General features: G+C 74.4%; 112 protein-coding genes and 1 pseudogene. 56 read left to right on the top strand and 57 right to left on the bottom strand.

Annotated features, from left to right (window positions below; all coding sequences use genetic code 11):
* The 3 genes and pseudogenes from IF01_RS0131685 to IF01_RS0131675 all read left to right on the top strand — a co-directional run.
* Positions 1 to 181 (top strand): annotated as a pseudogene (locus IF01_RS0131685) (hypothetical protein); the annotation flags it as partial.
* Positions 178 to 564: a hypothetical protein gene (locus tag IF01_RS0131680; RefSeq protein ID WP_030397039.1), complete on the top strand. Its 387-nt coding sequence runs from the start codon at positions 178 to 180 to the stop codon at positions 562 to 564. The pseudogene IF01_RS0131685 and the gene IF01_RS0131680, both read left to right, overlap by 4 nt.
* Before the next feature lie 181 nt (positions 565 to 745).
* On the top strand, positions 746 to 1624 hold the full coding sequence (locus IF01_RS0131675; protein WP_051742089.1) for a CHAD domain-containing protein: 879 nt from the start codon (positions 746 to 748) through the stop codon (positions 1622 to 1624).
* 65 nt (positions 1625 to 1689) lie between these two features.
* On the opposite strand, the gene IF01_RS0131670 is transcribed toward IF01_RS0131675, so the two are convergent.
* Positions 1690 to 2505 carry a uracil-DNA glycosylase gene (locus tag IF01_RS0131670; RefSeq protein WP_078880483.1) on the bottom strand — a complete coding sequence of 272 codons (816 nt, stop codon included), beginning with the start codon at positions 2503 to 2505 and terminating at the stop codon, positions 1690 to 1692.
* A 147-nt stretch (positions 2506 to 2652) separates the two neighbouring features.
* On the opposite strand from IF01_RS0131670, the gene IF01_RS42600 reads away from it, so the two are divergent.
* The 3 genes from IF01_RS42600 (at position 2653) to IF01_RS48615 (ending at position 5927) form a co-directional block, all read left to right on the top strand.
* Positions 2653 to 3669: a slipin family protein gene (locus IF01_RS42600; protein WP_051756595.1), complete on the top strand. Its 1017-nt coding sequence runs from the start codon at positions 2653 to 2655 to the stop codon at positions 3667 to 3669.
* Between the two features lie 76 nt (positions 3670 to 3745).
* Positions 3746 to 4213, top strand: a complete 468-nt coding sequence (locus IF01_RS0131660; RefSeq protein WP_030397035.1) for a CBS domain-containing protein — start codon at positions 3746 to 3748, stop codon at positions 4211 to 4213.
* A 274-nt stretch (positions 4214 to 4487) separates the two neighbouring features.
* A complete protein-coding gene (locus tag IF01_RS48615; RefSeq protein ID WP_051756592.1) occupies positions 4488 to 5927 on the top strand; it encodes a DUF4034 domain-containing protein in 1440 nt (479 codons plus the stop codon).
* Here IF01_RS48615 and IF01_RS0131650 read toward each other — a convergent pair.
* On the bottom strand, positions 5866 to 6276 hold the full coding sequence (locus IF01_RS0131650; protein ID WP_030397033.1) for a PaaI family thioesterase: 411 nt from the start codon (positions 6274 to 6276) through the stop codon (positions 5866 to 5868). The two genes, IF01_RS48615 and IF01_RS0131650, sit on opposite strands and share 62 nt — an antisense overlap.
* Positions 6277 to 6347: 71 nt before the next feature.
* The gene (locus tag IF01_RS0131645; protein WP_078880480.1) at positions 6348 to 9317 is read right to left on the bottom strand and encodes an FAD-binding and (Fe-S)-binding domain-containing protein; all 2970 of its coding nucleotides are present in this window, start codon (positions 9315 to 9317) and stop codon (positions 6348 to 6350) included.
* Between the two features lie 228 nt (positions 9318 to 9545).
* Here IF01_RS0131645 and IF01_RS0131640 point away from each other — a divergent pair, with 228 nt between their 5' ends.
* On the top strand, positions 9546 to 10157 hold the full coding sequence (locus tag IF01_RS0131640; RefSeq protein ID WP_233290315.1) for an HIT family protein: 612 nt from the start codon (positions 9546 to 9548) through the stop codon (positions 10155 to 10157).
* A gap of 63 nt (positions 10158 to 10220) precedes the next feature.
* Here IF01_RS0131640 and IF01_RS0131635 read toward each other — a convergent pair whose 3' ends face one another.
* Positions 10221 to 11234: a glycosyltransferase family 2 protein gene (locus IF01_RS0131635; RefSeq protein WP_051756590.1), complete on the bottom strand. Its 1014-nt coding sequence runs from the start codon at positions 11232 to 11234 to the stop codon at positions 10221 to 10223.
* A gap of 296 nt (positions 11235 to 11530) precedes the next feature.
* Here IF01_RS0131635 and IF01_RS0131630 point away from each other — a divergent pair, with 296 nt between their 5' ends.
* Positions 11531 to 12769: a threonine/serine exporter family protein gene (locus IF01_RS0131630; protein ID WP_051742083.1), complete on the top strand. Its 1239-nt coding sequence runs from the start codon at positions 11531 to 11533 to the stop codon at positions 12767 to 12769.
* Between the two features lie 44 nt (positions 12770 to 12813).
* On the opposite strand, the gene IF01_RS0131625 is transcribed toward IF01_RS0131630, so the two are convergent.
* Positions 12814 to 13374, bottom strand: coding sequence for a GNAT family N-acetyltransferase (locus IF01_RS0131625; RefSeq protein WP_051742081.1), 561 nt, complete (start codon positions 13372 to 13374; stop codon positions 12814 to 12816).
* Between the two features lie 220 nt (positions 13375 to 13594).
* On the bottom strand, positions 13595 to 15112 hold the full coding sequence (locus IF01_RS0131620) for an MFS transporter (RefSeq protein ID WP_051756588.1): 1518 nt from the start codon (positions 15110 to 15112) through the stop codon (positions 13595 to 13597).
* A 70-nt stretch (positions 15113 to 15182) separates the two neighbouring features.
* On the opposite strand from IF01_RS0131620, the gene IF01_RS42595 reads away from it, so the two are divergent.
* The gene (locus tag IF01_RS42595; protein ID WP_063764343.1) at positions 15183 to 15926 is read left to right on the top strand and encodes a TetR/AcrR family transcriptional regulator; all 744 of its coding nucleotides are present in this window, start codon (positions 15183 to 15185) and stop codon (positions 15924 to 15926) included.
* A gap of 94 nt (positions 15927 to 16020) precedes the next feature.
* On the opposite strand, the gene IF01_RS48610 is transcribed toward IF01_RS42595, so the two are convergent.
* From IF01_RS48610 to IF01_RS0131600, 3 genes are all read right to left on the bottom strand, one after another.
* A complete protein-coding gene (locus IF01_RS48610; protein ID WP_030397025.1) occupies positions 16021 to 16719 on the bottom strand; it encodes an aggregation-promoting factor C-terminal-like domain-containing protein in 699 nt (232 codons plus the stop codon).
* Positions 16720 to 17323: 604 nt separating this feature from the next.
* Positions 17324 to 18295 carry an EI24 domain-containing protein gene (locus tag IF01_RS0131605; RefSeq protein ID WP_051756586.1) on the bottom strand — a complete coding sequence of 324 codons (972 nt, stop codon included), beginning with the start codon at positions 18293 to 18295 and terminating at the stop codon, positions 17324 to 17326.
* A 205-nt stretch (positions 18296 to 18500) separates the two neighbouring features.
* Positions 18501 to 19964 (bottom strand): amino acid permease, encoded by a 1464-nt coding sequence (locus IF01_RS0131600; RefSeq protein ID WP_030397023.1) that lies wholly within the window; start codon positions 19962 to 19964, stop codon positions 18501 to 18503.
* A gap of 267 nt (positions 19965 to 20231) precedes the next feature.
* On the opposite strand from IF01_RS0131600, the gene IF01_RS0131595 reads away from it, so the two are divergent.
* Positions 20232 to 21485, top strand: coding sequence for a metallophosphoesterase (locus tag IF01_RS0131595; RefSeq protein WP_030397022.1), 1254 nt, complete (start codon positions 20232 to 20234; stop codon positions 21483 to 21485).
* A 42-nt stretch (positions 21486 to 21527) separates the two neighbouring features.
* On the opposite strand, the gene IF01_RS0131590 is transcribed toward IF01_RS0131595, so the two are convergent.
* Complete coding sequence (locus IF01_RS0131590) at positions 21528 to 21737, bottom strand: hypothetical protein (RefSeq protein WP_030397021.1); 210 nt, start codon at positions 21735 to 21737, stop codon at positions 21528 to 21530.
* 193 nt (positions 21738 to 21930) lie between these two features.
* Between IF01_RS0131590 and ku the strand changes: the two genes are divergently transcribed.
* Both ku and IF01_RS42590 read left to right on the top strand, forming a co-directional pair.
* Positions 21931 to 23082, top strand: a complete 1152-nt coding sequence (gene ku, locus IF01_RS51180; RefSeq protein ID WP_030397020.1) for a non-homologous end joining protein Ku — start codon at positions 21931 to 21933, stop codon at positions 23080 to 23082.
* A gap of 31 nt (positions 23083 to 23113) precedes the next feature.
* On the top strand, positions 23114 to 23392 hold the full coding sequence (locus IF01_RS42590; protein ID WP_037781840.1) for a hypothetical protein: 279 nt from the start codon (positions 23114 to 23116) through the stop codon (positions 23390 to 23392).
* 60 nt (positions 23393 to 23452) lie between these two features.
* On the opposite strand, the gene IF01_RS0131575 is transcribed toward IF01_RS42590, so the two are convergent.
* The 5 genes from IF01_RS0131575 to IF01_RS0131555 all read right to left on the bottom strand — a co-directional run bounded on the left by IF01_RS0131575 (position 23453) and on the right by IF01_RS0131555 (position 29611).
* Positions 23453 to 25174 carry a DUF2079 domain-containing protein gene (locus IF01_RS0131575; RefSeq protein ID WP_078880479.1) on the bottom strand — a complete coding sequence of 574 codons (1722 nt, stop codon included), beginning with the start codon at positions 25172 to 25174 and terminating at the stop codon, positions 23453 to 23455.
* A gap of 73 nt (positions 25175 to 25247) precedes the next feature.
* Positions 25248 to 26669: a DUF2079 domain-containing protein gene (locus IF01_RS0131570; RefSeq protein WP_094745686.1), complete on the bottom strand. Its 1422-nt coding sequence runs from the start codon at positions 26667 to 26669 to the stop codon at positions 25248 to 25250.
* 321 nt (positions 26670 to 26990) lie between these two features.
* Positions 26991 to 27449, bottom strand: a complete 459-nt coding sequence (locus tag IF01_RS0131565; RefSeq protein WP_030397017.1) for an RICIN domain-containing protein — start codon at positions 27447 to 27449, stop codon at positions 26991 to 26993.
* A gap of 350 nt (positions 27450 to 27799) precedes the next feature.
* A complete protein-coding gene (locus IF01_RS0131560) occupies positions 27800 to 29188 on the bottom strand; it encodes an NADP-dependent succinic semialdehyde dehydrogenase (protein ID WP_030397016.1) in 1389 nt (462 codons plus the stop codon).
* A gap of 141 nt (positions 29189 to 29329) precedes the next feature.
* The gene (locus IF01_RS0131555; protein ID WP_030397015.1) at positions 29330 to 29611 is read right to left on the bottom strand and encodes a DUF6158 family protein; all 282 of its coding nucleotides are present in this window, start codon (positions 29609 to 29611) and stop codon (positions 29330 to 29332) included.
* A 172-nt stretch (positions 29612 to 29783) separates the two neighbouring features.
* Here IF01_RS0131555 and IF01_RS0131550 point away from each other — a divergent pair, with 172 nt between their 5' ends.
* A complete protein-coding gene (locus IF01_RS0131550) occupies positions 29784 to 30779 on the top strand; it encodes an adenosine deaminase (protein ID WP_030397014.1) in 996 nt (331 codons plus the stop codon).
* 63 nt (positions 30780 to 30842) lie between these two features.
* Here the strand turns inward: IF01_RS0131550 and IF01_RS0131545 are convergent, their stop codons facing one another.
* From IF01_RS0131545 to IF01_RS0131530, 4 genes are all read right to left on the bottom strand, one after another.
* Entirely contained in the window at positions 30843 to 31478 is a 636-nt protein-coding gene (locus IF01_RS0131545) for a vitamin K epoxide reductase family protein (protein WP_030397013.1), read from the bottom strand.
* Positions 31475 to 32302: a thioredoxin domain-containing protein gene (locus IF01_RS0131540; RefSeq protein WP_051742075.1), complete on the bottom strand. Its 828-nt coding sequence runs from the start codon at positions 32300 to 32302 to the stop codon at positions 31475 to 31477. Before IF01_RS0131540 ends, IF01_RS0131545 begins: the two co-directional genes overlap by 4 nt.
* A 94-nt stretch (positions 32303 to 32396) precedes the next feature.
* Entirely contained in the window at positions 32397 to 33062 is a 666-nt protein-coding gene (locus IF01_RS42585) for a hypothetical protein (protein WP_037781837.1), read from the bottom strand.
* Between the two features lie 87 nt (positions 33063 to 33149).
* Complete coding sequence (locus IF01_RS0131530) at positions 33150 to 33647, bottom strand: SRPBCC family protein (protein ID WP_063764342.1); 498 nt, start codon at positions 33645 to 33647, stop codon at positions 33150 to 33152.
* Positions 33648 to 33797: 150 nt separating this feature from the next.
* Between IF01_RS0131530 and IF01_RS0131525 the strand changes: the two genes are divergently transcribed.
* The gene (locus tag IF01_RS0131525) at positions 33798 to 34697 is read left to right on the top strand and encodes an Fpg/Nei family DNA glycosylase (RefSeq protein ID WP_030397009.1); all 900 of its coding nucleotides are present in this window, start codon (positions 33798 to 33800) and stop codon (positions 34695 to 34697) included.
* 123 nt (positions 34698 to 34820) lie between these two features.
* On the opposite strand, the gene IF01_RS0131520 is transcribed toward IF01_RS0131525, so the two are convergent.
* Entirely contained in the window at positions 34821 to 35675 is an 855-nt protein-coding gene (locus IF01_RS0131520; protein WP_078880478.1) for an SAM-dependent methyltransferase, read from the bottom strand.
* Between the two features lie 185 nt (positions 35676 to 35860).
* Here IF01_RS0131520 and IF01_RS0131515 point away from each other — a divergent pair, with 185 nt between their 5' ends.
* The 6 genes from IF01_RS0131515 to IF01_RS0131490 all read left to right on the top strand — a co-directional run bounded on the left by IF01_RS0131515 (position 35861) and on the right by IF01_RS0131490 (position 42890).
* Positions 35861 to 36808 carry a polysaccharide deacetylase family protein gene (locus IF01_RS0131515; RefSeq protein ID WP_037781833.1) on the top strand — a complete coding sequence of 316 codons (948 nt, stop codon included), beginning with the start codon at positions 35861 to 35863 and terminating at the stop codon, positions 36806 to 36808.
* 162 nt (positions 36809 to 36970) lie between these two features.
* A complete protein-coding gene (locus IF01_RS0131510; RefSeq protein ID WP_030397006.1) occupies positions 36971 to 37306 on the top strand; it encodes a hypothetical protein in 336 nt (111 codons plus the stop codon).
* An 80-nt stretch (positions 37307 to 37386) separates the two neighbouring features.
* Positions 37387 to 39045, top strand: coding sequence for a beta-N-acetylhexosaminidase (locus IF01_RS0131505; RefSeq protein ID WP_051756583.1), 1659 nt, complete (start codon positions 37387 to 37389; stop codon positions 39043 to 39045).
* Between the two features lie 100 nt (positions 39046 to 39145).
* Complete coding sequence (locus tag IF01_RS0131500) at positions 39146 to 40222, top strand: class I SAM-dependent methyltransferase (RefSeq protein ID WP_030397004.1); 1077 nt, start codon at positions 39146 to 39148, stop codon at positions 40220 to 40222.
* A gap of 81 nt (positions 40223 to 40303) precedes the next feature.
* Positions 40304 to 41176: a sulfurtransferase gene (locus IF01_RS0131495; RefSeq protein ID WP_030397003.1), complete on the top strand. Its 873-nt coding sequence runs from the start codon at positions 40304 to 40306 to the stop codon at positions 41174 to 41176.
* A 175-nt stretch (positions 41177 to 41351) separates the two neighbouring features.
* A complete protein-coding gene (locus IF01_RS0131490) occupies positions 41352 to 42890 on the top strand; it encodes a M1 family metallopeptidase (protein WP_030397002.1) in 1539 nt (512 codons plus the stop codon).
* An 82-nt stretch (positions 42891 to 42972) separates the two neighbouring features.
* Here the strand turns inward: IF01_RS0131490 and IF01_RS0131485 are convergent, their stop codons facing one another.
* On the bottom strand, positions 42973 to 44349 hold the full coding sequence (locus IF01_RS0131485; RefSeq protein WP_051756582.1) for a condensation domain-containing protein: 1377 nt from the start codon (positions 44347 to 44349) through the stop codon (positions 42973 to 42975).
* Between the two features lie 318 nt (positions 44350 to 44667).
* Between IF01_RS0131485 and IF01_RS0131480 the strand changes: the two genes are divergently transcribed.
* The 3 genes from IF01_RS0131480 (at position 44668) to IF01_RS0131470 (ending at position 48299) form a co-directional block, all read left to right on the top strand.
* The gene (locus IF01_RS0131480) at positions 44668 to 45108 is read left to right on the top strand and encodes a hypothetical protein (protein ID WP_030397000.1); all 441 of its coding nucleotides are present in this window, start codon (positions 44668 to 44670) and stop codon (positions 45106 to 45108) included.
* A 309-nt stretch (positions 45109 to 45417) separates the two neighbouring features.
* Complete coding sequence (locus IF01_RS0131475; RefSeq protein WP_030396999.1) at positions 45418 to 46188, top strand: SDR family oxidoreductase; 771 nt, start codon at positions 45418 to 45420, stop codon at positions 46186 to 46188.
* Positions 46189 to 46292: 104 nt separating this feature from the next.
* Positions 46293 to 48299 carry a flavin monoamine oxidase family protein gene (locus IF01_RS0131470; protein ID WP_051756580.1) on the top strand — a complete coding sequence of 669 codons (2007 nt, stop codon included), beginning with the start codon at positions 46293 to 46295 and terminating at the stop codon, positions 48297 to 48299.
* A 123-nt stretch (positions 48300 to 48422) separates the two neighbouring features.
* On the opposite strand, the gene IF01_RS0131465 is transcribed toward IF01_RS0131470, so the two are convergent.
* On the bottom strand, positions 48423 to 49232 hold the full coding sequence (locus tag IF01_RS0131465; RefSeq protein ID WP_030396997.1) for a class I SAM-dependent methyltransferase: 810 nt from the start codon (positions 49230 to 49232) through the stop codon (positions 48423 to 48425).
* 276 nt (positions 49233 to 49508) lie between these two features.
* Between IF01_RS0131465 and IF01_RS0131460 the strand changes: the two genes are divergently transcribed.
* A complete protein-coding gene (locus tag IF01_RS0131460; protein WP_375341012.1) occupies positions 49509 to 50045 on the top strand; it encodes a DinB family protein in 537 nt (178 codons plus the stop codon).
* Positions 50046 to 50137: 92 nt separating this feature from the next.
* Entirely contained in the window at positions 50138 to 50623 is a 486-nt protein-coding gene (locus IF01_RS0131455) for a hypothetical protein (RefSeq protein ID WP_030396995.1), read from the top strand.
* Here the strand turns inward: IF01_RS0131455 and IF01_RS0131450 are convergent.
* Positions 50612 to 53785, bottom strand: a complete 3174-nt coding sequence (locus tag IF01_RS0131450; protein ID WP_051756577.1) for an AfsR/SARP family transcriptional regulator — start codon at positions 53783 to 53785, stop codon at positions 50612 to 50614. The genes IF01_RS0131455 and IF01_RS0131450 overlap by 12 nt on opposite strands.
* Before the next feature lie 660 nt (positions 53786 to 54445).
* Here IF01_RS0131450 and IF01_RS42580 point away from each other — a divergent pair.
* The gene (locus IF01_RS42580; protein ID WP_157855400.1) at positions 54446 to 55228 is read left to right on the top strand and encodes a hypothetical protein; all 783 of its coding nucleotides are present in this window, start codon (positions 54446 to 54448) and stop codon (positions 55226 to 55228) included.
* A gap of 100 nt (positions 55229 to 55328) precedes the next feature.
* On the opposite strand, the gene IF01_RS0131440 is transcribed toward IF01_RS42580, so the two are convergent.
* The 3 genes from IF01_RS0131440 to eccCa all read right to left on the bottom strand — a co-directional run bounded on the left by IF01_RS0131440 (position 55329) and on the right by eccCa (position 64317).
* On the bottom strand, positions 55329 to 56507 hold the full coding sequence (locus IF01_RS0131440; RefSeq protein ID WP_030396993.1) for a Cmx/CmrA family chloramphenicol efflux MFS transporter: 1179 nt from the start codon (positions 56505 to 56507) through the stop codon (positions 55329 to 55331).
* Positions 56508 to 56820: 313 nt separating this feature from the next.
* On the bottom strand, positions 56821 to 60168 hold the full coding sequence (locus IF01_RS0131435) for a hypothetical protein (protein ID WP_030396992.1): 3348 nt from the start codon (positions 60166 to 60168) through the stop codon (positions 56821 to 56823).
* 81 nt (positions 60169 to 60249) lie between these two features.
* Complete coding sequence (gene eccCa / locus IF01_RS0131430) at positions 60250 to 64317, bottom strand: type VII secretion protein EccCa (RefSeq protein ID WP_051756597.1); 4068 nt, start codon at positions 64315 to 64317, stop codon at positions 60250 to 60252.
* 296 nt (positions 64318 to 64613) lie between these two features.
* On the opposite strand from eccCa, the gene eccD reads away from it, so the two are divergent.
* From eccD to IF01_RS0131355, 14 genes are all read left to right on the top strand, one after another.
* Positions 64614 to 65987, top strand: a complete 1374-nt coding sequence (gene eccD, locus IF01_RS0131425) for a type VII secretion integral membrane protein EccD (RefSeq protein ID WP_030396990.1) — start codon at positions 64614 to 64616, stop codon at positions 65985 to 65987.
* 76 nt (positions 65988 to 66063) lie between these two features.
* Positions 66064 to 67524: a type VII secretion protein EccB gene (gene eccB, locus IF01_RS0131420; RefSeq protein ID WP_030396989.1), complete on the top strand. Its 1461-nt coding sequence runs from the start codon at positions 66064 to 66066 to the stop codon at positions 67522 to 67524.
* Between the two features lie 130 nt (positions 67525 to 67654).
* A complete protein-coding gene (locus IF01_RS0131415; RefSeq protein ID WP_030396988.1) occupies positions 67655 to 68008 on the top strand; it encodes a hypothetical protein in 354 nt (117 codons plus the stop codon).
* 44 nt (positions 68009 to 68052) lie between these two features.
* Complete coding sequence (locus IF01_RS0131410; RefSeq protein ID WP_030396987.1) at positions 68053 to 68361, top strand: hypothetical protein; 309 nt, start codon at positions 68053 to 68055, stop codon at positions 68359 to 68361.
* Positions 68362 to 68366: 5 nt separating this feature from the next.
* On the top strand, positions 68367 to 68759 hold the full coding sequence (locus IF01_RS0131405) for a hypothetical protein (protein WP_030396986.1): 393 nt from the start codon (positions 68367 to 68369) through the stop codon (positions 68757 to 68759).
* A gap of 98 nt (positions 68760 to 68857) precedes the next feature.
* Complete coding sequence (locus IF01_RS51175) at positions 68858 to 71035, top strand: hypothetical protein (RefSeq protein ID WP_030396985.1); 2178 nt, start codon at positions 68858 to 68860, stop codon at positions 71033 to 71035.
* 90 nt (positions 71036 to 71125) lie between these two features.
* Positions 71126 to 71566: a YbaB/EbfC family nucleoid-associated protein gene (locus IF01_RS44485; protein WP_051756576.1), complete on the top strand. Its 441-nt coding sequence runs from the start codon at positions 71126 to 71128 to the stop codon at positions 71564 to 71566.
* Positions 71559 to 71873 carry a hypothetical protein gene (locus tag IF01_RS0131385; protein WP_030396983.1) on the top strand — a complete coding sequence of 105 codons (315 nt, stop codon included), beginning with the start codon at positions 71559 to 71561 and terminating at the stop codon, positions 71871 to 71873. Before IF01_RS44485 ends, IF01_RS0131385 begins: the two co-directional genes overlap by 8 nt.
* Before the next feature lie 57 nt (positions 71874 to 71930).
* A complete protein-coding gene (locus IF01_RS42575) occupies positions 71931 to 98576 on the top strand; it encodes an EndoU domain-containing protein (RefSeq protein ID WP_037781828.1) in 26646 nt (8881 codons plus the stop codon).
* 76 nt (positions 98577 to 98652) lie between these two features.
* Positions 98653 to 99060, top strand: a complete 408-nt coding sequence (locus IF01_RS0131375; RefSeq protein ID WP_030396982.1) for a hypothetical protein — start codon at positions 98653 to 98655, stop codon at positions 99058 to 99060.
* Between the two features lie 106 nt (positions 99061 to 99166).
* Positions 99167 to 100729: a carbohydrate-binding protein gene (locus tag IF01_RS0131370; protein WP_157855399.1), complete on the top strand. Its 1563-nt coding sequence runs from the start codon at positions 99167 to 99169 to the stop codon at positions 100727 to 100729.
* A gap of 103 nt (positions 100730 to 100832) precedes the next feature.
* The gene (locus IF01_RS0131365) at positions 100833 to 104207 is read left to right on the top strand and encodes a right-handed parallel beta-helix repeat-containing protein (protein ID WP_030396980.1); all 3375 of its coding nucleotides are present in this window, start codon (positions 100833 to 100835) and stop codon (positions 104205 to 104207) included.
* A 293-nt stretch (positions 104208 to 104500) separates the two neighbouring features.
* Positions 104501 to 105715, top strand: a complete 1215-nt coding sequence (locus tag IF01_RS0131360; protein ID WP_051756574.1) for a S8 family serine peptidase — start codon at positions 104501 to 104503, stop codon at positions 105713 to 105715.
* A gap of 214 nt (positions 105716 to 105929) precedes the next feature.
* Complete coding sequence (locus tag IF01_RS0131355; protein ID WP_233290314.1) at positions 105930 to 106541, top strand: sigma-70 family RNA polymerase sigma factor; 612 nt, start codon at positions 105930 to 105932, stop codon at positions 106539 to 106541.
* A gap of 397 nt (positions 106542 to 106938) precedes the next feature.
* Here the strand turns inward: IF01_RS0131355 and IF01_RS0131350 are convergent, their stop codons facing one another.
* Both IF01_RS0131350 and IF01_RS0131345 read right to left on the bottom strand, forming a co-directional pair.
* Positions 106939 to 107463, bottom strand: coding sequence for an ATP-binding protein (locus IF01_RS0131350; protein WP_149030501.1), 525 nt, complete (start codon positions 107461 to 107463; stop codon positions 106939 to 106941).
* A 261-nt stretch (positions 107464 to 107724) separates the two neighbouring features.
* Positions 107725 to 109296: a CehA/McbA family metallohydrolase gene (locus IF01_RS0131345; RefSeq protein ID WP_030396976.1), complete on the bottom strand. Its 1572-nt coding sequence runs from the start codon at positions 109294 to 109296 to the stop codon at positions 107725 to 107727.
* 202 nt (positions 109297 to 109498) lie between these two features.
* Between IF01_RS0131345 and IF01_RS0131340 the strand changes: the two genes are divergently transcribed.
* Positions 109499 to 110482, top strand: a complete 984-nt coding sequence (locus tag IF01_RS0131340) for a polysaccharide deacetylase family protein (protein WP_030396975.1) — start codon at positions 109499 to 109501, stop codon at positions 110480 to 110482.
* On the opposite strand, the gene IF01_RS44480 is transcribed toward IF01_RS0131340, so the two are convergent.
* The 12 genes from IF01_RS44480 to IF01_RS0131280 form a co-directional block, all read right to left on the bottom strand.
* Entirely contained in the window at positions 110454 to 111740 is a 1287-nt protein-coding gene (locus IF01_RS44480) for a sensor histidine kinase (protein ID WP_157855398.1), read from the bottom strand. The genes IF01_RS0131340 and IF01_RS44480 overlap by 29 nt on opposite strands.
* 21 nt (positions 111741 to 111761) lie before the next feature.
* Complete coding sequence (locus IF01_RS0131330; RefSeq protein WP_157855397.1) at positions 111762 to 112346, bottom strand: hypothetical protein; 585 nt, start codon at positions 112344 to 112346, stop codon at positions 111762 to 111764.
* 112 nt (positions 112347 to 112458) lie between these two features.
* The gene (locus tag IF01_RS0131325) at positions 112459 to 113094 is read right to left on the bottom strand and encodes a 4'-phosphopantetheinyl transferase family protein (protein WP_030396972.1); all 636 of its coding nucleotides are present in this window, start codon (positions 113092 to 113094) and stop codon (positions 112459 to 112461) included.
* A 45-nt stretch (positions 113095 to 113139) separates the two neighbouring features.
* The gene (locus IF01_RS0131320; protein ID WP_030396971.1) at positions 113140 to 115485 is read right to left on the bottom strand and encodes an arylsulfatase; all 2346 of its coding nucleotides are present in this window, start codon (positions 115483 to 115485) and stop codon (positions 113140 to 113142) included.
* A complete protein-coding gene (locus tag IF01_RS0131315) occupies positions 115482 to 117209 on the bottom strand; it encodes an ABC transporter ATP-binding protein (protein ID WP_051756570.1) in 1728 nt (575 codons plus the stop codon). The genes IF01_RS0131320 and IF01_RS0131315 overlap by 4 nt, the downstream gene beginning before the upstream one ends.
* Positions 117206 to 118060 (bottom strand): ABC transporter permease, encoded by an 855-nt coding sequence (locus IF01_RS0131310; RefSeq protein ID WP_030396969.1) that lies wholly within the window; start codon positions 118058 to 118060, stop codon positions 117206 to 117208. Before IF01_RS0131310 ends, IF01_RS0131315 begins: the two co-directional genes overlap by 4 nt.
* A 3-nt stretch (positions 118061 to 118063) precedes the next feature.
* On the bottom strand, positions 118064 to 119008 hold the full coding sequence (locus IF01_RS0131305) for an ABC transporter permease (RefSeq protein ID WP_030396968.1): 945 nt from the start codon (positions 119006 to 119008) through the stop codon (positions 118064 to 118066).
* Between the two features lie 19 nt (positions 119009 to 119027).
* On the bottom strand, positions 119028 to 120611 hold the full coding sequence (locus tag IF01_RS0131300) for an ABC transporter substrate-binding protein (RefSeq protein WP_030396967.1): 1584 nt from the start codon (positions 120609 to 120611) through the stop codon (positions 119028 to 119030).
* Complete coding sequence (locus tag IF01_RS42570; protein ID WP_051756567.1) at positions 120608 to 121933, bottom strand: ROK family transcriptional regulator; 1326 nt, start codon at positions 121931 to 121933, stop codon at positions 120608 to 120610. The genes IF01_RS0131300 and IF01_RS42570 overlap by 4 nt, the downstream gene beginning before the upstream one ends.
* A 32-nt stretch (positions 121934 to 121965) precedes the next feature.
* Positions 121966 to 123009, bottom strand: coding sequence for a TauD/TfdA dioxygenase family protein (locus IF01_RS0131290; protein WP_078880473.1), 1044 nt, complete (start codon positions 123007 to 123009; stop codon positions 121966 to 121968).
* Between the two features lie 726 nt (positions 123010 to 123735).
* Positions 123736 to 123972, bottom strand: a complete 237-nt coding sequence (locus IF01_RS0131285; protein ID WP_030396964.1) for a hypothetical protein — start codon at positions 123970 to 123972, stop codon at positions 123736 to 123738.
* 233 nt (positions 123973 to 124205) lie between these two features.
* On the bottom strand, positions 124206 to 124463 hold the full coding sequence (locus IF01_RS0131280; RefSeq protein ID WP_157855396.1) for a hypothetical protein: 258 nt from the start codon (positions 124461 to 124463) through the stop codon (positions 124206 to 124208).
* A gap of 130 nt (positions 124464 to 124593) precedes the next feature.
* Here IF01_RS0131280 and IF01_RS0131275 point away from each other — a divergent pair, with 130 nt between their 5' ends.
* The 3 genes from IF01_RS0131275 to IF01_RS0131265 all read left to right on the top strand — a co-directional run bounded on the left by IF01_RS0131275 (position 124594) and on the right by IF01_RS0131265 (position 127354).
* Complete coding sequence (locus IF01_RS0131275; RefSeq protein WP_051742054.1) at positions 124594 to 125076, top strand: cysteine/serine endopeptidase inhibitor; 483 nt, start codon at positions 124594 to 124596, stop codon at positions 125074 to 125076.
* A 122-nt stretch (positions 125077 to 125198) separates the two neighbouring features.
* Positions 125199 to 125795 (top strand): hypothetical protein, encoded by a 597-nt coding sequence (locus IF01_RS0131270; protein ID WP_030396961.1) that lies wholly within the window; start codon positions 125199 to 125201, stop codon positions 125793 to 125795.
* Between the two features lie 185 nt (positions 125796 to 125980).
* A complete protein-coding gene (locus IF01_RS0131265) occupies positions 125981 to 127354 on the top strand; it encodes an NAD(P)/FAD-dependent oxidoreductase (RefSeq protein WP_233290313.1) in 1374 nt (457 codons plus the stop codon).
* A 48-nt stretch (positions 127355 to 127402) separates the two neighbouring features.
* On the opposite strand, the gene IF01_RS0131260 is transcribed toward IF01_RS0131265, so the two are convergent.
* Positions 127403 to 129793 carry an ATP-binding cassette domain-containing protein gene (locus IF01_RS0131260; RefSeq protein WP_030396959.1) on the bottom strand — a complete coding sequence of 797 codons (2391 nt, stop codon included), beginning with the start codon at positions 129791 to 129793 and terminating at the stop codon, positions 127403 to 127405.
* 263 nt (positions 129794 to 130056) lie between these two features.
* Here IF01_RS0131260 and IF01_RS0131255 point away from each other — a divergent pair, with 263 nt between their 5' ends.
* The 3 genes from IF01_RS0131255 to IF01_RS0131245 all read left to right on the top strand — a co-directional run bounded on the left by IF01_RS0131255 (position 130057) and on the right by IF01_RS0131245 (position 132147).
* The gene (locus IF01_RS0131255) at positions 130057 to 131001 is read left to right on the top strand and encodes a DUF6528 family protein (protein WP_078880484.1); all 945 of its coding nucleotides are present in this window, start codon (positions 130057 to 130059) and stop codon (positions 130999 to 131001) included.
* A 247-nt stretch (positions 131002 to 131248) separates the two neighbouring features.
* Positions 131249 to 131554, top strand: coding sequence for a hypothetical protein (locus tag IF01_RS48605; RefSeq protein ID WP_030396957.1), 306 nt, complete (start codon positions 131249 to 131251; stop codon positions 131552 to 131554).
* Complete coding sequence (locus IF01_RS0131245) at positions 131551 to 132147, top strand: acyl-CoA thioesterase (protein WP_167349783.1); 597 nt, start codon at positions 131551 to 131553, stop codon at positions 132145 to 132147. The genes IF01_RS48605 and IF01_RS0131245 overlap by 4 nt, the downstream gene beginning before the upstream one ends.
* Positions 132148 to 132313: 166 nt before the next feature.
* On the opposite strand, the gene manA is transcribed toward IF01_RS0131245, so the two are convergent.
* The 7 genes from manA to IF01_RS0131210 all read right to left on the bottom strand — a co-directional run bounded on the left by manA (position 132314) and on the right by IF01_RS0131210 (position 142418).
* On the bottom strand, positions 132314 to 133546 hold the full coding sequence (gene manA / locus IF01_RS0131240; protein ID WP_030396955.1) for a mannose-6-phosphate isomerase, class I: 1233 nt from the start codon (positions 133544 to 133546) through the stop codon (positions 132314 to 132316).
* Positions 133547 to 133646: 100 nt separating this feature from the next.
* Positions 133647 to 134618 (bottom strand): ROK family protein, encoded by a 972-nt coding sequence (locus tag IF01_RS0131235; RefSeq protein WP_051756564.1) that lies wholly within the window; start codon positions 134616 to 134618, stop codon positions 133647 to 133649.
* Positions 134619 to 134815: 197 nt separating this feature from the next.
* Positions 134816 to 137860, bottom strand: a complete 3045-nt coding sequence (locus tag IF01_RS0131230) for an alpha-mannosidase (RefSeq protein WP_030396953.1) — start codon at positions 137858 to 137860, stop codon at positions 134816 to 134818.
* A 1-nt stretch (position 137861) separates the two neighbouring features.
* Positions 137862 to 139169, bottom strand: a complete 1308-nt coding sequence (locus IF01_RS0131225; protein ID WP_030396952.1) for a glycoside hydrolase 5 family protein — start codon at positions 139167 to 139169, stop codon at positions 137862 to 137864.
* Between the two features lie 114 nt (positions 139170 to 139283).
* Positions 139284 to 140156, bottom strand: coding sequence for a carbohydrate ABC transporter permease (locus IF01_RS0131220; RefSeq protein ID WP_375341011.1), 873 nt, complete (start codon positions 140154 to 140156; stop codon positions 139284 to 139286).
* Positions 140157 to 140158: 2 nt separating this feature from the next.
* Positions 140159 to 141031, bottom strand: a complete 873-nt coding sequence (locus IF01_RS0131215) for a carbohydrate ABC transporter permease (RefSeq protein ID WP_030396950.1) — start codon at positions 141029 to 141031, stop codon at positions 140159 to 140161.
* A 115-nt stretch (positions 141032 to 141146) separates the two neighbouring features.
* Positions 141147 to 142418 carry an ABC transporter substrate-binding protein gene (locus IF01_RS0131210; RefSeq protein ID WP_208624378.1) on the bottom strand — a complete coding sequence of 424 codons (1272 nt, stop codon included), beginning with the start codon at positions 142416 to 142418 and terminating at the stop codon, positions 141147 to 141149.
* A 163-nt stretch (positions 142419 to 142581) separates the two neighbouring features.
* Between IF01_RS0131210 and IF01_RS0131205 the strand changes: the two genes are divergently transcribed.
* From IF01_RS0131205 to IF01_RS0131180, 6 genes are all read left to right on the top strand, one after another.
* Positions 142582 to 143658: a LacI family DNA-binding transcriptional regulator gene (locus IF01_RS0131205; RefSeq protein WP_078880470.1), complete on the top strand. Its 1077-nt coding sequence runs from the start codon at positions 142582 to 142584 to the stop codon at positions 143656 to 143658.
* Positions 143659 to 144030: 372 nt separating this feature from the next.
* Positions 144031 to 146499 (top strand): endo-beta-N-acetylglucosaminidase, encoded by a 2469-nt coding sequence (locus tag IF01_RS0131200; RefSeq protein WP_030396947.1) that lies wholly within the window; start codon positions 144031 to 144033, stop codon positions 146497 to 146499.
* 68 nt (positions 146500 to 146567) lie between these two features.
* Positions 146568 to 150788 carry a glycoside hydrolase family 38 N-terminal domain-containing protein gene (locus tag IF01_RS0131195; protein WP_030396946.1) on the top strand — a complete coding sequence of 1407 codons (4221 nt, stop codon included), beginning with the start codon at positions 146568 to 146570 and terminating at the stop codon, positions 150786 to 150788.
* Positions 150785 to 151519: a DUF7158 domain-containing protein gene (locus IF01_RS0131190; RefSeq protein ID WP_030396945.1), complete on the top strand. Its 735-nt coding sequence runs from the start codon at positions 150785 to 150787 to the stop codon at positions 151517 to 151519. The genes IF01_RS0131195 and IF01_RS0131190 overlap by 4 nt, the downstream gene beginning before the upstream one ends.
* Positions 151520 to 151802: 283 nt before the next feature.
* Positions 151803 to 154115, top strand: coding sequence for a transglycosylase domain-containing protein (locus IF01_RS0131185; RefSeq protein WP_051756563.1), 2313 nt, complete (start codon positions 151803 to 151805; stop codon positions 154113 to 154115).
* Between the two features lie 53 nt (positions 154116 to 154168).
* On the top strand, positions 154169 to 158074 hold the full coding sequence (locus IF01_RS0131180; protein WP_030396943.1) for a wHTH domain-containing protein: 3906 nt from the start codon (positions 154169 to 154171) through the stop codon (positions 158072 to 158074).
* Positions 158075 to 158080: 6 nt separating this feature from the next.
* Here the strand turns inward: IF01_RS0131180 and IF01_RS0131175 are convergent, their stop codons facing one another.
* The 3 genes from IF01_RS0131175 to IF01_RS0131165 are packed head-to-tail and all read right to left on the bottom strand — an operon-like array spanning position 158081 to position 161057.
* The gene (locus tag IF01_RS0131175) at positions 158081 to 158887 is read right to left on the bottom strand and encodes an ABC transporter ATP-binding protein (RefSeq protein ID WP_030396942.1); all 807 of its coding nucleotides are present in this window, start codon (positions 158885 to 158887) and stop codon (positions 158081 to 158083) included.
* A gap of 53 nt (positions 158888 to 158940) precedes the next feature.
* Positions 158941 to 159987 carry a FecCD family ABC transporter permease gene (locus IF01_RS0131170; RefSeq protein ID WP_030396941.1) on the bottom strand — a complete coding sequence of 349 codons (1047 nt, stop codon included), beginning with the start codon at positions 159985 to 159987 and terminating at the stop codon, positions 158941 to 158943.
* A complete protein-coding gene (locus IF01_RS0131165) occupies positions 159984 to 161057 on the bottom strand; it encodes a FecCD family ABC transporter permease (RefSeq protein WP_051756562.1) in 1074 nt (357 codons plus the stop codon). The genes IF01_RS0131170 and IF01_RS0131165 overlap by 4 nt, the downstream gene beginning before the upstream one ends.
* Positions 161058 to 161236: 179 nt before the next feature.
* On the opposite strand from IF01_RS0131165, the gene IF01_RS0131160 reads away from it, so the two are divergent.
* Complete coding sequence (locus IF01_RS0131160) at positions 161237 to 162280, top strand: ABC transporter substrate-binding protein (RefSeq protein ID WP_030396939.1); 1044 nt, start codon at positions 161237 to 161239, stop codon at positions 162278 to 162280.
* A 151-nt stretch (positions 162281 to 162431) separates the two neighbouring features.
* On the opposite strand, the gene IF01_RS0131155 is transcribed toward IF01_RS0131160, so the two are convergent.
* From IF01_RS0131155 to IF01_RS0131135, 5 genes are all read right to left on the bottom strand, one after another.
* Positions 162432 to 162998, bottom strand: a complete 567-nt coding sequence (locus IF01_RS0131155) for a hypothetical protein (protein WP_051756560.1) — start codon at positions 162996 to 162998, stop codon at positions 162432 to 162434.
* 199 nt (positions 162999 to 163197) lie between these two features.
* A complete protein-coding gene (locus tag IF01_RS0131150; RefSeq protein ID WP_030396937.1) occupies positions 163198 to 164550 on the bottom strand; it encodes a GH1 family beta-glucosidase in 1353 nt (450 codons plus the stop codon).
* 59 nt (positions 164551 to 164609) lie between these two features.
* On the bottom strand, positions 164610 to 165452 hold the full coding sequence (locus tag IF01_RS0131145) for a carbohydrate ABC transporter permease (protein ID WP_030396936.1): 843 nt from the start codon (positions 165450 to 165452) through the stop codon (positions 164610 to 164612).
* A complete protein-coding gene (locus tag IF01_RS0131140) occupies positions 165449 to 166387 on the bottom strand; it encodes a carbohydrate ABC transporter permease (protein ID WP_051743075.1) in 939 nt (312 codons plus the stop codon). Before IF01_RS0131140 ends, IF01_RS0131145 begins: the two co-directional genes overlap by 4 nt.
* A gap of 1 nt (position 166388) precedes the next feature.
* Positions 166389 to 167702 (bottom strand): ABC transporter substrate-binding protein, encoded by a 1314-nt coding sequence (locus tag IF01_RS0131135; protein WP_030396934.1) that lies wholly within the window; start codon positions 167700 to 167702, stop codon positions 166389 to 166391.
* Positions 167703 to 167828: 126 nt separating this feature from the next.
* Here IF01_RS0131135 and IF01_RS0131130 point away from each other — a divergent pair, with 126 nt between their 5' ends.
* Both IF01_RS0131130 and IF01_RS0131125 read left to right on the top strand, forming a co-directional pair.
* Positions 167829 to 169139, top strand: coding sequence for an ROK family transcriptional regulator (locus tag IF01_RS0131130; protein ID WP_030396933.1), 1311 nt, complete (start codon positions 167829 to 167831; stop codon positions 169137 to 169139).
* 385 nt (positions 169140 to 169524) lie between these two features.
* Positions 169525 to 171738 (top strand): discoidin domain-containing protein, encoded by a 2214-nt coding sequence (locus IF01_RS0131125; RefSeq protein ID WP_030396932.1) that lies wholly within the window; start codon positions 169525 to 169527, stop codon positions 171736 to 171738.
* Positions 171739 to 171799: 61 nt separating this feature from the next.
* Here the strand turns inward: IF01_RS0131125 and IF01_RS0131120 are convergent, their stop codons facing one another.
* Positions 171800 to 172420: a DJ-1/PfpI family protein gene (locus IF01_RS0131120; RefSeq protein WP_030396931.1), complete on the bottom strand. Its 621-nt coding sequence runs from the start codon at positions 172418 to 172420 to the stop codon at positions 171800 to 171802.
* Positions 172421 to 172554: the final 134 nt, after the last annotated feature.

Genomic DNA, 172554 nt, shown 5'->3' with positions numbered 1-172554 from the left:
CCCCGCTCCGACCGCCACCCTCACCGCCGTCGCCGCCGCACCCCCGCCCCCGGCCGCACCCCCGGCCGCCGGCCTCGACCCCACCACCTGGACGACCGTCCTCCTCCTCACCGTCCTCGTCCCGGCCGCGCTCGCCGCGGCCCTCGGCCACCACCACACCAGCTCCCGGAGCCGCCGATGAACCCCGTCCCCCTGCTCAGCGCCGCCGCCTGCGTGACCCTCGCCGTCGGCGCCCTGGCCGTCGCCCACCGACTCCGCCCCGCCGTCCCCGAGGGCGAACTCCCGCCCGAGCCGCACCCCGTGCTCTCCAGCATCGGTTCCGGCCTGCTGTCCGGCTTCATACTGCTCACGGGTTTCCTCGTCGCCACCGGCTGGGCCGCCCGCAGCACCGGCATCCTCCCGCCCCGCGGCCTCTACCTCGCCGACGTCGCCGCCGGCACCGCCGTCCTCCTCTACCCCGCCCTCGCCGGCCTCCCCTTCACCGCCCGCTACACCACCGCCGTCACCTTCTTCGCCGCCCTCGTCGGCTACACCATGTGCCTCGCCATCCAGCTGCGCCCCTGAGCCCACCCGCGCCGCAGCGGTGCCGAACCGACGCCGCACCGGTGCACAGGACGTCGGATCCGCCGACTTCCTGCTCCGCGCGGCACGGGTAGGGGTGGCGGAAAGCTGCGCTGCCCCGGGGCGGGGGTGCGGGCTAGCCTGGGAGGCGATTCCCGGACGCCCCGGAAGGGGGTGCAGGCGGATGGCCGGTGACATGGTCACCGTGGGTGAGGTGGTGCTCGGACGGATCCGGGCACAGGCAGAGGTGCTGGCCGAGCTGGACGAGGCCGTACGCGCCGACGAACCGGACGCGGTGCACCGGATGCGGGTCGCCTGCCGGCGCCTGCGCAGCGCGTTCCGGACCTACCGGCGGCTACTGGCCCCCGGAGCGACCGACGAACTGGTGGCCGAGCTGCGCTGGCTCGCGGCCGCGCTGGGCCGGGCCCGCGACCAGGAGGTCCTGGGCGAACGGCTCGCGGCGCGGGCCCGGGAACTGCCCGCGGAGTGCCGACCTGAGCAGGTCGCCGCCGAACTGGAACGCCGGGGCAAGGCCGAGTACCGCCGGGTCTGGCCCGAGGTCGTCGCCGCCCTGGACAGCCCGCGCCGCCGGGCACTCGCCGACGGACTCGCCGAGCTGCTCACCGACCCGCCGCTGCGCGGCCGGGCGGACCGGGCGGCCGGCCCCGAACTGACGCGGGTCGCCGCCCGGGAACAGCGGCGCACCGCCGACCGGATCCGGACCGCGCTGGCCGACGGGGGCGAGGAACAGGACACCGCGCTGCACGAGGCCCGCAAGGCCGCCAAACGCGCCCGGTACGCGGGCGAGACGGCGCTGCCGGTCGCGGGCCGGGCGGCCGAGCGCTACGTCGCCCGGATGAAGGCCGTCCAGGAGGTGCTCGGCGAGCACCAGGACGCGGTGGTGGCCTCGACCGCGCTGCGCGAGCAGGCACGCGCCTCCAAGGAGCCGTTCGGCTACGGCGTGCTGTACGGGCAGCAGCTGGCGGAGGCGGAGCGGGCGCGGCTCGCGCTGCCGGAGGTGTGGGAGCGCGCGGCCCGGCCGGAGCTGACCCGGTTCGTCTGACGTCCGGGGGAGCGCGGCGCGGTCATCCCTCCGCGTCCCCGCTCCCCGCCGTCATGCCTCCGCCGTCACTCCTCCGCCGGGTCGAGCCCGGCGGCCCGGGCGGCGGTGCGGAGCAGCTCGCGCAGCATCACGGTGCTGAGCCGGCCGGTGTTCGTGTTGCGCGGGCTGACGTGGTAGCAGCCGTACAGCTCCAGCGGCGGCCCCCCGTCGCGGGCCGGCAGGGTGACGTGCGCGCCGTGGCCGAACTGCGGCCGGGGGCGCGGGACGGTCCAGCCGGCCGCGTCGAGCACCGGGAGCAGCGTCTGCCAGCCGAAACCGCCGAGCGCCACCACGCTGCGGACGGTGGGGCGGAGCAGTTCGAACTCGCGGGCGATCCAGGGCCGGCAGGTGTCGCGCTCGACGGTGCTCGGCTTGTTGTCGGGCGGGGCGCAGCGCACCGGGTCGGTGATCCGCACGCCGTGCAGCGCGAGGCCGTCGCCGTGCCGGACGGAGAGCGCGCGGTTGGCGAGGCCCAGGCGGTGCAGGGCGGCGTAGAGCAGGTCGCCGGAGGGGTCGCCGGTGAAGATCCGGCCGGTGCGGTTGGCGCCGTGCGCGGCGGGGGCGAGGCCGACCAGGACGAGCGGGGCGTCGGGCGGCCCGAAACCGGGGATCGGACGGGCCCAGTAGTCCCAGTCCAGGTAGGCGCGGCGTTTGACGCGGGCCGTCTCCTCGCGCCACTCGACCAGCCGGGGGCAGGCCCGGCAACCGGTGACGACACGGTCGAGCACGGTGAGGTCCGGGGCCCGGGCGGCGGCCGCGGCCGGGTGCTGCGGATGGTCCGGGGCGTCCGCGTGCTCGTGGGCGTCGGCCGGGGCCGGTTCCTCGGCGGGGGACTGCGGCATGGCGACGATCCTAGGGCGTGTCCTGGGCTGCCGGAGGTTCGTTCCGGCCCGGACGGGGCAGGCGTAGCGTGGAACCAGCTGTTCCGGCGGCCGTCGGCAGACTGGGTCGGCGACGGCCGGGGCTCGCTGCCGCGCGAGGAGGCCGTGATGGTCGTCGATGTGGTGATAGCGGTCGTGGTCGTGGTGCTGATGCTGACGGCCGTGGTGGCGGGGCTGAGCCTGCGCGTCGTGCAGCAGTTCCAGCAGGGCGTGGTGTTCCGGTTCGGCCGGGTGCGCGACGAGGTGCGCGGGCCGGGGCTGGTCGCGCTGATGCCCGTCGCGGACAAGCTGCGCCGGGTGAACGTACAGATCGTGACGCTGCCGATCCCGGCGCAGGAGGGCATCACCCGGGACAACGTGACCGTCCGGGTGGACGCCGTCGTGTACTTCCGGGTGGAGGACCCGGTGAAGGCGATCATCAATGTGCAGGACTACAACTTCGCCATCTCCCAGGTCGCGCAGACCTCGCTGCGGTCGATCATCGGCAAGAGCGAGCTGGACGACCTGCTGGCCAACCGCGAACCGATCAACCAGGGGCTGGAGCTGATGATCGACAGCCCGGCCCTGGGCTGGGGCATCGAGATCGACCGGGTGGAGATCAAGGACGTCGCCCTGCCGGAGTCGATGAAGCGCTCGATGTCCCGGCAGGCGGAGGCCGAGCGGGAGCGGCGGGCGCGGATCATCACGGCCGACGGCGAGTTCCAGGCGTCCGCGCGGCTGTCGGAGGCGGCGGCCGTGATGAGCGCGACCCCGGCGGCGCTGCAGCTGCGACTGCTGCAGACGGTGGTGGAGGTGGCGGCGGAGAAGAACTCGACCCTGGTGCTGCCGTTCCCGGTGGAGCTGCTGCGCTTCCTGGACAGTGCGGCGGAGACCCATCGGCGGGCGGCGGGCGAGGCCGACAGCCGGGCCGCGGCCGAGGACGCCGCGTCGGCGCCGGGGGAGCCGGCCGAGGTGCCGGGTGCGGAGAGCGGGACGCCTCCGGTACGTGCTGCCGAGGTCCACGAACTCCCTCCGCTGGAAGAGCTGTTGGAGAGCCCGCCGCTCGATGTGCCGCCGGTCCCGCCCTTGGACCCGCCGACCGGCTCGTCGGAGGGCCCCGAAGGCGGGCGGGGCGCCGCCGCGTAGGCGGCCCGGTGGCGGGGCCCCGGCGGCCGGACCACGATGGAGTGACGGGAGTGGCAGGCAGGTCAGGAGGCCGATCATGACCAGTGCGGGCGACATCATGCATCAGGGGGCCGAGTGCGTGCGCGAGCACGAGACGCTCGCCACCGCGGCCCGGCTCATGAAGGAACGCGACGTCGGAGCGCTGCCGATCTGCGGTGAACGACAGAAGCTCCTGGGGATCCTCACCGACCGGGACATCGTGCTGAAGTGCGTCGCGGAGGGCCTCGACCCGGAGCAGGTGACCGCGGGCGAGGTGGCCCAGGGGCGGCCGATGACGGTGGAGGCGGACGAGGACGTCGAACAGGTGCTGCGGGTGATGGAGCAGTACCGGGTGCGGCGGCTGCCGGTGATCAACCACCCGGAGCACGAGCTGGTCGGCATGATCAGCGAGGCGGACATCGCGCGCGGCATGCCGCAGACGCGGCTGGCCGAGTTCGTGACGGCGGTCTGCGCCGAGGACTCGCCGCGCTCGAAGGAGGTGCTGGACACGCCGCAGGGCGTGTAACGGGGTTCGGTTCGGCTCGGCCCGGGGCATGCCCCGGGCCGAGGACATGTCCGGCCGAAGGGGACGAACCTGTCGGTCGGTCAGGGCGGGCCCGACCTTGGTCGCGAGGGTGCCGCGTGGTGCCGGTACGATCCTCCTCGCCGTGCACACGGGTGCGAGGTCGGAGGCTGGGGCGCGGCGCGCCCGCACGATGTCCTCGCCGCGCCCGGTGCCGATCCAGAACCGCCCGGATCCGGGCGGTTCTTCCTCACCTCGCTGGCCAGGAAAGCAGTTCATGATCCTCGTTTCCATCCTTCTGATCCTCGGCGTGCTCGTGGTCGCCGGTGCGGTCAAGGTCGTTCCCCCGCTGCTGGCCCTGGGGCGGCAGAGCCGCCGCGAGGAGGAGCTGCGGGGGATCCTCGTCCCGCGCGAGAAGCTCGTGGTGAAGGGCGACGAGCCGCCTGCGGAGCTGGCGGCCGTGCTCGACGCGGCGCGGTCCGGTGACTGGCGCCCGGCGGCCGGGTACCTGGCCGAGGTCGGCGCCTACCGCGACGCGTCCCTGCGCTGGGCGCGGCTGGGGCCGTTGTGCACCGTGGCGGCCGAGGACGACACCTGGCTGCGCCGGTGGCGCGAGGAGGACCCGCGCAATACGGCTGCCGCCCTGGTGCAGACCAGTGTGCTGGTCTCGCGTGCCGCGGCGATCCGCACCAGCAAGCCCGCCTCCGAGGTGAGCGCGGAGCAGTTCCGCGGGTTCCACGAGGTGCTGCGCGAGGCGGAGCAGGTCGCACTGCAGGCCGTCGAAGCGGCACCGGCCGAGGACGCCAATCCCTGGGTGGCGCAGATCGTCATCGCCATGGGGCTGAGCTGGTCGCGTGAGGACTTCCGCACCCTCTGGGCGGAGGTGGTGGCCCGCGATCCGCACCACCTGCGGGCGCACGAGGCCGCGCTGCAGTACTGGTGCGCCAAGTGGCACGGCAGCCACGAGCTGATGCACGCCTTTGTGGACACCGCACTCGCCAGCGCGTCGGCCGGCAGTCTGCTGACCGTTCTGCGGATACGGGCGTTCTTCGAACAGATCTCCCGGGACAAGGCACCGGCGGAGGCCTACCGGACGCCGGAGTTCACCGCGGCCGTGGACGCCCTGCTGGCCGACCTGGCGCAGGCCGATCCGACGCATCCCTATCTGCAGGACGCCCGGGGCTGGGCCGCCTGGGGGCTGGTCAAGAATGCCCGGCCGGTGCAGTCCCTGGAGCTGTTCCGCGTGATGGGCCGGGAGGTGGCCGGCCCGTGGCTCGACCACGAGGATCCGCGGGCGGCCTTCTACCGGATGCGTGAGAACTCTGTGCAGGCGGTCGCCCGGGGGGGGGGGGGGGGGGGGGGGTGGGGGGGGGGGGGGGCCCGGGGCCGGGGTGCGGCCCGGCGGGGGCCACCCCGGGGGGGGAGCCGATGGGGTGCAGTGTCTGTGACTTTGCTCGACTCACACCCTTCCTCCACTTTGCAAAGTCGAACTTTGCAAAGTGGAGGAAGGGTGGAATGGATGGAAATCAGCGTAATTGGCTCAGAGGTGGGGCGGTCGCGCACTTTGCAAAGTGCACTTTGCAAAGTGCGCGGAGCGGGGGAGCAGCGAGAGCGGCGGGGGAAGCGGCTGGGGCAACAGGGGCCTGGCGGGAGGGTCAGGCGAGGGCGTAGACCGTGGTGGCGTGGGCGGCCGGCTCCTCCTCGCCCTCGGCGGTGAGGGTGATGTCCAGGAACGCGATCCGCCGGCCCAGCTTGGTGACTCGGGCGTGCACCAGGACGTCCTGTCCGACGACAGCACGCTGGAAGCTGGTGGACTGCTGGACGGTCGTCATCGGGCCGAAGCCGCCCCGGGCCGCGGACACCGCGATCACGCTCGCGGTGTCCGCCGCCGCCATCAGTGCCTGGCCGGAGAGTGCGCCGCCCTCCCGGGCGAGCTGGTCGGACCAGGGCAGCCGGAGTACGGCGTGGCGCTCTCCGGTCTCGGTCACCGACAGGCCGAGCGCCTGCACCCAGGGGGCGAAGTTGTCGGCCAGGATCTTGTCCGCCTCGGCGGTGCTGAGGGTCATGCCGTCATTGTGGCGGCCGCCGCGGACGGTGTCAGGGACTCGGCGCGCCCGGTCGTCGGGCGGCGAATCGGCTACCCGGCCGAGGGCCCGTCCGGTTGCTCCCGCAGGGCCCGGAGCATCAGTTCCGCCAGGTGCAGGGCCCGCCGCCCGTCGGCCAGTTGGGAGATCTGGGTGCGGCAGCTGAAGCCGTCCGCGAGGATCACGGTGTCCGGCCCGGCGGCCCGGACCTCCGGGAGCAGTACCCGCTCGGCGATCGCCGCCGAGATCTCGTAGTGCCCGCGTTCGAAGCCGAAGTTGCCCGCGAGTCCGCAGCACCCGGAGTCCAGGACCCGGTTCTCGACGCCCATCCGTCGCTCGATCCGGCGGTCCGCCGCGCTGCCGAGCACCGCGTGCTGGTGGCAGTGGGTCTGGGTGACGGCGTCCACCGGCAGCTGCGGCAGCGGCGTGTCCGGCGCGTACTCGTCGACGAACTCGGCGAAGGTGCGGGTGCGTTCGGCCAGCGGGCGGCCCTCGGCGCCGAGCAGGCGCGGCACTTCCTCGCGCAGGGTGGCGGTGCAGCTCGGGTCCATCCCGACGACGGGTGTACCGGCCGGCAGGCCGGTGGCGGCGAGTGCGGCCAGGCTGCGGCGCATCACCCTTCGGGCGCCCGGGAGTTGGCCGGTGGAGTACCAGGTCAGGCCGCAGCAGACCGGGCCGGCCGGCAGGCGGACGTCGAAGCCGAGGTGTTCCAGGACCTCGACGGCTGCGCGCAGGACCTCCGGCTGGAGGTGGTCGGAGAAGGTGTCCGGCCAGAGCAGCACGGGCTGCGCGCCCGCCGGGGCCGGGTGCCCGGCGCGGTGCCGCCGGTACCAGCGGGTGAAGGTCTCCGGGGGCAGCACCGGCAGTGCCCGGCGCCCGTCGATGCCGCCGAGCCGCTTGAGCAGCGGGGCGGCCGGTGAGCGGCCGATCGCGTTCACCAGGCCGGGCGCGAGCGCGGCGCCGCGCAGCCACAGCGGCAGCCGGCCCATCGCGTAGTGCGCGGCGGGCCGGAGCCGGTGCCGGTAGTGCTGGTACAGGAACTCGCTCCGGTAGGTGGCCATGTCGACCTGGACCGGGCAGTCGCTCGCGCAGCCCTTGCAGCCCAGGCAGAGGTCCAGCGCCTCGCGGACCTCGGCGGACCGCCAGCCGTCCGTGATCGCGGCCTCGGCACCGGGGCGCTCCCCGGAACCGGCGCCGCGCAGCATCTCGGCGAGCAGCCGGGCCCGCCCGCGGGTGGAGTGCCGTTCCTCGCCGGTGGCCATGTAGCTCGGGCACATCACGCCGGTGGTCGGGTCGACGCACTTGCCGACCCCGACGCAGCGGCGGACCGCCTTGGCGAGGCTGCCGTCGTCCCGCTCGTACGGCAGGGCGAGCGGCAGCTCGCGCACCGGCCGCCCGCCGAAGCGCAGGTCGGCGTCCAGCGGGCGCGGGTCGACCGCGGTACCGGGGTTGAGCAGGTTCTCCGGGTCCCAGAGGTTCTTGAACTCGCTGAACAGGCCGATGACTTCGGGTGGGTACATGCGCGGCAGCAGTTCGCCGCGGGCCTGCCCGTCGCCGTGCTCGCCGGAGAGCGAACCGCCGTGCGAGACCACCAGGTCGGCCGCCTGTTCCATGAACTCCCGGAACACCGGCAGCCCTTGCGGCCGGGTGAGCGGGAAGTCGATCCGCAGGTGGACGCAGCCCTCGCCGAAGTGCCCGTACGGCACGCCGCGCAGGCCGTGCCGGCGCAGCAGGTCGCGCAGTCCGCGCAGGTAGTCGCCGAGCCGTTCCGGCGGGACGGCCGAGTCCTCCCAGCCGGGCCAGGCCTCGCCGCCGTCGGGCAGCCGGGTCACGATCCCGGCACCGGCCTCCCGCACGGCCCAGAGCTGGCGCTGCTCGGCCGGGTCGGTGACCACGGCGGCGGTGGCGGTGCGTTCGCGTCGGACGGTGTCGGCGAGACGGCGGGCGGCGTCCAGGGCCTCGGCGGCGGTCGCGCCGCCGGTCTCCAGGAACAGCCAGCAGGCGCCGTCGGGCAGCCGGTCGAGGGCGGGCGGGCGCGGTCCGGCGGCGAGCAGGGCGGCGATCAGGTCGGCGGCCATGCCTTCGACGGTGAGCGGGCCGAGGGGCAGCAGCGCGGGCACGGCGTCGGCCGCGGCTGTCTCGTCGGGGTAGCCGGCCAGCACCAGGGCGCGGGCGGGCGGCTCCTCGACGAGCCGGACGGTGGCGCCGAGCAGCAGCGCGCAGGTGCCCTCGGTGCCGGTGAGGGCACGGGCCAGGTGGTGGCCGCGTTCGGGCAGCAGGGCGTCCAGCGGGTAGCCGGAGACCCGGCGCGGGAGTTCGGGCAGGCCCCGGCGGATGGTGGCGAGGTTCCGGTCGGTGAACTCCTGGAGCCGGTGGTGGAGTCGGCCCTCGGGGCCGGGCCGGGCGGCGAGGGCGGTCCGTTCGGCGGGGGTGAGCGGGCCGCCGACGGTCAGTTCGGTGCCGTCGGCGAGCAGCAGGTCCAGCGATTCGACGTTGTCGGCGGTGCGGCCCCAGGCGACGGAGTGCGCGCCGCAGGAGTCGTTGCCGATCATGCCGCCGAGCGTGCAGCGGCTGTGGGTGGACGGGTCCGGCCCGAACCGCAGGCCGTACGGGCGGGCGGCGCGCTGGAGGTCGTCGAGGACGGTGCCGGGCTGGACGCGGGCGGTGCGGCGCTCCGGGTCGATGCCGAGGACGGCGCCCAGGTGGCGGCGGAAGTCGAGCACCACCGCGCCGGGGCCGATCGCCTGTCCGCCGATGCTGGTCCCGGCGCCGCGCGCCACCACGGGCACCCGGTGGTCACGGCAGAGCGCGAGCGCGGTGCGCACGTCCTCGGCGTCGGCGGGCTTGACCACACCGAGCGGCAGGTGCCGGTAGTTGGAGGCGTCGTGGCTGTAGACGGTCCGTTCGGCGGCGTCGAACCGGACCTCGCCGCGCAGTGCGGCGGCCAGCTCGCGCGCGAGATCGCGTGAGGGCGTCGGCCCGCGTGACGGATCGGTGCCCGGGGTGGTGTCGGGGCGGCTCACGGGCGGTCCTCCCTGGCGGTGGCGAACGGTCCCCGCCGATCATCGCAGCCCGCCCCGGAGAACGACACGGAGAACGACACGGAGCAAGGCCCGGAGCAGGGCAAGGAGCAAGGGACGCAAGGGGGAGCGAGGCGAGGGCGCGGGGACAGCGCCGCGCCGCCCGGGCGGGGCGGGTACGGAGGAAAATCGCTGGCGGCGGCCCCGCGGAGTGTGGGACGGTCGGTCTCCGTGATCACCGAGAACCCCGACCCCCGCCGTTTCCTCGCCCATCTGCCGGTCGGCGAGCGGCTCCCGATACCGGAGGACGCGGCCCCCTCCTGGTCGATCTTCCCCTACGAGGGTGAGCTGACCGTCCGTCCGCTGGACGCCGCCGAGCTGCCCGAACCCGGCCGGCACGGCGAGGCCGGGGCGGCGGAGTGCCACGAGTGCCGCCGTCCGGACGAGGACTTCGTCTGGACCGACGAGCACTGGCGGCTGAAGGCCTTCGACGCGCCGCACGGCCTGCCCGCCGTGCTGTTCCTCGGCCCGCGCGAGCACCACGACCTGATGGACCTCCCGGCGGAGCGGGCGGTCGAGCTCGGCCCGATGCTCCAGCGGGCGGAGCGGGCGATCCTGGCGCTCGGTGGCATCGGGCGCGTCCATGTGAACCGCTGGGGCGACGGCGCGGCCCACCTCCACCTGTGGCTGATCGCCCGCCCCGAGGGCCAGCGCCAGCTGATCGGCTCCACCCTCGCGCTCTGGATGGACCTGCTCCCGCCGCTGCCGGACGAGCTCCGCGCCGACACCCTGCACCGCATCGCCACCGCCATGGCCGCCGACGGCGGCACGGCGCACGCCTGACCCGGCGGGCCGGGGCGGGGCGGCACGGACCCGCGCCGCCCCGCCCTCGCGCTGTCCCCGCCCTCAGCGGCGGCGGGAGGCGCCGGTGAGGGTGCCGGCGGCGATGTGGGACAGCTTGGCCACCTCGAAGGCCGGGTAGGCGCCCCCGGCCAGCAGCGAGAACTTGACGCCCTCGCGCCCGCCCGGGCGGCGGTGGCCGGGGGGCTGGAAGCGCCGGTGGTGCTCGGCCGCGCGGTGGAAGAACTGCGGGCGCTCGGCGCGGGCGACGCAGCCGGCCAGGTCGAAGACGAACAGGTAGTGCCGGATCATCCGGGTGAACAGGGCGTCCCGGACGGCCGCGGGGACGTCCAGCTCGTCCAGCAGCGCGAAGGTCCGCTCGTACTGGTCGAAGAGGTCGAAGCTGCTGCTCCCCGGCGAGCCGGTCGGGTGGACGGTCTCGCGGCGGCGCAGCTGCACGCAGGCGCGCGGCAGGACGGCGATCCGCCGGGCCGTCAGCATCGCCCGGTGGACGACGGGGATCTCCTCGTAGCGGCCCTCGGGGAAGGCCAGCGCCTGCCCGCGCCAGTGCTCGTGCCGCACCAGGCGGTCCCAGATCAGCGGCGGCGCGCCGAGCAGTTCCGGACGGTCCGCCGGGCCGAACACCTCGGGCCCGGCCTCGGCCAGCAGGGTCTCGGCTCCGCCCGGCCAGTCCCGGCCGGCGTGCTGACGGGTGTGCCCGAACAGCAGCAGGTCGACCGGCCCGGTCCGCTCCAGGTGGTCGGCGAAGGAGCTGAGGGCGTCGCGGGCGAGCAGGTGGTCGGCGTCCAGGAACAGCAGGTACTCGCCTCCGGCCCGGGCCGCGCCCGCGTTGCGGGCGACGCCGACACCGACCGCCGCGTCGAGCTGGAGGACCGAGACCTGGGGGTGCCGGGCGGCGTAGCGCTCGACGAGCTGGGCCGGGCAGTCGGGGGACCGGTCGGCGACCACCAGCACCTCGAAGTCGCGGAAGGACTGGGCGAGCAGCGAGTCCAGGCAGTCCGCCAGCTGTTTCTGCTGGTCGTAGGCGGGGATCACGACGCTGATCAGGGGTGAGGGCATGACGCCGGAGCGTAGGAGCGCCTGCGAACGGTGGCAAAGCCCTGACGGTCCGTAAATCCGGTCAAGATCTGTCAAATCGTATGGACGTACGCCATATCTTCACCAGCCGCCCCGGTCGCGTCCACGTCAGGAACCCGGGCTCCGCCGACGCCCGACGCCCGAGGCCCGACGCCCGCCGGTGTCCCCGTTCGCCCACGTCCGTCCGCCCCCGGTTCGGCGCGCGGCATCCGCCGGCGGCGGGCAGTCTGGAGGCGATGCCGCGGGGACGCCGCGGCGGTGCGCGGACGGAGGCGGGCATGGAGCAGCGGACGCGGCCGCCCCGGTGGGGCGAGCTCACCGCCTTCCTGACCCGGCTGACCTCCGTCCTGCTGCGCAACAGCGGCGAGGGCGTCCAGCAGCTGGAGCCGGAGGTGGAGGGCGCGGCGAGGGCCTTCGGCGGCGCGGCGCGCATGCTGGTCGTCCCGGACGGGGCGGTGCTGACCGTCACCGCCGAGGGCGAGACCGGCACGGTGACGGTCCGGGCGTTCCCCGAGGTGTTCCGGCTCGACCAGCTCGCCGCCGTGAAGCCGCTGCTCGCCGAGGTCCGGGCCGGCCGGCTCGACCTGCCCGCCGCGGCCGCCCGGCTCGCCGCCATCGACACCGCCCCGCCGCCGTACCCCTGGTGGGTGAAGGCGATCGGGATCGTGATGTTCGCGATCGGCTTCGCCCCGCTGATGCAGCCGACCTGGTGGGAGGTCGGCTCCACCGCCGTCCTCGGCCTGGCGACCGCGGCGCTCGCGGTCGGGGCGTCCCGGTGGCCCAGGCTGGGCGCGGTGCTGCCGTTCGTGGCGGCCGTCCTGGTGTCGGTGATCGCGCTGCTGGTGTTCGCCCGGACCCCGGAGCACGGCGGGCCGGTGCTGATCATGCTGCCCGCGCTGTTCTTCTTCGTCCCCGGCGACTATCTGAGCGCGGCCGCCGCCGAACTCGCCGCCGGGCACATCACCCCGGGCGCGGTCCGGCTGGTCTACGCGGGGTTCCTGCTGCTCCAGCTGTACGTCGGGGTGCTGGTCGGACTCGCCGTCACCGGGCGGGACCGGCACGCGCTGTTCGACGTGGCCGCCGCGCAGGACCTGCCGCGCTGGGCGCTGTTCACGGCCTGGATCGTCTTCACCACCGGCACCGTGCTGGCCTTCGCGATCCCGCTGCGGTTCGGGCCGCCGCTGCTGCTGCTGGTCTATCTGACGGTGGCGGTGCAGACGCTGTTCACCTGGCTGGCCGGCGAGGTCGCCGGGACCTTCGTCGCCGCCGCCGCGCTCAGCGCCGCCGCGACCCTGGTCGCCCTGCGCCCGTCCGCGCCGCCGCGGCTGATCCTGCTGCTGCCCGGATTCTTCACCCTGACCGTCGGCTCGCTCGGCATGCGCGGGCTGACCGACCTGGCCGGCGGTCACCCCATCGCCGGCTTCCGCGACCTGACGCAGCTGGTGACACTGGTGACGACGATCGCGGTGGGCCTGCTGGCGGGCGAGGTGCTGGTGGCTGTCCGGCGCGGGGACTGAGACGGCGGGGACCGAGGCGCGGGGCCGAGGCAGGGGGCAGGCCGTCAGACGGAGCAGCCGGCCGCCGGGACGGGGTGCTCCACCGGGGCGGCGGCCAGCTCGCGCAGGTACCAGTCGAGCCGGTTGCCGGTCGGTTCCCGCACCCGTTCGGAGTACCGGAACCCGGCCCGCCGGGCGACCGCCGCCGAGGCGGTGTTCTCCGGGTCGACCCGGATCACGCCCTCGGTCGCGCCCTCCTGCGCCGCGTACCGGCACACCAGGTGCACCGCCCGCGTCGCCAGGCCGCGTCCGCGCCAGGCGGGGTAGAGGCCGTAGGCGATGTTGACCTGCCCCGGGCCGAGGCGCGGCATCGCGAACCGCAGGTCGATCGTGCCGGCCAGCACCGGCTCCGGCCCGGTCCGGATGCCGAACACCCGGGCCGGCCCCCGGTACGACCAGTGCGCGGTGCACCGCCGCACGTACTCCTCGGTGCCCGCCCGGGTGCTCGGCCCGCCGTTCAGCCAGCGGACCAGCTGGTCGTCCTCGCCCGCCAGGTGCGCGTCGATGTCCGCCGCCCGGAACGGGGTGAGCGTGACCACCCCGTCGGAGAGCCTCACCTGATCCATGCGCCCACTCTGGCCCGGCGCGCGCTCGCCGGGCCACTGGGATTTCGGCCAGCCCGCACCCGAACGGACCGTCCGCGAAGCACCGCGAATCGTCCTCGAACGAGCCCCGGGCGATCCCCGAACGAGCGGTCGACGAGCGTCGGGCGAGCCATGAATGAGCCTCGGACCGCCCCCGGACGGTGCGGGGGCGGCCCGGAGGCGCCGCGTCCGGCCGGTGCGCTCAGCGGCCGGTCCGCGTCGTCGTGCCGCGCAGCAGCAGGGCCACCGCGACGGCGGCGAGGGCGACGACGCCGGCGGCGGTGAGGACGGTCAGGTGCATCCCGTGGACGAAGGCGTCGCGGGCCCGGTCGGCGACCGGCGGCCCGAACCGGGAGGCGGCGGCGAGCGAGGAGCGGGCGGCGTCGGCGAGCTGCGGCGGCAGCCCGGCGACGTCCACCCGGGCGCGGTAGCCGGCGGTCAGGACGCTGCCGAGCACGGCGATCCCGAGGGCGCCGCCCAGCTCCCGGGCCAGGTCGTTCATCGCCGAGCCGACGTTCTGCAGGGCGCTCGGCAGCGCCTCGGTGATGGCGGTGGTGGCGGGCGTCATGGCGAGCCCGGAACCCAGGCCGAGCGGGAACAGGACGGCCGCCACCAGCCACCCGGAGCTGTCGGCGTCCAGCAGCCCGAGCGAGGCCAGCGCGCCCGCGACCAGCAGCAGGCCCGCGACCCAGGGGCCGCGCGGGCCGAACCGGTCGGTCAGCCGGGGGCTGAGCCGGGCGCCGGGCGCCATCCCGAGCGCCATCGGCAGCAGCGCGACGGCCGCCGCCAGCGCGCTGCGCTCCCGGACCAGCTGGAGGTACTGCATGATCACGAAGAGGTAGCCGAAGAAGGCGAAGAACTGGCAGGTGATCGACAGCGTCCCGGCCGCGAACCGGCGCTCGCGGAACAGCCGGGGGTCCAGCAGCGGGTGCCGCCGCCGCAGCTCCCAGCGGACGAAGCCGGCCAGCAGCGCCAGCCCGGCGAGCGCGCCGCCGAGGGTCCACGGGTCGGCCCAGCCCCGGACCGGCGCCTCGATCACCGCGTACACCAACGAGCCGAGCCCGGCCACGGCCAGCAGCGCGCCGACGACGTCCAGCCGCGGCGCGTCCGGCTCGGCGGACTCCGGGACGAACAGCAGGGTGCCGGACAGGGCCAGGACCGCGAGCACCACGTTCAGGACGAAGATCGACGGCCAGGACCACAGCTCCAGCAGGACGCCGGTGGCGAACAGGCCGAGCACCGCCGCCGCGCCCGCGACCGCCGCCCAGGCGGCCACGCCCCGGGCCCGCCGCTCCGGCGGGAAGGTGCTGGTGATCGTCGACAGGGTGGCCGGCATGACCAGCGCCGCGCCGACACCCAGCAGCGCGCGCAGCGCGATCAGGGCGCCGGGGTCGGTGGTCAGCGCGGCGAGCCCGGAACCGGCGCCGAACAGCGCCAGGCCCACCAGCAGGGCCCGCCGCCGCCCGAACCGGTCCCCGATGGCGCCGGCGGGCAGCAGCAGGGCGGCGAACACCAGGCTGTAGGCGTCGATGATCCAGGACAGCTGGGTCTGGCTGCCGCCGGTGGCGCGGGCGATGTCGGGCAGGGCCACGTTGAGCGAGGCCATCGCGGCGACCACGGTGGCCAGCGCGAGACAGGTGACGAGCAGGACGGTGCGGTGACGGCCGTCCGGGGCGGCGGGGGCGGCCGCCCGGTCCGGGCGCGCGGCGGTGGCGGACATGACGGGACTTCCTCACGCTGGTCGGTCGGTGCCCGACCAGCGTGGGCGCGCGGCGGCTAGCATTTCAACCATGATGAATTCCTCCGAGGCGCCCGACGGGGCCCGGACCGGGGAGCCGGCGCCCCGCCGGGGCCGGCGCACCGGGAACTCCGGGGCCAGGGAGCAGATCCTCGCCGTCGCCCGACGCCGCTTCCTGACCGAGGGGTACCACGCGGTCACGCTCCGGTCGGTGGCCGCCGAGGCGGGCGTGGACCTCGCCCTGGTCAGCTACTACTTCGGCAGCAAGAAGGGCCTGTTCGGGGCGGCCCTCGCGCTGACCGGGAACCCGGCGGTGCTGCTGGCCGGGGCGCTGGACGGCGAGCTGGAGACCTTCCCCGAGCGCGCCCTGCGGCTGCTGCTCGGAGTCTGGGACGCCCCAGACAGCGCGGGCCCGCTGCGCGCCATGATCGGCGGCTCGGCACTGGACCCGGCGGTCGCGCTGCTGGTCGGCGAGGTGGTGCAGCGCGAGATGGTGGACCTGGTCGCGGCCCGGCTCGGCGGCGCGGACGCCCGTCGGCGCGCCTGCCTGTTCGGCACCCAGCTGGCCGGGCTGATCATGGCCCGCTACGTACTGCGGCTCCAACCGCTCGCCGCGCTGCCGGCCGATGAAATCGCGCGCTCCTATCTGCCGCTGCTGCGCCAGGCGCTGTGGGGGCGTCCGGGCGGCCCGGGTGGCGCCGCCCGCCCCGCTGGGGCCGGTGCTCCGGCTGCCCCCGGTGCTCCCGGTGCCTCCGGTGCTACCGGCGGAGGGCGGGCGTCCGGGCGCCGGTGCTGAGGCGCGCGGACCGCCTCCCGAACGCGGCCGAGCCCGCAGGCGGGGGCCTGCGGGCTCGGTGACGTGCCGGGGTCGGCGGGATGCCGGGGTCGGCTCAGTACCAGTGGTGGGACTGCCAGAACGACCAGGCGCCGCACGGGCTGCCGTAGCGGGAGTTCATGTAGTCCAGGCCCCACTTGATCTGGGTGACCGGGTTGGTGCGCCAGTCGGAGCCCGCCGAGGCCATCTTGGAGCCGGGCAGGGCCTGGACCAGGCCGTAGGCGCCGGAGGAGGCGTTGGTGGCGGTGACGTTCCAGCTGCTCTCGCGGGACACGATGTTGTTGAAGCACTGGAGCTGGCCGGCCGGGACGATCTTGGCGGCGATCTCGCGCGGGCTGCCGGAGTAGGCCGGCTTGCTGTTCAGCGCGGAGCGCTCCTGCGACCGGGAGGCGGCGGCGTCCGACTTCGCCTTGGCGTCGGCCTGGGCCTTCGCCGCGGCCTGGGCGTCGGCCTGCGCCTGGGCGTCCGCCTGCGCCTGCGCGGCGGCGGCAGCGGCGGCGTCCGCCTCGGCCTGTGCCTGCGCGGCGGCCTGGGCGTCGGCCTGGGCCTTGGCGTCCGCCTCGGCCTGCGCCTGCGCGGCGGCCTGCGCGTCCGCCGAGATCCCGCCGGTGGTGGCGGCCACCGCGGCGACGGGCGCCTCGGCGACGGCGGTCCCGCTCTCCGGGATGGCGAGGGCGGCGGTGGCCGCGCTCGCCACGACGAGGGTGGCGACACCGGTGATCAGCGAGTTGCGGCGGGCATGGCTGAGCTGCATGGAGCGGACAATCCTTTTCCGTCGGGGTGCCGTCAGGGCCTGGGTGGCCGTCGGGGCGTGCCGGCCCCGGGCGGGGCGGCGGCGCGGGCGCCGGGCATCGCACGGGACCCGCTCGGGGGAGCGGCCCGTGGTGGCGTACGGGACGGCCGTGGTGTGCGTGCCGACCCCGGCGAAGGTGCGGGGCGGCGGGAGCTGCGCGGCGGGGGGACCGGCCGCGCTGCCTGGCGACGGACCATTCTTGGCAGAGCGCGGCACGGGCGGCAAAGGCGCCGGCTACTACGGTCGGTAGTGGCACGAGGGCCCCGAAACGGCGAAGCGCCCGACCGATGGCGGGCGCTTCGACGGTATTTGTCCGTTTTGATGAATCGATGGGGCGAGCCCCGGGATCGTCGACGAACGATCGGCCCGAACCGGCCGACCGCCTGCGTTCTTCGGGTCCGTGACGGCCGGTCCACCGCCCCGGACGGTCGTCGGGCCGCCGGGCCCCGACCGGGGGAGGCGGACCGCCGTACGGGCCACCGCTATCGGCGGTAGTAGATCGCCGGAGCCCTGTGGGGGGCCTCACACGCGGGGGCGGCGATCCGCACGCGGTGTGACGGTCCGGTCACGCGCCCCGGTACGGATTCGGCTCCGCGGGCCGGGGTGCGGCGGCGTAGCCGTCGCTCGCGTACGGGCTCCCGGCGGGCGGGTTCTCGGCGTACGGGTTCTGGGCGTACGGGTTGTCCGCGTAGGGGTTGGCCGCCGCGGGCTGCTGCGCCCGGTACTCCGGCACCTCCGGGACGGCCGGCGGGTCCGGGGACTCCCCTTCTTCCGGCTCCTCGTCCGTCGCGGGCTCCTCCTCGACCGGCACCAGGTCGCGGGCCAGCAGCGTCGCCCCGGCGACGGCGCCCGGCATGGCGACCACCGTCACCAGCGGGACCAGGAACCCCAGCACCAGCGGCACGCCGAAGCCGAAGGCCAGCCCGAGCCGCCCGCGCAGCAGCCGCAGCCGCTCCCGCTGCGGCACGCCGCGCCGCTGCAGGGCGACCGAGGTGAGCTCCAGGGTGAGGAAGAAGCCGGAGACCAGGAAGCCCAGTACCGGGACGACGGTCTGCCCGACCACCGGGACGAACCCGGCCGCGAACAGCAGCACACCGAACCCGCCCGCCCGCACCAGCACGAAGAGGCTGTCCCGGGCCGCCACCACCAGCTCGCGCCACAGCGGCACATCGGGCGGGGTCGGCGCGCCGCCCTCGGTCTCGTCGACCTTCTCGCAGAGCTCCTCGTAGAACGGCTGGCCGACCAGCAGGGTCACCGCGGTGAAGGTGAGCACGGAGAGCAGCAGCCCGCCGACGAGGACCAGCGCCGCGAGCGTGGTGCGCAGCAGGTCCTGCCAGAACGAGGCCCAGTGGTCGGCGAACGGGGTGGCCCAGGCGGCGATGTCCCCGGCCCAGCCGCCGAGGAGGAACAGTGCCACCACGTAACCGGCGAGGGTGATCAGTGCCGGGATCATCCCGAACGCCCACCAGCGGCCGTGCCGCGCCACCCACCTCTGGCCCTTGGCCAGGTACCCCAACCCCGCTGCAAGATCTCGCATGAGGGGAAGGGTAGGTGCTGACGGGTCGCCGGGTCATGTCCGTCCGGTCACGGAACGGAACCGGAGGTTCCCGGCCCGGGCGGGACGACCTGCATCGGAGGCGGGCAGGCGGGGCCGGCCGGCGGGCGGGTGGAACGGCACCGGGCCCGGGAGCCTCCGCAACGGCTCCCGGGCCCGGTGCCCGCGGACGGTACTGCGCCCCGGCTCAGGATGCCGGTGCCTCCACCGCGGCCCGCCGCCGACGGCCCACCACGGCCGACGCCGCCAGCACGACAACTGCGGCGACCAGCGACAGGTACATCTGCTTCCGACCGTCGGCGTCGGTGAACATGTACGCCATCACGAACCCGATCATGCCGATCGCGGCCCAGGTGAGGTACGGGTACAGCCACATCCGGACGGTCAGCCGCTCCGGCATCTCGCGCTCGATGATCCGGCGCATCCGGAGCTGGGAGAAGCAGATCACGAGCCACACGAAGAGCGCCACCGCGCCGGAGGAGTTCAGCAGGAAGGAGAAGACCGTGTCGGGGGAGGTGTAGTTGAAGAAGACGGCCACGAAGCCGAACACCACCGAGGACAGGATCGCCACCTGCGGCACGCCGCGCCGGTTCACCGTCGCGAAGGCCTTGGGTGCGTCGCCGCGCTGTCCGAGCGAGAAGGCCATCCGGGACGCGGTGTACATGCCCGAGTTGAGGCAGGAGAGCACGGCGGTGAGCACGATCACGTCCATCACCCGGCCGGCGCCCGGGATGCCCACGTGCTCCAGCACCGCGACGTAGGGGCTGCCCTTGACGGCGGCGGAGTCCCACGGAAGCAGGGTCACCACGAGCAGGATCGAGCCGAGGTAGAAGATGCCGATCCGCCAGATCACACTGTTGGTGGCCTTGCTGACCGCCTTCTCCGGGTCCTCGGACTCGCCGGCGGCCAGCGTGACGATCTCGCTGCCCATGAAGGCGAAGACGACGGTGAGCATGCCGGTGAAGACCGCGCCCACCCCGTGCGGCAGGAAGCCGCCGTGACCGGTCAGATTGGTCGTGCCGACGGCGTGGGTGCCGGGCAGCAGGCCGAACACGGCCAGCGTGGCGACCACCAGGAAGGCGGCGATGGCCACCACCTTGATGCCGGCGAACCAGAACTCGAACTCGCCGTAGGAGGCGACCGAGCCCAGGTTGGTCGCGGTCAGCACGGCCATCACGATCAGGGCGAACGCCCACTGCGGGACGCCCGGCATCCAGCCGTTGAGGATCTTCGCGCCGGCGGTGGCCTCGACGGCCAGCACCACCACCCAGAAGAACCAGTACAGCCAGCCGATGCTGAAGCCGGCCCAGCGGCCCAGCGCCCGGTCCGCGTACGCGGAGAAGGAGCCGCTCTGCGGGTCGGCCGCGGCCATCTCGCCGAGCATCCGCATCACCAGGACGACCAGCACACCGGCCAGCGCGTAGGAGAGCAGGATGCCGGGGCCGGTGGACGCGATGCCCGCGCCCGAGCCGACGAACAGGCCGGCGCCGATCACACCGCCGATGGCGATCATCGACAGGTGGCGGTTCTTGAGCCCGGCCTTGAGGTGGCCGTCGCCGCCGTGGCCCTGCCCGCCGTGCCCGGCGGGGGGCAGGCCGGCGGAGTCGCGGGGCGGAGGGGAGCCGGCCCGGGTGGTGGTGTCCGCACTCATCGTGAGGGTGCCCTGTGCCTTTCCGGCGCGGCCCGACCCTCGGCTCGATCACCGAAGGGTGGGGGACGGATCCGCGCATTGCGGTGCAACCTAACCTCTACCTCCGGGTATCGGAACAAGGCACCGGGAACTGTTCGCTCAGCGGACGTAAAAGCCCAGGTCAGGGCGGGTGAAGTGGCGGTCCGGAAAGCTCAGATCTGACGCATCGCCAGCAACTCGGGGCCCTCCCGGGGGGTTTGTCGGTCGGCCGTACATACTGGCGGCGTGATGATCGTCCTCGTGGTGCTCGGCGTCCTCCTCGTGCTCGCCCTGCTGACCCTCGTCCACTGGTACCTCTGGCGCCGGCTGGTGCGCGACGTCTCGGCGCCCGGCGGCCGCTGGCGCCGGACCGGCACCGTGCTCGCCTTCGTCCTGCCGCTGCTCTCGGTGGGGGCGCTGATCGGCGGGCGGGCGTTCCCGATAGCGGTCGAGCGCTGGTTCGCCTGGCCCGGCTACCTCTGGCTCGCGGTGCTGCTGTACCTGCTGCTCGGGCTCGCCGTCGGGGAGCTGGTCCGGCCGCTGCTGCTCCGGCTGCCGTCCGGGGCGTCCCGGGCGGCGCGGGCGGTGGTGGCGGACGCGCCCGCGCCGGAGGTGCCGACGGCGGACGAGCCCGTCCCGGACACGCCCGCGGTCCCCGTCGCCCCCGCCGCGCCCTCGCCGGAACGGCGGCTGTTCGTCGCCCGCGCGGTCGCGATCGGAGCCTCCGGCGCGGCGGCGGCCGTGGTCGGCAACGGCATGTACGGGGTGCTGCGCGGGCCGAGGCTCAAGCAGGTGACCGTCCCGCTCGCCAAGCTCCCGGCCGGCGCGGACGGCTACCGGATCGCGGTGGTCAGCGACATCCACCTCGGCCCGATCCTCGGCCGCGCCCACACCCAGCGGATCGTGGACACCATCAACGCCGCGAAGCCCGACCTGATCACGATCGTGGGCGACCTGGTCGACGGCACGGTCCCCGAGCTCGGACGGGACGCCGAGCCGCTGGCGCAGCTGCGGGCCCGCGACGGGGCCTACTTCGTCACCGGCAACCACGAGTACTTCTCCGGCGCGGCGCCCTGGGTGGACTTCGTCCGCGAGCTGGGCGTCCACCCGCTGCAGAACGCCCGGGTCGAGCTGGGCGGCTTCGACCTGGCCGGGGTCAACGACATCGCCGGGGAGCGCGAGGGCGACGGTCCCGACTTCGGCCGCGCGCTCGGGGACCGCGACCCGGCCCGCACCGCCGTGCTGCTCTCGCACCAGCCGGTCACCATCCACGACGCGGTCCGGCACGGCGTCGACCTCCAGTTGTCCGGGCACACCCACGGCGGGCAGCTCTGGCCGGGCAACTACGTGGCGGAGCTGGCCAACCCGACCGTCGCCGGGCTGGAGCGCTACGGCGACACCCAGCTCTACGTCACCCGCGGCGCCGGCGCCTGGGGCCCGCCCGTGCGGGTCGGCGCCCCGTCCGACATCACCATCGTCACGCTGGCCTCGCTCCGGGCCTGACCGACGGCGGCCCGGGGGCGGCGGCCTCGGGGGCGGGCGGGTTCAGGCTTCGGTGACGTCGAGGAGGACGACCCGGCGGCCGTCCGGGTGGCGGTGGAGCCGGGCGTCCAGCAGGGCCGGGATGTCGCTCTCCCGGGAGTGGCCCGGGACGAGGGTGACCTCCGCGAGCCGTACGCCGGGGCTGCCGACCAGGGCGTAGCGGACGCGGTAGGTCGTGGTGTCCGGCGGCGGGGGCGGTCCGGGGTCGCGCACGGTGCGTTCACCTCCGTTCGCCGTCCATTGTCCGCCGGTCGGCGGCAGGTGGCCGATCGGGGCGAACCCGGGCAGAGTGGAATCCTCCGGGGCCGGGCGCCCCGGCCGGCGCGACCCGGCGCACGAACCACGGCGTGAACCGCCGGGACGGCTCCCGGCAGGCTCCGGGCAGGCTCCGGGAAGGAGCGACCCCATGCAGACCACCTGGAAGGGGACGATCAGCTTCGGCCTGGTCTCCATCCCCGTCCACCTGTACTCCGCCACCAAGGAGCACGACGTCCCGCTGCACCAGGTGCACGCCAAGGACGGCGGGCGGGTGCGGATGAAGCGGTACTGCGAGGAGGAGGAGAAGGAGGTCCCGTACGCGGAGATCGCCAAGGGCTACGAGTCCCCGGACGGCCGGACGGTCACGCTCACCGACGAGGACCTCGCCGACCTGCCGCTGCCCAGCAAGAAGATCATCGACGTACTGGCCTTCGTCGACGAGGGCGAGATCGACCCGCTGATGTTCTCCAAGGCCTACTACGTCGGCGTCGCCGACAAGGCCGCCTCGAAGCCCTACGCGCTGCTGCGCGACGCGCTGGTGGAGTCCGGGCAGATCGCCGTCACCAAGATCGCGCTGCGCAGCCGGGAGTCGCCGGCCGTGCTCCGGGTGCACGACGGCACGCTGGTGCTCCAGACCTGCATCTGGCCGGACGAGGTCCGCCCGGCGGCCGGGATCGCGCCCGAGGAGGACGTGACCGTCCGGCCGCAGGAGCTGCGGATGGCGCGTTCGCTGATGGAGACGCTCTCCGAGGACTTCGACCTGGAGCAGCTCCACGACGACTACCAGCAGGCGCTCCAGCAGGTGATCGAGGCTCGGTTGCAGGGGGTCGAGATCCCGCACGAGGAGGAGGCGGGGGAGGCGCCGGACAACGTCATCGACCTGATGGAGGCGCTGCGCAGCAGTCTGCGGCGGGCCAAGGACGCCCATCCGGACCGGTCCCGGGCCGAGGAGGCGGAGGAGACCGAGGCGGGGCAGGCCGAGGCGGGGGAGGCCGAGGAGCAGCCACCGCCGCGCCGACGTGCCGCCACGAAGAAGGCGACGGCCACGAAGGCGACGACGGCGACAAAGACGACGGCGACGAAGACGACGGCGACGAAGACGACGGCCTCGAAACCGTCGGCCGCCACGAGCAAGAAGTCCACGACCGCGAGGAAGTCCGCCACCGCGCAGAAGTCCGCGACCGACAAGAAGAGCACGGCCGCGACGAAGAGCACGACTGCCAGGAAGAGCACGACCGCGAAGAAGAGCACGACCACCACCACGACCCGGAAGCCCGCCACCCCCCGGAAGGCCTCGTGACCTCCCCCCTCACCCCCGGAGGCGATTCCCGATGGACCTGATCACCTACAAGGCGCAGGACACCGGTCCCGACGCGCCCGCCCACCCGAGCCCGGCGCACCGGGCCTGGCACTGGCTGTGCAGTCTCACCCCGACGGCCGTGGTCTTCCTGGTCGGCCTGTCGATCGGCCTGGGTGCCATCGGCACCCAGGCCTCGCTGACCTGGCTGATCGTCTTCAGCATCGTCTGGGGCGTGACCGTGCTGGCGCTGGTCGGCGTCGTCGCCCGCTGGGCCACGCCCGGCCGGGGCCGCCACCGGATGGCGACCTGACCGTCCCCCGAGGGGTTCCCGTCCCCGGGCAGCCGCCCGGTCGGACGGGAACCCCGGGGCTCAGCCCTTGAAGAGGTTGTGGCCGACGTCGGACGGCACGATCTCCTTGACCGGCGTGCTGCTGTCGTCGGGGATCCGCGCGCCGGGCACCGGCTCGTCGCTCTCGCGGTGCAGCAGCACCACCCCGTGCTCGCCCCAGACCTGGCGGTAGCCGTGGGCCAGCAGCAGGTCGATCCGCTCGGCCTGCTCGGCCGTGGTCTGGAACGGGAAGGTCCGGGTGTCGGAGCGGATCAGGACGTAGTCGCGGCCGCGCGGCACGGCGTCCACCAGGACCACGTCGGTGCGGCCGACCAGCCGCGGCACCACCTGGTTGTCGGCCTCCACCAGGGCGCCGTCCGGGATCTGCGCGGCGCCCCGGACCAGGGCCGCGTTGCTCGCGGAGGGGCGCCAGAAGGCCGGGGTCAGCAGGCTGATCCCGCCCAGCACCAGGCTGCTGACCAGGGAGATCGCGACCGCGGCGGTGCCCAGGCCGTAGCCGGTGCGCCGGTGGAGCCCGCCCCTGGCGTGCAGGCGGCCGAGCGCCTCCAGGGTGGCGGTGAGCAGCACCGGCCACAGGAAGGCGTCGTAGTGGTGGGCGATCGACCAGTGGTTGGGGTTGTCCGACAGGACGCGTTCGGCGAGCAGCGGCAGCAGGCAGAGCGTGGTGGCGGAGCGCAGCGGAAGCAGCAGCAGGGTGCCGAACAGCCAGAGCAGCAGCAGCGGCTTGACGGTGGCGTTGGTGGCGACCTGGACGAGCAGCAGCGGGTCGCCGAGCACATTGCCGAACGCCGTCCCGGCGTCCGGGCCGAGCGGGCCGTACACCCAGTAGTAGTCGGGCTGGCCGCCCATGGCGGGGATGAGTTCGACGATGGCGAGCGCGGAGGCCAGCGGGCCGCCGATCAGCAGGCCCGCTCCGTAGGCGAGGGCGCGCCGGTCCCCGGCCCGTTCGCCCTGCCGGTCGCCGCGCGGGCGGCCGCGCCAGAGCAGGACCAGGCCGTACATGCCGACCAGCAGACCGAGGTCCTCCTTGGTGAGGCAGAGCAGGGCGGCGGCGAGGGCGGCGGTGCCGTAGCGGCGGGCCAGGCCGCGTTCGAGCATCAGCAGGGTGAGCGGGACGGCGAAGGCGACCTCGTGGAAGCCGCCCCGGCCGGCGGCGAGCAGCGGCCAGCCGAGGCCGTAGACGAGGCCGGCCAGGTCGGCGACCAGGCGTACGGTGCGCAGTCGCGCGGGGTCGTCGGTCGCGGCGGGGGCCGCGGCCGCCCGGTCCGCGTCGCCGGCCCCGGTGCCGTCGGTCGGCGGGGTGAAGCAGCGCACCGCGATCCGGCGGATCAGCGGGACGCCGGCGGCGAGCAGGAGTGCCTGTCCGAGGATCAGGGTGCGCGGGTCCTCCCAGATCCAGTAGAGCGGGGCGAGCGCGGCCAGGATCGGCGAGAAGTGGTCGCCCAGCAGGGAGAAGGAGGGCGGGAACTCGTGGTGGTAGCTCTTGACCGGCGAGATCGGCAGTTCTAAGTGCGCGTAGCCGGCCACACCCTGGTGGAAGATGCCGAGGTCGAAGCCGCCCAGCAGGACCGCCGACCACTGCTGGAGCCCGCACGCCGCGGTGACGGCGAAGCAGAGCAGCGTCAGCACGGCCGTCCGGCGGCCGGAGAGCGCGGCGGCGCCGGGTGCGGGCGGGCGCACGACGCGCGGCAGCAGCGGGCGGTTCGGGCTGGTGGACGGGCTGAGCCCGGTTTCGACTGGCACGGGATCCCTGAGGTGGTCGGAGGCGGGGGCGAGGGTTGCTGTTCGGGCGGGCCGCCGGGCGGCGGGCGCCGGATCAGCCGGCTCCGGGGCTGGTGGGCGGCGGCGCGTCGGCCGGCGCCGGGGCGGCGGTGCCGGGTGCCCGCCGCAGCAGCGTGATGCCGTGGTCGCTGCGCACCACCTGGTAGCCGCTGTTCTTGACGGTGGCGAGCTCCTTCCGTTCGCGGTCGGGCGACATCGGCCAGCCCATCGGCTGTCCCTCGTCGACCACGATCCATTCGGCCGTCGACCAGTTCTGCGGCCAGCCGAACACGATGACCTCGCAGCGGTTGGTCAGCTGCGGCACCAGCCGGTTCGACGCGGCGACCCGGGCGTCGTCCGGGACGGTGGCGAGCACCGAGCGGGCGGCCTCGACCCGGGCCGGGGTCCGCCAGAGTTCGGTGGAGAAGAGCTGTCCGAACGCGAAGCCCGGCAGCAGGGCCAGGGTGACCGTCAGGCTGACCGGCAGCGCCGCGCGGGCGATCCAGCGGGGTACCGTCCCGCGCCAGCCGCGGGCCTTCACCAGGACGTCCACGAAGGCGGCGAAGACGATCGGCATCAGCACGGCGCTGTAGTGGTAATTGGTGCCCCAGTAGGCCGGGTTGTTGGAGAGCAGCCGCCAGCCGAGGGTGGGCAGGGCGACGATCATCAGCGGGGAGCGGGCGGCCAGCAGCACGGTCGGCGCCAGCAGCAGCAGGACGGTGGTGACCTTCTCGCCCGGGGTGATCAGGTCGAGCGGCAGGGTGAGCAGGTTCCGCCCGCCGGAGCCGCCGCTCAGGTTGTCCCAGTAGGCGAAGCTGCCGCCGGGGCTCATCGCCGGGAGCAGCACCAGGAGTTCGAGCAGCGAGGAGCCGATGCCGAGGAGGACGCCGGCCGCGCCGACGCGCCGGTCGCCGCGCCACAGGATGTAGGCGCCGACGGCGGCCACGGTGATGCCGAGGTCCTCCTTGACCAGGACCAGCGGCGCGGCCCAGGCGAGGGCGGCGATCCAGCGCCGTTCGCCGAGCGCGACGACGGAGAAGGCGATCAGCGGGACGGCGAAGGTGATCTCGTGGAAGTCGAAGCCGAGGGCGGAGGCCAGCCCCCAGGAGAGCCCGTAGCCGAGGCCGGTGATCCCGGCGGCGAGCGGACCGAGTTCGCGCAGCGCCCAGCGGGTGATCGGGACGGCGGCGACGGCGACCAGGGCGGACTGGGCCAGCAGCAGCACCTTCGCGGAGGGCCAGAGCCAGTAGAACGGGGCGAGGGCGGCGAGGGCGGGCGAGAAGTGGTCGCCCAGCAGGTTGAAGCCGGGGCCCTTGAGTTCGACGATCGGGCCGCGGCCCTCGGCGTAGCCGCGCACGCCCTGTTCGAAGATCCCGAGGTCGTATCCGCTGGTGAGCAGGAGTTCATGACGGCGAACGGTGAAGAAGGCGTAGACCAGGAACAGGGTGAGGGCGACCGCCCAGGGGATGAATTGCACCCGCCGATCGGCGGGGGCCGTCACGCTCGACGGTTCGTCACCCTCCGTCCTGCGTTGAAGTGCTGATGTGAGTGTACTAATTGTCACTGAACATCCCCGTCGTTCCGGGTGCGAGTGGTCTGCGTCCGATTCTTGTTCGACGCCTCGGGGTGGCGGGCGGGTTCAGCCACGGGCGAACGCCGCCGGGCGCGTCGGCCCCCGGGCGGGCACCGTAGCATGGAGAAGCCCTCCCCGGCGATTGAGGCGCCGGGGAGGGCACTCATATCCTGTCTGATCGTCAGATCATCGTGCGCGATTGACGATCATCGATATGACAGGCATTCACCTCCACTGCTGGTACGAGCCGCCGTTGCCGCTCAGGGCGTACACATCGCCGTTCCCGTTGCTGTCCAGGTAGAGGCCGGTCGCGAGGTTCCGGTAGGTGTGCCCGTAGGGGCCGTTCCCCCGGACCCACTTCTGGTAGCTGCCGCCGTTGCAGTTCAGCGTGTAGACGTTGCCGTTGCCGTTGGAGTCGAGGCAGAAACCGGTGGCCTTGTTGCGCAGGTTGAAGGTGGAGCCGCCCAGGTCGCTGGCGTACCAGCGCTGGTACGAGCCGCCGTTGCCGGGGAGGGTGTAGACGTTGCCGTTGCCGTTGCTGTCGAGGTAGCGGCTGGTGGCGACGTTCTGGAGGGTGATCTCGCTGGTGGCGGCGCTCGCCTGGCCGGCGGCCAGAACGGTGGCGCCGCCGGCCAGGACGGCGGTCGAGGCGACGAGGGCGACGGTGCGCTGGAGGAGATTCATCGCATTTCCTTCCCGTGGTGACCGGCCCTCCGGCCGGTCGTTGTGGAACTTATCCGGAAATGCGCTGCGGGGATATCACGGCCGGTCCCGCCTGCCGTTCTTCGGCCATCGCGAATTATGTCGCCAAAATGTTCTGAATATTAGCTCAATAATTCACGTCTGTTCGTTGTCGAAGGGGTTTCTGTGGAGGGCGTGTCCGCCCCCTGTGAAGGGCGGCGGGTTCCCTTTCGGGTGGCGGACCCGGGGCAAACGGGCAAATCGGAGCAATCGACCGTGCCCGAACTTGGCCGGATCCGGCCGGGGCGCACGGCCCCGGCCGGGGGCGCGCAGGTCGCGCGGTGGGAGCGGACTCAGGCGATCCACACCGTGGTGACGTTGCAGAACTCCTTGATGCCGTGGCCGGACAGCTCGCGGCCGAAACCGGAGCGCTTCACACCGCCGAACGGCAGCGCCGGGTGCGAGGCGGTCATGCCGTTGAAGAACACCCCGCCCGCCTGGATGTCCCGGACGAACCGCTCCTGCTCCGCCGGGTCCTCGGTCCAGACGTTGGAGCTGAGCCCGAACGGGGTGTCGTTGGCCAGCGCCACCGCCTCGTCCAGATCGGCCGCCCGGTAGACCGTGGCCACCGGGCCGAAGGTCTCCTCCTGGTGGATCCGCATCCGCGGCGTGATGCCGGTCAGCACCGTCGGCTCGTAGAACCAGCCCGCGTCCAGGCCCTCCGGCCGCCGTCCGCCGCACTCCACCCGGGCCCCGTGCGCCCGGGCGTCCTCGACCAGCTCGGCGATCTCGTCCCGGCCCTGTCGGCTGGCCAGCGGGCCGACCTGGACCGCCTCGTCCATCGGGTCGCCGACCCGCAGCGCCCCCATGGCGGCGGTGAACGCGGCGGTGAACCGGTCGTAGACCTCGGTGTGCACGATGAACCGCTTGGCGGCGATGCAGGACTGCCCGTTGTTCTGCGCCCGCGCGGTGACGGCGGTGGCCGCGGCGGCGTCCACGTCCGCGCTCGGCATCACCACGAACGGGTCGCTGCCGCCCAGCTCCAGCACCGCCTTCTTCACCTCGTCGGCCGCCGCCGCCGCGACCGCCCGCCCGGCCGGCTCGCTGCCGGTCAGCGTCACGGCGGCCACCCGGGGATCACGGACCACCGCCTCCACCGCCCCCGAGCCGATCAGCAGCGTCTGGAAGCAGCCCTCCGGGAAGCCGGCCCGCCGGAACAGCTCCTCCAGCGCCACCGCCGTGCGCGGCACGTTGGACGCGTGCTTGAGCAGCCCGACGTTGCCCGCCATCAGCGCGGGCGCGGCGAACCGCACCACCTGCCAGAACGGGAAGTTCCACGGCATCACCGCCAGGACCGCGCCCAGCGGCCGGTAGCGCACATAGGCGCGGGCCGCCCCGGCGTCGGCCACGTCGGCCGGCTCCGGGTGCTCGTCGGCGAGCAGCGCCTCGGCGTTCTCGGCGTACCAGCGCATCGCCTTGGCGCACTTGGCGGCCTCGGCGCGGGCGGCGGCGATCGGCTTGCCCATCTCCTCGGTCATGGTCCGGGCGATGCTCTCGAGGTCCTCGTCGAGCAGTTCGGCGGCGCGGCGCAGCAGTCCGGCGCGCTGGGCGAAGGAGGTGGTGCGGTAGGTGCGGAAGGCCTCCTCGGCGCGGGCCAGCCGTTGTTCCAGGCCTGCCGCGTCCAGCGGTTCGAAGGTCTCCAGGGTCTCGCCGGTCGCCGGGTTCACGCTTGCGATGGGCATCGGGGCCCCTCCCAGGGGTGCGCGGGGGTGGAGGTGTCGGTCCTCCCACCCTGGCCCACCGCCCGCGCCCCGGGTACCACCCCCGCCCGGCGTGTCCCGGCGGACGGTCGCGGCCCGGCCGCTCGGCCGGGCGGTCCCGGCCTACTCCGGCAGCGCCTCCGCCCGGGCCGCCGCGTCGCGGGCCCGGGCACCGGCCCTGGTCCGCCCGGCGGTGACCAGGCGGTTGGGGAACCGGTGCAGGTACTCGGCCTCCAGCTGCCCGGTGCGCAGGGTGTGCCGCTTCAGGGCCTCCTCCGACCCGTACAGGAAGGTCTCGTGCCTGGTCCGGTGCAGCTGCTCCAGCTCGTGCAGCAGCGTGTCGTTGCCCAGGGCGTGCGGGGAGATGCCCTCGGGCCTGGCGTGCGCGGTGTCGGGGTGCGCCATGTCCACTCCTCCTCGGACGGGAAACCCCCCGGTTACCCGTTGCCCCGTCGGCCCCACCGGTACACCTGTTCGACGGTGGTGGGGTCGTGCGGGGGGCGTCCGGCTCGGGGCGGGGCGCGGAAACGTAGGATGAAACCTTCGTATCCGCACCGAAACCACCGGACAGGCGTCGATGGCAATTCCCAAGGCCGAACTCCACCTGCACATCGAAGGCACTCTGGAGCCCGAGCTGGCGTTCGCGCTCGCCCGGCGCAACGGCGTGGAGCTGCCGTTCGCGGACGCCGAGGAGCTGCGGCGGGCGTACGCGTTCGGCGACCTGCAGTCCTTCCTCGACCTGTACTACGCGCTGATGTCGGTGCTGCGGACCGAGGAGGACTTCGAGGAGCTCGCCGAGGCGTACCTGGCGCGGGCCGCGGCGCAGGGGGTGCGGCACGCGGAGATCTTCTTCGACCCGCAGGCGCACACCGCGCGCGGGATCCCGCTGCCGGTCGTCGTCGACGGGCTCGGGCGGGCACTGGACCGGGCCGAGCAGCGGCACGGCATCAGCACCCGGCTGATCATGTGCTTCCTGCGGGACGAGTCCGCCGACTCGGCGCTGGAGACCTTCGAGGCGGCCCGGCCCTGGTTCGGCGGGCGGATCACCGGTGTCGGCCTGGACTCCGCCGAGGTCGGCCACCCGCCGGCCAAGTTCCGCGAGGTCTACCGTCGGGCCGCCGAGGCCGGGCTGCACCGGGTCGCGCACGCCGGGGAGGAGGGCCCGGCCTCGTACATCACCGAGGCGCTGGACGTGCTCGGCGTGGAGCGGATCGACCACGGGCTGCGCTGCCTGGAGGACCCGGCGCTGGTCGAGCGGCTGGTCCGGGAGCGGATCCCGCTCACCCTCTGCCCGCTCTCCAACGTGCGGCTGCGCTGCGTCGACACCCTGGCCGACCACCCGCTGCCCGCGATCCTCGCGGCCGGCCTGCTGGCCACCGTCAACTCCGACGACCCGGCCTACTTCGGCGGCTACGTCGGCGACAACTTCGACGCCCTCGCCGAGGCGCTCGGCCTGGACCAGGACACCCTGCGCCTGCTCGCCGCCAACTCCTTCCGGGCCTCCTTCCTGCCCGAGGAGCGCCGCGCCGCCCTCCTGGCCGAGGTCGCCGCCTACGAGTTCGGCGCCGCCTGAGACGCGCCGCGGCGCCGCCCCCGGCAACGGGGACGGCGCCGCGGGCGCCCAACACAGCGGGGATCAGAGCAGGGTCGACCAGTAGTACCAGAAGCGCTTCAGGATCAGCAGGGCGATCACCGCGTACCAGAGGGCCGGGACGGCCCAGTGGTAGCGGGCGGCCTCGCGGACGGCCGGGCGCAGGGTGCGGGGGACCGGGATGATGCCGGTGCGCAGGTTGTGCAGGGTGGTGTACCAGAACAGCGGGATCATCGCCGTCCAGACCACCATGCAGAACGGGCAGAGCGCGCCGATCCGGTACAGCGCCTGGTACATCAGCCAGGTCACGAAGCCGATCCCGAAGACCGTGCCGGCCTGGAGGCCGAGCCAGAACCAGCGGCGGTAGGTGGCGCCGGCCAGCAGGCCGGCGCCGATCGCGATCACCACGGCGAAGCCGACCAGGCCGAGCAGCGAGTTGGGGAAGCCGAAGGCCTCGGCCTGGTCGCTGCGCATGATCGAGCCGCAGCTGATGATCGGATTGATGTTGCAGTTCGGGACGTAGGACGGGTCCTTCAGCAGCCGGATCTTGTCCAGGGTGAGGACCGCCGAGGCGAACAGGCCCAGTGCGCCCCCGATCACCAGCAGCAGGGCGAACGGGCGGCTCGCGCCGTACCCGGGCCGGGTGCCCGCGGGGGCGGGGGCGGGGGAGGAGGCCGTCATCCGGTCACCTGCTTGACCATCGCGGTGAACTGCTCGGGCGAGACGGCCTTGCCGCCGGAGAACACGTCGAGCTTCTTGCCGTCCAGGCGGACGGTCGGGGTGCCGGTGACGCCGCTCTTGTCGAAGGCCTTGTTCACCTGGCCGGCCCAGGGCAGGTAGGTGCCCTCGCGGACCGCCTTGACGAAGCCGTCGGTCTTCAGGCCCGGCACCTTGTCGGCCAGGTCGAGCAGGTGGTTGACGTCGGCGAAGGCGTCGGTGCGCTCCTCCGGCTGGTTGGCGTACAGCACGTCGTGGAACTGCTTGAACTTGTCCACGCCCTCGTTCAGCGCCGCGCCGGCGGCGGCCAGCGCGGTGCGCGAGCCCTTGCCGCCGAGGCCCTGGTCGAGGAAGGTCGCCAGGTGGTACTCGATCTTGTAGCTGCCCGCGTCGGCGAGCTGCTGGACGGTCGGGCCGGTGGTGGTCTCCAGCTGCTCGCAGAACGGGCAGCGGAAGTCCTCGTAGATCTCCAGCGTGTGCGGGGCGTCGGCCTTGCCGTAGGTGACCACGGTGCCGTCCGGGCCGCTCGCGTTCGCCGGCACGACCAGCGGGCCCGCGGTGTCGGCGGAGCCGGAGCCGCCGCCGGAACCGGTCGAGCCGCCGACGGCGAAGGCGACGCCCGCCGCGAGGGCCAGCAGGACGGCGGAGGCGGTGCCGACCACCGCCCGGCGGCGGATCCGGGCCGAGCGCTCGGCCTGCTCGCGCTCCTGGCGCATCCGCTCGGTGGCGGCCCGACGGGCGGCCTTCCGGTCGCCGGGGGTGGTGCTCTTCTTGGGGGAGGTGCTCATGGTGGAGGTCGTCCTGGTGCTCTTGGCGGGGCGTGCGGGCGCGTCGGGCGCACGGCCGGCCGGGACCGGGGGACCGGGAGGGTCCGCGGGTCGCCTAGCGGGCGGGCGCCGGCAGCCGTGCGGGCGGGCCGCGCCGGACGGCGGGCCGGAGCCGGACGGACTCGGCGGGGACCAGCACCCGGCTGGCCCGGGGGAACGGCACCCGCGCCACCGGGCGGGCCGGCAGCGGCGCGGTCAGCAGCGCCAGCCAGTGGCCGGCCGCGGCGGGGAAGCGCCGGGCGAAGTCGCCGAGGATCCGCGCCGTGCGGGCCAGCCCGGAGAGCGCGGCGTCGGCGCTGCGCAGCCAGTACGCGGCGGCCAGCGCGAGCACGGTGTGCAGGAGCAGCAGCAGGCCGAGCCCGACCGGCCGGGAGAGCCCGTGGCCGAGCAGGAGGCCGCCGAGCGAGCCGCCGCCGCACAGCAGCGGTTCGAGACCGCGGGCGGCGCCGGGCGGCAGCGAGGGGCAGGTGGACTGGGCGAGGTCGAACAGGGCGCTCAGGCCCAGTTCCAGCGGCAGGAAGACCGCCGCGACGACCCGGTAGCCGCGTTCGCGGCCGGACAGGACGAAGGCCACCGCGAAGACGGCGGCCCCGGCCACCGCCAGCGTGCCGAGCGGCAGCGGGCGTCCGGTGACCAGTACCTGGCCGAGCCCGGCGAGCAGCACGAGCAGCGCGGCGAAGACCGCCGCGCGCAGCGTCCTGGTGTCCCGGGCACAGTTCATGAGTCCCGAGTGTGCCACAGGTCGAAAGCCGGACGAGTGGCTCCGGGGCCCGCTGTGAAGATCCTCACCACCGGCCCTGAGCTGGGCTTATATGCCGTTTACGGTGACCGTGCCGGGTGCCTCCACGACCGGCTCGGGCGGTTTCGCGGCGGCCTCGACCCTGGCCTCGACCAGCTCCCGGAACGCCTCCAGGTCGGTCCGGACGGTCCGCTCGATCGCCCCCGCCAGCGCGAAGCCGCCGGGTCCGCCGAACGCCTCCCGGACCGCCCCCGGGTCGTACTCCACCCGGACCTGCACCCGGGTGTGCGCCGGGTCGAGCGGGCGCAGCGCGAAGGCGCCGTGCAGCTCCGGACCGTCCAGGGTGCGCCAGGCCATCACCCGGCCCCGGCCCCGGTCGGTGATCTCGGTCTCGACGTCCCGTTCGGCGCCGGCGATCTCCACCGCGAGGTGGGCCAGGTTGCGGCCGTGCGGTTGGGCGGTGCGGACGCCGTCGACGAACTGCGGGTACTCGTGGACGCGGTGCAGCTGCTCCCAGGCCGCCAGGACGGGGGCGTCGATGTCGATCTGTTCCTCCAGCGTGCTCATGGCCGGCCGGACCTCCTCGGGTTGGCGCGCGGGCCGCCCCTCCAGACTGCGCCGCGGGGCGGCCCGGGGCAAAGGGCGGGGCAGCCCGGAGGGGCGGCGGGACGGGCGGCGGAGGAGGCGGATGGCGGGCGGTCGGGCGAGACTGGGCACATGCCGGAGCTGCCAGAGGTCGAGGCCCTGACCGCCTTCCTGTCCGAACGGCTGACCGGGCGGGTGGTCGCCGAGGTGCGGCCGGTGGCGATCAGCGCGCTCAAGACCTACGACCCGCCGGTGACGGCGCTGGCCGGGCGGACGGTCGGCCCGGTGGTCCGGCACGGGAAGTTCCTGGACATCGGGCTCGTGGCCACCGGGTCGGCGGACACCGGGGCGGACGGGCTGCACCTGGTGGTCCACCTGGCCAGGGCGGGCTGGCTGCGCTGGCGGGAGCAGCTGCCGGCGGAGCCGCCGAAGCCGGGCGGGCGCAATCCGCTGGCGCTGCGGGTGCGGCTGGAGGGCCCGGACGGGGACGGCTTCGACCTGACCGAGGCGGGCACCAAGAAGGGGCTCGCGGTGTACGTGGTGCGGGACGCCGAGGAGGTCCCGGGGGTGGCCCGGCTGGGCCCGGACCCGTTCGACCCGGACTTCGACCTGGCGCGCTTCCGGGCGCTGCTGGCCGGTGAGCGCCGCCGGATCAAGGGGGTGCTGCGGGACCAGACCGTGCTGGCCGGGGTGGGCAACGCCTACTCGGACGAGGTGCTGCACGTGGCCCGGATGTCCCCGTACAAGCTGGCGGCCGATCTGTCGGAGGAGGAGACGGAGCGGCTGTTCGAGGCGCTCGGTTCGACCCTGCGCGAGGCGGTGGAGCGTTCGCGCGGACTGGCGGCGGGGGAGCTGAAGGCGGAGAAGAAGCTGGGGATGCGGGTGCACGGGCGGACCGGGCAGCCCTGTCCGGTCTGCGGGGACACCGTGCGGGAGGTGTCGTTCGCGGACTCCTCGCTGCAGTACTGCCCGACCTGCCAGACCGGGGGGAAGCCGCTCGCGGACCGGCGGCTCTCCCGGCTGCTCAAGTAGCGCCGCCGCCGGAGCGGTGCGGCCGCTGACAGGTGCGGCCGCCGAACCGGCCCGCGCCGTCGGCCGGCCCCGTTCCGCGGTGGGAGGCGGGGCCGGCGGGACGTCGGGGATGCCGTGGAGGGCCTACGGCTTGCGGGCGAGGCCGCCCCAGTAGTACGCCGCGTACGGGTCGGCCGGCTGCTCGCCGTCCGGGTGCCAGGACATCACCGGGGCGACGCCGGGCTCGATCAGCTCCCAGCCGTCGAAGAACCGGGTGACCTCCTCCTTGCTGCGCGGCACCAGGGTCATCCCGGCGGCGCGGGCGGAGGCGGTCACCTGGGCGACGGCGGCCTCGTTGAAGTCCTGGGTCGGGTGGGTGAGCGCGAGGTAGCTGCCGGAGGGGAGCGCGTCGCGCAGCGCGGCGACCTTGCCCCACGGGTCGTCCTCGTCGGCGATCAGCATCAGTACGGCGATCATCAGCATGCCGACCGGTTGGTCGAGGTCCAGCGTGCTGTTGAGGGCCGGGTCGGCCAGCAGCTCGGCGGGCTTGCCCAGGTCGGCGTGGATGTAGGTGGTGCGGCTGGCCGGGGTGGAGACCATCAGCGCGCGGGCGTGGGCCAGCACGATCGGGTCGTTGTCCACGTAGACGACCCGGGTGCCGGGGCTGACCGACTCGGCGATCTCGTGGGTGTTCGGCGAGGTGGGGATGCCGGTGCCGAGGTCGAGGAACTGGCGGATGCCGTAGCGCTCGGCGAGGTGGCGCACGGCGCGCTTCTGGAAGCCGCGGTTCTCCTTGGCCTGCGCCTTCATGGTGGGCACGGCCTGCTCGATGGCCTGGCCCATCGCGCGGTCGGGCGGGAAGTTGGTCTTCCCGCCCAGCCAGTAGTCGTAGACGCGGGCGGAGTGCGGGGTGCTGGTGTCGACCCCGTACTTCTCCCACTGGCTGAGTTCGGCGGCATCGTTCTCGGACCGGTCGGCGAAGTCCTGACTCGTCGTCATGGCCACGTCCTTTTAAGACAGATCATCACACTGGGAGAGGTCAGATTAGCGGGCCCGGCGGGGATCCGGTCACGGGGTGGGCGAACAGCCGGTGCACAGGGCCCGCCTTGGGCCGTTGGGGTGGTGATCGAACCTGTCGGGGTGGCCGCTGGGAGACGGGCCGATGAACGGGGGACAGATCCGTCATGCTGTCTGATCGTCAGATTACTTCGCGAAGGTTGCTGCTGGTCGCGGCGGGGATGTCGCTGCTCGGGGTCGCCGGGTGCGGCCGGGCCGAGGAGGTGGCCAGGGCCGCCGCCGCGGCCCGTTCGGCGGGCCCGGACCCGGTCCCGGGGGACTCGCCCACCGAAGGGCCGCCCCCGACCGAGGCCACGACTCCGGCAGCCGAGCAGGCCGCCGGGCCGTCCGCGGGCCCGTCCGCCGCGGCACCCGCCGCGCCGTCCGCCGCCGCACCCGCCTCCGCCCCCTCGCCCGCCGCCGCCGCGCCCTCGTCCGCGCCCCCGGCCGGGGCGGCGCCCGCGCGGGCGCTGACGGAGGCCGAGAGCCGCCCGGTGTACGAGCTCGACGCCGACCGGCGGGTGGTGGCGCTCACCATCGACGACGGCCCCGACCCCCGGCACACCCCGACCGTGCTGGCCCTGCTGGAGCAGCACGGCATCCGGGCCACCTTCTTCCTGATCGGCGAGAACGCCGTCGAGCACGCCGACCTGGTCCGGGAGATCGCCGCCCGGGGCCACCACATCGCCAACCACACCTGGACCCACCCCGACCTGCGCCACCTCTCCGAGGCCAAGGTCCGCGAGGAGCTGGAGCGCACCTCCGAGCTGCTGCACCGGACCACCGGGAAGGCGCCGACCTGGTTCCGGGCGCCCGGCGGCGACTGGTCCCCGGCCTCGCTGAAGGTGAGCGCCGAGCTGGGCATGCGTCCGATGGCCTGGTCGGTCGACCCCCGGGACTGGGCCCGCCCGGGGACGGTCGTGATCACCGACCGGATCCTCAAGGACGTCCGGCCCGGCGCGATCGTGCTCAACCACGACGGCGGCGGGGACCGTTCGCAGACGGTGGCGGCGCTGAAGGCGTACCTGCCGGTGCTGATCGACTCCGGGTACCACTTCACCGCCCCGCCCGGCTGAGTCGTCAGCACATGGAGCCGGAGTCGAAAAGGTCGCGCAAATAGTGGATAAACCACCCGAAAGGATGGATTAGAAGAATCGTTTCCCCAATTTTGGGGCCCTTAGGGTGATATCGCACTATTCCCCCGGTGCCGTCGAGTACCGCCCGAAAGGTCCCCCGTCATGCGTCTCCGCAACACCCTGGTCGCCGCCACCAGCGCGATCGGTCTCGTCCTCGCCGTTCCGGTCTCCGCCAACGCCGCCGACGGCGTGTTCCGCTACACCTACCGGGCCGACGGCTCCGAACACCGCGGCGAACTGGTCGACCCCAAGGCCGAGGAGTGCGTCGACGTCAAGGGAGCCACCGACCAGGACGCTGCCTACGCACCCGTCAACCGCACCAACGGGAGCGCCGTCGCCTTCCTGGACTTCGGCTGCGTCGGGGACGTCTACCGGGTGCTGGACCCGGGCGCCTCGGCCGGCCGGCGGCTCCACTTCCGCTCGGTCCTCTTCTCCTGAGGCGGCCGATTTCGGCGCAACTACGGGACAGTTCGGCGATTGGTTGAGACCATTCCGGTGAACCGACACCGGGAGCCGCAGTGCCGAGACCGATCGCCGGGCTGTCCGCCCGGAGCCGCGTACTTCTGACCGTCCTCTGCGTCCTCGCCCTGACCGCCGCCGGTCTCGGCCTCCAGCGCGTGCTCGGCTCCCGGGACGGCACCGCCGCCCGGCCCGTCCCCGCCGGACCGCGCACCGCCGACCGGATCGTCCCGGTGCCGCTCTCCGTCACCCCCGGCGCCGGTGCCGGCTACCGGCTCACCGACCGCACCGTGATCCGGACCGCCCCCGGCGCGGAGGCGGTGGAACGACAGGCCGGGGAGGTGCGGGCGATCGCCGAGCGGCTCGCCGAAGCCCTTCGCCGCCCCACCGGACTGCCCCTCCCGGTGGTGGAACCCGCAGCCGGCGACGGCATCGCCCTGGCACTCGACCCCGCGCTCCCCGAGGCCACCGGCGCCGAGGGCTACCGGCTGACCGCCGACGCCGACGGGGTGCGGATCACCGCCCGCAGCGCCGAGGGCCTGTTCCGGGGAACCCAGACCCTCCGGCAGCTGCTGCCGCCGCGGATCGAGAGCCCGGTCCCGGTCGCCGACGGCACGGAGTGGACGCTCGCCCCGGTCACCGTCGAGGACCGCCCGCGCTACGCCTACCGGGGCGCGATGCTCGACGTCGCCCGGCACTTCTTCACCCCGGCCGAGGTCAAGGGCTTCATCGACCGCCTCGCGCTGTACAAGCTCAACCACCTGCATCTGCACCTGACCGACGACCAGGGCTGGCGGATCGAGGTACCGGCCCGGCCCGCCCTGACGGCGGTGGGCGCGACCAGCGAGGTCGGCGGCACCCCCGGCGGGTTCTACACCGCGGCCGACTACCAGGAGATCGTCCGCTACGCGCAGGAGCGCTACCTGACCGTCGTCCCGGAGATCGACCTGCCGGGCCACAGCAACGCGGCCCTCGCCGCCTACCCCGAGCTGGACTGCACGGGCAGCGCCCGCCCCTGGCCGTACACCGGGATCGAGGTCGGCTTCTCCACGCTCTGCCCGACCGGTGACGCGGTGTTCTCCTTCACCCGGGACGTGGTCACCGAGCTGGCCCGGCTCACCCCGGGGCCCTATCTGCACCTCGGCGGCGACGAGGTGAAGGGGGTCGCCCCGGCCGAGTACGCGGAGTTCGTCCGGCGGGTCGGCGAGCAGGTGCGCGCGGCCGGGAAGACCCCGGTGGGCTGGAACCAGACCGCGCCGGGCGGGATCGGGTTGCTGCAGTTCTGGGACGGCCGGGCCGGGCGCGACACCGAACTGCGGGAGGCCGCCGAACGCGGCGCCGAGGTGATCATGTCGCCGTCCGGCCGCAGCTACCTGGACATGAAGTACGAGGCGACCTATCCGCTCGGCCTGGTCTGGGCCGGAACCGTCGACGTCAGGACCGCGTACGACTGGGACCCGGACACCCTGCTGCCGCTGCGGGCGGGCTCGGTCGTCGGCGTCGAGGCGCCGCTGTGGACCGAGACCCTGGACACCCCCGGCGAGCTCGACCTGATGCTGCTGCCCCGGCTGCCCGCGCTCGCCGAACTGGGCTGGTCGCCCCGGGCGAGCCACGACTGGGGGCGCTTCAAGGCCCGGCTCGCCGAGGAGGGCGCCCGCTGGGAGGCGGCCGGCTACGCCTACGAGCGGCGGCACGAGGTGCCCTGGCCGGCCCCGTAGCGGCCGTCGGTTGCCGCCGCGGATGGGGGATCGCGCACGAACGGCGTAGCGTGGCCGGGGGAGGGGTTCGCGCAGGTCCCGACACGGCGCAGGAGGAACGATGTCCGAACGGGAACCGGACCCGGTCGAGCAGGAGGAGTTCGCGGGTCGCGTTTTGCAGGTGCTCAACGACGCCTGCCTGGGATTCATGGCCAGTGTCGGCCACCGGACCGGCCTCTTCGACACCATGGCCGGCCTTCCGCCCTCGACGGTCGAGGAGGTCGCCGGTGCGGCCGGGCTGGACGGGCGCTACGTCCGGGAGTGGCTGGGCGCGATGGTGGTCGGCGGCTTCGTCGAGTACGAGCCGCGGGACCGTACCTACCGGCTGCCGCCGGAGCACGCCTCCTCGCTGACCCGGGCCGGCGGTCCGGAGAACCTGGCCGGGATGATGCAGTACCTCGCCCTGTTCGGCGAGGTCGAGGACCGGATCGTCGAGGCGTTCCGCACCGGCGGCGGGCTGCCGTACTCGGCCTACCCGCGCTTCCAGGAGCTCCAGGCCGAGGAGAGCGCGGCCGGCTACGACCTGGCGCTGGTGGACGCCGTGGTGCCGCTGGTGCCCGGGCTCGCCGAGCGGCTGCGGGCCGGGATCGACGCGGTCGACATCGGCACCGGGCAGGGCCACGCCGTCAACGTGCTGGCCAGTGCCTTCCCGGCCAGCCGGTTCACCGGGGTGGACATCTCCGAGCAGGGCATCGGCGCGGCCAAGGCCGAGGCCGCCGTGCACGGTCTGGACAACGCCCGCTTCGTGCTCGCCGACTCGGCCGACCTGACCGGCGGGTACGACCTGGTGACCGCCTTCGACGTGGTCCACGACCTGGCCCGCCCCGACCGCACCCTGCGGGCCGTCGCCGGGGTGCTGCGGCCCGAGGGCGTCTTCCTGATGGGCGACATCGCCGCCAGCAGCCTGCTGGAGGAGAACATCGACCATCCGCTCGCCCCGGCGCTGTACACCTTCTCGACCTTCTACTGCATGACGGTCTCGCTCGGCGAGGGCGGCGCCGGGCTGGGCACCGTCTGGGGCGAGCAGACCGCGCGCCGGATGCTCGCCGAGGCCGGCTTCGGCTCGGTGGACGTGTCGCGGATCGAGGGCGATCCGCTCAACCAGTACTACGTGGCGAGGCTGGCCGTCGCGGCGTAGCGCCCGCCCCGGCGGGGACAGGCCCGGCGGGGACAGGCCCGGCGGGTACAAGCTCCGAGGCCCGAGCGAAGGAGGGCGTCGATGACCGGCAACGGCTACGCACACCCCGAGGCACTGGTCGGCACCGAGTGGCTCGCCCGGCACCTCGACGACGGCACGCTCCGCGTGGTCGAGGTGGACGAGGACAACGGCGCCTACGAGCGCGGCCACCTGCCCGGCGCGATCGGCTGGAACTGGGCCACCGATCTGCACAGCCCGGTCGGGCGCGACTACGTGGACCGCGCGGGCGTCGAGCACCTGCTGCGCGCGGCCGGGGTCGAGGAGGACACCACCGTCGTGCTGTACGGCGGCAACAACAACTGGTTCGCCGCCTACGCCTACTGGCTGCTGCGGCTGCGCGGCTTCGGCCCGGTGCGGCTGCTGGACGGCGGGCGCAAGAAGTGGGAGCTGGAGGGGCGGGAGCTGACCGCCGAGGTACTGGACCACCAGCACAGCCCGTACCGGCTGACCGGGCCCGAGCACCCGGAGGTGCGGGCGATGCGGGACGAGGTGCTGGCCAAGGCGGAGGTCTTCGCCAAGCCCGGCTCGGACGCGGTACTGGTGGACGTCCGCTCGCCGGCCGAGTTCCGGGGCGAGGCACTGGCCCCGGCGCACCTGCCGCAGGAGCAGGCCCAGGTGCCCGGGCACATCCCGGGCGCCGTCAACATCCCCTGGTCGCAGGCGACCAGGGAGGACGGGACGTTCCGCCCGGCCGAGGAGCTGCGGGAGCTGTACGGCGGCCGGGGCATCGGGCCGGAGCAGGAGGTGATCGCCTACTGCCGGATCGGGGAGCGTTCGGCGCACACCTGGTTCGCGCTGACCGAGCTGCTCGGCTTCGAGCACGTCAAGAACTACGACGGGTCGTGGACCGAGTACGGCTCGCTGGTCCGGGCGCCGGTGGCACTGGGAGCCTGACGGGGTGGCAGCAGGCGGTCGGTGGACGGGCCGTGACGTCGTGTCACGGTTCGGCCGCCCGGCCATTTCGGCCTGTTTCTTCTCATGAACATTTCATCGTTCAGGCGTAGGACCGGGTTCGTTGGGACAAGGATCGATCCGACCCGTTGTCCCAGTGATCCTGTGGAGGACCCCTGTGCGCAAGAGGCTGATCGTCTCTGCCGCTGCCGGCGCGCTCGCCCTGCTGCTGTCCGTCCCCGCCTCCGCCGCCCAGGCCGGCCCGGGTGCGGCGGGCATCGGCGATCCCTACTACCCGAACGCCGGCAACGGCGGCTACGACGTCTCGCACTACGACATCCGGCTCAAATACCAGCCCGCCACCGACGAGCTGGAGGGCACCACCACCGTCCTGGCCACCGCCACCCAGGACCTCACCCGCTTCAACCTCGACTTCGTGCTCAGCGTGAAGGAGGTGCTGGTCAACGGCCGGGCCGCCAAGTTCACCACCAGCGGCGAGCAGGAGCTGGTGATCACCCCCTCCCGCACCGTCGCCAAGGGCAGCCCGCTCACCGTGGTCGTCCGCTACGCCGACAAGCCGGGCGAGGTCGAGCGCGGCGGGTACTCCGCCTGGCTGCGCACCCCCGACGGCGGGGTGGCCGCCAACGAGCCCGAGGGCGCCGCCTGGTGGTTCCCGGCCAACGACCACCCGACCGACAAGGCCACCTTCGACGTCTCGGTGCTGGTGCCGGAAGGCACCCAGGTGGTCAGCAACGGCACCCAGACCACCAGCTCCCGGCCCGGCTGGACCCGCTACAACTACCGGCAGACCAAGCCGCAGGCCACCTATCTGGCCACGCTGGCGATCGGGAAGTTCGACATCCGCAAGGACACCACCGAGGGCGGGCTGCCGGTCATCACCGCCTACAGCCCCGACCTCGGCGTCAACCTCGGCGCCGCGCAGGCCAGCGTCGAGCGGACCGGCGAACTGACCGACTGGCTCAGCACGGTGTTCGGCCCGTACCCGTTCGAGACCGTCGGCGGCTACGTGCCCAATGTGCCGACCGGCTACGCGCTGGAGACCCAAGGGCAGGTCTTCTACAGCCCCGCGCAGTTCGCGCGCGGCGCCAACACCTCCGTGGTGGCGCACGAGCTGGCCCACCAGTGGTACGGCGACAGCGTCTCGGTGCAGCGCTGGAGCGACATCTGGCTCAACGAGGGCTTCGCCCGGTACGCGCAGTGGCTCTGGTCGGAGCACGAGAACGAGGGCACGGCGCAGGAGCTGGCCGACTACGTCTACAACAACTACGCGGCCGACAACGCGTTCTGGTCCGTGCGGCCGGGGGACCCGGGCCCGGACCACCAGTTCGCCGGCGCCGTCTACGACCGCGGCGCGATCGCCATCCAGGCGCTGCGCAACACGGTCGGGGACGACAAGTTCTTCGCGATCCTGAAGGGGTGGCCGACCGAGCGCAAATACGGCAACGCCACCATCCCGCAGTTCCAGGCCTACGCGGAGAAGGTCTCCGGCAAGCCGCTGGGCGCGCTGTTCAACACCTGGCTGTTCACGGCCGGCAAGCCGGCGGTGGGCTCGGCCGGAGCGCCGGCCGGCTCGGCGCTCGCGGCGGCGCCCGGGGTCGCGGGCCTCGCCCCGGGGGCGTCGGCGGCGTCGCCGGCGCAGCCGAAGTCCTGGCAGAAGATCCAGGACACCAACGCGGTGCACGAGCACCGGGGCTGACGCTCCCTCGCCCGCGTGCGAGCGGGAGTTGCCGGGGCCCGGTCGGCCGCCCACATGGGTGGCCGACCGGGCCTCCGGTCCTTCAGGGGCGCAGCGCGCGCTCCTCGGTGAGGACCAGCTCCTCGATGCCGCGCAGGAAGCGCTCCATCGCGGGCCGGGGCAGCAGCGCGGGGTCGGCCGTCATGGCGAGCTGCAGGGCGGTCGGGGTGCGCTGCGCGTCCAGGGCGTAGGTGAGCCCGGGACGCGGGTCGAAGTCGACCGGCCAGTCCAGGGTGGTGGCCCCGTCGGCCCCGGCGCCCGCGACGGCCGGGTCCGGGGCGGTGAGGCCGCCGGGGAGCAGGTCGCGGGTGTCGTTGAAGACGCAGGAGCGGTCGGCGAGCGGTACCCGGTCGGCGGTGAGGCGCTCGATCTCGGCGTCCAGCAGGCGGCGGTCGTAGTAGGCGTGCCGGTAGGCGGCGATCGACGCGGCGTGGGTGCGGCGCACGGCCGCGCCGAACTCGCCGTCGGCGTCCTGGAGGTGCAGCAGGGCGTCGCCGGCGATCACGCTCACCGCGTCGGTGAGGCCGGACAGGAAGCGGTTGTTGACCACCACCTGGAGCACCGCGTCCGGGCGGCCGGCCAGCCGGGCCGTCATGGCGGCGGTGGCGGCCAGCAGGACGGCGGAGGAGCCGGCCCGGTGCGCGGCGGCCACCGTGTCGACCGCGCGGAGCAGGGCGGGCGAGCTGAGGACGGCGTTCGGGAACCGGGCGGCGGGATCGGCCGCCGGGGCGGGCGGGAACAGCCGGTCCGGGGCGGCGCGCAGTTTGCGCAGGGTGTGCGCGCGGGCGTTGGCGTCGCGCTTGCGGCCGCGCTCCGAGGTCTGGAACCCGGCCTCCTCCAGGGGCTGCTGGGTGGTCCGGCCGGCCCGGACCGCGGCCGGGTCGGCGCCCAGGGCGAGGGCGGTGAGGTCGCGGACCAGCAGGCCCATCCCGGTGCCGTCCACGGCGGTGTGGGAGAGCACCAGGGAGATGTGCCGCACCAGGCCGTCGGCCACGACCAGGCCGACCCGGACCGGCCACTCGGCGCCGCAGTCGAAGGCACGGCCCGTCAGGTCCTCGTGCAGCGCGGCTCCGGCGGCGCCGAGCCCGGCCCGGTCGGTGTCGGCGGGGAGGTCCCGGACCGGGACGGGCAGGGTGCCCGCCGGGTCGACGGTCTGGCGCAGTCCGCTGCCGTCCGGCTCGGGGAGCAGCCGGGTGTGCAGGGAGTCGTGCAGGTGCAGCAGGTGCCCGAGGGCGGCCAGGACCACCGGGAGCGGCAGGCCGGGGTCGAGCGGGGCGGCGGTGCCGATGTTGTAGCGGGGGCGGTCGGCGGGGGCCAGGCGGTTGACGACGTCCCAGATGGCTCGCTGGCCCCAGGTGGCGGGGCCGCTGCCGGAGCGGCCGTCGGCGAAGGGTATCTCCAGTTGTCGACTCGTGGTCACCGTGGGGGTTCTCCGATGCGCTGGTGCGGATGCGGGGTGGTGGTACGGGCGGGTGCGGTGGGAGCCGTCCCGGAGAGTCTGCGGCACGGCCGCGAAATCGCGCCAGAAGAAGGTCAAATCCGGTAAGGATCTTCGGAACCCGGGCTACCGGGCGGTACATCCGGGGTCGGCGTGGCAGCATCTCGCATGTGAGGCGTGACATTGCACATGTGACGTGCGATCAGGGGTGATGTGCGACCACCCGGGACGTGCAGTCGACCGCGATGCCCGCCTCGCGAACGAACCCACCCTCCGTTCGTCCGAAGGAGAAGTACCGAGATGAAGCGATTCGCCGCGCTCCTCGCCACCGGCGCCGCGCTCTCCGCGCTGGCCGTCACCGGGGCCACCCAGGCCTCCGCGCAGACCACCGGCGGCCCCACCGGCCCCACCAAGAACTGCGTCGACGGGTTCCCGGGCGTCGTCAACCTGCGGCTCTGCGCCTCGGTGACCGGCGACCAGGTCGTGTTCTCCGGTTATGCGACCCCCGCCAGCGTCGCCTGGAACCCGCAGAAGGTGTCCTTCAACCTGACCGCGAGCGTCGTCGGCGGCGCCCTGATCGGGAGCGACTCGCCCTACGTGCTCATCCCCGGCGGCGGCATCCCGGTCGGCAACGTCTCCGGCACCGCGCCGTGCGGCTCCAGCGTCCAGGCCACGTTCAACGTGACCCAGTGGGGCTGGCCGCCGTCGACCGCCACCGTCACCGTGCCGGTCACCTGCTGACGAAGCACTGACCGGGGCCGGTCCCGCGGATCCTTCCGGGGCCGCGGCGAAATCGGCGGGACCGGCCCCGGTCGCCGGCACCTCGTGCCGCAGTGGCTCAGCGGTGCCGCAGCGGCTCAGCGGCTCAGCGGTGCGGCGGTGCAGTGGTGCGGCGGTACAGCGGTGCAGTCGTGCGGCGGCGCAACCAGGGTCTGCCGGACCCAGGGTCCGCCGGACCCGGGTGGAACAGGGCCCTGGGTGGCGCGCGGCGGTGCGACCAGAGTGGTCCCGTCAGGCCGTCCGCGCCAACGAACCGCACCGGAGCAGAACATGAACCACCCCACGTACCCCTCGCTCGCCACCCGCACCGCCGTCGTCACCGGAGCCGCCAGCGGCATGGGCGAGGCCACCGCCCGGCTGCTCGCCGCCGACGGCGCCCGGGTCGCCCTGCTGGCCCGCCGGGCCGAGCGGCTGGACGCCCTCGCCGCCGCGATCACCGCCGCCGGCGGCCGGGCCCTCGCCGTCACCGCCGACGTCACCGACCAGTCCTCGGTCGACGCCGCCGTCCGGACCGTGCACGACACCTGGGGCCCGGTCGACCTGGTGGTCAACAACGCCGGGGTGATGCTGCCCAATCCGCTCGCGGACGGGCGGATCGACGAGTGGACCCGGATGATCGACACCAATCTGACCGGCGCGCTGCGGATCGTCCGCGCCTTCTCCGCCGACCTCGTCGCGGCCGCCGCCGAGGGCCGCCCCGCCGACCTGGTCAACGTCTCCTCCATCGCCTCCCACGTGCTGTTCCCCGACTACGCCGTCTACGGGGCCACCAAGGCGGCGCTCACCCAGCTGTCCGCCGCGCTGCGCACCGAACTCGGCCCCCGGGACGTGCGGGTCGCCGCAATCGAGCCCGGGCTCACCGACACCGAACTCGGCGGGCACATCGACAACCCGGTGCTGCGCGAGCAGCTCGACGGGATGTTCGACGCGATGCCGGCGCTGACCGCCCAGGACATCGCCGAGCTGATCGCCTTCACCGTCACCCGTCCGCGCCATGTGAACCTCCGTCACCTGGTCGCCCTGCCGACCCGGCAGGCCTGAGCGTCAAGGCGGGGCGAGCGGTGCCACGCGATCGGGTGGTGGATACCTCCCGTCCGGGTGACTGTGGTTCCGTCGGGCCGTTCGTGCGCCAAGAGTGGTGCGCCATGACCACTGAAGACTTGGACGTTCCCCGCCCGGACACGACCGGCGTCGTGCCCGGACCGGCCCGGCGGTCGGTCGTCGCGGTGACCGGCGCGTCGGTGCTCGCCGCCGGTCTCACCGCCGCCGCCGTTCCCGCCGCCGCGCTCGCCCCCGCCGCCCCGCCGACCGTCCCGCCCGCGGCCGACCCGCCGACCGCAGTGCCCCCGACCGCCGTGCCGCCCGGGACCGACGAGCGGGCGTACACCATGGTCGCCCGCGCCATCGCCGTCCACGACGAGCTCGACCGGCCGCTCGCCCCGGGCTATCTGGAGATCGTCCGGAACGGCCTGCCGCCGGGCCGCGCCCGGGGGACCAAGCGGGTGCTGGTCGTCGGGGCCGGACCGGCCGGACTGCTCGCCGCCGACCTGCTCAACCGGGCGGGGCACGACGTCGTCGTGATCGAGGCCAACGGCAACCGCGTCGGCGGCCGGATCAAGACCTTCCGCAAGGGCGGCCACGAGAACGCCGCCCAGCCCTTCGCCGACCCCCTGCTCTACGCCGAGGCGGGGGCGATGCGGCTGCCCGAGAGCCACCCGCTGGTGATGGCGCTGCTCGACAAGTACCGGCTGCCGCGGCAGGAGTTCCTGCTGGTGGACGTCGACCCGCAGAACCCCTCGCAGCGGACCAACCGCACCTGGATCCATGTCAACGGGCTGCACGTCCGGCGGGCCGACTACGAGCGGGACCCCTCGGCGGTCAACGGGTCCTTCGGCGTCACCGGGCCCAACCGCGGCCGGACCGCCGCCGTGATCTACGCCGAGGCGCTGGAGAGCGCGCTGGCACTGGTCCGGGGCAAGGAGGGAACGGCCCTGGTGGAGGGCTGGGCCACCGTGCTGCGGCGGTACGGGCACTGGTCGATGTACCGGTACCTCACCGAGCAGGGCGGGCTCGACACCAGGACGATCGACCTGATCGGCACCGTCCAGAACGTGACCTCGCGGCTGCACCTCTCCTTCGTGCACAGCTTCCTGTCCGCCGCTCTGATCGACCCGAGGACGAGGTTCTGGGAGATCGAGGGCGGCACGGCGAAGCTCGTCGACGCCCTGTACGCGGCGGTGAAGGGGAAGGTGCGCTTCGACCGGCGCGCGGTGCGGATCGACCGGCAGGGCGGCAAGGTCCGGGTGCACACCGTCTCCGAGGACGGCGGGACCGGCCGCGGAGGGGTCGCCGAGGTCTTCGAGGGGGACGAGGCGATCGTGACCGTGCCCTTCGCCGGGCTGCGGCACGTCACCTTCGACCCGCCGCTCGGCTACGGCAAGCGGCGGGCGGTCACCGAACTCCACTACGACGCCGCGACCAAGGTGCTGCTGGAGTTCTCCCGCCGCTGGTGGGAGTTCACCGAGGAGGACTGGCGGGCCGCGCTGGACTCGGTGGAGCCCGGCCTCTACCGGAAGTACCAGCAGGGCAAGGTCACCGACGGGCGGTACCTCGGGGCGCACGGTTCGGTGAAGGCGCTCGGGGTGAGCGTGCCCGGCGAGCTGCGGGAGTGCTTCGCGGCCTTCCGCCCGGTCGGCGGCGACCCGGAGGCCGCCCGTGTGCGCGGCGGCGGCGCGGTGACCGACCACGCCAACCGGTTCGTCTACTTCCAGCCCGACCACCCGGTGAAGGGCAGCGAGGGCGGCGTGGTGCTGGCCTCCTACAGCTGGGCGGACGACGCGCTGAAGTGGGACGCCTACGCCGACGAGGAGCGCTACCTGCGGGCGCTGGCCGGGGTGCAGGCCGTCTTCGGCCGCCGCTGCGAGGTCTTCTTCACCACGAAGGGCAGGACGCAGTCGTGGATGCGTGACCACTACGCCTACGGGGAGGCCTCGGTGCTGCTGCCGGGTCAGCACACCGAGCTGTTCCCCGACATCCCCGGCTCCGAGGGGCCGCTGCACTTCGCGGGGGACCACACCTCGACGAAGCCGGCCTGGATCGAGGGCGCGCTGGAGTCGGCCGTCCGGAGCGCGCTGCTGGTGCACACGGGCTGACCGGTCCACTGGCCGACCGGGTCAGGGACTGACCGGCCCACGGGCCCGGCCGGGTCAGGCGATCCCCGCGGCGTGCGGGGATCGCTCGGGTGCTGGACGGCGGGGGGTCGGCGAGGGCCGGGGTCAGCGGGTCGCGGTGAGCAGGTAGTAGTCGAGCAGGCCGTCCCGCCAGGCGGGGAGGAAGTTGCGGGTCCAGTGGCCGGGCGGGACGGTGCCCTCGAGATAGCGGTCGAGGCCGGGCCAGACGTCCGGGCCGATGGACTCCGCGGTGACCTCGGCGAAGCCGGCCGCCCCGAGGTCGGACGTGAAGCCGGCCAGCGGGTGGGCGACGTCCAGCCCGTTGGCGAAGCTGCCGAGCAGGATGCTCAGCCGCTCGACCACATCGGCCCCCTCGGCGGAGAAGAAGGTGGTCACCACCAGGCGCCCGCCTGGGCGCAGCACCCGGGCCGCCTCGTGGGCGAAACCGGTCAGCTCGCGGAAGTGCTGGGCCGCCTCGACCGAGTACAGGCCGTCCAGTGAGGCGTCCGCGAAGGGCAGGTCGTCGGCGGAGCCCAGGGTGTAGCCGAGCCGGTCCGGGAAGGTCGCCAGCGCCTTGGCGTTGACGGCGCGGGCGCGCTCGATCTGGTCGGGGTGGATGTCGACCCCGGTGACGGCGGCGAACCGGAACTCGCAGAGCGCGAGCGCCGCGCCCAGTCCGCGTCCGCAGCCCACCTCGCCGAGCCGCAGCGACTCGGCGGGCCCGGGGAAGGCGCGCAGCACCCGGCGGTAGAGGTTCTCCTGGCTGCGGACGCGGTCCTCGGTCGTCGGGTCGGTGGTGCGAATGCCGCTCCAGTCGCCGAAGTTGATGAATCCGCCCGCGAAGGAGGCGGCCTGTGAGAGGTCGTCGGCGCCGTAGGTCCGGCGTACCGGTCCTGGGATGCGGTCCTGGTTCATGGCTCGCTCGAGCTCCTCGTGTGTCGTGGCGACGGCCGGGTGAAGGCGGTGGCCGGGGTGACGGCGCGGGCGGGGAAGGGCCGGTGGACCGGGCCTCCCGCGGGCGCGCGCCGCAGTACGTACCCAAACCGGCCGGTGGTGGAACTACCCGAAGGAAGTGGTTTCGGGAGGGGAGGAGCAGGTCAGGAGGGACGGGTGGGAAATGGGTGGGCGGAAGAGGAGCGGGCTGGGAGACTGGGCGCCGATCGTTCGGGTCCGACGGAAACGGGGAGTGCCATGGGGATGGGGACGGGCGCGGGGAGCGGCGCGGGGGACGGGCGGACCGCCCCGCCGCTGACCGGGGGCGAGCGCGAGACGCTGCGGGCGTTCCTGGACTTCCACCGGGCCACCCTGGCGATGAAGTGCGCCGGGTTGACGGACGAGCAGCTGCGGCTGAGGTCGAGCCCGCCGTCCACGCTGACCCTGCTCGGGCTGGTGCGCCACATGGCGGAGGTCGAGCGGACCTGGTTCCGGCGGGTCATCGACGCGCAGGACATCCCGCTGGTGTGGTCAGCCGAGGGCGACTTCCAGGCCGCCTACGACGCGGACGGCGCGGACCGGGCCGAGGCCTTCGCGGCCTGGGAGGCGGAGGTGGAGCACGCCCGGCGGATCGAGCGCGAGGCGGAGTCGCTGGACGTCACCGGGTACCAGGCGCGCTGGCAGGCGGAGGTCTCGCTGCGGCTGGTGATGCTCCACCTGATCCACGAGTACGCGCGGCACAACGGGCACGCGGACTTCCTGCGGGAGGCGATCGACGGGGAGGTCGGGGCGTAGGTCGGGGCGTAGCGGGGTGGCCCCGCCGGGCCGGTCGGGGAGCCCGGTGAACGCGCGGCGGGGTGCGGGCCGTATCCGTCACCGTGACAGTGATGACCTCGGGACGCGGTCCTGGCAAGCTGGCCGCCATGGCGGAAGCGGTGGGTGGGGCGGGAGTCCGGGAGCTGGTCGCGGGGTGGCTCGCGGCGGAGCGGCCCGGCGAGGACGGGTCCGGCGGCGGGGAACCTGCCGACGGCGGATGGGCGGTGCCCCCGGCCGCCGGGGCGGTGGTGGTCGCGGCCGCCCGGCGGTTGGCCGGGGCCGGTCCGGAGCCGGACGGTCCGCCGCCGGCGGCGCCGGAGGGGCTGCGGCTGATCGCCGAGGCCCTGGTGGTGGACGAGCACCCGTCGGCGGGAGCGTGGACGGCGCGGGAACGGGCCGAGGCCGTGGAGTGGGTGGCGCTGCTGCTGCACCGCTTCGGTGAGGACGGCGTCACGATGCTGACGGCCGAGCTGACCGCCGGGCCGAGGGGGGAGGCGGAGTCGACGGGGGAGTCCGGGGTGGGGGACCCGGAGTCCGGACGCGCCTCAGCCGGCTAACACCGCCAGCCGCCGGTCCAGCTCGCTGACGATCGCGGTGTCGCCGAGCCGCCCGTACAGGCCGCGCGCCGCCCGCAGGGTGCCGACGGCCTCCGGGGTGCGGCCGGTCGCCAGCAGGAAGTCGGCGAAGTGGCGTTCGGCCACCGCGTGCAGATGGACGGCGCCGGCGAACCGGCAGCGCTCCACCGTCTGCCGCCAGGCCTCCTCCGCGTCGCCGTGGCGGCCGAGCAGTTGCAGGGCGTGCGCCTCGTTGATCATCGCGGAGAGGTGGAACACGGCCAGCGGGTGCTCGACGAGCAGGGACCTGGCCTCCCGGGCCCGGCGCAGCGCCTGGGCCGGATCGCCGGCCAGGCCGTACAGGCCGGCGGTGTTGCTGAGCGCGTAGGGGGCGTGCTCGGCGTGGCCGTGCGTCTCGGCGAGGGCGATCGCCCGCTCGCCGAGCCGGACCGCCTCGTCGGGTCGGCCGCCGGCCGCCGTGGTCACGGCCAGCACGGTGAGCGCCTGCACCCGGACCGCGTCGTCGGTGCCGGAACTGCGGTCGACCGCCCGGAGGGCCAGCCGGTGCGCCTCCACCGTCCGGCCCCGGCCGCTCAGGGCGCGGGCCGTGACGGCCTCCATCGCGGCCACCGCCGCGGGATCGCCGGTGCGGCCGGCCGCGTCGAGTCCGGTCCGCAGGCAGGCCAGCCGGTCCGGGCGGCGCCCGACGCTGTAGTAGAGGCCGTCGGCGCGGTAGGCGAGCCGCCAGGCGCGGTCGTGGTCGCCGCTCTCGGCGGCGGCTGAGACCAGGCCCCGGACGGCGGGCTCCTCGGCCTGGAACCAGTCCAGGATCGAGCGGACGGTGGGCAGATGGGGCCGGGCGGCGCGGCGGCCGCCGGACCTCGGCGGCGGGCCACCGAGGCCGACGGGGCCGCCGGGGCCGACGGGGCCGCCGGGGCCGGTGCCGGTGGGACCGGCGGCGCCCGGGGCGGGCTGGAGCAGGGCGGCGCCGTGCGCCACCGTCGCCAGGTAGTGGTCGGCCAGCGCGGCGGTGGCGGTGGCGTGCTCGGACGCGTGCCGCTCGTCGAGGAGTTCGGCCCCGTAGAGCCGGACCAGGTCGCAGCGGCGGTAGCGGCCGGGCGCGATCTCGGTGAGCAGGTGGTGCGCGGCCAGGGCGGCCAGCGCGTCCCGGGCCTCGTCCGGGCCGGCGCCGAGCAGTGCGGCCGCGGCGGGCACGTCGGTCTCCCGGCCGGGGTGGACGGCGAGCAGGGCCAGCAGGTGGGCCGCCGTACCGGTCAGGTGGCGCAGCGTCCGGTCCAGCGCGGCGCGCAGGCTGCTGCTGCCCCGGGTGTCCAGGGCGTGCAGCCTGGTCCGCTCGTCGTCGAGTTCGGGCAGCAGGTCGGCGACCGCCCAGGCGGGGTGGGTGGCCAGCCGGGCGGCGACGATCCGCAGGGCGAGCGGCAGCCGTCCGCAGAGCTCGGCGAGCCGGGCGGCGGCCTCCGGTTCGGCGGCCACCCGGGGGCGGCCGAGCAGGTGCTCCAGCAGGTGCCCGGCCTCCTCGGCGGGCAGCGGGCCGAGGCGCAGCAGGGCGGCGCCCTCGGTGACCACGAGGTCCGCCAGGGTGCTGCGGCTGGTGACCACGGTCGCGCAGCCGGGACCGGCGGGCAGCAGGTCGGTGAGGTCCCCGGCGTCCGCGACGTCGTCCAGGACCACCAGCAGGCGGCGGTCGCGGCTGAGCGAGCGGTACAGCGCGGCGCGGGCCGGGCGGTCCGCGGGCAGTTCGGACTCCGGTACGCCCAGGGCGTGCAGGAACCGGCCGAGGACGGCGGCGGGGTCGGCGGGGCGTCCGGGGCCGAAGGCGTTGAGGTCGGCGTGGAGCCGTCCGTCGGGGTAGGCGGCGGCCGCGTCGTGCGCCCAGCGGAGGGCGGTGGCGGTCTTGCCGGTGCCGGCCGGGCCGACCAGGACGGCGAGGGGGGCGGCGCCGGGTGCGCCGGGTGCGCCGGGTGTGTCGGGTGTGCCGACGGCGTCCGGGGCGGCGCGGTCCGGGTCGATGCGGTCCGAGCCGCGCAACCGGTCCGAGAGCCAGGCGAGTTCGGGGGCGCGGCCGACGAAACCGGCTGCCGGGCGGGGGAGTTGGTCGGGGGCGGCGGTCGCCCGGGCGGGGGTCGGGGCCGGGGCCGGGGGAGCGGTGGGCGCGACGGGCTCGGCGGACGCGGGTGCGGGCCGGGCGGCTGCCGGGCGTCCGCCGCCGGAGGGGCGGGGGGTCGACTTGCAGCTCGCGAACGGCACCGCCGTCGGCGGCCGGACGGCCGGGGCGGTGGTGGGCCGGGCGGCGGTTGTCGGGGCGACAGCGGCCGGGCGGGTGGTCGCCGGTGCGGTGCCGGGGCGGGGCCGGCCGAGGATGCGGACCGGCCCGGGAGTCGTTGTCGTCGCCGGGCGTCGTGCCGGGTCCTCGGACAGCACCCCCGACACCGCCGACCGCAGCGCGCTGCCCGGCCCGACGCCGAGGTCCGCGGCGAGCCGGCGGCGGGTGCGGTGATAGGCGTTCAGGGCGTCCCACGAGCGACCGGACTGCTGCAGACAGAGCACCAGCCGCGCGGCCAGCGCCTCGTTCCACGGGTCGGCCTCGGCGGCGCGGTCCAGCTCGGGCACGGCGTCCGCGCCCAGCCCGAGCCGGAGCAGCCGGTCGGCCCAGGCCTCCAGCGCGAGAGTGCGGTCCTTCCGCAGCCGGTCGGCGAGCGCGTCCCGCAGGTCGGTCTCGGGCAGGTCGGCGAGCGCGGCGGGCCCCTGCCACAGGGAGAGCGCCCGGCGCAGCAGCCCGGCCGCCGCCTCGTCGCCGTCCGGGGCGCTCCGGTCGGCGGCGTCGGCGACCAGCCGTTCGAACAGCAGCGAGTCCACCGCGTCCGCCGGACCGTCCAGCCGGTAGCCCGGCGGACGGGTGGAGAGGACGAGGCCCGAACCGGCGATCAGCTTGCGCAGCGCGGCGATGTGGCCCTGCAGCGTGGCCCGGGCCCGGGCCGGCGGCGCGTCACCCCAGAGCAGTTCGAAGAAGCGTCCGACCGGGACGGTGCGGCCGAGTTCGAGCGCCAGCAGGGCCAGCGTGGCGCGCCGCTTGGCGGCGGCGGGCTCGACGGACCGGCCGTCGGCGGTCCGCAGTTCCACCGGGCCCAGCAGCCGAACGAACACGGATCCTCCCTGGTGAGAGCGGGTGGACGAGGGTTTCCATCCCTGTGCGGGGCGCAGTCTAGCCACGCTGGAGGTTCGTCTTGTGACGTTCGGTGTGCGATTTCGGGAATGGTGGGTATCTGTCCGACCGGGGGGTTGACGGCAGCCGGTTCGTGGTCCCCGCGGGCGCGCGCGGGGGCGTCCCCCGGTCGGCGGCGGACGGTGCGTCCGCCCGTCGCGCCGCCGGGGTCCGCCGTCGCGCCGCCGGTGAGGCACTGTCGTCCGCGTGCTGACGAAGGGGCCGCCGGGCGGGTCGGGTGCCGCGGCGGCGGGTGCGGGCGGCGCTGCGCGAGGGTCCGGCGGCGGCGGCCGGGACCTGCGGCCCGGGAGCGGGATCCCAGTGGCGCGGACCGTCAGGGCGGAGCGCGTGCCCGGCGGTTCGGCAGGTGTGCGCGATCGCGCCTGCCGGGCTGCCCGAACGGGAACGCCCGAGCGGGCCCCCGGACCGGCCGCGGGGCTCCGGGGCGAAATCCGGACGACCCGTCTCCCGAGTTCAACGGACGAACGTCCACCCGGGGTTCACCTGTCGTCGGGAGGTGAACCCGGGCCTCCGGGCGCCCCGTCGATCAGAGTGCGGGGCCGTCGCGGTTCCGAGAGTTTCGACCGCCGGGAAGGGCCACCATGCTGCGAATGAACGGGCCGCTGCGGATCACCGTGCTCGACAAGGACGCCTACTACGAGCAGCGCGCGGTGGTGCGCACCCCGTACGGCACGTTCGTGCTGGAGGGGAGGCCCGGGGCCTCGCTGGACGTGCAGGCCGAGGAGTGGGAGCTGGAGCTGCAGCACTGCGTCCCGGGCGTGGGCTGGCGGCCCAACGTCCGGGTGCTGCCGTACCCGTGGCAGACCTCCGGCGGCCTGCGCAGCCGGATCCTGCGCAGCAAGGACTGCGACTGGCCGAACGGCGACCCGACCGAGCGGAACTTCGTGCTGCGGCTCTCCGCGACGGTGGCCGAGCGTCCGGGCGCGGCCCCGGCCGCCGCCGAGGCGGTGGGCCCGGCGGTCCGCGGCGGGATGCGGACCAGCTCCGGCGCGGGCCTCGGCACGGTCGGCGGGGCGGTGCCCGGCGTGCCCGCGATGCCGGGTGTGCCCGCGATGCCGGGTGTGCCCGCGATGCCGGGTGTGCCCGCGATGCCCGCGATGCCCGCGGTGTCCCCGGCACCGGCCGCGCGGCCGGTGCCGGGGGTGCGGGCCGCGGAGGCCGGCCAGCGGGCCCTGCTGAACGCCGTCCCGGTGGAGGCGGGCCGGCTGCCGACCGGCCGGGTGGCCCCGGCGGTGTGGCCCGCGCCGACCGCCCGGGAGGTGCAGGGGCGGGCGCTGGAGGCCAGGCCGCTGCAGGCCCGGCCGGTGGAGGCCGAGCGGGCGGCGCCGGTGGCGGGTGCCGAGGCATGGGGGAGCGGCCGCTAGATGTCGCCGACCACGACGTCGGTGACGCCCGCACGGAGGCGTGGGACGGGAGGACGGTCCCCGGCGGCGGAGTGACGCCCGACGGGGCGTCGGCGGGCGGTCACCGGAGCACCTCGCTGCTCCGGTCCGCTGCGATCACACCGCGCAGGGGGAACGCGACCAGCAGCGCGACCAGGACCAGGAGTCCGCTGGCCCACAGCGGCCCGAGCTCCCCGGCCGCTGTGCCGAGGGTTGTCGCGGCGACGAGGGGCCCGACGACAGCGCCCGCGTTGAGCGCGGCGGTCGCGTAGGCGCCGGCCATGGTGGGCGCCGCCGCCGCCTCGTAGAGCACCCGCGTGATCAGCGTGCTTCCGAGCGCGAACGACAGCGCGCCCTGGACGAAGACGAGGGCGAGCAGCGCGGCCGGCCTGTCGGCCAGCAGGGCCAGGGCCGGCCAGCCGACGAGCAGCAGCGCACCGCCGACCGCGACGACCGGACCGGGGTGCCGGTCGGACAACCGGCCGGCGACGGTGACCCCGGCGAAGGAACCGGCGCCGAAGAGCGCCAGCACGACCGGGATCCACAGCTCGCCCAGCCCGGCGGTGTCGGTCACGACGGGCGCGAGGAAGGTGAAGCCGGCGAAGGTCGCCGCGTTCACCACGGCGCCGAGCAGCATGACCAGGAGCAGCCGAGGCCTTTTGAGCTGCGCGAGTTCCGATCGCAGGGCCGGGCCGTCGGCGGCGGCCGTCCGCACACGTCGCGCCGGGATCCCGGTGGCGATGCCGATGACCGCGGGCAGGCAGACGGCGGCGACGGCCCAGAACGTGGCACGCCAGCCGAACAAGGTGCCGAGCACCGCCCCGCCGGGGACACCGGCGACCGCGGCCACCGTGGTCCCCGACAACAGGACGGCGAGCGCGCGTCCCTTCCGATCGGGCGGGACCAGCGTGGTGGCGGTCGTCAGGGCCACGGCGAGGAACCCCGCGTAGGCGAGTGCCGCGGCCACCCTGGTCGCCACCAGGAGCGGGAAGCTCGACGTGGCGGCGCCCACGACGTGGGCGGTCAGGAACACCAGGACGAACCCCGCGAGGCCGGAACGTCCGGGCCGGTTGCGGGCGAGCCCGGCCACGAGCGGGGCACCGACGACCATGCCGATCGCGAATGCCGAGGTGAGCGCGCCTGCTGTCCCGACCGTCACGTCGAGGTCGGGGGCGATGTCCGGCAGGAGGCCGGCGAGCATGAATTCCGAGGTGCCCATGGCGAAGGCGGCCAGGGCGAGCAGATACAGCGGGAGGGGCATCGAAGGGCTCCGAGGTGAGGAGAAGCACGGGAAGGTCAACCCGTCACCGCGGTCAGCACCCAGGGGCGCGCTCGTCCGGCCGCGGAACGCGGCGGGACGGCAGGACTACGAACTCAGTGGTTCAGGGGGCTGACGGCGTGACCGAAAGCCCCCACCGTGTCCGACTCGGGACTCGACATGGCCCGCACGGTACCCGACCGCGGCCCTCGGGGCACCCCGGTTTTCACAGCTGTCGGGGTGTCGTCGACGCCGTGGCCCGTGGCGGTCGGGCCCGGGCCGCTCGTCGGCCGGGCCCGGGTCGAGCGGTGGGCGCTCAGGCGGCCGTGGCGGTGTCCGGGGCGTCGGGGTGCTCGGGATCCTCCGGGCCCTCGGGGGCGGGGTCCGGCGGTTCGGGGGTGTCGAGGTGGACGCCCGGGGTGAGGTGGAAGCGCTCGGGGGACTCGGCCCGGGGGCGTTCGGCCGGGGGCATCGCCGCCCGCCGCTCCAGCCACGCGCGCAGCCGGGTCAGCGAGTTGCGGTTGCGCTCGGACGGATCGCCGCCCGATTCGCGCAGCAGGACGCAGGCCGGGCGGTCGCCGTCGGCCGGCACCTGGCCGACCACGGTGAACGCCGTGCCCGGCGGGAACGCCGCCTGGGCCGGGCCGTCGGTCGGGTCGAAGACGGAGGTGCGTCGGCCGGTGGCCGACCAGACGAGGAACTCCACGGAAGAGCCCGGGAGTTCGGCGCCCGGCGCGGTCAGCCCGGCCAGCGGTGCCGGTTCCCGGAACTGTCGGCCGGTCGGGTAGTGCGCCAGTACGGACTCCGGGTCGAGACCGGCCCCGGCGCCGAGCAGCACCGCGCCGTGATGGCTCGGCAGCCGGCGCAGACCGGAGCCGAGGCAGCGCAGGAACGGCCGCAGCTCCGGGTCCCCGGACCGCGCGGCCGCGATCAGGGCGGCACGGGTCGCGGGCACACCGGCGTCGGTGTGGTGGAGCAGGACGGCGGCCAGGTCGGGCTTGAAGTCGTCCTGCGAGGTGGAGCGCAGACCGGGGAGCCGGGTGGCGAGCTGGTCCAGCCGCCCGGTGCAGCGGTGGTAGTGGTCGCCGAGCAGGGCGCGGACGGCGTCGCGCTCGGTGGCGGTGCTCGCGGTCACCGGGGGCGGGCTGTCGTCCAGGCCGAAGTACCGGGCCGGGGCCGGTTCCGGTGCGGGTTCCGGGACGGCCGCCGGTGCCTCGGCGGCCGTCCCGGGCGGTGCGGCCGCGACCGGCGGTGCGACCGCAGGCTCGGAGGCCGGCTCGGACGGCGGCGCGGGTTCGGGCTCCGGTCCGGCGGTCGGTGCGGTCGGTGGGAGCGGTGCGGTCGGTGCGAGCGGGGGGACGTCGGGGGTCCGGACCGGCGGGCCGTCAGGCTCGCCCGGCGCACCCGTCCGGCCGCCGGGGGCGGAGCCGGACGGGCCGGCCCCTGATCCGGCGGTGGCGCTCCCGGCTGAGGACGGTGCGCCCGCGCCGGTGGCGGGGTCGGTGGCCGGGCCGGCGCTCGCCAGGGGGACCCGCCGGGGCGGCGCTCCCGTCCCGGCGAGGCTGCCGGTGGCGGGCGCACCGGTGGCCCGGACGGGCGTGGGCAGGGGGACCGGCGCCGGTTCGGCCTCGGGTCCGGGCTCCTGACCGGAGGCGGTCCCGGGCTCGGCGGGGACCCGGTGCCGGGCCCGGGGGTCGGCCTGGGACGCGAACGGGCTCTCCACCCCGGCCCCGGTCTCCGCTTCGGTCCCGGCTTCGGTCCCGGCTTCGGGAACGGGCGGCATCCGGTGTCGCAACGGGGCCTCGGCCTGCGACTCGAACCGGCTCCCGGGCCCGGCCCCGATGCCGTCCCCGGCACCCGTCGCACCTTCGGTGTCCGGTACGGGTGGCACCCGGTGACCGGTCGGCAGTTCGCCGCGCGAGGCGGTCCGCGACCCGTCGGGGACGGCCGGTCCGGGGACGGCCGGTACCCGGTGCGCGGAAGGGGCGGCGGCGCCGGGCCCCAGCGCGGCGGGCGCCTGCGGCCCCGCTCCGCCGACGGCCGCGGCGGTCCGGGCGGCCGTGGGCGCGGTCACCGCTGCGGCCACCGGCGCGGCGACCGACGCCCCGCGCCGGGCCGCGTCCGTGCCGCCGATGCCGTACGACACCGGCGCGACGGCGGGCGGGCCGCCCGCCGGCTGCTCGGCGCCGAGCCACTCCAGCTCGTACGTCCGGGCGACGAACCGCCCGACGGTCTCGGCGTCGGGCTCCAGCAGCCCGTGGACGAGCAGGCCGAAGCCCTCGGCGCCGACCGCGGGCAGCCGGCCCAGGAGGGCGCCCAGCTCCTCGAAGGCGTCGGCGGGCACCGGGCGGTCCCGCTCCCCGACGATCAGCAGCGGGCGGCTCGGCTCGGGCCGGCGGAAGCGCGGGGTGAGCACGTGCGGCGGTTCGGGGCGGAGCCACAGCCCGGCCGGGACGGCCTCCAGCGCCCAGTACGGGAACGCCTGGAACACCCCGGGCCCGGCGGTCCGCCAGTCGGCGCCGCCGTTGCGCCAGGCGGCGGGCGTGGTCGGGCAGCCGGGGGCGGAGGAGAGGCGCAGCAGGAACGGCTCCCACCCGATCCGGCCCTCGCGGTCCAGCACCCGCGAGGTGGGGCCGCCGTGGCCGAGGACGGGCAGGCCGATCGCGGCCTGCACCGGCCGGGCGGTACGGGCGGTCAGCGCGCCGGTGAGCGCGGAGAGTTCGTCGGGGGCCGCCCACGGGGCGCTGATCAGGGGGCGGTCGGAGCCGAGCGGCAGGGAGAGCACGGTCTCGGCGACGTCCTCGGGCAGCAGGACGGGCCGGGTCGGGGTGCCGATCACGATGACGGCGGTGCCGGGTGCGGCGGCCGCCAGCCGCAGGTCGGGCAGCGGGGTGGTGGCCGGGTCGGTCGGGTCGGTGAGCCAGAAGCCGGCCGGCAGCCGCAGGACGCGGACGGCGTTCGCCCGGCCCCGGACGGCGGCGGGGGCCGGAACGGCGGGCGGTTCGACGAAGGCGGTCGGTCGGGTGCGCCGCGATTCCACGGGGGCGACGGCGCCGATCGTGCCCGCCACCCGCCGGGGCTGCTCGCCGGGTTCGCACCGCCACCAGGAGGAGCGTGCGACCGCGCCCTCGGGGTCGTTGACGGTGAGGTGGCCGGCCGGGGTGATCTCCACCAGGCCGTCCGGGGCGACGACCGGGACCCCGGAGCGTTCGGCGACGACCTCGGCCGGGCGGCGGCCGTTGGGGGCGAGGGCGGCCAGTCCGGAGGCGGCGAGCACCAGGTGGGTGGCGCCCCGGGCGCGTGTGATCACCCCGAGGTCGGTCATCCGGTCGCGCAGGACCTTGGCCGAGTCCGGCGCGGAGGCGATCACCACGACGGCGTCGGGGACGGGCCGCAGGGCGCCGATGGCGGCTTTCAGCTCGCTCGGGTGGGCGGTGGCGGAGGCGATCACGAAGTGCGGGCCGACCTCGCGGAGCACCGACGGGCCCGGTTCCGCGGCGCGGGCGGGGGCCGGCACCGGGAGGGTCGCGGCGGGGCCGGACGCGGCGGGGGTGTCCCCGGCGGGCAGCGCGCGCTGCGCCCCGCGCCGCAGTCCGAAGCGGCGGCGGGGCTCGGCCGGGGGTGCGGGGTCGCCGGAGCGCGCACCGGTGCGGGAGAGGCTCATCGTCCAGGACTACGGCCCCGGCCGGGCGCCCGGTTCACCCGGGGGTCCGGCGGGGGCCGCGGCCGCTCCGTCCGGGGGCCGTCAGGCCCGCGCCGACGGCTCCGCCGCCCCGGCGGGGTCCGGCTCCGGCTCCGGCTCCGGATCGGGCATCAGACCGGTCTGCACCTGGACCGTCCGACGCCGGGTGATGTGCAGACCCCGGCCGGGCGGCAGCACCCGGGGCTTGATGCTGCCGAAGAGCGTGCCCTCGCTGGGCGGGCAGGAGAGCAGGGTGACGGGCGTGTTGACGTCCTGGAGCCGGCGCAGCAACTGGTCGCTGTAGGCGCGGCCGATGCCGTTGGCGGAGCGGGCGACGATCAGGTGCAGGCCGAGTTCGGTGCCCTGCGCCAGGTGTTCGAGGAGCGGGCCGAACGGGCCGGAGCCCATCTGGCCGGGGATCAGGTCGTAGTCGTCGACGATCACGAACAGCTCCGGTCCGGTCCACCAGTCGCGCAGCCGCATCCGGGCCGGGCTGATCTCCTCGCCGGGCAGCCGGGCCTCCATGGCCCGGGCCGCGCCGGTGACGACCTGCTTGAGGATGTCCACCGAGACGGCGTAGCCGAGCCGGTACTCCTCCGGGACGCTCTCGTAGAGCCCGCGCCGGAAGTCGACCAGCATGATCCGGGCCTCGGCCGGGGTGTAGGCGGAGGTGATGCCGTCGACCAGCAGCCGCAGCAGGTTGGTCTTGCCGCTCTCGCTGTCGCCGACCACCAGCAGGTGCGGCGACTCCTCGAAGTCGTGCCAGAGCGGCGAGATCGCGGTGTCCTCCAGGCCGAGGGCGATCCGCAGCCGGCCCTCGGGCGCGGGCAGGGAGGAGGCGTCCAGCAGCAGCGGCAGCATCCGCACCTCGGGCGCGCGGGGGCCGCTCCAGTGCTCGTTGAGGGCGTCGACGAGGTCCGCGATGCCGTCGGCGAGGTCGTCGGAGCCGCCCCGGCCGTCGATCCGGGGGAGGGCGCCGAGGAAGTGCAGCCGCTCCTTGGTGAGGCCCCGGCCGGGGCTGTGCGGGACGGTCTCGGCGGCCCGCATATTGATCATGGAGTCGATGGGGTCGCCGAGCCGCAGCTCGAACCGGGTGCCGAACTGGTCCCGTACGCCGGTGGTCATCTCGCCCCAGCGGGAGGCCGCGACGACCAGGTGCACGCCGTAGTTGAGGCCCCGGGAGGCGATCGGGGTCAGCGCGGCCACCAGGTCCGCGAACTCCTGGCGCAGGGTGCCCCAGCCGTCGACGACCAGGAACACGTCGCCGTGCCGGTCGTCGGCGAGCTCCGGGTCGCCGGCGGCCCGGCGGCGGCGGAAGGTCGCCATGGAGTCGACGCCCAGCTGGGCGAAGCGCAGTTCCCGGCGCGCGATGACGGCGTTGACCTCGGCGACGGTGCGGCCGACCCGCTCCGGGTCGTGGCGCCCGGTGACGCCGCCGACGTGCGGCAGGCCGCGGAGCGAGGAGAGCGTGCCGCCGCCGAAGTCCAGGCAGTAGAACTGGACCTCCTGCGGGGTGTGGGTGAGCGCCAGTCCGGCGATCAGGGTGCGCAGCAGGGTGCTCTTGCCGCTCTGCGGGCCGCCGGCGACGCCGACGTGCCCGCCGGCGGCCGACAGGTCGGCGGTGAGCAGCTCGCGCATCTGCTGGAACGGGCGGTCCACCACGCCCACCGGCACGGTCAGGGTGCCGACTGCGGGGCGGCCGTCGGGGGCCAGTCCGTGCCGGGTGCTGGGGGTGAGCGGCGGCAGCAGCTCGTCCAGGGTGGGCGGGGTGTCCAGCGGCGGCAGCCAGACCTGGTGGGCGGGCGGGCCGGCGTCGAGCATCCGCGCGGCCGCCAGGTCCAGCAGGTTCGGGGCGTCCTCCTCGGCCGCCTCCCGGGCCTCCTCGGCGGCGAGCACCTCGGGGTCGGGGTCGCGCGGGGCGACGTACTCGGTGCCGTAGGCCACGATCTGGCCGGCCACGGCGGCCTGCTGGACGGCGCCGCGCCGGCGGCGGTAGGGCCCGGAGACGTACGCGGCCTTGAACCGGGTGAGGGTCGCGATGTCGCTGCGCAGGATGCCGTTGCCGGGCTGGGAGGGCAGCTGGTAGGCGTCGGGCACGCCGAGCACGCCGCGGCTCTCCATGGCGGAGAAGGTGCGCAGGCCGACCCGGTAGGACAGGTGGGACTCCAGCGCGTGCATCCGGCCCTCGTCGAGCCGCTGCGAGGCGAGCAGCAGATGGACGCCGAGGGAGCGGCCGAGCCGGCCGATCATGATGAACAGGTCCATGAAGTCGCGGTGCGCGGAGAGCAGTTCGCTGAACTCGTCGACCACGACGAAGAGCGTCGGCAGCGGGTCGAGCTGGGTGCCGGCGGCCCGCGCGGTCTCGTAGTCCAGCAGCGAGCTGTAGTTGCCGGCCGAGCGGAGCAGCTCCTGGCGGCGGTTCATCTCGCCGTGCAGGGCGTCGCGCATCCGGTCGACCAGGGCGGCCTCGTCGGCCAGGTTGGTGATCACCGCCGAGGTGTGCGGCAGCTGGTCCAGGCCGAGGAAGGTCGCGCCGCCCTTGAAGTCGACCAGGACGAAGTTGAGCGTCTCGGAGGAGTGGGTGAGTGCGAGGGCCAGCACCAGGGTGCGCAGCAGCTCCGACTTGCCGGAGCCGGTGGCGCCGATCAGCATGCCGTGCGGGCCCATCCCGCCCTGCGCGGACTCCTTGATGTCGAGCTCCACCGGCTTGCCGTCCGCGCCGACGCCGATCGGCACCCGCAGGCGCTTGCCGCGCGGGCGCTCCGCCCAGCTGCGGGCGATGTCGTGCTGGTACAGGTCGTTGACGCCCAGCAGCGAGGTGAGGTCGAAGTCGGTGCTGAGCGGCTCGGAGACGTCCATCGCGTCGCCCAGCCGGTACGGGGAGATCGTGGTGGCGTAGCGGCGGGCGGCGGCGGCGCCGAGGGCGTCCGGGCGGCCGAGCGCGGTGACCTCGTCGCGCCGGTTGCGGTCGGCGGTGACGAGGTCCAGCCGGTCGCCGGTGATCCGCAGCCGCATCCGGAACGGCGCGTGCTTCCACTCCACCGCCCCGGAGACGTCCAGCAGCACGGCGTTGCGGTAGCCGGCCAGCAGGGCGCGGCTGCCGCTGGGCAGCTTCACGCCGTCCAGGACGATCAGGGTGAACGGCTCGTCCCGGCCGGGCTGGGTCTCCGGCTCGAACGGCGGCCGGTCGGCGAACTCCGGTCCGAGCAGCTGCTCCAGCTCCAGCAGCGAGTCGGCGACCAGGCGCACCGGCCCGGCGCCGTCCGTCTCGGTGGGGTGCAGGGAGTGCGGCAGCCACTTCAGCCAGGCCCACTCCGCGCGCAGCGCGGGGGAGACGGCGGCCGCGACCCGCAGTTCGTCCGGGGCGTGGAAGAACGCGAGCTGGGCGATCATCGCCCGGGCCAGCGCGCGGGCCGGCCCGGGGTCGGCGGCCTCGCCGGGCTCCGTGCCGGCCGGCGCGGGGAGGACGAGCTCCTCGCCCTCGTCCGGGTCGGTCTCCGGTTCCGGCGCCGGGTGCTCGCAGCGCAGCAGGACATGGGCGTAGCCGCGCACGTGGACGGCGATCGGCTGGTCGGCGATCGAGCCGTAGGCGTGGATGAAGCGGCGCAGCGCGTGCGCGCAGAGCGGTTCGAGGTCCTCCACCGGCTGGGTGGCCAGCGGGGCGAGCTTGACCGCCAGCCGCTGGGAGCCGGTGGCGATCCGCACATCGCCGAAGTCGGGGTGGGCGGCGCGCCGCTCCCACAGCCGCGAGGTGCGCACCAGGGAGGTGAGCGCGGCCGGGTCGGGGTGGCGCCAGGCCAGGGCGAGGCGCTGGTTGACGATGTGGCGGCGGACCTGGCGGCGCACCTGGGAGAGGTAGCGCAGGTAGTCCCGGCGCTCGCCACGCAGCTGGCGCTTGCGGTCGCTGGCGCCGCGGATCAGCTGGGTCACCAGCATGCCGACGGCGGACAGGCCCATCATGCCCATCGCCACGTAGGTGAGCGGCCCGCCGCTGGACTGCGGGTTGAGGAAGATCATCACCATCGAGAGCGAGCTGAGCGCCATCGGCGCCATGGCGATCATGTTGGACATGCCGCTCTGCTGCTCCGGAAGGACCGGCGGCTCCTGCAACTGGAGCTCGCCGTCCGGCATCGCCGGTCCGGGGCGCCGGGGCGGACGATCGACCAGGACCACGCTCAACGGGGCTCTCCTCTCGCGGCGCCCGGGGCGCCGCCGGTGACGGGGGGTCCGGCGGCCCGGGCCGTGCCGCCCGCGGACCACGCCGCACTCGGGCCTACGGCCCGCGGGGCCCCGCCGGTTCACCGCGCCCGCCGGGCCGGGGGTCCACCGGGCGGGCGCCGTGACCTGCCCGGTGAACCGTCCGGCCACCGCCGTCCGTACCTGTGACGGGAGAGCGGGCAGGCAGGTTCCACGGGAGGACGCGACAGGTGAGCAGCAGCACGGTGGCGACGGGGCTGGTCCGGCTGAGGTTCCGCGCCCCCGGGACCGCCTTCGAACTCGCCCTCCCCGGCGACGTTGTCCTCGCCGACCTGCTGCCGGCGGTGCTCGGCTACGCCGGTACCGACGTCACGGAGAGCGGCACCGAGCACTCCGGCTGGATCCTCCAGCGCCTCGGCGGCGCGCCCCTCGACGAGGAGCGCACCCTGGAGGAGCTCGGACTCGCCGACGGCGAGGAGCTCTTCCTGCGCCCGGGCCAGGACGCGCTGCCCGAGGTGCACTTCGACGACCTGGTGGACGGCGTCCGCACCGGCACCGCCGCCCGCGGCGACTCCTGGCGGCCCGCCGTCACCCGCCGGCTCGCGCTCGTGCTCGCCCTGGTCACCCTGGCCGGCGGGCTGCTGCTGCTGGCCCTGCCCGGCCCGGAGGCGCCCCGCTGCGCCGCCGCCGCGGTGGTGGCGCTGCTGCTGCTGGCCGGGGGCGCGGCGGCGACCCGGCTGATCGGCGACTCCGCGGCCGGTACGGCGCTGGCCGCCGCCGGGATCGCCCACGCCGCGGCGGCCGCCGCCCTGGTGCCCGGTGTCACCGGCCCGGCCCGGCTGCTGGCGGGCGGTTCGGCGGCGGTCGGCGCCACCGTGCTGGCGCTGGCGCTGGTCCGGTCCGGGCCGTTCTTCGCCGGACTGCTGGTGGCGGCCTCGCTCGCGCTCGCCGCCGGGGCGCTCGCCGTGTCCGGCGCGCCCACCACCCACATCGCCTCGGCGCTCGCCGCCGTCGCCGTGCTGTTCGGCGCGTTCGTCCCCGGGCTGGCGTTCAAGCTGGGCGGGCTGAGGCTGCCCGCGCTGCCCCGCAACGCCGACGAACTCCAGGAGGAGATCGAGCCGTTCCCGGCCGAGGACGTGCTCGCCCGCAGCCTGGTCGCGGACAGCTACCTGGCCGGGTTCTTCGTCGCGGTCGGCACCGTGTGCGCGGCCACGGTCTCGGTGCTGGCGCTGGCCCGGGACGGCGGCTGGGGCCCGACGGCGATGGCGGCCGACCTGGCGGTGCTGCTCCTGCTGCACGCCCGCGACATCGGCGGGCTGCGCCAGCGGCTCGCCCTGCTGCTGCCGGGCGCGCTGGGCCTCGGGCTGCTGGCCGCCCGCACGGGCTGGGACGCGGCGCCGGTCGCGCGTCTGGTCGTGTTCGTCGTGCTGCTGCTCGTCGCGACCGGTCTGTGCGCGACGGCGTGGACGGTGCCGGGCCGCCGGCTGCTGCCCTACTGGGGCCGGGCCGGGGACCTGCTGCACTCGCTCGCGGCGCTCGCCCTGCTGCCGCTCGCGCTCCAGGTGTTCGGCTTCTACGGGGCGATGCGCGGCCTGGCGGGCTGACCCGCCCACGCCGCACCCGCCCGCCGCCGACCACCCGCCCGTACGCCACAGCCGCCGCACCGAGGAGGACCACCGCATGCAGTCCCGACGGGACCAGGTGCAGGCCCACCTGTTCGTGATGAGCCGGGTCGCCGCCGGCGTCCTGCGCGCCGAGCCGGACGCCCCCGACACCCCCGTGGGCCGGACCAACCGGGGCGCCGCGATCGGGCTGGCCGTCGCGCTGCTGATCGGTGCCGGGGCCGGCGTCTACGGCCTGATCAAACCCGGTGGCGCGACCGGCTGGAAGCAGCCCGGCACCCTGGTGGTGGTCAAGGAGTCCGGCGCCCGCTACGTCTTCGCGGGCGGCCTGCTCCACCCGGTGCTCAACGAGGCCAGCGCGCGGCTGCTCGCCGGTGACCAGCTGAAGGTCGACCAGGTGTCGGCCCGTTCGCTGGACGGCGCCCCGCGCGGCACGCCGGTCGGCATCGTCGGTGCGCCGGACGGCCTGCCCGCACCGGCCGCCGCGGCCGGCGCCGACTGGCTGCTCTGCACGATGCGCACCGCGACCGCCGGGACGGCGGCGGCCAAGGCCGCCCCGCAGCTCTCGGTCGCGATCGGCACCCGGCAGACCGGCCGCCCGGCCGGTGAGCAGGGCGTCCTGGTCACCGGTCCGGACGGCGCCGTGCACCTGCTCTGGCACGGCCGCCGGTTCGCGGTGGACGCCGCGGGCGGCGCCGCCCGGGCGCTCGGCTGGTCCGCCGCCGTGCCCGTCCCGGTCACCGCCTCCTTCCTGGCCGCGTTCCCGGCCGGTCCGGAGCTGCGGGCCCCGGAGGTGCCGGGCCGGGGCAAGGACGGCCCGGTGCTCTCCGGCCGTCCCACCAAGGTCGGGCAGCTGTTCACCGGTACCGGCGAGGAGCGCTACGTGCTGGCCGAACAGGGCCTGGTGGCCGTCACCGCCACCCAGTTCGCCCTGCTGCAGGGCGAACCCCGGACCCAGCAGGAGGCGTACGGCAACGGCCAGGTGGCACCCGCCCCGGCCGGGGCGGCCGACCTCGTCGCGCACACCGCGCCCGCCTCCGCCGCGGCGGCCTTCGCCCCCGAGGGCCTGCCGGGCCGCCCCCCGGCGCTGCTGCCGCCCCGGGCCGAGCAGGCCCTGTGCGCGGCGCTGCGGCCGGCCGCCGACGGCGGGGACCTGGACGTGGCGGTGCTGGACGCCTCGCCGGTGCTCGGCCTGCCGCCGGTGCTCCAGCCCGGGGTGCTGCCCAGCTGCACCCCGGCGGACCGGATCGCGGTGCGCCCCGGCGGCGGCGCGCTGGTCCGGGCGGTGTCGGGGGCGGGCTTCGGCGGCACCCTGTACCTGGTCACGGACACCGGCGTGAAGTACCCGCTGGCCTCGTCGGCGGTGGCCGAGCGGCTCGGTTACCCGAAGGCCGCGCCGACGGCGGTGCCGGGGCGGGTGCTGTCCCTGCTGCCCACCGGTCCCAGCCTCGACCCGGGGCCGCTGGCGGGCGGCATCGTCCAGCCCGCGGCGGGTGGCGAGGGGCGCTGCACGCGCTGAGCCGAGGCGTCGGCGGCCGACGTGAACCGCCGGGCCGGGTGCTCCCGTTCACCCTGACGGGCCGGTCCGACCGGCCCGCGGCGAATCCCGCCGGTCGGGAGCGGCCGGCGGCACCGGAGGAGGTACGTACGTGGCGCAGCAGACGACGGTCAGTCAGCAGGTCCTGAACGACATCAGGACCCAGGTCGAGGCGAAGTACGCGGCGATGAGGCAGACCGCGATGTACATCGAGGACATCAACACCGCCATCCGGGACAGCTTCGAGGGCGCGGCCAGCACCACCTTCCAGAACAACATCAACGACTGGCTGACGCAGTACGCGGCGGTCAGCCGGGACTACGACGCCTTCCACGGCAAGTTCGGCGACACCAGCCAGATCTTCGCCGCGACCGGCGACCACACCCAGACGATCGCGAACAACAGCCTGGGCGGCGACCCCGGCCGTGCCGGCTACATCGAGGGCGTCCTGAACCCGCCGAAGTGACCGACTGACCTCCGCACCGACCGTTCGACCCGAAGGGAACCATCATGACCGACGGCCACATGTCACTCCACTACGCCGGTGTCGACACCGCGATCAACGATCTGGAGGCGCATTCCGCGACCATGCACAGCCAGATGGAGGAGCTCAAGACCTACCTCAACAGCAAGATCAACGTTGAGCTGATCGGTGACTTCTCGGTGGCCGCCGGCACCCTGGCGACCACGCTGGAGAACGCGGACGCGGCGATGCGCGGCAAGATCGTCAACGCCCACAACGCGCTCACCGAGATCCGCACCGCCATCAGGGACGCGGACATGAGGGCCAGCACGCACTTCGACCACGTCCAGGGCTGACCGGCATGGCGGACGAGGAGGACAAGGGCGACGGCGGAACCGTCAAGGTCACCGACAACTTCCTGAAGAACTTCTCCGAGACGGCCATCAAGAAGTTCCTCGACGACGTCAAGGTGTCGCAGCCGGTGCGGGAGCTCAGGGCCTACGCCGACGGCAGCACGCCGTTCCTGACCGGCAACAACTCGGGGAACTTCACCGCGCCGGGCACGCTGGCCACCACGCTGAAGGCGTACGACGACTCGGTCGCCAAGCTGCTGCAGGCCGTCGTCGACCAGTTCGGGACCCTGGTCATCGACCTCCAGCTCGCCGACCGCTGGCTCAACAACGCGCTGGACGAGTCCCTGGACTACGCGCAGTTCATGAAGCTGGCCGGGCGGACCCTGAACCCCGGTAAGTAGATCCGGCGGGGGATCCCCCGCCACCACGGCGGAGCCGGCCCGGGCACGGGCCGGCCCCGCGACACGTCCGGTCGGGCTCGGCCGCGAGAGGGGATGCCATGGGGCACATCTGGGAGGACGCGCTGACCTTCCTCGGGTCGTCGGCCGACGCGAAGCCGGCCACCCGTGAGTCGGTGCGCGACGACGAGAAGCCGTGGGTCAACACCGACGTCCGCAAGGTGGAGGTCCACAACGGTTGGCAGGGCATCGAGGAGGCGGGCTACAAGGACATCCCCCTCGACAGCTGGGTGGCCTGGTACTTCACCTACACCGTGGGCGCCGCCACCAAGGAGTGGCACGCCAGTTATGTCATCGGCACCAATGTGAACTACGCGAACCTCGACGGCGCGGGTGCCAAGTTCGCGGCCTGGACGGCCAGCAGGGCGCCGCTGGAGCGTTTCATCGACGGCACGACGAAGGCGAACGACCGGCTCGACCCGGCCGGCTTCACCAAGGCGGCGAACAACCTCCGGGACTTCACCTACTTCCTCGACGGCTGGATCACCAAGATCGGGACGGACTGGGTGAAGGGGATCGGGGAGGAGGACGGCGACTGGCAGGGCAGCTCGGCGAACGCCCTGCGGGCCCTGCTGTTGGCGTTCCGCAACGAGATCGACGCGGACAACCGGATGATCCGGCTGGCCGACGTCGGTTCCTTCCTGACGCCGGTCAAGGGCATCCTCGACACACAGCTCGCGGCGCTGTGGAAGGGTTTCCAGGAGTGGTGGAACACGCCCCTGGCCTGGCCGACGAACACGGTCACCGCCGCACTGATGGAGGGGGTCAAGGGCGCGACGCTGAAGATCGACTCCAGCGAGCGGACGCCGACCTGGCACAGCCGCCAGGATGTGGGTGACGGTACCGGTGACGCCTACGGCAGGGCTGACCAGCTCAGCAAGCTGAAGTTCACCCTCACCGGGGCGCCGTTCGGCGACCCCGGTACGGTCGACTTCTGGAAGAAGGTCGACAAGCGGGCCCGGGAGATCTGGGTCGCCAACGTCGTCAAGATCCTCGACAAGGCGGCCGACGACGCGCTGACCGCCATCGGCACGGCCTACGGCAACGCCACCAACGCCGCCACGCCCCTGAAGCCGTTCCCGCTGATCATGCCCGATGCGAAGACCCCGTCGCCGGACGACCCGACCAAGGACAAGGACCCGACGAAGGACGGCCCTCCCGACATCAAGGACATCGGCGGCGGGCCGGACACCAAGAACCTCGGCGGGGGTCCGGACACCAAGAACCTCGGCGGCGGTCCCGACATCAAGGACATCAAGGGCGCCGGCGGTGGCGGAGGTGGCACCGGGGACCTCGGCGGAGGCGGAAGCAACAAGCCGAACCTCAACCTCGGTGACATCGGGGGCAACAGCGGCAGCAACAACCCGAACCTGAACCTCGGCGGAGGCAGCGGCAACCTGCCGAACCTCAACCTCGGCAACGGCGGCTCGGGCAACTCCGGAAGCAACTCCGGCAGCGGCCCCAACCTCATCGGCAATCCGTTCCCCGACCTCAACTCCGGCCCGCTGCCCGACTACCTCCTCCCCGGAGGCTCCAGCTCGAACCGGCCCGTGGTGGTCCCCCCGACCTCCGTCATCACCAAGGACGGGCGGATCGTCGACGAGAGCGGCAACCCCGTCCTGGACGCGGCCGGCAACCCGATGGTGGCCGGCCCGGGCTACACCATCGGTCCGGACGGCGTCCTGCGCGACGGCCAGGGCAACACCGTCTCGCAGAACCGGCAGCTGCTCGCCGACCGCTACTCCGCGGCGGGCGACGACAGCGGCCCCAACCTGCTGTCGCCCAACAGCTTCGGCGCCGGCGGCTTCTCCTACAACACGATGGGCCTCGGCGCCGGCGGCTCGGGCGGCGGGAGCTCGCTCGGCCTCGGCGGCGGCCCGATGATCGCGGGCATGGGCGGCGGCGTCAGCAACCGGGCGCTGGCCGCCGGTGGCGACCCGTCCGTCACCAAGGCCGCGGTCGACCAGGCCAACGCCGAGCGCGTCGCGGCCGAGCGGGCCGCCCGCGCCGCGGCCCAGGAACAGGCCGCCCTGACCGGCCAGCGGACCGCGACCTCCTCCGGCGGGATGCCGCCGATGATGCCGCCGGGCGGCGGCATGGGCGGCGGCGCGGGCGGGGCCGGCAACGAGAAGGACCGCCGCCGCACCACCTGGCTGGCGGAGGACGAAGAGGTCTGGGGCACCGACTCCGGTGCCGTGAGCGGTGTCATCGGACGCTGAGGACGTCCCGGACGCCGAGGACGTCCAGGACGTCCTCGGCGTCCGGGACGCCGCCCGCACCCGACCACGAGGAAAACGAGGAAAGAGCGCATGAGCAACCCGTTCGCGGAGCAGATCGCCCAGGCGATGGCCGAGATGCAGACCGAGCTGGCCAGGGCCGAGGAGATGCAGCAAGAGATGAACGAGCTCACCGGCTCGGTCACCTCCAAGGACCGGATGGTCACCGCCAAGGTCGGCTCCCAGGGCCAGGTCGTCTCGCTCACCTTCCACACCAACGACTACCGCGACATGGCCCCCGCCGAGCTCGCCAAGATCCTCACCGACGTGCTCAACGAGGCCCGGGCCGACGTCGGCAAGCAGGTCGCCGAGCGGATCTCCCGCTTCGACGGGATCGGCGAGACGCTGCGGCTCTCGATGACCGGCGGCAGCGAGCTGGACGAGATCCTCGAACCGCTCTGGGCGATGCGTCCGGGATTCGACGCCGACGAGAAGAAGAAGAAGGCCGGCCGGCAGGAGGAGTTCCGTGGTTAGCCCGAACACCACCTCCAAGACGGCGATGCTCAAGAAGAGCTTCGCCGAGTTCTTCGAGCTCAAGGACTACGTCGCCAAGCTCACCACCGAGGCCGAGCACATCAACGCGATCAACCTGCGGGTGGGCGGGAACGACGAGATCGGCAAGCAGTACCACACCCAGGTCGACGACGGCACCAAGAACCTCTACGAGCTGCTCCTGAAGATCGGCTCCACCGTGGGTTCGGTCGGCGAGAACGGCGAACTGCTCGCCGTCACCCTCGACCGGGCCGGCGACCACGCCAACGACCTCGCCAACGGCTTCTGACCCACCCGTCGCCGACGGCCCGACCACACGCACAACCGGAAACGGCAGGCAGTCCCCGTGGCCCACTCCTCGATCGAGGTCAACGAATCGACCGCGCGGTTCTTCACGATCATCACCGGCATGCCCTGGCCGGAGGTTCGTGAGGGGGACCTGCGCGAGGTCCGGGACGCCTACGAGCAGTTGGCCACGGAACTGCCGGAGCTGCGGGCGCTGATCGAGAAGGTGGCGATCTCCTGCGCCCGGCAGTTCAAGGGCCAGGCCGCCGTCACCTTCGCGTACCAGATGAACTCCTTCATCGGCCGGTCCGCCACCGGCGCGAAGTCCGGCGAGGACTACGTCTCGGCGGCGGCCAAGACCGCCAAGGCGTTGGCGAACTGCGCCGGCGACGTGGCCAACACGGTCGAGTACACCAAGTGGATGGCCATCGCCCAGCTGGTGCAGCTGATGATCGAGATCGCGCTGGCGATCCTCTGGGCGCCGTTCAGCTTCGGCACCAGCCTGTCCGGACTGGTGCTCAAGAAGCTGCTCACCAAGGCCGCGCTCACGGCCCTGATGAAGTACCTGCTCAAGACGATCGCGATGCACACCTTCTCGGGCATCGTCGGCGGTCTGCTGATGGACGGCATCATCCAGAACCTCCAGATCGGCCAGGGCAACCGCAAGGAGATCGACAAGGAGCTCCAGAAGCAGGCGGTGCTGTTCGGCGTCATCGGCGGCATCCTCGGCGGTCCGCTGGACCTGCTCGGCCTGGGCCTGGGCAAGCTGCTGGGACGGCTGCTCGGCAAGAGCGGCGGCCGGCTGCTCGCCGACAAGCTCAGCGACTACCTGGTCGGCGGCGAGCTGAAGAGCCTCAAGGGCACCCTGAAGATCGCCGCCGAGGCCGCCGCCAAGGCCGGCGAGAAGGGCCCGCTCGGCGTGATCGGCAAGGAGACCTCGAAGGGGCTCGCCGACCAGGCCCTGAAGAAGGCGGAGGCCAGGGCGTTCGCCCGGGACCTCGGCAGCCTGATCGAGGCGTCCACCGAGCAGCTCCAGGCGGGCTTCGGGAAGACCACGCAGGGCTCGCTCTCCTCGACCTTCGTCAAGGAGATGGAGAAGACCTTCGTCAAGCACCTCGGGGAGCAGCTCGGGAAGAAGGAGGCCGGGGCGCTCGGCCGCGAGCTGGGCGAGAAGTTCGCCGAGAAGTGGGTCGGCAAGGCGCAGCAGACCGTCGTGGCCCGGGGCGCGGCCAGCGAGGGCCTCAAGGACGCGCTGGGCGCCGTCCTGGAGGGCAATGCCGGAAAGGGACTGACGAGTCATCAGATCAGTGCGCTGGGCAAGCACTTGCCGGACCTCGCCGACGGTCTGACCCAGGGCAACAAGATGTTCCAGCTCGGCCTGGCGCTCGGCAACTACGTCCAGTCCGGCACCCAGAACGTGCTCAGCGAGGGCTTCTACAACCTCATCTTCGGCGAGAACCACGAGTTCACCGTGACCGCGGGCAGCTTCGTCGGCGGCATGATGACCGCGATGATGGGCCACGTCATGCACCTCGGCTCGGCGCCGCTGATGCACCGCTACGCAGACTGGGTCCAGCAGACCCAGTTCCAGGCGGTCAAGGAGGGGGAGGGCAAGTACTTCCCGCTCTACCACCCGATCACCTTCGCCGCGCTCGCCACCATGGCGTCCGGCAAGATCGTGCCCTTCCCGGTGCCCCGGATGGGCCACCCGGAGGCCTTCGAGTTCGCCAAGAGCTTCCGGATCAACTCGCTGGACGACGTCGCGAAAGGTATGTCGCACGCCTCGGGCATGGACATCAAGACCCCGGCGGCCGACCACGAGGTGGCCGAGTGGATGCAGCAACTGCTGCCCTACGTCGACTTCCTGGCGGAGGAGCGCGGCGACCACTCGCTGTCCCTGCTGGAGACCCTGACCCGGACCGTCGGCGGCAGCACCGACACCCTGGTGCCGGTCCACGACGAGCCCTCGGCGCGGTCCGAGCAGGGCGGGAAGAAGGCCGGAGAGGAGACCGCCCCCGCGACGCCGGTCAAGGTCCAGTCGGAGGACGCCCCGGCCGTCGCGCCGAAGCCGCGCACGCCGGACGCCGAGCAGAAGGCGTCGGAGCAGCGGACCCCGGAGCAGCGGACCTCGGACCAGCGCACCCCGGAGCAGAAGGGTTCGGAGCAGAAGGCGCCGGACCGCAGGCCCGGGGAGGGACCGGGCCAGGACGCGCCGAAGACGAGCACCTCGGGCCGGCAGCGGCCGGTGCCCCCGGTCGCGACCGAGTCCTCGGCCGACACGCTGACGGCCCCCCGGAACCGGAGCGCTGCCACGAACACCGCCGCCCACACCCTGCCCGCCACCGCGACGGCGACGGCCACCGCCCCCGGCGGCCCCGGCCGCACCACGACCGCCTCCGGGCCCGCCGCCGACCGCACCACCCCCGACCACACGCCGAACCGCGTCCCGGACCACGACGCGCAGCCGCCCGTCGCACCGCGGACCAGCAGCCCCGCCTCGCCGCTGCTCGGCCAGGACACCACCGCCCCCCGTGCCTCCGACCGGACCGACACCTCGGCGCAGCCGCCCCGGACCGGGGCCTCCGACCTCACCTCGCAGCCCCGTACGCTCGGCCGGGACGAGACCGACCCGCCCCTCGCGCCGCACGACGGGACCGGGACCCACCCCCTTCCCCCGCACGAGCGGCCGCTCGCGCCGACGGTCCCCGTGCCGCTCGCCGGCTCCCTCGTCGAGCTCCGCCCGAACCCGGACACCCGGCGGGTCGAGCCGCTCGCCTACCTCCGGATCGAGGGCGCGCCCGAGCCGCCCCCGCTGCGCCCGTACGAGGTCCGGCGCGGCCGCTCGCTGAACGGCGACCCGGTCACCGAACTCGTCCTGCGGCTGCACCTCGACCACACCGACGTGCCGCCGGGCCAGGCCGGCTGGGTCACCGTGCTGCGCGAGCGCGTCGGCCTGGCCGTGAACGCCGCCTACAACCTCGGGCACCGACTGCCCGACGGCAGCCGGCTCCAGGTGCGGGTCGAGTTCGCCGACTCGGCCGCCAAGGCCGACCACACCGTGAAGGTGCACCGGGACGCCGTCGACCAGGACGCGGCCAACTGGGGCCTGCGGGCCGGTCGGGAGGTGATCGGGCACGAGCTGGGGCGCGTCCTCGGCCTGGTCGAGGGCCCGCGCGACCTCCACCGCGTTCCGGGAGCCGACCGCACCGCCGTCGACTGGCCGCGCCGCCTGCGCACCGTCGGCGACACCGTCGACGAGGCCTTCACCCCCGAGCACGCCGCCGACCACACGCCCGTCCCACCGCGGATCGCGGGCCGGGTCCGCGACGCCGCGCTGTACGGCGAGGACGGCGGTAGCGGCACCGGTGGCTCCCTGCTGCGCCCCTCCGTCGAGGCGGCGTTCGCCGGACAGCTCCGCACCAACGCCAACGACACCGTCCGGCTGCCGGCCCCGGACGGCTCCGGCGCGCAGCCCCGGACGTTCTTCCCCCGGCACTGGACCGTCGACCAGATCGTGTACGCCGTCGAGCAGGCGCACCTGGACTCCCGGCGCCGCGGCACCGACGACTCCTCGCCGGTGTGGACGGGCGAGTACGCCGGTGTGACGATCACCGGCACCCAGCGGGACGGCGCGGTCACCGGGTTCCGACCGCACCAGGAGCAGGGCGACGCGGCGCCGCCCCCGTACGCCCCGCGGCGGCCGCTCCCGCCGCACCCGGGCGACCTCCCGCCGCTGCGGAACACGGTGCCCGACGGCGGCGGACCCGTCGAGCTCTCGGCGCCCTGGCGCCCCGGTGGCGACGACCTCCCGACGGTCCTGCGGCCGACGACGGACGGCACCGAGGACCACGACACCACGACGCTCCCGGCGAACGACACGGCCCCCGCGCAGTACCCGCTCTCCGGCTGGCAGTCCGCGGGCCCGGGCGGCCGCATCCCGGATCCGCTCCGCCCGCCCCGGGTGTCGGGCGACCTGCGGCAGTCGGTGCTGTCCAACGACACGGTGCGGGTCTTCTCCGGGCGGCGGTCGCCGGGCATCGAGCCGGGCGCACCGATCGAGGCCTTCCCCTCGCGCTGGCACCGCGACCTCACGGACCCCGGCACGGTGTACTACCCGACCACCTGGACCGTCACCGATGTGGCGGCCCACGTGGACACGGCGGTGCGTACCTCGGGGGAGCATTACCCGCAGCCCGACGGCTCCGTCCTGGTGGTCGGTCAGTCGGGCGGCGTCCGGATCGAAGCCGTGTTCGGCCCGGACGGCGGCCTGCTGGCCCACCGCCCGTCCCCGTGGCAGACGGACGCCCAGCACACCGAGGGCGTCGACGTCCGGGTGCCCGAGCTCGGACACGTCCGGATGCGCCGGGACCGGACGGCCGACGGCGCCGAGGTCCTGCGGATCACCGCCCGGGTCCGCCTGGTGGGCGACGAGCAGAGCGGCCCGGCCGACCTCTGGACGGCCCGGACGGCCCTGGAGGACGACGTCGCCGGCTATCTGGCCGGGCACCAGGACTTCAGCGACACCAGGCTCGACTTCCGGCTGGAGTTCACCACCGACCAGGACGCCACCGAGGTCCGGATCGGCCCCGGGGCGAACCTCACCGTCCTGGGCGCCCTGCCCCGGCTGCGCGACGCGGCGGGCGCCCACGACCTTGGCATGGTCCTGGAGCGGATGCCCGAGCAGCCGCCGGAGGCGCCGTGGACGGTGTCGGGCGCGGCCCTGGTCGACGTGCCGAGGCAGCATTTCACCGACGCGGCGTGGGAGCGCCCGACGGCGGGCCGCAACCTGCCGGACGAGTGGACCGACGCCGAGGCCCGCTACGCCGCGCACCGGATCCGGGCCACGGGGCGGACCGTGGACGCCGGCCCGGTGCCGCCGGGCGGCATGGACCGGCCGGTGCTGCACCACGGCGAGTTCGCCGGGGTGAGGCTCACCGTCCGGGTGCAGGACGGCCTGATCACCGACTTCTGGGCCGATCCGGACCAGCGGACGCCGCGCCAGCTGACCGCGCCGGTCACCGAACCGCACCAGGTCCTGGGGACCCGCCAGGTCGTGCCCCCGACTGACGCCTTCGACCGCGGCCTGGAGGCGCGGTGGACCCAGGGGTTCGAGGTGACCCGGGTCCGGCTGCCCGACGGCGACACCGAGTCCGTGATCACCGTCCGGGTGCGCCTGGACACCACGGACCTGCCCCTGGTGGAGCGGCGCACCGCCGAACGGTTCGGACAACTGCTCGACCGGGCCCGGGCCGGGATGGCGGCGACCTACGACGTCGGCCAGCGGCTGCCCAACGGTGACCGGCTGCGGGCGCGGATCGAGTTCGTCACCGACCCCGCCGCCGCGCACCACACCGTGAAGATCAACCCGACCCCGGGGCGGGACAACCACCGCACCTGGAGTCTCGACACCGGGGCCGATGTCATCGCCCACGAGGTCGGCCACCTGTTCGGCCTCCCGGACGAGTACCGCGAGGCGTCGTGGAGCAGCCGTCCGGTCTACCTCGACGGCGGACTGATGGCGTCCCGGGCCCGGGACGCGGACCACGGCCTGATCGCGGTCGACCAGGACCACCAGTCCAGGGGCAACTACTCCGTCGACCCGCACCAGGTCCTGCCCGCGCGCAACCTGCGGCAACTGGGCGCGGTCATCGACCTCGCCTTCGGCGCCGACCGCGGACCCGCCCCGGACGCCACCCACCCGCCGCGGCCGCAGGTGAACGAGGACACGCTGCGCACCGCGCTGTACGGCGACGGGCGCGGCGGCGGCCACCTGTTCCCGCCGCCGGGGTCCGACCGGCCGCGGCCGGCCAGGGTCCCGGGCTCCGAGAACAGCAACGGCACCTTCCGGGTGCTCGACGCCCCGGCCACCGAGGTGACGACGGACCGCCGGTCGACGGAGACCGAGCGGCAGGCCGGGGACCTGGCGACCGGCCGGGCCCCCCGGACCGCCGACTTCACCGCCTCCCTTCCCCCCAGGCCCGGAACCCCCGAGGCCGCACCCGCACCCGCTCCCCGGGCCGGCGACCGCCACCGCACGATGTTCCCCGAGCACTGGACGTCCGACGACGCGGTGTACGCGACCGAGCAGGCGTACCAGCACGCGCTGCGCCGGGGCCCGGAGGCGTTCACCGAGGTCGCCCCCGGCGTCCGGACCTTCACCGGCGAGTACGGCGGGGTGAGGATCGAGGGCCGGGTCGAGAACCGGACCGAGTTCCGGCCTGCGAACCCGGCCGAGAACCGGCGCGGCGGCCGGGTCGAGGTGGTGGAGATCGTCTCCTTCCGCCCGTCCGACGACCAGAGTGGCCTCGGTGCCGCTCCGCACCTGCCGTGGCGCCCCTCCGAGGGCGCATTCGGCCGGCGCGTCGAGGACCTGGTGCGCTACGGCGACCGGCAGACCCTCACCGGCCTGCACCACCGGCCGGTTGACACGGCCAACGCGGTGCACGGGATCGACATCGGCCAACCGGTGCACACCAACCCCAACGGGACCTACCGCGCCCCGGTCTGGTTCCTCGACCCCGTCGCCTCCCCGGGCTCAAGGCTGGCGGAGTTCGACTCCCGCTGGCACCGGCGCGCGGACGCACCGGACAACATGTTCTACCCCCGGGACTGGGACCCGCTGCGGGTTCTCGACGCCGTCGACTCCGCCTACCGGCGCTCGACCGACCGGCGCACCGTGAACGGCGCCGTCCACTGGACCGGCGTGGCCGACGGCGTCCGGATCGAGGGCATCACCCGGGACGGGCGGCACCTGATCCACCGTCCGGCGGACGACCAGCCCGGCGCGCCGGCGGCGTCCGGGCAGCGCTCCTACCCGCTCACCGAGCCGGCGGCGTCCGGCACCGGCACCCGCCCGGCGACGGTGGCCCGGCCGTTCTCCGACCCGGTGGCGGCCGACGTGGTCAGCCCGTCCCTGCGGCCCGACGCGGGCCGGGGCCTGCCGCCGCAGTGGACGCGGGAGGAGATGATCCGCGCGGCCGTCCGCGGCGAGCAGATCGGATCCGAGCGGCGGGTGGGGGCCGAGCTGGTCCGGCAGGTGCGGTTCGGCGACGTCCTGATCACCGTGGTCCGGGACTGGAACAGCTACCAGATCATCGACTTCCGGGCCGCGGACGGGCACACCCCGCCGCCCCAGGGCTCCCGGCCGCTGCCGGCACGCGGTGCCGGGCGTCCGACCGCCGCGGGCGGCGAGGGCTTGCTGCTGCACCGCCCCGGCTCGGACGAGGGCTCCGAGCAGGACCTCGGCTCGCCGGGCGGCCACAGCCGCTCCGACGCCGACGAGGACATGGAGTCGTACCCGGACACGGACGACGAGACCTCCTCCCGGGCCGACACCCTGGACCTGATCTCCGACGACGAGCCGATGGACTGGGAGGACGGCTCCGACGCCGGTTCCGGCCGCCGCTCCGAGGACATGGACGCGGACGAGTACGCCGACCTGCTGATGGACCTGGACGAAATACTGCCGGTGCGGCCGGTCCGCCCGGCCCACGAGGCGCCCGCACCGGACCTCGGCCTCTCCGCAGTCCTCGACCCGGTCGAGGTCACGGCGCCCGCGAACCGGGCGCTGCACAGCAGCGAGGCCACGTGGCAGCGCCGCTTCCAGGCCGCCCGCGCCTTCCTGCTGGACGGCTCACCGGCGGTCGAGGCCGTGGTCCGGATCCACCTCGACACCTCCGCGCTGCCCGCGGACCGGGACCACACCGCGGCGCTGGACGCCCTGCGCGGGCGCGCCCGGCTCGGCCTCGGCGAGTACTACAACACCGGCCACCGGCTGCCCGGCGGCGATGCCCTGGTGGTGCGGGTCGAGTTCGTCGACGATCCCGCCGTCGCCCACCACCGGGTCCGGGTCGAGGAGGGGGATGTCCGTGAGCACAGCGACCTCTGGGGTCTGGACACGGACCGCGCCACCCTCGCCCACGAGATCGGACACCTCTTCGGCCTGCCCGACGAGTACCGCGAGCGCCGACTGTTCGAGGAGACACTCGACGAGAACGCCGACCTCGTGGTGGTCTCGCACGAGGTCCGGCCCCGGGCGGTGTACACCGACGCCGGGCTGATGGCCGGCGCCCTGGCGGCCCGGGGCCGGGCCCGCGTCGACATGGACGCGGGCGTCAACCCGGACGGCACCCCGATGCGGTTCGCCCTGATGCCGCGCAATCTGCGGGAGCTGGGGGCGGTGATCGAGCAGGCGCTCGGTCCGGTGCAGCCGGTGCCGAACGCTCACGACCTGCCGCACCGCGCGTCCTTCGACCTGGACGCCCGGCAGACCTCGCTGTTCGGCGGGCGGCGGAACCCGGGCGGGCACCTGCTGCCGCCGACCGGCTCGGACCGGCCGGGCCCGGAGCGGGTGGTGCGGGTGGAGCGCAACGGCGTCGTGGTCGCCGACTTCCCCACGGACGCGGCGCTGCCGCCGTCCCGGCGGCCGGCCACCTCCTCCTCCGCCGGTGACCTGCTGGGCGAGGGCGGCCTGCTCGGTGTCGGGCCGGCGTTCCGCCGGATGTTCCCGCGCAACTGGACCAGCGAGGACGCGGTGTACGCGGCCGAGCAGGCGTACCTGCACGCGCTGGCCAACGACGGGGTGGTCCCGCTGGGTGGTGCCCGCCGGCGCTGGACCGGCGAGTACGCCGGGGTGCGGATCGAGGGCGAGGTCCGCGGCGACACCTTCCTGTCCTTCCGCCCCGCCGACACCCAGCCCGACATCGACCCGCCCCTGAACGCCCCGCACCGGCTCACCCCCGACGACCCGGCCCAGGGTTTCGGCGCCTTCGGCCAGCGCGCCGAGGACATCGTCCGCTACGGCGACCGGCAGCACCTCACCGGCCTGCACCACGAACTGAACCCCGGACACGTCACCGATCCGGCGAACACCCTCCGGGCCCACGGCGTCCGGGTGGTCGAGACCAGCCCGCCGATCCATAACGGCACCTACCGGGCCCGGGTCGCCTTCCTCGACCCCAACGTCGCCCCGAACTCCCCGCTCGCCGAGCTCCCGACCCGCTGGCGCTTCCGCCACAACGCCGACGGCGGCAGCGGCCGCACCATGTACCCGCAGGCCTGGCGGTCCGAGGAACTGCTGACCCGGGTCGACGAGGCGCACGCCAGTGTCCCGGCCGAGCGCCGGGTCTACCTGGACGACGGCCGGACGTACTACTGGACCGGCGAGGCCGCCGGCGTCCGGATCGAGGGGCTCTCCCGCGACGGCGCCCACCTGGCCCACCGCCCGGCCGACGCCCAGCCGATGACCGACTGGAACCAGCGGCGGGTGCTGCGCACCTCCCAGGACACCGCGACCTGGCTGGGCGACCGTCCGCTGTCCGTCTCCCGGGTGCTGTTCGACTCCGGGCAGGAGGGCCTGCGGATCACCGTGCCCGTGCGCACCGTCGTCGAGGGCCCGGTGACGCCCGAGTACCGGGCGTTCGCCGAGGAGCACGTCCAGCAGCGGGTGAACGACTACGTCCGGGACCGGACGCTGGAGACCGCGGGCCCGGACGGGGTGCCGCCGAGGCTGGTCGCCGTCGTCCTCGACTTCACCCCCGGACGTCCGGACGTCTTCTCCGGCGTGCTGGTGCGCCCCGGCTCGGCGTCGGACGTGTCGGACGTCCTGGGCCCGCTGGCCTTCCAGGGCCAGGAGCAGGTGTTCAACTCGCTGGTCGCCGCCCTGGACGGCCTCGCCACCCCGCACGCCGACCTGGTCGCCCAGCAGGGCGCCCCCCGCGTCCCGGCCGACCTGCGCGAACCCGGCCCGCTGCGGCCGGGCGAGCGCCGGCCCGCCACGCTGCCCGGCTGGGACCAGCAGACCGCGACCCGACTGCGCGGCCTGGATGTGCGGTTCAGCCAGGAGGCGATAGCCGCCGAACCGCGGAACCTGCCCGTCACGCACAGCCTTCCCCGGGAGTGGACCGCCCTCGACACGCGCTGGGTCGCGCTGCAGGTCCTCGACGAGCACGAGATGCTGAACGGCTCGACCCTGACCGAGGTCGTCCACGGTTCCTACGACGGTGTGGACCTCGCGGTCCACGTCGAGGACGGGCAGATCGTCCTGGTCACCGGTGTCGGCGACCAGCGCGACCTCCCCCAGCTGCACGTTCCGCCGCTCGGCGGGGAGGCCGCGGCCCACCCCGCCCCCGTGCTCGCCCCGCAGCGGCGCGCGCCGTACTCCTCCGGTTCGGACGGGCACTCCGCGCCCACGACCCCGGGCGGAGACGGCAACGCCCTGCCGCGGACCCCGGGCGACGACGGTGACTCCCGGCCCACGACGCCGGGCGGAGACGACAACGCCCTGCCCACCACCCCCGGCTACTGGCCCACGATGCCCGGCCACGACGAGTTCGGCCGCCCCACCACCCCCGGACAGGACGAGTCCACGCTGCCCAGGACCCCGGGCCGGGACGAGGACCTGGACATGGACGTGGACCCGGACCCGTACCGGGACTCCGACGAGGAGATGGAGTCGGTGGACGGCTCCGACGCCGGCCGCCGCTCCATGGACACGGACAGCGACACCCGCAGCGACACCGACACCGACACCGACATGGACGGCCCGGCGGCCGGGGTGCGCCCGGCGTACGAGGCCCCGGCACCGGACCTGCGGATCGCCCGGGTCCTGCGGACCACCGACGTCGAGGCGCCCGCCGACCCGGCGCTGCACAGCAGCACCGCCACCGTGCACCGGCTCTTCCAGGCCGGCCGGGCCGTCCTGCTGGACGGCTCGCCGGCGGTCGAGGTCGTGGTGCGGATTCACCTCGACACCTCGGAGCTGCCGGCCGGTCAGGATCACACTGCCGCGCTGCGGGACCTGCGGGCTCGCGCCCGGCGCGGTGTCGACGACTACTACAACACCGGTCACCGGCTGCCCGAGGGCGATGTCCTGGTGGTGCGGGTCGAGTTCGTCGACGACCCCGACGCCGCGCACCACGAGGTCGAGGTCCGGATTTCGGAGCCGGGAGAGCCGCCGATCCGCGAGCACTCCGGCCTCTGGAGCCTGGACACGGACCGCACCGTCCTGGCCCACGAGCTCGGCCACCTGCTCGGTCTGCCCGACGAGTACCGGGAGCGGCGTGTCCGCGAGGAGACGGTCGACGAGGACGGCAACACCGTCGTCGTCGAACCCGGGATCCGCCCCCGGCCCTCGTACCCCGACGCCGGGCTGATGGGCGGCACCCACGCCGGCAACAACCGGGTCCGGTTCGACCAGGACGCCGGAATCCTCACCGACGGCACCGACATCCGCTTCGCCCTCCAGCCGCGGAACCTGCGGGAGTTGGGCGCGGTGATCGAGCAGGCGCTGGGTCCGGTGCGGGTGGTGCCGAACGCGCACGACCTGCCGGGTCGGGCGTCGTTCGGTCTGGATGCCCGGCAGTCCTCGCTGTTCGGGGGGACGAGGAATCCGGGCGGGCATCTGCTGCCGCCTGTCGGTTCCGACCGCCCGGCGCCCGAGCGGGTGGTGCGGGTGGAGCGCAACGGCGTCGTGGTCGCCGAGTTCTCCGGTGACAACGCCGTCCCGCGCGCCCGGCGGGTGGACACGCAGTCCGCCGCCGGTGACCTGCTGACCACCGGTGCGGTCCGGCGCCGGATGTTCCCGCGCAACTGGACGAGCGAGGACGCGGTGTACGCGGCCGAGCAGGCGTACCTGAACGCGCTCGGCACCGACCAGGTGGTCCACCTCGGCGGGAGCCGCCGCCGCTGGACCGGTGAGTACGCGGGCGTGCGGATCGAGGGCGAGGTCCGCGGTGACACCTTCCTGTCCTTCCGCCCCGCCGACACCCAGCCCGACACCGACCCGCCCCGCAACGCCCCGCACCGGCCCGACCCGCTGGCCCTCACCGGGCACGACCCGGCCCGCAGCGACAACCCGGCCCAGGGCTTCGGTGCCTTCGGCCAGCGCGCCGAGGACGTCGCCCGCTACGGCGACCGGCAGCACCTCACCGGCCTGCACCACGAGCTCGACCCGGACCTGTCCGGCGGGGAGAACGCGCTCCGGGCGCACGGCGCCCGGGTCGTCGAGACCATGCCCCCGGCCCACAACGGCACCTACCGGGCCCGGGTCGCCTTCCTCGACCCGACCGTCGCGCCGAACTCCCCGCTGGCCGACTTCCCGACCCGCTGGCGGGTCCGGGACTCCGACGACGGCCTGCGCACCATGTACCCGCGCGCCTGGTCCTCGGCGGACCTGCTGCGGCGGGTCGACGCGGCACACGACGGCGTCCCCGCCGAGCGCCGGGTGTACCTGGAGGACGGCCGGACGTACTACTGGGTCGGCGAGGCCGACGGGGTCCGGATCGAGGGCCTCTCCCGGGACGGCGCCCACCTGGCCCACCGCCCCACCGAGGACCAGCCGACGCCGCCGCTGCGGGCCTGGGACGACCTCCGGGCGCGCCACACCGTCCGCGGCGAGGACGTCGACCTCGACGGCCGCACCGTCACCGTCTCCCGGGTGCTGTTCGACTCCGGGCAGCTCGGCCTGGAGATCACCCTCCCCGTCCAGGTGTCCGTCGAGGGCGGCCTGACCCGCCCGCAGCAGGTTGCCGCCCAGGGCGAGCTCCAGCGCCGGGTGAACGCCTACGTCGACCACCGGGTGCGGGAGACCGCGGACGCCGACGGGATGCCGGAGGTGCTGGTCGCCGTCCGCCTCGACTTCAGCGACGAGCACCCGGACCCCTTCGCCCGGGTGATCGTCGACCACGACGCCCTGCCCGACCCGGACGATCCGGCGGCGGTCGACACCGCCCACAGCCTCCGCCACCTGTTGGGCCCGCTTGCCCACTGGGCCGACGCGGACGTGTTCAACGAGACGGCCGCCCGGCTGGAGGAGGAGGCACCCACCCGGGTCGACCTCCTCGCGGACCTGCACGCCGCCGGGGGCGCCCCCCGCGTCCCCGCCGACCTGCGCGAGCCCGGCCCGCTGCGGCCGGGCGAGCAGCGGCCCGCCGTGACCGCGGGCACCGACGCGGCGACCCGGCGGGCCGTGGAGGCGATGGACTTCCGGTTCAGTCGGGCGGCGGTCGACCTCGACCCGCGCACCCTCCCCGCCGACCAGAGCCTGCCCCGCGAGTGGACCGCCCGCGACGCGCGCTGGGCCGTCACCCAGCTCGTCGACCGCGCCGGGATCCGCCCGACCGAGAGCAGTGTCGTCCTCGACGAGTTCCGCGGCGTCCTGCTGGAGATCGACGTCGTGGACGGCCGGATCGCCGGCTACCGCGGCATCGGCGACCAGCGGGGCCTCCCGCAGCTGCACGTCCCCCCGCAGACCCACCCCGCCGGCCCGGCCCACGCCCCCGTGCTGCTCACGCCCGGCGCCGACGGCCCGGTGCTGGAGGCACCCGACCCGGTCGGGCTGCTGCGGGCGGTCGTCGACGGGCACCCCGACGGCCTCCGCGAGTACTTCGGGCTGCCCGAGAACGTCCCGTCGGCGGAGGTGCACCGGCTGATGATGGCGGAGGTGGCCGAGTACCTCCAGCGGACCCGGCCCGAGGACCTCCCGCGCGACGTCGTGGCCGGCTTCCGCCCGGACCTGGAGCCGGACTCCGGGACGGCGAACGCCCTGCGCGGCCTGCGGCACGGACTCCTGGACTGGGACCCCGCGCGCGACGGCGACGGCGGACTCGGCGGGGCACTCGCCCCGCTGCTGGCGCACACCTTCCGGGTGCGGATGGTCGTGGTCGACGAGGCCGGAGCGGTCATCGCCGGGTTCGGCCCGCACGACACCGCCGACCAGGTCGTCCTGCGCGACGACACCCCGGCGGCCGCCCCGGTGCGGGAGACCGAGGCCCCGCCGCTGACCGACCTGGCGGCCCCGACGCCGCCCGCCCCGTCCGCCCACCTCGACGGACCGGGCCGTCGGGCCACCGTGGTCGGGGAACGCGTCCGCCAGGACGGCGTCCGCGAACTGATCCTCGGCCACCTCGACACCGCCGTGGAACCCGGCGCCCCGCTCTCCCGGTTCCCGTCCCGCTGGTGGTCCTCCGGGGACCCCCGCGGACCCCTGACCTATCCCGAGCACTGGAGCGACGAAATGATCGCCGAGGCCGCCCGCACGGTCGCGGCACGACCGGACCGGCGGCTCGACCTCGGGGACGGCCGCGCCCGCTTCTTCGGCGTCCACGACGGGCTGGCGATCACCGGGATCTCCCGGGGCGACGAGGTCCTCGTGCACGGCCCGGCCGACGGTCGACCCGACAGCAGTACCCCGGACTGGGCCGACTCCCGCCAGCTCTACCTCTCGGAGGAGGCGGAGGTCGAGCTGGGCGGCGTCCGGTTCGGCGCCCGGTGGGGCCTGGTCGACAGCGGCCACGAGGTGCACCTGCTCATCCTTCCCGTCCACCTCGACACCACCGGGCTGACGCCCGAGCAGGCCCAGTCCGTGCGGGACCGGCTGACGGACCACGTCGAGAGCATGTTCGAGAACTCGACCGACCGCCGGCAGCTGCGGGCGACCCTGGAGTTCACCGACCAGCCGCAGGAAGCCGCCTGGCACTTCGGCCTCGGCGGCATCACCCTCCCGGACGCGCTCCAGCCGGAGCACGGGAGCAGGCTGCTCGATGCGTTGTTCGACGCCACCGAGGGCGTCCGGGACGGGGTGGACCGCGACTCGGCGGCCATGCTGCGGTTCCCGGACCCCCAGGACCCGCCGACCGCCCCCGACCCGTTGGAGCCGCCGGCGGCCCCCTACAACCGGGGCCTGTTCGAACCCCAGGCCCTGGTGCACGGCGGCCTCGGCCTGCCCCGGGAATGGCGGGTCGAGGAGCGCCACCACGCCGCCCAGCAGGTGCTGCTGGAGAGCGACCACCACCGGCGACGCAACCGGACGGAGGCGATCGTCGAGGGCGAGTTCGCCGGCGTCCGGATGCGGCTGTGGGTCGAGAACGGCCGGATCGTCAACTACCACGCCGCGCCCGGGCAGCGCCTCGGCGACCAGGCTTCGGCCGCCCCGGCGCCCGCGCCCGGGCGGGTGCTGCGCACGGTCGAGGTGCGGCCGCCCGACACCGGGACGCCCGGGGGCAGGTTCCTGTCCTCCCTGCAGGCCCAGCGGATTCAGGCCTTCGAGGCGCAACGGGTGGTGGATCACGACGGTGACACCCGGACCGTCCTGACCGTCCGGGTGCACCTCGACACCGACGGCGTGACCAGCACCGGAGTCCGGCGTACCTGGGAGCTCGAACACCTGCGGCTTTCCGCCGAGACGGGTCTGCGTCAGGTCTACGACCAGGGCCAGCGGCTGCCCGACGGCTCCCGGCTGGAGGTGGCCGTCCGGTTCGTCGAGGCGACCGACGAGCCGCACCACACCGTCGAACTCTGGGACGGCTCCCCCGCGGAGGACAGCGGGAACTGGGGGGTGGAGAGCGATCCGCGGGTGATCGCCCACGAGGTCGGCCACCTGCTCGGACTGGACGACGAGTACCGCCGGCCCGGCACCGGCCCGCGCCCCGTCTACCCGGGGCTCGGGCTGATGAGCTCCGCCTCGCTGGACAAATTCGGCCGGGTGTCGGTCGACTCCGCCCACCCCCGGCAGGACAACGGCACCGCCATGCCTGAGGCGGCCGTGCGGCCGCACAACCTCGACCAGCTGGGCGCGGTGCTCGACCGGGCCTTCGGCACACCCCCGGAGGCGACCCCGCCCGGTACGCAGCCGCGGCGGGCGGAGTTCGCCGAGGACGCCCGCCGGACCTCCCTGGAGGACGGGCCGGACGGCCGGGGCGGGCACCTGCCCGCGCCGCCCGCCTCCGGACGCCGCCGGCTGCCGCCGGTGCCCGGCTCGCAGAACCCCAACGGCACCTACCGGACCGACGTCGGCGCTCTTGCGGACGGCCGCCGCTCCGGCGACCGGTACCGGACGATGTTCCCGGACCACTGGGACGCCGACGACGCGGTGTACGGCGCGAAGCAGGCGTACCTGGACGCCCGGCGGACCAACGGCGTCAGCGGCCCGGTCGGCGGCCGGCAGCGGTGGACCGGCGAGTACGGCGGCGTGCGGATCGAGGGCGAGATCCTGGGCGGCGAGTTCACCTGGTTCCGGCCCTCCGACAACCAGCACGGACTCGAGGCGGCCACGTTCGTCCCCCAGCTCCGGGTCACGCCCTTCGGCCACCGGGTCGACGAACTGAACCGCTACGGCGACCGGCACACGCTCACCGGCTTCCACAACGACCGACCCGGTCCGGCCGTCCTCGCCGAGCGCGGCCTGCACGTCGGGCCCGACCTGTCGACGAACCCCAACGGCACCCGGAGGGCACACGCCTACTTCCTGGACCCGACCGTCGCACCGGGCTCGCCGATGAGCCGTTTCCCGTCCCGCTGGCACCGCCGCGCCGACGAGCAGGGGCACACCTTCTACCCGAAGGACTGGGGCCCCGAGGACACCCTGGAGCGGGTGGACCACGCCTACCGGAACCGGACGAGCTCGACGGAGCTGCCCGACGGCAGCGTGCACTGGACCGGCCGGTCCAGGGGTGTCCGGATCGAGGGCATCGTCCGGGACGGCCAGCACCTCGCCCACCGGCCGGTCGACGACCAGCAGGCGGCCGGCCCGGCCGGCGACCCGCCCGCGTCCACGCTCAGGGCCCCCGTCACCCCCGGCACCGGTGAGCGTCCGCCGACGCGCACCCGCGAGGAGGACGAGAACCCGACGGAGTACACGCCGCCGTTCCACGAGGACCTCGCCGAGGACGCCGGGCGCCGCCTGCCGCCCGAGTGGGCCGAGGCCGAGCGCCGGCACGCGGCCCGGATGGTCGCGAGCGAGTCGGACGGCCCGAACGGCCCGTTCGAGGGCGAGTTCGCCGGTGTCCGGATCCGGGTGACGCTGCGGAACGGGCGGATCACCGACTACGAAGGAGTCCCCGGCCAGGAGTTCGCCGACCAGCGCCGGCGGCCCCCGGCCGCGCAGCGGCCGCCCCTGCAGGCGCTGCACCCCTCCGGGTCGCAGCCCCACGAGCAGCCGCACCAGCAGGTCGACGACGCGGCCTCGGACACCTCCATGGACGCCCACTCGGACACCTCCATGGACGGGGCCGAGTCCTTCCTCGACCACATCACCGGCTCCCGGGAGGTCAGGCCGCCGGCGGACTTCTTCCGCCAGACCGTCTCCGCCGCCGCCCTGCGCGGCTACGAGGCCCGGCGCGGCTTCCTGGAGAACGGTGAACCCGCCACCGAACTCGTGGTGCGGATCCACCTGCTGCCGGCCCTGCTGTCCGACACCCCCGGCATGGAATTCGACCGCCGCTCCACGGACTCGGAGAGCGACTACGACCACGACGCACCGACCGAGCAGTTCACGCCCGAGGAAATGGACCGGGTGATGGAGAACGCCTGGCAGGGCGTCGAGGAGGTGCTCAACATCGGCCACCGGCTGCCCAACGGCGACGTGCTGCTGGTCCGCCCCGAGTTCGTCGACCACATGGACGACGAGAACCACCACATCCACATCATCGACCTCCACCGCACCATGCCCAGGGAGAACCACGAGGCCTGGTCCCTCGACTCCGCGCCGCACGTCGTGGCCCACGAGATCGGCCACCTGCTCGGCCTGCCCGACGAGTACCGCGAACGGCACCGCCGCAACCCCGTCCACACCGACGCCCGGCTGATGGGCTCCGACAGCGTGGAGCACGGCCGGGTCTCCGCCGACCAGCAGGCCGGGATCGGCGGCACCCGGGCACCGGGCCGCGGCACCCTGGCCCCGCGCAATCTGCGCGACCTGGGCGCCGCCGTCGACGGCGCGTTCGGCACCCAGCCGTCCCGCCTCGGCGACGGCGGCGGGCAGCCACCACGGGCCTCCTTCGGCCCGGACGCCCGGCAGACCTCGCTCTACGGCGACCGGCACAACCCCGGCGGCCACCTGATCCCGCCGCCCGGCTCGGACCGTCCCCGGCCGACCGGCGTGATCGGGCGGCACCCGAACGGCGTCCTGCACGTCGAGTTCGAGGCCGCGCCGACCGGCCGCGGCGGCACCAGGCGCGCCGCCGACATCGGCCTCGTCGGCGACTCCGGAGACCTGCACAGCTCCGACACGGCCGTCCGGCGGCGGATGTTCCCGCAGCACTGGACCGAGGACGACGCGCTGTACGCCGCCGAACAGGCCTACCTCGACGCCCGCCGCCACGGCCGGATCGTCCCGACCGGGGGCGGCGGCCACCGATGGACCGGCGAGTACCACGGCGTACGGATCGAGGGCCGGATCCGGGCCGGGGAGTTCCTCGACTTCCGGCCGTCCGACAGCCAGCCCGACCAGGACGGCCAGCCGCCCGTGCCGACGCGTCACCGCCCCGCGGCCAGGGCCTGGGACGGACTCTCCGACCTGTCCCCCCAGTCCCACCCGGACATCCCCGCGACCGCGCCGTCGCGGCCCGCCGGCCTGCAGCGCTACGGGCAGCGCGCCCAGGACGTCGCCCGCTACGGCGACCGGCAGAGCATGACCGGCCCCCACCACGAGCCCGCCCTGTTCCAGAACGCCGACCTCCCCGACTGGCAGCGCCGGCGCGGCGTCGAGGTCTTCGAACGCGGCCCGGCGGCGCCCAACGGCACCTACCGGGCCCGGGTGCGCTTCCTCGACGCGACCGTAGCCCCGGACAGCCCGCTCGCCGCGTTCCGCAACCACTGGCGCGAGCCGCGGGAGACCCACGGCCGCACGATGTTCCCGCGCACCTGGACGCGCCCGATGCTCCTCGACGCCGTCGAGACCGCGCACCGCTCCGCGTACACCCGGGTCCGGGTCGACGAGCGGACCTACCGCTGGATCGGCGAGGCGGGCGGCGTCCGCATCGAGGGCCTCTCCCGGGACGGCCAGCACCTCGCCTACCGGCCGTCCGACCGGCAACCCGGTCCGGTCCTCGCCCACTGGGACCCGGCCCGGGTGACGGGTGCCGGCGGGACCGTCGAGCTGCCCGTCGGCGGCGCCCGGCTGCTGGCCCGGCGGGTGCTCTTCGACTCCGGTCAGCACGGCCTCGACGTCACCGTCCCGCTCCACCTGACGGCCGACCCGGGCACCACGCCCCAGCAGGTCCGGGACTTCGCCCTCCGGGTGAACGCCGCGGCCGCGCAGGCCTGGGCCCAGCACGGCCAGGGCGGGCAGCCCCTGCTCGTCAACGTCAACGTGGTGCCGGTGGCCGACCCCGCGGGTGCCCTCCGCAGCATCGGCGTCCAGGCTGCCAACTCCCTGGGCCTGCACGGCCTGCTGGGCCCGCTGGCCCCCGCGCCCGGCTGGAACCGCCCGGACGCCCTGTTCCCCGGCCTGTTCCGGGCCGCCTCGCCGGTGAACGCCTTCACCCACGAGGCGTTCCCGCTGCACGGCCCCACCGCGCTGCGCGAACCCGGCCCCCTGCGGCCGGACGAGCGGACCCCCGTCGGCACACCGGACCTGGACGTCGGCACTCTCCGGCCGGACTTCACCGCCCGGGCCTGGAACGACCCGGCCGGCCCCGGCCTGCCGCGCGAGTGGTCCGCCGACGACGCCCGCAACGCCGCCGCCACCGTGCTCGTCCAGCTGCGCGCGGCCGGGCAGCACGTGCCGGACGACGGCGTCGTCCAGGACACCGTCGGCGGGGTCGTGGTCCACGTCCGCCGCGAGGGCGGCCTGATCGCCGAGTACTGGGGCCGACCCGGCCAGCAGGACTCCCGCCAGCACTCCACCCCCGGCAACGGGAGCGTCCTCGGCCCGCGGCACACCCCGCAGGTCGAGGGGGAGGCCCCGGAGGCCGGTTCGCCGCTGCTGCGCGCCCTCGTCGAGGAGGACCCGCAACTGCTGCGGGAGCTGTTCGGCGACACGGAGGGCGAGCGGCTCGCCGCCGACCCGCCCGCCGCCGAGCGGGCACTGCGCGAGCTGGTCCAGCAGCGGTTCCGGGACAACCCGGAGCTGGCGCGGGAGGCGCACGAGCTCTACACCGTCTGGGCCCGCGGGCTGGGGAACGAGCCGGCGGACTGGCAGCCCTTCGTCGAGGACCTCCAGCGGGAGATCACCGCCTGGCACGAGGACGGGGGCGGCGCGATCGATCCCCGCGCCGTCCGCGACGCCTTCGCCGTGCTCACCGCCACCGCGCTGGACCTCCGGGTCACGCTGGTGGACGTCGGCGACAACCGGTTGGCGGTCGCCGAGTTCGGCCCCGCGAACGGCCGCCGGATCACGTTGGACCACACCGAGCGGGAGGGCTACTCGACCGTCGCCGCCGCCGAGCGGCGGCACGAGCAGGAGCGCCTCGACCGGCAGCGGCGGGACGCCCTGGAGGACCAGGAGCAGGAGCGGCTCGACCGGGAGCGGCGGGAGGCCGAGCAGGAGCTGACCGAGGAGGACCTGCAGCGGATCCGCACGAACGCCGCGGGCAAGGCCAAGGCCCCCACGACGGTCGACGAGAGCGACGGCGTCGCCAGTAGCGCTGTGCCGGAGAACCCCGTCCACGGCAAGCGGGCGGCCGACGACGACATGCCGGAGATCCGTCGGCGGATCAAGGCGATGGAGGACGCCGAGACCGCGAAGAAGGCGGAGACGAAGGGGGAGAGCTCGGGCAGCAAGCCGTCGAAGCCCCCGCGCACGGACGAGGAGCAGCAGAAGGCTCCGTCCGAGGAGAAGGAGGAGCAGCAGAAGGCCCCGTCCGAGGACAAGGAGCAGCAGAAGACCTCGTCCGAGGACAAGGAGCAGCAGAAGACCCCGTCCAAGAGCGAGATCGAGGAGCTGCCCCCGCCGAAGGTCGAGCCCGTCGTGGTGGCGTCCTCCTCCAGGACCGACGAGCGGACACCGGTGCTGCCGCCGCGGACCGTCACCGAGTCCGGCGTGCTCTCCGGCTCGCACATGGTGACCGGCATCGGCGAGCCCAGCAGCACGCTGGTCGTCAACCTCGCCGCGCGGATCGCCCACGTCCTCCCCGAGGGGACCCCCAACCGGCAGGCCCTGGCCAGGTCGCTCGCGGAGACCCTGTTCAGCGACTCCGGCCTGCGCGCCCAGGTGTCCTCCCTCTCCCGGGGAGAGGTCCTGCACATCCCGGTCGGGACCGACGCCCGGCAGGGCACCGTCACCGTCCGCGGCGAGGTCGCGGACCTGGTGCACCGGGGCAAGGACAAGACGAAGGAGAAGTTCGAGTACGAGGGCGGCAGCGACCGCGTCGTGACGCTCGGCACGACCACGGGCGGCCGCAAGCGGCTCGGGCTCGGACTGCAGGGGCGGTTCGACTTCTTCAAGCTGCTCAGGCTCCAGGGCTCCGGCGGGGTCCAGGGCGACCTGATGTCCTGGGAGGGCCTGACCACCCGGGCGCGGTTCTTCTCCCGGTCCAAGACCACCGAGCGGACCGAGATGTTCGACGGCCAACTGCGCCTGGAGGTCGGCTACCAGCCGGCCGGCCGGCGGGGGACGGAGGACCTGTCGGTCCGCGTGGACCCGGCGGCCGCGAACGTCGTGACGACGCCGATCGAGGTCGGCATCCCGCAGCGCGAGACCCGGGCCTCCGCCGACGACCTCGACGCCGCGCACCTCGCCTGGCCGGACACCTTCGACCAGGCCCGCCGGACCCAGCCGCGGCTGCACCTGTCCCACGTCATGCTGGACGTCCACGCCAAGGGCCTGCCGCGGCTGCGCGCCACGCCGGGCGAGGACGCGGGCGGCAGTGTGGAGATGCAGGACCTGAGCACCCCGCCCGGCCGGCCGCTGCCGCGGCAGGTCATGGCGGGCGTGGTCGACCTGCTCGCCGGGAACGCCGAGGTCAGGGCGGCGCTCGGGAGCGACCGCAGGTCGCTGTCCGACCGGCTCGTGGCGGAGTTCGGCTACCAGCGCCTCCAGCAGGACTTCAAGGGCATGACCAACGGCGAGTCCGTCGTCCTCCGGATCCCCGGCAGCGACGTCCGGATCGAGGTGAAGGCCGCCAACCGCGAACTCAACGTCCTGGCCCTCACCAAGGAGACCGAGTTCAACACCGGCGCGGGCGACATGGTCACCAGGCTCCGGCGGAAGGTCGTGAGCGGGCTCCGGCAGCTCCAGGGCGGCGGCCGGATCAGCCTCGACGACCGCAATGTCAACGCCTCCTACGGCGGCCGGAAGGGGTCGGACACGATCCACATCTCCGGCCGGACGCTGGAGACCGCGGTCACCACCAAGACCAAGGAACCCGGCGCGATCCTCGACGGCGACGGCTACCTGGAGGTCGCGGTCCACCAGGGCGACCGGCAGCTCGGCGACGCCGTCGAGATCCCGGTCGGGTTCCGCACGGTCATGCCGCAGTCCGACCTGCTGACGCCGCCGCAGCACGACTCGGACACGGCCAGGGCCGCGGTGGCCAGGCTCGTCGAGAACCGTCTGCCGGAGTCCACGGTCGTCCGCGACATCGGCTCCGTCGACAAGCTGCGGACCGACCTGGAGGTGGCCGGCAAGGACTACTACGGGAGCCTCTGGCCGACCGTGCGGGACGAGGTGATGCAGCTCGTCACCCAGCCCGCGCTGGCGTCCCGGCTCAGCGCGATGACCCGCGGGGACCGGTTCGAGCTGAACTCCTTCGACCAGAGCAAGCCGGGCGTCCTCAGGGACACGGTGCTGGGCCGCAACCTCAAGGTGACCGTCACCGCCACGCTCGTGGATCCGGCGTACCTCAGGCAGAGCGCCAGCGCCGACCTCAGCCGGCAGAACGAGACCAGCACCTTCAGCTCGGAGCGCCGGCAGACCGGGAAGCACAAGGTCACGCAGGGCGGCATCGGCTTCCCCATGGTCGCCGACCAGCCCTACGGCAACGCGGACCTCAGCTGGCAGGAGCGGGTCCGGGTCGGCACCCGCGACTCCGCCGGGGACAAGCTCTACGCGAACAGCAAGATCCGCGACGCGCAGGACATCTTCGGCGGCCGGGTGGTACTGACCGTGACCCTGGAGGGCAGGGGCGCTCCACGCCCTGTGGAGGGGGACTTCAGTACCGAGTTCAGCGTGCGCGCCCCGAAGGCCGAACTGCCGCAGGAGCCGCACCTGCGGACCCACACCGTCCTGCCGCGCAACCAGCTCAGCGCCTCCTCGGTGGTCTCGTTCAAGGACCTGCCCGACGGGCGGAGCGGGGGCGGCCAGGTGCTCACCGACGTCCGCGCCGCCCTGCAGAAGCGCTTCGCCGCGCGCGGGGGCGTCTCCCGGCAGCTGGAGCGCGTCCTCGCCGAGGAACTCGGGCCGCGGACGCTCCAGGCCAACCTGTCCCAGCTCACCCGGGGCGGGGTGCTCAAGGTGCCGGTCGGCGGCGCCGGCTGGTCGGCCGAGGTGATCGTCCGGGCCAGGCTGCGGGAGGCCCCCGTGCTGCGCCGCGAGGTGAACGACGCCGAGATCGAGGTCGGCACGCAGAACCGGACCGGTCACGGCGTCTCCTACGACCAGCGGGACCGCATCACCGGCACCGTCGGCCTGAGCGGCAAGCCCGGCTCGGACGGCAAGCGCGTGCTGACGGTCGACTACTCCTACCGGCACGACTCGGCGACCGGCATCGCCCTGGAGACCGCGGGCAGCACCGTGAACCGGGCGAAGAACGTGTCGCGGGCCTCCGTGTCCGACGCCGACGCCGTGTTCGAGGTGGAGATCCGGGGCTGGACGGGCGGTCTGATCCCCAGCACGACGAAGCTCCACGAGATCCGGGCGGCGGCGGAGGTCATCACCCCGCAGTACAGCCCGGTGGAAGCGCCGCGCGCCGTCCCGGACCGCATCTGGCAGACGCACCGGCTCGGGTCCTCGGACGTCGTCACCAATGTGTTCGTGCCGGAGGCGGTGAACAACGGCCCGGCGTCGTCCCGCGGGAGCACCGGACCGGTGCCCTCCGACCGGAACTCCGGCGCGGGGCACGTCAACGAGAACAGCGCCGGCGGGAACAGCCTCGGCGCGGACAGCCTGGGGACGAACAACACCAGCACGAACACCATCGTCGCCAACAGCGCCGTCGCGAACAGCGCCGGGACGAACGGCGGCAACGGGAACACCGGCGCCAGGACCCGCGACTTCGCCGAGGCCCTGCTGCGCTCGGCGGGCGACCCGGGGGAGTTCGGCGGGCGGAACATCACCAAGTGGCTGGACGGCGTGGGCCGGTCCGGCCTCCGGCAGAAGCTCTACGACACCCTCACCCCGAACACCCTGCACGACCAGCTCAAGGCCATGATGTCGGGCCGGGAGCTCGTGGTCTCCGACGGCGGCGTGACCGTCCGGATCGGCGCGTCCGTCCGCCGGCTGGCCCACACCGGCAGCACCACGACCACCGAGTTCAACACCGGTACGCAGACCGAGCAAACCCACTCGGCGGCCGACGGAGCGACCGGCGGCGGGGCGGGCTCCGGCCACCAGCTGCGCACCACGCTGGGCGTCAACGGCGGTGCCTGGTACGCGGGCGGGGCGCTGACCGCGTCCACCGGCCACGACACCCAGGAGACCTGGTCCAACCGCGCGGGCTCCGGCAACACCACCAAGGTGAAGCCCAAGAACGCGAGCATCTTCTCCGGTGAGGCGGACCTGCACTTCAGGGTCGAGTGGAAGGAACCGGTCGGCACGACGCCCCCGTTCGTGATGGCCACCAAGCACGCGTACTTCCGGCGGCCGCTCGGCATGGAGGTGGTCGTCGACATCGCCGAGACGAGGGCGCAGGCGCCGGTCGGCGCCCAGGCCAACCCGGGCAACGTCTTCGACTCCGCGACCGCGCCGCGCGGGGCCGAACTGCGCGGACTCACCGACCACACGGCGGCGGACAATGTGGTCCGGATCCCGCCGGACCGGGTGTGGACGCACGGGCTGGTCGACACGGACGTGGTGCGGACGGCCGACATGGGGCCGGACGCGCGGCAGCAACTGACGGCCGGGGCGAAGGAGTTCCTGGGCGCGGACGCCTGGGACCGGATCCGGGGCATGGTGGACCGGATGATCGACCCGGTGGCGCTGGCGAGCCGCCTCAGCACCCCGCTCACCCCGCACACTCCGCCCACCCCGCCCACCCCGCACGCTTCGGGCGAGAACGAGGGCCGGGCCCCCGTGCAGGGGGAACCGACGGTCACCCACGGCCCCGGGAACTCCACCCTGCGGATCGGCCCGCCCGATCTGGCCGGCGACGTGCGGGTGGAGGTGCGGGTGAAGGTCAAGCAGCTGGAGTTCGTCCGGACCGACGCGGAGTCGGAGTCCAACCCGACCAACACGACCTCGGTCACCGACGGGGCCAACTCCCAGCGCACGGTCCAGGCGGCGCTGCGCGTCACCGGCGGTGCCAAGGGAGAGATCAACGAGTACGTCGGCGGGCGCGGCGGCGCCTACGCCGACGGCGCCTACCAGTACCGGACCGACCTCGCGACCGGCGAGGGCGGCCAGGTCGTGAACAACGCCAAGATCAAGACCGACACCGCGCGGTACCGGGGCTTCGCCGAGGTGGAGGTGCTCTACCACAAGGACGGGGAGGTGCTCCCGCGCAAGGAGCTCATGGCGATCGAGATCGACATCCCCGTCGACAACGTCAAGGGCAGCACCGACGTCCCGTCCGGCGGCTACCTGCGGTTCGACGAGGGCACGCCCGACGGTGAGCTCCTGCTGCACGGCGCGCCGACCACGGCGGTGCGGTCGGTCGCGGACGCGCTGAGGCTCGACCCGGACGCCCCCGCCGACCGCGCCCGGATCCTGGGCGTCGGCCACGTCGCCCGGGAACTGCTCGCCGGGTCCCTCACCACCGAGGGCGACCGGGCCGTGCGGTGGCTGCGGGGCCTGGACCGGATGCTCGTCCTCGCCGGGGACGAGTCGAACGGCGGGGCCTTCGAGCACCTCCGCCGGGTGCGGGACGGCGGGACGGTGACGGCGGAGGAACGGCGCCGGCTCCAGGACCTGACCGAGCAGTCCGGCGAGGACCCCGACCTGTCGGCGGCGGACCTCAACGCCCGCTGGAACACCGAAGGCACGCACCAGCCCGGGGACCTGAGCCTGCGAGAGCCGTCGGCCGGCCCGGATCCGACGATCCGGCTGGCGGCCGACGCCCGCAGTACCGGCGAGATGAACAGGCTGCTGGAGGAGGTCCGGCAGCGGGTCCTCGGTGCCGAGGGCGACGCGCCGCAGCGGGTGGAGGTCACCCTGGACGTCCCGGCCGACCGGGCCACCAGGGAGGCCGACCGCTTGGAGCGGCGGCTGCGCGGGGTGCTCCGGACGACGCCGCGCGAGGTGGACGTGGTCATCGTGACCACCACCGCCCAGGTCCGGCGTCCGGCGCCGGACGGCTCGGAGCCCGAGGGCGGGCCCGGGCCCGTGGGCGGCGTCCGGAGCTTCCGGGTCGGCCCGCCGTCGCGGGACGCGGGGGAGCAGGTGCAGCACGAGCAGGTGCAGCAGGTGGAGCAGGTACAGGTACAGGTACAGGTACAGGTACAGCAGGAGCAGGTACAGCAGGTACAGGTACAGCACGAGCAGCAGGTGCAGCAGGAGCAGGTACAGGTACAGCACGAGCAGCAGGCACAGCAGGAGCAGGCACAGGTGGAGCAGATTCCGCCGGTCGTCCAGGTCCCGTCCGGGCAGGTTCCGTTGCTGCAGACTCCGCCCCCGCCCCCGCCGCGTCGCGCGTCGGCGGAGGAACTGCCGCACACCTCGGAGGACGAGCACCTGACCTCGGAGTCGGAGTCCGACACGTCGTCGCTGAACAGTTCGAACGACGACACGCCGGACCTGGGACCGGTTGCCGACGAGTGGATGCCCGGCTTCGGGGCATCGGCGTTGCGCAACCTTCCCCGGCGACTCGGACCTGTCGGAGCCGGCGCACGAGCGTGAGGGGACCACCGACACCTGGCAGACGGCTCGGCCCTACGAGGGTGCGGAGGAGTTCTATCTGCATCCCAACACCCGGGTGGGGAGCGATTCGGACAACGCCTCGGTCGACTCGGACCTGTCGGAGCCGGCGCACGAGCGTGAGGGGACCACCGACACCTGGCAGACGGCTCGGCCCTACGAGGGTCCGGAGGAGTTCTATCTGCATCCCAACACCAGGGTGGGGAGCGATTCGGACAACCGCTCGGTCGACTCGGACCTGTCGGACTCCGGGAGCGAGCTGTCCGAGGACTCCTGGGTGCACGTCCCGCCGCCGGTCCAGCAGCCGGTGCCGCCGGTCCAGCCGCCGGGCCCGAACCCGCCGCTGCCGCCGAACGCGGCCGACGGGCCGCCTCGGATCGAGGAGCCGGAGCCCATGGAGAGCCTGGAGGACAGCGTCTTCAGCGCCCTGACCCAGCTGTTGGGCGGCGGTGGTGGGCAGCCGTGAACCGCCGGGCCGGGTCCGGCCGTAGGAACGGAGTAGGAGCACCCGAAGTCCAGTCGACGGGGTGGTCCTGTCGACTGGGACTGCATGCGAGGCCGGAGGGGCTGCGGTGAGCACGAGTACGGGCGGGAACGGGGCTCGGGGCGGGGCGGCGGGGATCCAGCTGCCGTCGATGGACTGGGAGATGGAGGAGGAGCCGGCCGGGGCGTCGGCACCCGCCGCCGCGGCCGGAGCCGCCGCCGCTGCCGCGGTGGCCGCCCCGGCGACGGCGGAGGCGCCGACCGAGCAGGTCGCCGTGCCGCAGTACGGGCCGGTCACGCCGGTGGTGACCGCCGCGGCGGTGCCGCCGGTCGCGGTCGTCCCCTCGGCCGCGGCCGGGTTCGGCCCGGGCGAGGAGCCCGGGGCGCCGGTCCCCGTCGGGGCCGAGGGCGCGGACGGCGAGGAGCCGGACGAGACGTCCCGTCGGCCCCGGTTCCGGCGGCCCGCGCTGGTCGCCGCCGCCACGGCGGGAGTGGTGCTGATGGGCCTGCCGTTCCTGATCACCGACGGCGCTGACAAGCACGGCGACAACCGGGGCGTGAACCGGGCGGACCCCCAGCTGGTCGACGGACCGGAGATCGACGACGTCCAGCCGCCCGCGCCGACCGACCCGCCCACGACCGGACTCCCGCTCCCGGCGCCCGTCGACCCTCCCGCCACCGGCGACCCCGGAGCGCTCACAGCGCCGCCCGTCGACGGCTCGGGCACCGTTCCCGGGCTCGCCCTCGGCGGTGGCACCGCTGGCACCCCGGCGGTGCCGGGCGGCCAGCCCGCCGGCACGAACGTCCCGGCGGGCAAGGCACCGCAGAGCGGGACCCAGAACGGCACCGGCGGCACCGGTGGCAGTAGCACCGGTGGCAGCAACAGCAAGACGACGCAGCCCGCCGCGGGCCAGCCCGCCGCGCAGCAGCCCGGCGCCGGTCAGCCCGCGCCCCAGCAGCCGGCCCCGGGTCAGCCCGCCCCGCAGCAGCCCGCGCCGGGCCAGCCCGCTCCGCAGCAGCCGGCGCCCCAGCAGCCCGCCCCGCAGCAGCCGGCACCCCAGCAGCCGGCGCCGCAGCAGCCGCCCGCCTCCCAGCCCCCCGTCCAGCCGCCCGCCGCCGCCAAGGCCACCTACAGCGCCATCGGCGGCGGCAACTGCAGCACCGCCTCGGTCGCCTACGCCCAGCACGGCTACTGGGAGCAGGGCTCCACCGGCTGGCTCAGCAGCTCGACCGGCGGGTACACCGGTTCGGGCTGCAACGGCAAGTACGTGTCGATGCCGATGTCCGGCTCGGACAGCAAGGACGACAACGACAACTCGGTGGTCTGGACGTTCTCCACCGCGCCGGTCACGAGCGGCAGTTGCACGATCGCCGTCTACGTGCCCAACAACAGCGACTACAAGCTGGTCGGCGGCAAGCCCGCGTACTACACCGTCCAGAACTCCTCCACCCCGAACTCCGGTGTCATCGGCGACTTCTCGGTCAACCAGACCGGCAGCCGGGGGAGCTGGGTGACCAGCAAGGCGTTCACGGTCTCCGGCGGCAAGATCTCGGTGATGCTGCACTCCCGCGGCCTCGACTGGGCCGGCACCGCCACCGACAAGGCGCACATCGCGGCCTCCGCCGTCAGGGCCGACTGCACGGCCTCCTGACCGGGCCCGCCCCGCGGCCCGCCCCGGGCCCCGCACCGTCCCGACCCGCCCGACCCCGTCCGACCCCGACGACGTACCCATGAAGACCCAGGAGAGGACGGCCATGTCGCGCCATGTGCTGACGGTGTGCCCGGAACAGCGGGGCGGCCCGTACCGCACGATCGGCGACGCGCTCGCGGCGGCCCGCAGCGGAGCGGTGATCTCCGTCCGCCCGGGCCGCTACGAGGAGAACCTGGTCATCACCAAGATGGTCACCATCACCGCCGAGGAGCCGCGCGGCAGCGTCCGGATCACCGCCCGGCGGGGCTGCGTCGTCCAGGTGGTGGCCGAGGCCGTCCAGCTCACCGGCCTGGTCGTGCAGGGCCAGGACGAGGAACTCCCCGCCGTCGACGTGCCCCGGGGGCAGGCCGCGATGTCGGACTGCGAGGTGGTCGGCGCCTCCTGGACGGCCGTCCTGACCCGCCAGCAGGGCTCGCTCGCGATGCGCGACTGCCGGGTCACCAACCCGGCCGGCGCCGGCATCGTCGAGACCTCCACCGGCACCAGCGTGATCGAGGACTGCGTCATCGAGCACCTCGGCACCTCCGCCGTGGTGGTCGGCGAGCGGGCCAACCCGCTGCTGCGCAACTGCGTGCTGCGCGACGCCCGCGGCAACGGCATCTGCGCCAACGGCGAGGCCCGCGGCACCTTCGAGGACTGCGAGATCTCCGTCACCGACAAGCCCGCCGTCGCCCTGGAGGAGCGCTCCACCACCCGGCTGGTGCGCACCGCCGTCCGGGACACCGCGATCGGCGTGTACATCAGCTCCGCGGCCCGGGTGGTGCTGGAGGACTGTGTGGTCAGCGCCACCACCGGCCACGGCATCGCGCTCGCCGCCGGCACCGACCCGGAGCTGCGCCGCTGCTCCACCGCCCGCACCGCCGGGCACGGCATCCACATCACCGGCCGTTCGCGCGGCCACTTCGAGAACTGCGAGGTCGCCGACGCCGAGGGCACCGGCATCTGGGTCGGCGAGCACGCCGGTCCGGTGCTCAAGGGCACGGTGGTGCGCGGCTGCGGCGGGGCCGGTGTCGAACTGGCCGAGGAGAGCGCCGCCGACATCGACCGGCTGGAGATCCGGGACGTCACCGGCCCGGGCCTGTCGATCGGCGGCGGCGCCAACCCCCGGGTGCGGCACCTGACCGTCACCGGCGCGGGCGCCGACGGCGTCGAGGTGCTGCGGGACGGCCGGGGCCGGCTGGAGGGCGTCGAGGTGACCGACGCCGGGCGGGCCGGACTGCGGATCACCGACGGCGCGGACACCTTCGTCGGCGCCGGGGTGGTGCGCGGCGCCAAGGGCTCCGGCGTGGTGGTCGGCAAGGTCGGCCGGGCCGCGCTGCGCGACTGCGAGGTGAGCGGCTCGGGCGAGGACGGCCTGTCGGTCGAGGACGGCGGCGACCTGACCTGCACCCGGGTCCGCAGCCACGGCAACCGCCGCCACGGTGTGCGGATCGGCGCGGGCGGTCGGGCCGCCCTGGCCCAGGTCGACGCGGTGGAGAACATCGGCGACGGGGTGCGGCTCGACTCGGTGGAGGCGGTCCGGCTGACCGGCTGCAAGCTGTCCCGCAACCGGGGCTCCGGCCTGCGGCAGACGGCCGCCAGCGAGCGGCTCGCGGTGGAGCAGCTGACCAGCGAGGAGAACGGCCTGCCGGACGCCCACGGCACCGCCGCGGCCGCCGTCGGCAGCCCGCGCGCCGAGGGCGCCGCCGCCTCCGGCCCGGCCGCCGCCGGGAACGGCGCCCCCGAGCAGGGACCGGAGGCCGGCCGCGCCCCCGCCCCGGCCGCGCCGCCGGGACCGCTGGAGGTGCTGGAGTCGCTGGTCGGCCTGGCCGGTGTCAAGGAGCAGGTCGCCACCCTGGTCAACCTCAACAAGCTGGCCCGCCGCCGCGAACTGGCCGGCATGCCGGCCCTGCCGATGAGCCGCCACCTGGTCTTCGCCGGTCCGCCCGGTACCGGCAAGACCACGGTCGCCCGGCTCTACGGCGCCATCCTCGCGGAGCTGGGCGTGCTGCGCAGCGGGCACCTGACCGAGGTGGCCCGGGCCGACCTGGTCGCCTCGATCATCGGCGGCACCGCGATCAAGACCACCGAGGTGTTCCAGCAGGCGCTCGGCGGCGTGCTGTTCATCGACGAGGCGTACACCCTGTCGGCCGGTTCCGGCGGCTCCGGCCCGGACTTCGGACGGGAGGCGATCGACACCCTGGTCAAGCTGATGGAGGACCACCGCGAGGACGTGGTGGTGATCGTGGCCGGCTACTCCGCCGAGATCACCGAGTTCCTGGCCTCCAACCCCGGTCTCGCCTCCCGGTTCAGCCGGACCGTCGAGTTCGCCAACTACGAGGTCGACGAGCTGGTCACCATCGTCGAGCGGGCCGCCACGAGTCACGGCTACGAGCTCGCCGCGGGCACCGGCGACGCGCTGACGCTGCTCTTCGAGTGGATGCCGCGCGGCGAGGACTTCGGCAACGGCCGCGCGGCCCGCAAGGTCTTCGAGGAGATGGTCGACCGGCAGGCGACCCGGCTGGCGGAGCAGGCCGAGATCAGCGACCAGGACCTCGCCCTGCTCGTCCCCGGGGACGTGGGCGTCGAACTCGAACCGCCGGTGAAGGAGAGCGACGGCACCGAGCCGCTGGCCGAGCTCCAGGCCCTGGTGGGCCTGCCCGCCGCCAAGGAGCAGGTCGAGGACCTGGTGAACCTGATCCGGCAGGTCCGCCGCCGGGAGGAGGCCGGGCTGGCGACCGCCACCATCAGCCACCACCTGGTCTTCGCCGGTCCGCCCGGTACCGGCAAGACCACGGTCGCCCGGCTCTACGGGCGGCTGCTGTCCGAGCTGGGCGTGCTGCCCGGCGGCCAGCTGATCGAGACCGCCCGCTCCGACCTGGTCGGCCGCTACGTCGGCCACACCGCCCAGCTCACCAAGGAGGCCTTCGACCGGGCCCGGGGCGGTGTGCTGTTCGTCGACGAGGCGTACACCCTGACGCCCCGGCACGGGGGCGGCGGGGACTTCGGCCAGGAGGCCGTGGACACCCTGATGAAGCTGATGGAGGACCACCGGGACGAGGTGGTGGTGATCGTGGCCGGCTACGAGGACGAGATGCGGCACTTCCTCTCCTCCAACCCCGGTCTCGCCTCCCGCTTCTCCCGCCAGATCGACTTCGGCCACTACTCCGACGCGGAGATGGTCACCATCGTGCGCAACCACGCGGTCAAGGCCGGGTACGAGTGCGCGCCGCACACGCTGGCCGCGCTGGAGCAGCTGTTCGCGGGAGTCCCGCGCGACCGCACCTTCGGCAACGGCCGCTTCGCGCGGCAGACCCTGGAGGGCATGATCACCCGCCAGGCGGGCCGGCTCAGCCGGCTGGACGTCGCCGACCTCTCGGAGCTGAGCCTGCTGCTGCCCGAGGACATCGCCGCGGACCGCTCCGGCAGCCCGGTGTGAGCACCGGCCGAGGCCGAGACCGAGGCCCCGGGCGGCTGGCCCGCCCCGCCGCCGCGGTGGCGGGCGGCCTGGCGGCGCTCGCCGCCCTCGCCCCGGCCGCCGCGTGGGGGGCGGGGGCGTCCGGTTCCGGGCCTCTGGCGGCCGGGCCTGCTGCGGGCAGTGCGGTGCCGGCCGTCGGGAACGCGGTGCCGGGTGCGACCCCGGGTGCTGCTGCCGGTGGCGCCGGCGCCGGTGGCGGTGCCGGTGCGGCCGCCGGTGGTGGTGCGGGCACGCAGGCGGCGGAGTTCCCTCCCATGGCGCAGACGGTCTCCGACGTCCGGCAGAACGGGTGCCGCAAGCCGTCCGCCCGCGCCGCGGACCGGCCCAGCTGGTCGCAGGTCTTCCTGCGGCCGGAGGCCGTCTGGCCGTTGAGCCGGGGCGCCGGGGTGACGGTGGCCGTGATCGGCTCCGGGGTGGACGCCGGGGCCGGTTCGGGCGCCGGTGCGCTGGCCGGCCGGCTCACGCTCGGGCCCCGGCTGCACGGGGACGGCGACGCGGGCCGGGACTGCGTCGGCCACGGCACCGCCCTCGCGACCCTGGTGGCCGGCCGCCGCCCCGCCGACGGCGGCCCGTCCGGTGTCGCCCCCGCCGCGAAGGTGCTGGCCGTGGCCGCCACCGACGACGCCGGCAGCACCAATGCCGACCTGCTCGCCCGGGGCATCCGCGCGGCCGCCGACGGCGGCGCCCGGATCGGCCTGGTCGCGGCGCCGATCGCGGAGCCCGCGCCCGCCCTGGCCGACGCGGTCGGCTACGCGACGGCGAAGGGCATGCTGCTGGTCGCCCCGGTCGGGCCGGACAACCAGGCGGTGAACGCCCCGGTCTACCCCGCTGGGTACCCCGGGGTGCTCGCGGTGGCCGCGATCGGCGCGGACGGCGCCCCGGCCGGCTCCGGGGTCTCCGACTCCGCCGGCGGCTCGGCGGGCCGGGCCGGTGGCGCGGCCGTCGCCGTCGCCCCCGGCCGGACCTCGCGCGTGGACGTGACCGCGCCGGGCGAGGGCCTGCTGGCGGCCGGCCCCGGCGGCGGCACCTTCACGGCCTCCGGGCCGAGCTACGCCGCCGCGCTGGTGGCGGGGACGGCGGCCCTGGTGCTCGGCCGGTCGCCGTCGCTGACGGTCGAGCAGCTCGCCGACCGGCTGCGTTCGACCGCCTACCGGCCCGGTACGGCGCTGCCCGATCCGGCCGTCGGCTGGGGCGCGGTGGACCCGGTGACGGCGGTCGGCGCCCCGGCCGCTGCCGGAGCGGCCGCGGCCGCGGTGCCTACCGCTGCCGCCACCGCCGAACCCGTGGTCGTCCCGCCGCCGCCGGACGGGAGGCCGGTCCGGCTGGCGTCGGCGGTCACCGGGGTGAGCCTGGGCGGCGCGGCGCTGCTCGGCCTGGCGGCGGCCGCCGCCAGGGTCGGCCGCAACCGGGCGGCCGCGCGGGCCGGGAGAGACGGGCGGGACGGAGCGGGGACGCCGGCGGCGGAGTGACCCCGCGGTGGATCGACCCGCGGGCGGCCCGCCAACGTCCCGCCAACGCGGGCGGTCGCGGCCGCGTTGGCCGCGCGTTGGCGGGGGCTGCCAGCGTGGCACCGCCCGGGGAGCCGTCCGATCGCGGTGGCCTGCCCCGGTGCACCGAGACAGCGATCGACCCCGGTACCGACCGACCGAGGTACCGATGAATGGTGTGAGGGGCTCAACAGCCGTGGCCATCGACGCAACCGCCCTGGCCGGGACGACCACCGGGGACGCCCGGGTACCCGCCGTGCCCGCCGTGCCTGCCGCGCCCGCCGCCCGGCCCACCCTGGACCAGGACGTCCTCGCCGAGCTGTACCGCCTGCACGGCGGCTACCTGCTGCGCGCGATGCTCCGGGTGACCAGCGGCGACCGGGGCAAGGCGGAGGACATCGTCCAGGAGACCCTGCTGCGCGCCTGGCAGAACCCGGCGGCCGTGCAGCGCGGCCCCGAGCACAGCCGTCCCTGGCTGTTCACGGTGGCGCGCCGGATCGCCATCGACCACTACCGGATGCAGGCCGCCCGCGCCCAGGAGGTCGCCGACGAGACCCCGGAGGACCACGCCGGTGCCCACGACCCCTACGACGAGGTGCTCGTCGCCCAGGACGTGGCCGTGGCGATGGCCGAGCTCCAGCCGCACCACCGGGACGTCCTGGTCCAGCTGCACATGAAGGGCCGGTCGATGGTCGAGGTGGCGCAGGTGCTGGGGGTGCCGGTCGGCACGGTGAAGTCCCGCAGCTTCTACGCGGTCCGCGCGCTGCGGCCGATCCTGGAGGCCCGCGGGATGGCCTGGGCCGGCTGACCGGGCCGTTGCTCGGGGCCGTTGCTCGGGGCCGTCGATCGGGCGGGGACCGGACGGGGGACCGCCCGGGATCGCTGCCCTTTCGGGAAACCGGGGCCGGTCCGGGCGGACCCGAACCGGAAGGCCGTGAACCGCTTCCGGGCCGCGACCCGTTGACCATTGTGGCGGCACCGCCACCGGCGCCTGTACCCCCGTTCGGGCGCCGGGTCCGCGGCCGCCCCGGCGTTCGCTCTTGTGGGAGAGCGGACGCCGGGGCGTCGTCGCTCGTGACGCCGTGCCGCGGGCGGTCGGTCGGTCCCCCCAGAACCGACCGACCGCCCCTTCTCCGTTCGCGGCCGCCGTTCGCCGCCGTCCCGTTCCGCCGCCGCCCCGGTCTCCCCCCGGGGCGGCGGCAGGCTCACCAGCCGAGCAGGTACGCCCCCCGGCGCAGCCCCGCCAGCACCGTGTCCGCCGTGGCCTCGGCCGCGTCCGCCGCCGGGCCGTCGGCCTGCGCCGCACCGTCGGCCGCGGCAGTGCCGGCCGCCGTACCGCCGGTCGTACCCCCGTTGAGCACCACGTAGTGCAGCGCCGCGCCCGTGGCCCGGCTCTCCCGCCGGAAGGCGTCCAGCGCGGTCGGGGCGACCGAGCCCTCCACCACCACCTGGTAGCCGCCCGAGGCGAAGGCGAAGGCCGCCTGGGCGGTGGCCGCCAGCGCGGTCACGTTCTGCCGCCGCGCCTCCGGCCGGTCCGGGGCGACATAGCCCTGCCGGACCGCCCGCCGGAAGTCCTCCGCGCGCAGGTGGACGCTGGGGAAGAGCGCGTCCGCGACCAGGGGGGCCACCGCGCCGCTCCCGGCGCCGGCGGCCGGGTCGGAGAGGACGACCACGCTGCCCGCCCCCCGTCCGCCTCCGAGCTCCGGCCCACCTGTGGTCGTACGGTTCACGGCTGCTGATCCCTTCGCGGGCCTGGACGGACGGGGCCGGGGCGGGACGGGCGGAACACGCGGGGGCCGGCCGGGGTCGGAACACGAACCGGCCGAATCCGGCAAGGCGGACAGCCGACCGCCTCGTCCCTACGAGTGACTGCTGTCGGGGATCAACCTAGTCCACGGTGCGCCCCGGAGTCCTCCCCTCCCCGGACCTCCCGCCGACCCCCGCAGGCCCCTCGCCGTCCGTTCGCCTTCCCGCTACGCCCGCGCCGATCTCTACGCCCGGGCCCGCAGCACGATCGGGTTGGTGAGCGCGGCCATCGGGCCCCAGGGGAGGTCCGGGCCCATCGCGTTGCCCCGGCCCGGGGTGCCGTCGGCCCTCGGGTGCCGCACCTCGGCCCGGACGAACGCGGCGAGCGAGGCCGTCGTCCGCCAGACCACCGTGCCCGCGCCGTCGGCGGGCAGCGACTCCTGGTGCAGCTGGCCCTCGTCGGTCAGGAACCGCACCGTGCCGTTCGGCACCCCGGAGACGTCCAGCCGGACGTCCACCGGAGCGTCCGCGGGAACCGCCAGCTCCTCGCCGATCCCGGCCTGCCGACCGTGCCCGGTCGCCGTGAACTCCAGCCGGACGGCCGCCGATTCGGCCAGCCAGCTGCGGCCGGCCCGCAGCCCGTCGAGGACGTCGTCGCGGGTGAGGTCCTCGGCGAGCACCACGGTGTGCGGCGAGCCGATCACCTGCGGGGCGCTGTGCGCGTCGCTGTTGCCGATCGCGGGCAGCCAGGAGCGCCCGTCGCGCAGCGCCACCGCCAGCTGGGCGTCCCAGCCGTCCACGGCCGACTCGTCGTCGTACGTCCACGGGCCGTTCCACACCTCGACGGCGTCGGCGTACTCGTACCCGAACTTCCACTGGCAGGCGACGTACGGGCAGTACGGGTGCGCCGGGACCACCAGGCCGCCCTGGCGCTTCACCTGGCGGGCGAACCGGGGGAGGGCCTCGTCGCGGGAGCGGTAGCGCCAGTCGACGAACTCGCCCGGGCGCAGGCCCAGCGCCAGCCAGTGGCCGTTGCGGGTGGTGACCTCCTCGCCGGGCAGGATCAGCAGGTCCGGGCCGGCCAGCGGGCCCCAGACGCCGTGGGCGGAGGAGGTGTTGTGGTCGGTGGACACGATGAAGTCCAGCCCGGCCGCGCGCGCCCCGGCGGCCACCTCGGCGGGCTCGCGGCGCCCGTCGGAGTGCACGGTGTGCAGGTGGCAGTCGCCCCGGTACCAGGCGCGGCCCCGCCCCCGGGCGCGCTCCGGCGGGTAGGCGGGGGTGAACTCCCGGCCGGGCGCGCCGAACCGCAGGGTGACGTCGACCCGGTACTCCAGCCCCTGCGGGGCGACCTGGTACGGCCCGAGGACGATGTTCCAGCGCCCCGGGCGGACCGGCCCCGGCAGGTAGCCGGGCGTGGCCTGCTGCCGGCCCACCGTGAACTCGGTCCGGAAGCCGCCCGACCAGCCGCGGAAGCCCCGGCCGCCGAGTTCGGTGCCGCGCTCGTCGAACAGCCCGATGTCGCAGGAGTTGCCCGGGGTGCCGGGCGGCACGGTCGGCTTGTCGTAGCGGTAGGAGACGGCGAGTTCGCGGACGCCGGACGGGACGTCGAAGGGCAGGTACACGAAGTCGGGTGCGCCGGTCGGCAGCTTCCCGGTCAGGGTGATCGTCCGGTCCTGGGGTGCGGCCGGGGCCGCGGCTCCTTCGGCCCGGGCGGTGCCCGCGCCCGTCACCACCGCGCCGAGCGCGCCCGCCGCGCCCGCGGCCAGTAGCCCGCGCCGGCCCGGCCGGGCCTGCTCCTCGTGCACGTCGTCCGCCATCGGGTGCCTCCGCTCTCGCCGGGATGCTCGCGGCCCGTACCTACCCGCTGTCCGCTCGTCCGGGTGAACCCCCGGTGAGCCGGGCCCCACCACCGGGCGGAGGCCCCGTGAAGGCGGACCCGGGTTGCGCCGGGGGGTGGGGCGGGCCCTGAATAGGAGGTAGTCAGATCATCTGACAGTCAGGCAGATTCGGAGCGCATTCATGTCACTCAGTCGGCGGACCCTCCTGGTGGCCGCGGCCGGGACCACCCTGGCCGCCTGCGCGCCGACGACGAGCCCCGCGCCGCCCGTCCCGACCGCGGCGCCCGTTCCCACCGCTGCGTCCGTCCCGACCGCTGCGTCCGTCCCGACCGCGGAGCCGGTGGCCCCCGAGCCGACCCCGACCCCCGAGAGCCCCGCCCCCGAGGTCCCGGCGCCCGAGGTCCCGGCGCCCGAGGTCCCCGCGCCCGCGCCCGCCCCCGCCGCTCCCGCCGCCGTCCCCACCCGCGCGTTCGTCACCGCCCGCTACGCCGACGCCGTCCCCGCCGCCTGGGGCCTCGACGTCCCCGGCGTGCTCACCGCCCTCCCCAGGTCCGCCGCCCCCGCGATCGCCCTCACCTTCGACGCCTGCGGTGGCCCGGGCGGCTCCGGCTACGACGCGGCCCTGGTCGCCACCCTGCGCACCCACGGCGTCCCCGCCACCCTCTTCCTGAACGCCCGCTGGATCGACGCCAACCCCGACACCTTCGAGAGCCTCGCCGCCGACCCGCTCTTCGAGATCGCCAACCACGGCACCGCCCACCGCCCCCTCTCCGTCACCGGCCGCTCGGCCTACGGCATCGCCGGCACCCGCGACCCCGGCGAGGTCCACGACGAGATCGCGGGCAACCTCGCCAAGCTCACCGCCCTGCTCGGCCGCCCCCCGGCCTTCTTCCGCTCCGGCACCGCCCACTACGACGACGTCGCCACCCGGATCGCCGCCGACCTCGGCCAGCGGATCGCCGGGTTCAGCACCAACGCCGACGGCGGCGCCACCCTCCCCGCCGCCCAGGTCCGCCGGCAACTGCTGGACGCCGCCCCCGGGGCCGTCGTGATCGCCCACATGAACCACCCCGACGGCGGCACCGCCCCCGGCCTGGCCGCCGCCCTCCCCACCCTCCTCGCCGACGGCCGGACCTTCACCCGCCTCTCCGACGCCTTCCGCTGACCCCCTCGGCCGGCCGCCCACCGTCGGTGCCCGCGGTCGGCCGGGCACCGACGGCCGCGGACACCGGCAGTGCCGCCGCCACCCGGTACCCGGGCCCGTACGGGGCCGCGCTCAGCAGCCCGCCGTACAGCGCCACCCGTTCGCGCAGCCCGAGCAGCCCGTGCCCGGTCGACAGCTCCCGCCGGTCGTCCGGCGGCCGACCGGCGCCGTCGTCGACCACCTCGATCAGCAGCGCCCGGTCCCAGGTGATCCGCACCACCGCCCTGGTCCCCGGACCGGCGTGCTTGGTGATGTTGGTGGCGGCCTCCTGGACCAGCCGGTAGGCGGTCTGGCTGACGCTGTCGTCGATCCGCAGCGGCGCACCCCGGGTCTCCACCGAGATCCGGACCCCGGCCTTGCGGACGTCCGCCAGCAACCGGTCCAGATCGCCCAGGCCGTGGCTGTACCCCTCCTCGACCGCCGCCTCGGAACTACGGAGCAGCCGCAGCATGTGCCGCAGCTCGGCCATCGTCGACCGGCCGAGGTCCTCGATGTGCCCGAACGCCTCCCCGCGTGCCGGATCCTCCAGGGCCGTGACCCGCGCCGTCTCTGCCCGCATGACGATCACCGCGACGGCGTTCGCGACGATGTCGTGCAGCTCCCGGGCGATCCGCACCCGCTCCCGGGTGACCCGCAGCCGTGCGTCGGCGACCTCCTGCCGGTGCCGTTCGGCGGCCTCCTCGGCGGACCGGCTCCACCGCGCGAAGCCCCAGACCACCAGCGTCACCGGGACGTAGAAGGCGAGGTTCGCGACGAGCACGGAGGCGAGCTGCGGGCCCTGGTAGTTGCCGATCGTCTCGGCGATCGCCAGCCCGAGCGGCACCAGGGTGATGAACAGGGCCGCGTACGCGACCGGCCGTCGGCACATCGAGGCGACGGTGTAGAGGGCGATCATCAGCCCGAAGCAGGGCACGTAGTCGAGCGCGTTCGCCCAGGAGAGCAGGTCGGCGCCGGCCGAGACCGCCCAGACGGCGCCGAAGACCGCCACCGGCCACCGGCGGCGCACCACCAGGGCGGCGGCCTCGCCCAGGGCGAGCAGGACCATCCACACCTGCTGCTCCCGGCTGGTCCAGGGCGCGAGCACGGTGCCGAAGTAGAACAGCTCCGGGACGACCGCCGCGAGCGCCAGCGCGACGTCCTGCCAGCAGACCGGCGGGGGGAGGCCCGGTCCGGTGTCCCGGGCCTCCCGCGGCCGTTGCGGCGCTGTCGCCGTGATCATCGGGACCACCCCGCGGCCCGGTCAGGCCGCTTCGGTGGCCGGGGCCGCGGACGCCGCGCCGGGGCGGTGGCAGCAGTTGGGACTGCTGCCGCAGGTGCCGCAGCCGAAGTCCTCGGCGCTGGAGTGCACGTACCGCTCGTACGCCGGGCCGAGCCACCACTCGTCGGTCGGGCCCGGTTTCCGGGCCGGGCGCACCACCCGGAGGCCGAGTTCGGCGTAGACCGCCCACTGGTCGCCGTGGTGGCGGACCAGGAGCTCGGCGACCCGTTCCGGGGTGGAGGTCACGGTGGGGACCGCGAACCGGGTCGGCCAGACCAGCGACAGCAGGGCCGCCGCGGTGCTGATCCCGTCCCCGCGGACCGCCGCCAGGCCGATGCCGGCGACGGGCAGCACCTCGGCGGTGCCGTCGTGCCCCGGTGACCGGGAGATCCGGAGGATGTATCTGCGCCACGGGCTCGCGAGCGCCTCCGGCGGATCCGGGACCAGCACGGTCGAGCCGCTGGTCATGAAGCCGTGCGCCAGCAGCTTGCCGGGCACTCCGTCCCGTACCTGGTCGTGCACGGTGACGAGCAGGGCGGGCACATTGGTGACGGAGCCACTACTCATGGTGACACCTCGTAGTCGTCCTGGCCCGCTCCGATCCTGCGGGCGCTGTACCTCCACCCTCCTCCCGGTCCTGTCCCAGGAACATGAGTCCCCGGCCCCACCCGCGCCCCGACTACCGCAGGACGGTGATCGCGGTGGCGAGGTGGCCGTCGTGGACGCGCCAGCGGCCGTCCAGGGTGGGCAGGGGGGAGGGGACGAGGAGGACGGCGGTGAAGGTGCCGTCCGGGCGGAGGGTGAGGTCGGCCTCGGAGAAGTCGAGGAAGGTGTGGGTGAGCGGGAACCAGGTCTTGTAGACGGACTCCTTGGCGCTGAAGAGGATGCGGTCCCAGGGTGTGCCGGGGTGGGTGCCGGAGAGGGCGGTGTTGCGCTCCTGCTCGGCGGGGAGGGCGATCGCGTCGAGCACGCCCTCGGGGAGCGGGAGGGCGGGTTCGGCGTCGATGCCGAGGGAGAGCACGTCCTCGGCGCGGGCCACGGCGGCGGCGCGGAAGCCGGCGCAGTGGGTGAGCGAGCCGACCACGCCCTCGGGCCAGCCCGGCGCCCCGCGCAGGCCCGGGACCAGCGGGCGGTACGGGACGCCGAGGCGGCCGAGGGCGAGCCGGGCGCAGTGGCGCACGGTGGTGAACTCGCGGCGCCGGGACTCGACGGCGCGGGCGACGGCCGCCTCCTCCTCGGGCTCCAGGCGGGCCTGGGGCGGGTCGGAGTAGGCGGTCTCGACGACGACGGACGCGGGCAGGAGTGCGCTGATCACTGTTCCCCCGGGACAGGACGGACGACAAGGTTCTGCGGGGACAGGCTATTCGAACGCGGCGGCGGCCTCCCGCAGGGCGCGGGCGACGGTCTCCGGGTCGTCGGGGGCGGGGTCGCCGGGCCGGTAGGTGACGGCGCGCAGCTCGCCGCTGTAGCGGAACGAGCGGTGGCGCTCGTACACCGGCCAGGAGACCGGGGACTTGCGGTCGACGCCGACGCTGATGCCCTGGAACGGGGCCATCCCGATGAGCTGGTGGACGGGGCCCAGTTGCCCGCTCCCGGCGCCGTCGACCAGCACCCGGAACTCCCAGCGCAGGCCCGGGACGGCGGTGGCCTCGACGGTGACCAGGTGGGGGCCGGGGGCGAGCGGTCCGGCGTCGGCCTCGAAGAGTTCGCCGTACTGGTTGTAGGCGAGGCGCAGTCGGCCGTCCTCGACGTAGAGGCTGTAGCCGCCGCCCTGGTCGCCGTGCGAGACCAGTACGCCGGCGTCCCCGGCGCCGTGGTGGGCGAGTTCGACCTCGACGGTGAAGGAGCGGAAGGAGATCAGCCGGGACGAGCGGTAGCGTTCGAGCTCGGGGGTGCCGGCCAGCAGGCGCACAGGGCGGCGCAGCCGGGCGTCGTCGGGGTGGCGGCGGGCGAGCGCGCCGCTGCCGTCGGTGAGCGGGAAGACCCCGTTGTCCCGGGCGGCGAGCTCCCAGGCCTCGGACAACTCCTTGACCAGTTCGGGGTGTTCGGCGGCGAGGTCGTGGATCTCGGTGGGGTCGGTGCGCAGGTCGTGCAGGGCCCACTCGCCGTCCTCGTACGGGGTGCCGGGACGGTGCAGGGTGACCAGCTTCCAGCCGTCGCGGTAGTAGCTGCGGTTGCCGGTCATCTCGCAGTACTGCTCGTGGTGGGTGGAGCCGGCGGCGGGGTCGCGCAGGACGCCGGTGAAGGGGAAGCCGTCGAGGGACTGCACGGGCTGTCCGGCGCGGTGGGCGGGCCGTTCGACGCCGGCCAGGTCCAGCAGGGTGGGCAGCAGGTCGGTGACGTACTGGTACTGGGTGCGGACGCCGGGGTCGCCCTCGGCGCGCGGGAGGCCGGCCGGCCAGGACAGCACGAACGGGACCCGCGCGCCGCCGGCGTGGGTCTGGCCCTTGTAGAGGCGGAACGGCGTGTTGGAGGCCATCCCCCAGCCGCGCGGGTAGTGGACCAGCGAGCGGGGGCCGCCGATGAGTTCGACCTCGCGCTCGACGTCGGGGTTCCAGTCGGCGGGCAGGTTCGGGTGGTGGACGAAGCGGCTGAAGTAGCTGCGGGTGCCCTCGGCGCCGCCCTCGCCGGTGCCGCCGTTGTCGGAGGTGAACACCACGATGGTGTTGTCGAGTTCGCCGAGCTCGGTGAGGGTGTCGAGCAGCCGACCGAGGTTCTGGTCGACGTTGTCGACCATGGCCGCGTAGACCTCCATGTACCGGGCGTACAACCGCCGCTCGGGTTCGGTGAGTTCGCTCCAGGGGCCGACCTCGTGGCCGGCCTCGGCGTTGCGGTCGGGCAGTTCGGTGCCGGGCGGGAAGTGGCCGGCGGCGAGCTGGCGGGCGAAGCGGGCGGCGCGCAGTTCGTCCCAGCCGCCGTCGTAGCGGCCGCGGTGGCGGGCGAGGTCGGCGGGTTTGGCCTGCAGCGGGCCGTGCACGGCGTTGTGGGCGAGGTAGAGGAAGAACGGCTTGTCGGCGTCGTGGGCGCGCAGCGACTTGACCATGTCGATGGCGCGATCGGTGATGTCGTCGGTGTAGTAGTAGTCCTCGGGGAACTCGTCGATGTCCAGCGGGCTGTTGTCGCGGACGAGTTGGTGCGGGTGGAAGAGGCTGGTCAGGCCCTCCAGCACGCCGTAGTACTGGTCGAAGCCCTTCTGCAGCGGCCAGTTGGCGCGGTTGTCGGCGGCGTTGGAGGCGGAGTCGCGGGTGAGGTGCCACTTGCCGACGGCCCAGGTGGCGTATCCGGCGTCGTGCAGCAGTTCGGCGAGGGTGGGGATGTCCCCGGCGACCTCCATGCCGTAGCCGGGGAAGCCGGGGTCGGCGTTGGCGACGAAGGAGTAGCCGACCCGGTGCGGGTTGAGGCCGGTGAGCAGTGCCGCCCGGGCGGGCGAGCAGAGCGGCATGGTGTGGTAGTTGGCCAGTTTGACGCCGCGCTCCGCCAGGCCGTCCAGCACGGGGGTGGGGACTTCGGCGCCGAACGGGCCGATGTCGCTGTAGCCGAGGTCGTCGACCAGGACGACGACGATGTTGGGCGCGCCCTCGCGCGGGCGGACCCGGTCGGGCCAGGCGGGCGTGGACTCGGCGAAGGTACGGCCGACGGTGCCGGGGAAGCCTTCGTAGGGGTCGCGGCGGTGGGCCTGCCGCGGGTCCTGGGGGGTGGTGCTCATACGGTGCTCCGGGAGGTGAGGGCGGGGACCGGCGCGGGGTCCAGGCGGGGGACGGCGGCGAGGAGTTCGGCGGTGTACGGGTGCTCGGGGGCGGTGACGACCCGGTCGGCGGGGCCGGTCTCGACGATCCGGCCGCCGTGCAGCACGGCGATCCGGTGGCTCACCTGCCGTACCACCGCGAGGTCGTGGGCGATGAAGAGGATGGCGAGGCCGAGGTCGCGCTGGAGCCGGGCCAGCAGGTCGAGCACCTGCGCCTGCACCGAGACGTCGAGCGCGGAGACCGGTTCGTCGCAGATCAGCACGCTCGGTTCGGGGGCCAGCGCCCGGGCGATGCCGATGCGTTGGCGCTGCCCGCCGGAGAAGGCGCGGGGGTGCCGGTCGGCGCTCGCCGGGTCGAGGCCGACCTGCTCCAGGAGTTCGGCGACCCGCTTCGCCCGCGCGGCCCGGTCGCCCAGGCCGTGGGCGATCAGCGGCTCGGCGACGATCTGCCCGGCGGTCATCCGGGGGTTGAGCGAGGAGTACGGGTCCTGGAAGACGAGTTGCACCTCGCGCCGGGCGGTGCGCTCACCGCCCCGGCCGAACTCCTCGCCCCGGAACCGGATCGCGCCGCCGCTGGGGGCGTGGACCTGGACCAGCGCGCGGGCCAGGGTGGACTTGCCGGAGCCGGACTCGCCGACCAGGCCGAGGGTCTCGCCGGGGTGCAGCTCCAGGTCGACGCCGTCCAGCGCGGTGACGGCGCGCCGGCGCGAGCCGTAGGTCTTGCGCAGGCCGGTGACGGTGAGCAGTGGTTCCGGTCCGGGGACGCTGTTGGCGGCCGCCCCGGAGGGGGTCTCCAGACGGGGGACGGCGGCCAGCAGTTGCCGGGTGTAGGGGTGCTGGGGCGCGCCGAGGAGTTCGGCGGTGGTGCCGGACTCGACCACCTTGCCGTGCCGCATGACCAGCAGCCGGCGGCAGGTCCGGGCGATCACCCCGAGGTCGTGGCTGATCACCACGAGTGCGGTGCCGGTCCGCCGGTTGATCCGGGTGAGCAGGTCCAGGATCTGCCGCTGGACGGTCGGGTCGAGGGCGGTGGTGGGTTCGTCGGCGACCAGGACCTCGGCGTCGTTGGCGAGCGCGAGGGCGATCATGATGCGCTGGCGCTGTCCGCCGGAGAACCGGTGCGGGTGGTCGCGCAGCCGTCCGGCGGCGTCCGGGATGCCCACCAGGTCGAGCAGCTCGACCGCGCGGGCGGCGCGTTCGCGGCGGTCGGGGTGGGCGCCGTGGGCGCGCAGGGCCTCGTCGAGCTGGCGGCCGACGGTGAGCACCGGGTTGAGCGAGGACATCGGGTCCTGGAAGACCATGGCGATCCGGCGGCCGCGCAGGGCGCGCAGGGCCGGTTCGGGGAGGGCGGCGAGGTCCTGGCCGTCCAGTTCCACCGAGCCGCCGGTGATCCGGCCGCCGGCCGGGAGCATCCGGAGCAGGGCGAGGGCGGTGGTGGACTTGCCGGACCCGGACTCGCCGACCAGGCCGAGGGTGTCGCCGGCGGCGAGTTCGAAGCCGACGCCGTCGACGGCGGTGGTGCCGTCGAACCCGACGGTGAGGTCGGTGACCTTCAGGACGGTGCGGGGCGGGGCGCCCGCGCCGGGGTGCCCGGCGGCGGCCGCGGCGGCCGCGGCGGGCGTGGCGGCCGCGGTGGTCGCGGCGGTCGCCGTGGTGGCGGACGGCGGCGGGGTGCTGGCGGTCATCGGCGGATCCCCCGGTTCAGGGCCTCGGCGATCAGCGTGAAGCCGAGCACCAGCGCGGTGGTGGCGGCCAGCGGGGCGGCCGCGAAGGTCGGACGGGTGGCGAGGTAGCCGACGGACTGGCTGAGGATCGAGCCGAGGGTGGGCTCCGGCGGGCGCACACCGAGTCCGAGGAAGCTCATCGCGCCCTCGATGAAGACGCCGACGGACAGGGCCACCGCCGCCTGCACGATCAGCGGATCGACCGCGTTCGGCAGGACGTGGCGCAGCAGCACCCGGCGCTGGGAGGCGCCGCCGACCCGGGCCGCGAGCGCGTACTCGCGCTCCCGCTGGACCAGGATCCCGGACCTCAACTGGCGTCCGAACAGAGGGATCTCGGCCAGTGCGATGACGATGAACACCGGCCAGCGGCCGGGCCCGAGCACGGCGGTGACGGCCAGCGCCAGGATCAGTCCGGGGAAGGCGAGGACCAGGTCGAACACCCGCTGGACGGCGGTGTCGGCCCAGCGGTGGCCGGCCGCGAGCAGGGCGAGCGAGCAGCCGGCCAGCGCGCCGACCGGCACGGCGGACAGGATCAGCGCGAGGTCGGTGGTGATGCCGTGCAGCACCCGGCTGAAGAGGTCCCGGCCGAGGTCGTCGGTGCCGAACGGGTGCGCGGCGCTCGGGCCGGCCAGCGCCAGCGGGCCCTGGGCGTCCGGGTCCTGGCCGGTGAGCAGCGGGGCGAGCAGTCCGGCCAGGGCGACGGTGCCGACCAGGGCGAGCCCGGTCAGGCCGCGTCCGGTGAGCAGCCCGGCGAGGTAGCGGTTGCGGGCGCGGGCCGGGAGGGCGCGCGCGGGGGCGGCGAGGGCGGTCATGGGTTACTCCCACCGGATCCGGGGGTCCAGCCAGGCGTACACCAGGTCGGTGAGCAGCTGGACGGTGACGTAGACGGCGACGATCAGCAGCAGGAGGTCCTGCACCACGGGGTAGTCGCGGCGCAGCACACCCTGCTCGACGAGCTGGCCGAGCCCGGGCCAGGCGAAGATCCGCTCGACCAGTACGGCCCCGGCCACCAGGTGGCCGATCTGCAGGCCGAGCACGGTGACGGCGGAGGGCAGCGCATTGGGCAGGGCGTGCCGCCAGACGATCCGGCGGCGGGAGACGCCGACGGCGGTGGCGGTGCGCACGTAGTCCTCGGCGAGGGCGCGTTCGATGCCGTCGGTGAGGTAGCGGGCGAGCACGGCGGCGCTGGGCAGGGCGAGGCAGACGGCGGGCAGCAGCAGGTACTGCAGGGCCAGGTCGGGGGCGTCGAGCAGGGACTCGTGGCCGCCCGCCGGCAGCAGGCCGAGGGTGACCGCGAACAGCAGGACCAGCAGTACGCCGGTGACGAACGGCGGTACGGCGAGCACGGCGGTGGTGAAGGCGCGGACGGCGGCGCCGACCGGCCGGCGCCGGGCGGTGGCGCCGAGGACGCCGAGCGGCAGGGCGATCAGCACGACCAGCAGCAGGGCTGCGGCGGTGAGTTGGGCGGTCGCCCCGAGTCCGTCGGTGATCAGGTCGGCGACCTGGCCGCCGATCGCGTAGCTGGGCCCGAGGTCACCGGTCAGCAACTGGCCGAGCCAGTGCAGGTACTGGCCGAACAGCGGCCGGTCCAGGCCGAGTTGCGCCCGGATCGCGGACACGGCCGCCGGTCCGGCGTCCGGTCCGGCCAGCGAGGTGGCCGGGTCGCCGGGGATGAGGCGGAGGATCAGGAAGACCAGGAAGGAGGCGAGGAGGAGGACGAGCAGGGCGGAGGGGAGCCGCTTGAGGAGGAAGGTGCGCATCGGGATCCGGGCCCTCCGGTCAGGCCGTGAGGTAGGCGTCGTCGAGGTTGAGGTAGCCGAACTTGTTGAGGGTGGCGCCGCGTGCCTTGCCGACGGCGACCTCGGTGAGTCCGGCGATGGCGAGGTCGATCACGAACTGCTCGTCCAGCAGGACGTCGGTGATCCGCCCGTAGAGCGCCTTGGCCTCGGGGCTGTCGCTGTCCGGCCGCTGCCAGGCGCGCTGGACGATGTCGGTGTAGGCGGGCGAGCTGAAGCGCGAGCTGTTCTTCGCCTCGTTGAACGGGTAGGCGCTCACCGCCAGGGTGGCGGGGTGGAGTTGGGCGAAGCCGTGGCTCAGTGTCCACAGCGCGGGCATGCTCTGCGCGATCAGCTGCTTCTGCATGGTCGGCGAGTCGGTGGGCTGGAGCACGGTCTCGATGCCGACCTGCTTCAGGTCGTACTGGAGGATCTGGGCGACGGCGGTGTTGCCGGGGTCGTTGCTGTGGGCGAACGGCAGGCTGATGCCGGTGAGTCCGGCGTCCTTGAGCAACTGCCGGGCCCGCTCCGGGTCGTGGCGGTAGTGGCCGGCGGCCTCCGCGCTGTACGCGGGGGAGGACTTGGGCCACGGGGTGGCGGAGACGGTGCCGTAGCCGCCGAGGGCCTGCTCGACCAGCCGCTCGCGGTCGACCGCCCAGGCGATGGCCTGCCGCACCCGCTTGTCGGACACGTGCTCGGCGGTGAGGTTGGCGCCGATGTAGTAGGCGCCGGAGCCGGTGTCGTAGGGCGTGATGCGGAACTGCGGGTCGCTGCGGAGGGTGGCGATGTCCTTGCCGCGGATGCTGTAGGAGAGGTGGGTCTGACCGGTCTTCAGGGAGGAGAGCAGCGACTCCGCCTGCGGGACCACCCGGATCTCGACGCCGTCCAGGTAGGGGCGGCCCGGGTTCCAGTACTTCTCGTTGCGGGCGAAGGTGATCGAGCTGCCGGGCTTGCGCTCGGTGAAGGTGTAGGGGCCGGTGCCGATCAGCTTCGTCCCGGCGAAGGCCTCCTCGACGGTTTCCGAGTCCGGGACGATCATGAACTCGAAGAGGTCGAAGAGATTGCTCACCGGATGGGCGAGGACGAGGGTGAGCTCGAAGTCGCCGTTCTTGCGGAAGTCGGTGACGGCGGTCGCGGTCGACCTCAACTGGGCCGAACGGGCCGGGTTCTGGAGGTTCTTGACCGCGAACACCACGTCGTCGGCGGTGAACCGGCGGCCGCTGTGGAAGGTCACGTCCTCGCGCAGCTTCAGCGTGACGCTCGCGCCGTCCGCGGCGACCTGCCAGGAGGTGGCGAGCTCGGGCTGCGGCTGGAGCTTGTCGTCGTAGCGGGTGAGGGTGTTGAAGACCAGGCGCTGGACGAGGGTGTTGGCGCTCTGGGCGAACAGCAGGGCCGGGGTGAAGTCGACGCCGGTGCCGACCGTGAGGACGCCGCCGCGGCGCGGGCCCGCCGCGTCGCCGGTGGCCTGCCCCGCGGCGGTGTCGGCGGCCGAGCGGCAGGCGGCCAGGGAGAGCAGGCCGGCGCCGGCGAGGCCGCCGCGCAGCAGCGTCCGGCGGGACAGGGCGGGGGCGGTGGGGAAGCTGGTCACGAGTGGGGTCCTCTGCGGGAAGGGGCCTGCGGGGTCGGCGGGGTCGGCGGGTTCGGGGTCGGCGGGTACGTGATCGGCGGGTGCGGGGTGGGCCGGTGCGGCCGGGGGACGGCGGTCAGGGCGTGCATCGGACGGGCGTGCAGGGCGGTGAGCGCGGCGGCTCCGGCGGCCACGGCGAGCACGTCGGCACCGCGCTGCTGGGCGATCAGCAGGTCCGCGTCCCGCCGCAGGTGCGAGCGGCGGGCGAACTCGGTGCGCACCACGTCCAGATAGGCCGGATCGAGCAGGGCGAAGGTCTCGGTCAGGACGAGCAGGTCGGGGTTGACCACGTCGGCCAGCAGGGCCAGCGCGCGGCCGATGATCTCCGCGCGCCGCCGCACCAGCCGGTCGGCGCGCGGGTCACCGGCCTGGACGGCGGCCAGGAAGGCCGCCCGGTCCGGCAGTTCGATGATCCCCTCGGCGGCCGCCGCCTCGAACAGCGTGGTGTCGGAGGCGGCGACCGCCAGACAGCCGGTCCGGCCGCAGTGGCAGAGCAGGTCGCTGTCCGGCACCGGCAGATGGGCGACGTCCCCGGTCGGCGAGGCCGGGCCGACGTGCACGGTGCCGGCGACCGCCAGGGCCGCGTCCACCACGTGGCCGACGAACAGGTGCACCATCGAGCGCCGGGCCGCCGGGTGTCCGAACAGGATCTCCGCCTGGGTCAGCGCCCGGGCGTGGTTGTCGACCTGGACGGGCAGTCCGGAGGCGTCCGAGAGCAGTGCGGCGAGCGGCAGGTCCTGCCACCGCAACGGGTCGTGACGGACGATCAGTCCGCGCTCCCGGTCGACCGAGCCGCCGGTGACCGCGCCGAGGCCGACCACGGTCCGGCCGTCCGGCGCGGCGGCCAGCAGCCGGGGCAGCCGCTCCAGCAGTGGCCGCAGCACGGCCCGGCCGGTTCGGCCGCGATTGCTCAACTCCCGCCGGTGCAGCACGTTCCCGCGCGGATCGAGGAAGGCGAAGGTGCTGTACGGCAGGCCGATGTGCAGCCCGGCCACGGCGATCCGGCCGGTGTCGATGTCGACCGGGAGCTGCGGCCGGCCCACCGACCCGGCGCCGGGGGCGGTCAGCTCGGGCCGCTCGCGCAGCAGTCCGAGCCGGACCAGGTCGACCACCTGGCGGGAGACGGCGGCCGGGCTGAGGCCGGTGAGCGCGGCCACCCGGCCGCGGGACACCGGGCCGTGGTCCAGCACCGCCCGCAGGACGGCGGCGGCGTTGACGTCCCGCCGGGCGTCCCCGGTGCGCGGCCCGCCGACGGGCGTGGCGGGGGCGGTCTCCGTGGTCATGCTTCGCCTTCCTCGGTTCCGGTTCCTTCCGCTCAGCCCCGGTCGGCGCTCGGGGTCACCGCGCCCGGGGCCACCGCGGCGCCGGCCCCGGCGGCCTCGGCGGCGGCCACCTTCGCGGCCTCGGCGGCCGCGGTCTCCAGCTCCTCGGCCGGCACCAGCCCGGCGACCCGCGGCGGCTCGGCGGGCTCCAGCAGCCGGCTCGGCGCGCCGTCAACGCCCACCGGCAGGTCGCCGTCCAGGGTGATCCGGCGGACCAGGCGCGGCTCGTCGCCGTAGTCGTTGACGGCGTAGTGCTGGGTGGCGCGGTTGTCCCAGATCGCGACGTCGCCGACCTGCCAGTCCCAGCGCACGGTGTTCTCCAGCCGCTCCACGTAGCGCTGGAAGAGCGCCAGCAGGGCCCGGCTGTCGGCGCCGGAGACGCCCTGGATCCGCTGGGCGAAGGCGCCGAGCAGCAGGTTCTTCTCGCCGGTCACCGGGTGGACCCGGACCACCGGGTGCTCGGTCTTGAACGCGGTCGAGACGAAGACCTGCCGGAACAGGTTGGCGATCTCGGCGTTGTCCGCCAGCTCGGGGCGCAGGGCCAGGCTCGCCGCGTAGTCGTAGTCGTTGGTGTGCACGGCGCGCAGCGACTCGGCCAGCACCTTCAGCGGCTCCGGCAGGTCCTGGTACGCGGCGGCGGTGTTGGCCCACACGGTCGAGCCGCCGGCCGGCGGCAGCTCCAGGGCGCGGAGGATCGAGGCCTTGGGGTAGGAGGGGACGAAGGTGACGTCGGTGTGCCAGTTGTTGGCGCGCACGCCCTTGGTGGCGTCCAGCTCGAAGACGTAGCGGCCGTCCGCGCTGGGGACGGTGGGGTGGCCGACCGGGTGGCCCAGCAGGCGGGCGAAGGCCTCGTGCTCGGCGTCGTCCAGGTGCTGCTGGCCGCGGAAGAACAGCACCTTGTGCTCGTACAGGGCGGCCTCGATCGCGGCGACGGTCTCGGCGGGCAGCTCGCCGCCGAGGCGGACGTCGTGGACGACCGCGCCGATCCGGCCGGCGGCCGGGGTGAGGCGGAGTGCGGTGGTGGTGGCGGTGGACATGGCGGATCCTCGACTCTCGTACGGAGGTGGATGCGGTGAAGGGGCGAGCGGTGAAGGGGCGTGCGGTGGAGGCGGGTTCGCCGACAGGGCCCGGCCGGCGCGGACGACGGCGCGGACGACGACGTGGACGCGGGCAGGGCACGGCGGGGCGCGGCGGGGCAGGAAGGGGTGCGGCGGGGCGGGGTGCGACGGAGGGCGCACGGGTGCCGCGGTGAGGAAGGACGGCCGGAGTGCGGCCGGGCGTCAGCGGGCGAGCGTCCCGCGACAACAACAGCGGCGGCGGGCCGGGGCGACACGGTGAACGGTGCGGGTGATCATCGGCCCTCCTTCCGCTGTCTCGGGGTGCTGCGACTGGGCTCGGCGCTCATCGTGCTGAAGCCCGCGCACCCCTGTCAATCACCCGTTCCGCCTGCTGGGAACGGGTGTTGCGGCCGTGTGACGCCGCGTTGCGGGAGGCGTTCGGATGATGACGCGGCTGCTGCGAGGGCGTGTTCCCGCCTGTCGCGGGCGTGTCGGGAGGACTAACTTTCGCAGCGGAAATAACCGTGGGCAGTCGAAGGGCCCGCCCGGACAGTGTCCGGACGGGCCCGAGTACGGCGAGGGGTGCCTCCGGAGATCGTCTTCGAGGATCGGATCCGGAGGAGATCGGGTCCCCGCGCAGGTGGGACCGGTGGCGGTGGTGGGCCGCACTGCCCGTGCGGCCCACCGTCAGCGGGTTCCGGCGGCTCAGTAGAGGACGGCGGAGAGCCGCGCCGGGCCCGTCTCGGTGGTGGTGTCACAGAAGTAGACGATGGCCTGGTGGTTGTTCACGTACGCCTGGCCGGCCGCGTGGCAGGCGGCGGCGGTCGGGTAGATGCCGATGTAGGTCCAGGTGGACGCCTGGGCGCTCGGGGCGGCGATCAGGGCGCCACCGGCCATGAGTCCGGCCACGGCGACGGCGGAGAAGGCCTTGCGAATCGACATGAGTGGTCTTCCTCCCATTGGTGAGCGCCGGGGTCCCTGCCCCTGCGCTTCGCCGAGGAGCCTCCTCCGAATGTGAACGCGGGGCAATGGTAGAGACCAATTGCGACCGGAATCGATGTGGTGTTTCTGTGACGGTGCAGGTCACTGGCTCGCCTGACAGGCTGACGATCATCTTCCGGACAGTTCTAACACTGTCCGGCACCTGACAGGCGGTCACCGGCGCCTCCTGGTCGCTAGGCCCCCAGGAGTCGGGCGAAGTCCAGGCCGAGGCTGCCGAGCACGGGGAGCGCGCCGAGGTCGGTGACGGCGCCGACCGGGATGCTGTAGCCCTGGTTGACCTCCCGTGGCTTCGGCGCGGCGGCGGCCGGGCCGGCGAGGGCGCCGGTGAGCACGGCGGTGAGGGTGGCGAGCAGGGTGAAGGTGCGCAACGGGGCCTCCGGGGGCGCGGGAACGGGCGCCCTGCTGAACGCGCGGGGGAGTCGTGCGGTCACGCATCGTCCCCCCGTCGGCCGAGCGAGTAAAGTCTCCTTACTTGTGTTCATGACAACATGTCAGATGTCTGTACCAGTTGTGGATGCTCTGCCTACTGTCCTTCCCAACCACCGAACTGGGAGGGTGCACATGCGAGTTGTCCCGAACCTCCGGATCCTGGCGGGCGTCCCGCTGGCCGCCGCCGCGCTGGTCGCGCTCACCGCCGGCACCGCGAGCGCCGCGATACCGATCAACAAGCCCATGAACGGCAAGGCCACCTACTACAACGACGCCGGCTACGGCGCCTGCGGCACCCAGATCAACGCCGGCAACCAGATGCTGGTCGCCGTCTCGCACACCTGGTGGACCAGCGCCAACCCCAACAACGACCCGCTCTGCAAGGGCATCTCGGTCAAGGTCAGCTACCAGGGCAAGACCGTCACCGTGCCGGTCCGGGACAAGTGTCCGTCCTGCGACTCCACCCACATCGACCTCAGCCAGCCGGCCTTCGCCCGGCTCGCGCCCCTCGGCCAGGGCGTGATCAACGGCCTGACCTGGCAGTTCGTCAAGGCCGGGTTCGCCGGTGAGAGCATCCCGCTCTCCGAGCCGGTCACCGGCTCCACCATCGGCTGAGCCGGCACCCCCGACGCCCGCCCCCGCCGCGGCCCCCACTGTCGGCGGGTGCGGGCACAATCGGCACCGTCCAGAGCCGGTGCGGCGAGCGCGGCCGGCGCGAAAACGGAGGAGCGGCGGACATGGCGCGGTACATCACGGTCACGGCGGCGGTCACCGTCGCCGAACCCCGCCTGCGGGCCTATCTGCGCGCGCCGCTCGCCCCGGCCTCCGCCTGGCCGGAGTCCGACTGGACCGGCCTCTGTACCCCCTGGACCGACCGGGCCCTGCGCGACCGGTACCTCGCCGAACTCCCGGCCGCCGTCGCCGAGTGCGACAGCTGGCTCGACGGCGACCACGCCGACCACCTCCTCGAACTGGCCGAGAACGACGATCTCGGCCTGCGCCACGACGGCGCCGCCGGCACCCTCGTGCTCGACCTCGACACCCGGGTCGACTTCGAACTTCCCGGCATGATCTGGGCGTTCACCCTGCTGCGCGGCCTGGCGGAGGTGATGGCCGAGGGCGACGGCGGACTCGTCGAACTCACCCCCGACTGGACCGGAGGCACCGTGCCGATGCTCCTGGCACCGCGGCGCTCCGCCTTCCTCGACCCGGCCCGCGACGCCGCCGCCCTGGCCCGCGCCCGCGACGCGGCCTTCGACGTGCGCTGCGCCGTCCCCGAGCCGGGGGAGGACGAGCCGACCGCAGGGCTGCTCGAACGCCTCCTCGGAGCCTGACCCCGTTCCGGCCCCCGCGGCGCAGGACCCGCTCCCACCCCTGCCGCGCACCTGACAGGGTGCAGCGAGCGGGTACCGGATTCTTCCAGGCTGGCGGTGGTTCGCACCCGGGCGGCAGGCGTAGCGTCCGGGAAACTGTCGGCGTGAGAGCGAGGTCGGGTTCCGTGGGGTCCGGTGGCACGGGTGTGAACGGCGGAGTGTCCTTCTGGTGGAGCCGGCTCGGGATTCCCGAGGCCCGGCCCGCACTGCCCGGCAACCGGGAGGTCGACGTCTGCGTGGTCGGCGGCGGCTACACCGGCCTGTGGACGGCCTACTACCTCAAGAAGGCCGACCCGGGCCTGCGGATCGCCGTCCTGGAGCAGCGCTTCTGCGGCTACGGCGCCTCCGGGCGCAACGGCGGCTGGCTGTACAACGGCTTCGCCGGCCGCGGCGCCTTCGCCCGCCGCTACGGGCAGGAGCGGGCCGCCGCGATGCAGCGGGTGATGGACCGGGCGGTCGGCGAGGTCGCCGACACCCTCGCCGCCGAGAACATCGACGCCGACCTGGTGCGCGGCGGCGTCCTGGAGGTCGCCCGCACCCCCGCCCAACTGGCCCGGCTGCGCGCCTTCACCGAGGCCGAACGCGCCTACGGCGCCGACCGCGTCCAGGAGCTCGACGCCACCGAGGCCGCGCACCGCCTGAACGTCGCCGGGACCCTCGGCGCCGTCTGGAGCCCGTACGGCGCCCGCCTCCAGCCCGCCAAGCTCGCCGCCGGCCTCGCCGACGTGGTCGAACGCCTCGGCGTCGACCTGTACGAGGGCACCCGGGTGACCGGGATCCGCGGCGGCCGCAAGGCCCGGGCCGTCACCCCGCACGGCACCGTCACCGCCCGCTTCGTACTGCGCGCCACCGAGGGCTTCACCTCGGGCCTCGCGGGCGAGCGCCGCACCTGGCTGCCGATGAACTCGGCGATGATCGCCACCGAACCGCTGCCCGCCTCCTTCTGGGAGGAGACCGGCTGGGAGGGCCGCGAGGTGCTCGGCGACTTCGCCCACGCCTACATGTACGCGCAGCGCACCGCGGACGACCGGATCGCCCTCGGCGGGCGCGGCGTCCCCTACCGCTTCGGCTCCCGCACCGACACCGACGGCACCACCCAGCCCGCGACCGTCCGCCAACTGCGGGAGATCCTGCACGAGTTCTTCCCCGCCGCCCGCACCGCCAGGATCGAGCACGCCTGGGCCGGGGTCCTCGGCGTGCCCCGCGACTGGTGCGCCACCGTCGACCTGGACCGCCGCACCGGCCTGGGCTGGGCCGGCGGCTACGTCGGCAGCGGCGTCACCACCACCAACCTGGCCGGCCGTACCCTGCGCGACCTCGTCCTCGGCCACGACACCGAACTCACCCGGCTGCCCTGGGTCGGCCACAACGTCCGCCGCTGGGAACCCGAACCCTTCCGCTGGCTCGGCGTCCACGCCCTCTACGCCGCCTACCACCTCGCCGACCGCCGGGAAGCCACCGGCCGCCGCCCCACCACCTCCCCCCTCGCCCGGCTCGCCGACACCATCGCCGGCCGGTAGCGGGAGGGGCGTGGGGCCCCGGGCGCGCCCGGGGCCCCACGCCTCGGCTCAGGCGCCCACGTAGGCCGCAAGGTGTTCGGCGGTGAGGGTGGAGCGGGCGGCGACCAGCTCGGCCGGGGTGCCTTCGAAGACGATGCGCCCGCCGTCGTGGCCGGCGCCGGGGCCCAGGTCGATGATCCAGTCCGCGTGTGCCATCACGGCCTGGTGGTGCTCGACCACGATGACGGACTTGCCGGACTCGACCAGGCGGTCCAGCAGGCCGAGCAGCTGCTCGACGTCGGCCAGGTGCAGGCCGGTGGTCGGCTCGTCGAGGACGTAGATGCCGCCCTTGTCGCCCATGTGGGTGGCCAGCTTGAGGCGCTGCCGCTCGCCGCCGGAGAGGGTGGTGAGGGGCTGGCCGAGGCTGATGTACCCGAGGCCGACATCGGCCAGGCGGGTGAGGATGCGGTGGGCGGCGGGGGTGCGGGCCTCGCCGGCGGCGAAGAAGGCCTCCGCCTCCGTCACCGGCATCGCCAGAACCTCGCTGATGTCCTTGCCGCCGAAGCGGTACTCCAGCACCGAGGCGTCGAAGCGCCGCCCCTCGCAGTCCTCGCAGGTGGTGGCCACACCGGCCATCATCGCGAGGTCGGTGTAGACCACGCCGGCGCCGTTGCACGTCGGGCAGGCGCCCTCGGAGTTCGGGCTGAACAGGGCCGGCTTCACCCCGTTGGCCTTCGCGAAGGCCTTCCGGATCGGCTCCAGCAGACCGGTGTAGGTGGCCGGGTTGCTGCGCCGGGAGCCGCGGATCGGGCTCTGGTCGACCGACACCACGTCCTCGCCGGGCGGGACCGAGCCGTGCACCAGGGAGCTCTTGCCGGAGCCGGCCACACCGGTGACCACGACCAGGACGCCGAGCGGGACGTCCACGTCGACGTCGCGCAGGTTGTGGGCGGTGGCGCCGCGGATCGGCAGCTTGCCCGTCGGCGTGCGGACGGTCGGCTTCACCGCCGCCCGGTCGTCCAGATGACGGCCGGTCACCGTGCCCGCCGCGCGCAGGCCCGTCAGCGGACCCTCGTAGCAGACCGTGCCGCCGGCCGAGCCCGCGCCCGGGCCGAGGTCCACCACATGGTCGGCGATCGCGATCACCTCGGGCTTGTGCTCCACCACCAGCACCGTGTTGCCCTTGTCCCGCAGCTGGAGCAGCAGGCCGTTCATCCGCTGGATGTCGTGCGGGTGCAGACCGGTGCTGGGCTCGTCGAAGACGTAGGTGACGTCGGTGAGCGAGGAGCCGAGGTGGCGGATCATCTTCACCCGCTGCGCCTCGCCGCCCGACAGGGTGCCGGCCGGCCGCTCCAGCGAGAGGTAGCCGAGGCCGATCTCCACGAAGGAGTCCAGGGTCTGCCGGAGCGCGGCCAGCAGCGGCGCCACCGAGGGCTCGTCCAGGCCGCGCACCCACTCCGCGAGGTCGCTGATCTGCATCGCGCAGGCGTCGGCGATGCTGATGCCGCCGATCTTCGAGGATCGGGCGGCCGCGGTGAGCCGGGTGCCCCCGCAGTCGGGGCAGGCGGTGAAGGTGACCGCGCGGTCCACGAACGCCCGGACGTGCGGCTGCATCGCCTCCCGGTCCTTGGCCAGCATGGACTTCTGGACCTTGGGGATCAGCCCCTCGTAGGTGAGGTTGATGCCGTTGACCTTGACCTTGGTCGGCTCGCGGTGCAGGAAGTCCCGCAGCTCCTGCTCGCTGTAGTCGCGGATCGGCTTGTCCGGGTCGAGGAAGCCGGAACCGGCGTAGATCCTGGTCATCCAGCCGTCACCGGTGAAGCCGGGGACGGTGATCGCGCCCTCCGCGAGCGACTTGGAGTCGTCGTAGAGCTGGGTGAGGTCGATGTCGGAGACCGAGCCCCGGCCCTCGCAGCGCGGGCACATGCCGCCGGTGATGCTGAAGCTGCGCTTCTCCTTGACGGTCTTCCCGGCGCGCTCGACGGTGACCGCGCCGGCCCCGCTGATCGAGGCGACGTTGAAGGAGAAGGCCTTGGCCGAGCCGATGTGCGGCTGCCCCAGCCGGCTGAACAGGATCCGCAGCATCGCGTTGGTGTCGGTGGCGGTGCCGACGGTGGAGCGCGGATCGGCGCCCATCCGCTGCTGGTCGACGATGATCGCGGTGGTCAGGCCGTCCAGCACGTCCACGTCGGGCCGGGCCACGGACGGCATGAAGCCCTGGACGAAGGCGCTGTAGGTCTCGTTGATCAGCCGCTGCGACTCGGCCGCGACGGTGTCGAACACCAGGGAGCTCTTGCCCGAGCCGGAGACGCCCGTGAACACCGTGAGCCGGCGCTTCGGGATCTCGATACTGACGTCCTTGAGGTTGTTCTCCCGCGCCCCGTGCACGCGGATCAGGTCGTGGCTGTCGGCGGCGTGCGGCTCGGTGGCCTGCGCGCCGGTGCTCCTGGCCGTGCTCATCGTGTCTCCGGTTCCTCTGGCGATGCCCTCGGTTCCGATCCAACCACCCGGGTACGACAAACGGTGTTCGGGGACTGCCCCGTCGAGGGGACAGTCACTGGGCCGGTCGGCGCCCGTGCGCTGGCGGCCGGCGGGGGCGCGCCGCACGGTGGTGGCGGGGGCAGGACAGCGGGAGCCGGACAGCGGGAGGCGGCCAGGTGCGGGCGAGGCGGTTGTGGCGGGCACGGCGGGCGTGGCGGGCGGCGGCGGGGGCGACCGCCCTCGTGCTGGGGATCGGCGCGGCCCCGGCCGCGGCCGCCGGGCTGCGGCCCACCTGGACGGTGGCCGTGGTCGACCAGGCCTCCCGGCGGGTGCTGCTGCTGGGCGCCGAGCGGCCGGCCGCGCTGTCCGTACCCGGCGGGCCGGACCGGCGGCAGGTGCTCTGGTCGTGGTCCGCGGACGCCGCCCCCGACCTGGCCGACCTCGACCCGGGCCGGACCTGGGCGATGCCGGACGAGGCCAAGAGCCGGGTCCGGCACGGCCGTCGCTACCTGGTCACCACCGCCTCCGGTGGTCTGGCGGCCGTCGTCGACACCACGACCGGCGCCACCGCCTGGGCCGTCGACACCGGGTCGGCCAACCCGCACAGCGCCGAACTGCTCCCGGACGGCAACGTCGCCGTCGCCGCCTCGGGCGGCGGCTGGGTCCGGCTGTACGCGGCCTCGCTGGGGCCGCGCAGCACCGCGCACGCCGAGTACCGGCTGCCGGGCGCGCACGGTGTCCAGTGGGACGCGCGCACCCGGCTGCTCTGGGCGCTCGGCGACGACACCCTGACGGCGCTGAGGGTGGGCGGTTCGGCGGCCGCGCCGACGCTCACCGTCGAACGGTCGGTGCCGCTGCCCGAACGCGGCGGCCACGACCTGGCCCCGGTGCTCGCCTCGCCGGGCCGGTTCTGGGTCAGCACGACGGCCCACCTGTGGCGGTTCGACCCGCCGACGGACCGCTTCACCCGGATCCGGTTGGCGGACGAACGGGCCGAGCGGGACATCAAGAGCGTGGGTGACGAGCCAGGCTCCGGGCGGCTGCTCACGGCCGCCCCGGACCATGCGGGCCCGTGCACCTGGTGCACCTCGGTGCTCACCCTGCACCGCCCCGACGGCGTCCGGTACCTGCCCGGCGCCCAGCTCTACAAGGCGCGCTGGTGGACCAGTTGGGGGAGCGGGGCATGACCGGCCGACCGGAGGCCCGGGCGCGGGGAGCGGCCGGACGGGGTGGCATTCGGAGGATGCGGCTGATTTTATGCAACGTCAAACTACTCCAATGGTGGTCAGTTTCCGCTCCTGTTCCGAATACCTTCCCGTAGCGCCCCGGGCTGGGATAGCGTCCATGGCGCCGGGGGGAACACGAACCCGATCCGGGGTTCGAACATCCAGAAACGCGCATCCAGAAATGCCGTAACCGTTTAGGGAGAGAACTGTGCGCAATTTCGTTTCCGAATCCAGGTCCGAGAACGTCGACGAACTGCGGCTCGCGGTCGACTCGCTCGCGGCCTTCCCGGCCGGCGGCGCGGCCGGCGGGTCGGACGTCCCCGAGCGCCTGGCGGCGGTCGCCGAGCTGTGCCGGGCGGTCGACGGCGTGCTCGACAGCCTGGTCGTCCAGGCCGCCGCCGAAGCAGCCGAGGAGGGCTGGACCGCCGCTCGGATGGCCTCCGAACACGCGGTGTACTACGCGCGGTTGCAGCGGGCGCTGCTGCCCACCGGTGCCGCGGCCGAACACCGGTGAGCGCGGCACGGAACCACGTGGAGGACGCCAACGCGCACGTCCTGGCCTGCCCCACCCGGTGGAGCGACGTCGATGAGAACGGGCACATCAACAACGCCCGGCTGGTCTCCTACGTGCAGGAGGGAATTTACGACCTCTTCTGCCACCACTCGACCGCAGTAAGGGAATCCCTGTTTCCGTCGGGATTCCTGATCGCCCGGCACGAGATCGATTATCTGGAACAGCTGTACCACCGGCCGGAGCCATTGCTGGTGCGGCTGACCGTGGAACGGCTCGGACGCAGTTCCGCACATGTCGTGGTGAATGTGTGCCGGGACCCGCACACATTTATGCGGGCGCGGACCGTGGTGGTCGCCCGGGACGAGGCCTCCGGCCGTTCCCGTACGCTCAGCCCGTCGGAGCGGCGGTTCCTCTCCGGCTTCCTGGCCGACGAGGTGGCCGTCGCGGCGCCGCCCCGGCCGGGAGTGAAGTCCCCGCGCGGGGCCCTGGTCGCGGCCTCCGCCGGACACCACCAGCCCCGCCGGCGCCTGCCCGGCCTGAGCGCGCTGACCCGGGGCGTCCCCGTGGGGTCGTACCGGCACCGCGCGCGCTGACCCTCAGGTAGACCGGGCCGGCCGACGCCCGGCACAGGAAGTCGACTGGGGCTTCTTCCTGTGCGGGGGCGGACGGGCGGACGGACGCGACGAGGGCGGGCCGGGGCAGCCGGGAGGACGGCCGGCAGGACGACCGGAGGGACGACCGGAAGGACCGGGCGGCGGGTCAGCCGACGGTCGCGCGGTGGAGTTCCGCGCCCGGGCCGTCGAGCCGGACCGGGACGGTGGTGGGCGGCAGGTAGGCGGAGCCGCCCCGGGCGAGGCGCAGGGACGGGCCGTCGGGGGCGGACAGCCGGGCCTCGCCGGCGGTGCACAGCAGGATCTGCGGGGCGTCCGCCCGGTCGATCCGCACGCCGGTGTCGCCGGGGCGGAGCCGGGAGAGGCGGAACTCGGCCGCGAGGGAGGGGAAGCAGGATTCCGAGGGATCGCCGCCGGCCGTCGGCGCGGCGGTCAGTACGGCCGGTTCGACGGCCTCGAAGACGGTCACCGCGAGCAGGCCCGGGACATCGATGTGCTTGGCGGTCAGACCGCACCGCAGCACGTTGTCCGAGTTGGCCATCAGCTCGACGCCCAGGCCGCGGAGGTAGGCGTGCGGCACACCGGCGTCCAGGTGCAGTGCCTGGCCGGTCCGCAGCCGGACGTGGTTCAGCAGCAGCGCGGCGAGCAGGCCCGGGTCGCCGGGGTAGTCGCGGGCGGCGCGGGCGTAGGCCGCGCAGGCGGCGGCGTCGGGGCCGTCGGAGGCCGCGAGGCGCTCCAGCGCGGCGGTGACCTCCTTGAGCACGGCAGCACTGCCCGGGCCGCCTGTAGCGTCGCCACCGTCGCCGAGGGCCTGTCGGAGCAGGGCGGGCAGCACCTCCGCGGCGGGCCGCGCGCGCAGCGCCGACACCCAACCGGCCAGCGCCGGGACTGCCAGCCGTTCCAGCAGCGCGGCCGTGGCGGCGGTCGGGCGGAAGCCGCACAGAGCCTCGAAGTCGCCCAGCGCGCACAGGAGTTCCGGCTTGTGGTCGCGGTCCTTGTACACCCGCTCCGGGGCGTCCGGCGGCACCCCGAGCGCCTCCTCGGCGGCGAACCCCGCCTCGGCCTGCGCCCGGGTCGGGTGGACCTGGAGCGACAGCGCCCGTTCGGCGGCCAGCACCTTGAACAGGAACGGCAGCCGGGGGCCGAACCGCCGGACGGTGGCCGCGCCGAGGAACTCCTCCGGGGCCTCGGCGATCAGCCGGTCCAGCGGGCGCGGCCCGTGCCCGTCGTCGAGCAGCGAGGGCGCGGACGGGTGGGCGCCCAGCCACAGTTCGGCCTGCGGCCCGCCGGTGGGCGCGGCGCCGGTCAGCGCGGGGATCGCGGTGACGGACCCCCAGGCGTACGGGCGCACCGGGTTGGTGAGCGGGGCGAACAGCGGCATGCGGACGGTCTCCCGGAGACGGTGGCGCGGGAACGGGAACGGGAACGGGAACGGGCGGAGGGTGCGGGACGGGCAGGGGCGGGGGACGGGCGCCCGGTGCTCAGCGGCAGAGCGCGGCGGCGCCGATCAGCCCGGCGTCGTTCCCCAGCTCGGCCCGGCGCACGTCCAGCCCGCGCACGTACGGCAGCGCCGCGTAGCGGTCCAGGTGCCGGGCGAGCGGCTCGAACAGCACCGGACCGGCCGCCGCCACCCCGCCGCCGACCACCACCCGCCGCAGGTCGACCAGGGTGGCGGTGGCGGCGATCCCGGCCGCCAGCGCCTGTGCGGCCCGGTCGAAGGCGGCCAGCGCCACCGGGTGCCCGGTCAGCGCGTCCTCGGCCACCGCGCGCGCCGAGCGGTCCCCGCCCCGGGGCTCCCAGCCCCCGGCGAGCGCCCGCCTGGCGATGGCGGTGCCGCTGGCGATGTTCTCCAGGCAGCCGTACGAGCCGCACGGGCACCGCTGGCCGTCCAGGTCCACGCTGATGTGGCCGAGGTGGCCGGCGTTGCCGCTGGGTCCGGGGTGCACCGCGCCGTTGAGCACCAGTCCCGCGCCGACGCCGGTGGAGACCACCAGGCAGAGCGCGTTGTCGGCGCCCCGGGCGGCGCCGCGCCAGTGCTCCGCGGCGGCCATCGCGACCCCGTCCCCGGCCAGCGCCACCGGGCGGTCGGCCACGGCGGGGTGGGCGGCGACCTCGACGGTGAGCGGGAACTCGCGCCAGCCGGGGATGTTGACCGGGCTGACCGTGCCGCCGACGAGGTCCACCGGTCCGGCGCTGCCGATGCCGACGGCGGTGACCGCCGCCCAGTCGGGGGAGGCGGCGAGGTGGTCCAGTACCCGGTGCACCACGGCCAGCACCTCGGCGCCGGACTCCTTCGCCGGGGTCGGCAGCTGGACGCGGTGGGCGAGCGTCCCGGCGGAGTCGACGAGCGCCCCGGCGATCTTGGTGCCGCCGATGTCGACGGCTGCCCACACCGGACCGACGAGCAGGGGGCCGGCGAACTGCGGGGTGGTGGACGGCGAGGGCGCGGTCATGGCGGAGGGCTCCGGTGGGGTGGACGCACGGACGGACGGGCAGCCGGCCCGCCGCCCCCGGAGGACCGGGGCGGCGGGCCGGACAGGACGTAGCAGGAGGTAGCAGGACGAGCAGGACGAGCACGAGGACAGGACGAGGACAGGACGAGGACAGGACGAGGACAGGACGAGCAGGACGACAGGGACAGCAAACAGGATCAGCGCGCCGGCGTCAGCCGCAGGGTCACCAGTTCGAACGGCCGCAGCGCCAGCCGCACCCCGTCGCCGTCCGCCACGACCTCGCCGCGGGTGCCGTCCCACGGCCGCTCCAGCAGGTCGCAGGGCACCGCGGCGGCCAGCGCGAAGGAGGTCGCCAGCCGCCCCCGGGCCCGGCCGCCGCCCGACTCGTAGACCCGTACCACCAGGTCCCCGCTGCCGTCGTCGGCCAGCTTGACGGCGCTCACCACCAGCGCGTCCTGGTCCAGCTCGACCAGCGGCCGCACCGCCTCCGCCGAACCGGTCACCCGGCGCTCGGGCAGGCCCACCGCGTAGCCCTCGCGGACGGCGTCGCCGATCTCCGCGCCCGGCACCAGCGCGTGCCGGAACCGGTGCCGCCCCTGGTCGGTGCGCGGGTCGGGGAAGCGCGGCGCGCGCAGCAGCGAGAACCGGACCGTGGTGGTGGTGCCGCCGTCCTCCGCGCGCACCGCCCGGGTCACGTCGTGCCCGTAGGTCGAGGGGGTGACCAGCGCGACGCCCCAGCCCGGTTCGGCCAGGTGCACGAAGCGGTGGTTGCAGGCCTCGAACTTGGCCGCGTCCCAGCTGGTGTTGGTGTGAGTGGGCCGGAACTGGTGGCCGAACTGGGTCTCGGCCGCGTACCGCTCGGTGTGCACGTCCAGCGGGAACGCGAGCTTCAGGAACTTCTCCGCCTCGTGCCAGTCCACCTCGGTGTCGATGTCCAGCCGGCCCGAGCCCGCGCGCAGGGTCAGCGTCTGGGTCACGGTGGAGGAGCCGAACGAGCGGGCGACCCGCACCGCGACCTCCGCCGGGCCCTCGGCGTGCACCGCGACCTCGTCGGCCGCGACCAGGTCGGTGACCGTGTTGCGGTAGAACTGGTCGACGTCCCAGGCGTCCCACATGTTCGGGAAGTCGGGGTGCAGTTGGAGCAGGTTGGCCCGGGTGCCCGGGGCGACGGCCTCCCGGCCGCTCGCCGCGTCCACCGCCGACACCACCAGGCCGTCGCCGTCCACCACCACCCGCAGCAGCCCGTTGTCGAGCACGAAGCCGCCGCCCTCGCGCGCGGTCACCGCGCAGTCGCCCGGACCGGCCACCGCCACCGCCGCGCCGCCGGCCGGCACCGCCGAGCGTCCGTGCGGGGCGCCGTTGAACACCAGCTCGCGCCCGCCCGCCGGATCGCCCGCCAGGGCCCGCTGGGCGGCGCCGATCAGCTCCTCCAGCTCGGCCGCCAGGCCCGCGTACGTCGCCTCCGCCTCCCGGTGCACCCAGGCGATCGAGGAGCCCGGCAGGATGTCGTGGAACTGGTGCAGCAGCACGGTCTTCCAGATCCGGTCCAGCCGCTCGTACGGGTAGGCCAGGCCGGTGCGCAACGCGGCCGTGGCACACCAGAGTTCGGCCTCCCGCAGCAGGTTCTCGCTGCGCCGGTTGCCCTGCTTGGTACGGGCCTGGCTGGTCAGGGTGGCCCGGTGCAGCTCCAGGTACAGCTCGCCCACCCAGACCGGCGGCTTCGGGTACTCGGCCTCGGCCTCGGCGAAGAACTCGGCCGGGCGCTGCCACCGCACCGTGGCCGAGCCCTCCAGGTCGCGCAGCCGGGCGGCCTTGCCGACCATCTCGCGGGTGGTGCCGCCGCCGCCGTCGCCCCAGCCGGTCGGCGCCAGCGAGTGCCGGGCCACCCCCTTGTCCTTGAAGTTCCGTGCCGCGTGGGCGATCTCGGAGCCCTTCATGGAGCAGTTGTAGGTGTCCACGGGCGGGAAGTGGGTGAAGATCCGGGTGCCGTCGATGCCCTCCCAGAGGAAGGTGTGGTGCGGGAACTTGTTGATCTGGCTCCAGGAGATCTTCTGGGTCAGCAGCCACTTGGAGCCCGCGTTGCGGATGATCTGCGGCAGGCCGCCGGTGAAGCCGAAGGTGTCCGGCAGCCAGGCCTCCTCGTTCTCGATCCCGAACTCGGCCAGGAAGAACCGCTTGCCGTGGACGAACTGACGGGTCATCGCCTCCGAGGAGGGCATGTTGGTGTCGGACTCCACCCACATGCCGCCGGCCGGGACGAAGCGGCCGTCCGCCACCGCCTTCTTCACCCGGGCGTACACCTCCGGGCGGTGCTCCTTGATCCAGGCGAACTGCTGTGCCTGGGACATGGTGTAGAGGAAGTCCGGCTCGTCCTCCAGCAGCGCGGTCATGTTGGCGGCGGTCCGGGCGACCTTGCGGACCGTCTCCCGCAGCGGCCACAGCCAGGCCGAGTCGATGTGGGCGTGGCCGATCGCGCCGATCCGGTGCGCGGACGGCGCGGCGGGCGCGGCCAGCACCTCGACCAGACAGGAACGGGCCGCCGCCGCGGTGCCGTTGACGTCCTGGAGGTCGATCGCGTCGAGGGCCCGCTCGACCGCGCGCAGCAGCTCCCAGCGGCGGGCGCCGTCGGCCGGCAGCTCGGCCATCAGCTCGCCGAGCACCTCCAGGTCCAGCACCAGCTGCCAGACCGTCTCGTCGAAGACCGCGAGGTCCATCCGCGCCAGCCGGTACTGCGGCTTGTCCCCGGCGGTCTCCTTGTCGCCCAACTCGGTGGGCAGGAAGGGGTGGTAGTCCAGGATGACCGGGTTGGCGGCGGCCTCGACATGCAGCAGCACCGGCTCGCCGCCTACCGCCGAGGCGGCGATCCGCACCCACTGGTTCTGCGGGTTGAGGCCCTTCACCGGGCTGCCGTCGGGGCGGTACACCAGGCCCTCGCACTGGAAGCCGGGCATATTGGCGTCGAAGCCGAGGTCGATCAGCGCCTCGACGGTCCGCCCGGCCCAGGCCTCGGGCACCGTCCCGGCCACGGTGAGCCAACTGGTGCTCCAGGGCGCGCCCCAGGCGTCCCCGACCGCGATCGGCGAGCGCGGCGCGGCCAGGCCCTCGGCGACCGGGACGGGCTCACCGGGCGCGGTCCAGACCGAGACGGTCAGCGGGACGGACTCGGGGTACACCGCCGGGCGGATGCGCTCCTCCAGGACGCGCTTGAGGCGGGCTTCGACGAGGGTGCGGTCATCGTGCATGTCAGCGGACTCCGTTGGGCGACTGGGCGAGGGGGAGGGAGGGTCGGCGGAGTTCGTCCGGGTGGACGAGTTCGGTGATGCCGCGGGCGGCGAGGTGGGCGGCGTCCCCGGCGCGCTCGGCCAGGACCGCGGTCGGCCGGGCGCCGTCCGCGGCCAGCCGCATGAAGGTCTCGAACACGGCGCCGCCGGGACCGCAGACCGAGCGGCCGGGGGCGGTCACCTCGTCCCCGGCGGCGACCACCACGGCGGTGCGGCGCGGCGCGGGCGCCCGCCAGTCGGCGCGCGCGGCGGCGACGGCCCCGGCCAGCCGCTCCCCGGCCGGCTTGACCCGCCGGTCGCTGGTCAGCAGGCCGAGGCTGTACTCCAGCTCCGGGAAGTCCGCCAGCGAGCGGTCCACGTCGTGCGAGCACCACCAGGTGACGCCCCACAGGTCGGGGCAGTCCAGCACCGCGGCGACGGTCGCGCCGGTGAACCGGGCGGCGTCCGCGGCGGTGATGTGCGGGGCCGGGGCGCCGACCTCCTGGAGCCAGACCGGGCGGTGCGGGTCCCCGGCCCAGGCCTTGGACAGCTCCACCAGGTAGGCGGCGTGCTGGTCGCTCGCGGTGGAGCGGGCGCCGTAGCGCTGCGCGGTGCCGTTGAACACCCAGGAGTGCACGGCGGTGGCCGCGCCGATCCGGGCCGAGTGCCAGGGGGTGAACGGGTGCCCGTCGAGGTACCAGGCGGCGTCGTAGGAGGCGTGCAGGTGCAGCCGGCCGGGGGCGCCCCGCTCGCAGGCGTCGACCATCCGGCGCAGCCAGGCGTCGGCCTGCTCGGGGGTGGCCCGGTGCGGGTCGGGGTGCGGCTCGCCGGAGAACTGGTTGACCTCGTTGCCGACCGTCATGCCGAGGAAGTTGGGCCGTTCGGCGAGGGCGGCGGCGAGGGTGCGCAGATAGGCGGCCTGGCCGTCGACCACGTCCGGGTCGGTGAACATGTTCCGGCGGTGCCAGGTGCGGATCCAGGCCGGTTCGAAGTCGAAGCTGGACAGGTGGCCCTGGAGGCCGTCCACGGCGACGTCGAGCCCGCGCTCCCCGGCCGCGTCCACCAGCGCCACGAGCTGCTCGACGGCGCGCGGGCGGATCAGCGTGCGGTTGGGCTGGAACAGCGGCCAGAGCGGGAACACCCGGACGTGGTCGAGGCCGAGCGCGGCGATCGAGTCGAGGTCGGCGCGGACGGCGTCGAGGTCGAAGTCGAGCCAGTGGTGGAACCAGCCGGCGGTGGGCGTGTAGTTGACGCCGAAGCGCGGGGCGGTGGTCCGCGGAGCGGTGGTCATGGTCGGTGGCTCCCTGGGAGGAGGAACGGCGGTGCGTCCGGTGCGGTCCGGCGGGGCCGTCCGGTGCGGTCGTCCGGTGCGGTGCGTCCGGGTGCGGTGCGTCCGGTGCGGGGTTCAGCCCTTCACGGCACCCTCCTCCACTCCCTTGAAGAAGAAGCGCTGGCACACCGCGAACACCACCACGATCGGCAGGAAGGCGATCATGGTGCCGGCCGCGATCAGTCGGGGGTTGGCGCTGAAGGTGCCGTTGAGGTACTGCAGGCCCACCGTCAGGGTGTACTTCTGCGGGTCGTTGAGCACGATCAGCGGCCAGAGGAAGTCGTCCCAGGCGCCGATGAAGGTGAAGATCACGATCACGCTGAGCATGCCGCGCACGTTCGGCAGCCCGATGTGCCACAGCCGCTGGCGGACGTTGGCGCCGTCCACCAGCGCGGCCTGCTCCAGTTCGGGCGGGACGGCGGCGAAGGCGGTGCGCATCAGCAGCACATTGAGCATGGAGAGCGCACCGGGCAGGGCGACCCCGGTCAGGGTGTCGGCCAGGCCGAGGCTGCGCACGGTGACGTACTGGGAGACGACCGTGGCCTCGCCGGGCAGCACCAGGGTGGCCAGCAGCAGGCCGAACACCAGCCGGACGCCCCGGAACCGCAGCTTGGCGAGCGCGTAGCCGGCCAGGGTGCAGCCGACCACGTTGCCGAAGATCGCGATGCCGGCGACGACCAGCGAGTTGGCGGCGTACGTCCAGACCGGGATGGTGTCGGCGACCTTGAGGTAGTTGTCGACGGTGGGGTGGTCCGGGAGGAAGTGCGGGGTGGCGGACCAGACGTCCTCGGTCGGGCCCTTGAGGGAGGTGGAGAGCTGCCACAGGAACGGCCCGACGACCAGCAGCAGCACGAACAGGAGCAGCAGGTAGCGCAGCGCGGTCTCGGCGGGGGAGGGAGTGTTGAAGCTGCGGGAGCGCGGGGTGTTGGAGCCGCGGGAGCGCCTCACGGTCAGGCCGCCTTCCGGTTGAGGCGCGTCAGCAGCAGCATCGGGCCGAGGGTGATGAGGAACAGCAGCAGGCTGAGTGCCGAGGCGTAGCCGAGGTGGCCGGTGAAGCCCCGGCTGTACATCTGGATCAGCATCACCACCGACATGTCCCGGCCGCCGGGGCCGCCGGTGCCGTTGGAGAGCACGTACAGCTCGGAGAACACCCGCAGCGAGGAGACCGAGATCAGCACCGAGACCAGCACCATGGTGGGCCGTACCCCCGGCAGGGTGACGTGCAGGAAGCGGCGCAGCGCGCCCGCGCCGTCGACGGCGGCGGCCTCGTGCAGCTCCCGGCCGACGTTGGCGAGCGCCGACAGGTAGATGACCATGTAGTAGCCGAGGCCCTTCCAGGTGGTCAGGGCGATCGCGCTGAGCAGCAGCAGCCAGCGGTCGGTGAGGAAGGGGACCGGTGAGTCGGCGAGGCCGGTCTGCCGCAGCACGCCGTTGATCAGCCCCCGGTCGTTCAGTGCCCAGCCCCAGATCAGGGCGACCACGACGGCGGAGGCGACGACGGGGGTGTAGAAGGCGGTGCGGAAGAAGGTGATGCCGGGCAGTCGGCGCTGGACCAGCAGGGCCAGCAGCAGCGGCAGTACGGTCAGCAGCGGCAGGCAGATCAGCAGGTAGATCACGGAGTTGAGCAGGGCGTCGGCCAACTGGTCGTCGCTGAAGGCGCGTTGGTAGTTGTCGAGGCCGGTGAACCGTCCGCCGCCGAGGGGCTTGGCGTTGGTGAACGACAGGATCACCGTGTTGGCGGCGGGCCAGAGGTTGAAGACGGCCAGCCAGATCAGTGCGGGCCCGGCGAGCAGCCAGGGGGTGAACCAGCGCCGGTGGGTCATGCCGTGCCTTCCTGGGGCGGGGGTCGCGGGTCGTTCCCGGTGGGCGGCGGCTCCCCGGGGGCGGGGCCGCCGCCCACCGGCGCGCGGGCGGTCAGGTCCACCGGCGCGCGGGCGGTCAGCCCTTGAGGAGCTGGTTGCACCGCTCGACGGCGGTGTCCAGGGCCTGCTTGGAGCTGGTGTCGCCGCTGATCGCGAGGGTGAACTGCTGCTTGACGATGGTGCTCATGGCGTCGTCCACCTGGACCGGCTGGAGCATCTTGGCCTTGGCCAGCGAGGTGAAGGCGACGACCTTGGCGTCGCCGGCGTTGCTGCCGTCCGACTTGCTGAACAGCGGGTCGTTAGCGGAGGCCTTGGTGGAGGGGAAGATGCTGGTCAGCCGGGAGAACGCGGCCTGGTTCTCCGGGCTGGTGACCCAGCGGGCCAGGGCCACGGCGGCGGCCGGGTTCTTGGTGTTCTTGGGCACGGACACGCCCTGGACGTAGAGCGGCGGGGTGCCCATCGACGGTGAGGAGACGATCTTCGGGGCGAGGGTGGGGTTGTCGGTGGCGACGGTGGTGATGAAGTTGGCCCCGGCGGTCGTCCAGGCGGCGGTGCCGGCGGTGAAGAGCTTGGAGTTGCCGGCGTAGGTGTCGGTGAGGACGTCGTTGGGCAGCAGCCCCTCCTTGAATGCGGCGCGGTACTTGTCCAGTACGGCCGCGGCCTCGGGGGTGTTGAAGGTGAACGACCTGCCGTCCTCGGCCATCACCTTGACGCCCGCGTCGACCAGGTCGCCGAGGCCGGGCTTGCGGCTCATCAGGTAGGCGGAGCCGCCGGCCTTCTCCTTGAAGGTCCTGGCCTGGGCGATGAGTTCGTCCAGGGTGGTGGGGAGCTTCTTCGGGTCCAGGCCGTACTTGGCGAGCAGCTCGGAGTTCCAGTAGTTGACGTCGGTGTTGAGGTACCAGGGGTAGCCGAAGGTGCCGCCCAGGCCCGCGAACCGGTAGGCGTCGAGGCCGCCGGTGACGTACTCCTCGCCGAGCTTCGGGTCGGCCTTGGCGACGTCCAGCAGCAGGCCCTGCTTGGCCAGCGGGAGGGCGAAGTCCGGTGGGAGGTTCACCACGTCGGGCAGGGTGCCGGCGGCGGCCTGGCTGAGCACCTTGTCGGAGTAGCCGTCGCCGGGCTGGTCCAGCCAGTCGACCTCGACGCCGGGGTACTTCTGCTCGAAGCCGTCGATCACGCCCTGCACATAGGCGGTGAACTTCGGTTTCAGCGCCCAGGTCTGGAGCGAGACCTTGCCCTTGACCTCGCCGGTGGCGGCGGCGCTCGCCGCGCTGTCACTGCTGCCGGAGCTGCCGTCGGAGCCGAGTCCGCAGCCTGTGGCCAGGGTCGCGGTGAGTACCGCCGTCGTCACTGCCGCCCGGATTCTACGCATGAGGGTTCTCCCGTGGTGGGTGGGGGAGGGGATGCATCGGGGATTGCGCGCGGTTTCGGAACCTGTCTTACTAAACCGGTCTAGCTATTGCAGGGACTATGCTCCGGCCTAAACTTGGCTGTCAAGAGAGGAGTCGGAACCCGTGGGCAGACCGACCATCGCCGACATCGCCCGTCGGGCGGGCGTCTCCAAGGGCGCGGTGTCCTTCGCGCTCAACGGCCGCCCGGGGGTGAGCGAGGCGACCAGGGCCCGGATCCTCCAGGTCGCGGAGGAGATGAACTGGCGGCCGCACAGCGCCGCCCGCGCCCTCGGCGGGGCCAGGTCGGACGCGGTCGGGCTGGTGATCGCCCGCCCGGCCAGGACCATCGGCGTCGAGCCGTTCTTCAGCCAACTGCTCTCCGGCCTCCAGGCGGTGCTGTCCGCGCACTCCGTCGCCCTGCACCTGATGGTGGTCGAGGACACCGCGGCCGAGATCGAGGTCTACCGCCGCTGGACCTCCGAGCACCGGGTCGACGGCTTCATCGTGGTCGACCTCCAGCTGCGCGACCCCAGGCTCGCCGTGCTGGACGCGCTCGGCCTGCCCGCCGTCGTGCTCGGCGGACCGGGCAAGGGCGCCGGGCCGCTGCGGATCTGGGCCGACGACCGGGAGGCGATGCTCTCCATCGTCGACTACCTGGCCGCCATCGGGCACCGGCGGATCGCCCACCTGGCCGGACTGCCGCACTTCCAGCACACCCAGCGGCGGATCCGGGCGCTGCGCGACGCCTCCCGCCGGCTCGGACTGGAGGAGGCGCTCTCGGTGCCGACCGACTTCAGCGACGCAGAGGGCGCCGCCGCCACCCGCACCCTGCTCTCCCGGCCCCGGCGGCCCACCGCGATCGTCTACGACAGCGACGTGATGGCGGTGGCCGGCCTCGGCGTGGCGGGGGAGATGGGCGTCGCGGTGCCCGGGGAGCTCTCCATCGTCTCCTTCGACGACTCGGTGCTCGCCCGGATCGTGCACCCGCCGCTCACCGCGCTGAGCCGGGACACCTTCGCGCTCGGCGAGCAGGTGGCGCGCAGCCTGCTGGCGGTGATCGACGACGCCGGTCCCGACCGTGACCTGCAGATGCCGACCCCGCGGCTGACCGTGCGCGAGTCCACCTCGCCGCCGGCCGGCGGTTCACCGGCGGGTGTGAACTCCACCGGCACCGTTGACAGCGCCTCTGAACCGGTTTAGCCTCGCTGGCGCCGAGCGGGCCCCGCTCGGCGCACCACCGTGGGGCCGGAGTCCGGCGAGGCGCCCACGGCCGTCCGGCCGGCCCGTTCGCACCCGGGCCCGCACCGGTTCCACCGCGCCCGCGCGCCGCACCCCGCCCGGGGCCCGTACCACCGGCACCGCGCACCCGGCCCCGCCCCGCCCCGCACATGCCGTACACGTAGACGTCGCACCCGCACCCGCCGTACCCGCACCCGCCGTACCCGCACCCGCCGTACCCGCACCCGCCGTACCCGTACCTGCCGTACCCGCACATGCACCCCCGGGCCGCGCCCGCCCCGGGCGAGGCCCGCCCCCACCCTCCTCCGCCTTCCGCGCGAACGGAGCCAGCGCATGTCACGACGACGGATCCCCCGCCTGCTCGGCGTCGCCCTCGGCGCAGCCGTCCTGGGCCTCACCCCCGCGGTCGCCCGGGCCGCACCCACCCCCGCCGCCCCGTCCCCGGCGGTGGCCCCCGCCGCCGCAGCGGCCGCCACCGGCACCCAGCCCTACGCCTCCTACTGGTACCCGAACACCATCCTCGGCTGGGACCCGGCCACCGACCCGGACGCCCGGTTCAACCGTGCCCGCGTCCCGCTCCAGCCCCGCACCACCGACCCGGGGCTCAAGGCCAACCCCAACGCCCGTGCGGGCGAAGGGAAGATCGCCTCCCTGGTCTCCTTCGGACCCACCTCCAACAATCCCTCCCAGGGCTCCACCGACCCCAACTACTACGCCTTCGGCTACTGGCAGTACGTCGACAAACTGGTGTTCTGGGGCGGCTCGGCCGGTGAGGGCCTCATCCTCGCCCCCAACCCGACCGTGATCGACGCCGCCCACCGCAACGGCGTCAAGGTCTACGGCACGGTGTTCTTCCCGCCCGCCGCGTACGGCGGCCAACTCCAGTGGGTGCGCGACTTCGTGCAGAAGTCCGGCAGCCGCTACCCCGTCGCCGACAAGCTCGTCCAGGCCGCCCAGTACTACGGCTTCGACGGCTGGTTCATCAACCAGGAGACCGGCGGCGGCGATTCGGCCCTCGCCGGCCAGGTCCGCGACCTGATGCAGTACACCAAGGCGCAGAGCGCGACCGAGTTCATGTGGTACGACGCCATGACCGAGTCCGGATCGGTCAGTTGGCAGAACGCCCTGACCAGCGCCAACGACACCTTCCTCCAGGACGGTGCGAAGCGCACCTCCGACTCGATGTTCCTCAACTTCAACTGGTCGTCCGGCGGCCTGGACTCCTCCCGCACCCTGGCCCGGGGCCTCGGCCGGGGCGAGTACGAGCTCTACTCCGGCATCGACACCGAGGCCAACGGCTACAACACCGGCGTCGACTGGAACACGCTCTTCCCCGCCGGGAAGCCGCACACCACTTCGCTCGGCCTCTACCGCCCCGAGTGGACCTGGAAGTCGGCGACCGACCGGGCCGACTACCTGGCCAAGGACGCCCGGTACTGGGTCGGCGCCAACAACGACCCCTCCAACACCTCCACCACCTCCTCCTGGAAGGGCCTGGCGAGCTACGTCGCCGAGTCCACCCCGGTCACCGCCAAGCCCTTCGTCACCAACTTCTCCTCCGGCGAGGGCGACTTCTACAACGCGGCCGGCACCCGGGTCGCCACCGGCGGCTGGAACAACCTCTCGCTCCAGGACGTCCCGCCCACCTACCACTGGCTGGTGGAGTCCACCGGCAGCAAGGTCACCCCGTCCGTCGACTTCGCCGACGCCTACGAGGGCGGCTCCTCGCTGCGCCTCACCGGGACGCCGAGCGCCGCCAACACCGTGCGGCTGTACCAGAGCAGGCTGCCGGTCGCGGCCGACACCAAGCTGTCGGTGGTGCTGAAGGCCCCGACCGCCGGGCCCACCCGCCTCGCCGCCGCGGTCTCCTTCACCGACGCACCGACCACCTTCACCACCCTCGACCTCGGCGCCACCACCGGCACCGGCTGGGAGCGCCGGACCCTCGACCTGTCCGCCTACGCCGGCCGCACCATCGCCCAGATCGGTCTGCGGACCACCGGCACCGGCTCCGCCTACGATCTGCGGATCGGTCAACTCGCCGTGTACGACGGCGCGGTGGACGCACCGGCGGCTCCGTCCGGGCTGACCCTGCTCGGCGCGGCCGACGTGGTGGCCGGGAGCAGCCAGTCGCTGCGGCTCGCCTGGACGCCGTCCCCCGGCGGGAACGTGCACCACTACGAGCTGTACCGGCGCAACGCCGACGGCACCCGGGGCTACCTGGGCGCCACCCCGTCCGACGCCTTCTTCGTCAACCGGCTCGACCGCGCCGGGACGGAGGCGAGCACCACCGTCGAGGTCGAGGCCGTCTCGACCGAGTACGGCCGCTCGACCGTCGCCACCACCACCGTGCCCTGGACCGGCACCCCGCCCACCGGCAGCAATCTGGCGCTGGGCCGTCCGGCCACCGCCTCCGGCCAGTGCAACACCGACGAGGGCCCGGCCAAGGCCGTCAACGGCACCGTCAACGGCGGCAACGGCGACAAGTGGTGCACCCTCACCAGTAGCAAGTGGCTGGAGGTGGACCTCGGTTCGGCGAAGCCGCTGACGAAGTTCGTGGTCAAGCACGCCCAGGCGGGCGGGGAGAGCGCCTCGTTCAACACCCGGGACTTCTCGGTCCAGGTCCGCTCCGCCGCCACCGACCCGTGGACCACCGTCGCCACCGTCACCGGCAACACCGCCGGCACCACCACCCACCCCGTGACCACCACGGCCCGGTACGTCCGGCTGGTGGTGACCAAACCGACCCAGGGCACCGATCCGGCCGCCCGGATCTACGAGTTCGAGGCCTGGGGCGCCTGACCCTCCCCCGGGGAGCCCGACACCCCGTCGCGCTCCCCGGACCGCCGCTTCCCGAAAGGACCCTCCCCGTGCCGGTCACCCTCACCGCCGTCGAGAGCACGGACCTGTTCACCGGCCCCGAGCACGCCCCGCGGCAGCTGCTGCGGGTCACCCTCGACGGCCCGCCCGCCACCCGGATCACCGTCACCGGCCCGGGCGTGCGCGGCGAGGCGGCCGGCACGGGGCAGGTCGAAGTCCCCCTGGAGATCACCGGCGCCGCCCCCGGCGCCCGGCTGCCGGTCACCGTCGAGGCCGGCGGGGCCCGCGCCGGGGGCGTCGTCGAGGTCGCCGAACCCGGCTGGACGATGTTCCTCGTCTCGCACTTCCACTACGACCCGGTGTGGTGGAACACCCAGGCCGCCTACACCTCCCCCTGGGAGCTGCTCTCCGCCGACGCCACCACCCGGCCGCTGTGGGAGCGCAACGGCTTCGCGCTGGTCGACGCGCACCTCGACCTCGCGCTGCGCGACCCGGTGTACAAGTTCGTGCTTGCCGAAGTCGACTACCTGAAGCCGTACTTCGATCAGCACCCGGAGCGCCGGGAGACGCTGCGGCTGCTGCTCGACCGGGGCCAGGTGGAACTCGTCGGCGGCACCTACAACGAGCCCAACACCAATCTCACCGGCGCCGAGACCACCATCCGCAACATCGCCTACGGCATCGGCTACCAGCGCGACATCCTCGGCGGCGATCCGCAGACCGCTTGGCAGCTGGACGTGTTCGGGCACGACCCGCAGTTCCCCGGCCACCTCGCCGCCGCCGGACTCACCGGCAGCGCCTGGGCGCGCGGCCCGTTCCACCAGTGGGGCCCGATCCAGAAGAACTTCCGGGAGGCCAAGGACGACGCCCGGGTGATGCAGTTCCCCAGCGAGTTCGAGTGGATCGCCCCGAGCGGCGAGGGCGTGCTCACCCACTACATGCCGCACCACTACTCGGCCGGCTGGTGGATGGACTCCTCGGCCGACCTGGCCACCGCCGAACGGGCCGTGTACGAGCTCTACCGCAAGCTCAAGCCGGTCGGCGCGACCAGGAACCTGCTGCTGCCGGTCGGCACCGACTACACCCCGCCCAACAAGTGGGTCACCGCGATCCACCGCTCCTGGGCCGCCAAGTACCTGTGGCCGAGGTTCGTCTGCGCCACCCCCCGCGACTTCCTGGACGCGGTGCGCGCCGAACTCGCCGCGACCGGCCGCCGTCCCGGCCCGCAGAGCCGGGACATGAACCCGGTCTACACCGGCAAGGACGTCTCCTACATCGACACCAAGCAGGCCCAGCGGGCGGCGGAGACCGCGGCCGTCGACGCCGAGAAGCTCGCGGTGCTCGCCGAGGCGCAGGGACTGGGCCGCTACCCGGCGGCCGCGCTCGACAAGGCCTGGCGCCACCTCGCCTACGGCGCCCACCACGACGCGATCACCGGCTCCGAGTCCGACCAGGTGTACCTGGACCTGCTCGGCGGCTGGCGGGAGGCGTACGACCTGGCGGCCGACGTCCGGGACCGGGCCCTGGACGCGTTGACGGCGCGGATCGGCACCCCGGTGGGCGACGGGGGCTGCGTGGTCGTCACCAACACGCTCTCCTTCGACCGCACCGACCTGGTCGCCGTCCCGCTGCCCCCGTTGCCTCCCGGGGCGACGGCCGGCGGGGTGCGGGTGCTGGACGACACGGGCGCGCCGGTGCCCTGCGCCCTCGACCGGGGCACCCTGCGCTTCCTGGCCGAGGACGTGCCGGCGCTCGGCTGGCGCACCTGGCGGCTGCTGCCCGGGGCCCCGGCCGAGACGCCCTGGTACCCGGCCGAGGGCCTCACCGTCGCCAACGCCCGCTACCGGGTCACCGCCGACCCGGCCCGCGGCGGCGGCCTCTGCTCCGTCCAGGACCTGCGCCACGAGCGGGAGTTGATCCGGACCGGCCTGGTCGGCAACGAGCTGCGGGTGTACGAGGAGTACCCCCAGCACCCCGACTTCGGCGAGGGTCCCTGGCACCTGCTGCCCAAGGGCCCGGTGACCGGCTCCGGCTCCGGTCCGGCCGAGGTGCGGCGCGAGACCGGCCCGCTCGGCGAACGCCTGGTGGTCACCGGGGCGGTGGACGGACTGCGGTTCGAGCAGACGGTCACCCTCTGGCGGGGCCTCGACCGGGTCGACTGCCGGACCAGGGTGCTCGACCACCGCGGTGCCGACCGGCTGCTGCGGCTGCGCTTCCCGGTCGACCTGCCGGGAGCGCTGCCGGTCAGCGAGGTGGCGGGCGCCGTCGTCGGCCGGGGCTTCGCGATGCCGGACGTCGACTCGGCCGAGGCGCCGTGGACCCTCGACAACCCCGCCAACACCTGGTTCGGCCTCGGCTCCACCGCGCGGGTCGTGCTCACCGACCCGGCCACCGGCGCGCCGCTCGGCGAACGGGCCTTCGGCGTCGCGGAGGTGGTCGTCCCCGAACTGGACGCCGCCGCCGACGCCCGGGAGCTGGTCGTCGCGCTGGCCCGGGTCGGCGTCACCGCCACCACCTCCGGTGCCGACTGGGCCCGGTACGGCTGGCTGGACGTCGACTCCAACCTGCCGGACCTGCGGATCCTCCTCGGCGGTCCCGAAACCAACGACGCCACCCGGGAGTTGCTGGAACGCGCGGGCGAGGAGTACGCGGCCGTGCTCAAGGCGCACGGCGCCGTCTGGGTGCCGGCTGCCGCCCCACTGACCGAGGTCTGGCGGCCCGGCGCGGACCTGCGCGACCTGCGGGCCCTGCCCGCGCTGGTCGTCACCGACCCGGCGGCGCTCGCCGCCGACCTCGCGGACGCCCGGATCACCGTCCGCTGCCCGGCGGCCCCGCCCGCCGCTGAACAACTCACCGACCACACCGCGGCGTTGCTGACGTACGGCCTGCCCGGCTTCGCCGTCGACAGCACCGGCGCGCTCCACCTGTCGCTGCTGCGCTCCTGCACCGGCTGGCCCTCCGGCGTCTGGATCGACCCGCCCCGGCGCACCCTGCCCGACGGCACGTCCTTCCAGCTCCAGCACTGGACGCACGACTTCCACTACGCCCTGGTCGGCGGTCCCGGCGACTGGCGGGACCAGGAACTCCCCTCGCGGGGGCAGGAGTTCAACCACCCGCTGTACGCCCGGGCGGTGCCCTCCGGGCAGTCGGGACCGCTGCCCGCCACGCTCTCCTGGCTGCGGGTCGAACCCGCCCGCCGGGTGCTGCTCGGCGCCCTCAAGCCGGCCGGCAACCCGATCGCCAACGGGTCCGCCGCCACCGCCTCCGCCCAACTGCTGACCGTCCGCCTGGTCGAGTCGACCGGACTGGGCAGCACCGTCGCCCTCGGCGGCGCGCTGGGCCTGGTCGACCTGCGCCACGCCGACCTGCTGGAGCGGCCCACCGGCCCGGTCGAGGGCGAACTCACGCTCCCCGGTTCGGCGTTCGCCACCCTGCTGGCCCGCCCCGGGGTGGCCGCCGAGCCGGCCGGACCCGTGCTCGGCGCGGCCGCCGAGCCGGCCCAGCCCGTGCACGCCCGCTACTGGCTGCACAACCGGGGCCCGGCGCCGCTCGGCTACCTCCCGGTGTCCGTCGGCGCCTCGCCCGGCCTGCTGCGGACGGCCGGGGAGCCCGTCACCCTGTCGGTGGCGCTCTCCTCGCAGCTCCAGGACGCCGCCGTGGAGGGCACCGCCACCGTCCACCCGCCGGAGGGCTGGACGGCCGGTCCCACCGCCCGCCCCTACCGGCTGGCCCCCGGTGGCCACCTCCGCTTCCCGGTCACCCTCACCCCGCCCGCCGACTCCGAACCCGGCCTGTACTTCGCCGCCGTCCGGGTGGCCCACGATGGGCAGGAGGTCGAGGACGTGGTCACGGTGGCGGTCGGCGAGCTGCCGGACGTCCTCCCCGTCCCCGGCGAGGCCCCCGAGGACTGGACCGCCGCCCAGGGCACCAGGGCCACCGAGGGCCGCGACACCGGCCTCGGTGTCGCCGTGCTCGCCGACACCGTCCGGCTGTCCCCGGGGGAGCGGGGCGTCCTGGCGCTGCGGCTGACCAACCGCACCCGCGGCGGGATCCGCGGCGAACTGCAACTCGTCTCGCCCTGGGGCAGTTGGGAGGCCGTCGGCGCCCCCGTCCGCGGCTTCAGCCTCGCCGCGGGCGCCGAATCGGTCGAGGAGTTCGAGGTCGCCGCCCCGGCCGCCATGGACCCCGGCGCGTACTGGGCCCTGGCCAAGGTGATGTGGTTCGGCCGCTGCCAGTACGCGCCCACCGTCGCGGTGGTGGTCGCGCCGTGACCGCCCCCGCCGAAGCCCCGGTCCTCGGCCTGCTCGACGGCCGGCCGCTGCCCCGCACCGGCCTCGACCGCCGCCTCGCCGCCCTGCGCGCCGGCCCCAGGGCCGCCGCGCTGCCGGTGCCGGGCAGCGGCGAGGACCGGCAACTCGCCCGCTGGGTCGCCCAGGTGCTGCTGACCGAGGCGCTCTGCGAGGCGGTCGCCGTCGAACGCGGCCTCGCCGTCCACCCGGGGGCCGGGCCCGCCCGGCTCGACCAGCGGGCCGCCGTCGAGCTCGGCTCCATCACCGCCGCCGCGTACGAGGGTTGCGCGGCGGTGCGGGCCGTCTGCGCCGAGGTCACCGCCGACGTCGAGCCCTCCGCCGCCGAGGTGGCCCACTACCGCGCCCTCACCGAACGCCCCCCGTCCGCCACACCGTGGCGGCTCGCCCTCCCCGACGGCTCCGTCCTCGACGCGACCCCGGACACCCTCCCGCTCGCCCTCGCCGAGGCCCTGGGCGCCGCGGCTCCCGGCGAGTGGGTCACCGTCGCGGGCTGGACCGCCGCCCGCCTCACCACCGTGCCCGCCCCTGCCCCCGCTCCCGCTCCCGACCCGTCGGCCGCCGTGCGGGCCGCCGCCCGCCGGGCCGCCTTCGTCCGCTGGCTCGACCACGCCCGCGCCGCCCGCCTCACCCTCGTCCCCGGCCTCGAACACCCCGGCGACCCGGCCCAGCCCGACAACCACCACCGCCACTGAGCGCGCGCCGACGCCCGCGCTGTCCGCCCGCCGCCCGCCCGGGCAGGCCGACTGCCCGTTCGGGCGGCGGGCGTGTGCAACCTTTTCGCCCGCCCGGGGCGTCAATACAGCGACGGGCGCCGCCCGCGGCCCCGGTCAGTACCGGTGCGAAAGGTCCGGCACGGCAATAGAGTTCGTGCACCGATCGCCTTGTCGGGCCCTTCCTGCGGATTTGTTGCGCGGCTGTGACAATCCCGGGGGAAAACCGGTTCGAGTGCCCACGGTCGAGGATTAGCATTCCGGCATGGAATCGAACACTCCCCCGACAGGGAACTCGCCCGAGGACGAGACACCGCAGCCGACCCGGAGCTCTCCGCTGCGGCTGGTCCGCCACGGCGCGACCTTCCTGGGCGTCAGTGTGGTGTCCGGCGCGCTGCTGGCGGGCATGGCCCTGCCCGCCGTCGGCGCGCTCGGGCTGTCCGCCAAGAACACGGCGGAGGGGTTCGACGACATTCCGGACGATTTCAAGACACCGCCGCTCACCCAGGCGACCCAGATCTTCGACGCCGGCGGCGCGCTGATCGCCAAGGTCTACGAGCGCGACCGCACGGTGCTCACCGCCGAGCAGATGTCCCCGCTGATGCGGCAGGCGCAGGTCGACATCGAGGACGCCCGCTTCTACGAGCACGGCGCCGTCGACCCCAAGGGCGTGATCCGGGCGATCAGCAAGAACGCGGAGAGCGGCACCACCGCCCAGGGCGCCTCCACACTGACCCAGCAGTACGTGAAGAACGTGAATGTGGAGAAGGCCGGCGACGACCCGGCGGCGGTCCGGGAGGCGCAGCGCAAGACCCTGGGCCGCAAGATCCAGGAGCTGAAGATCGCCATCAAGTTGGAGGAGGACCTCACCAAGGACCAGATCCTCACCAACTACCTCAACATCACCTATTACGGGAACGGCGCCTACGGTGTCGAGGCCGCCTCCCAGCGGTACTTCGGCAAGAGCAACAAGGACCTCACCATCGCGGAGGCCGCCACCCTGGCCGGACTGGTGCAGAACCCGTCCCAGTACGACCCCAAGGCGCACCCGCAGGCCGCGCTCAACCGGCGCAACACCGTGCTCGACAAGATGGTGGAGAACGGCCACATCACGGCCGACCAGGCCAAGGAGGCCAAGGCCGCCCCGCTGGGCCTGAACTACAAGGAACCGCAGAACGGCTGCATCACCGCCAAGGCGGGTATGGGCTTCTTCTGCGACTACGTCCGCCACGTGGTCAAGCAGGACCCGGTCTTCGGCGCCACCGCCGCCGAGCGCAAGAAGCTCTGGGACCAGGGCGGCCTGAACATCCGCACCACCCTCGACCCGGACAAGCAGGCCGCCGCCCAGAACGCGGTCAGCTCCAACGTTCGCGTCACCGACCCGGTGTCGGCCGCCGCCACCATGGTCGAGCCGGGCACCGGCAAGATCCTGGCGATGGCCCAGACCCGCCCGTACGGCCTCTCCGCGGCCAAGAACCAGACCGTCGTCAACTTCAACGTCGACGCGGCGATGGGCGGCGGCAACGGCTTCCAGCCCGGCTCCACCTTCAAGCCGGTCGTGGTGGCCGCCGCCCTGGAAGCGGGCCTGGCGCCCACCCAGGAGTACCCCTCGCCGAACAAGCTCGAGTACCCGACCATGAAGACCTGCGAGGGCACCTGGAAGAACACCACCAAGCCCAAGGCGGTGGTGCCCAACGAGTCGGCGAACGAGCAGGGGCCGTACCAGCTGAAGGAGGCGATGGCCCTCTCGGTCAACACCTACTTCGTGCAGATGGAGCAGGAGCTCGGCCTCTGCGCGGTCAAGCAGATGGCCAACAAGCTCGGCATCGCCACCAAGGCGAGCGGCAAGCCGCTGGAGGAGGTCCCCGCGATGGGCCTGGGCGTCGAGGAGGTGAGCCCGCTGAGCATGGCCGGGGTCTACGCGACCTTCGCCGCCAACGGCAAGTACTGCGCCCCGCTCGCCGTCACCTCGATCACCACCGTCGACGGCAAGGACGTGCCGGTCCCGCCCGCCCACTGCGAGACGGCCTTCTCCCCGGACACCGCCAAGGCGCTGAACACCATCCTCAACGGCGTCACCGAGACCGGCACCGGCCGCGACCTCGGCCTGGAGGGCGACCGGCAGATCGCCGGCAAGACCGGCACCTCCGACAAGAAGCGGGCCGCCTGGTTCAGCGGCTACACCCCGCAGCTGGCCACCTCGGTCTGGATCGGCGGACCCAACGGCGGTGTGGAGATGCGCAACATCACCATCAACGGCAAGTACCGCAAGGAGGTCTTCGGTGCCGACGGCCCCGGACCGATCTGGCGGGACGCCATGAACCAGGCCCTGCGCGGGACGCCCAAGCAGACCATGCCGATGGCCGACATCCCCGACCCGGCCCCCCGGAAGGACCCGAAGGACAGCGGCAGCGCCAGCGGCAGCCCCACGGGCTCGCCGACCGGTTCCCCGACCAACGGCACCCGCGGCGGCCGGACCTCGGCCCCGGCCCACCCCCCGGCCAACGCCCCGGCCACGGCTCCCGCCGGCGCTCCGGCCGAAGGAGCAGCGAACGCCCCCTCCGGACAGAACGACTGACTGTCGATCGGTCTTCCTGCGCACCGCCGGACGGCCGTGCTAAGACTGGCGGCGTGGGAGACGCGGAGGTCAGGAACCTGGTGGGCGGCGGGACGTATCACGGTCCCGTGATCCAGGGCGGGGACGTTCACATCCACCTGTCGCCCGGCGCGCCGGCCACCCCCGGCGCGCCGGGCGGGCCCGACCCGTGGACGGACGCAGCCGACCGCTCCGCCGTCTGGGACCACGTCCCGGCGGGCCGGGACACGACGGTCGTGCGGCAGTACATGCTCGCCGTCGTCGCCGCGCTGGCCGGGGTGTGCGACGGGGCCGCGGCCGCGCTGGCGGACGACCCCTGGCAGGACCCGGGGCTCGCGGTGCGGTTCGCCGAACAGGTGGAGTGGCTGCTCGGCGAGCCGGACCCGGACGGTCCGTTCGAGCTCTTCCCGGCCGAGGCGGCGCTGCTGGTCCTCCTGCCGTTCCTCTACCGCGCCAACCAGCTTCGTGCGGCGGCCCGTTGGGCGCCGGTCGTCACTCCGGGGCGGCTGGGTCCGGTGGCGGGGGCGGGCGCCGAGCGTCAGTCCTTCGAGGCGTTCGGGGACGAGTACGGCATGCTGCTCGAACGGACCAGGCTGCGGCCGGAGTCGGCCGGGCCGATCGGGTGGTGGCTGTTCCACCGGTGGCAGCTGCACCGGGGGATGCTCGCGGAACCGGCGGACGTGGCCGAGCTGTTGGGGCTGGTCGCCGAGCAGGCCGGTCCGCTCGGCGAGATCCTGGACGCAACCAGGGTGACCCGACTGCTGCACGGCATCCGGCGAGGGCCGGACGTCGCCAACATCGAGTTCCTGGACCACCTCCCGGCCGAGGACCGGCTGCGCGGGCCGGGACACCAGCGGGTCCGGGACCGCCGCCTCGTCCTGCTGCTCACGCTGGCACACAGCACCTGCCTGGACCTCACCGCGCTGCCGGACATCGTGGTGGAACACCTCGGCATCCCGCACCCGGTGGACCTCGGAGAGCTGCGGGGCACCGTCGACCGGGCGGTCTGGGGAGGCGAGGCGACGCTCCCCGTTCTCCGTGCCGAGTGCCACCACGAAGCGGTGATCGAGGGGCTGCGGGCCCACACGGCCCGCGCCGACGAGATCCTGCACGCCGTCGACCGGGCCGGGCGTGAGCGGATCACCTGTGCCATGCCGCGCCTGCCCGCGCGGCTCTCGGCGGACCAGGTCCGCCCGGCGAGCGGCGTGTTCGACGGCTGGGCCGGGTTCCGGACGGACGAGCGCAAGGTGCGCGAACTGCTGATGGGCGTCCAGCTCTACAAGGACCGCGACCTCGCGGTGCGGGAGCTGTACCAGAACGCCCTGGACGCCTGCCGCTACCGCCGCGCGCGCACCGAGTACCTGGACCGGACCGGGCCGGCCTCCTGGGCGTACGAGGGGCGGATCACCTTCGAGCAGGGCGTCGACGAGCACGGCCGCGCCTATGTCGAGTGCCGGGACAACGGGATCGGCATGGGCGACGCCGAGTTGCGGGGCGTCTTCTCCCAGGCGGGCGCCCGCTTCGCCGAACAGCCCGAGTTCAAGCTCGAACGCGCCGCCTGGAACCGGTTGGACCCGCCGGTGGAGCTGTACCCCAACAGCCGGTTCGGCATCGGTGTGCTCAGCTACTTCATGCTCGCCGACGAACTCACCGTCACCACCTGCCGGATGGGCCCGGACGGGCGCCCGGGCCCGGTGCTGGAGGTGGCGATCCACGGGCCCGGCCACCTGTTCCGGATCGTGCAGCGCGCGCCCTGGGGGGAGGAGAGCGGGACGGTCGTCCGGCTGCACCTGCGGGACTCGGTGACCGCCGGGGCCGAGTGGTCCTGCGTCGATGTGCTGGAACGGGTCCTCGGTGTGGCGGAGTTCGGGACCACGGCGGTGCAGGGCGAGCGGCGCGCGAAGTGGCAGGCCGGGCAGCTCCAGGTCCGGGAGCAGCCGGAACGGGAGCGCTTCGGCTTCGACGCCCACGGCGGCCGGGTCGACTGGGCGGACGCGCCGAAGGGCGTCCGGGTGACCTGGACCGAGCACGGCGGGGCCCTGTTGGTGGACGGGCTGGTGGTGCAGCCGGCGGTCCGGCGTGGGGTGCTGTCGACGGAGGGCGCGGGCCTGAGCGGTGTCGTGGTCGACCTCACCGGGCCGTACGCGCCCGCCCAGCTCTCCGCGGACCGCGCGGAGGTGCTGGACGACCTCGCGGCCCCCTTGCTGGAACTGCTCGCCCCAGCCACAGAAGCTTTGGTGGTGAAGGAGAACGAGCTTCCGACGTACGGCTGGGTGTGCCGGATCGCCCTCGGCAGCCCGCAGTTGGCCGATCTGCTCACGGAGGCGGCCACCAGGGTCGGGCTGACGCTGGAGCTCGGGGGTCGATCCTTCCCCACAGTGAGAACGGGTGTGTTCCCGGCGGACGTGGAACTGCTCTCGATGTACTCGGCAGAAACGAGTCAGAGGATCGACTCGTGGGCGGTGACGGGATTCCCCCCCGACTACGTCTTTCTCTGGCGCCTGCTCGCCAACGCCCCGCACCCGCTCCTCGACGAGCTCGCGGCGTTCTGCCCGGAGTTGCGGAACGACGTGCCGGTCCTGGTGGCCATGCCGTCGGATCAGCTGCTGCTGTCGGAGAACGGATCCAGGGACTACTGGAGCTGGCACGCTGACGGCTACTGGTCGGGGGCGCACCTCGCCGGCGCGGTGGCGCGTTGGGGGGTGAAACTGCGGGATGCGGCTCGGCGTGCCGCCGGGCTCGGGCTGCACGGAGTCAGGCCCGAGGGCTTTCCCGAGCGCCTTCCCCTGCCTGCGGTCGTGGAGTCGACGCTACGCCGGGCGCCGGGTGGCTTTCCCGATCGGGTCACGGTGACCGACCTGGTCCGTGCGGCCGGAGACGACCGCCGTCGGCTGCGGGAGGTTGCGGATACCTGGCGAGGCCTCGGCATCGCGGTCCCGGAGGGCATCGTGCCTTTGGCTCGGAAGGCCATGGTCGACGAGCTGCTGCGGCGCGACGGTGACAGCCCTCGGTACGGGTGGTTCACCGTCGGGGAGACCGTGCCGACCGGTCGGATCGCCCAGGCCAGCGTCCAATACGGGATCAGCGTCACCGAAGTGTGTGCTCTGTTCGCCGGGTACGGGCTGACGGTGGATCCGGCGGGCTTGCCGCAACGTCTGCCGAGCTGGACTCTGCCTATTTTCCGGAACCGCAGCGGAGAGTCGTCACCCTGGTGGGAAGCTGGCCGCCCCCTGCCGCCCTGGCAGGTCCTCGGGGCCGCGGCAGGTCTGCGCAAGAGCCCGGCAGAGACGCTGTGGCTGTACAGGGCTTTTGGCTTCCGCGTGCCCGAGGTGTTCCCGGTGGACGCCTCGGTCGATGATCTGGCTCTCTTCGAGGACCATTGGCTCGGTGAACGCTTCGACCAGTGCGCACCTGCTCCGTTCCCTTACCTGTTGATCCTGCGGGAAGTGGCCGGAAGGTCGCTGCCGGACGTCATTGCCAGGCTGGCGGACTACGGATTCCCCGTGCCGCTGCGGCCCCCGTCGGCGCCGGACGAACTGGACGAGCAACTCCTCGACCCGGACGGGCCGTGTTCATGGTGGGAGGTTCGCACCGGCGAACCGATGCCGTTCGCCCACCTGTTGGTGGCGGCACAAACCACCTTTCGCCCACTGAACATCCTGCTGGAGCGGTTCGACCTCTACGGGGTTCCGGTCTCCTGCCGGGAGGTCCCGGAGGGGCTCACCGCGGCCACGGCGCTGGAGCTTCTGGGCACTCGGTACCGGGACGACGGCTTCCTGTCGAAGACGTCCTCGGTGACGCTGGCGATGTTGCTGGAACGGGCCGACCGGATGCGGGTGCCCGTCCGCCAGATCGTCGACTGGCTCACCGAGCTGGGCATCCCGGTGCCCGACCTCGGGCAACTCCTCCGCGACGCGCTCGCCCGGGTGCCGCGGCCGTAGGGGCGGTCAGTTCCGCTTCGGGGCGGCCGGGACGACCAGCGGCGTGCCGGTCTCCGGGTCGGGGATGATCCGGCACGGCAGGCGGTAGACCTCCTCCACCAGCTCCGCGGTGAGGATTTCGCCCGGGTCGCCGGCGGCGACCACGCGGCCGTCGCGCATGACGATGAGGTGGGTGGCGTAGCGGGCGGCCTGGTTGAGGTCGTGGAGGACGGCGACCAGGGTGCGGCCCTGGGTGCGGTGGAGGCGGTCGCAGAGGTCGAGGACCTCGATCTGGTGGCTGATGTCCAGGTAGGTGGTGGGCTCGTCGAGGAGCAGCAGCGGGGTCTGCTGGGCGAGGGCCATGGCGATCCAGACGCGCTGGCGCTGGCCGCCGGAGAGTTCGTCGACGGGGCGGTCGGCGAGTTCGGCGACGCCGGTGGCGGCCATCGACTCCTCGGTGATCCGTTCGTCCTCGTGGGACCACTGGCGCAGCAGGCCCTGGTGGGGGTGGCGGCCGCGGGCGACGAGGTCGGCGACGGTGATGCCGTCGGGGGCCACCGAGGACTGGGGAAGGAGGCCGAGGGTGCGGGCGACCCGCCGGGCGGGGAGGCGGGCGAGGTCGGCGCCGTCGAGGAGGACGGTGCCGCGGGTGGGGCGCAGGACGCGGGCGAGGGCGCGCAGCAGGGTGGACTTGCCGCAGGCGTTGGGGCCGATGACCACGGTGAAGGAGTGGTCGGGGATCTCGACGTCCAGGCCTTCGGCGACGGTCCGCCGGTCGTAGGAGAGGGTGAGGTCGCGGGCGGTGAGGCGGGGGGTGGCGGCGACGAGGGGCATGGCGGGGTCCCGTTCGGGCGAGGGCGAGGAGGGGTAGGCAGGCGCGGCGGCGGTCACAGCCGGCCGGCGCGGCGTTCGGCGGCCAGCAGCCAGACCAGGTAGCCGCCGCCGAGGACGCCGGTGACCACGCCGACCGGCAACTGCCGCTGGCCGAAGGCGTGCTGGGCGGCGAGGTCGGCGGCGGCGAGCAGGGCCGCGCCCATCGCGGTGGAGGCGAGCAGGTTGGGGCCGGGGGCGCGGGTGAGGCGGCGGGCCAGTTGGGGTGCGGTGAGGGCGACGAAGGAGACCGGTCCGGCGGCCGCCGCCGCGACCGAGGCGAGCAGGACGGCGCAGGCCAGCAGGGCGGGCCGGATCCGTTCGATCGGCACGCCGAGGGCGAGGGCGGTGTCGTCGCCGAGTTCCAGCATCCGCAGGCCGGGGCCGCAGGCGAGCAGCACCACCGGGAGCAGCACGGCGAGGACCGCGAGCAGGGGGAGGGCGTCGTCCCAGCCGCGTCCGTCGAGGCTGCCGGTGAGCCAGAGCAGGGCGCGGGCGGCCTCCATCAGCTGGATCCGGGTGAGCAGGTAGCCGTTGACGCCGCCGAGTACGGCGGCGACGCCGATGCCGACCAGGACCAGCCGGTGCCCGCCGGTGCCGCCGCGCCGGGCGAGGGCGCGGATCAGCGCGCCCGCGGCGGTGCCGCCGGCGACCGCGCCGCCGGCCAGGGCGAGGCTGCTGCCGCCGGTGGCGACGACCAGCAGCGCGCCGGTGGTGGCGCCCTGGGTGAGGCCGAGGATGTCGGGGCTGCCGAGCGGGTTGCGGACCAGGGCCTGGAGGACGGCGCCGGAGAGGGCGAGGGCGGCGCCGGTGAGGAGGGCGGTGACCACCCGGGGGAGCCGCAGTTCGTTGACGACGAAGTCGGCCGCGGGGTCGCCGCCGCCGGTGAGGGCGCTCAGCACCTCGCCGGGGGTGAGCGGGTAGTCGCCGCTGCCGAGCGTGGCCACGGCGACGGCGGCCGCGGTGAACAGGCAGGCGGTGACGGCCAGGACGGTGCGGGGGCGGTAGCGGACGGAGAGTCCGCCGGGGGTGCGCAGGGTGCGGGTGCGGGCGAGGTCGGTCATGCGCGGGCCGCCTTCGCGCGACGGACGAGGAGGAGGAAGAAGAGGCCGCCGAGCACGGAGGTCACGATGCCGACCTGGAGTTCGCCGGGGCGGCCGAGGATCCGGCCGAGCACGTCGGAGCCGAGCAGCAGCAGCGGCGCGAGCACGGCGCAGTACGGCAGCATCCACCGCAGGTCGGGGCCGGTGAGGGCGCGGACCAGGTGGGGCACGGTCAGGCCGATGAACACGATCGGTCCGCAGGCGGCGGTGGCGGCGCCGCAGAGCAGGGTGACGGTGAGCACGGCGCCGGCCCGGATCCGGGCCGGCCGGGCGCCGAGGGCGGTGGCGGACTCCTCGCCCATGGCGAGCGCGTTGAGCGGCCGGGCGAGGGCGAGTGCCAGTACCGCGCCGACCAGCACGAACGGCGCGACGGCGGCGACGGTGCCGGGCGTGGTGGCGGCCAGCGAGCCGATGGTCCAGAACCGCATCCGGTCCAGCGAGCCGGAGTCGAGCAGCATCACGGCGCTGACGTAGGAGTAGAGGGCGGCGTTCAGGGCGGCGCCGGCCAGGGCGAGCCGGGCGGGGGTGGCCCGGCGTCCGCCGCCGACCGCGTAGACGAGGGCGGAGACGACGCCGGCGCCGGCCAGGCCGAACCACACGTAGCCGGTGAAGCCGCCGACGCCGAGGAAGGCGATCGCGGTGGCGATGGCGGCGGAGGCGCCCGCGTTGATGCCGAGCAGGCCGGGGTCGGCGAGCGGGTTGCGGGTGACGGCCTGCATGACGGCGCCGGCTAGGCCGAGGGCGGTGCCGGCGAGCAGTCCGAGCAGGGTGCGCGGGACCCGCATCCGGTTGACGACCGGGTAGGCCGGGGAGGCGGGGTCGGTGAGGCCGTGCCAGACCTCGGCGGGGGAGAGCGCCTTGGCGCCGACGGCGACGCTGAGCACCGCGGCGGCGGTGAGCAGTGCGAGGGCGGCGAGCAGCCCGAGGGCGCGGGTCCGGTTGCGGCGGCGACCGGCGGGAACGGCGGGAACGGCGGGAGCGGGCGGAACGGCGGGAACGGGCGGTCCCGGGCGGGCGGTGACGTCGTGCATGGTGGGGTGCTCCGGGGACCGGGGTGGGGACGGTGGGGACAGGGATGGCGACGGTGGGGACAGGGTGCCGACGGACGGTCGACAGCCGGTGACTATGGTTAGGCTAACCTAAGTCTCGGCCCGGGGTCCGAACCACCCCGGGACCTTCACCACTCCCACCACCGAACAAAGGCACCCCCATGCCCAACCCCGGCTTCCCGACCCCCGGGCGACCCACCCGCCGCACCCTCCTCACCGCCGCCGGCGCCGTCGGCCTCGGCGCCGCACTGGCCGCCTGCGGCAGCGGGGGCGGCACCAAGGGCGCGGACGGCGGGGGCGCCGACGGCAGGGCTTGGTCCTTCACCGACGACCGCGGCCGCGCCGTCACCGCGAAGAACACCCCGCGCCGGATCGTCGCCTTCACCGGCACCGCCGCCGCCCTGCACGACTTCGGACTCGGCGACCGGATCGTCGGCGTCTTCGGCGAGACCAGGCGCGCCGACGGCAAGGCCGACCCGGCCGCCGGGGACCTCGACATCGACAAGGTCACCATCGTCGGCAACGCCTGGGGCGAGTTCGGCATCGAGAAGTACGCGGCGCTGCGCCCCGACCTCCTGGTCACCCACATGTACGACCCGGACGCCCTCTGGTACGTCCCGGACGAGAGCAAGGACAAGATCCTCGCCCTCGCCCCCAGCGTCGCCGTCACCACTGCCCGGGTGCCGCTGCCCGAGCCGATCAAGCGCTACGCCGCGCTGGCCGAGTCGCTCGGCGCCGACCTGGGCGCCAAGCGGGTCACCGAGGCCAAGGCCCGCTTCGAGACGGCCGCGGAGACCCTGCGGCAGGCCGCGAAGGCCGCCGGCGGGCTGAAGGTGATGGCCGCCTCCGGCAGTGCCGACCTCTTCTACGTCACCAATCCGGCGCTCAGCACCGACCTGATGTACTTCCGTGACCTGGGTGTCGACTTCGTCGTCCCGGACGCGCTCGACCCGCAGGGCTACTTCGAGAGCCTGAGCTGGGAGAACGCGGGCAAGTACAGGGCCGACCTGATCCTGCTCGACAACCGCAGCACCGCCCTCCAGCCCGCCGACCTCGCGGCCAAGCCCGCCTGGTCCGCGCTGCCCGCGGTCAAGGCCGGCCAGGTCGCCCCGTGGGACGCGGTGCCGAGGTTCTCCTGGCTGGGCGCGGCCCCGCTGCTGGAGAGCCTGGCCAAGGCCGTCCAGGGCGCGAAGAAGCTCGGCTGACGGGCGGACGACGAGCAGGCCGACGGGCGGACGACGAGCGGGCCGACGGGCGGGGGCGGTGCCGGAGCGGCGGGGGCGGCTGCCCGTACGTCCCGCCGCTCCGGCAAGTGCCGCAATGAACAGCCCGGCCGGTCGACCCGGCCCGGCCCTACTAGGAGGGGAAGGGCCAGACCGGGCACCACGGCGGGATGACCTGGCCCGGGTAGGGCGGGCCCCACGGCGGGCACGGCGGCAGCTGCGGCGGCGCGGAGGTCCACAGGATCTTGCCGTTCAGCTCGACCGCGATCGCGCCCTCGTTGTAGATGGTCAGCTCGGCGCCCCACTTGCCGCCGGTCTGGCTGTTCCACAGCGGGGTGTTGTCGGCGGCGTACACGACGAGGTTGCCGTCGCCCTGTATCACCAGGAACTCGCCGCGCGGCATGGCGCCCTGGGCGACCCAGATCGCCTTGCCGTCGCGGTACAGCACGACGTTGCCGTCGCCCTGCATGGCGAGCATGACCTTGCCGTTCGGCGAGTACCAGGCCTGGTTGCGGCCGATCGAGGTGTTGCCGGGGATGCGGGTGGGCGGGGTGAGCGCGGCCGTCGCGAGGGCGGGGGCCCCGGCCGTCGAGGGGGCGGCCGGGGCCGGGGCGGCGGTGGCCGTGCCGGAGGTGAAGGTGGCGAAGCCGATCGCGGCGACGGCCGCGAGGGCGGCCGCTCTGGTGCGGAGACTGGTCATGGCGGGGTTCGGGATCCTTCCGGACGTGCGGGGCGGCCCGGTGGGGCCGCCGTTCTGACGGCGCGTCAGTTCGTTCCTGTGCGCCGGGCGCCCAGGTTATGGCCGCCGGAACGGCGGGTGGCGGCAGATCGACCGGCAGCTTCCCGGCACCCCCGGCACCCCCGGCACCCCCGGTGCGCCCCGTGCTCCCCCGGAGCCCCTACCGCCCCCGGTGCGCCGCGATCAGCCGCGCGTAGTGGTGGCCGCTGGACTTGATGGTGCGGCGCTGGGTCGGGTAGTCGACGTGGACGAGCCCGAAGCGCTTGGCGTACCCGTACGCCCACTCGAAGTTGTCGAGCAGCGACCAGGCGAAGTACCCGGCCAGCGGTGCGCCCCGGCCGACGGCGCGGGCGCAGGCGGCCAGGTGGTCGGCCAGGTAGGCGGTCCGCTCCGGGTCGTGGACGCTGCCGTCGGCGGCCACCGAGTCGGCGTACGCCGAGCCGTTCTCGGTGACGTAGATCCGCTCGGCGTCGTACTCCTCGGTGAGCCGGAGCAGCAGCTGCTCCAGACCGGGCGCGTGCACCTCCCAGGGCATCGCGGTGTGCTCCGGGTTGGGGCCGGGCAGTTGGCGGACGTACGGGGCCGGTCCGGCGGGGTCGTCGGCGACGATCTGGCGGAAGTAGTAGTTGAGGCCCAGCCAGTCGAGCGGCGCGGCGATGAGGTCGAGGTCCCCGGCCCGCTCCGGCAGTTCGACGCCGTAGACCCGTCGCATGTCCTCGGGGTAGCCCCGGCCGTGGATCGGGTCGAGCCACCAGCGGTTGACGTGGCCGTCGGCGCGCACGGCGGCGGCGAGGTCGGCCGGCGAGTCGGTGGCCGGCTCGATCGGGCTGAGGTTGTTGACGATCCCGATCCGGGCGTCCCGGACGTTCTCGCGCAGCACCTGCACGGCCAGGCCGTGGGCGAGGTGCAGGTGGTAGGAGGCGCGGACGGCGGCGGTGAGGTCGGTCAGTCCGGGGGCCATCGCGCCGTCGAGGTGGCCGATCCAGGCCGAGCAGAGCGGTTCGTTGAGCGTCGCCCAGTCGGTGACCCGGTCGCCGAGCCGGGCGGCGACGGCGGCGGTGTACTCGGCGAAGCGCTCGGCGGTGTCCCGTACGGGCCAGCCGCCGCGGTCCTGCTGGGCCTGCGGGAGGTCCCAGTGGTAGAGGGTCGGGAACGGGCGGATCCCGGCCGCCAGCAGGCCGTCCACCAGCCGGTCGTAGAAGTCCAGGCCGGCCTGGTTGACCCGGTCGTCGGCGAGCGGCACCACGCGCGGCCAGGCGATCGAGAACCGGTAGGCGCCGAGGCCGAGCCGGCCCATCAGCGCGACGTCCTCGGGCCAGCGGTGGTAGTGGTCGCAGGCGGTGTCGCCGGTGTCGCCGCCGGCCACCCGGCCGGGGGTGTGCGCGAAGGTGTCCCAGATCGACGGGGCGCGCCCGTCGGTGTCCGCCGCGCCCTCGATCTGGTAGGCGGCGGTGGCGGCGCCCCAGAGGAAGTCGTCGGGCAGGGCGTCCAGGGGGAAGCCGGGGTCGGTCATGGCGGGCCTCTCGGGGTGGTGGAGGAGGTGGCGGCGGGCGTCGGGGTGCCGGGCGCGGGTCATTTGACGGCCCCGGCGGTGAGTCCGGCGACCAGGTAGCGCTGGAGCAGCAGGAAGCCGGCCACCACCGGGACGCTGACCACCAGCGAGGCGGCCATCACCTGGTTCCAGTAGACGTCGTTGAGCGTGGCGTAGCCCTGGAGGCCGACGGCCAGGGTGCGGGTCTCCTCGTTGGTGAGCACCGAGGCGAAGAGCACCTCGCCCCAGGCCGTCATGAAGGCGTACACCGCGACCGCGACGATGCCGGGCACCGCCGCCGGGACGATGATCCGCACCAGGGCCCGGACCGGCCCGCAGCCGTCGACCAGCGCGGCCTCGTCCAGGTCGCGCGGGATGGAGTCGAAGTAGCCGACCAGCATCCAGATCGAGAACGGCAGCGAGAAGGTCAGATAGGTGAGGATCAGACCGCCGCGGCTGCCGTACAGGGCGACCCCGGTGGCGTTGCCGACGTTGACGAGGAGCAGGAACAGCGGGAGCAGGAACAGGATTCCGGGGAACATCTGGGTGGACAGCACCGTCACCGTGAAGAAGCGCCGGCCACGGAAACGGTAGCGGCTCACCGCGTACGCCGCGACGATCGCGACCAGGACCGAGCAGATCGTCGAACCCCCGGCCACTATGAGGGAGTTGACCAGGTAGCGGCCGAGCGGCACGGTGCGCCAGATGTCCGCGTAGGGGCGCAGGGTCACGGTGCTGGGGATCCAGCGGAACGGCCCCTGGACGTCCTGGAGCGGCTTCAGCGAACTGCCGAGCATCACCAGGACGGGGACGAGAGTGAAGACGGTGAGCGCGGCGAGCAGTACGCGGCGCAGCCACCGGAACGAGGCGGGCGGGTCGATCACGCGGTGGCGTCCTTCCGGCGCGAGGTGAGCAGCAGGTAGCCGGCCGTCACCACCAGCAGGAACAGCAGCAGCAGGACGGACATCGCCGAGCCGGCGCCGAAGTTCCAGGTGACGAAGGAGGACTGGTAGATGTGCACGGAGATTAGGTCGGCCGCGGCGGGGGCCGACCGGCCGAACAGCAGATAGGGGGTGTTGAAGTCGTTGAAGGTCCAGAGGAAGAGCACCAGCACCAGCACCTGGTTGACCGGCCGCAGCGAGGGCAGGGTGATCCGGCGGATCTGCTGCCAGACGCCGGCGCCGTCCAGCGCGGCCGCCTCGTAGAGGTCGCGCGGGATGTTCTGCAGCCCGGCGGTGAGGGTCAGGAAGGCGAACGGCCAGCTGCGCCAGACCGAGACGGTGACCAGCGCGACGAAGCTGTTGTCGCCGAGCAGCCAGAACGGCTTGTCGTCGACCAGGTGGAGCTGGTCGTGCAGCACGTGGTTGATCAGGCCGGTGTCCCGCTGGAACATGAACGACCAGGTGATGACCGCAGCGTAGACCGGCAGCGCGTAGGGCAGCAGGAACACCGCGCGCAGCAGGCCGCGGCCGCGGAAGGAGTCCTGCATCAGCACGGCGGCGGTGGTGCCGATCAGCCAGGAGAGGCCGACGGCGAGCACGGTGAAGGCGCAGGTGACCCAGAAGGAGTGCAGCAGGGCCCGGCCGACCGGGGCGTCGAAGTCCACCGCGGTACGGAAGTTGGCGAGTCCGGCCCAGGGGGCGGCGGTCCAGTCGCGGATGAAGAACTGGGTCAGCCGCTTGAGGCTCATCACGGCGCCGAGCACCATCGGCACCAGGTGGACGGCGAGTTCGAGCAGCAGGGCGGGGAGCAGCAGCAGATAGGGGAGGGCGGTGGTTCCTGCGCGTCGGCGCAGTCGGTCGATTCGGCCTCGGATCACGTCAGTTGGCCGGCATCTGCTGCTGGGCCCGGGTGAGTTCGGAGCGGACGCCGTCCTCGGTGACGGGCTTGCCGGCGGCGGCCGAGGCGAGCAGGTTCTTCACCGCGGTGCCGACCAGGGTCTCGAACTGGCTCTCGGCGGGGACCTGGGGCAGCGGGCGGGCGCTCTGGCCCAGGACGGCGGCCAGGGTGCCGAGTTCGGGGGTGGCGAAGGCGGCGTCGCGCTGGGCCTCGACGACCGGGGGGATGGTGCCGTAGGCCTTGTTGAGCACGGTCTGTTCCTCGGTGCCGGTCATGAAGGACACGAACTTCAGCGCCCCTTCGGTGTTCTTGGTGGCGCGGAAGACGGCGAGGTTGATCCCGGCGACCATCGAGGTGGTGGCGCGTTCGCCGCTGGCGCCGGCGGGGATCGGGACGGGGGCGACGCCGTAGTCCTCGGCGGCCATGCCGTGGGACTTGAGGTTGGCCCCGGCGGCCTGCCACAGCAGCATCGCGGCCTTGCCGGTGGCGAAGTCGGTGACGGACTGGTTGTTGGCGTACTCGGCGTTGCCCGCGGCGGCGATCCGGTCGGTGCCGAGCAGGTCGACGTACTGCTTGACCGCGGCGACGGCACCCGGGCTGTCGAAGGCGGGGCGGCCGGACGGGTCGAAGAAGTCGGCGCCGTGCTGCTTGGCGAGGGTGAAGGCGTGGTGGACGTTCTCGCTGATGTTGCCGCCCTCGACGGCGAGGCCGTAGCGGCCGCCGGTGGTGAGCTTCTTGCCGTCGGCGACCAGCTCCTCCCAGGTGGCCGGCGCCCGGTCGATCCCGGCCTCGGCGAAGAGCTTCTTGTTCCAGTACAGGCCGTAGGCCATCGAGTAGAGCGGGACGGCGGCCGGGTCCTGGCCGGCGGCGCCGGCCGAGGCGAGCGCGGCGGGCAGGAACCGCTCCTTGCCGCCGGTCTTCGCGAGGGTGGCGGCGTCGAAGGGCCGCAGGGCGCCGGTGGCCTGGAGCGAGGCGGACCAGGTGTTGCCGATGTTGAGCACGTCGGGGCCCTGGCCGGAGCCGGCGGCGGCGAGGATCCGGTTGAGCAGGTCGGACCAGGGGATGACCTCCAGTTTCACCTTGATGCCGGTCTGCTGCTCGAACTTCCGCAGCTCGGGTTCCAGCACCTGGCGGTCGTTCTCCAGGCTGGTGCCCTGGTTGGAGGCCCAGTAGGTGAGTGTGCCGGGGCTGCTGTCGCCCCCGCCTCCGGATGCGGAGCCCCCGCCGCAGGCGGTGGCGGTGAGGACGAGTGCGGTGGCCAGCACGCCGGCGGCGGCGGCGCGGACGATGGGCATGGAGGGATCCCCTCTTCGGGTGAAGTCCGATGCTGCGATACTTAATTCGAGGCGTGATTTAACGTGTGAGAAAAGCTTCCGTCAAGGGTTCGGACAGCGATAGATTCGGGGCAGGAGGGAGATCCCATGACCGCGCGAGGCAAGAAGACGGTGCGTGACCTGCGCAGAGGCAGCCGGTCCACGCTGCTGCGGCGGCTGTACTTCGACGGGCCGCTCAGCCGCCAGGAGCTCGGCTCGATCACCGGGCTGAGCGGTGGCTCGATCAGCAATGTGACCGGCGAGCTGCTCGCCGACGGCCTGATCGAGGAGTGCGGCTCGGTGGAGTCGGACGGCGGGCGGCCGCGGATCCTGCTCCGGGTCGCGGCCGGCCGGGCCCACCTGGTCGGCGTGGACGTCGGCGAGACCCAGGTCCGGGTCGCGCTGTTCGACCTGGCCAGGACCGAACTGGCGGCCAGCGACCGGCCGTTGGACGACCGGGGGCATGACGCCGGCCATGTCGCGGAGCTGATCCTGGCCGGGCTGGCCGAGGTGCTGGAGCGCACCGGGACCGATCCGGGCACGGTGCTCGGCGTGGGCGTCGGGGTGCCCGGCATCGTCGAGCAGGGGGTGGTCGGGGGAGGGGGCGTCGGCCGCGGCGCCGTCGAGCGGGGCATCGGGCCGGACCTCGGCGGCGGGGCGGGCGCCGTGGTGCACGGCCAGACCGTCGGCTGGGACGCGGTGCCGCTCGGCCGGATGCTGCGGGCCGGCACCGACCTGCCGCTGTTCGTCGACAACGGCGCCAAGACCCTCGGTCAGGCCGAGATGTGGTTCGGCGCCGGGCGCGGCGCCCGGCACGCGGTGGTCGCCCTGTTCGGCTCCGGCGTCGGCGCCTGCGTGATCGCCGACGGCGCCCGCTTCCGGGGCGCCACCAGCAGCGCGGGCGAGTGGGGGCACACCAAGGTGCACGTCGGCGGACGCCGCTGCCGGTGCGGCGCGCGCGGCTGCCTGGAGGCGTACGTCGGCGCCGAGGCGCTGGTCGCGCGGTGGGGCGCGGCGCCGACCGGCGGCGGGGAGAAGGCCGGGCTGGCGGCCCTGCTGGCGGCCGCCGGGGCGGGCGATCCGGCCGCCGTCGCGCTGCTGGACGAGGCCGCCGAGTACCTCGGTGCGGCCATCGCCGACCTGGTGAACCTGTTCAACCCGGAGCGGATCGTGATCGGCGGCTGGGCCGGACTGCTGCTCGGCCCCCGGCTGCTGCCCGGGATCCGCGCGGCCGCCACCGAGTACGCGCTGCGCTTCCCGCGCGAGCAGACCGAGATCGTGCTGGGCACGCTCGGCCCGGCGGCGGTCACGGTGGGCGCGGCGACCCTGCCGCTCTCCGACTTCCTGGACTCCGGCGGGGAGTTCCCGCGCCGGGCGGAGGCGGACGCGGCGGTGGCGCCGGCCGGGCTGCGGGCCTAGCGACGGCCCCGGCCGGTGCGCCCGAGCGGCGCCCCCGGGCGGCGGTCCTGAGCTGGGAGGATCCACTACTTCCCTTCGGCACAAGCAAGTTCACGCCGTGAGGAAAGTCGCCGTGAGGGGTTGACACCCCGGATCGACTGCCCCGAGACTCCCGGTCGGGGGCGCTCCCCGGGCCCGGACCCCGGGCCGGCGGCGCTCCGTCACGCACCAGGTGACCGCCCGCCGCGGCGGGTCCGTGCGCGCACCGGCCGAACCCCGAGCCGGCCGGTGCGCGGACCCGTCGAGCCGTCCCGTCGTTCCCCACCGCCCGGCGCCCAACGGCGTACCGGGCACGGGCCGCGGTGTGCGCCTCCGCCTTCACCCACCCCCACCGCAGGAGCAGCCCATGAGGCTCACTTCAGCACGCCCGCGTCGCGGGGGGCCGGCCGCCAGGCTCGGTCTCGCCCTGCTCGCGGCCACCACCCTCGCCCTGCCGGGACCGGCCGCCCTCGCGGCCCCCGCCACCGGCGCGTCCAGCACCGCCCCCGCCCCCGCCGCCGCCGAGTGCGGTGCCGCGGACGCCGCGCGGGGCCGCCCGGCCACCGCCTCCTCCACCGAGAACGCCGGTCTGTCCGCCGCCAACGCCGTCGACGGCGACGCCGGTACCCGCTGGTCCTCCGCCTTCGCCGACCCGCAGTGGTTGCAGGTCGACCTCGGCTCGGTGCGGCAGCTGTGCCGGGTCGAACTCGCCTGGGAGGCGGCGTACGGGCGCGCCTACCAGATCCAGGCCTCCGACGACGGCGTCACCTGGCGCACCCTCTACTCCACCGCGAACGGCACCGGCGGAACCGAGACCGTCGCGGTCTCCGGCAGCGGCCGCTACGTCCGGCTCAACGGCCAGGCCCGGGGCACCGCCTGGGGCTATTCGCTGTGGGAGCTGCGGGTCGCCGCCTCCGACGGCCCGACCGTGCCGCCGGTGCAGGGCGGCGGCGACCTCGGCCCCAACGTGCTGGTCTTCGACCCCGGCACGCCCGGCATCCAGGCCAAGCTGGACGAGGTGTTCCGCAAGCAGGAGTCCAACCAGTTCGGCCCCGAGCGGTACGCGCTGCTGTTCAAGCCGGGCACCTACCAGAACCTCAACGCCCAACTCGGCTTCTACACCTCGATCGCGGGCCTCGGCCTCAAGCCCGACGACACCACCTTCAACGGCGATGTCACCGTGGACGCGGGCTGGTTCAACGGCAACGCCACCCAGAACTTCTGGCGCTCCGCGGAGAACCTCGCCCTCAACCCGGTCAACGGCACCGACCGCTGGGCCGTCGCCCAGGCCGCGCCGTTCCGCCGGATGCACGTCCGGGGCGGGCTCAACCTGGCGCCGAACGGCTACGGTTGGGCCAGCGGCGGCTACATCGCCGACAGCCGGGTGGACGGCCAGATCGGCAACTACTCGCAGCAGCAGTGGTACACCCGGGACAGCGCGATCGGCGGCTTCTCCAACGGCGTCTGGAACCAGGTCTTCTCCGGCGTCCAGGGCGCGCCCGCGCAGAGCTTCCCGAACCCGCCCTACACCACCCTCGACACCACCCCGGTGTCGCGCGAGAAGCCGTTCCTCTACCTGGAGGGCAACGAGTACCGGGTGTTCGTCCCGGCGAAGCGCACCAACGCCCGGGGCGTCTCCTGGGACGGCACCCCGCAGGGCACCTCGCGGCCGCTGAACCAGTTCTACCTGGTCAAGCCGGGTGCGACGGCGGCCACCATCAACCAGGCGCTGGCGCAGGGCCTGGACCTGCTGTTCACCCCCGGCGTCTACCACGTGGACCGGCCGATCGAGGTGACCCGCCCGGACACCGTGGTGCTCGGCCTCGGCCTGGCCACCGTGGTGCCCGACAACGGGGTGACCGCGATCCGGGTCGCCGACGTGGACGGCGTCCGGCTGGCCGGGCTGCTGGTCGACGCCGGGCCGGTCAACTCGCCGGTGCTGGTGCAGATCGGGCCGGACAACGCGGCCGCCGACCACGCGAACGACCCGACCACCCTCCAGGACGTGTTCGTCCGGGTCGGCGGCGCGGGCGCGGGCTCGGCCACCGCCGGGATCGTGGTCAACAGTGACGACGTGATCGTCGACCACACCTGGATCTGGCGCGCCGACCACGGCACCGGCGTCGGCTGGACGGTCAACCCGGCCGACTACGGCCTCGTGGTGCGCGGCGACGACGTGCTCGGCACCGGGCTGTTCGTCGAGCACTTCAAGAAGTACGACGTCGAGTGGTCGGGCGAACGCGGCCGGACGATCTTCTTCCAGAACGAGATCGCCTACGACGCCCCGAACCAGGCCGCCGTGCAGAACGGCGCCACCAGGGGCTGGGCCGCCTACAAGGTGGACGACAACGTCACCACCCACGAGGGCTGGGGCCTCGGCAGCTACTGCTACTTCAACGTGGACCCGAGCATCCGGATGGACCACGGCTTCGAGGCCCCGGTCCGGCCCGGGGTGCGGTTCCACGACCTGCTGGTGGTCTCGCTGGGCGGCAACGGCCAGTACGAGCACGTGATCAACGGCACCGGCGGCGCGACCTCCGGCACCTCCACCACCCCGTCCACGGTCACCTCCTTCCCGTGACGGCACCCGCCGCCGGCCCCGCACCCGGGGCCGGCGGCGGCTCGGGCCCGCGTCCTGGGGTTCAGCCCAGGGTGCGGGCCCGCTCGATCACCTCGGCCGAGGCCTTGGCCACCGAGCCGCTGTCGAACGGGGGTTGCGGGTCGTACTCGGTGGTCAGCTGGATCGCCCGGGCGGTCAGCTCGTCGGTGAGCAGCGCGGCCAGCGAGACGGCCATGTCGATCCCGGAGGAGACCCCGGCGGCGGTGATCAGCCTGCCGTGCCGGACCACCCGCTCCGGTGTGTAGACGGCGCCGTGCGACTCCAGTTCGGCGGCCGCCTGCCAGTGGGTGGTGGCGGTCAGGCCGGTCAGCAGGCCGGCCGCGCCGAGCACGATCGACCCGGTGCAGACCGAGGTGGTGAAGCGGGTGCCGGCGTGGATCCGGCGGACCCAGTCGAGGAAGCCGGGGTCCGCGAGCATCGGCCGGATGCCGCCCCCGCCCGGGACCAGCAGGACGTCGCACCGCTCCACCTCGGTGTACGCGGTCGGCACGTGCACCGGCAGGGCGCCCAGGTCGTCCCGCACCAGGCCGGGTTCGGCGGTGACGAACCGCACGGTGGCCCCGGGCACGTAGGCGAGGATCTCGTAGGGCCCGATCGCGTCGAGCGGCTCGAACCGGTCGAAGAGCGGTATCACGATGTCCATGCGCCGCAGCCTAGCCAGCCACGTCGCCACCGGGCGGATGCTCCTATAGACGTCAAGCCGCAGGAGCGAGGTCGGTTTGAGCGATTTGTTCGGCTGGTGCTGCAGTCAGCGCGCGGTAGATCTCGCGGGCGACG

Origin of the sequence: Kitasatospora purpeofusca (assembly GCF_000718025.1) — a bacterium.
Lineage (GTDB): Bacteria > Actinomycetota > Actinomycetes > Streptomycetales > Streptomycetaceae > Kitasatospora > Kitasatospora purpeofusca.
The sequence above is the reverse complement of the archived record's forward strand: the minus strand, read 5'-3'. Positions and strand labels throughout refer to the sequence as shown.

What these genes read in the sequence shown, in the direction of transcription:
- ku (WP_030397020.1), top strand. Translation starts at nt 21,931, where the DNA reads ATGCAGACCACCTGGAAGGGGACGATCAGCTTCGGCCTGGTCTCCATC.
- IF01_RS0131515 (WP_037781833.1), top strand. Translation starts at nt 35,861, where the DNA reads ATGCTGTCTGATCGTCAGATTACTTCGCGAAGGTTGCTGCTGGTCGCG.
- IF01_RS0131530 (WP_063764342.1), bottom strand. Translation starts at nt 33,647, where the DNA reads ATGAGCACGCTGGAGGAACAGATCGACATCGACGCCCCCGTCCTGGCG.
- IF01_RS0131135 (WP_030396934.1), bottom strand. Translation starts at nt 167,702, where the DNA reads ATGCCCATCGTCCGCGCCGCCGCCGCCGGCGTGCTGGCCACCGCACTC.
- IF01_RS0131120 (WP_030396931.1), bottom strand. Translation starts at nt 172,420, where the DNA reads ATGGACATCGTGATACCGCTCTTCGACCGGTTCGAGCCGCTCGACGCG.
- IF01_RS0131155 (WP_051756560.1), bottom strand. Translation starts at nt 162,998, where the DNA reads ATGACCAGTCTCCGCACCAGAGCGGCCGCCCTCGCGGCCGTCGCCGCG.
- IF01_RS0131675 (WP_051742089.1), top strand. Translation starts at nt 746, where the DNA reads ATGGCCGGTGACATGGTCACCGTGGGTGAGGTGGTGCTCGGACGGATC.
- IF01_RS0131360 (WP_051756574.1), top strand. Translation starts at nt 104,501, where the DNA reads ATGGCGCAGACGGTCTCCGACGTCCGGCAGAACGGGTGCCGCAAGCCG.
- IF01_RS0131495 (WP_030397003.1), top strand. Translation starts at nt 40,304, where the DNA reads ATGACCGGCAACGGCTACGCACACCCCGAGGCACTGGTCGGCACCGAG.
- IF01_RS42590 (WP_037781840.1), top strand. Translation starts at nt 23,114, where the DNA reads ATGGACCTGATCACCTACAAGGCGCAGGACACCGGTCCCGACGCGCCC.
- IF01_RS0131410 (WP_030396987.1), top strand. Translation starts at nt 68,053, where the DNA reads ATGACCGACGGCCACATGTCACTCCACTACGCCGGTGTCGACACCGCG.
- eccCa (WP_051756597.1), bottom strand. Translation starts at nt 64,317, where the DNA reads ATGCCGGACGGCGAGCTCCAGTTGCAGGAGCCGCCGGTCCTTCCGGAG.
- IF01_RS0131605 (WP_051756586.1), bottom strand. Translation starts at nt 18,295, where the DNA reads ATGCGAGATCTTGCAGCGGGGTTGGGGTACCTGGCCAAGGGCCAGAGG.
- IF01_RS0131435 (WP_030396992.1), bottom strand. Translation starts at nt 60,168, where the DNA reads ATGAGCCTCTCCCGCACCGGTGCGCGCTCCGGCGACCCCGCACCCCCG.
- IF01_RS0131440 (WP_030396993.1), bottom strand. Translation starts at nt 56,507, where the DNA reads ATGCCCCTCCCGCTGTATCTGCTCGCCCTGGCCGCCTTCGCCATGGGC.
- IF01_RS0131160 (WP_030396939.1), top strand. Translation starts at nt 161,237, where the DNA reads ATGCCCAACCCCGGCTTCCCGACCCCCGGGCGACCCACCCGCCGCACC.
- IF01_RS0131275 (WP_051742054.1), top strand. Translation starts at nt 124,594, where the DNA reads ATGCGAGTTGTCCCGAACCTCCGGATCCTGGCGGGCGTCCCGCTGGCC.
- IF01_RS0131315 (WP_051756570.1), bottom strand. Translation starts at nt 117,209, where the DNA reads ATGACCGCCAGCACCCCGCCGCCGTCCGCCACCACGGCGACCGCCGCG.
- IF01_RS0131175 (WP_030396942.1), bottom strand. Translation starts at nt 158,887, where the DNA reads ATGCCCCTCGTCGCCGCCACCCCCCGCCTCACCGCCCGCGACCTCACC.
- IF01_RS0131670 (WP_078880483.1), bottom strand. Translation starts at nt 2,505, where the DNA reads ATGCCGCAGTCCCCCGCCGAGGAACCGGCCCCGGCCGACGCCCACGAG.
- IF01_RS42570 (WP_051756567.1), bottom strand. Translation starts at nt 121,933, where the DNA reads ATGACCACGGAGACCGCCCCCGCCACGCCCGTCGGCGGGCCGCGCACC.
- IF01_RS0131290 (WP_078880473.1), bottom strand. Translation starts at nt 123,009, where the DNA reads ATGTCCACCGCCACCACCACCGCACTCCGCCTCACCCCGGCCGCCGGC.
- IF01_RS0131165 (WP_051756562.1), bottom strand. Translation starts at nt 161,057, where the DNA reads ATGCACGACGTCACCGCCCGCCCGGGACCGCCCGTTCCCGCCGTTCCG.
- IF01_RS0131480 (WP_030397000.1), top strand. Translation starts at nt 44,668, where the DNA reads ATGAAGCGATTCGCCGCGCTCCTCGCCACCGGCGCCGCGCTCTCCGCG.
- IF01_RS42580 (WP_157855400.1), top strand. Translation starts at nt 54,446, where the DNA reads ATGCTGCGAATGAACGGGCCGCTGCGGATCACCGTGCTCGACAAGGAC.
- IF01_RS0131650 (WP_030397033.1), bottom strand. Translation starts at nt 6,276, where the DNA reads ATGACCCTCAGCACCGCCGAGGCGGACAAGATCCTGGCCGACAACTTC.
- IF01_RS0131595 (WP_030397022.1), top strand. Translation starts at nt 20,232, where the DNA reads ATGATCGTCCTCGTGGTGCTCGGCGTCCTCCTCGTGCTCGCCCTGCTG.
- IF01_RS51175 (WP_030396985.1), top strand. Translation starts at nt 68,858, where the DNA reads ATGGGGCACATCTGGGAGGACGCGCTGACCTTCCTCGGGTCGTCGGCC.
- IF01_RS0131565 (WP_030397017.1), bottom strand. Translation starts at nt 27,449, where the DNA reads ATGAATCTCCTCCAGCGCACCGTCGCCCTCGTCGCCTCGACCGCCGTC.
- IF01_RS0131130 (WP_030396933.1), top strand. Translation starts at nt 167,829, where the DNA reads ATGACCGCGCGAGGCAAGAAGACGGTGCGTGACCTGCGCAGAGGCAGC.
- IF01_RS0131620 (WP_051756588.1), bottom strand. Translation starts at nt 15,112, where the DNA reads ATGTCCGCCACCGCCGCGCGCCCGGACCGGGCGGCCGCCCCCGCCGCC.
- IF01_RS0131545 (WP_030397013.1), bottom strand. Translation starts at nt 31,478, where the DNA reads ATGACGGCCTCCTCCCCCGCCCCCGCCCCCGCGGGCACCCGGCCCGGG.
- IF01_RS0131465 (WP_030396997.1), bottom strand. Translation starts at nt 49,232, where the DNA reads ATGAACCAGGACCGCATCCCAGGACCGGTACGCCGGACCTACGGCGCC.
- IF01_RS0131470 (WP_051756580.1), top strand. Translation starts at nt 46,293, where the DNA reads ATGACCACTGAAGACTTGGACGTTCCCCGCCCGGACACGACCGGCGTC.
- IF01_RS0131270 (WP_030396961.1), top strand. Translation starts at nt 125,199, where the DNA reads ATGGCGCGGTACATCACGGTCACGGCGGCGGTCACCGTCGCCGAACCC.
- IF01_RS0131525 (WP_030397009.1), top strand. Translation starts at nt 33,798, where the DNA reads ATGCCGGAGCTGCCAGAGGTCGAGGCCCTGACCGCCTTCCTGTCCGAA.
- IF01_RS0131625 (WP_051742081.1), bottom strand. Translation starts at nt 13,374, where the DNA reads ATGGATCAGGTGAGGCTCTCCGACGGGGTGGTCACGCTCACCCCGTTC.
- IF01_RS48615 (WP_051756592.1), top strand. Translation starts at nt 4,488, where the DNA reads ATGATCCTCGTTTCCATCCTTCTGATCCTCGGCGTGCTCGTGGTCGCC.
- IF01_RS0131150 (WP_030396937.1), bottom strand. Translation starts at nt 164,550, where the DNA reads ATGACCGACCCCGGCTTCCCCCTGGACGCCCTGCCCGACGACTTCCTC.
- IF01_RS0131345 (WP_030396976.1), bottom strand. Translation starts at nt 109,296, where the DNA reads ATGGCGGACGACGTGCACGAGGAGCAGGCCCGGCCGGGCCGGCGCGGG.
- IF01_RS0131560 (WP_030397016.1), bottom strand. Translation starts at nt 29,188, where the DNA reads ATGCCCATCGCAAGCGTGAACCCGGCGACCGGCGAGACCCTGGAGACC.
- IF01_RS0131540 (WP_051742075.1), bottom strand. Translation starts at nt 32,302, where the DNA reads ATGAGCACCTCCCCCAAGAAGAGCACCACCCCCGGCGACCGGAAGGCC.
- IF01_RS0131310 (WP_030396969.1), bottom strand. Translation starts at nt 118,060, where the DNA reads ATGACCGCCCTCGCCGCCCCCGCGCGCGCCCTCCCGGCCCGCGCCCGC.
- IF01_RS0131635 (WP_051756590.1), bottom strand. Translation starts at nt 11,234, where the DNA reads ATGCCCTCACCCCTGATCAGCGTCGTGATCCCCGCCTACGACCAGCAG.
- IF01_RS0131260 (WP_030396959.1), bottom strand. Translation starts at nt 129,793, where the DNA reads ATGAGCACGGCCAGGAGCACCGGCGCGCAGGCCACCGAGCCGCACGCC.
- IF01_RS44485 (WP_051756576.1), top strand. Translation starts at nt 71,126, where the DNA reads ATGAGCAACCCGTTCGCGGAGCAGATCGCCCAGGCGATGGCCGAGATG.
- IF01_RS0131185 (WP_051756563.1), top strand. Translation starts at nt 151,803, where the DNA reads ATGGAATCGAACACTCCCCCGACAGGGAACTCGCCCGAGGACGAGACA.
- IF01_RS0131405 (WP_030396986.1), top strand. Translation starts at nt 68,367, where the DNA reads ATGGCGGACGAGGAGGACAAGGGCGACGGCGGAACCGTCAAGGTCACC.
- IF01_RS0131200 (WP_030396947.1), top strand. Translation starts at nt 144,031, where the DNA reads ATGTCACGACGACGGATCCCCCGCCTGCTCGGCGTCGCCCTCGGCGCA.
- IF01_RS0131125 (WP_030396932.1), top strand. Translation starts at nt 169,525, where the DNA reads ATGAGGCTCACTTCAGCACGCCCGCGTCGCGGGGGGCCGGCCGCCAGG.
- IF01_RS0131550 (WP_030397014.1), top strand. Translation starts at nt 29,784, where the DNA reads ATGGCAATTCCCAAGGCCGAACTCCACCTGCACATCGAAGGCACTCTG.
- IF01_RS0131475 (WP_030396999.1), top strand. Translation starts at nt 45,418, where the DNA reads ATGAACCACCCCACGTACCCCTCGCTCGCCACCCGCACCGCCGTCGTC.
- IF01_RS0131170 (WP_030396941.1), bottom strand. Translation starts at nt 159,987, where the DNA reads ATGACCGACCTCGCCCGCACCCGCACCCTGCGCACCCCCGGCGGACTC.
- IF01_RS0131630 (WP_051742083.1), top strand. Translation starts at nt 11,531, where the DNA reads ATGGAGCAGCGGACGCGGCCGCCCCGGTGGGGCGAGCTCACCGCCTTC.
- IF01_RS0131230 (WP_030396953.1), bottom strand. Translation starts at nt 137,860, where the DNA reads ATGCACGATGACCGCACCCTCGTCGAAGCCCGCCTCAAGCGCGTCCTG.
- eccB (WP_030396989.1), top strand. Translation starts at nt 66,064, where the DNA reads ATGCAGTCCCGACGGGACCAGGTGCAGGCCCACCTGTTCGTGATGAGC.
- IF01_RS0131680 (WP_030397039.1), top strand. Translation starts at nt 178, where the DNA reads ATGAACCCCGTCCCCCTGCTCAGCGCCGCCGCCTGCGTGACCCTCGCC.
- IF01_RS0131330 (WP_157855397.1), bottom strand. Translation starts at nt 112,346, where the DNA reads ATGAGTAGTGGCTCCGTCACCAATGTGCCCGCCCTGCTCGTCACCGTG.
- IF01_RS0131235 (WP_051756564.1), bottom strand. Translation starts at nt 134,618, where the DNA reads ATGACCGCGCCCTCGCCGTCCACCACCCCGCAGTTCGCCGGCCCCCTG.
- IF01_RS0131460 (WP_375341012.1), top strand. Translation starts at nt 49,509, where the DNA reads ATGGGGATGGGGACGGGCGCGGGGAGCGGCGCGGGGGACGGGCGGACC.
- IF01_RS42600 (WP_051756595.1), top strand. Translation starts at nt 2,653, where the DNA reads ATGGTCGTCGATGTGGTGATAGCGGTCGTGGTCGTGGTGCTGATGCTG.
- IF01_RS0131520 (WP_078880478.1), bottom strand. Translation starts at nt 35,675, where the DNA reads ATGACGACGAGTCAGGACTTCGCCGACCGGTCCGAGAACGATGCCGCC.
- IF01_RS0131660 (WP_030397035.1), top strand. Translation starts at nt 3,746, where the DNA reads ATGACCAGTGCGGGCGACATCATGCATCAGGGGGCCGAGTGCGTGCGC.
- IF01_RS0131340 (WP_030396975.1), top strand. Translation starts at nt 109,499, where the DNA reads ATGTCACTCAGTCGGCGGACCCTCCTGGTGGCCGCGGCCGGGACCACC.
- IF01_RS0131365 (WP_030396980.1), top strand. Translation starts at nt 100,833, where the DNA reads ATGTCGCGCCATGTGCTGACGGTGTGCCCGGAACAGCGGGGCGGCCCG.
- IF01_RS0131320 (WP_030396971.1), bottom strand. Translation starts at nt 115,485, where the DNA reads ATGAGCACCACCCCCCAGGACCCGCGGCAGGCCCACCGCCGCGACCCC.
- IF01_RS42595 (WP_063764343.1), top strand. Translation starts at nt 15,183, where the DNA reads ATGATGAATTCCTCCGAGGCGCCCGACGGGGCCCGGACCGGGGAGCCG.
- IF01_RS0131500 (WP_030397004.1), top strand. Translation starts at nt 39,146, where the DNA reads ATGTCCGAACGGGAACCGGACCCGGTCGAGCAGGAGGAGTTCGCGGGT.
- IF01_RS0131510 (WP_030397006.1), top strand. Translation starts at nt 36,971, where the DNA reads ATGCGTCTCCGCAACACCCTGGTCGCCGCCACCAGCGCGATCGGTCTC.
- IF01_RS42585 (WP_037781837.1), bottom strand. Translation starts at nt 33,062, where the DNA reads ATGAACTGTGCCCGGGACACCAGGACGCTGCGCGCGGCGGTCTTCGCC.
- IF01_RS0131305 (WP_030396968.1), bottom strand. Translation starts at nt 119,008, where the DNA reads ATGCGCACCTTCCTCCTCAAGCGGCTCCCCTCCGCCCTGCTCGTCCTC.
- manA (WP_030396955.1), bottom strand. Translation starts at nt 133,546, where the DNA reads ATGCCGCTGTTCGCCCCGCTCACCAACCCGGTGCGCCCGTACGCCTGG.
- IF01_RS0131455 (WP_030396995.1), top strand. Translation starts at nt 50,138, where the DNA reads ATGACCTCGGGACGCGGTCCTGGCAAGCTGGCCGCCATGGCGGAAGCG.
- IF01_RS0131555 (WP_030397015.1), bottom strand. Translation starts at nt 29,611, where the DNA reads ATGGCGCACCCCGACACCGCGCACGCCAGGCCCGAGGGCATCTCCCCG.
- IF01_RS0131215 (WP_030396950.1), bottom strand. Translation starts at nt 141,031, where the DNA reads ATGACCCACCGGCGCTGGTTCACCCCCTGGCTGCTCGCCGGGCCCGCA.
- IF01_RS0131225 (WP_030396952.1), bottom strand. Translation starts at nt 139,169, where the DNA reads ATGACCACCGCTCCGCGGACCACCGCCCCGCGCTTCGGCGTCAACTAC.
- IF01_RS48610 (WP_030397025.1), bottom strand. Translation starts at nt 16,719, where the DNA reads ATGCAGCTCAGCCATGCCCGCCGCAACTCGCTGATCACCGGTGTCGCC.
- IF01_RS0131600 (WP_030397023.1), bottom strand. Translation starts at nt 19,964, where the DNA reads ATGAGTGCGGACACCACCACCCGGGCCGGCTCCCCTCCGCCCCGCGAC.
- IF01_RS44480 (WP_157855398.1), bottom strand. Translation starts at nt 111,740, where the DNA reads ATGATCACGGCGACAGCGCCGCAACGGCCGCGGGAGGCCCGGGACACC.
- IF01_RS0131285 (WP_030396964.1), bottom strand. Translation starts at nt 123,972, where the DNA reads ATGTCGATTCGCAAGGCCTTCTCCGCCGTCGCCGTGGCCGGACTCATG.